General features: G+C 73.2%; 178 protein-coding genes and 5 pseudogenes. 96 read left to right on the top strand and 87 right to left on the bottom strand.

All coding sequences use genetic code 11. The features are described from left to right. Positions 1–107: pseudogene (locus GPA10_RS25670) on the top strand (IS5/IS1182 family transposase); the annotation flags it as partial. A gap of 124 nt (positions 108–231) precedes the next feature. On the opposite strand, the pseudogene GPA10_RS25675 reads toward GPA10_RS25670, so the two are convergent. After that, positions 232–800: pseudogene (locus tag GPA10_RS25675) on the bottom strand (DUF2243 domain-containing protein). A 321-nt stretch (positions 801–1121) separates the two neighbouring features. After that, complete coding sequence (locus GPA10_RS25680; RefSeq protein ID WP_246259751.1) at positions 1122–1529, bottom strand: hypothetical protein; 408 nt, start codon at positions 1527–1529, stop codon at positions 1122–1124. 11 nt (positions 1530–1540) lie between these two features. Between GPA10_RS25680 and GPA10_RS42755 the strand changes: the two are divergent. The 3 genes and pseudogenes from GPA10_RS42755 to GPA10_RS25690 form a co-directional block, all read left to right on the top strand. Then, positions 1541–1711: pseudogene (locus GPA10_RS42755) on the top strand (pirin family protein); the annotation flags it as partial. A gap of 25 nt (positions 1712–1736) precedes the next feature. After that, on the top strand, positions 1737–2078 hold the full coding sequence (locus GPA10_RS25685) for a GNAT family N-acetyltransferase (protein ID WP_157167577.1): 342 nt from the start codon (positions 1737–1739) through the stop codon (positions 2076–2078). Between the two features lie 23 nt (positions 2079–2101). Beyond that, the gene (locus tag GPA10_RS25690; RefSeq protein WP_157167578.1) at positions 2102–5032 is read left to right on the top strand and encodes an AAA family ATPase; all 2931 of its coding nucleotides are present in this window, start codon (positions 2102–2104) and stop codon (positions 5030–5032) included. On the opposite strand, the gene GPA10_RS25695 is transcribed toward GPA10_RS25690, so the two are convergent. Then, positions 4989–7724, bottom strand: coding sequence for an AAA family ATPase (locus tag GPA10_RS25695; protein WP_157167579.1), 2736 nt, complete (start codon positions 7722–7724; stop codon positions 4989–4991). The two genes, GPA10_RS25690 and GPA10_RS25695, sit on opposite strands and share 44 nt — an antisense overlap. Before the next feature lie 130 nt (positions 7725–7854). Between GPA10_RS25695 and GPA10_RS25700 the strand changes: the two genes are divergently transcribed. Then, positions 7855–8745 carry a helix-turn-helix domain-containing protein gene (locus tag GPA10_RS25700; RefSeq protein ID WP_343041318.1) on the top strand — a complete coding sequence of 297 codons (891 nt, stop codon included), beginning with the start codon at positions 7855–7857 and terminating at the stop codon, positions 8743–8745. 66 nt (positions 8746–8811) lie between these two features. Here the strand turns inward: GPA10_RS25700 and GPA10_RS25705 are convergent, their stop codons facing one another. Further along, the gene (locus GPA10_RS25705; protein WP_157167581.1) at positions 8812–9807 is read right to left on the bottom strand and encodes a helix-turn-helix domain-containing protein; all 996 of its coding nucleotides are present in this window, start codon (positions 9805–9807) and stop codon (positions 8812–8814) included. A 330-nt stretch (positions 9808–10137) separates the two neighbouring features. Between GPA10_RS25705 and GPA10_RS25710 the strand changes: the two genes are divergently transcribed. Next, positions 10138–11160, top strand: a complete 1023-nt coding sequence (locus GPA10_RS25710) for an alpha/beta hydrolase (protein ID WP_343041319.1) — start codon at positions 10138–10140, stop codon at positions 11158–11160. Between the two features lie 23 nt (positions 11161–11183). Here GPA10_RS25710 and GPA10_RS25715 read toward each other — a convergent pair whose 3' ends face one another. Next, the gene (locus GPA10_RS25715; RefSeq protein ID WP_343041320.1) at positions 11184–12161 is read right to left on the bottom strand and encodes an AraC-like ligand-binding domain-containing protein; all 978 of its coding nucleotides are present in this window, start codon (positions 12159–12161) and stop codon (positions 11184–11186) included. Between the two features lie 124 nt (positions 12162–12285). On the opposite strand from GPA10_RS25715, the pseudogene GPA10_RS25720 reads away from it, so the two are divergent. Then, a pseudogene (locus GPA10_RS25720) lies at positions 12286–12480 on the top strand (DUF1330 domain-containing protein); the annotation flags it as partial. 97 nt (positions 12481–12577) lie between these two features. Then, entirely contained in the window at positions 12578–13114 is a 537-nt protein-coding gene (locus GPA10_RS25725; RefSeq protein WP_157167583.1) for a dihydrofolate reductase family protein, read from the top strand. A gap of 60 nt (positions 13115–13174) precedes the next feature. Here the strand turns inward: GPA10_RS25725 and GPA10_RS25730 are convergent, their stop codons facing one another. Continuing rightward, on the bottom strand, positions 13175–13780 hold the full coding sequence (locus GPA10_RS25730) for a dihydrofolate reductase family protein (protein ID WP_058847562.1): 606 nt from the start codon (positions 13778–13780) through the stop codon (positions 13175–13177). A gap of 598 nt (positions 13781–14378) precedes the next feature. On the opposite strand from GPA10_RS25730, the gene GPA10_RS25735 reads away from it, so the two are divergent. Together GPA10_RS25735 and GPA10_RS25740 are read left to right on the top strand one after the other, a co-directional pair. Continuing rightward, the gene (locus tag GPA10_RS25735) at positions 14379–14873 is read left to right on the top strand and encodes a hypothetical protein (RefSeq protein ID WP_157167584.1); all 495 of its coding nucleotides are present in this window, start codon (positions 14379–14381) and stop codon (positions 14871–14873) included. Between the two features lie 247 nt (positions 14874–15120). Beyond that, a complete protein-coding gene (locus GPA10_RS25740) occupies positions 15121–15861 on the top strand; it encodes a class I SAM-dependent methyltransferase (RefSeq protein ID WP_058847564.1) in 741 nt (246 codons plus the stop codon). 126 nt (positions 15862–15987) lie between these two features. Here GPA10_RS25740 and GPA10_RS25745 read toward each other — a convergent pair whose 3' ends face one another. From GPA10_RS25745 to GPA10_RS41800, 7 genes are read right to left on the bottom strand one after another with little or no spacing between them, the layout of a single operon-like run. Next, positions 15988–16449, bottom strand: a complete 462-nt coding sequence (locus GPA10_RS25745) for a hypothetical protein (RefSeq protein WP_157167585.1) — start codon at positions 16447–16449, stop codon at positions 15988–15990. Further along, entirely contained in the window at positions 16439–17704 is a 1266-nt protein-coding gene (locus GPA10_RS25750; RefSeq protein ID WP_157167586.1) for an Hsp70 family protein, read from the bottom strand. Before GPA10_RS25750 ends, GPA10_RS25745 begins: the two co-directional genes overlap by 11 nt. Then, complete coding sequence (locus GPA10_RS25755; RefSeq protein ID WP_157167587.1) at positions 17701–19986, bottom strand: dynamin family protein; 2286 nt, start codon at positions 19984–19986, stop codon at positions 17701–17703. The genes GPA10_RS25750 and GPA10_RS25755 overlap by 4 nt, the downstream gene beginning before the upstream one ends. A gap of 6 nt (positions 19987–19992) precedes the next feature. Then, complete coding sequence (locus GPA10_RS25760) at positions 19993–20580, bottom strand: hypothetical protein (RefSeq protein WP_157167588.1); 588 nt, start codon at positions 20578–20580, stop codon at positions 19993–19995. Then, positions 20573–21109, bottom strand: coding sequence for a hypothetical protein (locus GPA10_RS25765; RefSeq protein ID WP_157167589.1), 537 nt, complete (start codon positions 21107–21109; stop codon positions 20573–20575). The genes GPA10_RS25760 and GPA10_RS25765 overlap by 8 nt, the downstream gene beginning before the upstream one ends. Then, entirely contained in the window at positions 21109–21876 is a 768-nt protein-coding gene (locus tag GPA10_RS25770) for a C39 family peptidase (protein ID WP_157167590.1), read from the bottom strand. Before GPA10_RS25770 ends, GPA10_RS25765 begins: the two co-directional genes overlap by 1 nt. Next, on the bottom strand, positions 21873–23582 hold the full coding sequence (locus GPA10_RS41800) for a dynamin family protein (protein ID WP_198351704.1): 1710 nt from the start codon (positions 23580–23582) through the stop codon (positions 21873–21875). The genes GPA10_RS25770 and GPA10_RS41800 overlap by 4 nt, the downstream gene beginning before the upstream one ends. A 246-nt stretch (positions 23583–23828) precedes the next feature. Between GPA10_RS41800 and GPA10_RS43775 the strand changes: the two genes are divergently transcribed. The 5 genes from GPA10_RS43775 to GPA10_RS25800 all read left to right on the top strand — a co-directional run bounded on the left by GPA10_RS43775 (position 23829) and on the right by GPA10_RS25800 (position 29137). Further along, positions 23829–26522 carry a CHAT domain-containing protein gene (locus GPA10_RS43775; protein ID WP_198351705.1) on the top strand — a complete coding sequence of 898 codons (2694 nt, stop codon included), beginning with the start codon at positions 23829–23831 and terminating at the stop codon, positions 26520–26522. Positions 26523–26560: 38 nt separating this feature from the next. Then, entirely contained in the window at positions 26561–26839 is a 279-nt protein-coding gene (locus GPA10_RS25785) for a hypothetical protein (RefSeq protein WP_157167593.1), read from the top strand. 7 nt (positions 26840–26846) lie between these two features. After that, complete coding sequence (locus GPA10_RS25790) at positions 26847–27488, top strand: DUF6338 family protein (protein WP_157167594.1); 642 nt, start codon at positions 26847–26849, stop codon at positions 27486–27488. Between the two features lie 213 nt (positions 27489–27701). Continuing rightward, on the top strand, positions 27702–28409 hold the full coding sequence (locus tag GPA10_RS25795) for a hypothetical protein (protein ID WP_157167595.1): 708 nt from the start codon (positions 27702–27704) through the stop codon (positions 28407–28409). Positions 28410–28561: 152 nt separating this feature from the next. Continuing rightward, positions 28562–29137 (top strand): L,D-transpeptidase, encoded by a 576-nt coding sequence (locus GPA10_RS25800; protein WP_157167596.1) that lies wholly within the window; start codon positions 28562–28564, stop codon positions 29135–29137. 122 nt (positions 29138–29259) lie between these two features. Here the strand turns inward: GPA10_RS25800 and GPA10_RS25805 are convergent, their stop codons facing one another. The 4 genes from GPA10_RS25805 to GPA10_RS25820 form a co-directional block, all read right to left on the bottom strand. Next, positions 29260–32160, bottom strand: a complete 2901-nt coding sequence (locus GPA10_RS25805; RefSeq protein ID WP_343041321.1) for an NHLP bacteriocin export ABC transporter permease/ATPase subunit — start codon at positions 32158–32160, stop codon at positions 29260–29262. Position 32161: 1 nt separating this feature from the next. Next, on the bottom strand, positions 32162–34492 hold the full coding sequence (locus tag GPA10_RS25810; RefSeq protein WP_343041322.1) for an NHLP family bacteriocin export ABC transporter peptidase/permease/ATPase subunit: 2331 nt from the start codon (positions 34490–34492) through the stop codon (positions 32162–32164). Continuing rightward, complete coding sequence (locus GPA10_RS25815; protein ID WP_343041323.1) at positions 34489–35295, bottom strand: HlyD family efflux transporter periplasmic adaptor subunit; 807 nt, start codon at positions 35293–35295, stop codon at positions 34489–34491. Before GPA10_RS25815 ends, GPA10_RS25810 begins: the two co-directional genes overlap by 4 nt. Positions 35296–35401: 106 nt before the next feature. Continuing rightward, positions 35402–35629: a hypothetical protein gene (locus GPA10_RS25820; protein WP_058847580.1), complete on the bottom strand. Its 228-nt coding sequence runs from the start codon at positions 35627–35629 to the stop codon at positions 35402–35404. A gap of 559 nt (positions 35630–36188) precedes the next feature. Between GPA10_RS25820 and GPA10_RS25825 the strand changes: the two genes are divergently transcribed. The 3 genes from GPA10_RS25825 to GPA10_RS25835 all read left to right on the top strand — a co-directional run bounded on the left by GPA10_RS25825 (position 36189) and on the right by GPA10_RS25835 (position 43366). Beyond that, on the top strand, positions 36189–37157 hold the full coding sequence (locus GPA10_RS25825) for a DUF3500 domain-containing protein (RefSeq protein WP_343041324.1): 969 nt from the start codon (positions 36189–36191) through the stop codon (positions 37155–37157). Between the two features lie 189 nt (positions 37158–37346). Continuing rightward, the gene (locus GPA10_RS25830) at positions 37347–38921 is read left to right on the top strand and encodes a class I adenylate-forming enzyme family protein (protein WP_343041325.1); all 1575 of its coding nucleotides are present in this window, start codon (positions 37347–37349) and stop codon (positions 38919–38921) included. Between the two features lie 1220 nt (positions 38922–40141). After that, complete coding sequence (locus GPA10_RS25835) at positions 40142–43366, top strand: AfsR/SARP family transcriptional regulator (RefSeq protein ID WP_246259756.1); 3225 nt, start codon at positions 40142–40144, stop codon at positions 43364–43366. Between the two features lie 60 nt (positions 43367–43426). On the opposite strand, the gene GPA10_RS25840 is transcribed toward GPA10_RS25835, so the two are convergent. Beyond that, positions 43427–43741, bottom strand: a complete 315-nt coding sequence (locus GPA10_RS25840) for a hypothetical protein (RefSeq protein WP_157167599.1) — start codon at positions 43739–43741, stop codon at positions 43427–43429. 297 nt (positions 43742–44038) lie between these two features. On the opposite strand from GPA10_RS25840, the gene GPA10_RS25845 reads away from it, so the two are divergent. Further along, positions 44039–47800: an nSTAND1 domain-containing NTPase gene (locus tag GPA10_RS25845; protein ID WP_343041326.1), complete on the top strand. Its 3762-nt coding sequence runs from the start codon at positions 44039–44041 to the stop codon at positions 47798–47800. Between the two features lie 30 nt (positions 47801–47830). Here the strand turns inward: GPA10_RS25845 and GPA10_RS25850 are convergent, their stop codons facing one another. Both GPA10_RS25850 and GPA10_RS25855 read right to left on the bottom strand, forming a co-directional pair. Further along, on the bottom strand, positions 47831–49201 hold the full coding sequence (locus GPA10_RS25850) for a CynX/NimT family MFS transporter (RefSeq protein WP_343041327.1): 1371 nt from the start codon (positions 49199–49201) through the stop codon (positions 47831–47833). Then, the gene (locus GPA10_RS25855; RefSeq protein WP_157167600.1) at positions 49198–49908 is read right to left on the bottom strand and encodes a FadR/GntR family transcriptional regulator; all 711 of its coding nucleotides are present in this window, start codon (positions 49906–49908) and stop codon (positions 49198–49200) included. Before GPA10_RS25855 ends, GPA10_RS25850 begins: the two co-directional genes overlap by 4 nt. Before the next feature lie 443 nt (positions 49909–50351). Between GPA10_RS25855 and GPA10_RS25860 the strand changes: the two genes are divergently transcribed. The 10 genes from GPA10_RS25860 to GPA10_RS25905 all read left to right on the top strand — a co-directional run bounded on the left by GPA10_RS25860 (position 50352) and on the right by GPA10_RS25905 (position 64892). Then, the gene (locus GPA10_RS25860) at positions 50352–51209 is read left to right on the top strand and encodes a universal stress protein (protein ID WP_343041328.1); all 858 of its coding nucleotides are present in this window, start codon (positions 50352–50354) and stop codon (positions 51207–51209) included. 377 nt (positions 51210–51586) lie between these two features. After that, a complete protein-coding gene (locus GPA10_RS25865) occupies positions 51587–53947 on the top strand; it encodes a phosphoketolase family protein (protein WP_157167601.1) in 2361 nt (786 codons plus the stop codon). Positions 53948–54027: 80 nt separating this feature from the next. Then, positions 54028–54984: a universal stress protein gene (locus GPA10_RS25870; protein ID WP_058847586.1), complete on the top strand. Its 957-nt coding sequence runs from the start codon at positions 54028–54030 to the stop codon at positions 54982–54984. An 83-nt stretch (positions 54985–55067) separates the two neighbouring features. Next, a complete protein-coding gene (locus GPA10_RS25875; protein ID WP_157167602.1) occupies positions 55068–57035 on the top strand; it encodes a hypothetical protein in 1968 nt (655 codons plus the stop codon). After that, positions 57025–59829, top strand: coding sequence for an acetate and sugar kinases/Hsc70/actin family protein (locus GPA10_RS25880; protein ID WP_157167603.1), 2805 nt, complete (start codon positions 57025–57027; stop codon positions 59827–59829). Before GPA10_RS25875 ends, GPA10_RS25880 begins: the two co-directional genes overlap by 11 nt. Further along, positions 59816–60697: a hypothetical protein gene (locus GPA10_RS25885; RefSeq protein ID WP_157167604.1), complete on the top strand. Its 882-nt coding sequence runs from the start codon at positions 59816–59818 to the stop codon at positions 60695–60697. The genes GPA10_RS25880 and GPA10_RS25885 overlap by 14 nt, the downstream gene beginning before the upstream one ends. After that, positions 60694–61362 carry a vWA domain-containing protein gene (locus GPA10_RS25890; protein WP_157167605.1) on the top strand — a complete coding sequence of 223 codons (669 nt, stop codon included), beginning with the start codon at positions 60694–60696 and terminating at the stop codon, positions 61360–61362. The genes GPA10_RS25885 and GPA10_RS25890 overlap by 4 nt, the downstream gene beginning before the upstream one ends. 106 nt (positions 61363–61468) lie before the next feature. Next, on the top strand, positions 61469–62383 hold the full coding sequence (locus tag GPA10_RS25895; RefSeq protein WP_157167606.1) for a protein phosphatase 2C domain-containing protein: 915 nt from the start codon (positions 61469–61471) through the stop codon (positions 62381–62383). Between the two features lie 10 nt (positions 62384–62393). Beyond that, entirely contained in the window at positions 62394–64250 is a 1857-nt protein-coding gene (locus GPA10_RS25900) for a hypothetical protein (protein WP_157167607.1), read from the top strand. A gap of 159 nt (positions 64251–64409) precedes the next feature. Further along, positions 64410–64892 (top strand): VOC family protein, encoded by a 483-nt coding sequence (locus GPA10_RS25905; protein WP_157167686.1) that lies wholly within the window; start codon positions 64410–64412, stop codon positions 64890–64892. On the opposite strand, the gene GPA10_RS25910 is transcribed toward GPA10_RS25905, so the two are convergent. Further along, entirely contained in the window at positions 64889–65548 is a 660-nt protein-coding gene (locus GPA10_RS25910) for a TetR/AcrR family transcriptional regulator (RefSeq protein ID WP_343041329.1), read from the bottom strand. The genes GPA10_RS25905 and GPA10_RS25910 overlap by 4 nt on opposite strands. Before the next feature lie 95 nt (positions 65549–65643). Between GPA10_RS25910 and GPA10_RS25915 the strand changes: the two genes are divergently transcribed. Further along, positions 65644–67101, top strand: a complete 1458-nt coding sequence (locus GPA10_RS25915; RefSeq protein ID WP_157167608.1) for an FAD-dependent monooxygenase — start codon at positions 65644–65646, stop codon at positions 67099–67101. A 250-nt stretch (positions 67102–67351) separates the two neighbouring features. Here GPA10_RS25915 and GPA10_RS41810 read toward each other — a convergent pair whose 3' ends face one another. The 3 genes from GPA10_RS41810 to GPA10_RS25925 form a co-directional block, all read right to left on the bottom strand. Next, on the bottom strand, positions 67352–67627 hold the full coding sequence (locus GPA10_RS41810) for a hypothetical protein (RefSeq protein ID WP_198351714.1): 276 nt from the start codon (positions 67625–67627) through the stop codon (positions 67352–67354). A gap of 77 nt (positions 67628–67704) precedes the next feature. Continuing rightward, the gene (locus GPA10_RS42765; RefSeq protein ID WP_246259758.1) at positions 67705–67959 is read right to left on the bottom strand and encodes a hypothetical protein; all 255 of its coding nucleotides are present in this window, start codon (positions 67957–67959) and stop codon (positions 67705–67707) included. Positions 67960–67987: 28 nt separating this feature from the next. Then, positions 67988–68803, bottom strand: coding sequence for a YoaK family protein (locus GPA10_RS25925; protein WP_157167609.1), 816 nt, complete (start codon positions 68801–68803; stop codon positions 67988–67990). Between the two features lie 203 nt (positions 68804–69006). Here GPA10_RS25925 and GPA10_RS25930 point away from each other — a divergent pair, with 203 nt between their 5' ends. Next, positions 69007–70197 (top strand): acyl-CoA dehydrogenase family protein, encoded by a 1191-nt coding sequence (locus GPA10_RS25930; RefSeq protein ID WP_343041330.1) that lies wholly within the window; start codon positions 69007–69009, stop codon positions 70195–70197. A gap of 14 nt (positions 70198–70211) precedes the next feature. On the opposite strand, the gene GPA10_RS25935 is transcribed toward GPA10_RS25930, so the two are convergent. Then, complete coding sequence (locus tag GPA10_RS25935; RefSeq protein WP_157167610.1) at positions 70212–70910, bottom strand: class I SAM-dependent methyltransferase; 699 nt, start codon at positions 70908–70910, stop codon at positions 70212–70214. Between the two features lie 130 nt (positions 70911–71040). On the opposite strand from GPA10_RS25935, the gene GPA10_RS25940 reads away from it, so the two are divergent. The 6 genes from GPA10_RS25940 (at position 71041) to GPA10_RS25965 (ending at position 80053) form a co-directional block, all read left to right on the top strand. Beyond that, complete coding sequence (locus GPA10_RS25940) at positions 71041–72006, top strand: oxygenase MpaB family protein (RefSeq protein ID WP_246259760.1); 966 nt, start codon at positions 71041–71043, stop codon at positions 72004–72006. Beyond that, positions 71988–74261 carry a serine/threonine-protein kinase gene (locus tag GPA10_RS25945; protein ID WP_157167611.1) on the top strand — a complete coding sequence of 758 codons (2274 nt, stop codon included), beginning with the start codon at positions 71988–71990 and terminating at the stop codon, positions 74259–74261. The genes GPA10_RS25940 and GPA10_RS25945 overlap by 19 nt, the downstream gene beginning before the upstream one ends. Before the next feature lie 53 nt (positions 74262–74314). Further along, positions 74315–75874, top strand: a complete 1560-nt coding sequence (locus GPA10_RS25950) for a phytoene desaturase family protein (protein WP_157167612.1) — start codon at positions 74315–74317, stop codon at positions 75872–75874. A 92-nt stretch (positions 75875–75966) separates the two neighbouring features. Continuing rightward, positions 75967–77220, top strand: a complete 1254-nt coding sequence (locus GPA10_RS25955; protein WP_157167613.1) for an amidohydrolase — start codon at positions 75967–75969, stop codon at positions 77218–77220. A gap of 54 nt (positions 77221–77274) precedes the next feature. Next, positions 77275–78396: an NAD(P)H-dependent flavin oxidoreductase gene (locus GPA10_RS25960; RefSeq protein ID WP_157167614.1), complete on the top strand. Its 1122-nt coding sequence runs from the start codon at positions 77275–77277 to the stop codon at positions 78394–78396. Positions 78397–78463: 67 nt separating this feature from the next. Next, a complete protein-coding gene (locus tag GPA10_RS25965) occupies positions 78464–80053 on the top strand; it encodes an acyl-CoA synthetase (RefSeq protein WP_157167615.1) in 1590 nt (529 codons plus the stop codon). On the opposite strand, the gene GPA10_RS44095 is transcribed toward GPA10_RS25965, so the two are convergent. Beyond that, positions 79962–80348 (bottom strand): penicillin acylase family protein, encoded by a 387-nt coding sequence (locus GPA10_RS44095; RefSeq protein WP_157167690.1) that lies wholly within the window; start codon positions 80346–80348, stop codon positions 79962–79964. The genes GPA10_RS25965 and GPA10_RS44095 overlap by 92 nt on opposite strands. Between GPA10_RS44095 and GPA10_RS25975 the strand changes: the two genes are divergently transcribed. Next, a complete protein-coding gene (locus tag GPA10_RS25975; protein WP_425505816.1) occupies positions 80289–81872 on the top strand; it encodes an acyl-CoA synthetase in 1584 nt (527 codons plus the stop codon). The two genes, GPA10_RS44095 and GPA10_RS25975, sit on opposite strands and share 60 nt — an antisense overlap. 139 nt (positions 81873–82011) lie before the next feature. Beyond that, positions 82012–82965, top strand: a complete 954-nt coding sequence (locus tag GPA10_RS25980) for an SDR family NAD(P)-dependent oxidoreductase (RefSeq protein ID WP_157167616.1) — start codon at positions 82012–82014, stop codon at positions 82963–82965. 19 nt (positions 82966–82984) lie between these two features. Here GPA10_RS25980 and paaK read toward each other — a convergent pair whose 3' ends face one another. After that, positions 82985–84280 carry a phenylacetate--CoA ligase PaaK gene (gene paaK / locus GPA10_RS25985; protein ID WP_058847604.1) on the bottom strand — a complete coding sequence of 432 codons (1296 nt, stop codon included), beginning with the start codon at positions 84278–84280 and terminating at the stop codon, positions 82985–82987. A 304-nt stretch (positions 84281–84584) separates the two neighbouring features. Then, on the bottom strand, positions 84585–86222 hold the full coding sequence (locus tag GPA10_RS25990) for an acyl-CoA synthetase (RefSeq protein WP_343041331.1): 1638 nt from the start codon (positions 86220–86222) through the stop codon (positions 84585–84587). Positions 86223–86464: 242 nt separating this feature from the next. Here GPA10_RS25990 and GPA10_RS25995 point away from each other — a divergent pair, with 242 nt between their 5' ends. The 5 genes from GPA10_RS25995 (at position 86465) to GPA10_RS26015 (ending at position 91043) form a co-directional block, all read left to right on the top strand. Next, the gene (locus GPA10_RS25995; RefSeq protein ID WP_157167617.1) at positions 86465–87265 is read left to right on the top strand and encodes a crotonase/enoyl-CoA hydratase family protein; all 801 of its coding nucleotides are present in this window, start codon (positions 86465–86467) and stop codon (positions 87263–87265) included. A gap of 222 nt (positions 87266–87487) precedes the next feature. Beyond that, entirely contained in the window at positions 87488–88450 is a 963-nt protein-coding gene (locus tag GPA10_RS26000; protein ID WP_343041332.1) for a Zn-ribbon domain-containing OB-fold protein, read from the top strand. Beyond that, positions 88447–89496, top strand: a complete 1050-nt coding sequence (locus GPA10_RS26005) for a thiolase domain-containing protein (protein ID WP_343041333.1) — start codon at positions 88447–88449, stop codon at positions 89494–89496. The genes GPA10_RS26000 and GPA10_RS26005 overlap by 4 nt, the downstream gene beginning before the upstream one ends. Next, on the top strand, positions 89493–90671 hold the full coding sequence (locus GPA10_RS26010; RefSeq protein WP_157167618.1) for a thiolase domain-containing protein: 1179 nt from the start codon (positions 89493–89495) through the stop codon (positions 90669–90671). Before GPA10_RS26005 ends, GPA10_RS26010 begins: the two co-directional genes overlap by 4 nt. Positions 90672–90797: 126 nt before the next feature. Continuing rightward, positions 90798–91043, top strand: a complete 246-nt coding sequence (locus tag GPA10_RS26015; protein WP_058847610.1) for a DUF397 domain-containing protein — start codon at positions 90798–90800, stop codon at positions 91041–91043. A 108-nt stretch (positions 91044–91151) separates the two neighbouring features. On the opposite strand, the gene GPA10_RS26020 is transcribed toward GPA10_RS26015, so the two are convergent. Continuing rightward, entirely contained in the window at positions 91152–92741 is a 1590-nt protein-coding gene (locus GPA10_RS26020; RefSeq protein ID WP_343041334.1) for an amidohydrolase, read from the bottom strand. 191 nt (positions 92742–92932) lie between these two features. Between GPA10_RS26020 and GPA10_RS26025 the strand changes: the two genes are divergently transcribed. Together GPA10_RS26025 and GPA10_RS26030 are read left to right on the top strand one after the other, a co-directional pair. Then, positions 92933–93562 (top strand): hypothetical protein, encoded by a 630-nt coding sequence (locus GPA10_RS26025; protein WP_157167619.1) that lies wholly within the window; start codon positions 92933–92935, stop codon positions 93560–93562. Between the two features lie 155 nt (positions 93563–93717). Further along, the gene (locus GPA10_RS26030) at positions 93718–95139 is read left to right on the top strand and encodes a lysine N(6)-hydroxylase/L-ornithine N(5)-oxygenase family protein (protein WP_246259763.1); all 1422 of its coding nucleotides are present in this window, start codon (positions 93718–93720) and stop codon (positions 95137–95139) included. Here the strand turns inward: GPA10_RS26030 and GPA10_RS26035 are convergent. Further along, positions 95136–95861: a leucine-rich repeat domain-containing protein gene (locus GPA10_RS26035; RefSeq protein ID WP_343041335.1), complete on the bottom strand. Its 726-nt coding sequence runs from the start codon at positions 95859–95861 to the stop codon at positions 95136–95138. The two genes, GPA10_RS26030 and GPA10_RS26035, sit on opposite strands and share 4 nt — an antisense overlap. A 71-nt stretch (positions 95862–95932) precedes the next feature. On the opposite strand from GPA10_RS26035, the pseudogene GPA10_RS26040 reads away from it, so the two are divergent. From GPA10_RS26040 to GPA10_RS26050, 3 genes and pseudogenes are all read left to right on the top strand, one after another. Then, positions 95933–96355 (top strand): annotated as a pseudogene (locus GPA10_RS26040) (ABATE domain-containing protein); the annotation flags it as partial. Between the two features lie 174 nt (positions 96356–96529). Beyond that, complete coding sequence (locus tag GPA10_RS44100) at positions 96530–96970, top strand: CGNR zinc finger domain-containing protein (protein WP_425505819.1); 441 nt, start codon at positions 96530–96532, stop codon at positions 96968–96970. A gap of 99 nt (positions 96971–97069) precedes the next feature. Next, positions 97070–97570, top strand: coding sequence for a hypothetical protein (locus GPA10_RS26050; RefSeq protein WP_030559016.1), 501 nt, complete (start codon positions 97070–97072; stop codon positions 97568–97570). Between the two features lie 120 nt (positions 97571–97690). Here the strand turns inward: GPA10_RS26050 and GPA10_RS26055 are convergent, their stop codons facing one another. Both GPA10_RS26055 and GPA10_RS26060 read right to left on the bottom strand, forming a co-directional pair. Then, on the bottom strand, positions 97691–99697 hold the full coding sequence (locus GPA10_RS26055) for an N-acetylmuramoyl-L-alanine amidase (RefSeq protein WP_157167620.1): 2007 nt from the start codon (positions 99695–99697) through the stop codon (positions 97691–97693). Between the two features lie 202 nt (positions 99698–99899). Continuing rightward, on the bottom strand, positions 99900–100307 hold the full coding sequence (locus GPA10_RS26060; RefSeq protein WP_343041336.1) for a VOC family protein: 408 nt from the start codon (positions 100305–100307) through the stop codon (positions 99900–99902). A gap of 117 nt (positions 100308–100424) precedes the next feature. Between GPA10_RS26060 and GPA10_RS26065 the strand changes: the two genes are divergently transcribed. Both GPA10_RS26065 and GPA10_RS26070 read left to right on the top strand, forming a co-directional pair. Continuing rightward, on the top strand, positions 100425–100811 hold the full coding sequence (locus tag GPA10_RS26065) for a VOC family protein (protein ID WP_157167621.1): 387 nt from the start codon (positions 100425–100427) through the stop codon (positions 100809–100811). A gap of 331 nt (positions 100812–101142) precedes the next feature. Next, the gene (locus tag GPA10_RS26070) at positions 101143–102759 is read left to right on the top strand and encodes a GMC oxidoreductase (protein WP_198351706.1); all 1617 of its coding nucleotides are present in this window, start codon (positions 101143–101145) and stop codon (positions 102757–102759) included. On the opposite strand, the gene GPA10_RS26075 is transcribed toward GPA10_RS26070, so the two are convergent. The 7 genes from GPA10_RS26075 to GPA10_RS26100 all read right to left on the bottom strand — a co-directional run bounded on the left by GPA10_RS26075 (position 102740) and on the right by GPA10_RS26100 (position 108105). Next, complete coding sequence (locus GPA10_RS26075; RefSeq protein WP_157167622.1) at positions 102740–104143, bottom strand: MFS transporter; 1404 nt, start codon at positions 104141–104143, stop codon at positions 102740–102742. The genes GPA10_RS26070 and GPA10_RS26075 overlap by 20 nt on opposite strands. Further along, positions 104140–104670, bottom strand: coding sequence for a glycine-rich domain-containing protein (locus GPA10_RS26080; protein WP_157167623.1), 531 nt, complete (start codon positions 104668–104670; stop codon positions 104140–104142). Before GPA10_RS26080 ends, GPA10_RS26075 begins: the two co-directional genes overlap by 4 nt. 82 nt (positions 104671–104752) lie before the next feature. Next, positions 104753–106003: a phenylacetate--CoA ligase family protein gene (locus GPA10_RS26085; RefSeq protein ID WP_157167624.1), complete on the bottom strand. Its 1251-nt coding sequence runs from the start codon at positions 106001–106003 to the stop codon at positions 104753–104755. Between the two features lie 115 nt (positions 106004–106118). Beyond that, positions 106119–106271 carry a hypothetical protein gene (locus GPA10_RS41820; protein ID WP_169749746.1) on the bottom strand — a complete coding sequence of 51 codons (153 nt, stop codon included), beginning with the start codon at positions 106269–106271 and terminating at the stop codon, positions 106119–106121. A 193-nt stretch (positions 106272–106464) separates the two neighbouring features. Further along, on the bottom strand, positions 106465–106776 hold the full coding sequence (locus tag GPA10_RS26090; RefSeq protein WP_157167625.1) for a hypothetical protein: 312 nt from the start codon (positions 106774–106776) through the stop codon (positions 106465–106467). Further along, positions 106692–107201 (bottom strand): SMI1/KNR4 family protein, encoded by a 510-nt coding sequence (locus tag GPA10_RS26095; protein ID WP_198351707.1) that lies wholly within the window; start codon positions 107199–107201, stop codon positions 106692–106694. Before GPA10_RS26095 ends, GPA10_RS26090 begins: the two co-directional genes overlap by 85 nt. 34 nt (positions 107202–107235) lie before the next feature. Beyond that, positions 107236–108105 carry an alpha/beta fold hydrolase gene (locus tag GPA10_RS26100; protein WP_157167626.1) on the bottom strand — a complete coding sequence of 290 codons (870 nt, stop codon included), beginning with the start codon at positions 108103–108105 and terminating at the stop codon, positions 107236–107238. A gap of 284 nt (positions 108106–108389) precedes the next feature. Here GPA10_RS26100 and GPA10_RS43780 point away from each other — a divergent pair, with 284 nt between their 5' ends. The 6 genes from GPA10_RS43780 to GPA10_RS26130 all read left to right on the top strand — a co-directional run bounded on the left by GPA10_RS43780 (position 108390) and on the right by GPA10_RS26130 (position 113889). Next, on the top strand, positions 108390–109418 hold the full coding sequence (locus tag GPA10_RS43780) for a toxin glutamine deamidase domain-containing protein (RefSeq protein ID WP_157167627.1): 1029 nt from the start codon (positions 108390–108392) through the stop codon (positions 109416–109418). Positions 109419–109489: 71 nt separating this feature from the next. Next, positions 109490–110047 carry a YciI family protein gene (locus GPA10_RS26110; protein WP_157167628.1) on the top strand — a complete coding sequence of 186 codons (558 nt, stop codon included), beginning with the start codon at positions 109490–109492 and terminating at the stop codon, positions 110045–110047. Beyond that, complete coding sequence (locus tag GPA10_RS26115; protein ID WP_157167629.1) at positions 110044–110946, top strand: GNAT family N-acetyltransferase; 903 nt, start codon at positions 110044–110046, stop codon at positions 110944–110946. Before GPA10_RS26110 ends, GPA10_RS26115 begins: the two co-directional genes overlap by 4 nt. A gap of 252 nt (positions 110947–111198) precedes the next feature. After that, positions 111199–112446, top strand: coding sequence for a threonine--tRNA ligase (thrS, locus tag GPA10_RS26120; protein ID WP_157167630.1), 1248 nt, complete (start codon positions 111199–111201; stop codon positions 112444–112446). Between the two features lie 127 nt (positions 112447–112573). After that, entirely contained in the window at positions 112574–112801 is a 228-nt protein-coding gene (locus GPA10_RS26125) for a hypothetical protein (RefSeq protein WP_157167631.1), read from the top strand. A gap of 101 nt (positions 112802–112902) precedes the next feature. Then, the gene (locus GPA10_RS26130; protein ID WP_343041337.1) at positions 112903–113889 is read left to right on the top strand and encodes a phosphotransferase; all 987 of its coding nucleotides are present in this window, start codon (positions 112903–112905) and stop codon (positions 113887–113889) included. Positions 113890–113926: 37 nt separating this feature from the next. Here the strand turns inward: GPA10_RS26130 and GPA10_RS26135 are convergent, their stop codons facing one another. Then, on the bottom strand, positions 113927–114709 hold the full coding sequence (locus GPA10_RS26135; RefSeq protein ID WP_157167632.1) for a hypothetical protein: 783 nt from the start codon (positions 114707–114709) through the stop codon (positions 113927–113929). A 715-nt stretch (positions 114710–115424) separates the two neighbouring features. Here GPA10_RS26135 and GPA10_RS26140 point away from each other — a divergent pair. Then, positions 115425–117134, top strand: coding sequence for a SulP family inorganic anion transporter (locus GPA10_RS26140; protein WP_157167633.1), 1710 nt, complete (start codon positions 115425–115427; stop codon positions 117132–117134). Here GPA10_RS26140 and GPA10_RS26145 read toward each other — a convergent pair. Next, positions 117128–117517: an SHOCT domain-containing protein gene (locus GPA10_RS26145; RefSeq protein ID WP_063803535.1), complete on the bottom strand. Its 390-nt coding sequence runs from the start codon at positions 117515–117517 to the stop codon at positions 117128–117130. The genes GPA10_RS26140 and GPA10_RS26145 overlap by 7 nt on opposite strands. Before the next feature lie 104 nt (positions 117518–117621). On the opposite strand from GPA10_RS26145, the gene GPA10_RS26150 reads away from it, so the two are divergent. Then, entirely contained in the window at positions 117622–118116 is a 495-nt protein-coding gene (locus tag GPA10_RS26150; protein WP_157167634.1) for a hypothetical protein, read from the top strand. A gap of 118 nt (positions 118117–118234) precedes the next feature. Next, positions 118235–119041, top strand: coding sequence for a YhjD/YihY/BrkB family envelope integrity protein (locus tag GPA10_RS26155; RefSeq protein WP_058847627.1), 807 nt, complete (start codon positions 118235–118237; stop codon positions 119039–119041). Here the strand turns inward: GPA10_RS26155 and GPA10_RS26160 are convergent. Then, entirely contained in the window at positions 119033–120454 is a 1422-nt protein-coding gene (locus tag GPA10_RS26160) for a DUF2252 domain-containing protein (RefSeq protein WP_157167635.1), read from the bottom strand. The two genes, GPA10_RS26155 and GPA10_RS26160, sit on opposite strands and share 9 nt — an antisense overlap. A 159-nt stretch (positions 120455–120613) precedes the next feature. Here GPA10_RS26160 and GPA10_RS26165 point away from each other — a divergent pair, with 159 nt between their 5' ends. Next, positions 120614–121942 (top strand): diacylglycerol/lipid kinase family protein, encoded by a 1329-nt coding sequence (locus GPA10_RS26165; RefSeq protein ID WP_157167636.1) that lies wholly within the window; start codon positions 120614–120616, stop codon positions 121940–121942. Positions 121943–121978: 36 nt separating this feature from the next. Here the strand turns inward: GPA10_RS26165 and GPA10_RS26170 are convergent, their stop codons facing one another. Next, positions 121979–122443, bottom strand: a complete 465-nt coding sequence (locus GPA10_RS26170) for a DUF7144 family membrane protein (RefSeq protein ID WP_058847630.1) — start codon at positions 122441–122443, stop codon at positions 121979–121981. Between the two features lie 196 nt (positions 122444–122639). Here GPA10_RS26170 and GPA10_RS26175 point away from each other — a divergent pair, with 196 nt between their 5' ends. Both GPA10_RS26175 and GPA10_RS41825 read left to right on the top strand, forming a co-directional pair. Next, positions 122640–122891 (top strand): hypothetical protein, encoded by a 252-nt coding sequence (locus GPA10_RS26175; protein ID WP_058847631.1) that lies wholly within the window; start codon positions 122640–122642, stop codon positions 122889–122891. A gap of 137 nt (positions 122892–123028) precedes the next feature. After that, entirely contained in the window at positions 123029–123535 is a 507-nt protein-coding gene (locus GPA10_RS41825; protein WP_079086280.1) for a helix-turn-helix transcriptional regulator, read from the top strand. Here GPA10_RS41825 and GPA10_RS26185 read toward each other — a convergent pair. The 3 genes from GPA10_RS26185 to GPA10_RS26195 form a co-directional block, all read right to left on the bottom strand. After that, positions 123528–125792: a winged helix-turn-helix domain-containing protein gene (locus tag GPA10_RS26185; RefSeq protein ID WP_246259767.1), complete on the bottom strand. Its 2265-nt coding sequence runs from the start codon at positions 125790–125792 to the stop codon at positions 123528–123530. The genes GPA10_RS41825 and GPA10_RS26185 overlap by 8 nt on opposite strands. A 266-nt stretch (positions 125793–126058) precedes the next feature. Continuing rightward, a complete protein-coding gene (locus tag GPA10_RS26190; protein WP_241844963.1) occupies positions 126059–126541 on the bottom strand; it encodes a DUF1269 domain-containing protein in 483 nt (160 codons plus the stop codon). Continuing rightward, positions 126538–127089, bottom strand: a complete 552-nt coding sequence (locus tag GPA10_RS26195; RefSeq protein WP_058847634.1) for a hypothetical protein — start codon at positions 127087–127089, stop codon at positions 126538–126540. Before GPA10_RS26195 ends, GPA10_RS26190 begins: the two co-directional genes overlap by 4 nt. Positions 127090–127211: 122 nt before the next feature. Here GPA10_RS26195 and GPA10_RS26200 point away from each other — a divergent pair, with 122 nt between their 5' ends. From GPA10_RS26200 to GPA10_RS26215, 4 genes are all read left to right on the top strand, one after another. Continuing rightward, entirely contained in the window at positions 127212–128663 is a 1452-nt protein-coding gene (locus tag GPA10_RS26200; protein ID WP_198351708.1) for a hypothetical protein, read from the top strand. 98 nt (positions 128664–128761) lie between these two features. Continuing rightward, complete coding sequence (locus tag GPA10_RS26205) at positions 128762–131455, top strand: MGH1-like glycoside hydrolase domain-containing protein (RefSeq protein WP_157167638.1); 2694 nt, start codon at positions 128762–128764, stop codon at positions 131453–131455. 84 nt (positions 131456–131539) lie between these two features. Beyond that, positions 131540–133024 carry an alpha-amylase family protein gene (locus GPA10_RS26210; RefSeq protein WP_157167639.1) on the top strand — a complete coding sequence of 495 codons (1485 nt, stop codon included), beginning with the start codon at positions 131540–131542 and terminating at the stop codon, positions 133022–133024. A 115-nt stretch (positions 133025–133139) separates the two neighbouring features. Then, positions 133140–134516, top strand: a complete 1377-nt coding sequence (locus GPA10_RS26215) for an MFS transporter (RefSeq protein WP_281364841.1) — start codon at positions 133140–133142, stop codon at positions 134514–134516. On the opposite strand, the gene GPA10_RS26220 is transcribed toward GPA10_RS26215, so the two are convergent. Genes GPA10_RS26220 through GPA10_RS26230 form a run of 3 tightly spaced genes read right to left on the bottom strand, consistent with a single transcriptional unit; the run spans position 134517 to position 136871 of the window. Next, positions 134517–134987, bottom strand: coding sequence for an RDD family protein (locus GPA10_RS26220; protein WP_343041338.1), 471 nt, complete (start codon positions 134985–134987; stop codon positions 134517–134519). Further along, complete coding sequence (locus GPA10_RS26225; protein ID WP_157167640.1) at positions 134984–135667, bottom strand: hypothetical protein; 684 nt, start codon at positions 135665–135667, stop codon at positions 134984–134986. The genes GPA10_RS26220 and GPA10_RS26225 overlap by 4 nt, the downstream gene beginning before the upstream one ends. Positions 135668–135692: 25 nt before the next feature. Continuing rightward, on the bottom strand, positions 135693–136871 hold the full coding sequence (locus GPA10_RS26230) for an aminoglycoside phosphotransferase family protein (protein ID WP_157167641.1): 1179 nt from the start codon (positions 136869–136871) through the stop codon (positions 135693–135695). A 234-nt stretch (positions 136872–137105) separates the two neighbouring features. Between GPA10_RS26230 and GPA10_RS26235 the strand changes: the two genes are divergently transcribed. Continuing rightward, positions 137106–138602, top strand: coding sequence for a DNA-binding protein NsdB (locus tag GPA10_RS26235; protein ID WP_058847641.1), 1497 nt, complete (start codon positions 137106–137108; stop codon positions 138600–138602). Positions 138603–138618: 16 nt separating this feature from the next. Here GPA10_RS26235 and GPA10_RS26240 read toward each other — a convergent pair whose 3' ends face one another. The 7 genes from GPA10_RS26240 to GPA10_RS26275 form a co-directional block, all read right to left on the bottom strand. Next, positions 138619–140031, bottom strand: a complete 1413-nt coding sequence (locus GPA10_RS26240) for a PP2C family protein-serine/threonine phosphatase (protein WP_157167642.1) — start codon at positions 140029–140031, stop codon at positions 138619–138621. 323 nt (positions 140032–140354) lie between these two features. Then, the gene (locus GPA10_RS26245) at positions 140355–140999 is read right to left on the bottom strand and encodes a response regulator transcription factor (RefSeq protein ID WP_058847697.1); all 645 of its coding nucleotides are present in this window, start codon (positions 140997–140999) and stop codon (positions 140355–140357) included. 13 nt (positions 141000–141012) lie between these two features. Next, entirely contained in the window at positions 141013–142557 is a 1545-nt protein-coding gene (locus tag GPA10_RS26250) for a sensor histidine kinase (protein WP_157167643.1), read from the bottom strand. Between the two features lie 93 nt (positions 142558–142650). Then, the gene (locus tag GPA10_RS26255) at positions 142651–144024 is read right to left on the bottom strand and encodes an MFS transporter (RefSeq protein WP_198351709.1); all 1374 of its coding nucleotides are present in this window, start codon (positions 144022–144024) and stop codon (positions 142651–142653) included. 59 nt (positions 144025–144083) lie between these two features. Then, positions 144084–144557: a LuxR C-terminal-related transcriptional regulator gene (locus GPA10_RS43785; RefSeq protein ID WP_343041339.1), complete on the bottom strand. Its 474-nt coding sequence runs from the start codon at positions 144555–144557 to the stop codon at positions 144084–144086. A gap of 452 nt (positions 144558–145009) precedes the next feature. Next, positions 145010–146359 (bottom strand): 3-phosphoshikimate 1-carboxyvinyltransferase, encoded by a 1350-nt coding sequence (gene aroA / locus GPA10_RS26270; protein ID WP_157167644.1) that lies wholly within the window; start codon positions 146357–146359, stop codon positions 145010–145012. A 49-nt stretch (positions 146360–146408) separates the two neighbouring features. Next, positions 146409–146912: a flavin reductase family protein gene (locus tag GPA10_RS26275; RefSeq protein WP_343041340.1), complete on the bottom strand. Its 504-nt coding sequence runs from the start codon at positions 146910–146912 to the stop codon at positions 146409–146411. 474 nt (positions 146913–147386) lie between these two features. On the opposite strand from GPA10_RS26275, the gene GPA10_RS26280 reads away from it, so the two are divergent. From GPA10_RS26280 to GPA10_RS26305, 6 genes are all read left to right on the top strand, one after another. Next, the gene (locus GPA10_RS26280; protein WP_157167646.1) at positions 147387–148628 is read left to right on the top strand and encodes an ATP-grasp domain-containing protein; all 1242 of its coding nucleotides are present in this window, start codon (positions 147387–147389) and stop codon (positions 148626–148628) included. Positions 148629–148728: 100 nt separating this feature from the next. Continuing rightward, a complete protein-coding gene (locus GPA10_RS26285; protein WP_157167647.1) occupies positions 148729–149832 on the top strand; it encodes a DUF1611 domain-containing protein in 1104 nt (367 codons plus the stop codon). Positions 149833–149939: 107 nt separating this feature from the next. Next, positions 149940–151256 (top strand): ATP-grasp domain-containing protein, encoded by a 1317-nt coding sequence (locus tag GPA10_RS26290; RefSeq protein WP_157167648.1) that lies wholly within the window; start codon positions 149940–149942, stop codon positions 151254–151256. Positions 151257–151291: 35 nt separating this feature from the next. Further along, positions 151292–152068, top strand: a complete 777-nt coding sequence (locus GPA10_RS26295) for an iron-containing redox enzyme family protein (protein ID WP_058847649.1) — start codon at positions 151292–151294, stop codon at positions 152066–152068. 159 nt (positions 152069–152227) lie between these two features. Continuing rightward, positions 152228–153109 carry a phytanoyl-CoA dioxygenase family protein gene (locus GPA10_RS26300; RefSeq protein ID WP_157167649.1) on the top strand — a complete coding sequence of 294 codons (882 nt, stop codon included), beginning with the start codon at positions 152228–152230 and terminating at the stop codon, positions 153107–153109. Beyond that, the gene (locus tag GPA10_RS26305; RefSeq protein WP_343041341.1) at positions 153106–154227 is read left to right on the top strand and encodes an LLM class flavin-dependent oxidoreductase; all 1122 of its coding nucleotides are present in this window, start codon (positions 153106–153108) and stop codon (positions 154225–154227) included. The genes GPA10_RS26300 and GPA10_RS26305 overlap by 4 nt, the downstream gene beginning before the upstream one ends. An 18-nt stretch (positions 154228–154245) precedes the next feature. On the opposite strand, the gene hemC is transcribed toward GPA10_RS26305, so the two are convergent. From hemC to GPA10_RS26330, 5 genes are all read right to left on the bottom strand, one after another. After that, positions 154246–155181 carry a hydroxymethylbilane synthase gene (hemC, locus tag GPA10_RS26310; protein WP_157167650.1) on the bottom strand — a complete coding sequence of 312 codons (936 nt, stop codon included), beginning with the start codon at positions 155179–155181 and terminating at the stop codon, positions 154246–154248. 119 nt (positions 155182–155300) lie between these two features. Then, complete coding sequence (locus tag GPA10_RS26315) at positions 155301–156806, bottom strand: MFS transporter (protein ID WP_343041342.1); 1506 nt, start codon at positions 156804–156806, stop codon at positions 155301–155303. Between the two features lie 90 nt (positions 156807–156896). After that, on the bottom strand, positions 156897–158588 hold the full coding sequence (locus GPA10_RS26320; RefSeq protein ID WP_246259770.1) for an MFS transporter: 1692 nt from the start codon (positions 158586–158588) through the stop codon (positions 156897–156899). Between the two features lie 117 nt (positions 158589–158705). After that, a complete protein-coding gene (locus GPA10_RS26325) occupies positions 158706–160022 on the bottom strand; it encodes a cation:proton antiporter (RefSeq protein ID WP_157167651.1) in 1317 nt (438 codons plus the stop codon). Positions 160023–160026: 4 nt separating this feature from the next. Beyond that, positions 160027–160497 carry a cation:proton antiporter regulatory subunit gene (locus GPA10_RS26330; RefSeq protein ID WP_058847653.1) on the bottom strand — a complete coding sequence of 157 codons (471 nt, stop codon included), beginning with the start codon at positions 160495–160497 and terminating at the stop codon, positions 160027–160029. 67 nt (positions 160498–160564) lie between these two features. Here GPA10_RS26330 and GPA10_RS26335 point away from each other — a divergent pair, with 67 nt between their 5' ends. After that, positions 160565–160780, top strand: a complete 216-nt coding sequence (locus tag GPA10_RS26335) for a hypothetical protein (RefSeq protein WP_157167652.1) — start codon at positions 160565–160567, stop codon at positions 160778–160780. On the opposite strand, the gene GPA10_RS26340 is transcribed toward GPA10_RS26335, so the two are convergent. Then, the gene (locus tag GPA10_RS26340; protein ID WP_058847654.1) at positions 160777–161067 is read right to left on the bottom strand and encodes a hypothetical protein; all 291 of its coding nucleotides are present in this window, start codon (positions 161065–161067) and stop codon (positions 160777–160779) included. The two genes, GPA10_RS26335 and GPA10_RS26340, sit on opposite strands and share 4 nt — an antisense overlap. A 236-nt stretch (positions 161068–161303) precedes the next feature. Here GPA10_RS26340 and GPA10_RS26345 point away from each other — a divergent pair, with 236 nt between their 5' ends. After that, positions 161304–161780 carry a DUF3592 domain-containing protein gene (locus GPA10_RS26345; protein ID WP_157167653.1) on the top strand — a complete coding sequence of 159 codons (477 nt, stop codon included), beginning with the start codon at positions 161304–161306 and terminating at the stop codon, positions 161778–161780. Between the two features lie 80 nt (positions 161781–161860). On the opposite strand, the gene GPA10_RS26350 is transcribed toward GPA10_RS26345, so the two are convergent. Both GPA10_RS26350 and GPA10_RS26355 read right to left on the bottom strand, forming a co-directional pair. Then, a complete protein-coding gene (locus GPA10_RS26350; RefSeq protein WP_157167654.1) occupies positions 161861–163402 on the bottom strand; it encodes an ATP-dependent DNA ligase in 1542 nt (513 codons plus the stop codon). A gap of 106 nt (positions 163403–163508) precedes the next feature. Further along, positions 163509–164834, bottom strand: a complete 1326-nt coding sequence (locus GPA10_RS26355) for a carboxyl transferase domain-containing protein (RefSeq protein ID WP_343041352.1) — start codon at positions 164832–164834, stop codon at positions 163509–163511. Positions 164835–165071: 237 nt separating this feature from the next. On the opposite strand from GPA10_RS26355, the gene GPA10_RS26360 reads away from it, so the two are divergent. After that, positions 165072–165491: an SsgA family sporulation/cell division regulator gene (locus GPA10_RS26360; RefSeq protein WP_058847658.1), complete on the top strand. Its 420-nt coding sequence runs from the start codon at positions 165072–165074 to the stop codon at positions 165489–165491. 64 nt (positions 165492–165555) lie between these two features. Here GPA10_RS26360 and GPA10_RS26365 read toward each other — a convergent pair whose 3' ends face one another. The 3 genes from GPA10_RS26365 to GPA10_RS43790 all read right to left on the bottom strand — a co-directional run bounded on the left by GPA10_RS26365 (position 165556) and on the right by GPA10_RS43790 (position 168027). After that, positions 165556–166461, bottom strand: a complete 906-nt coding sequence (locus tag GPA10_RS26365; protein WP_157167655.1) for a dihydrodipicolinate synthase family protein — start codon at positions 166459–166461, stop codon at positions 165556–165558. After that, positions 166461–167258 (bottom strand): aldolase, encoded by a 798-nt coding sequence (locus GPA10_RS26370; protein WP_058847660.1) that lies wholly within the window; start codon positions 167256–167258, stop codon positions 166461–166463. The genes GPA10_RS26365 and GPA10_RS26370 overlap by 1 nt, the downstream gene beginning before the upstream one ends. Before the next feature lie 181 nt (positions 167259–167439). Continuing rightward, positions 167440–168027 (bottom strand): helix-turn-helix domain-containing protein, encoded by a 588-nt coding sequence (locus GPA10_RS43790; RefSeq protein ID WP_079086286.1) that lies wholly within the window; start codon positions 168025–168027, stop codon positions 167440–167442. 192 nt (positions 168028–168219) lie between these two features. Here GPA10_RS43790 and GPA10_RS26380 point away from each other — a divergent pair, with 192 nt between their 5' ends. Together GPA10_RS26380 and GPA10_RS26385 are read left to right on the top strand one after the other, a co-directional pair. Beyond that, positions 168220–169284 carry an aminoglycoside phosphotransferase family protein gene (locus GPA10_RS26380; protein WP_246259772.1) on the top strand — a complete coding sequence of 355 codons (1065 nt, stop codon included), beginning with the start codon at positions 168220–168222 and terminating at the stop codon, positions 169282–169284. 98 nt (positions 169285–169382) lie between these two features. Further along, positions 169383–170105: a siderophore-interacting protein gene (locus GPA10_RS26385; protein ID WP_343041343.1), complete on the top strand. Its 723-nt coding sequence runs from the start codon at positions 169383–169385 to the stop codon at positions 170103–170105. A 31-nt stretch (positions 170106–170136) separates the two neighbouring features. Here the strand turns inward: GPA10_RS26385 and GPA10_RS26390 are convergent, their stop codons facing one another. The 4 genes from GPA10_RS26390 to GPA10_RS26405 all read right to left on the bottom strand — a co-directional run bounded on the left by GPA10_RS26390 (position 170137) and on the right by GPA10_RS26405 (position 174591). After that, positions 170137–171150, bottom strand: a complete 1014-nt coding sequence (locus tag GPA10_RS26390; protein ID WP_343041344.1) for a Gfo/Idh/MocA family protein — start codon at positions 171148–171150, stop codon at positions 170137–170139. Further along, the gene (locus GPA10_RS26395) at positions 171147–172472 is read right to left on the bottom strand and encodes a D-alanyl-D-alanine carboxypeptidase family protein (protein ID WP_157167656.1); all 1326 of its coding nucleotides are present in this window, start codon (positions 172470–172472) and stop codon (positions 171147–171149) included. Before GPA10_RS26395 ends, GPA10_RS26390 begins: the two co-directional genes overlap by 4 nt. Before the next feature lie 141 nt (positions 172473–172613). Further along, complete coding sequence (locus GPA10_RS26400; protein WP_058847704.1) at positions 172614–173132, bottom strand: GNAT family N-acetyltransferase; 519 nt, start codon at positions 173130–173132, stop codon at positions 172614–172616. 223 nt (positions 173133–173355) lie between these two features. Continuing rightward, positions 173356–174591 carry an MFS transporter gene (locus GPA10_RS26405; protein WP_343041345.1) on the bottom strand — a complete coding sequence of 412 codons (1236 nt, stop codon included), beginning with the start codon at positions 174589–174591 and terminating at the stop codon, positions 173356–173358. 157 nt (positions 174592–174748) lie between these two features. Here GPA10_RS26405 and GPA10_RS26410 point away from each other — a divergent pair, with 157 nt between their 5' ends. Beyond that, a complete protein-coding gene (locus GPA10_RS26410; protein ID WP_425505817.1) occupies positions 174749–175525 on the top strand; it encodes an AraC family transcriptional regulator in 777 nt (258 codons plus the stop codon). Positions 175526–175577: 52 nt separating this feature from the next. On the opposite strand, the gene GPA10_RS26415 is transcribed toward GPA10_RS26410, so the two are convergent. Beyond that, complete coding sequence (locus GPA10_RS26415; protein WP_058847664.1) at positions 175578–176069, bottom strand: glutathione peroxidase; 492 nt, start codon at positions 176067–176069, stop codon at positions 175578–175580. A gap of 10 nt (positions 176070–176079) precedes the next feature. Then, complete coding sequence (locus tag GPA10_RS26420; protein ID WP_343041346.1) at positions 176080–176862, bottom strand: ABC transporter permease; 783 nt, start codon at positions 176860–176862, stop codon at positions 176080–176082. A gap of 110 nt (positions 176863–176972) precedes the next feature. Here GPA10_RS26420 and GPA10_RS26425 point away from each other — a divergent pair, with 110 nt between their 5' ends. From GPA10_RS26425 to GPA10_RS26435, 3 genes are all read left to right on the top strand, one after another. After that, positions 176973–178058, top strand: a complete 1086-nt coding sequence (locus GPA10_RS26425) for an S-(hydroxymethyl)mycothiol dehydrogenase (RefSeq protein WP_058847665.1) — start codon at positions 176973–176975, stop codon at positions 178056–178058. Further along, the gene (locus tag GPA10_RS26430) at positions 178058–178717 is read left to right on the top strand and encodes an MBL fold metallo-hydrolase (RefSeq protein WP_157167659.1); all 660 of its coding nucleotides are present in this window, start codon (positions 178058–178060) and stop codon (positions 178715–178717) included. Before GPA10_RS26425 ends, GPA10_RS26430 begins: the two co-directional genes overlap by 1 nt. A 254-nt stretch (positions 178718–178971) precedes the next feature. Further along, complete coding sequence (locus GPA10_RS26435) at positions 178972–179691, top strand: DUF2470 domain-containing protein (RefSeq protein WP_157167660.1); 720 nt, start codon at positions 178972–178974, stop codon at positions 179689–179691. Here GPA10_RS26435 and GPA10_RS26440 read toward each other — a convergent pair. Beyond that, complete coding sequence (locus GPA10_RS26440; RefSeq protein WP_425505818.1) at positions 179630–179980, bottom strand: YkvA family protein; 351 nt, start codon at positions 179978–179980, stop codon at positions 179630–179632. The two genes, GPA10_RS26435 and GPA10_RS26440, sit on opposite strands and share 62 nt — an antisense overlap. Before the next feature lie 213 nt (positions 179981–180193). On the opposite strand from GPA10_RS26440, the gene GPA10_RS26445 reads away from it, so the two are divergent. Further along, positions 180194–180844, top strand: coding sequence for a cysteine hydrolase family protein (locus tag GPA10_RS26445; protein ID WP_157167661.1), 651 nt, complete (start codon positions 180194–180196; stop codon positions 180842–180844). Positions 180845–180931: 87 nt separating this feature from the next. Here the strand turns inward: GPA10_RS26445 and GPA10_RS26450 are convergent, their stop codons facing one another. Then, positions 180932–182119 carry a lactonase family protein gene (locus tag GPA10_RS26450; protein WP_157167662.1) on the bottom strand — a complete coding sequence of 396 codons (1188 nt, stop codon included), beginning with the start codon at positions 182117–182119 and terminating at the stop codon, positions 180932–180934. 301 nt (positions 182120–182420) lie between these two features. Here GPA10_RS26450 and GPA10_RS26455 point away from each other — a divergent pair, with 301 nt between their 5' ends. Beyond that, complete coding sequence (locus GPA10_RS26455; protein WP_058847708.1) at positions 182421–183104, top strand: TNT domain-containing protein; 684 nt, start codon at positions 182421–182423, stop codon at positions 183102–183104. Between the two features lie 36 nt (positions 183105–183140). Here GPA10_RS26455 and GPA10_RS26460 read toward each other — a convergent pair whose 3' ends face one another. The 3 genes from GPA10_RS26460 to GPA10_RS26470 form a co-directional block, all read right to left on the bottom strand. Further along, complete coding sequence (locus GPA10_RS26460; RefSeq protein ID WP_157167663.1) at positions 183141–184205, bottom strand: glutathione S-transferase family protein; 1065 nt, start codon at positions 184203–184205, stop codon at positions 183141–183143. Further along, the gene (locus GPA10_RS44105) at positions 184202–184555 is read right to left on the bottom strand and encodes a hypothetical protein (RefSeq protein WP_058847671.1); all 354 of its coding nucleotides are present in this window, start codon (positions 184553–184555) and stop codon (positions 184202–184204) included. The genes GPA10_RS26460 and GPA10_RS44105 overlap by 4 nt, the downstream gene beginning before the upstream one ends. Positions 184556–184722: 167 nt before the next feature. Beyond that, positions 184723–186198, bottom strand: a complete 1476-nt coding sequence (locus GPA10_RS26470) for a cytochrome P450 (RefSeq protein ID WP_157167664.1) — start codon at positions 186196–186198, stop codon at positions 184723–184725. A gap of 119 nt (positions 186199–186317) precedes the next feature. Between GPA10_RS26470 and GPA10_RS26475 the strand changes: the two genes are divergently transcribed. Beyond that, on the top strand, positions 186318–187013 hold the full coding sequence (locus tag GPA10_RS26475; protein ID WP_157167665.1) for a TetR/AcrR family transcriptional regulator: 696 nt from the start codon (positions 186318–186320) through the stop codon (positions 187011–187013). Here the strand turns inward: GPA10_RS26475 and GPA10_RS26480 are convergent. Both GPA10_RS26480 and GPA10_RS26485 read right to left on the bottom strand, forming a co-directional pair. Continuing rightward, entirely contained in the window at positions 186976–187479 is a 504-nt protein-coding gene (locus GPA10_RS26480) for a hypothetical protein (RefSeq protein ID WP_157167666.1), read from the bottom strand. The two genes, GPA10_RS26475 and GPA10_RS26480, sit on opposite strands and share 38 nt — an antisense overlap. Positions 187480–187574: 95 nt before the next feature. After that, the gene (locus GPA10_RS26485) at positions 187575–188924 is read right to left on the bottom strand and encodes an MFS transporter (RefSeq protein ID WP_157167667.1); all 1350 of its coding nucleotides are present in this window, start codon (positions 188922–188924) and stop codon (positions 187575–187577) included. Between the two features lie 56 nt (positions 188925–188980). Here GPA10_RS26485 and GPA10_RS26490 point away from each other — a divergent pair, with 56 nt between their 5' ends. Beyond that, on the top strand, positions 188981–189712 hold the full coding sequence (locus GPA10_RS26490) for a CGNR zinc finger domain-containing protein (protein WP_343041347.1): 732 nt from the start codon (positions 188981–188983) through the stop codon (positions 189710–189712). Positions 189713–189805: 93 nt separating this feature from the next. After that, entirely contained in the window at positions 189806–190336 is a 531-nt protein-coding gene (locus GPA10_RS26495; RefSeq protein ID WP_157167669.1) for a winged helix-turn-helix transcriptional regulator, read from the top strand. A 53-nt stretch (positions 190337–190389) separates the two neighbouring features. Here the strand turns inward: GPA10_RS26495 and GPA10_RS26500 are convergent, their stop codons facing one another. Next, positions 190390–191736 (bottom strand): serine hydrolase, encoded by a 1347-nt coding sequence (locus tag GPA10_RS26500; protein WP_157167670.1) that lies wholly within the window; start codon positions 191734–191736, stop codon positions 190390–190392. A 135-nt stretch (positions 191737–191871) separates the two neighbouring features. Further along, on the bottom strand, positions 191872–193512 hold the full coding sequence (locus GPA10_RS26505; RefSeq protein WP_157167671.1) for a methionine--tRNA ligase: 1641 nt from the start codon (positions 193510–193512) through the stop codon (positions 191872–191874). Positions 193513–193911: 399 nt separating this feature from the next. Here GPA10_RS26505 and GPA10_RS26510 point away from each other — a divergent pair, with 399 nt between their 5' ends. Beyond that, positions 193912–195117, top strand: a complete 1206-nt coding sequence (locus GPA10_RS26510; protein WP_157167717.1) for an MFS transporter — start codon at positions 193912–193914, stop codon at positions 195115–195117. Between the two features lie 73 nt (positions 195118–195190). Here the strand turns inward: GPA10_RS26510 and GPA10_RS26515 are convergent, their stop codons facing one another. Next, positions 195191–196063, bottom strand: coding sequence for an aldo/keto reductase (locus tag GPA10_RS26515; protein ID WP_157167672.1), 873 nt, complete (start codon positions 196061–196063; stop codon positions 195191–195193). Positions 196064–196480: 417 nt separating this feature from the next. Here GPA10_RS26515 and GPA10_RS26520 point away from each other — a divergent pair, with 417 nt between their 5' ends. Beyond that, entirely contained in the window at positions 196481–197140 is a 660-nt protein-coding gene (locus GPA10_RS26520) for an NADPH-dependent F420 reductase (protein WP_157167673.1), read from the top strand. Between the two features lie 71 nt (positions 197141–197211). Here the strand turns inward: GPA10_RS26520 and GPA10_RS26525 are convergent, their stop codons facing one another. Next, the gene (locus GPA10_RS26525) at positions 197212–197655 is read right to left on the bottom strand and encodes a hypothetical protein (protein WP_157167674.1); all 444 of its coding nucleotides are present in this window, start codon (positions 197653–197655) and stop codon (positions 197212–197214) included. 510 nt (positions 197656–198165) lie between these two features. On the opposite strand from GPA10_RS26525, the gene GPA10_RS26530 reads away from it, so the two are divergent. Both GPA10_RS26530 and GPA10_RS26535 read left to right on the top strand, forming a co-directional pair. Beyond that, positions 198166–199893, top strand: a complete 1728-nt coding sequence (locus GPA10_RS26530) for an ABC transporter ATP-binding protein (RefSeq protein ID WP_246259810.1) — start codon at positions 198166–198168, stop codon at positions 199891–199893. Between the two features lie 127 nt (positions 199894–200020). Further along, positions 200021–200848, top strand: a complete 828-nt coding sequence (locus GPA10_RS26535) for a maleylpyruvate isomerase family mycothiol-dependent enzyme (RefSeq protein ID WP_157167675.1) — start codon at positions 200021–200023, stop codon at positions 200846–200848. Positions 200849–201112: 264 nt separating this feature from the next. On the opposite strand, the gene GPA10_RS26540 is transcribed toward GPA10_RS26535, so the two are convergent. The 3 genes from GPA10_RS26540 to GPA10_RS26550 are packed head-to-tail and all read right to left on the bottom strand — an operon-like array spanning position 201113 to position 204352. After that, positions 201113–202681 carry a helix-turn-helix domain-containing protein gene (locus tag GPA10_RS26540; protein ID WP_343041348.1) on the bottom strand — a complete coding sequence of 523 codons (1569 nt, stop codon included), beginning with the start codon at positions 202679–202681 and terminating at the stop codon, positions 201113–201115. Positions 202682–202715: 34 nt separating this feature from the next. Further along, positions 202716–203510, bottom strand: a complete 795-nt coding sequence (locus tag GPA10_RS26545; protein ID WP_058847680.1) for an SAM-dependent methyltransferase — start codon at positions 203508–203510, stop codon at positions 202716–202718. After that, on the bottom strand, positions 203507–204352 hold the full coding sequence (locus GPA10_RS26550; RefSeq protein WP_343041349.1) for a helix-turn-helix domain-containing protein: 846 nt from the start codon (positions 204350–204352) through the stop codon (positions 203507–203509). Before GPA10_RS26550 ends, GPA10_RS26545 begins: the two co-directional genes overlap by 4 nt. Positions 204353–204496: 144 nt before the next feature. Between GPA10_RS26550 and GPA10_RS26555 the strand changes: the two genes are divergently transcribed. The 4 genes from GPA10_RS26555 to GPA10_RS44110 form a co-directional block, all read left to right on the top strand. Then, positions 204497–206830 (top strand): helix-turn-helix domain-containing protein, encoded by a 2334-nt coding sequence (locus tag GPA10_RS26555; protein WP_343041350.1) that lies wholly within the window; start codon positions 204497–204499, stop codon positions 206828–206830. A gap of 167 nt (positions 206831–206997) precedes the next feature. After that, positions 206998–209262, top strand: a complete 2265-nt coding sequence (locus GPA10_RS26560; RefSeq protein ID WP_343041351.1) for an ATP-binding cassette domain-containing protein — start codon at positions 206998–207000, stop codon at positions 209260–209262. Between the two features lie 117 nt (positions 209263–209379). Next, positions 209380–210024: a maleylpyruvate isomerase family mycothiol-dependent enzyme gene (locus GPA10_RS26565; RefSeq protein WP_157167676.1), complete on the top strand. Its 645-nt coding sequence runs from the start codon at positions 209380–209382 to the stop codon at positions 210022–210024. Positions 210025–210139: 115 nt separating this feature from the next. Continuing rightward, positions 210140–210290: PHP domain-containing protein (locus GPA10_RS44110; RefSeq protein WP_198351711.1), on the top strand; the 151-nt coding region annotated here is incomplete at its 3' end.

Here is a 210290-nt window from a genome sequence, read left to right on the forward strand (position 1 = left end):
GTTTCAACCGCCTCAAGCAGTGGCGCGGCATCGCGACCCGCTACGACAAGACCGCCGAGTCCTACCAGGCAGCCGTCACTCTCGCCTCGCTCCTGATGTGGGCGTGACATTTGAAGACAACTCCTAGCAGCAGGTAGGTGCCGGCGGCAGCCAGCAGCATGAGTGCGGGCAGCAGCCACTCCAGGGTGCTGCCGAGGCCGCCGCCCGCATCGTGCTGGTGCATGTGGTCCATCAGGCGGATCGGCCCTCACGGCTGGTGGGGGCGTTGGGGGCGTTGGGGTCGAAGGGCCGGCCGCTGCGCTGGAGCAGATAGCCGCCGACGACCAGCAGGGCGCCCAGGACGAGGAAGCCGATGTCCCACCAGACCTGGCCGTCGCCGGCGTAGACGTGGTGGATGCCGAGAATGTGGTGGTCCAGGACGCCTTCAACGAGGTTGAACAGGCCCCATCCGAGGAGCGTCCAGCCCCACAGCACCCGGGAGGTCCACACTCGCAGCCGGTTGTGGGTGACCCCGAGTACAGGACGGCCAGGCCGAGGAGGACCGCCAGCCAGCAGACGGTGTGGAAGATCCCGTCCCACAGAGTGTTCATCTCCAGGCCGGAGACGGTGTGGGGGTTGTAGTACTTCACCCCGATGTGGTCCTCGTTGGTGCTGGAGAGCATGTGGTGCCACTGAAGGAGCTGGTGGAGCAGGATGCCGTCGACGAAGCCTCCCATCCCCACACCGAGCACGATCCCCGGCAACTGGATACTGGCCGGCTGTCCGACACCGGCTCGGGCCTCACCCGTCGTGGTCGCCATCGCTGGTCTCCGCTCCTGGTTCCACGACTCCGCTGAAGGAGCCTCAGCCGCAAGTTCCCCTCCGTGCCGCACTTACGCACAGATGCGCCGCCAACCGGCTCAACCGCAGCCGCGCCCTGATCACGCCTTGTCCTCAGCGTCCGGGGCACACAGGGGCCGCAGCCCGTCGCGCCAACCATGGCACCCGCACCGCGTCCAGCTGCGGCGAAGGCAATGCAGCCCGCACTCGGCAGGCTCACGAACGCTTTCTTCGCCTGCTACGTCCCGCGCCGGCCCCGCCCACCACGTCGTACGAGGCCACCTCCTGCATCCGCGAACAGCTCAAGTACCTGCCTCTGCTGTTCTGCAATCTTCGGTTCCGTCATCGTCCGCGGAGCGGCTCGCGGTGGTCGGAGGGCCGTAAGCGGTGCGGTCGTCAAGGGTGATGGTCACCGGTTGGCCGCTGGGGGTGAGGTCGGTCAGGCTCTCGTCGATCCGCTCATACAGCGTTGCGGCGAGTTCCTGGTCGTCGTCGCCGCCGTCGCCGTCGCCGCCGTCGCCGTCGCCATCGCCATCGCCATCGCTGGCGGTGTGTTTGATGGAGTGCAGGCTGATCAGCAGGGCGATCAGGGAACGGCCGGACAGAGCAGCGTGGACCCTCCATCGGTCGCCGACCTCCGAGGCCCAACGCTGACGGTTTGCTGACCCTCCGAGGACCGAGGCGCCTCTGACCTGCGGGAAGCCACCCATTACACTCCGGGTGGTGGTATCGCGTCGGCCGCAGCCACGAGGACATCGCCGAGGCCAGGCAGGCCTGGGAAGCGGCCTCCGACCGCTTCGGCGAGGTCGGGGGCCACCCCGACGCCCGCCTCCCCGCGCCCGCCCTCCCCAACGCCACCATCGCACCGCGCAAGAACCCCGCGCGTGCCTGACACCTCCCTGAAAGGCAGTACGACGATGACGCAGTCCGCAACGACCCCGACCGTCCGGCGCGTGGACGCCAGGCACCGCTACGAGATCCTCGTCGACGGCGAGAGCGCGGGCTTCACCGCGTACCGCGACCGCGACGACCGGCGTGTGTTCTTCCACACCGAGATCGACGACGCCCACGCCGGGCAGGGTCTGGCCTCGGTCCTCGTACGGGAGGCACTGGAGGACGTGCGGAGCGCGGGCCTGCGCGCCGTGCCCGTCTGCCCTTACGTGGCGAAGTTCCTCAAGAAGCACGAGGAGTTCGCCGACATCACCGAGCCGGTGACGCCCGAGGTCGTGGAGTGGCTGGACGGTGCCCTGAAGCGCTGAGCGCCGACGGCAGGGGCGGAGCGATGAGCGAGGGGCGTACGACCGGGGCCGGTGCCGGACCCGGCGCACCGGAGTTGACCGGGCGCGCGACGCAACGCGCGGTCATCGACGCTGCCCTGGCCGGCATCGCCACCTCCGGGGCGTCCGTCATCCTGCGCGGCGACCCCGGCACGGGGCGGACGGCCCTGCTGGGGGCGGCCGAGGCGACGGCCCGCCGGGCCGGTCTGCGGGTGCTGCGGATGACCGGCGCGGAGGCCGAGTCGGAGCTGCCGTTCGCCGCCCTGCACCAGGTCCTGTGGCCCCTCCTCGACGACTCCGACGGTCTCTCCGCGCCACAGCGGCACGCACTGGAAAGCGCGTTGGGCGTCCGCGAGGGCACCCCGCCCGAAGGGTTCACGGTGGCGGGCGCCGCCCTCACCCTGCTCGCCCACGCCGCCGCACGCCGCCCCCTGGTCGTGCTCCTGGACGATCTGCAGTGGGCCGACCCGTCCAGCGTCGCCGTGTTCGGATACGTACAACGGCACCTGGCCCCGCTGCCCCTGGTCGCGATCGCGGCGACCCGGCGCACCGGGACCGCGACCGGCCGGGACCGTGCGGCCGACGGTGTGGCCGACCGTGCGGAGCACGACACCGCCGCATGCCTGGCGGGGCAGGTGATCGACCTGCTGCCGCTGGACGAGCCGCAGGCCGAGCTGCTGCTGCGCACCCGCCATCCGTCCCTGCCCGCGGGCGCGCGCCGCAGGGTGCTGCGGGCCGCCGCGGGCAACCCGCTCGCCCTGCACGAACTCGCGGAGCAGGTCGGGCGGCTGGCCGCGCACCGTGCCGAGGCCCTCGCGAGCCCCGCGCCGCCGGAGATGCCCGAGCTTTTCGACGCACTGCCGCTGGGGGAACGCCTCGGGCGGCTGTACGAGGACAGGCTGCGCGCCCTGCCCGCCGCCGTCCGCGGCCTCCTGCTCGTCGCGGCCCTCGGCGACGCCGCCACCCGGCACCGCACGGTGCTGCGGAGCCTGGCGGAGCACGCCGCGGGCCCGCCCTGGCACCGGCTCGAAGAGCACATCGAACGCTCAGGGCTCGCACACCTCGACCCGGAGCGGGAAGTCCTGGAGTTCCACCACCCCCTTGTACGGGCCTGTCTGGCACACCTCGCCACCCCGGCCGAACTCCGCGCCGCCCACCACCGGCTCGCCGACGCCCTGCCCGCAGAGGACGCGCGGCGCACCCTGCACCTCGCGGCCGCCGCGCTCGGCCCCGAGGCCGGACTCGCCGCACGGCTGCACGCCGAGGCCGACAGCATGTCCGCCCAGGGAGGAGAAGCCGAGGCGGCGGTAGTGATGGCGCGCGCGGCCGGACTCAGCCCCGACCGGACGAGCAGGACCGCCCGTCTCGTCGCCGCCGCGGCCCTGGCCGTACAGGCCGGACGCCCGCACCTGGCGGCGGAACACCTCGCCGACGCCGAGGCCGCGGCACGCCCCGGCAGGCCCGAACCGACCGCCCCGTACGCCTTCGCCGTCGCCTGCGCCCGGCTCCAGCTCGACGCCGACCCACGCCCCGCCATCGAGCTGCTGCCCGCCGTCCTGGACGCACCGGTCCCGCCGGACGCCGCGGACCAACACGCCGCACTCGTCGGCCCGATCCTCTTCCTCCTCCTCGTCGCGGCGGCCCTCACCGGGGACGAGCGGGCGTGGGCCGCCGTCGACCGGCACGCGGCGCACCCCGACGCTCCCTCCGCGGCGGAGCTCTGCCGACAGGCCTGGTCCGGCCCCCGCCCGGCCGTCCGCGCCGTCCATGAGCTGCCGCGGCGGCTGCGCGAGACGGTCGCTGCCCTGCCCGCGGACCGCGAGACCACCGATGCCTGGCTGCTGCTCTGGACGGCCGCGGCCGTCGACTCCCTCGGTGAGCACTGCGCGCTCTGGAGCGCGTTCGCCCGCCGGCACGCGTACGCCACCCAGACGTTCACGGACAGCCTCCGGGCCCACGACGACTTCCTGCACGGTAACTGGGACAGCGCCCTCGCCGCCGCCCGCGCCGGCGCGCGCACCTCCGCGGAGCACGGATACGCGCTGGCCGAGACGCTGTTCCTGAAGACCGCGGGACAGATCCTCGCCGCCCGCGGGGACCGGGCGGGGCTCGCCGCACTGGCACCGGTGCTCGGCACCCGGGCAGGCGAACGCCGGCTGCGCCTGGTCACCGACCTGCTGAGCGGAATGCTGACGCTGTGCGCGCTCGGCCGCGGTGACGCCGAGGAGGCATGGCTCCACGCCTGTGACCTCACCGCGCCCGGCGGGGTCGCGGACCGCGGCCCGTGGACGCATCTCTCGCTCGTCGACCGGGTGCAGGCCGCTGTCGACAGCGGACGGGCCGAGGAGGCCCGGCGCCATCTGCGGGCGGTCGGCGCGTCCGGCCTCGCCCGTATCTCGGCGCACCACACCTTCCTGGTGACCGTCGCCGAGGCCGTCGCCGCCGCCGACGACGAGGCGGACGAGCGGCACGCGGCCGTGTACGCCCGGCCGGACGCGGAGAACTGGCCCTTCCCGCTCGCCAGGGCCCACTTGGCGCACGCCGTGCGGCTGCGCCGGCAGCACCGGCCCGAGGAGGCGAGCGCGCACTGCCGAGCCGCGCTCACCGTCTTCACCCGCCTCGGCGCCACGCCCTGGGCCGCGCGGGCCTCCCGTGAACTCGCCGCGAACGACGCGGACGTCGCGGCGGCGAGCGGCACAGCCGGGCACCACCCGCTGCTCACGGCGCAGGAGACACGGATAGCCCGGCTCGCGGCCCGTGGCCTCACCAACCGGCAGATCGGCGCGCGGCTCTCGCTCTCCCCGCGAACGATCGGCGCGCACCTCTACCGCATCTTTCCCAAGCTCGGCGTCACCACCAGGGCGGGCATCGCACGCGCCCTGGAGGCCTCGCTCAGGAACGCGGCAGCGCCCCCGCAAGAGCCGCCCGCGACGTGACGCCCAGCTTCGGGAAGATCCGGTAGAGATGAGCCCCGATGGTGCGGGGCGACAGCTGGAGCGCGGCGCCGACCTCCTTGTTCGTGAGCCCGGTGGACACGAGGCGGGCGACGCGCAACTCCTGCGCGGTCAGCTCGCCGGCCGGGACGGCCGTGCCGTGCGCCGGGCGGTCCGCGGCCCGCAGCTCGGCCCGGCACTGCTCCACCCACGGATCCGCGCGCAGCTCCCGGAAGGCACGGACGGCGGCACGCAGCGTCTCGACCGCCTCGGCGCGGCGTCCCCGACGGCGCAGCCCCGCCCCGTGCAGCAGCCGCAGGCGCGCCATGTCGAAGACCCACTGGTCGGCTCCCGGCACCGCGCAGGCCGCCGCGTACGCCGCGTCCGACTCCGGGCCGTCCGCCGTGACCGCCGTCGCGGCGGCCAGCAGGAAGGCGTGGTGCGCGGAGACGGAGTCCATCCGCGCGGCCCGCCCCGCCGCGACGTGGGCCAGCGCCTCCGCCCGGCGGCCGCAGCGCAGGCTCGCCACGACGAAGTCGAAGAACGGGAGGTGGAACCACGCGAGGCCGCGCGGCAGCAGGCCCGGCGGCATGATGCGGCGCAGCAGGAGGTACGCCTCCTCGTGCCGCCCGTGCGCCAGTGCGGCGAGCGCGTCGAGACGGTCCAGGTGGTCCGTGACGAAGCGCATCCGTGCCGACGTCGCCACCGGCCCGATCCGCGCCCGCACCGCGCGCAGCCCCCGCTCGTCGCCCCGGCCCGCCAGGAAGTGCGCGTAGTAGTGCCGGAAGAGCAGGGCGTTGCAGTGGTACCCGAGCTCCTCCGCGGTGTCGGCCTCGCGCAGACACTCCTCGGCGGCGTCCCAGCGGCCCCGCAGGAACGCCTCATGGCACCGTGCCTTCGCGACGGACCCCTGGGTGGCGTACGTGTGCTCGTCGTCGAAGAGCCGTCGCAGCTCCTCGTCGGCCGCGTCCACCGCCGACGCCGCCCAGAGCAGCAGCCAGGCGGCGGCGGTCTCCCGCCGGGCCGCGACACGCGCCACCAGGGACCGCAGTTCCGTCTCCGCGCCGTGCGCCGTGCGTGACGGGTCCGCCCACGCGCGGTGGCACAGGCGTACGGCGGGGGAGAGGTGCCCCCGATGCCGCTCGAGCGCGTCCCAGCCGCGCGGGTCGCCCGTGTAGGCCGACGCGAGCAGCAGCTTGAACGCCATCTGCTCGACGAGATCACCGAAGGCTTCCGCGCCGGGCGCCGTCAGCGCCTCCAGTGCACCGGGCAGCAGCTCGAAGGACGAGGCGAAGTCCACGTGGTGGCTCTGGTCGACGTACACGACCGCGTAGGCGAAGAGCGGGGCGATGTCCTCCGGCACCGGACCGCGCCGGATCTCCCTGAGGAGTTCCGCCGCGTACGCGAGCCGTCCGCCCCGCGCCGACATCACGGCGGCCCACGTCAGACGGCGGGCGCGGTCGCCGGGACCGGTCCCGAGGGCGGCCGCGCGGTCGAGCAGCATGGCCCCCTCCGTGTCACCGCCGCGCAGCGCGATGCGGGTGCCCGCCTCCTGGAGCCGGGCGGCGAGCCGTTCGTCCGGGCCCTCGGCGGCGGACGCCTCGTGCAGGAGCCGACGCGGGTCGTCCTCACGCAGCCGCTCCGCCAACGCCCGGTGCGCGGACCGCCGTTCGGCGTCCGGGGCGGCGGCGATCACCGCGCTCCGCACCAGGGGATGCCGGAAGACCAGCCGTCCCGCGGGGGACCAGCGGGCGAGCCCGCTCGCCTCGATCGCGTCCAGAACCCGTTCCGCGCCGCCCTGTTCTCCCTGTTCTCCCGGGCGTACGGCATCGCCTCCGACGGCCGCCGAGTCGTCCAGCGCGGCGAGCAGCAGGAGGCGCGTAGCGCTTCGGGGCAGCGACCGTACCCGACGCGCGAACACCTCCTCCAGACGGCTGCCCAGCGGCTGCCGGTCCGGGAGCGGTACGACGCCCCCGCGTTGCTCGTCCGCCGTCCGGCGGGGCAACTCGGCCAGGGCGAGGGGATTGCCCGCGGCCTCCGCGAGCACCCGCCGGACGGCACCCGCGGCGAGCCCCGGGTGCCGGCGCCGCAGCAGCGTCCGCGCGTCCTCGCCCGACAGCGCCTCGACGTCCACCGGGTGGGCGGGCCAGCCCTCCAGCGCGGACCCGCCGGACCGGCTCGCGCACACCATGACCACGGGCAGACCGACGATCCGCTGGTGGAGGAAGACGAAGACGGCGGCACTGGAGGGGTCCACCCACTGGAGGTCGTCGACGACGATCAGCACCGGGCCGCGGCGCGCCTGCTCGGCGAGCAGCGCCAGCGCGGCAGCGCCCACCATGAACCCCTTCGGCGGCAGCCCGTCGCGCAGCCCCAGGGCCCGTTCCAGGGCGAGCCGCTGGTGTGCGGGCAGCGCGCGTGTGTTCTCGCGCAGCGGCAGCAGCACACGGTGCAGCGCGCCGAAGGCGATGCCGGACTCCGACTCGCCGCCCACCGCGCGCAGGACGGTGAACCCGGCGCGCCTCGCGCGCGTGGCCGTCCACTCCAGGAGCGCCGTCTTCCCGATGCCCGCTTCGCCGCGCAGCACCGTCGCAGAACCGCACGCCCCGGTGCGCGCCTGGCCGAGGGACCGCTCCAGCAGCGCCTGTTCGCGCCGACGGCCGACGAGTGCCCCGTCACCCTGCCCGCTGCCCATGACTCTCCCCTGGTCGCCTCCGACCACCGTGGCATCGCCGCGATGCCTGTGCGTGCACGGCTCGTGCCCCTGCCCGCAGCGCAGGCCGCACGCTCTCGCAAGCCCGCTCCGACCGCAGCAGGCTGATCGCGTGACGACGACCACGCCCACCCCCACCACGGGGGACACCTCCGCGGACCGCACGCTCGGCTTCCTCCGTATCCGCACGTTCCGGGGAGCGGCGCGCCCGGTCCGGCACGTTCCCGGCGCGGACGCCGCGACCGACCCGTACGTCCTGCTGGGCCTGCACACCGAGGGGCGGGCCACGCTCGGCGGGCCGGACGGCACCGAGGTCTGCCTGCCCGGAGACGTCTTCCTCCGCGACGGGGCGCGTCCCCTCACCCTGGAGGAGACGGAGGAGTTCGAACTGCACCTGGTGCACGTCCCGTACCGGGCTCTGGCCCTCACCGACCGGCAGGCGCGTGACCTGGCCGGACGGGCGCCGTTCGCCGACGGGACCGTGGCACCGCTGCTCGGCCCGCTCCTCAGCGAGATCGCCGGGGCGGAACCCGGGCCCCCGTCACGGGCCGCGCTCCGCTCGGCCGGGGCGGTCGCCGACCTCGTCGCGCTGCTCGCGGTCGAGGACACCGGCCCCGGCTCCCCGCAGGACGGGCAGGACCGCGAGGCCCTCGTCCGCAGACTGCGCGCGTACGTCGACGCGAACCTGCGGGACCGGAACCTGACACCGGCCACCGTCGCCGAGGCGCAGCACATCTCGATCCGCTATCTGCACAAGCTCTTCGAGGGGCGGGGCAGCACGGTAGGCCGGTGGATCCAGCACCGCCGCCTGGAGGAGGCCCGCCGGGAGCTGGCCCGTCCGGCACGCGGCGACATCACGGTGGCTGCGGTCGCCAGACGCTGGGGATTCGCCAGCGCCACCCACTTCAGCCGCAGTTTCCGTACGGCGTACGGCATGTCGCCCAGCGACTGGCGCGACGGCCGGACCAGACCCGCGGAGGGACCGGGAGCCGGCCGCCGCTGACGGCACCTCCCGGACCAGACCCGCGGAAGGACCGGGAGCCGGCCGCCGCTGACGGCACCGGCACCGTCAGACGCGCGCCCCCGGAGCGTCGGCCGTCCCGGACATCACCATCCGCCGCCACTGTTGCGGGGGACGGCCGTAGACGGACTTGAACGCGCGGCTGAAGTGCGCGGGACTGCGAAAGCCCCAGCGGGCGGCGACCACGGCGATGGACGGACTGCTCCGGCCGCGCCGCGCGAGCTCACCGGCGCACCGCTCGACGCGCTGACGCTGGATCAGTCTGCCGACGGTGACGCCCTCGGCCTCGAACAGGCGGTGCAGATAGCGGACCGAGATGAGGTGTGCGGCGGCGACGAGTTCCGCGGACAGCTCCGGGTCGCCGAGGTGACGGTCGATGTACTGGCGGATGGTGACGACCAAGGGGTGCCGGTCGTCCTCGGCCGGCCCTTCCGTGTCCTCGGCGAGGTCCTCGACGAGCCCGGCGACCAGATCCGTGACGAGACCGCCGAGTCGTTCACCCAGCGGGGCGGACACCCGCGGGGCCGAGGTCTCCAAGTGCCCGAGCAGGGCGGGGAGAACGGCCGCGGAGCCCGCGGGCGGCGGGAGCACTCGGGCCGTGAGGGACCGGAGGGGGACCGAGGGAACGTGCAGCGCGTGCAGGGGCAGCCGCAGGAAGAGCGTGCGGGCCGTGCCCTCGTGCGTGCCCTCGTGCTCGACGGTGAAGGCGCGGCGCAGGTCGACGAGCGCCGACTCACCCGGCACCACGGACACGCCGCGCCCGTCCTGGGCCAGCCGCGCCGCCCCCTCGCGCGGGACGAGCAGCGCGACCGCTTCCTCCGTGTCCGGCGCGGCCGGGCGGGGGCCGCCTACCAGCCGCAGCGGCCCTGACGCGCAGGTGAGCATGCGGACATAGCCGAACCGCCGGAGCGACACCGACCCGTCCGCTCGCCTGTCGCTGTCGTCGAGTGCCACGAGGGGGGTGAGCCAGCGCGCGAAGGCGGACTCCACATCGGTCGAGGTCTCGGTGCCCGGCGGCACGGCCGTTCCGGATTCAGCGCTCACGGAGGGCTCCCTTCCACCGTCCCCGGGCAGGTGCCCTGTGCGTGGTGGAGGGGGACGGTCACCCCTGGTCCACGGCTCATGACCGTGAGTCTGGGCCGACAGCAGCAGCGGGCGTTAGGTCATATGACTGCCCTTCGCGTCCGTGCCGGGCGCCGCGTCCGAAGTGTGCACGCAGCGGCATGGATCAGTGGGGCCGCCGGTCCCCTTTCCGGCCGCCGTCGCCCTAGGGTGAGTACCGAGAGCCGGCGGAGCCGCGAACGGTCCCGCGATCCGCCCCCTTGCGCAGGAGTCCCCTTGGAAGCAGACATTCCAGTCGTCGGGGAGAGGCCTGTGCTCGAACGGCGCACGAGGGCCTTCGCGGAGACGTACGCCTGCCCCTCCTGGCCCGAGCACGAGTCCGAGCACGAGTCCGAGCCCGGGTCCGGGTGCGGGTCCGGGGCCGGGGCCGCGCCCAGGGCCGGGGCCGGGTCCGACGACCCCGCCTCGTCCAGGTCCCGCATGGCCGCCCTGTGGGACGGCGGCGGCGCGGACGACCCGGACATAGAGGAGGAGTGGCTGGCGCTGCCGGGGCGCGACGGGAACCGCATCAGGGTACGGATCCTGCGCCCGGCCGGTACCGACGAGCCGCTGCCGGCCGTGCTGTACCTGCATGGCCTCGGCTGGATGCTGACCGACGCGTACGCGCACCGGCGGCTGCTCGCCGACCTCGTGCTCGGCGCCGATGCCGCCGTGATCGTCCCCGAGTACGACACCCCGCGCGACGCCCGCCACCCGCACGCCGTGGAGCGCGCCTACACGGTGGCCCGCTGGGTCGCGGGGCACGGCGCGGTGTGCCGCGTGGACGGGGCCAGGATGGCGGTCGTCGGCGCCAGCGCGGGCGCCCAGCTCGCGGCGGCCCTCACGCTCGTGGCGCGCGAGCGGGGCGGTCCTGACTTCCGGCACCAGGTCCTCGTCTGCCCGGTGACGGACTCGGCGATGGACACCCCGTCCTACCGGCGCTTCGCGGACGGGTACTTCCTCAGCCGCGCCGCCATGCACGGCTACTGGCAGCAGTACGCGCCCGACCGCGAGAGCCGGGCGCACGGGGCCGTCGCGCCGCTGCGCGCGCCGGTGAGCCGGCTGCACGGTCTGCCGGCGGCGCTGGTCCTGACAGCCGAGGCCGATGTGCTCCGCGACGAGGGCGAGGCGTACGCGGCCCGGCTGCGGGCGGCGGACGTGCCCGTCGTGTCGATCCGCTATCAGGGCACGATCCACGGCTTCGTGCTCTTCGACCTGCTCCGCGGTACCGAGGCGTCCCGGGCGGCTCGCATCCAGGTGACGGACACACTGCACGCCGCCCTGCACTCGGCCTGAGCGCCGCTCCGTACCGGCGCCGGTCAACCCCCGTCGGGGCGCGCGGCGTCGGGGCGCCGGCGCCACTCGCTGGGGGACGTGCCGTACGCCGCCTGGAAGCGGCGGCTGAAGTGGCTCGGGCTGGTGAACCCGCAGCGCGCGGCCACCGCCGCGACGGTGAGCCGGTCGTAGCGGGGCGCGGTCAGCATCTCGCGCGCCTTGGCCAGGCGTTCGGTGATGAGCCACTGCTCCAGGCTGATGTCCGCGTCGTTGAGCAGGGCGTAGAGCTTGCGCACCGAGACGGCGTGCTCCCGCGCGATCCGCTCCGGTGTCAGGTCGCGGTCGGCGAGGTGGCGGCGGGCGTACGCCAGGACCCGCGTGAGCAGCGTCTCGTCCATCGCCGAGCGGACGGCGGGGGACTCCTCGGCGTGCGCGGCGGAGACGAGCAGCGCGCGGACGAGCTCGGTGGTGGCCGCGGCGAGGGCTCCGGCGCCGGGGTCGCCCTCAAGACGCCCCGGATCGCGCCAGACACCGCGCAGGTGGTTCAGGACCAGGTCGTGCACGGGGCTGGCGCGCAGCCGCAGCGAGGCCTTCACCACGGCGTCCACCGGTACGTCCAGGCGGTCCACGTCGAACATCATGGCCCGGGACGCGCCGTCGCCCGACCAGCCGTAGACCCGGGGCGACAGCTCGTGGAACACGCAGATGTCGTCCGGTCCGAGTACCTGCTGCCTGCCCGCGATCTCGGCCCGGTGGACGCCTTCGGGCTGGAGCGAGACCGAGATCACGGGGCGGCTGCGGTGATGGCGCACGTGCCGGTCGTTGCGGCGCACCTCGAAGCCCGAATTGCGGGTGGAGAAGAGCCCGAGCCCGCCCACCTGCCGCAGCTCCATCCGCGCGTGGATGCCCGTCTCCGGCTCCTCGTGCACCACTTCGTTGGGCACCAGCGAGTCGGTCAGCGCGTGATGGAACGCGTCCGCCCGCTCGCGTGGCGCCACGGTGGACAGATCGACGAGCAGCACACGACCCCCAAGACGACTACCCCCATGAAGCAGACATTCTGCCTCATGGCGGGGCGGTACTCCGCCGGGCCGCCGAACGGCTCATCCGGATCGGGCGGGCAGCCCCGGACCCTCCGCACGGCCGATGCCCCGCGTCCGCTCGGGATCGGCGAGCAGCGGCAGGCCCAAGGGCTACTGGGTCAGCGTCTACCGCACCATCTCCGACCCCGAGAAGCTGGCTGCCTACAACGAGCTGGCCGGTCCGGCCGTGGCGCCCGCCGGCGGTCGGACCCTCGTCCGCATCGGCTCTGCACCGAAGAGAGCAGCGGATTCCGGGGTGCGCCGGGCCGCTCCCGCCGCCGCCGGAGAAGGCGTCGCTCACCGGCCTATGATGCAGTTCCGGCCCTCCACCTGCTCGGGGAACCTGGAGAAGACGCATGACGGATGCGAGCACCGGCCAAGTGGTCGTGAACAGGGCGATGTCCCTGGACGGATTCATCGCCGGGCCCGGCCACACGATGGACTGGATCTTCGAGCACATGACGTCGGCGACGTTCCCGGAGGTCATGGCGGCCACGGGCGCCATGCTCATCGGCCGGGGCACGTACGAGGTCGGCAAGCGCATGTCCGGCGAGAACCCCGACTACGAGGGCGGGACGCAGTTCGTCCTCACCCATCGCCCGCCCGCCGAGCCGGACCCCGCCGTCACCTTCCTCACCTGCGACATCGAGGAGGCCGTGGCCACGGCGCGCCGTGCCGCGGGCGACAAGAACCTGGAGATCCTCGGCGCCGACGTGGCCGCCCAGTGCCTGCGGCACGGCCTCGTCGACGAGATCCTGGTGTACGTGCTGCCGGTGCTGCTCGGTGACGGCGTGCGCTTCACACCGCCGGGCCTCGACCGGATCGACCTGGAGCCGTTCGCCAACATCCAGTCGGGTGGGGTCACCATGCTGCGCTTCCGCGTGCGTAAGTAGCGATCGCGACCAGCGGTCGCAACCGGGGCCCGGCCGGCGGACCTTGCCGGGCCCGCGTCGTCACGCGGGGGCGCCGAGCGGCGGGTGCTCCAGCACGCGGGGCTTGTACTCGACCAGTTGGATGCGGCCGTCGAAGGTGCGGTGCCCGATCATCTCGAGGGCGACGTCCGGATAGCCGTCGTAGATGCGTTCCTCACCCGTGGCCCCGGTGATCACCGGGAACATCACGACCCGGAAGCGGTCGACGAGCCCCGCCCGCAGCAGGGACCGGCACAGGCTGAGGCTGCCGATCGTGCTGAGGAGCCCCGAGCCGCTCGCCTTCATGGCGCGGACCGCCTCGACGGCGTCGTCGCGGACGAGCGTGGAGTTGGCCCACGTCAGTGGCTCCGTCAGGGAGGAGGAGAACACCACCTTGGACGCTCGCGTGAGCTCGTCGACGGACGCCTCCTCCTCGGGCCTGAACTCGTCCTGGCCGTCCGGGACCTCGCCCGCGGCGAAGCCCGACATCAGGCGGTAGGTGTTCGCTCCCATCAGATGGGTGACCTCGGGCTGCTCGCCGAGCCACGCGAGGTACTCCGGGCCTTCGAGGCCCCAGAACCCGGGCCAGCCCTCTCCCGACGCGTATCCGTCGAGGGAGGTGATGAAGTCGACGAGAAGTTCCGACATGGCGGTGTCCTTTCCTGGGGTGTCACGAGCTTGGACCGGCCGGGAGTCACAAACTCATCGGCCGCGCCGGAGACGCACCGGCTTCCCGAACGGCGGCTCGTCCTGGTGGGGCCGCGCGCCAAAGATGAAGAAGGCGGCGTACTTGACCTGAGAAGGTCTGGTGCCAGGCTCCAGAAGTCCAGTAGGCCCCCGACCGGCGAGGACGACGGCGATCGCGGTGGTAAGCACCGGCAGGGCGCCCGGCATCCGGCGGTGGGGGGCGTCCCACCACCGGTTGCCTGGACGCAGGTGACCACGACACGACCCGACACGGCGTGCGGCCGGGTGGTGGGGTGCACGACGACCAGCGGTGCCGGGGAGACAAGTGGACTGTCCAGTTCGGCCAGTGCGGTGCGCTCGATGTGCCGGGACTGTCGACATCGCGCTCCCTTATTGAGCCACATCCGGACGAAAGCCCTTATGGCCACCTGGTGCAGGCCATACTGGACGGGATATGTCGGCCATCCGCGCTCGTGCCCGCAGCAGGGACGGCACCGCCGCCCGTGCTGTGGGTCATGCCCTCACGGGTACGGCCTTTGCCGCCGGTCTTCATCTGGCGTTGACGGAATCGGCGATCTCCTGGCCGGCGCTCGCCTGCGCGGCAGCGGTTCTCAGCATCACCGCCTATGCCGTACTGCGAGGAGCGAGACCGCGCTGGAGCATCCTCGCCCTCGCGGGAGCGCAGGCACTCCTCCCCGCCTGGCTGGAGTTCACCGACACCGACCTGCCGGCCGCGGCTGCGGAGGGCCACTTCCAGCTGCCGTCCGTCTGGCACCACAACACCGTGGCCATGGGAGCGGTGAACTTCCTTGCCGCCCTCGCCCTGACCGCCCACTTCCACCGTGCCTCGGAGCTGCCCGTGCGGCTGTCCCTGGTACTCGCCGTCACTGCCCGCCGGTGGCGTGGATATCTGCTCGTCGCGCTGAGGTTGGCGCTGCGTGTCCTGGCCGCGTTCGCGCCGCCGGTCACCGGGCCTCCTCCGGCCCGCACGGCACTGCCTCCGACGTGCTCCCTCACCGTCCTGCTGGACCGCGTCCAGCCCTGCGCACCCTGATCCCTGCACACCTTCGCGCCTGTCGCCCGGCACGCACGATGTGCCGTGCCACGCGGGCGCGCCGTCCGGCCCTGCCCGCCCTGGCTCCGGCCCGTGAGGCGCGTCCGCGTCACGCGTGGGACGGAGCAGCACAAGGGCCCGCAGACGCCTGATCCCGTACCGGTCGCCCTCGCGGCCACGCGTTCCGGTCTGCGTGCGAGGGCCCGTGAATCCGATGAATCCGGCGAAATTCGCGATGGAGGCAAGCATGTCCGTACTGAATGCCGCACGCGGCGGAGTCAACCGCGTGCTGCGCCCTTTCGGTGTGCAGATGGTCCGCGGGTACAGCGACGACCCCGCGATCGCGCCGTTCCTGTCCGCCCGCAAGGTGGTGGGCGCGGCTCGGCGGGCGGGGATATCCGTCGAGGACTACATCGACCGCTACAGCGCCGTTCCGGGCGCGACCGCCGACGCCGTCGACGCGCTCCTGGCACTGGCGGACCTCGGCGAACACGTGCAGCGCGTCTGCGAGATCGGCGCGGGGACGGGCCGGTACGCGTCCCGGGTCATCGCCGCGACCCACCCCGCCACGTACGAGGTCTACGAGACCGCGGCGGACTGGCTGCCCCACCTGAGGGCGCTGCCGAACGTGGCCGTGCAACCCGCCGACGGACACACGCTGAGCGCCACCGCCACCGAGTCGGTGGACCTCGTACACTCCCACAAGCTGTTCGTCTACGTCCCGCTCGTCGTGACGATCGGCTATCTCGACGAGATGGCCCGGGTCGCGCGGCCGGGCGGGGTCGTCGCGTTCGACGTGGTGAACGAGAACTGCCTCGACGACGCGATGACGAAGAACTGGGTCGCCGGTCGAGCGACCATCTACGGCATGATCTCGCGCTCCTGGCTCCTCGACCGCCTGGACCGGCGCGGCCTGTCGCTACTGGGGAGCCACTTCGTGCCGCTCAGCGGTGGGCGGGCCGAACTGCTCGTCTTCCGTAAGGCGTGAGAACGGCGCATCCCCGGGGCGGTCGGGACCCACACCGGTGCCGTGACCGACGGCAGCGGTGTGGCGGCCGGTGACGGCCTGCGGGTCGTCCGACGTCACGGTCCCGGACTCCACGGTCCCGCCTTGTCACAGACGGAAGTTCCTGTGGCACCACGTGAACAGATCGCGGGATTCCCGCAGCCACTGGTCAGCCATGGCCCTGAACGAGTTCTGCGGTGCCCAGCAGGCCAGCGGCAGAGTGCGGATACCCATCAGGTAGGGCGACTGCTCGGTGTCGTCCAGGTCGCAGACCGACAGCATGGGCGCGAGCCGCTCGATGTTCCAGGCGTTGGCCGCCGCGGCAGCCAGGGCCAGTTGGTCCTCCTTGAGGTAGCGGTCGTCGGTGGCGAGTACCAGAAGCATGTCGTTGCTCGTGGTCCTGAAGGCGAGCCGGATCTTCCGCTCGGCCTCGGGAAGTTCCAGGTCCAGGGCCACCGAGGACGCGTCGGCCTCGTAGGGGCGGCGCTGCCGGGCCGCCCAGCCGTTGACCAGGCGCCGCCAGTGCGCCCTCAGCTCGAGTGGTTCCTCCGGAGCTGCCTCACCTGGCATCGCGCAACGCCTCCCGCAGCATCCGGCCGCTGAGACCGGCGTCGAGCAGCGCCGTGACCGCAGGTGCCATGCGGTGCGTCCGGGAGGTGCCGGCCGACGGTGGTGCCTCGGCCACGGGGACCGGCGCCCGGTCCCAGGCGTACCAGGCGGCACCGGTGGCCACGGCCAACTCGGGCTCGGACACGGAGAGCACCGTCTGCCCCGAGCGCTCGGCCAGCAGATCGCCGACCATCGGCAGCCGGGAGCTGCCGCCCACGGGCACGATCAGGTCGAGGTCCCCCCACTCCAGGCCGTGCGTCCGCAGCACGCGTTCGCACTCCTCGGCCGTGTCCGACAGCATCGGCCGTACGGCCTCCTTCAAGTCGTGCTGCGTCAAGGTGACCTCGACGGGCGGGTCGAGCATCGTCAAGAGATCGGAGTGCTCGGAGGACACGGACAACTGGTGCTTGTAGGTGGTGCACGCCTCGGCCAGCAGGATCGCGCGGCGCAGCACGCCGGGGTCGTCGGAGCCCGCCGCGGCCCCCCGCAGCGCGGCCACCGCCTCGGGGCAGCGCTTGTGCACCATGGCCAGCACGGCCCGGTCGACGGCGAGCCCGCCCACATCGGCGAGACCGCCGGGCGCGCCGAGTACGGCGAAGCCCTCCGTGCTGCCCCGGGCCACGGCCAGGTCGAAGGTGCCTCCCCCCAGGTCGTAGACGAGGACCGTGCGGTCGCGGTCCATGCCGTGGTCGTGCAGCGCGTACACGGTGGCGGCCACCGGCTCGGTGAGCAACTCGACGGTCTCCGGTGCCAGCCCGGCCGACTCGGCGGCGGCCAGCATCAGCTCGCGCCGGTTGCCCTCCCAGGTAGCCGGTACGGTGATCACCACCCGGGAGGGCGCGGCATCGACGGCGGCCCTGGCCTGCGCCACGAGGAATCCGAGCACTTCCGCCGTCAGTTGCACCGTGGTGAATCGGCGCTCGCCGAGCTGATGCGGGAACGCCTCGCCGAACTCCCTCTTGAACTCCGTCCGGAACCACCCGGGACGCTGCAGACGTGCGTTCACCGCGGCCTGCCCCACCACGGTCGAACCGTCGGGGAGCAGGCACACGGCGCTGCGAACGGACGTAGCACCGTACGGACTCACGGGATCGCGCACCGCCAGCGGCGGATGCCCCCGGCGCAGAACGACCAGGGCGGAGGTCCAGGTGCCGAAATCGATGCCGTAGACAGGACCGTTCCCGGGGTCGCCCACGGCTCCGTCGCTGCTCGTCATGGTGCGTCGAACTGGGTGGGGTCGAACTGCGCGGTGTCGGCCGAAGCGCCCAGCCCGTCGGCCGTCCCGCTCTCGGTCCCGGCCTCGCGGTCCGCGGTCGTGGTCGGCTCGGTGGTGCCGGCGGCCCCCGCAGTGGCGCTCGGATACTGGGCGTCGACGTCCCCGGCCGTGGCACCGCCTGCCGCGGCGTCGCCGGTCGCGGTGCCCTTGGCGATGTCGGCTGCGGGGTGGGTGAGGGCGGCTCCCCGGGCGGCGTCGGCGGCGGCTCCGACAGCCAGATCCGCGGCGACGTCCTTCGCCGCGGCCGCCCCGCGCCTCTCGGGCGGCGGGACCACGGGCCTCCCGGGTGGCGGGGGCTGGGGGCCCGGCCGGGGTGCCGGTACGGCCAGCCGCTCCACGCGGGCACGGAGCCGGTCGAGCTCGCCTTGCAGGCCCCGGTAGCTCTGCTGCCTGGCCCGCAGCTCGCCGCGCCGCCTGGCAAGATCCGCCTTGGTCCGCCCTGTCGCTGTCTGGAGCCTGCGGGCGGATTCCGTCAGCGATTCCTGCTGGGCCGAGATCTGGGCGTTCAGCTCCGCTGTCAGGGACTGGGCGAAGTCCGCGTAGGTCTGGTTGAAGGATTCCGTGGCGTGCCGGCGGCTCGCGGCGATCTCTTGGGCGACCAGCTGAAGCAGCCGCGCCGCGCGTTCCCGTTCCGCGCGCTCACGCAGATCCTGCCGGTGGTTGCGGACCCCGTGCACGAACCCCATCGTCCCCAGGCCAAGAAGCAGCGCGATACCGCTGAAGGGCTCCACGAGCGCGACGACACCGCCCGCGCCGATACCGGCCATCCCGGTGGACCAGCTTGCCCGGAACTGGTCGAAGAACCGGGCCGGACGGACATTGAGCGGAACGGTGGGCACCGCGATGGCAGGGGTGAAGGGCGGCTTCGAGACCTCGGGTGAAGTGAGCTGAAGGCTGGTGCGCTCGGCGAACTCCCGCATGATCTCCACAGCCGTCGCGGCCAGGTGGTCGTGTGCGGCGGCAAGGGCCTTGAGCATGTCGGAAGCCACCTCGCCGACCAGTTCGTCCGCCCCCGGGTCGGCGCCCGCGGTCACCTTCTCCTGATACCGGCGCAGCGCCGCGTCGAACGCACCCTGGAGCGCGGTCCGGGCGGGCCTGGTGTCGAGGTCGAAGCGCCGACGCAGTTCCGTGCGCCACTCGGCGCCGCCCGCGGACAGCTCCCCGAGCCTGGCGGTGGTCTCCGCCACCTCGCGGCGGATACGGTCCAGGGACTCGTCCGACTCCAGCGCCGCCAACTCGTTGACCAGAGGGGAGCCCGCCGTCGCCAAGGCGTCGCACAGACCGTCGAGGGCCCGGCGGAGCTGGACCGCGCCACTGGTGGTGGCAAGGCCTTCCCACAGCGCGTGGTCAAGATCGACGAAGCCGGAGTCGGCGAGGAGCTGGTCGTCGGTGCGGTCCCTGAGCCACTTCAGCTTGCGGAACGCGGAGACGGGGACGATCACCAGACTGTCGGCCGCTCGGCCGGTGCGCCCGGAGATCTTCTCGCGGGCACCGGCGACCACGGGGGCGGCGTCCCTGACCTTGTCGGTCTTGGTGACCGTGGTGATCACCACCTCGCACTTCTCCAGCGCCCGCCCCAGGAAGTCCAGTTCGTAGGTGGCCAGCGGTTCGATGGCGTCGCAGACGAAGACCAGGCCGTCGGCCCGGTCCAGGAAGGAGAGGGTGGCCGCGGTGTGCTCGGGGTTGACGCTGCCGACACCCGGCGTGTCGACCAGCACGAGCCCGGTCTCCAGCTCCGGCACGGGGGCCTGGATCTCCACGAGCTGGACCCGCTTGTGGTTGCGGGGGTTTCCTTGCTCGGTGACGAACTCCGGCAGGCGGTCGAGAGCGATCTCCAGCCGCCGACCGGCGCCCGGTCCGGTGTCTGGTCCGGCGCCCGGTCCTGTGTGCGGTCCGGTGTGCGGTCCTGTGTCCGGGGCACCCAGGTGCACCACGGCTCGCCCATGGGGGCCCCAGGCGAGGGTCGACACCACGCACGTGGCCACGTCCACGTCCACGGGGAACAGCCGGGGCTGTTCCACCAGGGCGTTGAGCAGCGTGGACTTACCACGCTTGTACTCACCGGCCACGACGACATGGCATGTGCCCTGCTCCAGACGGGCCTTGGACTGATCGAGGAGCTCACGCTGCCGGGGCCCCAGCTCGCCGGACAACTCTTCGGTGAGCTTCGGGAACGCTGCCAGAACGTCGGAACGCAGGCGGCTGAAGGCGTTGTCCCGCATGGTCGTTCACCCTTCTTCGGGCAGGTGCCGGTCTTCGGGCAGGTGCCGGCGCAGAAACTTGGGGGCGAGCTGTCGGTAGTAGGGCGTCAGGGACGGCTCCACCAGTTGGCTCAGCAGACCGCTGAACTCTCCGGACCACGTACTGCCGGGCTCCCGGCCGCGTGCGAGGCCGTCGAACAGCTCGTCGTAGAGGTGGAACAGGCGGCTTCGCATGTCCCGGTAGGCCGCGTTCGTCAGTCCCGCGACCGCGGGATGCGGGAAGCGGCCGACAGGGCGCGACCACTCCGTCCGGGACCGGTGCGGCTCCTTGAAGCGCAGGTCGGTGTACTCGACCAGGCGCCGTGTCGACCAATTGAGCGCCGCCGTGGCGAACGGCGGGAAGAGGTCGGCGCCACCGGCCGGGTCGGGACGCAGGGCGAAGAGCGGCAGGCGGACGTAGACCTGGGGCGCGCCGTCCTGGACGACCGGCACCGGGAGCGGCCAGCCGATACCGGCCTCCATGGGGACGAGCTGGCGAAAGGCCCGAGTGCGGCGGAACTCCCGGCACAGCGCCTCGGAGCGCGGGACACCGGGGGTGCCCGGGGCGTCATTCATGGCGTGTGTCACCTTCCTCACTCACCGCACCCGTCGCACAGACCTCGTCCACCTCGTCGACCTCGTCCACCTCGTCGACCTCGTCCACCTCGTCGATGTCGTTCACGTCGTCGATGTCGTTCACGTCATCGACGTCATCCGTCCTGCCCGCCCCGTCCGGCTCCGGCTCGCCGGGCAGGACGTAGGCGACGACCTCCTGCGGGCGCAGCAGCGTCCCACCCCACAGGTAGCCCGGCCGCACCGTCGCCGCGATGGCGTCGCGGAGCTTTCCGCTGGGGGCGGTACGGGTGGCCACCACGCTGTGCCGGGCGGGGTCCACGGTGCCGTGGTCCTCGACCGGAACGACGCCGGACGCCGCGAGGGCGGCGAGCACTTGGCGGCGCACCCAGTCCAGGACCGGGCCGCCGGGAGGGTCGGGTGCCGTGGGCAGTCCGGCGAGCCGGTCCAGGAGCGCGATGAGGGGTGCCGCGGACGCCGGTACGGACGACTGCGCGGCCGGTCGCCGCGTCCCCTCGCCGTCGGCCGCCATCAGCGCACCGCCTGCGACGGGCCCGCGGCGACGAGGAAGTTGCCGGAGTCCTGCCAAGCGCCGAGGAACTCGTCCAGCGGCACCTGCAAACCCTGTCCATCGGGATGGCCGGAGTCGTTGAGGACGACCATCGGACGGGCCGGATCGTTGTTGTCGATGCCGGTGACCCACACGGCGTGGTTGGCGTCCTGCCCGGGGATGCCCGCGGCGTCGCCCACGGGGGTGTCGTCCCCCGGGCCGTGTCCGGCGCTCCAGATCTCGTCCGCGTCCAGGCCGACGATGGCGGCCCCACCCTCGGCGAGCACCCCTTCCAACTGCTCCAGGGACGCGTCCTCCACCTGGCGCACCGGTACGCCGTGCCGCTCCAGCAGATTCCCCAGGTCGTCGGGTGCGGTGCCCGTCCCGTCGAAACCGTCGTTGACAGCGGCCTCCGTGATGAGCTGCTCCTCGCTGATCCGCTGACCCGTCAGGTACTCCAGGACCATGCCCTGGGCGCCGATGGCACAGGCACCCTCGCCTTGGTGCTGCTGCCACACTCCCATCGCCTCGCCGGGGTTGCCGACGACGGCGGCGGGGTCGCCCAGGGCGGGGTCGAAGTTCGGCAGGCCGGGGTCGGCGTCGAGAGAGGGAGTGGCGTCGACGGCTGTCGTGGGGTCGTCGAGGGGGTCCGCCGGATCCGCCGGGCCCGGCGGTTCTTCGCCGGGCGCGGTGTACACCTCCGGTTCGACGCCGGGGTCGGCGCCCGTGTCGTAAGGGTCCCAGCTCATGGATCGCTCCCTCCGCCGTTCTGTCCGGTCCTCGCGCCGTCCCCGTACAGCAGCGCCTGCGCGCGGGCGACCAGGTCCGCCACGCGTTCGTACGAGCGCAGCACCACCCGTGCGACGGTGAGCGTGGGACGGTCGAGCAGTGGATCTCCCGTACGCGCGGCCCAGCGCCCCGCGCGGCGGCGTGCCGTCGCGAGCAGCACGTCCACCGGGGTGCCGGGCGGCAGGCCGAGCCGGTCCGCGCAGCTGGTCCCCCGCTCTCCCGTGATCGCGAGCAACTCGGACACCTCCCGCGCCGTCAGGGTCAGCCCGCCGCGGTAGTACGCGGCCAGCGCGGCGAGTTCGGACGGGCCGGGGTCGGTCACCCGCATGCTCTCCAGCAGATCCGCGACCCGGTCCGCCACGGCGGGCGGCCGCCGGCCCGCCCGCTGAGCCGCGGCCCGCAGCCGGGCCACCTCGTCGGTGATCTCCCGCTGGCCGTGGTCCAGCTTGATCAGTGCCGCCCGGTTGCCGAAGTGCCGCAGGACGAGTTCGCGCAGTTCGGTCACCCCGCTGCGTTCGAGGAGCGACCGGCGCACCGCGTCCTCGCCGAGTCCGTCCCGGAGGAGCCCGCAGGCCAGGAACACCCCCCAGGCCCCCAGGCGGTCCACGAGCGCGGCACGCACCGCCGCGGGCACCGGCAGGTCCGCGTACTCGCGTACACAGAAGAGGTTGACGTCCTCCATCCGGTCCGCGAGCCGCCGCGGAGGCACCTTCGCAAGATCGGCCAGCGGGTCGAAACCGTCCGACGCCATGCACTGCGCTCCGGCCCCGAGCAGGCCCGCGACCGGGACAACGGTGCGGAACACCCGCTGGACGGAAAGCCGTTCCAGATAGGAGTCGGCGATGCGGCGGGCGGCCGCCATCGGGTCGTAGCCGTAGGGGTCGACGGGCATGCCGTCCGGGCCCGTCTCGCCCACCGGGGGCCAGTACTGATCGCTGCGGGAGAGCACCCCGAACGCCTTCAGAGGGCTGACGACCTCCCCGTAGGCGCCGGCGAAGGAGTCCACCGCCTGCTGGTCGGCCCGGCCGAGGCCGCGGCTGAAGACGAAGACGACGGCGTCGGCCCGGTCCATCTCGGAGGCACTGTCGGCGTGCACAGCCCGCACGTCCTGCCCCAGCTCCTTGAGTACCCGTGCCGCCTCGTCACGCTCCACGGGGTCGTCGATGCCGAGAAAGGCAAGGGTGTTGTCGGCATCGGTTCCCTGCACGCTGCCGAGGCCGGGAGTGTCCACGAGCCGGAAGCGGCGCAGCAGGGTACTGGGCGTCCCCACTTCCACCTTCCGCACCGTGCGCAGCAGACGCAGGGCGCCGGGATCGCGCACGGTGAGCTTCGACAGGGCCCCCGGAGCCCATTCCTCCGCCCGGCCGTCCTTGAAGCGGACGAGGAGCCTTCGGCGATCGGCGTGGTGGAACTCGCAGACGTTGAAGGTGAGTTCCAGCTGACCGGTGGCGGAGACCTCCTCACCGAGCAGCGCGTTCACCAGTGTCGACTTGCCGCGCTTGATCTGACCGGCCACCGCCACCCGCATCGGCTGCGCCAGGCGGGCCCGAGCGGCGCGCACCACCGCAGGCAGCTCTCCTGCCTCCGGGTCGGCGGGGCCCACCGCGCGGGCGATCCGGTCGAATGCCTCGCCGTGGGGTGACGCGGGGTCCGGCAGGTCGGACATACCCTCACCACCCCGTGGCCGCGCCATGTGATCCCCCGATGCCGGCTCGGGGTCGAGGCTCGCCCCGGGTCCGGCCAGTCCAGCGTGGCAGTCCCGCGGATCGCGGGGGAGGGGTTGACGGCAACTGTCCTCACCCTGGGGCGCATGGTGGTGGACAAGGGGCGTAGGGCTGGATGGCGCGCGCTCGGGCGGCGCCCTGAGCGTATTCCCCCTCCACCCGGGTCGGTCGTACGGTGGTTGCTCTGGGTGATCGGGGGATACCGGGTGGAGGACCACGACCCGGCAGCGCGCTGCTGGGAACTGTCGATGGAGTACTGGCGGGCAGCGGGCGCCGGGCTGCCGACCGGGCAGCTCTTCGCGCGACTGGTCGAGCACGGACGGCTGGCACTGGTGGCGGCCCGGCGGGGTGCCGGCTCCGCCACTCCCGTCCCCTACACGGAGGCGGACGTCGCCGGTGTGCTGCTCGACGCGTACGGCCGCGAGGTGACCGTGCGGCAAACCGGGGGCTGGACGTATCAGCAGGTCAGGTCCCACTGGGCCGCTGCCGATGAGTTCACCCCCTTCGTGGGGCCGGACAAGTTGCGGCACCATCTGGCGGGCAGGGCGCAGTACGAGCTGGGGGCAGGCAGAGCCGACGAGGCGCTCGCCCTGGTGGACGAGGCCGACCGGCTGCCGTGCGCATCCCCGGCCGGCGCCCTCGCGGACTACGCGCACGGCGATCTGCGCGCGCTGCGGGCCGCGGCCCTGCATCAGCTGTACGACTCGGACACCGCCCTCGACGTCCTGGCCCCGCTGGAAGCCGAGCTCGCTGGCCTGCTCCCCGAGGGGCCGGTGCTCGCCACCGACGACGAGGCGGCACGCCGCCTCCAAGAGGAGTTCGCACGGCGCGGGGGCGGCGCGGCGGCCCTCGCGCACGCTCTGGAAGCCTCTGCCGTCTACCACCAGATCCTGGACACCAAGGCGGGCGCGCTGCGGGACAGCGGCCATCCGGCGGCGGCCGAACAGGCGTACCTGCTGCTGATGCCGCTCCACACGGCGTCCGGGCTGCCGGAGGCCGGCCACGTCCAGCTGGCCCGCGTCGCGCTGGACCAGGGGGAGACGGAGCGCGCGCGACGCTACCTCGACTTTGCCGCGCCGTTGTTCGAGGCCCCCGGCGGGAGCGACCTGACATCGATGCGCGCCCATCTGCGGCTGGCCCGCGGCGCGGTGTACTGCCGTATGAGAGCCGAGGCGGCCCGGCAGTCCAGCCGCCACCGTGAGGCCCTCACCTGGTGCGACCGTGCCGAGACCTTCATGGCGGACCGCCCTGACGCCTCCCACGACGCGATGGTGCAGGCCGAGCGGGGCAGGGCCTATCGCGCTCTGGGGAACCGCAACGGCGCGGCACAGGCGTACCTGCGGGCGGCCCGTGCCCTCGACCGGGTACTGCGGGTGCCCCTGGGCCACCGCTTCGACACGCTCCATCTCCGGTACCGCAGGCCGGTGTTCGAGGAGGCGCTGGCTGTCGCCGAGGAGTCGGGCCGCGCGCGCCTGGCCGCGGTGGTCACCGATCTGCTGAAGGCGCGGGCCTTCTCCGCCCGCCTCTCCCTGGCGCGCTCGGCCGGTCCTGCCGTGCGGGACGAGCGGGGCGGCCCGGACAGGGCACGCTTCGCCGAGCTGACCGGAGCGATCACCCGAGCCGAGGGCCGGGGTTCGATGGCAGAGGCCCACCGGCTGTACGAACAGCGGGCCGCGTTGCTCCTCAAGATCCGCGCGGTGGACTCCCGCTGGCATCTGATCAGGGACGATCCACCCTTCGACCCGGCGACGCTGACGGGCTACCTGGCGGCGTACGGAGGCGGCCCACCGGACGGCAGGGGCCGCTGCGTCGCCCTGAGCCTCTACGAACGTCCCGGCGCCGTCCTCGCGCTCCTGGCCACCCCGGACGGCTGCCTGCGGATGGGGACCCGCCGCCTCGCCAAGGGCACCCGCCGTGCCCTCGACGCGTACCAGCGCATGCTCGACGCACCGGTGCAGCCCCCCGAGGAACTGGATTTCTGGGGCCGCAACGGAATCGGGCTCGCCGATCTCGTCCCGACGGCGCTGGCCGACGAGATCGCGGCCGGCGGCACCTGCCTGCTGTCGCCGCACGGCCGCCTGCACGCTCTTCCCTGGACGGTGGTACGCCACAGGGGCCGCCATCTGGTCCGGGACACCGCGCTCGGCATCGTCCCGAACCTGGCCTGCGTACCGGCACTCGACCACCGGACCGATCTGCCTCTCCAGGTGGCCCTGCTGGGAGTGACCGAGCCTCCCGCGGGCAGCGTGCCGATCCCGCAGGTGGGCCGGCTCGTGCAGGTCCTGGCCCGATTCCTGGGGCCTGAGAGGCTGCTCGGGGATCCGGTCGTCGGCAAGGCCGCCGACACCGCCGCCCTGCGGGCCCTGCTGGACTCCGGTCCGCCGCCTGCCGACCGGACGGCCGTGTTGCAGATCGCCACGCACGGCGTCCGCAACCCGGGGGCGCCCTTGCGCGCGGGCGTGCAGATGACCGACGGCGAGGTCGAGACGGGTGACATCCTCATGGGGCGCATGTGCTTCGAGGAGGTCGTCCTCACCGCGTGCAGCACCAGCTTCCGCGCGGCGGCCGACCTCGGCGGCGGGCACGGGGCGCTCGCCGGGCCGCCCCCGTCGGCGCCACAGCCCCTGGAACTTGCCGGAGACGTCGCCAACGCGCTGGTCCACGCCTTCCACGAGGCGGGCGCCGCGTTCGTGCTCGCAAGCCCGATACCGGTGCGTTCACGACTCGCCAGCCACCACTCCCTGACGTGGTTCGCCCACCGGGCGGCGGGCCGCGCCCCGCTGGAGGCTGCCCGGCGCACCGCCGTGGAACTGCTGGACGCCGACGACGCGCCACGGCAGGTCGGAAACTGGGCCGGGATCACGGCCTATGGAGCTCGATGACCCATGACCCATGACCCATGACCCATGACCCATGACCCATGACTCAAGACCCCTGGGGGACGACGATGACGGAGAGCACACCGACACCGGAAGAAGCGGCGGGGACGCTGCGCGACGAGTTCGACGAGTTCGATGAGGCCGACGGGGGCGGCGGGGTCAGCGAGCAGGCCGAGTCCGCCCCGAGCGCCGCGCGGTCGGAGAAGGACGACCCGGACGCGGCCGACCCACCGCTCGGCGTCTCCAAGGGCAAGTGGACTCCCGCGGACCGCCCGCCTCCGCCGCCGGGCCCGCCCTCCGCCCCGCCGCAGTCCGCCTGACCGGCCCGTGCCCTCGGGGCTGCTCGGGCTCCTGGCGCTGCTGTTCGTGGCAGTGCCCGGCCATCTCTACCTGGTGCGCTACGAGCGCCACAGCCTGCGCGAGCGACCGGGCGCCGCCCGCGAGATCACGGAACTGTTCGCGGTGGGCACCTTCGGGACGCTGGCCGCGGTGGCTGGCGTCCTGGTGCTCGCCGAGGCGGTTCCCGGCCTCGCCACCCTTGAAGGCGCGGCGTCCGGCGGGGCCTACCTCCGCGCGCACCCCTGGCACCTGGCGCGCTCCGGCATCCTGGCCCTCACCGTCAGTACGCTCGCCTGCGCGGCCCTCGGCGAGCTCCGCGGCCGCCGCAACGGCGGCACCTGGTCGAACGCCCCCGGGACCGTGTGGTCGGAACTCCTCAAACCCTCCCGTGGCGAGGCCGACCCCGAGGTGCACATCCTGATGGACGACGGCACCCGGGTCCACGGAAGCGGCCACATGGTCTCCGACGAGCGGGACCCCTTCTTCCGTGACGTGGCCCTCCACCACCCCATCGTGATCCATCCCGCGGACGCGGAACAGCCGCAGCCCTCGGACGCGGATTACGTGATCATCCCTGGCGGGCACATCCGGCTCATTCAGATCACCACGGTACGGACGCACCGGCACTGAACAAGAACGCACGGACACTGAGCGCCGAACCAGTCGGGTCATTACACAGACCCAAAGGATGTTGTCAACCTGGTTCCTTGAAATCCTTTCCGTCGATTTTCCGCTGCTACATTGTCATCTCCGCAGCGGCGCATCGGAAATCGACGACGTAGGTCGCTGTCCTGCCGTACAGATTCTTGCGCAGCTGTCCGAGCTCCATGAAAGGCGACAGTCATGGCACAGCGACTGATTCGTATGGTCGAGCGCACCGCCGGGGTGGTCCGGTTACGCGACAGTATTCCACTGGCGTGCCGGGAGTCGCTGACGGTGGGGCGGTCGGGGGACATCCTGGCAGGAGTGGGACCGGCCGATGCCTGGGTGTCACGACGTGCCTTGGTCATCACTGCCGCGCACCGTGGCTGGCGACTTCGTCCGGAGCATCGCCACGGCGTTGAACTGCACATCTGGGGTATGCCGCCGCGACGCATCCGCCATCTTGAGAGAGTTTTCTTCGAGCCGCGTGTGGCTGTGCGAATAGTCGGTGGTGCGGACACGGAATGCTGGGCTCTCCTGGAAGGGGGCGGAAAGCGCGATGTGGATTTCGTGGGCTGCGTGGATGCGTACACGGAAATCGGCGACCTGCCCCCGCCGCTGACTCCGCGCGAGGAAGCGGCGCTGCGTGAGGTCTTCCGTGAATTTCTGGCCTGGCCGCCGGAACTCCGCCCCGTGCCGGTTCCTCTCAAGCAAGTCGCACGCAGATTCGGCATTTCGACGAGTGCGGTCCGGGTGCGGCTGGACGGAGCCCGCCACAAGGCCGAGATCCTCGGCTTTCCGCAGCCGCCTTCCGTGATCCGCCCCGATGTCCTGCACGGCTTGGTCCAAGCCGGTTATCTCGAATTCTCCGAACAGCACCTCGACCTGTCGCTGCGGCTGAGCGGCTGAGATCCGCCCCGTCGATACCACCGCCGGGCGCCCCGGCCAGCCCTGCGCCGGAGCAGGCTACCGGTGGGCGGGCGCCGCTGGACTACTGGAGTCCGAACGGCGGCCGCAGCGGTCGCCGTCGGCCACACAGGAGGAGCAGCACTGTGCCCATCATGGCCATCGTCCGACGATCCGCAGCCACATCTGTGGCGATCACCACTCTCGCCGGCGGGCTGATGCTCGGCGCGACCACGCCCGCCGCGACGGCGTCAGCGGCACCCGCGGCAGCCGGCAGCCACTACCTGAAGTTCGACAAGAACCAGCGCAATCAGACGAACTCGGCGCTGTACCTGATGAAGCGCGCCTCAGGACCGGACAAGGTGATCAAGAAGTACCGTGCCGGCTCCGGTGTCACCAGGAACTCGTGCACCCGCTTCAAGGGCTGGTTGCCCAACGGCACCTACACGGTCCAGTTCCAAGCGAAACGCTACAACGGCAGCCTCATCAAGGGCTACGTCATCAAGATCTCGGACAAGCGGTGCCCCGGTGGCACCCTGCGCAACGATCTGTTCATCCACAGCGAGATGACCCGCAACGGCGGCCAGGGAGCAACCGAACCCACCCGCTGGGACGGCCCCTCGGACTACAAGTCCAACGGCTGCATCAAGCTCCGTCCTTCCGACATCAAGAACCTCTTCGCCACCGCCGACCGCAGGGGATGGCCGACGAAGCTCACGGTCGTCAACTAGACCGGCCGGATCCGAACACGCAGGAGCGCCGCCGGGCCGTCCCGGCGGCGCGCCCCCGCTCATCGGCAGCCGCCCGCGCGGAGTGTGGCCCCACCGCTCACTTCGGGCAAAGCCCCGGCGCCTCACCGCAGTTGTCGTCGTACCAGTTCGTGCAGGTGTCCACCCGTGTCAGCCAACAGCTGCGCGGGTGGGCCCTGTTGCACGATGCGGCCCTGCGTCATGACGACGACGCGGTCCGCGTCCATGACGGTGGAGAGGCGGTGGGCTATGACGACGCGGGTGGCGTCGAGGGCGCGGGTGTTGTCCATGACCGTGCGCTGTGTCTCGTTGTCCAGGGCGCTGGTCGCCTCGTCGAAGAAGAGGACGCGGGGGCGGCGGATCAGGGCCTGGGCGATCATCAGGCGCTGGCGCTGGCCGCCGGAGACCGCCCCGCCGCCGGAGATCATCGTGTGCAGGCCCATCGGCATGCGCTCGATGTCCTCGGCGAGGCCCGCCATCGCGGCGGCCTCCCACACCTCCTCCTGTGTGAACGACTCCGCGCCGCAGACGCACTCGAGGATCGAGCCGGTGAGCGGCTGCGCGTTCTGCAGGACCACGCCGCACTGGCGGCGCACCGCCGACTGGTCCAGGGCCGACAGGTCCTGGCCGTCGTAGAGCACGCTGCCCGCGACGGGCTCGTCGAAGCCGATGAGGAGGCGGAGCAGCGTCGACTTGCCGCAACCGCTCGGTCCGACGACGGCGACGAACTCGCCGGGGCGGATCGTGAGGGACACGTCGTCGAGGACCAGGGGGCCGTCGTCGCTGTAGCGGAACGACACGGAGCGCGCCTCGACGGCGCCCTGGAGCTCGCCCGGCTGCGCGCTCCCGGTGCGCACCTCCGGTACCGCGTCGAGCACCGGCTTGATCTGCTCGAACATCGGCAGCACCGCGGCCGCCGAGAGCAGCGCGCCGGTGAGTTGCGTGACGGAGGTGAGGAGCATCGTCACGGCGGTGCTGAAGGTGAGGAACTCACCCGCGGTCAGGCTGCCGCGGGCCGGTCCCGCGAGCAGCACGAACATGACGAGCGTACAGAGCGGCAGGTACACCGCGTTCAGGACGGTGGTGACGTTCTTGATGCGCCCCGCGCGCCGCTGGAGCCCCCGGCTGCGCGCGAACTCCCCGGCCCACGCGGCGTACGCGTAGCTCTCCGCCCCGGCGACACGGAGCTTGGGCAGGCCGCGCAGGGTCTGGAAGGCCTGGTTGTTGAGCTTGTTGCCCAGTTCCACCAGGCGGCGCTGCCAGCGCAGTTCACGCAGGCCGAGGGCGAGGAGGACGGCGGCGACGACGGCGAGCATCGCGAGCGCGGCCAGGGCGAGCGGAACGCTGTACACGAGCAGCAGGACCACGTTCATGGCGCCGATCGAACCGGCCTGCAGGGCGACGGGACCGATCCCCGACAGGACCCGGCGGATCGCGCTGACGCCCATCGCGGCGCTCGCCAGTTCCCCCGTCGAGCGGGACGCGAAGAAGCGCGTGGGCAGCCTCAGGAGCCGGTCCCAGACGGCGGGCTGGAGCGTGCTCTCCATGCGTCCCTCCATCCGCAGGACGGTGAGGTTCTGGAGCAGCGTGAACGCCGCGGAGACGATGCCGGAGACCATGACGGCCAGGGACACCTGGACGATGAGGTCCCGCTCCGCGTTCGGCACGAGGACTCCGAGCACCTGCCCGGTCGCGATCGGCACCAGCGCGCCGATCGCGACCGTCAGCAGCGAGGCAAGGGCGAGCCGGCGCACGTCGCCGCCGCTGCCGCGCAGGCCGAAGCGCGCGAGCCGCCAGAGCGTCGACGCCCCGTCCGGCAGGGGGCGGTAGAACATGACGGCCCGCGGTGCAAACCCGCCTGCGTTGTCCGCGCCGACGCGGACGCGCCGCCCGGACGTGGGGTGCACCGACTCGTAGCCACCGCGACGCCACAGCAGGGCCACCGGCGCACCGCTCGCGGCCCGGTGCCCCACCAGCGGACCCGCGTTCTCGCGCCACCAGCGGCCGTCGAGCCGCACCGCGCGGGTACGGACCCGGGCGGCCACCGCGATCCGCTCCACCGGGTCGGTCCGGTCGCCCGCCCCGCCGCCCGCCGCGCTCTCCGGGGAGGCGGCGAGCGTGATGCCCGCCGCCTCCGCGACCAGACGGCAGGCCGCGTACGTGGCGTCGTGCCCTCCACGGCACTCCGCGGCCCGCGCACCGCGCGCCCCCGAGCGGCCCATGGAGGCGATCAGTGTCCTGTCGGCCTGCTCACGGACGTTCTTGCCCGCCTTGATACCGGCCGCCGTACGGTCCTCGTGGGCCCGCTCCAGACGTTCGATCCAGCGGTCGAGGGCGGCGAGGAGCCGGTACTGCTGGTTGACCATGCGCTGCCACAGCGCCGCGTCCACGAGCAGATCGCCCGCGGCCTGCGCGCTGTAGGCGGCGCCGTACCGCACGCTGCCCGGGGCGACCGGCATCCACAGGACGTCGTCGGTGGCGGCGCCGTCAGGGGCGTCGTCGGGGACGCCGGGCACGGCGCCCGTGCCGCGCCCGTCGAGCGGCGCCTCGAACAGGACCTGGTGGCCGCGTCCGATGCCGAGCGCGAAGGCGTGCTCCAGGAGGCTCAACGCCGCGTCCTCGGTGTCGTACCGGCTCGGGTACCGCTCCTCGTACGGCCAACTCCCGCCCTGATCGGGGCGGTACAGCTCGCGCAGCGGGATCCGGCGCAGCACGCAGCCGTGCAGGGGGCGGCCGACGAGGGTGTGCTGGGGGCCCTCGACGGGGCCGAGGAGCAGGGTGCCCGGTTCGGCGCGGCCGAGGTAGTGCCAGTGTCCCTGCTGCGCGGCGTCGACGGCGAACAGGTCGAGCGCGCCCGCCGCCACGAGCCACAGCACCTGCGGACCCTCCAGGTGCACGCTGCGCAGCTCCGCGCAGTCCACCGGCGTGCCGAGGGCGCCGAAGGCGGCGGCGACCGTGTCGTCCGCGGAGGCGGAGTACCCGTGCTGCTGGGGTGCGGTGGCCACCTCAGTGCTCCTTGACGAGGTGGGCGTAGGGGCCGCCCGCGGCGACGAGGTGTTCGTGCCGGCCGCGCTCCACGATCCGGCCGTGGTCCAGGACGACGATCTCGTCGCTGTCGCGCACGGTGCTCAGGCGGTGCGCGATGACGACGCAGGCACAGCCGCGGCGGCGCAGATTGTCGATGACGACCTGTTCGGTCCCGGCGTCGAGGGCGCTGGTCACCTCGTCGAGCACGAGGACGCTCGGGCGGCGCACCAGGGCCCGCGCGATCTCCAGGCGCTGGCGCTGCCCGCCGGAGAAGTTCCGCCCGTCCTGCTCGACCCGGCCGTGGATGCCGCCGGGCCTGCGGGCCACGACCTCGTACAGGCAGGCGTCCTTCAGGGCGGCGACGACGGCGTCGTCGGGAATCGACGGGTCCCAGAGGGCGACGTTGTCGCGGACCGTGCCCTCGAAGAGGAAGACGTCCTGGTCGACGAAGGAGACGGAGGCACGGAGCGCGCCGCGCGGAATGTCCTCCAGCCGCTGCCCGTCGATGCGGATGGTGCCTTCCCACGGGCTGTGGAGCCCGGACAGCAGCCGCGACACGGTCGACTTGCCGCTGCCGGAGCCGCCGACGAGCGCGACCTGCTGCCCGGGGCCGACCGACAGGGAGAAACCCGTCAGGAGCGGCTTGTCGAGGGGGCTGTAGCCGAAGGTGACGTCGTCGAGGGTGACGTGGCCCTTGAGGCGCCGCGTGCTCGTCGCCGTCGCGGTACGGGAGTAGAGCGGGTCGACGGGGAAGTTCTCGACGTCCTTGAGGCGGGCGACGTCGGCGGCGAAGTCCTGGACGCGTCCTGCGACGCCGTTCAGGCGGGTCAGGGGCGCGGTGAAGCGGGTCACCAGCGCCTGGAAGGCGACGAGCAGCCCGACCGACAACTGCCCCTCGACGGCCCGCAGACCGCCGATCCACAGGATCAGCGCGCTGTTCAGCGTCGCGAGGGTCGGCGCGACCACACCGAGCCAGGCGCTCGGCACCCCGAGGCGTCGCTGCTCGTCCAGCGTGGTGGCGTGCTGGCCCGCCCAGCGCCGGAACCAGCCGTCCTCGCCTCCGGTCGCCTTCATGGTCTCGATGAGGTGCAGCCCGGTGTACGAGGTGGTGGTGAGCTTGGCGCTGTCGGCGCGCAGCTTCTGGGTGCCGGTGGCGCGCAGCCGTACGACGACGCGCATCGCCACGACGTTCAGCAGGGCGACGCCGACGCCGACAAGGGTGAGCTGCGGATCATAGGTCCACAGCAGCGCCGCGTAGAGGAGGACGACGACGCCGTCGACCCCGGCGGCGGTGAGGTCGCGGGCGAGGGTCTCGGCGACCGCGTCGTTGGACGCCAGGCGCTGTACGAGGTCGGCGGGGCTGCGCTGGGCGTAGAACGTGACGGGCAGGCGCAGCAGATGGCGCAGGAAGCGGGCGCTGCCGAGGGTGGAGGAGATGATGCGGCCGCGCAGCAGATTCGCCTGTTGCAGCCAGGTGAGGACGACGGTGAGCGCGACCGCCGCGCCCATCGCCGCGAACAGGGCGCCCAGCAGCGAGGTCTGCCGCCCGATAAGGAACAGGTCGATGTACGTCCGGCTGAGCGCGGGCAGGGCCGCGCCGACCGCGACGAGCAGCAGGCTGGCGAGGAGCGCGGCGAGTATCGTGCCCGTGGTGCCGCGCAGCCGCGCGGGCAGTGCCTTGAGGACGCCGGGCCTGCGGCCTCCGGGACGGAAGTCCGCGCCCGGTTCGAGGACCAGGACGACACCGGTGAAGCTGGTGTCGAAGTCGTCGGCGGGCACGAAGCGGCGGCCCTTGTCCGGGTCGTTGATGTACACGCCCCGGCGGCCGAGGCGGCGCCCCGTGCCGTCGTAGACGACGTAGTGGTTGAACTCCCAGAAGAGGATCGCGGGCGCCTCGACCTCGGTGAGCGCGGCGGGTTCCATCTGCATGCCCTTGGCCGTGAGGCCGTAGCCGCGCGCCGCCTTGAGGACGTTGCTCGCCCGGGAGCCGTCGCGGGACACTCCGCACGCGATGCGCAGCTCCTCCAGGGGGACGTGCCGTCCGTGGTGGGCGAGGACCATGGCGAGGGCGGCGGCCCCGCACTCCACGGCCTCCATCTGTAGGACGGTGGGTGTACGGACGGTGCGCGGCCGCCTCCGCCTCGGCGTGGGACGCGGCGCCCGGCGGCGGCCGCGCCGCGGGGGTTCCGGGCGGTGGCGGCGTCGGCCCCCGGGCGGCGGCTGTCGGCGCGAGGGGCCCGCGGGAGAGGGGGACGAGGAGGAAGAGGGGGACGAGGAGGGAGAGGGAGATGAGGGGAGGGGTGCGGTCACGGAAGCAGCCAATCGATCGGGCGCTGCTCGGCGAGGTGGAAGGCGCCGGTGGCCGGGGTCAGTGAGGTGAGCGCGAAGGGCGGCCCGCCGGAGGTCGACCAGGCATAACCGGACCTGGTGCGCGAGGACTTGTCGAGCCGTACGAGAACGGCGACGGGCGCCCCGTCCCTCGTGAACCGTCCTGCCAGTTCCTTGTCACCGAGGAAGCCGGTGATCCGCTGCCTGCTCTGCGCCGTCCGCCCGATGGCCTGTACCCGGCCGCGCAGCGTCCCGTACCGCTCCGCGGGCACGGTCTGGACGGTGAGATCCACCGATGCGCCGACGGGGACGCCTGCCGCGCTGTCGACGGGCACGTAGAACATGGCGTGGAGCGGGTCGTCGGTGTCGGTCACGCGTTCCAGGGTCGCGACGTCGGCGCCGGTGGTGACCACCGTGCCGATCCTCGCCACGAGCGTGGACAGGCGGCCCGCCGCGAGCACGCGGACGACCTTGTCGCCCCGGTCCGTACGGACTTCGAGGACCGGGGCGCCCGCGGTGAGGTGTTCGCCCTCGTCGGCGCGTACGCGGGTGACCTGTCCGGTGACGGGGCTCTGCAGGACGTAGCTGCCCTTGCCGTACGTGAGGACTCCGGGCGCCCGGAGCGTCGAGGAGACCGATCCGGTCACGGCCCAGACGCCCGCGGCGGCCATGACGAGGACGGTGACGACGAGCACGAGCAGGCCCTGCGGGCGGGCGTGGCGCACCGGCACGTCGAGTTCCTCGGGCGACCGCAGCTTGGACAGGGCCTGTTGGCGGAACTGCACGGAACGCTTCCCTCGCTGTGCCTGGCCGGTGGTGCCGGTGCCGGCCGTGCGCCCCGGAACCTGGGGCTCCGGGGCGCACGGATCCGGTGTGCCGGTGAGCGGAGGCTCAGAGACCGGCGGTCAGGCCGGAGGCCAGGCCCGTGACGGCACCGGTGTTCACGCCGGTGACACCCTCGACCGTGCCGACGACGCCGCCGACGACGCCCGAGACCGGGGCGATGGAGTCGACGGTGCCGGTGACGTTGCCCGCGACACCGGAGACGAGGCCGCCGGCGACGTTGTCGAGGTCGGCGTCGGAAATCTCGAGGGTCTCGACCTGGGGGGTGTGGTTCATGGTGTGAGCTGCCCTTCTCATGAATGGTGCAAAGGTCTTTCCGGTCCTTCAAGACCGCGGAACCCGCGCTGCGGATTCCGCGGCGGCCAGGATCAAAGCATGTTCGCAGCTCGTACATCCACCTGGGTGAGCGAAGCCCCGCCGTGGCCTTGCCAGTGCATAACCGCTGCGTGCAGGCGGGTTCACCGCGCGGTGGCAGCTCCTTCACAAGATTCACAGGAGGAAATGGAATCCCCGGAACGACAGCTTCCACCAAAACGGACGCTCTCCCTCCAAAGGGCGTGGCGCGTGGTCGATGCAGGGAATTGCGCGAGGTGTGAGGATGGAATGACGTGACGGGGGTGCACATTCGATGTGCAGGTTCACTGAAGCGCGCGCAATCGGGGTCGAAGGGGACGCCGGACGCCGCAGCGGACAGCGGACGCCGCAGCGGACAGCGGACGCCGGAGCGGACGACGGGGTGGTGTCGGGGCGGACGGCGGGGCGTCGGAGGGGGCGCCCGCGACGCCCACGACGCCGCCGCCGACGACAAGGACGCCAAGGACGACAAGGAGGAACGGTGAGCGGGTACCAAGTGCGAGCGGCGGTCGCGGAGATGCGGGAGGCGGTGCGCGCGCTGCTTTCGCTGCTCGAACCGGAGCAGGTGCGCGAGCTGCGCGCGGGACCGTCCCGGTTGGACGCGCCCGAACTGCGGGAGTGGACGTACCTGCCGGGGGCGCGCCCCGGCCTCTGCACCGAGGGCCTCGGCGGCGACCAGCGCGAGGCTGTCGACGTGCTGCTCGCCACGGCGCACAGCGCGCCCGGAGCGGACCTTGCGCGCGGCGCGATCGAGGTCGAGCGGTACCGCCGCACCGCGGTCGGCGCCGCGGGTCCCGACCGCTACTGGGTGCGGCTGCTCGGCGATCCGGACGGCGAAGGGCCCTGGGCCTGGCGCCTGAACGGCCATCACCTCGCCGTGCACGTACTCGTCACGGCGGCCGGGATACGGGTGACGCCGCACTTCGTCGGCTCGGAACCGGCGCGCGTCCCGGACGGCCCGCAGGCCGGACGGCGACTGCTCGGCCCGGAGGAGGACCTGGCCAGGGAACTCGTCACGGACCTGGGCGCGGGCCGCAGGGCGAAAGCCGTGTTCGCCGCCACGCCCCCGGACGACATCCTGACCCGCGCCGATCCGTTCGCCGACCCCGCCCTGCTGCCCGGCGGTCTGCCGTACGCAGACATGACGACTCCTCAGCAGCAGCTTCTGGAGCGCCTGGTGCGCCGCTATCTCGACCGCGCGCCCGCCGTGTACGCGCGGGAGTGCTGGAACGATGCCGTGCGGCGCGGCCTCGACACGCTCTCCTTCGCCTGGGCGGGCGGCCTCGTGCCCGGTGACCGGCACTACTACTGCGTCCGGGCGCCCGACTTCCTCATCGAGTACGACAACACCCAGGACGACGGCGACCACGCCCACTCCGTCTGGCGCCACCTCCGCCACGACTGGGGCACCGATTTGCTCCGCGCGCACTACGCGGAGCAGCATCACTAGGCGCCGGAATGCCGGGCGGGGCATGGTACTCCGCTGCTCAGTGGCCGAATTCGCCCCCTGCGGGGTGAGCGCCCCCGAGCGGCATGTTTGCATGTGTCCATGATCATTAACACGCAAGGCGCAGAACCGGGGACAGCACCGGGGGAGGGATCGGAAGCAGCCCGGGGGACCTTCCGGCCACGGACGTACGTGGACCACGTCCTGGAGCACTGGAACCGGGACGAGGACACCGAGGCGCTCGTCCAGGGGGCGGAGCGGCTGACCCGCGGGCAGGCCCGGCGGCGGCTGTTCGGCCTGGGGCACGCGCTGCGGCGGCAGGGCCTCGGGCCGGGCGACGGCGTGGGCCTGTTCCTCGCGAACCGCGTGGACTCCGTCCTGGTGCAGCTCGCCGTCCACCTCATCGGCTGCCGCGTCGTGTTCCTGCCGCCCGAGCCGGGCCCCGGCGAGCTCGCCGCGCTGGTCGAGCAGTCCGGGGCACGCGCCGTGGTCACCGACCCGCTCTTCGCCGAGCGGGCCGCTGACGCGGCGGTCCGCAGCGTCCACGCACCCGCGCTGCTCAGCCTCGGCCCCTGCGCACGGCAGTGCCCGGACCTCCTCGCGCTGGCGGCCGAGTGCCCCGACGAGCGCCCCGATGCCGTGCCCGCCCCGGGAGCCGACGAGGCCGTAACCGTCCTCTACACCGGCGGCACCCTGGGCCGCCCCAAGCTCGCCGCGCACAGCCACCGGCTGTACGACACGCTGGTGGACCTGGCACAGGAAGACCAGCAGGACTCCGGCCCCGGGTTCTTCCCGCCCATGACGCCCGGCACGGACCGGGTCCTCGCCGCCACGCTGCTCACGCACGGCAGCGGCCACCTCACGTCGATCCAGGCCCTGGTGACGGGCGCAGCCCTGGTCGTGCTGCCCGAGTTCGAGCCGGGCGCGGCCCTGTCGGTGCTGCGCGAGGAGCGCGTCACGGCCACCATGTTCGTACCGCCCATGCTGTACGGGCTGCTCGACCACCCCGAGTGCGTACCGGGCGCGCTCCCCGCGCTGCGGCGGATCGTCGTCGGCGGCGCGGCCTGCTCGCCCCGCAGGCTCCAGCAGGCGGTCGACGTCTTCGGGCCCGTGCTCAGCCAGGGCTACGGGCAGTCGGAGGCGCTCGGCATCACCGCGTTCGGCGCGGCCGACCTCGCCTCCGGGGCCGCCCGGCGGCCCGAGCTCTGGAGCAGCTGCGGGCGCGCGATATCCGGCGTCGAGATCGAGATCCGTGCCGAGGGCGGCACGGCGGCACTGCCCGCCGGACAGGTCGGCGAGGTGTGCGTCAAGGGCGAGACGGTGATGCTCGGCTACCACCGGGACCCGGAGCGCACCGCGGCCGCCCTACACGACGGCTGGCTGCGCACCGGGGACGTGGGCCGCCTCGACGCCGAGGGCCACCTCTATCTCGTCGACCGCGCCAAGGACATCATCGTCACCGGCAGCACCAGCGACAACGTGTACTCCCGGGTCCTGGAGGACTTCCTGCTCACCCTGCCCGGCGTGCGCGACGCGGCGGCTCTGGGCGTGCCCGACGAGGAGTACGGCGAGGCCGTCCACGTCTTCCTCGCCACCGCGGGGAACACCGACGTCGACCCGGCCGAGGTCGGCGCGGCGGTGACCGCCGAGCTGGGGGACCTGTACACGCCGCGCGGGACGACCCTGCTCGACCGCCTGCCGACGACCAAGGTCGGCAAGGTGGACAAGAAGGCGCTGCGGGCGGCGTGGAGTGCCCCGGCGGGCTGAAGCGGCCCCCCGGGCGCGGCTGCCACGGACAGACGGGTGGGGGACCGGGCGCGCGCCTGGTCCGAAGCGCGCGCCCGGCCGCCCGGTCCCGGGTGCCTGACCGGGCTGCCCGATCCCGGGAGCCTGGTCCCGGAAGCCCGGCTGGGGCCGGCACCCGGAATCCGGGTCAGTCGCCCGCGCACGGCCCCCCGTCACCGTGCCCGGACGTCCCGGGGCGACGGGCCCGCGCGAGCTCGGCTCGCGGCGTGCCCGGCCCGGGAACTCGTGGTGCGGCCCCGCGCTCCGTGGCGCCGCGAGGGGGCGAGGGACACCTGCGGGGGAGAGGAGGGCCCTCCGCGCCGCAGCCGGCGGTCGCTCTCGCCGTGCAGGCCGGCGCCCGGCCCCGAGACGCCGAGGCGCCGTGTCGTCGAGGACGACCCAGCGCCACCCTGAGCCGGCCGGATCGGCGGCTTGCCCTGCCTCGTACCGGGCGGAGGCCTTGGCCGGGGTTTGCGTGGTCGTTTGTGGCGGGGTCTGTGCCGGGGTCTACGTGGACGTCTGCGCCGGGGTCTGTGCCGGGGTTTGCGTGGTCATCTGTGGCGGGGTCTGCGTGGTCGTCTGTGCCGAGGTCTGCCCCGGGGTCTGCGCTGGGGTCTGCGTGGTCGTCTGCGCCGGGGTCTGTGCCGGGGTCTGCCCCGGGGTCTGCGTGGTCGTCTGCGCCGGGGCCTGCACCGAAGTCTGCCCCGGGGTCTACGTGGACGTCTGCGCCGGGGCCTGCACCGAAGTCTGCCCCGGGGTCCGCGTGGACGTCTGCGCCGGGGTCCGCGTGGACGTCCGCGCCGCATTCTGCGCCGACTTCGGAGCCGAGGCCCGCGGCGAGGCCGCTCGCGTTCACTGCCGTCACGGTCCGTCCTCCCCCCTCTTCGCCCTTGAGCCCCGGCTGCCCCAGCAGCCCTTACGCTTCGGGCGCCGATGAGCCGGACGAGTAAGAGTGAACACCGGCCCGCTCACCAGGACGCCTCCGCGCGCTGTCCGTCCGATGAACGCGCCCGCGAGACGGCTCCGCCGTCGAAACGGCGTGGTGGGCCCCGCCCCGGGACCGGGCTCGCAGCCGCCGCATCGGACTTTCGGCCGGACTTTTCGTCCGGTACGACATCTGTGACCCCACAGCGACGCCCGCTAGGTTGAGCCGCCTGTCGGAAAGAGGCCGGAACAGGCCCGAGAACAGCCCGGAGGCGGACATGGCGACACGGGAGTCGGTCTTCGCCCGGCTGTGCGCCCGGCACCGGTGGCAGCAGCCAGCGGTGTTCATGGCCGTGTACGAGGCCACGGCACGGCGCCTCGGCGAACCGCATCTGATCACCGCACGGCAGCTGCACCGCTGGCGGCAGCCCGATCCGCCCTGCCCGCGCCCCGCGAGCCAGCGCGTGCTTGAGGAGATGTTCGGCATGCCGCTGGAACAACTCGGCTTCGCCCTTCCCGCGCACCGCCAGGCACCCCCCGCCCCCGACGGGACCTCCGCACGGGGCACCGCCCCGGCCCGCGACACCCGGCGCCCCGTCCCCCCGCTGCGCTTCCAGGTGCTCGGACCCGTACGGGTATGGTGCGGCGACGAGGCACTGCCCGAGGGCCGCCCCCAGGAACGGGCCCTGCTGACCGCGCTGCTGCTGCGCGCCGGACGCACCGCGACGGCGAGCGAACTGATCGACGCCATCTGGGGCCAGGCGCCCCCCGCCCAGGCCCTCCCCGCCCTGCGCACCTACGCCTCCCGATTACGCAAGGCCCTCGGCCGCCGCACCCTAGTCTCCGAGGCCGGGGGCTACGCCATCGACCTGCCCGACGGGTCCCTCGACCTGGCCGAGTGCGAGCGGCACGAGGCGCAGGCCGCCGAGGCCCGCGCCGCCCACGACCCGCACCGCGCACGGCAGGCACTGCGCGCCGCCCTCGCCCTGTGGAACGGCGAGCCCCTCGGCGGCGTCCCCGGGCCCTTCGCCGACGCCCAGCGCTCCCGCCTCACCGAATGGCGCCTCGCCCTCCTCGAACACCGCCTCGCCCTCGACCTCGAACTCGGCGGACACCTCGACGCCGTCTCCGAACTGACCTCGCTCACCGCCGAACACCCGCTGCGCGAGGGCCTGCGCGCCCTGCTGATGCTGGCGCTCTACCGCGGCGGACGGCAGAGCGAGGCCCTCGGCGTGTACGCCGACACCCGCCGCATGCTCGACGAGGAACTCGGCGTCGGCCCGGGACCCGAACTGACGGCCCTGCACCAGCGCGTCCTGCACGCGGACCCCGGCCTCGCCCCGCCCCCCGGCAGCCGCGGCGAGGACGACCAGCCAGTCCAGCCGACACATCTGGCGCAACTCCCCGCGGACCTCGCCGACTTTACCGGCCGGACTGCCGCGGCCGCCCAACTGCGCCGCGAACTCCTGCGCGACCCGGGCCGGGTGATGGCCATCGCCTCGGTGCGCGGACTCGGCGGCGTCGGCAAGACCACCCTCGCGGTACGGGTCGCCCACGCCGTCCGCGGCCACTTCCCCGGCGGCCAGCTCTACGCCGACCTCCTCGGTCAGAGCGCCCGTCCCGCAAGGCCCCACGACGTCCTCGGCGCCTTCCTGCGCGCCCTCGGCGTCCCCGACTCCGCCCTGCCCGACGACCACGGGGAACGCGCGGCGCTGTACCGGTCGGTGCTGGCCGGACGCCGCGTCCTCGTCCTGCTCGACAACGCGCACGGCGAGGCCCAGGTGCGCACGCTCCTCCCCGGCGCCCCCGGCTGCGCCGTGCTGATCACAAGCCGGGCCCGGCTCGTCGCGGTCCCCGGCGCCCAGGTGCTCGACCTCGACGTCATGACCGAGCGGGAGGCACTCGCCCTGTTCGCGCGCATCGTCGGTGCCCCGCGCGCCGAGGCCGAGCCCGCCGCCTGCCGCGAGACCGTCGCCGCCTGCGGCTACCTGCCCCTCGCGATCCGCATCGCCGCGGCGCGCCTGGTCGCACGCCCCGCCTGGGCGGTGTCCACCCTGGCCGGGCGGCTCGCCGACGAACGCCGCCGCCTCGACCAGCTGCGCCTCGGCGACCTCGCCGTCGACGCCACCTTCGAGCTGGGACACGGCCAGTTGGAGCCCGCGCAGGCCCGCGCCTTCCGGCGCCTCGCGCTGCCGGACGGCCTCGACATCTCGCTGGCCGCTGCCGCCGCCGTACTGGACGAGACCGAGGACACCAGCGAGCGGCTCCTGGAGTCCCTGGTCGACACCGGTCTGCTGGAGTCCGCAGCCCCGGGCCGCTACCACTACCACGACCTGCTGCGCCTCTTCGCCCGCGACCGCGCCCTGCGTGCGGACCCGGCCGGGGACCGCGGGGCCGCGCTGTCCCGCCTGCTCGGCTTCTACCTCGCCACGGCCTGCCACGCGTACGTCCTGGAGAACCCCGGCGACCGCCTGGTCGCACACCTGGCGCCCACCGCTCGCCGCGCCCTGCCCTTCACCGGCCGCCAACAGGCCCTGGACTGGCTGTTCTCCGAGGGGCCCGCGCTGCTCGCCGCCGTACGCCAGTGCGCCGCGGAAGCGGAACTCGCGCCCATGGCCGCCGACGTCCTGCTCGTGGCGCAGGACCTGATGGAGTCCGGCGCCCACCGGCAGACGTACGCGTCGGCGGCGTCAGCTGTGGCCGAGGAGGCCCGGCGCGGCGGCGACGCGCGCACCGAGGGCCGCGCCAGGGTGGTTCTCGGCCAAGTGCACCATCTGGCGGGCCGTGTGGAGCGGGCCCGTGAGGAGGCCGAGCGCGCCCACACCCTCGGTGCCGCCGCCGACGACGCGCTCACGCTCGGCTACGCGCAGAACCTCCTCGGCCTGCTCGCCATCTTCCACGGCCGCCACCAGGCAGCCGCCGCCTGCTTCACCCGGGCCCTGAGCGCCTTCAGGGCCGACGGCAACCGCTACGGCGAGACGGCCATGCTCATGAACCTGGGGCGGGCCCAACTCGGCCTCGGGCAGATCGAGGCGGCGATCGCCGCGTCCGAGCAGTCCGTGGAACTGTGGCGCGGGCTCGGCGCCACCCTGCGGCTCGCCAACGGCTACTACGCCCTCGGTCTCGCCCTGCACGAGGCGGGCCGCTACGACGAAGCCCTGAAACGCTTCCGCCAGGGCCTGGTCATCTTCCAGGAGAGCCGCCAGCCGTACTGGATCGGCATGACCCACTTCCGCATGGCGACCGCCCACCTGGCCGCCTCGCGCGCACACGTGGCCGCCGCGCACGCCGACCGGGCCCTCGTCCTGCTGCGCGACATCGGCGGCGACCGGCGGCTCGCCGCTGTGCTCTCCCTGCTCGCCCGGACGCTGCTGCTGCTCGGCCAGCAGGAGCGTGCGCACACCTGCTGGCAGGAGGCGCTCTCCCTCTTCGAACGCATCGGAAGCCCCGAGGCCGCACACGTACGCGCCCTGCTCGCCCCCGCCGGCAACCCGGCACGCTGATGCCGCCCGCCCACAAGGGGCGGACGGCACCGGCTCGGGCTCACCCGCGCTGACTCGTCATCACCGGCGCGGCGGCGGCCAGTTGTCGTCGTGGGCGGTGGTGAGGGGCGGCGGCCAGTTGCCGTCCTCCGCGGTGGTGAACGGCGGTGGCCAGTTGCCGTCCTCCGCGGTGGCGAACGGCGGCGGCCAGTTGCCGTCCTCGGTGGTGGTCGTGCGGGGCGGCGGCCAGTTGCCCGCGTCGGTCGCTGTGGTCTCGGTCGCTGTGGTCGCCGCGGCTTCCGTGGTGGCCGCGGCCGCTGTGGTGGCCGCCGTGGTGAGGACGACCGCTGCCGCGGTCGCGCCGACCGCGGCGCCGACGGCTTGCTTGATGCGCATGAGTATCTCCCCCGACTGAGCCCCGCAGGGCCCGTTCGATCGCTGTGACGGAACGGCCTCCGGGACGGCCGAGGCACCTGGGCGAGAACCCCCGTGGCGCCGGCCGACCCCTGGCCGACACCTCGATTGCAGCCGCCGCCGCATTGTCAGGCAGCCCCCCACGATCACTCCGAACAATGCGAACTCCGCCGGTCGCGGCGGGTGGCCGAAGAAAGTCCCCGCCGTTCGCGGTGCGTTGCCGTGCGGGACGGCCCCGCGTACCTTGACGCGGTCTGCCACGTGCCGGGGGAGGAAGTCGTGGGGCGACGCGAGAGTCCGCTGGACCCGGACGCGGGACCCGTGCAGCGCTTCGCGGACGAGCTGCGGGCGCTCCGCCGCGCCGCGGGCGGGCCCACGTACCGGACGATGGCCGCCCGCGGCGAGTACTCCGTCACGACCCTGGCGCAGGCGGCCGCGGGCGAGCGGCTGCCGTCGCTGCCGGTCCTGCGGGCCTATGTGGCGGCCTGCGGCGGTGACGAGGGAGAGTGGGAGCGCCGCTGGCGCGAGGCGGGCGCGGAGGCGGCCGCCGTGCCGTCGGCAGCCGACGACGAACCCGCGCCCTACCTCGGCCTCGCCCGGTTCGAGCCCGACGACCGGGAGCGGTTCTTCGGCCGCGAGCAGCTGACCGGCGACCTCCTCGCCGTCGTGGCGGAGAACCGGTTCGCCGCGCTCGTCGGAGCCTCCGGCAGCGGCAAGTCGTCCCTGCTGCGCGCGGGACTGATCCCCGCCCTTCAGCACGCCGAGGAGCCGCACCGGCGCCCCGCAGCCATCCGCATCCTCACCCCCGGCGCGCACCCCCTCGCCGCGCACGCGGCGGCGCTCTCCCCGGCGGACGGCGACCGCGACACGGTCGTCGTGATCGACCAGTTCGAGGAGACCTTCACCCTGTGCCGGAGCCCGGCGGAGCGTGCGGAGTTCATCGACCGGCTGCTCGCCGCCCGCCGGCCGGACAGCAGGCTGCGCGTCGTCATCGCCGTACGCGCCGACTTCTACGGCCGCTGCGCCGAGCACCGGGCGCTCGCCGCCGCCCTGCGGGGAACCAGCCTGCTGGTGGGGCCCATGAGCCAGGAGGAGCTGCGCCAGGCCATCGTCGGCCCCGCGGCCACCCGGGGAGCCCTCGTCGAACGGTCCCTGACCGCACGCCTCGTCACCGAGGTCACCGACGAACCCGGCGGCCTGCCCCTGCTGTCGCACGCGCTGCTGGAAACCTGGCGGCGGCGCAAGGGCCGGGCGCTGACCGAGTCGTCGTACGAGGCGGCGGGCGGTCTGCGGGGCGCCATCGCCCACACGGGCGAAGAGGTGTACGCGCGGCTCACGCCCGGCGAGGCCGCCGTCGCCCGGCACCTCCTGCTGCGTCTGATCACGCCCGGCGAGGGCGCGCCGGACACCAGGCGCCCGGCCGAGCGCGCCGAACTCCTCGCGGTGGGCCCCGGTGCCGCCCCGGTCCTGGAACGTCTGGCCCGCGCCCGCCTGATCACCCTGGAGGAGTCCTCGGCGGACCTGGCCCACGAGGCGCTGATCACGGCCTGGCCCCGGCTGAGCGGCTGGGTGGAGGAGGACAGGGAGCGGTTGCGGCTGCACCGCAGGCTGACGGACGCGGCGAACGCCTGGGAGGAGAGCGGGCGCGACCCCGGGGCCCTGTACCGGGGCAGCCGGCTGGCCGCCGCGGAGGAGGCGTTCGCCGGGCGGGACGGCGCGGACGGCGGGAAGGACGGCGGGAAGGACGGCCGGAAGGACCGTGGGTACGAGGGGAAGGGCGGGGAGGTGGCCCTGACCGGGCACGAGCGCGCCTTCCTGGCAGCCGCCGTCACCGCCCGCACCAGGGAGCGCCGCCGCAACCGGTCCTTGCTGGGCACGCTGTCCGTCCTGCTCGTCCTGGCCCTGGTGGCCGGTGTGATCGCCTGGCAGCAGAACCGCACGAGCGACAAGCGCAGGACCGAGGCCGTCGGCCGCAGGATCAGCTCCCTGGCGAACGGCATGCGCTTCTCCGACCCGGTGGCGGCCATGCGGCTGAGCGTCGCCGCCTGGCGGGTGGCCGACACGCCCGAGACCCGCGCGGGACTCATGGGCGCCCGCACCCAGCCGGAGGAGGACGTGTTCACGGCGCCCGAGAGCCTCGACTCCCAGGAGTTCCTGAGCCGGGACGGGCGCACCCTGGTGGTCGCCGACCGTGGCCGCGTCACGAAGTGGGACGTGCGGACCAAGCGCAGGACGGGCACGTACCCGGGCCTCGGCCGCCGTGTGGGCACGGCCGTGCACCTCAGCCCCGACGCGCGGGGCCTGCTCCTGGAGACGGACGACGGGGTCCTCGTGTGGGACATCGGCGCGGGCCGGACGGCCGGAGGCCGCGTCGGCCCGCCGACCGCCGTGGGCCTGGGCTTCGGCCCCAGCGTGCGCACCGTCGCCCTGGGGGGCGGCGCCGGTGGGCGGGCCAGCGTCTGGGACACGGAGCGGCGGCGTGCGCTCTTCACCGCTCCCGCGGACCAGGTGGAGGCGGCCGTCGTCAGTCCGGACGAGCGCCTGGTGGCGCTCTGCCCGGCGGAGGGCGGGCTCCAGGTGTGGGACATGGCCGCGCGGCGGCGGCTGCCCGTGCCCCGCTCCCTGCCGCGCGGGGGGAGCGACACGTGCGCGGAGGTCCGCTTCGCCCCCGACAGCCGCACGGTCGCGGCCGTCACGCCCGACGCCGTGCGGGTGTGGCGGGCGCGGACCGGCAAGACGCTGCCGGGCATCGACCAAGTGGGCCTGCGGAGCGTGGAGTTCGGCGCCGACGGAAAGTTCGTCGTCACGGCGGACGCCGAGGAGATCAGCCTCTGGCGGCTCTCCGACGCCGAGAACCCCGTGCTGCGGTACCCGGTCACCACCCAGTCCGTCGGACAGCTCAGTCTCGACCTCGACGACGGCCGCATCCGCTATCTGTCGCAGCGCCGGATGCGCGGTGGCGTCGTCCGCTCGCTCGCCCTCGGCGGTGCCGCCGCCAGGTCCTGGCTGGAACCCGGCGTGTCCGGCGCCGCGTTCGGCGCGAACGGGCGCCTGCTCCTCAGGTCGCGTCAGGAGGCCGACGGAACGGCCCGCTTCGAGCTGTACGACGTGTCCAGCGGGCGCCGCACGCGCGAGCTGCCCCGGCTGCGGTGCACCGAGGAGTCCGTGGGCGACTGCATGCAGACCATGGCGTTCAGCGGCGACGGACGCACCGTCGCCTACCGGACGGGGCCCGTGGACTTCTCGGCGGCGGGGGAGCGTATCGCCGTCCGGGACGTCGCCGCGGGTGGCGACAGGACGCCGAGGACGCTCCGGGTCCCCGGCGGGGAGGGGCCGGGCGTCCTCAGGATGGCGCTGAGCCCGGAGGGGCGGTCCCTGTTCCTCTCCCGCGGGGACGAGGGGCCCACCGAGGTCTACGACGTACGCACGGGAAAGCGCGTCAGAGTGCTGCGCGGCATGGGCGGTGACCTGGCCGTCAGGCCCGACGGCAAGCTCCTCGTGTCCGCGTCCGGACGGGTGGCGGACCTGAGGAGCGGCCGGGTGACGCGGGTGGGCCTGGGGCAGGACACGGTGGGCGCGGTCGCGTTCAGCCCCGACGGCCGGCTGTTCGCCGCGGGCGACACGTCGGGGCGTGTCACCCTGTGGGACGACGAACTGCGGCGCAGACTGGGGGAGTTCGACGGTACGTTCACCAGCGACCGGCAGGACCTCGCCGAGCCGGCGGACACCCTCGCCTTCTCCCCGGACGGCCGGACCCTCGCCGTGGGCGGTGGCCCCGCGGGCACGCTCCGGCTGTGGGACACCACCGCCAACCAGGCCCTGGGGACCGCCCTCCCCACCCCGGGGGACTGGCAGATCTCCCTCTCGTTCTCCCCGGACAGCGCCGTCCTGTACGCGGCCGGCGAGCACGTGCCCCTCCAGCGCTACCGGGTGCACCCCCGGCAGGTCGCCGCCGAAGTCTGCGACCGCGCGGGCACCGGCCTCTCCCGGCGCGACTGGAGGACGTACATCTCCGACGTCCCGTACCGGCCCACCTGCTGAGCACGGGGGAGAGGAGCGAGGGGGAGGGGGTCAGCGTACGTGGCGGTCGCGGCCCGCGCCGTACCCGGCGCCCACCATCGCGACGCTGAGGACGAGAAGGACCACGAGCGGAAGCGTCCAACTGCTCGTCGAGCTGTGCAGGATGCCGAGGAGGAGCGGGCCTGCCGCCGCCACGAGATAGCCGACGGACTGCGCCATGCCCGCGAGGGCGGCGGCCTCACCTGCGCTGCCCGCGCGTTCGCTCTGGAAGGTCAGCGCGAGGACCAGGCACACGCCGCCGCCGACGCCGAGCAGGGTGCACGCGAGCACGGACAGCGCGGGCGCCGCCACGAGGACGGCGAAGCCGCAGGCCACGACGGCCGAGGCCCCGGCCGCGGTCCACCGCTGGTCCAGGCGGCCCCGGGTGAACAGGGGCAGGAGTCCGCTCGCCGCGAGGGCGACGAGCTGGTAGTAGAAGAGCGTCCATCCGGCCGCGGTGCTGCTCGTGCCGCGGTCGATCAGGATGCTGGGCAGCCAGGCGACCGCGGTGTAGAAGGCCAGGGACTGAAGGCCCATGAAGACGCTGACCTGCCAGGCGAGGCGTGACCGCCAGGGGACCGCGCTGCGGGTCGCGCCGGTGGCGGCCCGGGGCTTGTCGCCCCGCACGCGGGGCAACCAGGCGAGGAACGCCGCGACGGTGAAGGCGAGCCCCCAGGCGAGCGCCGTGTGCCAGGAGCCCGGCAGGGTGTGGGAGAGCGGCGCGGAGACGCCGGAGGAGACCGCGGCGGTGACGCCCATGACCGTGACGTAGAGGGCGCTGATGCCGTGGACGCGGTGCGCGGGCACGTTCCGTCTGATCAGGGCGGGCAGCAGGACGTTGCCGAACGCGATGGCGGCGGAGAGGATCACGGTCCCGGTGAAGAGGCAGATCACCGAGGGAAGCGACCGGACCACCGTGCCGACGGCCAGCGCGCCGAGGGCCACCACGAGCAGGCGCGCGGTGCCGAAGCGGTGGGAGGCGCGGGCCACCAGGGGTGACGTCGCGGCGAACGTCAGCAGGGGGAGGGTGCTCAGGAGCCCGCCCCAGCTCGACGCCAGGCCGCTGCCCCGCTCGATCTCCGGCAGCAGCGTGCCGACGCCGGTGAGGCTGGTGCGCAGATTCGCCGCCACGAGACAGATCGCGACGACGAGCCCGACGGACACGGCGGGCCCGACGGACACACCGGGCTCGGCGGATGCACCGGGTCCGGCGGATGCACCGGGTCCGGCGGACGCGGCGGACGCGGCGGATGCACCGGGCTCGGCGGATGCACCGGGTCCGGCGGACGCGGCGGACGCGGCGGGCCCGGTGTGGTCGTCGGCCGGTGCCGACGGGACCGTTGTGGCGGCCTCGCGGGCCGTCGGCGACGACTCCGCGCTCACTGCTCCTCCGCGGGGCGGGGCGCCTTGGCCTCGTGGTCGCGGGTGAGCTGCACGATCGCCGCCGCCGTGGCGCGGGCGCCGCTCTCGTCCCGCGCCTCGATCGCGTCGACGAGCCTGTGGTGCAGACCGGAGTGCTCCTCGGCGCCGACGGCGTCCCAGGGCAGACCGCCGAGGGCGGCGCTGAGGGCCGTGCCCAGGTAGTCGTACACCTCGATCAGGAGGTCGTTACCGCTCGCCCGCACGACGGCCCGGTGGAACAGCGCGTCGACACTGCCGGCCGCGGCCATGTCCGCACCGGCGCAGGCCGCGTCGGCGTCGGCCACCAGCTCCCTGAGCTGCTGCAACTGCTCCTCGCTGCGGCGCAGGGCGGCGGCCCCCGAGGCGTACTCCTCCAGGACGGTGCGGAGTTCGAGTACGTTGTCCCGCTGCGCGGCACTGGCCCGCCGGACCATGACCGACTGGAGCTCGCTCGACGAGCGGACGTAGGTGCCGTCCCCGACGCGGGCTTCGAGCAGTCCCAGATGCACGAGCGCGCCGAGCGCCTCCCGCAGCGTGCTGCGTCCGACGCCCAGCTCCTCGATGAGGGACTGCTCCGGCGGGATGCGTGTTCCCACCGGCCAGCCCCCGGACTCGATGTGCGAGCGGAGACTCTCCACGAGCTGCGCGGACAGGCTGGCGGTCCGGCGCGGTGTACTGATCCGTTTCATGGGCGCAGCCTACACAGATGTCAGACATTTGAACATCAGGCAGTGCGGGGGTCGCTCGGCTGGCCGGGGCGGCTCAGTGCGGGACAGGGCTAGGCGCCGGCCCGCGCGCGGGCCGGCGGAGGGGAACGGGTGCCGGACGGACGGCCGAGCCGCCGTGGACGGCGTCGTGTGCGCGGCGGCGCGGCCCGGTTCCCCCTCGTCGGCGCATGACTGCGGATGTCGGCGAGTTCCGACAGGCTTCTCCTCCACCCCACACCTTCGGCGCTCAGGAACGGAAGCGGCAGGGGCCGGTCGGCCCTCTCGGAGGGCCGGTCTGCCTCTGCCCTATGTGGACGGTGCATGTCAGCTTCATGGAGGGGGCCGCCTGACGACCTCCGGAGGCCGGGGGCCACCGGCGTCCGGGAGCAGGCGCGGAACGTACACCACGCCGAGGGGGCCGCACCGTGGACGCGACATTGATCGTCGGAGTGGACGGCTCGGAGCCCGGCATGCGGGCCCTCGACTGGGCCGCCGACGAGGCCGCGCGGGCCGCGCTGCCGCTGCGGATCGTGCACGCGTCGGGCTGGGAGTGGTACGAGGGGCACGAGCCGTCGTTCGGCATCAACCGCGAGGCCGTCCGGGCGCAGGCCGACCGCGTCCTGGCCGCCGCCGTCGACCGGGCGCGCGGCCGGGCCGCCGGGGTCACCGGCCAGGTCGTCGACGAGGACCCCGCCGCCGCCCTCGTCCGGGAGAGCGACGGTGCCGCCGGAGTCGTCGTCGGCAGCAGGGGGCGCGGCCCCCTCGCCGGGCTGCTGCTCGGCACGGTGAGCCGGTCCGTGGCGGCCCGTGCCGCGTCCCCGGTCACCGTCGTGCGCGGCGGCGAACGCAGCCTGCGGTCCGGATTCCGGCGGGTGGTCGTAGGCGTCGACGAGACCGCGGCGGCGGCCGTGGAGTTCGCCGTCCGCGCCGCCCGGCTGCGCGGGGCCGAGCTGCGCGCGGTGCGTGCCTGGCACCGGCCCCCGCCCGGGAGCGGCGCGCCGCCGACCGCACCCGGCGCGGACGACCCGCGGCGGCGCCGCGCCGCGGACGAACTGGAAGCGGCCCTGCGTACGGCGGTACGCGATCACGGCGCCGTCATCGTGTGCGGCGAACCCGTCGAGGGCCAGGCGCGCGCCGCCCTCCTGGAGGCGTCCGCCACCGCCGACCTGCTCGTGGTCGGCGCCCGCCGCAGGCCGGGGCGTGCCGGGCCCCGGCTCGGACCGGTCGGCCACGCCGTCCTGCACCACTCCGCGTGCCCGGTCACGGTGGTGCCGCATGCCTGACGGGAGAACACCGGGTGCCGGGTGCCACCCGGGGCACCCGGCACATCGGAGACACTCGACTCCCCGGGGGCACCCAGCACCCCCCAAGTCTCCAGCACCCCACGCGCGACACCGGGAATAGTGCGATAGAAGGGAAAATAGCGGGGTCGGTCCGGCGCTCCGCGCCCCCAGTCCGCCCTCCCTGTCCCGCCATGCGCCCGTCTGAACCGCGCCGCACGTGGAACCCGGCCCGCACCGCACCGATCGGACAGAAGCACCGGACAGAAGCACCGGAGCACCGGATAGACGTAACAGAGCACCGGACAGAAGCACCGAGCACCGGACACACGCACCGAGCACCGGACACAAGCACCGGACAGAAACGAGGTCCCTCGTCCATGGCCAAGGATCCCCTCCCCCCTCTGGACGCCCACTGGCGCGCCGCGAACTACCTGGCGGCAGGCCAGATCTATCTGCTGTCCAACCCGCTCCTGACGGAGCCGCTGCGGCCCGAGCACATCAAGCCGCGCCTCCTCGGCCACTGGGGCACCTCACCGGGCCTCAACCTCGTCCACACCCACCTCAACCGCATCGTCAAGGAGCGCGACCAGGACACCCTGTGCGTCTGGGGCCCCGGCCACGGCGGCCCGGCCGTTCTCGCCAACTCCTGGCTCGAAGGCAGCTACACGGAGATCTACCCCGACGTGACCCGGGACGCGGAAGGCATGAAGCGCCTGTTCCGGCAGTTCTCCTTCCCGGGCGGCGTACCGAGCCACGTCGCCCCCGAGACCCCCGGATCCATCCACGAGGGCGGTGAGCTCGGCTACTCCCTGGCACATGCCTACGGAGCCGCCTTCGACAACCCGGACCTGCTCGTGGCCTGCGTGGTCGGCGACGGCGAGGCGGAGACCGGGCCCCTCGCCACCAGCTGGCACTCGGGAAAGTTCCTCGACCCCGTGCACGACGGCGCCGTCCTGCCCGTCCTGCACCTCAACGGCTACAAGATCGCCAACCCGACGCTCCTGTCCCGTATCCCCGAGGCCGAACTGGACGCGCTCCTGCGCGGCTACGGGCACGAGCCCCTGCACGTGTCCGGGGACGACCCCGCGACCGTCCACCGCGAGCTCGCCGCCGCCTTCGACCGTGCCGTCGACCGGATCACGGAGATCCAGCACGAGGCACGCGCACGCTCCGCGGGCGCCCGCGGACAGCGGCCGGCCTGGCCGATGGTCGTTTTGCGCACCCCCAAGGGCTGGACCGGGCCGAAGAACGTGGACGGCGACCCCGTCGAGGGCACCTGGCGCTCGCACCAGGTGCCGCTGCCGGGCGTGCGGGAGAACCCCGAGCACCTGCGGCAGCTGGAGGAATGGCTGCGCTCCTACCGCCCGGAGGAACTGTTCGACGCCGACGGCCGCCCCACCGACGAGGTCCTTTCGTGCGTGCCCGCGGGCGACCGCCGCCTCGGCGCCACCCCGCACGCCAACGGCGGCCTGCTCACCCGCGCTCTGCCGCTGCGCCCCCTGGAGGACTTCGCCGTCACCGTCGACAAGCCCGGCACGGCCCAGCACGAGCCCACCAAGGTCCTCGGCACGATGCTCGCCAAGGTCATGGCCGACACCGCGGAGCGCCGCGACTTCCGGGTGATGGGCGCCGACGAGACGGAGTCCAACCGGCTCGGCGCGCTCTACTCCGCGACCGGCAAGGCCTGGCAGGCGCGGACGCTGCCCACCGACGAGCACCTCGCCACCGACGGCCGCGTCATGGAAGTCCTGTCCGAACACCTCTGCCAGGGGTGGCTGGAGGGCTATCTCCTCACCGGCCGCCACGGCCTGTTCTCCTCCTACGAAGCGTTCGTGCACATCGTCGACTCCATGGTCAACCAGCACATCAAATGGCTGAAGACGTCCCGCGCGCTGCCGTGGCGCGCCCCCGTCCCCTCACTGAACTACCTGCTGACCTCGCACGTCTGGCGCCAGGACCACAACGGCTTCTCGCACCAGGACCCCGGATTCGTCGACCACGTCCTGAACAAGAGCCCCGAGGCCGTCCGCGTCTATCTGCCGCCGGACGCCAACACCCTGCTGTCCGTCGCCGAACACGCCCTGCTCAGCAGGGACTACGTGAACGTCATCGTGGCCGGCAAGCAGCCCTGCTTCGACTGGCTGAACCTGGACGCGGCCCGTGCCCACTGCGCGCGCGGCGCCGGCGTGTGGGACTGGGCCGGCACCGACGACGGCCTGCGCGACCCCGACGTCGTCCTCGCCGGGGCGGGCGACGTGCCCACCCAGGAAGTCCTCGCCGCCGGGGCGCTGCTGCGCGAGCACCTGCCCGAACTCGCCGTGCGCGTCGTCAACGTCGTCGACATCGCCCGGCTCATGCCGCGCGAGGAACACCCGCACGGCATGGCCGACTTCGAGTACGACGCCCTGTTCACCACCGACAAGCCGGTGATCTTCGCCTACCACGGCTACCCGTGGCTGATCCACCGCCTCGCCTACCGCCGCACCGGCCACGACCACCTGCATGTGCGCGGCTACAAGGAGGCGGGCACGACCACCACCCCCTTCGACATGGTCGTACGCAACGACCTCGACCGGTACCGCCTGGTCATGGACGTCATCGACCGCGTCCCCGGCCTCTCCGTCCGCGCCACGGCCCTGCGGCAGGAGATGGCCGACCGGCGCACCCGCCACCACGCCTGGATCCGCGAGCACGGCATCGACCTGCCCGAGGTCGCGGACTGGTCCTGGCCCTACTGAGCAGCGCCACGGCAGGGCCCGCATCCCGAGGCACCCGCCGGACCCCGCACCCGACCGACCACCCACCGCTGGGGCACGCCATGAACCACCACCGCACGACCACCGGGCCGCACCACCACGCACGCACCCGGTTACCCGGAACCGCCGGGGCCCGCGTGGTCACCGCCGGCATCGACGGCTCCATGGCGAGCATGGACGCCGCGGACTGGGCGGCCAGGGAGGCCCTGCTGCACGGGGTGCCGCTGCGCCTGCTGCACGCGGGCACCCCCACGTCCGCGCCGCCCGCCCGGGTGCGCGCGCTGCCCGGCGCCGAACGCGGCCGGGGCGTCCTCGACCGGGCCGCCATCACCCTCTCGTACGTGCACCCCGCCCTGGAGATCCACGCCCAGCACCCGAGCGGGCCCACTGTCGCGGCGCTGCTCGCCGCCTCCGCGGCGGCCGGCACCCTCGTCCTCGGCTCCCGCGGGCGCGCCGGGGCCCCCGGCCTCGCCGTCGGTTCGGTCGCCGCCGCCGTCAGCGCCCGCGCGAGCGCTCCGGTGGTCCTCGTGCGCGCCGGTGAACGCCCGGAGGACGCGCGCACCCCCGCCGCCGACGGCACCCCCTCGCAGACGATGCCGCACCGGCCCGTCGTCCTCGGCCTCGACCCGTGGCGCTCCGGTGACGCGCCGATCGCGTACGCCTTCGACGCGGCGGCCGCGCGCGGCGCGCCGCTGCACGTGGTGCACGCCTGGACGATGGCGGCGCTCGACGCGTGCGCGCCCGACCGCGTGCTCCCCTCCGACCTCACCGGCCTCGAACGGCGTAGCCGGGAGGCGCTCGGCGCCGCCCTCGCGCCGTGGCGGCGCACCCATCCCCGTGTCACCGTCGTCGAACGGGTCGGCTTCGGGCGCGCAGGGCACCGGCTCCTGATGGCGGCCACCGGCGCGTCGCTCCTGGTCATCGGACGCCGTGGTGGGCCCGGGGCCCATCTCGGCCGGACCGCGCACTCGGCACTGGACCACGTGACGTGCCCGGTCGCGGTGGTGCCGCACGACTGACGGAAATTCACCTCCGGATGTCTATCAAAATCATGAAAAAGGGCTCACTCTGAGGGCCTGGTTGCCGAAGGGGGAGGCACCCGATGGGGGATGCGTTTCTGGTCCGGAAACTGACGAAGCTGGCGACGAGCCTGGATGGGCTGCGGGTGCCGGGCGAATCGGCCGTACTGGTCGACCGGATCGACCAACTGGGGGACGTACTGGAACGGCTGCGGCGCACGAGCGAGGGCGAGGTCAGGATCGTCGCGCTCGGCGCCAACTCCTCGTTGAAGTCCACGGCCCTGCGTCTGCTGCTCGGCCGCACCGACATCCTCGAAGTGGGCCCGGGAGACATCAGCGCGGTCACCACGGAGCTGCGGCTCGTCCAGGGCGAAGGCCCCTCGGGCCCGCCCGCGTACGAGATCCTGACCCTCACCGAGGAGGGCGCCCGCCGCCGGGCGCGCCGACTGCTCGACATCGAGGACGACGACGATCCGCGGACCCTGGAGGAGCTGAGCCGGACACCGCACCAGAACGCTCCCCTGGTACAGGAGATGGTGGAGGCGGCGAGGCAACTCGGTTACGGGGAACGGCTCTCGAAGCAGAAGCTGTTGGACCGTGGGGGCTCCCTCAACTTCCGCGACGGGCGTGGCAGCGCCATCATCGCCCGTGCGCGGGCCGATGTGAGCATCCCGGCCGGGGTATGGCCACTGCACTGGGCCGCGGGCCGGTCCGTGGTGATCGTCGACACTCCCGGCACGCACCCCGGCGGCGTCCTGGAGGACGTCATCGCCGCCGAGATGCAGAGCCGCGCGCACCTCGCGCTGCTCACCGTGGCCTGCGGCGGCGGCACCGCCTTCGCGACGCCACGGGTGGCGCCCGATCCGCACTGCGTGTTCGTCGCCACCCGCCTCGACGATGTCGACAACCCACGGGATCCGCACTCCCTGGGGGCCCTGGAGACGGCGATCGCCGCGATGGTGCGCGACCTCGGCGCCCAGGGACGCCCGGGGCGCGAGACCCGGGTCGGGGCCGTCAGCGGGCCCTGGGCCTTCGCCGACGAGGCCGCCTGGCTCGCCTTCGACCCCAAGAACCCGCAGGTGTGGAAGGGGGCGCAGCCCGCGAAGGAGGTGTGGGCCGCAGCGGCCTGGGATCCGTCGGGCGCCACCGGCGGGCAGCTGCGCGCCGCGGTCACGGGCGCGCTCGACGACGGCGGCTACCGGCATCTGCGCGACCTGATCGAGGACTTGGCGAACAAGGACACCGCGCATGTCGACACGCAGGAGTTCGAGCGGCTCATCGAGGACGGTATCCGGCTGATCGAGGAGGCCGGGGCGCACTTCCCCACCGAGGCGGCGCTCGAACTCCAGGAGGAGGCGGCACGGCAGGACGCCCGCCCGATCGAGGACCTGCGGCGCATCAGCAGGGAAGAGGCGGACGGCGCCGTGTACGCGGCCGACGCCTGGACCAAGGCGCGACTCGTCCTGGAACGCGTCGCCACCGGGGACCGGACCGTCACCGACGCCCTGGAACCCTTGCAGGGCCTCGATGTCGAGGCGCTCTGCCTGCGGGCGCTCGACAAGACCAGGGACGAGCTGACCGCCGCCCTCGCGCACTGGTGGGCCTCGCACACCAGCGCGGAGTTCGCCGTCCCCGCGCCGGGCTCCGCCCCGCCGGGACCCCTCACCCCGGAAGCCGATGAGCTCCGGCGCGAGCTGCGGGCGCGCGCGGACGGAGAGACAGCCGCACAACTCGCCGGGATGGCGAAACGCCTCCTGCACCAACTGGCGGGCCGTCCCCGTGGCGACTCCGACCCCGTGCGTCGCCCCGCACCACGCGTGTACTTCCGGCAGGTCGCCCGGGCCCGTGAGGAACTGGCCCGGCTCCTGGAACGGATACTCGTCGACACCTTCGAACCCGATGTCGTACGGACCCAGAAGGCGCTGAGCGAACTGCTCGTGGAGCAGCGGATGGAGCTGGTGAACGAGGAGGGCGGGCCCGTCGCGGTGCTTCATCAGATCGGCGCGGAACTGCACCGCCTTTCGACTGCGAGGGCGGGCAGTGCCTCATGACCGGCCGCCGCTGGAGCTCCATGGCACGCCGGACGGTGCCGCCCTGGCACTGCGCCGCGGCACGGTTCCAGGGCGCATAGAGCGCGTCGACGTGCTGGACGGCCCCGCGGTCGTCAGCACCACGACCTTCACCCCACCCGTCGACGGCGCGGCGGCCGACGCCGACCTGCGCCTCACCCCGTGGCGGCGCAGGCCCGCCGCGCCGACGGTGGTCGTTCACTACCGCCGCCATCAACCGGAGTCCCGCGTCCCCGCGCCGTCGGCGCGCAGCAGCTTCCGGCTCGACCCGGACCAGATCGGAGACCGTCCCATGACCCAGGCCACGCCCGACGGCACCGCTGCGGACACTCAGGGCCCCGACCTCATCAGCGCGTTCTTCGACTTCGGTACCAGCCGCGCGGTCTGCGGCGTGTTCGACCTCCGTAGGGTGACCAGCAGCGAAGCGGCGCTGCCCGCCACCGGCGTGGAACGGGCCAAGGGCCTACTCCCGGTCCAGCTCTTCGGCGCCGGCAACTCCACCGATCCCGTAAGGGAGATCGAGAGCCGCACTGTAGGCATCCCCCGGGTCAGGGGCGCGGCCTGGCGCGAGATCTTCGCCACGGCGCCGCTCGACGTGCACCACCTCAGCCACACCGAGCCTCGCTCCAGCGACCTCGTCGTGACCGGCGACAGCGTCGACTTCGCGGGTGATGCCACGGGGGCGCGCGTACGTGGGGTCAAGCGCCATCTGGCCGACCTGGACACGGTCGTGCCGGGTACGGTGTTCCAGGGCCGGGAGCTCTTCCCCCGGATCTACCGGCGGTTCGCTGAGGTCGTGGCCGCCGAGCTGGAACTGCCTCGCGCCATCGGCTCGTTGAGCGTGACCTTCCCCACCAAGCTGCCGCCGGACAAGCGCGAGGACCTGCTCAAGATCCTGCGCCCGCTCGCGGATAAGGTCGAGATGCACATCGACGAGGCGGTCGCCGCCGCCGGTTTCTCCATGATGAAGCGGTTCGGCGCGGACTTCCTGCTCGGCGTGGAGGCGTTCACACTGCACTCCCGGTGCCCCGAGGGCCCCCGCGCCTGGGAGTCCCCGGAGGACTGGGCCGAAGCCCGCGCTTGGCACGAGAACCTGCTGGTCCTCGACCTGGGCGGCGGCACTTTCGACTGCGCCCTGATCAAGGTGGTCGTGGTCGACGCGACCCCGGCAGCGGCGGGCCGGAGCTCCGGCCGGTTCTACAAACTGCAGCCCCAGGTCCTCGCGTCCGGCGGGCGCCTCAACGTCGGCGGTGACCGTCTCACGGCCGAGCTCTTCACCCTGCTGCGCGGCAAGTTCGACATCCTGCCGGGCGACACTCGGTTCCGGGGCGTGGAGCAGGCCGCACCTCGCAGGGAGCTCTTCCACGCGCTGTGGGAGGCGGCCGAGGCGGTGAAGCGGCAAGGCCTCGGGTCGTCAGCGCCCAAGGCGGTCCGCGTCACCGTCCCCACTCCCGACGGCAGCGCTCCCCTCCCCGGTGACGTCACCTTCGTCTGGCCGGCGGACACGGACGGTCTGACGCCCGTGCGTCCGACGACCACGGAGGTGACGGTCACCGCCGACGAACTCGCCGACCGGGTACGCGACCTCGTCGCGGAAGTCGTCTGGCTGGCCGGGGGCATCGCGCGCGGTGGCCTCGAAGTGACGCAGGGCACGGGCGAGAGCGTCGACAGGGTGCTTCTGTCCGGCGGCTCGATGCACTCCGCGGTACTGCGCCGGGGCATCGAGGACGCCCTGCGGCGCCGCTTCGAGAGCGACCTGCTCGCCCCGACCTTCGAGGTCGAGTTCGACGCGGAGTTCGCCAAGACGGGCACCGCCGTCGGGGGCGTGTACCTCGAAGCGGTCGCCGATCTCAGCCCGGACGCCGACGACGCCGAGATCGTGCCCGAGCTGCTTCGCGGCATCTCCTACCTGGACGTGGACGCCAGTCGGCTGCACGTGAACCTGGCGGCCGATTTCCATCTGCGACTGACTCCGCGGGAGGTGGACCCCGTCCCCTTGTTCCGGCGCGGGCAGCCTCTGGAACCGGAGCCCGGCGGTCACGCCCGTGCCGAGGGCCTGGCCACCTACTCCATGCGCGCGGTGTTCGCCGTGTACCGCTTGGACGTCGCCATGGCGGAGCTCAGCCCGTCCGACGACGCGCTGTGGGCGACCACCCTGATGCACCGGGAGGAAGCGGACCAACTCGCCGCGGTCGGCGTGCACGCCCGTTTCGAGATCAATGAAGAGGAACGCCTCACGTTGCTGCTGTGCAAAGGCGACCCGGGCTGGCAGCTCGAAGGCCCTCTGGTCGAGGCCGTGGACGAGCACGACGGGCTCGTCATGCCGCCGGAGCGGGACGGCGAGCCTGCCAGGTTGCGCTACACCCTTCGCCGTGACGTGTATCAGGTCGGTGTCGGCTTCCGGGAACGCGAGCCGCTCGCCTTCGCGGGCGATCCGGTCCCGCCGGGCGGGCTGCTCCTGCACGTGCCTTCGCGCCGCATCACGCTGTACTGGGAAGTGCCCGACGCCGAGGTACCGGATCCTGAGTACGCCGAGCCCGTCGAGCAGGACGCGCGCCGCACCTACGGCACGCTCGCCCACGTGCCGCAGGGACAGGTGTGGGTGTCCCTCGATGAGACGGGCGGTCTGCGCTTCCACAGAAAACGCCCCGAGCGCCGCAAGAAGACCCGGTTCATGGACCTGATCGACGCCGACCCCGGCTGGGTCTTCGAGGAGGAGATGAAGTCGGGCCTGACGTACGACGAGAGCAAGGACCCCTTCAGTGGAACCTTCTGAAGCCACCGAAGCGTCCGGAGGCCTGGGAGCACCCGAAGCACCAGGTCACGCGGCCCTGGCCCGCACCCTCTGCGCGGACCTCGCCACCGTGCTCGCCGCCCCCGTCGCTCCCGAAGACCTGAAACCGCGTCACGACGGCGCCGCAGCCCCGCTGTTCGGTCTGATCGCGACGGCCGCAGCGGGCCCGCGCCAGATCGTCTGCCGTCTGCTCGCCGAGTGGGTGCGGGCGGGCACGGCGGAGCGCGGCGAACAGCGGGACCTGTGGGGGACGACGGCGGTGGACATCACCGCCCTGCGCTGCGCGGACGTCACCCTGCTGCCCGGCCTGACCCTCTCCCCGCTGCCGTCCGACCTGCCCCCGCGCGAAGCGGTGGAACGCCTGCTGCCGACCGTCGCCGAACTCCTCGGCGCCCTGCGCAGGGTGGCCCTGGTCGAACACGCGCAGGTCACCTACGTACCCGGCTGGACGGCACGGCTGCGCCTGCTCGCCGAGTACGACGCGCTCGGCCCCGCCGCCGCGGCCGCCAAGGACCCGGGCGGCTGGGTCGTCACCGCCCACCACCTGGCCGCGTCGGCGTATGTCTCCGAGGCGGCCGAGGGCAGTGTCTGGGGGCAGCTCATGGCCGTGGTCCGCACCCACGCCCTGCGCGCCCTCGCCGAACTGGGGGAGGCCAAGGAGGGCGAGGGCGAGCTGGAGCGGCGCGGCTCCGCCGACTTCACCGCCCTCGTCGACATGGAGCGCAGCGTGACCCTCGACGACCATCCGGCGCGCTCCGGCAACGTCCTGCAAGTGGTGAGGCTGCCGAGGCAGCGGGCAGGCCGGACGGAGAAGGCCCTGGTGCTGCTCGCGCCGAGGAGCGGCGCATGAACGTCCTGCCCCTCTACGTACTCGCCGACAGGTCGGGGTCCATGGTGGAGCCCGCCGGTCCCGTCACCGCGATCGAAGTGGTCAACACCGTGCTGCGCGAACTCCTCGCCCGCCTCGCCAAGGACCCCACGATCCGGCGGGCGGTACGCCTCTCGGTGCTCTCCTTCGCCGAGGACGCCCGCGTGGACCTGCCCCTCACCCGGCTGACGTCGACGACGGCCGTGCCGGAGCTGTACGCCTCGGGGCCGACGTCGTTCGCGGAGATCTTCGAGGCCACCGCGCGCACCGTCGCCCACGACCTGGCCGGACTGGAATCGGCCCGCCCGCCGCTGGTCTTCATGCTCACCGACGGCCGCCCCAACGCCCGCCGGGACCGCGCGGGCGGCTGGCGGGCTGAGCACCAGGCGCTCCTCGCCAGCGGGGGGCCCGGCCGCAGGGTCCTGCTCGTCCCCTACGGGTACGGCCGCGTGGACCCCGCCGTCCTCGCGTCGATCGCCGCCGACCCGAGCGCCGCCTACCTGGCCCGCCGCAGCGACTCGCCCGCCCAGGCCATCGAGCGGTTCGCCGAACTCGTCTTCGGCTCGGTGGCCCGCAGCGTGGCGGCGGACTCCGAGCAGGTCGTCCCGCCCGAAGGCACGGTACGGCCCTACGAAGACGACTACTGACGCCTACTGACGACTGGGTGATGACTACTGGCAACTGTTGACGACTGCCGACGACTAGTGACGACTGATGAGGACCAGGCAGGACTATTGAGGAGAGCGGCTGCGCATGTCCGACTTCCCGGCCGTGGACGCCATGGAGACACCCTGGTACGAGCCACCGCTGTTCGCCGGTGACGCGGAGGCCGCCCTGCCGCTGCTCGCGTACGACGGCGGGCAGACGGGCGCGGTCACGGTGCGCGCGGGCGCGGTGGCCGCGGAGACCTGCCGTCCCCGCGACAACTGCAACGACGCCTTCGCCCTGTGGTCGGACGCCGTGACCGGCATCTGCTTCCTGGCCGTCGCGGACGGTGTGGGCCGGTCCGAGGACGCGGGGCGTGCCGCCCGCGCGGCCGCCCGGGTGGCGGTGACGGCGTTCAGGGCCGAGTGGCGCCCGGCGCCGGACCCGGACCCGTCCGAGGTCCGGCTGGCGGAGCGCGTGCGCGGGGCGGTCGCCGACGTGGCGGCCACGCTCGACGCGCAGTTCCGACGGCGTGCGAAGGACGGCCGGCGCGAACGGCGGGACGGGTACGGCGACTTCCGCACCACGCTCGTGGTGGCCGCACTCGCGACCCGGGTGCCGCCCGGCGGGAGCGTCCCCGCCGTGGTGGCGCGCGTCGGCGACTCCACCGCGTGGCGGCTGCGCGCGGGCACCCTCGCCCCGGTCTTCCCCGGCCACGCCGACGAACTGGCCCCCACCGCCGCCCTCCCCGGCAACTACGCGGCCCTCGAACTCCAGGCGCTGAGTGTCGGCGACGGCGAGGTGCTCGCCCTGACCACCGACGGACTGGCACGGGACGGCCGCGACGAGCACGTACGGGCCTTCCTCGGGCGGTTCTGGGCGGCTCCGCCGACCCCGCTGGAGTTCCTCGGCTCGCTGGCGGTGCGGCGCAACGACCGGAACGACGACCGCGCCGCGGCGGTCGTCTGGTTCGGCCACCACGAGTCGTGGCCCGGCGCGTCGTCCGGCTCCGGCACCGGGTGAGGGCACCGACGTGACGTCCGTGACGCCCGGCTGGTGGCTGGTGGCCGCCGTCGTCGCCGCCCAGCTCCTCGCCGAGGCGCCGCGCCACGCCATGGACACGGCCGCCACCGACGTCCGCCGGTACACGGCCGCGGCGGGGGAACTGCGGCGGCGGCGCACGCGGGCGGGCGGCGAATCCGCCCGCGGGGTGTACCTCGCCGCGCGCGTCCGCGAACTGCGCGGGCTGCGGGCGCGGGCGCGGCGGCGCCACGCCACCTTGTGGCTGCTGCTCGCCGTGGTCTGGGCGGGCAGCCAGGCGGCCTGCTGGGGGTGGGACGTCAACGCCCGCTGGGACGTGCCGCGGCAGGTGGACGAGAGCGTCGTCGGGGGCCTCGTTCTCGGGGTCCCCGTGCTCGTGGTCCTCGCGCTGTGGCTGGGCGGCCGGGCGGCGGGGGCGCCCGCGGCCCTGGACCGGGCGGTGGCGCAGCTCGTGTACCCGGCGGCGGGCGCGCTGCTCGTGGCGAGTGCCGCGGAGGCCGACGGCCCCGAGGGGACGACGGCGAGCGTGGTCGTCATCGCCGTCTCGCCGTTGGTACGACGTGTCCTCGTGACGCCGTGGCGACGGGCGGAGCGGACACCGCTGAGCGAGTCGGCGGCTGCCCTGGTGCGGTCGGTCGACCCGCACGCCGGGGCCACTCCGTACCCTCCTGCCGCACCGGTTCCCCCTCCGGGGCCGGCGCCTCGGGGGCCCGCGCGGGAGCAACCGCAGCCGACCCAGCCGACCCAGTCGATACAGCCCACCCAGTCGATACAGCCCACGCAGCCGGTACAGCCCACACAGCAACCGCCGTGGCAGCCACCGTCGACGCAGACGGTACAGCCGACACAGCAGCCACAACCGCAGCCGACGCCGACGCCGACGGTACAACCGCAGCCGACGCAGCGGCTGTACCGAGCGCAGCGGCCGACGCGGTACGCGCGGCGCCGCCCGGAGCCGAGTTCCCCCACCCACCCCCTGATCGACCTCGTGCCGCGGGCCGACCTCGTGGACGACGACCACCCGCTGCCCGGCACGCCGCGGCACATCCGCCCGGTCCGCCACCACCTCTCCAAAGAGGGGTACCTGGCCAAGCTGTTCGAAACCGGCCCGACCCCCGGCGCCCACGGCGCGAGCGGTGCCTCGTCACCGCAGGAGCGCCCGCGCAACCCCGTGCGCCCCCTCGCCCCGTACCGCGAACTCCTCTCCCGCGTCGCCGCGTTGCCCAGCCCGGCCCGCCGCACGGCCGACCGCGTCCTGCTGTGGCCCCGGGCCGTCGTGGGCGAGGGCGAGGAAGCCGTGGGGGTCCTGTACACGCGGCTCGCCGCACCCTTCCTGTTGCGCGACGGCGGAGCGCAGACCGGCGACCACCTCCTCGCCGAGGAACCGGACTACGCGGGCTGCCAGGTCCCCTCGTCCCGGCAGCGGGCCGAACTGCTCCACGACGTGGTGTCCGGCCACGCCCTGCTGCACGAGATGGGCCTCGCGCACGGCGACACCAACTGGAAGAACTTCGTGTACGGCGTCGCGGCGGGCCGGGGGCACGGACGCCTGATCGACATCGACGGCGTCACGTCGGTCGACGACCCGCGGCCCCTGCTGCTGCACCAGCCGGGCTGGGGCGACGATCCCCGCATGCCGCCCCTGGTCCGTGACGTGTACCGGGTGGCCCTGCTGGTGGCACGGCTCGCCGGACCCGAGCCGGACTGGGACGGCGTCGAGCCGCCCGCGCGCCCGGAGTCGTGGTTCACGCCGTGGCTGCGCACCCTCACACAGAACGCCCTCGCCGCCCCCGATGACACCACGACCGCGGAGTTCGAAGCGGCCCTGACCGAGGCCCTGCGCACCTAGCAGACCCGAGGCCTGCGCGCCCGGCGGCTCTCACCGAGGACTCCCTCAACGCTCCGGCGATGAGTTCTGCCCCGGGTGACGGTCATGACAGAACAGGGGAGCCACCCCGGCAAGCGGCACGGACGCGAGGCGTTCCGTGGCGAGGAACAGGAGAGAGCCATGCCCAGGATCACGCCCAACCTCTGGTTCGACACCCAGGCCGAGGAGGCCGCCGCGTTCTACGTCTCCGTGTTCCCGAACTCGGAGATCACGCGGGTGTCGTACCACGGCGAGGCCGGACCGCGCCCGGCGGGCACGGTCCTGACCGTCGAGTTCTCGCTGGACGGTCAGCCCTGTACGGCGATCAACGGCGGCCCCGAGTTCACCTTCGACGAGGCCGTCTCCTTCGCGATCGACTGCGCGGACCAGCAAGAGGTCGATTACTACTGGGAGCGGCTCACCGCCGACGGCGGCCAGGAGAGCCAGTGCGGCTGGCTCAAGGACAGGTTCGGTCTGTCCTGGCAGGTCGTTCCCGCCGAGCTCGGCCGTCTGATGGCCGACCCCGACCCGGCGCGGGCACAGCGGGCCATGGCGGCGATGCTCAAGATGCAGAAGATCGACGTGGCCGCGCTGCGGGAGGCGGCGGACGACGACAGGCTCTAGGGCCGCGCGTGCCGCTGGTCGGCCTCCGGGCCGAGCAGCAGGTCGAGGCCGTGCGCGAAGCGGCCGTCGAAGGACGTGTCGCGCAGGTGCGGGGCGAGGCGGCGGAGTGACGGATAGTCGCCCGCCGCCACGGCACGGTCGAGACGGGTGTCGTCCGCGGCGGGCACGGACTGCTCCTCCTGGGTCAGACCGAGGACGAAGTACAGCAGGTCCCAGGCCGTCCAGGCCGCCTCGCGCTCGCCCCGGGGCCCCTGAAGGAGCGCGGCCGTGAGCGCCTCGGCGAAGCGCAGCGTGGCGGGCTCGGCCGCGTACGTACCGGCCACGATGCGCGCGCCGTCGCGGTGCGCGAGGAGCACCGCGCGGTAGCGGCTCAGCAGCTCGCGCACGCGTGCCCGCGGGTCCGCGGGCAGGCCGTCGAGGGGGATCTCCGCCACGATCGCGTCGGCCATCAGCTCCAGGAGCCGCGTCTTGGTCTTGGCGTGCCACAGCACCGTGTTCATGCGCACGCCGAGACGCTCCGCCGTGCCCCGCACCGACACGCCGTCGGCGCCCTTGTCGGCGAGCAGGCCGAGCGCCGCGCGCGCCACTGCCCCCGGCGTCAGGCCCGCGCGGTGGCCGCTCTCGGCCCGTGCGGCCGTCCCTTGCTTTTTGGTCACTGACCTAGTCTACTGACGATCAGAGTTCTTGGTCAGTGACCAAGAACGTCAGTGACCAAGAATGCAGAGTCGTTCTCGAAGGAAGGCCCGCGCCCATGGACCAGCCGCACTCGCACCCCTATGTGCACCCGCAGCCGCAGGACCGCCACGTCGTCATCGTGGGAGCGGGCCCCGTCGGCCTGTGGCTCGCCGCCGAACTGCGCCTCGGGGGCGTCCGGGTGACCGTCCTGGAGCAGCGCGCCACCCCCTCGCCCCACTCCAGGGCGCTCACCCTGCACCCCCGCACCCTGGAGGTCCTCGCCTGCCGCGGCGTCGTCGAGCCGTTCCTCGCCGAGGGGTTGCGCCTGCCGGACGGGCACTTCGCGTCGCTCGACAACCGGCTCGACTTCGCCGTCCTCGACACCCCGTACCCGTTCACCCTGGCGATCCCGCAGGCCCGTACCGAAGAACTACTGGCGGAACACGCGCACGCCGCCGGAGCCGACATCCGGCGCGGCCACCGCGTGACGGCCCTCACCGAGCACGCGTCCGGCGTGCGCGTGTCGGTGACGGGGCCGCAGGGCCCGTACGAGACGGAAGCGGCGTACGTCGTCGGCTGCGACGGCACCCGCAGCACCGTGCGCGACGCCGCGGGCATCGGCTTCCCCGGCAGCGACGCCACCGTGTGGGGGTGGCTCGGCGACGTCGTCCTGGCCGCGCCGCCCGCCCGGCCCGTGGTCAGCGTGGCCACGCCCCGCGGCGGCCTGATGTGCGTACCGCTGCCCGGCGGCGTCCACCGCTTCGTCGGCCACACCCCGCAGGACGTGCGGCAGGACTGGCCGGGGGAGCTGACCTTCGAGGAACTGCGGGCGAAGGTCGTCCGCATCGTCGGCGAGGACTTCGGCATGCGCGATCCGCGGTGGCTCTCGCGGTACGGCAACGCGGCGCGGCAGGCGGAGACGTACCGCAGGGGCCGGGTGCTGCTCGCGGGCGACGCCGCGCACATGCACTTCCCCGCGGGCGGGGTCGGCCTCAACGTCGGCGTGCAGGACGCCGCCAACCTCGGCTGGAAGCTGGCCGCCACCGTCCGCGGCGACGCGCCGGAGGGCCTGCTCGACACCTATCACCTCGAACGGCACCCGGTGGGCGCCGAGTTGCTCAGGGCCACCCGTGCCCAGACCGCCCTCATGACGGCCTACTCCGGCGACGGGGTCGCCCTGCGGAGCCTGCTCAGCGACACGATCGCCACCGTGCCGGAGTTCTCCCGGCGGCTCGCCGAAGGGCTCTCCGGCCTGGGAGTGGCGTACCCGGCCGACGGTGACGCGCACCCGCTCACCGGCCGCCGCGCCCCGAACCTGCGGCTCGCGAGCGGCGCGGAGCTGTTCGGATTGCTGCGTGCGGGGCGGCACGTCCTGCTCGACCTCGCGGGCGGCGCGCAGGCCGACGGCCCCTCGGACGTGATCGTCCATGAGGGGCCGCCGACCGAGGTGCCCGCCGGCTGGGCCGGGGTGGACTCGGTGCTGATCCGGCCGGACGGGCATGTGGCTCGGGTCCGGACGCGGGAGGCGGTCTAGGGCCTGTCGGCAAACTCCCTTCGTCGCCCGGAGGGCGGCCACGTGGCGTCAGGTGCGTGCTCTCGGCGTGCCGGGCACAGGCCCTCGTACTGGACGTACTTGGGTCTGGGCCCGTGCGGCGAGAGGGGGCACCTCCCTGCTCGAGCGCAGCCGAGAGCTTGGGGGAGCGTGCATGGCGTCACGTGGCAGGAGGGAGTTTGACGACAGGCCCTAGGGTCCGGCCACCGCCTGTCTCCGCGCCGCTGGCCGGTCAGCCGAACTCGACGGAGGTGGTCTTGTTGTCGAACCCGATGGTGCGCAGGCCGGCCACGTCACCGGCGATCTTCTTCGACTCGCCCTTGCAGTTGGCCTTCGACCAGAGCTTCAGCGAGCCGGAGGCGGACACGGAGGACGCGACCCTCGGGCGCATGACGTTCTGGCAGCCCTTGCCCGCGACACCCTGGGCGACGCCGTCACCCGGGAAGCCCGGGTCGTCGAAGAGGTTGGCGCTGGTGGCCGGGGGCGACGGGGCCTGCCTGGCCCGCACCGTCGGCGGGCTGCCCCGACTTCGCCCCGTCCGGGGTCACGCCGAACCAGGTGCCGCCCACGCCCTGGTCGTTGGTGTCACCGGGCCTGGTGTCCTTCGCCGCTGCAGGTGGACCGGGAGGGCTGCGCCGTATCCTCGTCGAAGCGGTAGAGGGTGAAGCCCGCACCGTTCACCACGACCGGGTCCAGAGCCCCCGCCCGCCCCGCCGACAACTGGACCCACTTGCGCTGCACGGGCTCGGCGGCCGGCTTCCCCGGCTGGGTGGCCCAGTCGCCGGTGCCCGGCCGGGCGTTGTTCTGCCGGGCGGTGCCCGCGGGGAGGGAGAGGTTCATCGCGCCGCTGCCGTCACCGGCCCCGCCGTCACGGGACCCGCTGCCGCCGGACCCGCCGTCGGCCGCCGGGGCCCGGTCCGCCGCCGCCCTGTCCTCGCTGCCACCGCTCCCGGTACACGCACGCCGCAAGGGCCACCGCAACCGTGCTCACCAGCAGCGGCCACCCCATTCCGTGCCGGAGGATCAGCCACGCACCCGCCAGGGCTCCCGCGGCCATCGCGAGCGTCGCAGCGGTCCGCCGGGCCGCGAGCGGATCCCGGCCGCCCGCGAGCCGGGACTCGGCGGCGAGCCCGGTCAGCGTCCGCGTCAGCACCGTCGTGGTCAGCGCCGGTACGTCCAGCTTCAGTACGGTGCCGTTGCGCAGGCCCATGGCCAGGGCGAGCAGCCCGATGAGGACGTAGGCCGTGCCCGTCAGGTCGGTGACGTCCGCTCCGTGCGTGGTGCCCGTCGCCTCCTGCGCGCTCACGAACGCCAGGATCGTCGCCGCGCCCTGGAGCACGGCTTCGGCGCCGAGCGCGGTCCGTACCCAGGCCACCCGGCTCCGCCCCGCGAACGCCCGCGCGAGCCGCCCCGCCGCGCCCGCTCCCACCAGGAACGCGCCGAGCGAGACCAGGGAGCCGACGACCGAGAACCCGGGCGCCCCCGCCGCCGCGAATCCGATCACCACGACATTGCCGGTCATGTTCGCCGCGAACACCCGGCCGAGCCCCAGGAAGGTGACGGCGTCCACGATGCCGCTCACCGCGGTGAGCGCGAACAGGACCAGGGCAAGGGGGTGGCGGTCGCCGACGCGCCGCCCGGGGGTCTCGGCGCCCGCCGCGGCGCCCGGCTGATCTTTCGTCATGCCTCAGCGTCCCAGGGGGCGCACGGGATTCCGTCGTGACGGCGCCGAGGCCCCCGGCGAGGCCCCCCGCAGCCGAGGTCCGAGCAGTCCCGGGCCGGTCCCGGCGTCATCGCCCTTCCGCCTTACTGGAACACGTTCTACGGTGTCCGCCGTCAAGCCGCAGCGCCACGACAAGGGCGGGCGCAGGGACGACAGGAGGGGCCGTGCACCTCGCATACACGCCTGAGCAGCAGCGGTTGCGCGCCGAACTGCGCACGTACTTCGCCGGACTCGTGCCCGACCACGCGTACACCCGCCACGCCGAGCCCGCCGACAGGAAGCGGTTCTACCGCGAGACCGTCCGCCGCCTCGGGGCCGACGGCTGGCTCGGTGTCGGCTGGCCCGAGGAGTACGGCGGCCGCGGGCTCACGCCCATGGAGCAGTTCGTCTTCTTCGACGAGGCGGCCCAGGCCGGTGTGCCGCTGCCCCTGATGGCCCTCAACACCGTCGGCCCGACGCTCATGCGGTACGGGTCCGACGAGCAGAAGGCCTACTTCCTGCCCCGGATCCTCTCCGGCGAGATCGACTTCGCGATCGGCTACAGCGAGCCCGACGCGGGCACCGACCTCGCCTCGCTCAAGACCCGCGCGGTGCGCGAGGGCGACGTGGACACCGGCCACTACACCGTCGACGGCCAGAAGATCTGGACCACCAACGGCGACACCGCGGACTGGGTGTGGCTCGCCGTCCGCACCGACCCCGAGGCCCCGCCGCACCAGGGCATCACCATGCTGCTCGTGCCGACGTCGGACCCCGGCTACTCCTGCACCCTCATCGACACCCTCGCCTCGCACGACACCACGGCCAGCTACTACGAGAACATCCGCGTGCCCGCCGACCGCCGCGTCGGCGAGGAGAACAAGGGCTGGCGCCTGATCACCAATCAGCTCAACCACGAACGCGTCACCCTCGCCGCTCACGGCACCACGGCCGTCCGCGCCCTGCACGACGTCCAGCGGTGGGCCACCGGGACCAAGCTCGCCGTCGGCCGCCGCGTCATCGACCTGCCCTGGGTGCGCCGCGGCCTCGCCCGCACCCACACCAGGCTGGACGCCATGAAGCTCCTCAACTGGCAGTTGGTCGACGCCGTCCAGGACGGCACCCTCACCCCGCAGGACGCGTCCGCCGTCAAGGTGTACGGCTCCGAGGCCCGCCGCGACGCCTACGCCTGGCTGATGGAGATCGTCGGCTCGGCGGGCGCCCTCAAGGAGAACTCGGCGGGCGCCGTCCTGCACGGCGAACTGGAACGCGGGTACCGGTCCGCCGTCATCTTCACCTTCGGCGGCGGCAACAACGAGATCCAGCGGGAGATCATCTCGTGGATCGGGCTCGGGATGCCCCGGGTCCGGCGTTGAACCGCCGGACCCTCTCAGGACGGGGCGTCGTACAACGATGGCGCGTCGCACACCGACGGGCCGTCGTACACCAAGGAGTACCGCCAGAAGAGGCGCCTGCGCACCCGCGCCCCCGGAAGTTCCCGTGCCGCGGCGGTGCGGATCTCCCGGAGCGTCTCCTTCGGCGCGGTGGTGGGCGCCGTCATGTGCCGGGGCGGTGCCGCCGCGCGGGACGGGTGCTTGAGGAGTCCGATGACCGGGTTCGCCAGGGCCGCCGGGAGCGTGGCGATGTGGTCGGCCGGGCCCGCCTCGCGGTAGCAGCCCACGATCACCAGGCGTCCGCCCGGCGTCAGGCTGGTGCGCAGGTCCCTGAGCGTGGGCGCCAGGGGGAGGTGGTGCAGGACCGCCACGAGGGTGATGGCGTCCCAGCGGCGCCGTCGGTCCCGGCCCGCGAAGTCGCCGTGGACGATGGTCACCGCGGCGTCCCCGGCGAACCGCTCCGCCGCGGCGCGGGCGGTCGCCGGGTCCGGTTCGAGTCCGGTCACGGCGCCGACCCCGCCCCCGGCGCGAAGCAGCGCCACGAGGTTCCCGGTTCCGCATCCGACGTCGAGCACCTCGCGCGCCCCCGCCTCCGTCACACGGTCCTCGACCCACGGGCCGTAGTGATCGTTGTGGCTCCAGGGGTGCTGCTCGTTGAAACGGTGCAGCGGAGACAGGGGGGACGGTCGGGACATGGTGCCACCGTAACCGGGTGTCCCTTCCCGACGGGGCGCCGACTAACCTGCCCCGGGAGGAGGCAGCGGTATGGGGGGACAGCAAGAGGGCGAAGCGGCAATGGGGGAAGCGGCAAGGGGGGAAGCGGCAATGGGCGAAGCAGCGATGGGGGAAGCAGCGAAGGACGCGGACGTCGGGCTCTTCGGGCCCTCGTCCGTCACCTGGCAGTTGCACAGTGATCCCATGATGTGGGTGGCAGGCGTGCGGGCGCTCTACTTCCAGGCGCTGCACCCGCGCGCCGTCCGCGGCGTGATGGAGAACTCCGACTTCCGCAAGGACGCCTGGGGGCGGCTGCGGCGCACCGCCGACTTCGTGGGCACGACCACGTACGGCACCACGGCCGCAGCCGAGAAGGCCGGTGCCCGGGTCCGGAAGATCCACACGATGCTGTCCGCCACCGACCCCGACACGGGCGAGAGGTACGGCGTCGACGAGCCCGAGCTCCTGCTGTGGGTGCACTGCGCGGAAATAGACTCCTATGTGCACGTCGTGCGTCGCTCCGGCATCCGCCTCAGTGCCGCCGACGTCGACCGCTACGTCGCCGAACACCGGCAGAGCGCCCGCCTCGTCGGTCTCGACCCGGACTCCGTGCCGGCCTCGGCCGCCGAACTCGCCCGCTACTTCGCGTCCGTACGGGACCGGCTCGCGGTCGGCGCCGACGCCCGCGCCGTCGACGACTTCCTGCGGTGCCCGCCCACCCCCGCCCTCCTCGTTCCCGCGCGCGCCCTGCTGTGGCGGCGCGTCGCCGGGCTCGCGTACGCGTCGCTGCCCTCCTACGCCCACGCCCTCTACGGCAGGCCCGCACCGCCGCCGCCCGCCGTCACCCGCCGCCTGGTCACCACCGGCACCCTGTTGCGCCGCATACCCACCCGTGTGCGCTGGCAACTCCCCCCGAAGCACATCCTGCGCGCCATGGCCAGGCTCGGCCCCGGCAGCCGCCCCGACCCGCGCCGAGTCCCGTACGAAGTCGACACGCGGGACGCCATACTGGACGGGCCGGGGAGGGCGCAGCGAAACAACGGGGGCGACGGCACGCGATGGCGGACACCAGGCTGATCCAGAGCCGGTACCGGCTGCTCGACCTGATCGGGCGGGGCGGCATGGGCGAGGTGTGGCGGGCGCACGACGAGTCGCTCGGCCGCAAGGTCGCCGTCAAGTGCCTCAAGCCCCTCGGGCCCCAGCACGACCAGTCCTTCACCCGCGTCCTGCGCGAGCGGTTCCGCCGCGAGGCCCGGGTCGCCGCCGCCCTCCAGCACCGCGGGGTCACCGTCGTGCACGACTTCGGCGAGCACGACGGGGTGCTGTTCCTGGTGATGGAGTTCCTCGAAGGGCGGAACCTGAGCGAGCTCCTGGAGGACAACAAGCAGCACCCCCTGCCCGTCGCCGACGTCGTCGACATCGCCGACCAGGTCGCCTCCGCCCTCGCCTACACCCATGAACAAGGCATCGTCCACCGCGACCTGAAGCCCGCCAACATCATGCGGCTCAGCGACGGCACCGTGAAGATCTGCGACTTCGGCATCGCGCGGCTCGGCCACGACATCGGCTTCACCTCCCGCCTCACCGGCACCGGTATCGCCATGGGCACCCCGCACTACATGTCGCCCGAGCAGATCAGCGGCGCCGAGGTCGACCGGCGCAGCGACCTGTACTCCTTCGGCTGCGTCCTGTACGAACTCGCCACCGGCGCGCCCCCGTTCGACATGGACGACGCCTGGGCCGTCCTCGTCGGCCACCGCGACACCGTGCCCGAGTCGCCGCGCCGCCGCCGCGGCGAGCTTCCCGGGTACTTCGACCGCATCGTCCTCGACCTGCTCGCCAAGAGCCCCGACGACCGGCCCCGCGACGCCCGCGAGCTCGCCCGGCGCATCACCGCCGGGCGCAGCGGGCCCGGCGCGTACGTGCCCACCGTCGTCTCGCCCCAGGTGCGGCGCGGTGCCGCCGCCTCCCGCGGGCGGGGCGGCACCGCCCCCTCCGGTTCCGCCCTGCCCTCGTGGACCCGCGGCATGACCACCGGGCACAAGGCCACCGGCGCCACCCTGCGCAGCGCGCCCCCGGACGCCTCCGCCGGTCTGACCGGCGCATGGATTCCCCGGCCCGCCGGCCGCCACACCGCCGTGCCCCGGCCCGCGCCCGAGCCAGCACCCCGGCGGCCCGAGCCCGCGCCGTCCGCCGTCGCCGCCCTTGTCTCCCGGCACAATGACGGTCTCAGCCTCGGGCGGGCCGGGCGCTGGGCCGAGGCGGGCGAGGTGCACCGCGCCGTCGCCGCCGAGCGTGAGCACCTCCTCGGGCCCGACCACCCCGACACCCTCGCCAGCCGGTACGAGGTCGGCTTCACGCTCAGCCGCACCGGGCGCCCCGCGGACGCCCTGCGCGAGTACGGGCGCGTCGCCGAGGGCCGCGAACGCGCCCTCGGCGCCGGGCATCCGGACACGCTCGCCGCCCGCCAGGAGATGGCCTACGTCCTCGGCCGGCTCGGGCGGCACTTCGAGGCCCACCAGCTGTACACCCAGGTGCTCGCCGTACGGGAGCGGGCCGCCGGGCCCGACCACCCGGACACCCTGCGCTGCCGGCACAACCTGGCCTTCAACCTCAGCCGCCTCGGGCGCCTGGAGGACTCCTACCGCCTCGCCCGGGAAGTGGCCGCGGCACGCGCCCGCGTCCTCGGGCCCACCCATCCCGACACGCTCGTCACCCGGTACGAGGTCGCTTACGCGCTCGGCCAGTTGGGGCGGTGGCCCGAGGCCCTGCAGACCTACCGGGAGGTCGCCGACGCGCGGACGCGGGCGCTCGGAAGCGACCACCCCGACACCTTCGCGGCGCGCTACGAGGTCGGCATCAGCCTGGGGCGGCTCGGGCGCAGCGCGGAAGCCCTCGAGCTGTACCGCGCCCTCATCGACGACCGCACCCGGGTGCACGGGCCCGCCGACCCCGAGACCCTGCGCGCCCGGCACGGCCTCGGGGTGAACCTCGGGCGTCTCGGGCGGTGGGAGGAGGCGCTGGCGGAGGCGCGCGACGTGTGCGCGATCCGGGAGCGGGTCCTCGGCGCCGACCACCCCGACACGCTGGTCAGCCGGCGTGAGGTCGCCGTCGGCCTCGGCTGGCTCGGCCGGTGGGCGGACGCCCTCACGGAGTACCGGAGGGTGGCCGCCGCCCGCGAGCAGGTCCTCGGCGCCGACCACCCGGACAGCCTCGCCAGCCGCAACGACGAAGCCCACTGCCTGGAGCAACTGGGCCGCGGAACCGAGGCCGTGGAGCTGTACCGAAGAGCGGCCGCACTGCGCCAGCAGCGGGCGTCCGGCGCGCAGTGACCACAGGGCGACGCGGACGGCGCTCGCAGGGCGGAAACGTGTTACCAAGGATCATGCGATCCAGCTACGACGCAGTGGTGGTCGGCGGCGGCCACAACGCCCTGGTGGCCTCCGCCTACCTGGCAAGGGCAGGCCGGTCCGTCCTGCTACTGGAGCGCCTCCCGGCCCCGGGCGGGGCCACGGTCTCGACCCGCCCCTTCCCCGGCGTGGACGCCCGTCTCTCCCGCTACTCCTACCTCGTGAGCCTCCTGCCGAGGAAGATCGTCCGAGATCTGGACCTGGACTTCCGCGTCCGCACCCGTACCGTCTCCTCGTACACCCCGACAGTCCGCGACGGCCACCCCACCGGCCTCCTCGTGGGCGGGGGAGAAGCCCGCACCCGCGCGTCCTTCGCCCGCCTCACCGGCGACGACCGCGAGTACACCGCCTGGCGGGACTTCTACGCGCTCACCGCCCACGTGGCGAGCCGCGTCTTCCCCACCCTCACCGAACCCCTGCCCACGAAGGCCGAGCTGCGCCATCGCGTCGACGACGAGACCGCTTGGCGCACCCTCTTCGAGGAGCCGCTCGGCAGGGCGATCGAGGCGCGGTTCGCGGACGATCTCGTACGCGGTGTGGTCCTGACGGACGCCCTCATCGGCACCTTCGCCGACGCCCACGACCCCTCCCTGCGCCAGAACCGCTGCTTCCTGTACCACGTGATCGGCGGCGGCACCGGTGACTGGAACGTCCCCGTCGGCGGCATGGGCGCCCTCACCCGCGCCCTCGTCGACACCGCCCGCGCGGCCGGCGCCGACCTGCGCACGGGACACGAGGTCACGCGCGTCGAGACCGACGGCCGCCGTGCCGAAGTCACCTACCGCACCGAGGACGGCGAGGGCACCGTCGGCGCCCGGCACGTCCTCGTCGGCGCCTCGCCGCAGGAACTCGCCCAGCTCACCGGCGCCGCACCGCCGCCCCCCGCCGAAGGCGCCCAGCTCAAGGTGAACATGCTGCTCGAACGGCTGCCCCGGCTGCGCGACCCCGACGTCGACCCCCGCGAGGCCTTCGCCGGGACCTTCCACATCGGGGAGGGGTACGAGGCCCTGGCCCTCGCCCACGGGGAGGCCGCGGCGGGCGGGCCGCCCTCAGCGCCGCCCTCGGAGATCTACTGCCACTCGCTCACGGACCCGACCATCCTGGGCCAGGACCTCGTCGACCGCGGCTGCCACACCCTGACCCTCTTCGGCCTGCACACCCCCGCCCGGCTCTTCACCGACGCCACCAACGACGCCCTGCGCGCCGCCCTCCTCGCCGGCTCCCTCGCGCAGCTCGACCAGCACCTCGCCGAGCCGATCGCCGACTGCCTCGCCACCGACGCCGACGGCAATCCGTGCGTCGAGGCCAAGACCCCCCTCGACCTGCAACGCGACCTGCGGCTGCCCGGCGGCAACATCTTCCACGGCGATCTCGCCTTCCCCTACGACAACCAGCGGGAACCTGGCCCGGCCGGGCGCTGGGGCGTCGAGACCCCGCACCCCAACGTCCATCTGTGCGGGGCCGGTGCCCTCCGCGGCGGCGGCGTCAGCGGCATCCCCGGGCACAACGCCGCCATGGCCGTCCTGGGAGGATGAGCCCCGGAACCCGCGTCCACGCCGACACCGTGCCTGTCGGCACCGTGCTTGCCGATACCGTCCTTGCCGATACCGTGCTCAAGGAGCGTCATATGACGGCCAGCCAGGAGCTCGACCGTGCCGTCCGCGGCGAACTCGACAGCCTCGTCGACCTCTATCAGGACCTGCACGCCCACCCCGAGCTGTCCTTCGCCGAGCACCGCACCGCCGCCACGGTCGCCCGGCACGCCGCCTCCTACGGATACGACGTCACCTCCGGCGTCGGCCGCACCGGCGTCGTCGCCGTCCTCGACCACGGCGAAGGCCCCACCGTGCTCCTGCGCGCCGACTTCGACGCCCTCCCCGTCACCGAACGCACCGGCCTGCCCTACGCCTCCCGCACCGAGGGCGTCATGCACGCCTGCGGCCACGACCTGCACGTGACCTGTCTGCTGGGCGCGCTGAAGCTCCTCGCGGACGCGCGCGAGCGCTGGCGCGGGCGGATCGTCGCCGTCTTCCAGCCCGCCGAGGAGGTCGGCGAGGGCGCGCGGGCGATGATCGACGACGGTCTCTTCGACCGGTTCGGCACCCCCGACGTCGTGCTCGGGCAGCACGTCGCCCCGCTGCCCACGGGCATGGTCGCCTGCCACGCGGGACCCGCCTTCGCCGCCACCGACTCGCTCAAGGTCGTCATGTACGGCAAGGGCGCGCACGGATCCCGGCCGGAGACCTCCGTCGATCCCGTGGTGATGGCCGCCGCCACCGTCATGCGGCTCCAGACCGTCGTCTCCCGGGAGGTGCCCGCGGGGGAGACCGCCGTGCTCACGGTGGGGTCGCTGCGGGCGGGGACCGTCGACAACATCATTCCCGACGAGGCCGAACTGCGGCTCAGCATCCGTACGTACGACGAGGACATCCGCGCCCGGATGCGCGCCGCGGTCGAGCGGATCGTCCGCGGCGAGGCGCTGGTCGCGGGCGCCGAACGCGAGCCGGAGTTCACCGCCCTCGACGCGTTTCCCGTGCTCGTCAACGACGAAGCCGCGGTGGCCCGCACCATGGGAGCCGTCGCCGGGGTGCTGGGGGACGGGCAGGTGATCGATCCCGGTCCTGTCACCGGAAGCGAGGACGTCGGGCTCTTCGGCACCGCCGCCAAGGCACCCGTCTGCTACTGGCTGTTCGGCGGCTGTGACGCGGAGGTGTATGCGGCTGCCGCCGCCGGCGGCACCCTCGACCGCGATGTCCCTTCCAACCATTCGCCCCTCTTCGCGCCCCTCGCCGCGCCCGCCGTCACCACGGGGGTCACGGCCATGACCGCCGCCGCCCTGGAGTGGCTGGGGCGTCCCGGCGGTACCGCCGAAAGTATCTGACGCATCGTCAGTAAAGGTCTTCCCTCGTTCGGATGGCTGCGGCATCCTGCGCCCATGCAGACGGAGCTGAGCAAGCAACTCGGGATCGAGCACGCCGTCTTCGGCTTCACGCCGTTCCCCGCCGTGGCCGCCGCGATCAGCAGGGCGGGCGGGTTCGGTGTGCTCGGCGCGGTCCGCTACACCGCCCCCGACGACCTCGCCCGCGACCTCGACTGGGTGCGGGAGCACGTGGGCGGGCGGCCCTTCGGCCTCGATGTCGTCATGCCCGCAGCGAAGGCCGAAGGCCCCGACGGGCGCGCGCTGAGCGAGGCCGACGTCGAGGCGATGATTCCCGAAGGGCACCGGCGGTTCGTCGAGGAGACGCTGGGCGCGTACGGCGTGCCCTCGCTCGCCGACGGCGAGGCGTCCGGCTGGCGCGTCACCGGGTGGCTGGAGCAGGTGGCGCGCGGTCAGCTCGACGTCGCCTTCGACCACCCCGTCAAGCTGCTCGCCAACGCCCTCGGCCCGCCGCCCGCCGACGTCGTCACCCGCGCCCACGAGAACGGCGTGCTCGTCGCCGCCCTCGCGGGCAGCGCCCGGCACGCCCGCAAGCACGCCGACGCGGGCATCGACATCGTCGTCGCACAGGGCTACGAGGCCGGAGGGCACACCGGGGAGATCGCCTCCATGGTGCTCACCCCCGAGGTCGCCGAGGCCGTCGCGCCGTTGCCCGTCCTCGCCGCGGGCGGCATCGGCAGCGGCGAGCAGGCCGCGGCCGCCTTCGCGCTCGGCGCGCAGGGCGTGTGGCTGGGCTCGGTCTGGCTCACCACGACGGAGGCAGACCTGCACTCGCCCGCGCTGACGCGCAAGCTGCTCGCGGCGGAGTCCGGTGACACGGTCCGCTCCCGCGCCCTGACGGGCAAACCGGCCCGGCAGTTGCGCACCGAGTGGACCGACGCGTGGGACGACCCGGCGGGGCCGGGCGCGCTGCCCATGCCGCTGCAGGGGCTGCTCGTCGCCGAGGCCGTGTCCCGTATCCAGAAGTACGAGGTCGAGCCGCTGCTCGGCACCCCCGTCGGCCAGATCGTGGGCCGGATGAACAGCGAACGCAGCGTACGGGCCGTGTTCGACGACCTGACCCGCGGCTTCGAGCGCGCCGTCGACCGGATGAACCGCGTCGCAGGGCGAGACCGGTGAACCGCGTCACAGAGCGAGACCGGTGAACCGCATCGCAGAGCGAGTCTGAGGAGATCGGAGACCACCGATGAGTACCCCGGAGCACGCCGACCCGGCGGGGGCGGGCGCGCGGGCGCCCGTCGGGTTCTGGCGGCAGGCCGCCGCCGACCCCGGCCGCGTCGTCCTCGTCGCCCCCGACGGCGAGGAGTGGACGGCCGGACGGCTGCACGCCGCCGCCAACCGGCTCGTGCACGGGCTGCGCGCGGCGGGCCTCGAGCGCGGCGACGCGTTCGCCGTCGTGCTGCCGAACGGGGCGGAGTTCTTCGCCGCCTACCTCGCCGCCACGCAGGCCGGTCTCTATCTCGTACCCGTCAACCACCATCTGGTCGGGCCGGAGATCGCGTGGATCGTGGCCGACTCGGGCGCGAAGGTCCTCGTCGCGCACGAGCGGTTCGGGGCCGCCGCGGCCGCCGCGGCCGACGAGGCCGGGCTGCCGCACACGGGCCGGTACGCGGTGGGCGGCGACATACCGGGGTTCCGGTCCTACGGCCGGCTCGTGGACGGGCAGCCGGACGCGGCGCCCCCCGAGCGCACCCTCGGCTGGGTCATGAACTACACGTCGGGCACCACCGGGCGGCCCCGCGGCATCCGGCGCCCGCTGCCCGGCAGGCCGCCGGAGGCGTCCCCCCTCGGTGGCTTCCTCGGCGTCTTCGGCATCAAGCCCTTCGACGGCAACGTCCACCTGGTGTGCTCACCGCTCTACCACACCGCCGTCCTCCAGTTCGCGGGCGCGTCCCTGCACATGGGCCACCGGCTCGTCCTCATGGACAGGTGGACGCCCGAGGAGATGCTCCGGCTCATCGACCGGCACTCCTGCACCCACACCCACATGGTCCCCACCCAGTTCCACCGGCTCCTCGCCCTGCCCGCGGACGTCAGGGACGCCCATGACGTGTCGTCCATGCGGCACGCCCTGCACGGGGCCGCGCCCTGCCCCGACCATGTGAAGCGGGCGATGATCGAGTGGTGGGGCGAGTGCGTCGAGGAGTACTACGCGGCCAGCGAGGGCGGCGGGGCGTTCGCCACGGCGCGGGAGTGGCTGAAGAAGCCCGGCACGGTCGGCAGGGCCTGGCCGATCAGCGAGTTGGCCGTCTTCGACGACGACGGCAACCGACTGCCGCCCGGCGAACTCGGCACCGTCTACATGAAGATGCGCACCGGCGGCTTCTCGTACCACAAGGACGCAGCGAAGACGCGGAAGAACCGCATCGGGGACTTCTTCACCGTGGGCGACCTGGGGTGCCTCGACGAGGACGGCTATCTCTTCCTGCGCGACCGCAAGATCGACATGATCATCTCAGGGGGCGTCAACATCTATCCGGCCGAGATCGAAGCGGTGCTGCTCAGCCATCCCGCGGTCGCCGACGCCGCCGTGTTCGGCGTGCCGCACGACGACCGGGGCGAGGAGGTCAAGGCCGTCGTGGAGGCCGCCGACGGGCACACCGCGGACGACGCGCTCGCCGCCGAGGTCCTGCGCCACTGCGCACGGCTGCTCGCCGGGTACAAACGGCCGAGGAGCGTCGACTTCATCGCGTCGATGCCGCGCGACCCCAACGGCAAGCTGTACAAGCGGCGGCTGCGGGAGCCGTACTGGGAGGGGCGGGAGCGGGCCGTGTGAACAACGCGCCGCCCGCCCCCCGCTCGGCTCGCTCAGCGCCGGCGGACCCGCACCCCGGGCCCGCGACCGTGTGGCTCCAGGCGACGTGGCCGTTGAAGCCGGTGTTGACCACCGGGGTGCCGAGCAGGGAGGCGCCGGAGACGTTATGTGAACGCCTGGAGAGCCGGTCGAGGCGGCGGCGTTCCTCCGTACAGAGCCTTGACCGGCACGCGGGGCCGCCCGCAGGATCACGCCCATGAAGGGTGCGCGGGACATGCGGGACGGCCGGACCGAGCGGCCGGACGGGACGGACCAGACAGACGCAGCCGGTGGAGCGGGTGCCTCCGGAGCGCGGGCGAGCACGGTCGACGGAGTCCTCGGGCGCAGCGCCCGCCGGACACCGGGCCGTACTGCCCTGCGCTACGCCGACCGCTCCTGGACGTACGCCGAACTCGACGACGCCGTCTCGCGGGCCGCCCGGGTCCTCGTCGCGGAGGGCCTCGGCCGCGGCGACCGCGTCGCCGCCTACGCCCACAACTCCGACGCCTACCTCATCGGCTTCCTGGCCTGCGCCCGCGCGGGCCTGGTGCACGTGCCGGTGAACCAGAACCTGACCGGCGACGACCTCGCGTACATCGTCCGGCAGTCCGGCAGCTCCCTCGTCCTCGCCGACCCCGGCATCGCCGGGCACCTCCCCGCGGGGCTGCCCGTCCTCGCGCTCAGGGACACCGACGACTCCCTGCTCGCCCGCCTCGCCGCCTGCGCACCCCACGACGGCCCAGGACCGGACGCGGAGGACCTCGTCCAGCTCCTGTACACCTCCGGCACCACGGCCCTGCCCAAGGGCGCGATGATGACCCACCGCGCCCTGGTCCACGAGTACGTGAGCGCCGTGCACGCGCTCGACCTCAAGGAGACCGACCGGCCGCTGCACTCCCTGCCGCTCTACCACTCGGCCCAGATGCACGTGTTCCTGCTGCCGTACCTGGCGGTGGGCGCCGAGAACACGATCCTCGACGCGCCCGCGGCCGGGCCTGTCCTCGACCTGGTGGCGTCCGGTCGCGCCGACAGCCTGTTCGCGCCGCCCACCGTGTGGATCGCCCTGTCGCAGCACCCCGACTTCGCCACCCGCGACCTGAGCGCCCTGCGCAAGGCGTACTACGGCGCGTCGATCATGCCGGTGCCCGTCCTGGAGCGGCTGCGCGCGCGGCTGCCCGGCCTCGCGTTCTACAACTGCTTCGGGCAGAGCGAGATCGGCCCGCTCGCCACCGTGCTCGGCCCCGGGGAGCACGAGGGCCGCATGGACTCGTGCGGGCGGCCCGTCCTGTTCGTGGAGGCGAAGGTCGTCGACGAGGACGGCAAGGAGGTGCCGGACGGCACCCGGGGCGAAGTGGTCTACCGCTCGCCGCAGCTCTGCCAGGGGTACTGGGACAAGCCGGAGGAGACCGCGGAGGCCTTCCGCGACGGCTGGTTCCACTCCGGCGACCTCGCCGTGCGCGACGCGGAGGGCTACTTCACCGTCGTCGACCGCGTGAAGGACGTCATCAACTCCGGGGGCGTGCTCGTCGCGTCCCGCCAGGTCGAGGACGCCCTCTACACCCATCCCGCCGTCGCCGAGACCGCCGTGGTCGGGCTGCCCGACGAGCGCTGGATCGAGGCCGTCACCGCCGTCGTGGTCCGCGGGGCGGACGTCACCGAGGCCGAACTCGTCGCCCACGCACGCGAACGGCTCGCCCACTTCAAGGCACCCAAGCGCGTGGTGTTCGTGGACGCCCTGCCGCGCAACGCCAGCGGGAAGATCCTCAAGCGGGAGCTGCGCAGGCGCCTCGCGGACGGCTGACCCCACCCCGCGCACCGCCCTGTGCTGTCGGCCCGCTGTCGGGTGCCGACACGGCGTGTCGGTCCGCTGTCCGCGAGGGCGGTGATCGTGGTGCGGACAGGGCCGGTGCCCCGGCCCCCCGCCTGCGCAAGGAGCCGCCATGTCTGCCCCCGCCCCCTCTCCCGTACCCGCTTCCGCTTCCGGCCGGGCCTGGGACGTGCACCGGCTGCCGTCCGCCGAGGGCAGGACCTTCCTGGTGACGGGCGGCAACGCGGGCATCGGCTACTTCGTCGCCGAGCAGCTCGCCGCCACCGGGGCGGACGTGGTCGTCGCCGGCAGGACCGCGGCGCGGGCCGAGGCCGCCATGGCGGCGATCCGCATCCGGTACCCCGCCGCGCGCCTGCGCCACTGCCTCCTTGACCTCGCCGACCTGGCCACCCTGGAGCGGTCCGTGCGGGAGCTGGGGCCCGTCCGGCTCGACGCGGTGGTCCTCAACGCCGGTGTGGCGCTCGACGACCCGCCGCGCAGGGAGACCGCCGACGGCCACGAGGCGATGTTCGGCACCAACCACCTCGGCCACTTCGCGCTCACGCACCGGCTCGCGCCCCTCCTGGCGCCCGCCGCCCGCGTCGTCACCGTCGGCAGCTTCGCCGCCCGCTCCGAGCGCCTGGACCTGGACGACCTCCAGTCCCTGCGGGACTACCGCCCCAAGCGCGCCTACGGCCGCTCCAAGCTGGCACAGACCCTCTTCGCCCTCGAACTCGACCGCCGGCTCCGGGCGGCGGGCAGCGGCGTGCGCAGCGTCGTGGCCCATCCCGGCGGCGCCCTCGACTCCCTGACGCCCGCACGTCCCGGTGTCCATGGCGGTGCCGCGGGGCGACGGCTGCTGGGCGCGCCCGCCGGGCTCGTCCTTCAGGGCAAGGAGGCGGGGGCGTGGCCCATGGTGCGGGCCGTGCTCGACCCGGCGGTGCGGGGCGGGCAGGTCTGGGGCCCCCGGGTGTTCGGCCTGCGGGGCGAGCCGAAGCTCGAACGGCCGCAGGCGCACTACACGGACCGTGCGACCGCCGCGCGGCTGTGGGCGGCGAGCGCGCGACTGACCGGAGTGGACGCCTAGCCCCCGTGCGTACGGGGACTCACTTCTCCCGCAGGTCCACGATCCGCCGGATTTTGCCCACCGAACGCTCGATGCTCTCCGGGTCCACGACCTCCACGGCCACCGAGACGCCGATGCCGTCCTTGACCGCCGACTCGATCTCCCGCGCGGCTGTCTCGCGCCGCCCGCGCGGGGTGTCGGGACGGGCCTCCACCCGGACGGTGAGGGCGTCGAGACGGCCCTCCCGCGTCAGCCGCAGCTGGAAGTGCGGGGCGAGCCCGGGGGTGCCGAGGACGATCTCCTCGATCTGGGTGGGGAAGAGGTTCACCCCGCGCAGGATCACCATGTCGTCGCTGCGCCCGGTGATCTTCTCCATGCGCCGGAACGCCCGTGCCGTGCCGGGCAGGAGCCGCGTCAGATCGCGGGTGCGGTAGCGGATGACCGGCAGTGCCTCCTTGGTGAGGGAGGTGAAGACCAGCTCGCCGTGCTCGCCGTCGGGCAGCACCCGGCCCGTGATCGGGTCCACGACCTCGGGGTAGAAGTGGTCCTCCCAGATGTGCAGGCCGTCCTTGGTCTCCACGCACTCCTGGGCGACACCGGGGCCGATGACCTCCGAGAGCCCGTAGATGTCCACGGCGTCGATCGCGAACCGCTCCTCGATCTCGGTCCGCATCGCCTCCGTCCACGGCTCCGCGCCGAAGATGCCCACCTGGAGCGAGGTCGTGCGCGGATCGATGCCCTGCCGCTCGAACTCCTCCAGGAGGGTCAGCATGTACGACGGCGTCACCATGATGATCTCCGGGCGGAAGTCCAGGATGAGCTGCACCTGGCGGGCGGTCATGCCGCCGGACGCGGGGATCACCGTGCAGCCGAGCCGCTCGGCGCCGTAGTGCGCGCCGAGGCCGCCGGTGAAGAGCCCGTATCCGTAGGCCACGTGCACCTTGTGGCCCGGCCGCCCGCCCGCCGCGCGGATGGAGCGCGCCACGACGTCGGCCCACATGTTCAGGTCCTGCTCGGTGTAGCCCACGACGGTGGGGCGCCCGGTGGTGCCGCTCGACGCGTGCAGCCGCCGCAGCTCGGACTGCTCCACGGCGAACATCCCGAAGGGGTAGTTCGCCCGCAGGTCCGCCTTCGTGGTGAACGGGAAACGGCCTAGGTCGGCGAGGGTGTGGCAGTCGTCGGGCCCGAGCCCCGCCGCGTCGAACGCCGCCCGGTAGAAGGGCACGTTCTCGTAGGCGTGCAGCAAGGTGTCCTGAAGCCGTTCGAGTTGCAGTGCCTCCAGCTCCGCGCGGCCGAGCCGCTCCGCCGCGTCGAGGAGTGCCGGTGTGCGCGCCATCTGGAGATACCCCCGTCCCTGCCGGGCGACCGTGGAGTCGGCCGATCTTGTGTCGGGGTCAGTTATTCAAGGTTCACCGCTTCTGGCAAGGGTTTCGTACGAGGTGGCGCGGGTGACGGCACGACGCGGTGGGGGCGGTGGTGGTGCCGGGGACCGCGGTGCCGGACGGTGCCGCGCCCGGCGGCGCCCGGCCGGGCCCGGGAAGCGGTCCCCGGCCCCGCTCGGAAGTCGTCCACCGTACGCGTCCGCTCCCTGATCCGGACACCGGGGGTCCAGACACCGGCTGGCTCCAAGGGTGCGATGTTCAGCGTACTGAACGCCGGCGAGCGGTCTTCGCGGCCACCGCCCGTGCCCAGCGATAGTCCGCCTTGCCGCTCGGTGAGCGCTGGATGCGGTCCGTGAAGACCACCACGCGGGGGATCTTGTACCCGGCGAGGCGGCTGCGGCAGTGGCTCTGGAGCGCGGGCAGGTCCACGGCTCCCGCGTCCGCGCGCAGTTGCACCACGGCCGCGACCCGGTTGCCCCAGCGCTCGTCGGGCACCCCCGCGACCAGCACGTCGTAGACGCCCGGATGGGACTTGAGCGCCTGCTCGACCTCCTCCGGATACACCTTCTCGCCACCGGTGTTGATGCACTGCGAGCCCCGGCCGAGCACCGTGACGACGCCCTCGTCGTCGACCGTCGCCATGTCGCCGAGCAGCACCCAGCGTTCGTCACCGCGCCGGAAGAAGGTCTCGTCCGTCTTCTTCGGGTCGTTGTAGTAGCCGAGCGGCACGTGGCCGCGCTGTGCGATGCGGCCCACCACGCCCGGCGGTACCGGTTCGCGGGTCGCCGGATCCACCACCTGCGTACGGGTGTTGACCCGCAGACGGAAGCCCTTGTCGGGGCCCGAGTCGTCCGTCGCGGTCCCGTTGAACCCGGACTCGGACGAGCCGAAGTTGTTGAGCAGCAGCACATGCGGTGCGAGCGCCGCGAACTCGGCGCGGACCGTCTCCGACATGATCGCGCCCGACGACGACACGCTGAAGAGGGACGACAGGTCGGTGCCGCGCAGCGGACCGTTCAGGGCGTCGATGAGGGGCCGCAGCATCGCGTCGCCCACCAGGGACACACTGGTGACCTTCTCCTTCGCTATGGTGCGCAGCACTTCATCGGGTACGAACCTGCGGTGGACGACGAGCCTTTGGCCGAAGTGGAAGCAGATGAAGGCGGTCAGCGTCGAGGTGCCGTGCATCAGGGGCGGCGTCGGGAAGAACGTCATGCCGGCGCCGCCCGCCGCCACCCGCTCGGCGACCTCCTGCGGGCGCGTCACCGGCTCCCCGGTCGGGGCGCCGCCGCCGAGCCCGGAGAAGAACAGGTCCTCCTGGCGCCACATCACTCCCTTGGGCATCCCTGTCGTGCCCCCGGTGCAGATGATGAAGAGGTCGTCCGCCGAACGCCCGGGGAAGCCGCGGCCCGGCGACCCGGACGCCTCGGCCGCGGCGAAGGGCACCGCGTCGGGGCCCCCGGCCCCGGAGTGCGCCGCCCCGTCCACCCGGATCAGATGGCGCAGCTTCTCCGTGCGCGGCAGGGCCGCGGCGACCCGCTCCTCGAACTCCGCGTCGTACACCAGCGCCGCGAGGTCCGCGTCCCGGTAGAGATGGACCAACTCCTCCTCGACATAGCGGTAGTTGACGTTCACCGGTACGACGCGGGCCTTGAGGCAGGCCAAGACCGTCTGGAGGTACTCGACGCCGTTGTACAGATGCAGGCCGAGGTGTTCGCCCGGCTTGAGCCCGCAATCGATCAGATGGTGTGCCAGACGGTTCGCCGCGGTGTCGAGCTCCGCGTACGTGAGCGCGCGCTCCGCACCCGTGCCGGGGTGGTCGACGTACAGGAGAGCGGCACGGTCGGGCACCACGTCCACGACTGACTCGAACAGGTCGGCAAGGTTGTACTCCACCGCTCCTCCTGACCCCGGCGTCGTCGCGCGTGGCGGTCGCACGCCATCGCGTGTGGCGGTCACTAGAGCAGAGCCGCCCACAAGTGGGAAGGGCCGCCGCGAAGTAAACTGACTAGGTGTCAGAAAACTATTGAAGTGCCGCGTCGCCTCCTGCAACCTGTTCCGGGTCCGACGACGTCGGGACAGCTCCGCACGCGAGGGCGGCCGCGGACGTCGGGACGGCTGCGAACGGGAGGACGGCCATGAGTGGTACGGAACATCTCTCCGTGCGGCGCGAAGGCGCCACGCTGATACTCACGCTCGACCGGCCGGAGGCCAGGAACGCGCTTTCGCTGCCCATGCTCGTCGGCCTGTACGACGGCTGGGTGGCCGCCGACGCCGACGACGCGGTGCGCTCCGTCGTCCTCACCGGGGCGGGCGGCGCCTTCTGCGCGGGCATGGACCTCAAGGCCCTCGCCGGAAAGGGCATGGACGGCGAGCAGTACAGGGACCGGCTCAAGGCCGACCCCGACCTGCACTGGAAGGCCATGCTGCGCCACCACCGGCCGCGCAAGCCGGTCATCGCCGCCGTCGAGGGCGCCTGCGTGGCCGGCGGCACCGAGATGTTGCAGGGAACCGACATCCGGGTGGCGGGGGAGTCCGCGACCTTCGGGCTCTTCGAGGTCAGGCGGGGGCTGTTCCCCATCGGCGGATCGACCGTACGGCTGCCGCGGCAGATCCCCCGCACGCACGCCCTGGAGATGCTGCTCACCGGCCGTGCCTACTCCGCGGCCGAGGCCGCGGCGATCGGCCTCGTCGGGCGGGTCGTGCCCGACGGCACCGCGCTCGGCGCGGCGCTCGCCGTGGCCGAGCGGATCAACGCGTGCGGGCCGCTGGCCGTGGAGGCCGTCAAGGCCGCCGTGTACGAGGCCCTGGAGATGAGCGAGGCGGACGGCCTTGCGGCCGAGCTCACGAGGGGGTGGCCTGTTTTTGACACGGCTGACGCCGAGGAAGGGGCCCGTGCCTTCGCCGAGAAGAGGGTGCCCGTCTTCCGGCGGGCCTAGGTCGGTTCTCCTGCGGGGTGCGTCCGTCGTTCTCGGCTGCGGGAGCGTTGTGGCCGGTCGCGCAGCTCCCCGCGCCCCTTATGGGGTGCCCCCTGTCGCACGGTCCCCGCGCGTCTTACAGGGCGTCACCTGTCGCACGGTCCCCGCGCGCCTTACGGGGCGCCACCTGTCGCACGGCCCCCAGGCCCCTTACGGGGCGCCCCCACGGAAACGGAGTCCGAAGTGCTGCGTGCGCCGCTTGTCGTCGAGTTTCCCTTCACGCGCTCCCTCGGGCCCGTGCAGAGCGCCTTCCTCACCGGACTGCGCGAACGCACCGTGCTCGGGGTGCGCACCACGGACGGCAAGGTGCTCGTGCCGCCCGTCGAGTACGACCCCGCGACCGCCGACGAACTGCGCGACCTCGTCGAAGTCGCCCCCACCGGCACGGTCACCACCTGGGCCTGGAACCCCGGGCCCCGTCGCGGCCAGCCCCTCACCAAGCCCTTCGCCTGGGTCCTCGTACGCCTCGACGGCGCCGACACCGCTCTGCTGCACGCCCTCGACGTGCCCGGCCCCGACGCCGTCCGCACCGGGACGCGGGTGCGGATCCGCTGGGCCGCGACGCGCACCGGCGCCATCACCGACATCGCCTGCTTCGAGCGGGACCAGAGCAGCAGTGGTGTGACGGGACGTCATGCGCGGCCGCACAGCGGGCGGTTCGCGGCACAGGAGGGTCCCGTGACCGGCATCGTCGCGCAGGCCAGGCTCGACTACACCTACAGCCCCGGCCGCGCCCAGTCCCAGTACATCCGGGCCCTGGCCGGGCACAGGACCGTCGGCGAGCGCTGCCCGGACTGCCGCAAGGTGTATGTGCCGCCGCGCGGCGCCTGCCCCACCTGCGGCGTCGCCACCACCGAGCAGGTCGAGGTAGGGCCGCGGGGCACGGTCACGACCTTCTGCATCGTCAACATCAAGGCGAGGAACGCCGGGAACGCCGCCATCGACGTGCCCTACGTCTACGCGCACATCGCCCTCGACAGCGCCGACCTCGCCCTGCACGCGCGGATCGCGGGCATCCCCTACGACCAGGTGCGCATGGGCCTGCGGGTCGAACCCGTGTGGAGCGACGACGCCCGCTTCCCCGACCACTACCGCCCCACCGGTGAGCCCGACGCCGACTACGACACGTACAAGGAGCTGTTGTGAACCGGGATGTCGCGATCGTCGCCTTCGGGCAGACCGACCATCTGCGCCGCTCCGACGAGCTGTCGGAAGTCGAGATGCTCATGCCCGTCCTGCACGAGGTCCTCGCCGCCACCGGCCTCAGGACCGGCGACATCGGCTTCACCTGCTCCGGCTCGTCGGACTACCTCGCCGGGCGTGCCTTCTCCTTCACGATGGCCCTGGACGGCGTCGGCGCCTGGCCGCCGATCTCCGAGTCGCACGTGGAGACGGACGGCGCCTGGGCGCTGTACGAGGCATGGGTGAAGCTGCAGACCGGCGACGCCGACACCGCACTCGTCTACGCCTACGGCAAGTCCTCGCCGGGCTCGGTCCGCGACGTCCTCACCCGGCAGCTCGACCCGTACTACCTGGCGCCGCTGTGGCCGGACTCCGTCGCCCTCGCGGCGCTCCAGGCGCAGGCGCTGATCGACGCGGGCGCGACGGATGAGCAGGACCTCGCCGCCGTCGCCGCCCGCAGCAGGGACGCGGCCGCCGGCAACCCCCACGCGCAACTGCGCGGGCCGGTGCCGCACGGCGACTACCTGGTGCGGCCGCTGCGCACGGGCGACTGCCCGCCCATCGGGGACGGGGCCGCCGCCGTGGTGCTCGCGGCGGGGGAGCGGGCCGGGGAGCTGTGCGGGCGCCCCGCGTGGATCCGCGGTATCGACCACCGCATCGAGGCGCACGGCCTGGGGGTGCGCGACCTGACCGACTCGCCCTCGACGCGGCTCGCGGCCGAACGCGCCGGGGCCTTCGCGCGGCCGGTCGACACCGCCGAACTGCACGCGCCGTTCACCGCGCAGGAAGTCGTCCTGCGCGGGGCGCTGCGGCTCGGCGACGACGTGACGGTGAACCCCTCCGGCGGGGCGCTCGCCGCCAACCCCGTCATGGCGGCCGGTCTGATCCGGCTCGGCGAGGCCGCGGCCCGCATCCACCGGGGCGCGTCGGACCGGGCCCTCGCCCACGCCACCTCGGGCCCCTGCCTTCAGCAGAACCTGGTCGCCGTCCTGGAAGGGGACCCGCGATGAGCGACGCACCCGGCAAGGAACCCGTCGCCGTCGTCGGGATCGGCCAGACCAAGCACGTCGCCGCGCGGCGCGACGTGTCGATCGCGGGCCTGGTCCGCGAGGCGGCGCTGGGGGCCCTCGCCGACGCCGAGCTGACCTGGGCCGGCGTCGACGCCGTCGTCATCGGCAAGGCGCCCGACTTCTTCGAGGGCGTGATGATGCCCGAGCTGTACCTCGCCGACGCGCTCGGCGCCGTCGGCAAGCCCATGCTCCGCGTGCACACCGCGGGCTCGGTCGGCGGCTCCACCGCGCTCGTCGCGGCGAGCCTCGTCGCGGGCCGCGTCCACGGCACCGTCCTGACCCTCGCCTTCGAGAAGCAGTCCGAGTCCAACGCGATGTGGGGGCTCTCGCTGCCCGTGCCGTTCCAGCAGCCGCTGCTCGCGGGGGCGGGCGGGTTCTTCGCGCCGCACGTGCGCGCGTACATGCGGCGCTCCGGCGCCCCCGAGGCGATCGGCTCGCTCGTCGCGTACAAGGACCGGCGCAACGCCCTCAAGAACCCCTGCGCGCATCTGCACGAGCACGACATCACGCTGGAGAAGGTGCAGGCGTCACCGATGCTGTGGGACCCCATCCGCTACTCCGAGACGTGCCCGTCATCCGACGGGGCGTGCGCGATGGTCCTCACCGACCGCGCGGGGGCGGCCCGCGCGCCGCGCCCGCCCGCCTGGCTGCACGGCGGGGCGATGCGCAGCGAACCCACCATGTTCGCGGGCAAGGACTTCGTGTCGCCGCGGGCCGGTAAGGACTGCGCGGCCGACGTGTACCGGCAGGCGGGCATCGCCGACCCGCGCCGGGAGATCGACGCCGTCGAGATGTACGTGCCGTTCTCCTGGTACGAGCCGATGTGGCTGGAGAACCTGGGCTTCGCGGCCGAGGGCGAGGGCTGGCAGCTCACCGAGTCCGGGGTGACCGAACTGGACGGTGACCTTCCGGTGAACATGTCGGGCGGCGTCCTGTCGACCAACCCCATCGGCGCGTCCGGGATGATCCGGTTCGCCGAGGCGGCCCTGCAAGTGCGGGGACAGGCCGGTGCACACCAAGTACCCGGTGCCCGCAAGGCACTTGGGCACGCCTACGGCGGCGGCTCGCAGTTCTTCGCCATGTGGCTGGTCGGCGCGGAGCCGCCCACGGGCTGACACGTGACGGGTGCCGGACGGACCGCCGGCGTGCCGGACGGGGCTGCGTCCTGTCACCGCGGCCTGTGCTGCGCCCGGGGCGAAAGCTAGGCTGGCGGCGGACGACGCATCGGGAGGAGCACGGACGTGGTTGAGAGCACCACCACCCAGCAGCATCCGCTCGCGGGCTGGGACAAGCCGGACCTCGACCTCAGCACCGCCGAGTGGCGGTCGAGCAGTGAGGGGCGCGGAGACGTGGAGATCGCCTTCGTCGAGGGGTTCATCGCGATGCGCAACGGCGGGCGCCCCGAGAGCCCGTCGTTGATCTTCACGCCCGCCGAGTGGGGGGCGTTCGTGCACGGCGCCCGCGCGGGCAGGTTCGACCTCACTTAGCCCGTCAGCACCTTCCCGTCAGGACCTGGCCCGTCAGGACCTGGTCCGTCCGGCGACCGCACCCGGCTCACCCGGCTCATCCGGCTGACCTGGCGGACCGGTCCGGCCTCACCCCGAGGCAGGGCCGGGGGCGGCGTCGAGGCCGTCGTCGCCCTCGACGAAGGTGCCGACCACCTCGATGTCCCCGATCCGCCCGGGGTCGACCCGCGTCGGGTCGTCGCCGAGGACGACGAGGTCGGCGCGCTTGCCGGGGGTGAGGCTGCCCGCGCTGTCCTCCCAGTGGCAGGCGTACGCGGCGTCCACGGTGTAGGCGCGCAGCGCGGCCTGTACGTCGACACCCTCGTCGGGGCCGATCCTCGCGCCCGACGCGGAGGCCCGCTCGACCATGAACTGGATGGCCCGCAGCGGTGCCCCGTCGGCCACCGGCCGGTCCGAACTGCCCACCAGGCGCACCCCGTGGTCGAGGAAGCCGCGCCCCCGGTACAGCCACGGCGCCCGCTCCGCACCCATGATCGCGGCGTAGTCGTCGCCGAAGTGCCGTAGGAAGTTCGGCTGGACGACGGCGGTGACGCCGAGGTCGGCGAACCGGCGGAGCTGGTCGGGGCGCACGAGGCCCGCGTGTTCCACGCGGTGCCGGGCGGCGGGGCGCGGGTGTGCGCGCTGGGCCGCCTCGATGCCGTCGAGGGCGACGTCGACGGCGAGGTCGCCGATGGCGTGCACGGCGAGCTGCCAGCCCGCGCGGTGCCCGGCCACGATGGTGTCCATGAGCGTGCCGGCGTCCGTCTGGAGCCTGCCGTTCGAGTCGCTGCCGACGTAGGGCTCGGTGAGGGCGGCCGTGCGGGCCATCATGCCGCCGTCGGTGAAGATCTTCAAAGCGCCGAGGGAGAGCGGGCCGTCGCCGAAGCCCGAGCGCAGGCCGAGCCCGAAGGCCCGCTCGGTGGTGTCCGCGGTCGCGGCCTCGACCGGGCGCAGGGCGTCCGCGGCCACCATCAGCTGCACGCGCACGGCCAGCCTGCCCTTCTCGTGGGCGAGTTGATAGGCCGCCGCCTCGATCGGGCTGTGCGCGAACAGTTCGCTGCCGACGCCCGCCTCGGCGACCGCCGTCACTCCCTCGGACCGGCAGACGCGCGCCGTGTGCTCGATGGCGTCGACGAGTTCTCCCAGGGCGTGCGGCGGCCGCAGCCGCAGCACCTCGCCCATGTCCTCCTCCGCGAGGAACCCGTCCGAGTGCGCGAGGCGCCCCGGAAGCAGCTTGAGCACCGCGGTGTTCACCAGGCACGCGTGCCCGGAGATGTGCCCCAGGTGGACCTTGCGGCCGTCGCTGACGGTGTCCAACTCCGCGGCGGTCAGGGGCCGGTCGAGTTCGCGCTGGTCGTAGCCCGCCAGGGTCACCCAGCCGTCCCGCGGCCGGGACACCACGGCGTCGGCCACGACCCGCAGGATGTCGTCGACGCGCCTGCTGGGTGCGACGCTCGGCACCTGTGCCTTCAACCCCGCCCAGACCATGTGCACATGGCCGTCGATGAAGCCGGGCAGCACGGTCGCGCCGCCGAGGTCCAGGACCCGGCGTGCCGGGAGCCCGGCGATGTCGGCGTCGAGCCCCACGATCCGGCCCTGCCAGATGCCGAGTTCACGGGCGGTGGGGCGGTCCGGGTCCATCGTGACGATATGGGCGTTGGTGATCCTGGTGCAGAGCACGGACAGATCCCTTCGAAGCGGCGGGAGCGGTGGGAGCGGAGGGCACGGATGGGGCGGCGGGGGCAGCGGGAGAGGCGGGAGAGGCGGGAGCGGCAGGGCGAGCGGCGGGCCGGCGGGCCGATGCTCGTCCTCAACGACCTTGTGTTCTATTGTTAGGTGAGGCTAGCCTAAGTTTCTGGGGTGGTGGGTGGGTGAACGAGGAACGGGTGGAGCTGCGGGCGGCCGCGGTGAACCGCCTGGAGGTCTGGGCCGATGGTGTGGTCGCGGACCTCGACGCGCAAGAAGACGTCGATCGCTCTTTACTGCGTGCGCTGCAAGTGGATCCGAGCCTGCGCGAGGAGACCGCCGTGCGCCGCGCCGACGCGCTGCGCGCTGCGGCCCTCGGTCTGGGTCCCGCGGGCTGTGCCGCGGCGGCCGGGGTGTCGGAGCGCATCCTGCTCAACTGGCAGGCGCAGGAACCGTCGTTCGCTACGGCGATGGCGGCGGCGTACCGGCTCGCGGAGCGCGAGGGCGAGCGGGCCCGCCTGGTGGCCGCGCCGACGGGGCCCGGCGCGGCCGCGCTGCGGGTCGTCCTGCGGGCGGTGCGCGACGGCACCGCGCAGCCGTCGGCCGCCCTGCTGGGCGGCTGGTCGGAGCGGTCCTTCCTGCGGTTGCGGCGGCGCAGCCCGGAGGTGGCGGCCCTGCTCGCCGCCGCTCGCAGGGCCAGGGTGCGGGCCAGGAAGGCGGAGCGGCGCGGGGGTTCGCGGGGCGGGCGCGGGTACCGCCTCGTGCGAGTGGACGACGGTCCGCTGGCGTCCGCGCGGCCGCCGGGCGAGCCCTGAGGGGGTGCGGCGGCGCGCTGCGGAGGGCGTGTACATTTCAGCGTGCCGTGCCGAGAAAGATCGAATGACTCCCGTGCGCGCACGGCCGCCGAACGCGGTGACCCGCACGGCAATCCCCTTCCAGACATTGCAAGGTAAGGCTTACCTTATCTAACATGTGCCTGCTTAGGGAGGCGATGACGCGGGTGAACACCTTGCACAGCGGGCCGGATTCGACGTACGGCGACACCGAGCACACACACGAGGGGCGCCACGAGGGACGCGAAGTGACGTACGACGTCTTGGGAATAGGCTTCGGCCCCTCGAACCTCGCCCTCGCGATCGCGGTCGAGGAGCACAACGCACAGGCCGCCGACGGAGAGCGGATACGCGCGGGATTCCTGGAGAAGCAGCCGCGGTTCGGCTGGCACCGGGGCATGCTCATCGACGACGCGACGATGCAGGTGTCCTTCCTGAAGGACCTCGTCACGATGCGCGACCCCAAGAGCGGCTACAGCTTCCTGTGCTACCTCCAGGAGCGGGACCGTCTGGTGGACTTCCTCAACCAGAAGACGCTCTTCCCGCTGCGCATCGAGTTCCACGACTACCTGGAGTGGGCCGCCGCCCGCGTCGCCGGCCTCGTCGAGTACTCCAGTGAGGTCGTCGCCGTGAAGCCGGTGACCGAGGACGGCGAGGTCGTCGCCTTCGACGTCGTCAGCCGCGACCCGGGCAACCCGGACGCGACCGTCGTGCGCCGGGCCCGCAGCCTCTGCGTCGCCACCGGCATGGAGCCGCACCTGCCGCCCGGCGCCACACGCTCGGAACGCGTCTTCCACAACAGCGAGTTGATCCCGCGCGTCGGCGCGCTCCTCGAACGGGGCACCCCGGTGCGCCGCGCCGTCGTCCTCGGCGCCGGACAGAGCGGGGCCGAGACCGTGGACTACCTCCACCGGCACTTCCCCGAGGCCGAGATCTGCTCGGTGTTCGCGAAGTACGGCTACACGCCCGCGGACGACAGCCCCTTCGCCAACCGGATCTTCGACCCGGAGGCCGTGGACATCTTCTACAACGCGCCGCCGGAGGTGAAGCAGTCCCTGTTCGACTACCACCGCGGCACCAACTACTCGGTGGTCGACATGGACCTCATCGAGTCCCTCTCGCGGACCATGTACCAGGAGAAGGTCCAGGGCCGCCAGCGCATGCGGATGCTGAACGTCTCCCGTATCCGCGAGATCGACGCGCAGGACGACGGCCTGCGGATCGGCATCGAGTTCCTGCCCACCGCCGAACGCGACGTCCTGGACGCCGACCTCCTGGTGTGCGCGACCGGCTACCAGCCGCGCGGCATCGACGAGCGCCTCGGCGAACTCGGCAAGCTGTGCCGCCGTGATGACGAGGACGCCCTCGTCGTGGGCCGCGACCACCGGGTCGCCACGCACCAGAACGTCACCGCCGCCATCTACCTCCAGGGCGGCACGGAGCACACCCACGGCCTCACCTCGACCCTGCTGTCCAACACGGCCGTACGGGCGGGCGAGATCCGCTCCTCGCTGATCGAGCGCCGCCGCGAGAGCGGAGCCCCGGACGCCAGGCCCTAGCGGAGCACCACGCACCCCCGCGCGCGCAGTGCCGCCAGGGTGTCCTCGCCGCCGCGGACGTCGTTCCAGCGCAGATCCAGCTTCTCCAGGGACGGCAGAGCGGTCAGCCAGGGCGGCACCGCGCGCAGCCGGTTGGCCCGCAGGTCGAGCCGGCGCAGCAGCGGCAGCCCGCGCACCGCCTCGGGGACGGTCTCGAACGCGTTCTCGCGCAGCTCGAGTTCACGGAGCTCCCCGAGGTGGCGCAGCGTGTCGGGGAGCGCGGACAGCCGGTTGCCGCGCAGCAGCAGCTCGCGCAGACCGCGCAGGCCGCCGAGCGTCGCGGGCAGGGCGGTGATGCGGTTGTGCCGCGCGCGCAGCTCGACGAGGGACGCCATGCGGCCTAGCCCGGCCGGAAGGGCGCCGAGCTGGTTCTCGCCGACGTTGAGATACGTGAGCCGGTCCAGGCCGCCCAGCTCCTCGGGCAGGGCGGTCAGCCGGTTGTCGTGCAAATACAGGAAGTCCGTCAGCGCGGGCAGGGCTCCGAGCTCCGGAGGGACCCCGGTGAGCCGGTTGTGGCCGAGGTCGAGCGTGCGCAGGTCCGTGAGCGCGGCCACCCGGGCGGGCAGGTGCGTCAGCGCGTTGTCGGCGAGCAGCAGGACCCGGAGTCCCGGGTGGTCCCACACCCGTTCCGGTACGGAGTCGAGCCCCGCCCGCCAGTAGTCCAGCACGGCCCCGTCGGTCACCGCTAGCCTCCCCCGCCCCTGGTCGCCACCTACTGCGCCCGATGGTCGCGGCGGAACCTATCATCAGCGTCATGCCCGCCCCGTCCGTACCGCCCGCACCGACCGGGCCGAGCGGCTTTCCAACCACTGACCTGGCCCTCGCGCTCGTGGCGACCGTCCGCCATGACGGACACGGCGGCGTCGCGGACGACCTGGAAACGCCGGACGGCCTCACGGCCTGGGTGCGTGCTCACGCGGACGCGTTCCCCGGCACCCTCGGGGCCCGGCGGTACCGGGCCGACGGGAGCGCACTGGAGGCAGTACGCGGGGTGCGCGCCGCGGTCCGCGCGCTCTTCGCTCGCGCGGTGCGTCCGGCGGCGCCGAGCCCCGCCGACGCGGGCCGTCTGCTGCCCGTCGGCGAGGCCGTCACCAGGCTCAACGAGGCCGCCGCCCGCGTACCCACGGTGCCCGTCCTGAGCTGGCCGGACGACGCCGGGCCCCGCGTACGGGACGAGCCCGCCCCGGTGGTCACGGGCCCGGGACACGACGGCGGTGCGGGTGCAGCCGAGGCTGCGGGGCTGGGCTCGGGCCGTGGTGGTGCGGTCGAGGCTGCGGGGCGGGGATCCGGTGGTGCCGGTGCAGACGACGCTGCGGGCCAGGGACCAGGCCGTGGTGGTGCAGCCGAGGCCGTGGGGCGGGAGTCCGGCCATGGTGGTGCGGCCGAGGCCGAGGCTGCGGGGCGGGGCTCGGGCCGTGGTGGTGCGGCCGAGACCGTGGGGCGGGAGTCCGGCCGTGCGGGTGCGGCCCAGGCCACGGGCCGGGGATCCGGCCGTGGCACTGCGCCCACGCCCCCGGCTCCGTCGCCGACACCCGCGTCCGCCCCTGCGTCCGCCTCCGCCTCTGCCCCCGCGTCCGCGCCCCCGAGCGAGGACCTCCTGACCGCGGCCCTCGCCCGCGCCGCGCTCGCCTTCCTCACCGGCCCCGACCGGCAGCGCCTGCGCGCCTGCCACGCACCACGCTGCGTGCGGTACTTCCTGAAGGACCACCCGCGCCAGGAGTGGTGCAAGCCCTCCTGCGGCAACCGTGCCCGCGTGGCACGCCACCACGAGCGCGGCAGGGCCACACCCTGAATCCACCGGCCCGCCGCGGCCCGAACCGGCTGTCCCGCGACCCTTTCCCGGCGCCGCCCCCGCGCCGGATCCACCCCGTCGGACACGTACCATGGCGGCATGTCCTTCCTCCGCCGCCGCAGCTCCGCCACACCCGCGGGCCCGGACTTCGACGTCCTGGCCATGGACCCGGGTGACTGGCCCGGCAACCTCGGGGCCGGCCTGCTGCCTGCGCCCGACGGCAGCTGCCAGGGCATCTTCCTGCGCTACGACCTGTTCGGCGGCCGCGGTCCCGCGATGATCATCGGCAATCTGCCGGAGGGCTCCCCGGCCCGGGAGCTCACCGAAGGCGAGGCGCCCTTCGAGGTCGTCCAGCTGCTGCTCGCGCTGGAGAACGACGAGGAGGTCACCGTCGTCTCCAGCGAGGACGTGCCGGTGATGCAGGGCGACAACCTCCTGATCGTGCGCAGGCTGCGGCTCTCCGAAAGCCGCATCTCCTGTGTGCAGTTCGACCGCAGCGACAACGTCCTGGTGACCATCGCCGCCTGGGACCGCCCCATCACCGACGATCTGTACGCACTCCTGAAGCCGCTGCCCGCCGAGCTGTTCCAGCAGGGCTGAGCCACCGACGCCGGGCCCGGCCCCCGCCCCCACGCGGGTCCGGACCCGGCGATCCCCGGCGGCCCCTTGAAGGGGCGGCGGGCGCCGCGGGCCGCCGTCCGGCCCACGGAGCCCGCACACTCACCGCCCGGACGGCACCACCTCGACGTCGGCGGCGCGCACGAACGCCACCCGGTGGCCGAACTGGATCTCGTAGTACACGTCCTTGCCGCGCACGACGCGGTGCGGCGCGAGGTCGAACGTCGGCGAGTAGAAGTACTCGCCGGGGAGCTTGTCGCCGACCGCGTACTTCTGGCCCGCGAGGAGCTTGTACGGCAGCGGCGAGATCGCCTGGACGGGGACGCCCGCCGGGTAGGCCTCCTTCTCCGGGTAGGCGCGGCCGTACACCGGCACGTCGGTGGCGCCGTCCTTGGGGGTCACGACGAGCCCGCGGGCGTCGACGGCCGTGGGCTGCTTCTTCGGGTTCTTGAACCAGGCCTTCTGCCCGAGGTACCAGACCGCCGTCCAGTCGCCCTTGCGCTCGGCGACGGCGTACTGCTGGCCCGTCGAGAGGCGCGAGCCCATGTCGTTCACGTCGATCGTCGAGGGCTCGCCGCCCGGCCGCAGCCCGATGTCCTTGATCAGCGGGGCGTCCTCGCGGGGCTCGGTGTACACACGCACGGCGCTGGAACCGTGCGGCACGCACGTCTCACCCGGCTTGGCGCAGCCCGTGAACACCGGCTTGTTCGCGCTGAACCGCGGGGCGACCGTCACCAGGCCGCCCGCGGGGCCCGCCGTGCGGTGGAAGGGCTTGCCGAGCAGCGTGAAGTAGTGCTGCCAGTCCCAGTAGGGGCCGGGGTCGGTGTGCATCCCGCGGATGGTGGCCGCCGTGGTGCCCGGGACGGTGTCATGGCCGAGGATGTGCTGCCGGTCGAGCGGGATGTCGTACCGCTTCGCGAGATACTTCACCAGGCGGGCCGACGAGCGGTACATCGCCTCCGTGTACCAGGTGTCGGGCGCCGTCAGGAAGCCCTCGTGCTCCAGGCCGATCGACTTGGCGTTGACGTACCAGTTCCCCGCGTGCCAGGCGACGTCCTTGGTCCGTACGTGCTGGGCGACGTGGCCGTCTGAGGAGCGCAGCGTGTAGTGCCAGGACACGTACGTCGGGTCCTGGACGAGTTTGAGCACGCCCTCCCAGGAGCCCTCCGTGTCGTGCACGACGATGTACTCGATGCCCTGGCTCCCCGGCCGGTCGGCCTTGTCGTGGTTGCCGTAGTCCTTGTCGCCGAACTCCTCGTAGGGCGCGGGGATCCACTCGCACGCGAGCGTCCGCGGGCAGTCCGTGTCGGCCGCCGCCGCCCTGCGCAGGCCCATGTGGCGCAACTGCGCCGGATCCGGGGCGAGTCCGGGCCGCGCGGCCAGGGCGACGCGCTGTCCGGCGTCCGTCGTGCGGCGCTGACCGTCGCGGATCACGGCGAACACGTCGTTGGCGTACGAGGCCGCCGTCGCGCGGTCGTCGGCTCCCGAGAAGCGCGCGATCGCGCCGTACCAGTCGGCCGGGTCGTCGCTGAGCGGCTTGCCCGACTGCTTCTGGGCGGCGGCGAGCAGGGCCGCGCCGCCGCGGACGTTGGCCGCGGCGTCCTCGCGAAGCCGGTGCGCGGGCTGCCCGCTGAGCCGCGCGGCACGCTTGAGGGTCTTGAGCCGGTCGGGGAGCCGCGCCTCCGTCGGCGTTTCCTTCTTGGGCAGCAGCGGGGGGCGTGAGCTGTCTCCGCGCGGGTCCTCCTTGCCGTGGCTGTGGTGCGGCGCGGTGGCGAGGGCGGTGCGGGCGTCGGTGAGGTGCATGGGGCCGTAGCCGCCGGTGACGCTCGGGGCGCCGCCGTGCGCGTCCCAGCGCGACTGGAGGTAGGAGACGCCGAGCAGGACGCTCTGCGGCACCTCGTACTCGGCGGCGGCCGCGGCGAAGGCGCGCTGAAGGGCGCCGGACGCGGAGCCCGCGGTGCCGCCGGTCGTGGCCGCCGACGGTGCCGAAGGGGCCGACGGGGCCGCCCCGAGCAGCGGCACGAGGAGCGCCGCTGACGCGAGCGCGCCCGCGGTCCTGACGGAGCGTCTGCGTGTGGACGGGGCGGTGGCGGTGACGGATCCTCGCAAGACAGCCTCCTGGGACTTCTGGGCCGGTGAAGCGTGACGGGGCGTGCGGGGCCGGGCGTGCGTCAGTGGTACCGGCTGGCCGACGATCCGTCAATCATGCCCAGAAGAAGGGATTTCCCATGTCAGCGCGGGTCTGGCGTGTTTTCGCCACGGACGGCGGCATCGCCTGCGGCGCGTCAGTGGCATGGACCAATGGCCGGCGTCAGCTCTCCCGTACGGCTTCGAGGAACTCCAGGCGGTTGCCCAGCTTGTCGTAGGCGTAGAAGCGTGTGAACCCGGGGAAGCAGTCGTCCCACGCGACGACGACCCCCTGCTCCTCGAAGCGCGCGGCGAGCGCCCGCAGGCCGGACACGAGAATGCCCGGATGTGCTGTGGCGCTGGGGCGGAAGTCCTCCTCGACCCCCAGATGGACCTCGAGGTCACCGCCCCGGAACCAGCAGCCGCCGCGCGCGGCGAGCACCGGCGGCTTCTCGATCTCCGTCATGCCGAGGAGGCCGCCCCAGAATTCGCGGCAGAGCTGTTCGGCTCCCGGCGGGATCGCCAACTGCACGTGGTGCAGTCCGCTCAGACCGTAGGAGAGGGGGCCATCATGGAGGGTTTCGTGAGACACGACTGCTTGCTCCTGCCTTTGAGTATCTTGACGTCAAGATACTCAAAGGCAAGCACGGCAGGCGATGTTGATCCCCCGGCCGAGCGCGGCGGGAGGGGCCTGCCTAGACTCGGGCGCATGGTGCGACTCGGGATTCCCGTCATCGGTGTCACGGACATCGACCGGGCGGTGGCCTTCTGGACCGGGGCCCTGGAGCTGGTGGCCGCGGAGGAGTGGCGGAGCGAGACGTGGTGCACGCTGGAGCATGCCGACGGCTCCGGCCGGGCGCTCGGGCTCATGCGCAGCGAGTCGCCACCCGAGCCGCGCCCCCGGCTCCATCTGGACCTCTTCGTGGATACGACGGAGGAGCAGCGGTCGGAGGTCGAGCGCCTCATCAGACTCGGCGCGCGGGCCGTCGACTGGGACCTCTATCCGCCCGACCCCGACTTCGTGGTCCTCGCCGACCCGGACGGCAACATCTTCTGTGTCGTCGACCTGAGCCGCGCCCCGAGCGGCAGCGGCTGAACGGCGCCCGCGCCGCGCCTGCCGACGCCGCGCGCGCCGCGTGAGCGACCCCGCCCCTCGTACCGGACGGGCCCGAGGGGCGGGGAAGCGGGCTCACTGCCGAACCCGTCACGAACCGTAGTGGGCGGTGAACCGGCCCACCAACGTCCGTGTGCAACTGTGACTGTTTGGATACCGGGCGAACGGGTCGAAGCGGCGCGGGGCGCGACGGTCGTCGGCGGCTGCTCGGCGGGCATCGGACCGACCGGAAGTTACCTTTTGGTATGGCGTGACTTCCCATGGTGCCCGCAGTAGAACTCGTTTCGATTCAGCCATGAGTGAGGTAGGCCACATGAACGCAACAGGCATGGACAACAGCGCATCTGAGGGGATATCGCGCCGCAGATTCTTAGCTGGAACGAGTTCCATTCTGGGCGCGGTCGCGCTGAGCGCGCAGGCATTCCCGGCCCGCGCTGTCGACGGCACGCGCGTCCCCGCCCTGGTGATCGGCACCGGGTACGGCGGCTCCGTGGCCGCCCTGCGGCTCGCCGAGGCGGGTGTCGACGTACACATGCTCGAAATGGGCATGGCCTGGGACACCCCGGGCCCCGACGGCAAGATCTTCGCCAACACCACGAGCCCGGACCTCCGGTCGTACTGGCTCCGCACGAAGACCAAGCAGCCGCTGAGCAACTTCCTCGGCTTCCCTCTCGACAAGGCCGTCCCGCGCCACACCGGCATCCTCGACGCCGAGGAGTTCGGCGGCATCACCGTCTACCAGGGCCGCGGAGTGGGCGGCGGCTCGCTGGTCAACGGCGGCATGGCGGTGACGCCGAAGCGCGAGAACTTCGGCGCCGTGCTGCCCTCGGTCGACGCCGACGAGATGTACGGGACGTACTACCCGCGCGCCAACGCGGGCCTCGGCGTGAACACCATCGACCCGGCCTGGTTCGAGACCGCCGAGTGCTACCAGTACGCCCGTGTCGGCCGCAAACACGCTGAGCGCTCCGGCTTCCCGTTCGTCTTCGTGCCCGACGTCTACGACTGGGACTACATGAAGCGCGAGGCCGCGGGCACCGCCACGAAGTCGGCGCTCGCGGGCGAGATCCTCTACGGCAACAACCACGGCAAGAAGTCCCTGCAACAGACCTATCTCGCGCGCGCCAGGGCCACCGGCCGCGTCACCGTCTCGCCCCTGCACAAGGTCACCTCGGTCACCCCGGCCGCCGGCGGCGGCTACACGGTCACGGTCGACCAGATCGACACCGGCGGCGAGACCGTCGCCACCAAGAGCATGACGGCCGACCGGGTGTTCTTCGCCGCCGGCAGCGTCGGGACCAGCAAGCTGCTGGTGAAACTGCGGGCCACCGGCGCCCTGCCGCATCTCAACGGCGAGGTCGGCAAGGGCTGGGGCGACAACGGCAATGTGATGTGCGGGCGCGCCAACCACATGTGGGACGCCACCGGCAGCCTCCAGTCGTCCATCCCCACGGCGGGCATCGACAACTGGGCCGCGGGCGGCGCCTTCGCGGAGGTGGCGCCGCTGCCCACCGGGATCGAGACGTACGCCTCGTTCTATCTGTCGATCACCAAGAACCCCCACCGCGCCGAGTTCACCTGGAACGCGGCGGCGGGACGGGCGGAGCTGAACTGGCAGACCGCCTGGAAGCAGCCGTCCATCGACGCCGCGAAGACGATCTTCGACAAGATCAACGCCAAGGAGGGGACGATCTACCGCACCGACCTCTTCGGCGTGTACAAGATCTGGGGCGACCACCTCACCTACCACCCGCTCGGCGGCGCCGTCCTCGGCAGGGCCACCGACAACTACGGCCGCCTGCACGGCCATCCGGGCCTCTACGTCATCGACGGCGCCCTGATCCCCGGGAACACGAGCGTCAACCCGTTCGTCACCATCACGGCACTCGCCGAGCGCAACATCGAGAAGATCATCGCCGCTGATCTGTGAGGGCGGGGCCCTCGGAAGACCCCTGCGTCGGTTCTTCCGCGGATCCTTCCCCGGCTCGCTCCGCGGGCCCTCCGGGGCGCGTGGAGCGAGCGGTCACGAGGAGCAGCGGCAGCACGGCCAGTGCGAGGACGCCGCCGCCGAACGCCAGGACGGGAAATCCCCCGGACGCGGTGACGACGCCCGACGCCAGGCCGCCGGATGCGCCCGCGACAGCGATCCCCACGTCGACGAGGCCCTGCGTGGCGGCCCGGGTGGACGGCGGCGTCGCCGCGGTCACCATGGCCGTGCCGCTGAGGAGGCCGAGGTTCCAGCCGAGCCCGAGCAGGACGAGCGCCGCGGCGAGGGCCGCCGCCGAGTGCGGCGGCGCCAGGGCGGCCGTGCAGCCCGCGGCGAGCAGCGTGACCCCGGCGGCCGCGGCGACCGGCGGGGGCCCGAGCCGGTCCACGAGCCGCCCCGAAAGGGGTGAGGGCAGGAACATCGCGCCCACGTGCAGGGCGATGACGAACCCGGTCATCTGGGTGCCGTGCCCGTGGGCCCGCATGTGCACCGGCGTCATCGTCATGACGGCGATCATCACCAGCTGGGTGAGCACCATGACGGTGGTGCCGGTGACGAGGGCGCGGACGTCACCGGGTGCGGGGGCTCCGCCGTCCGTTCCCTCGCGTCCCTCGCGTCCCTCGCGGCCGTCCGCGTCCTGCTCGCCGCCCGCTTCCGACGCCCGTGAGCGGGCGAGGAGCAGCGGGTCCGGGCGCAGGAAGCAGCCGATGACCGCGGCGGCCGCGGTGAACGCCGCCACCGCGAGCAGGAAGGGACCGGCGAGCCGGGGCAGGTCCCAGGCGTGCGCGACCGATCCGGACCAGGTCACCAGGTTGGGGCCCGCCACGGCGCCGAGCGTGGTCGCGAGCAGGACCGTGCTGATGGCGCGTCCGCGGCGTTCGGGCCGCGCCAGGTCCGCACCCGCGTACCGGGCGAGCAGATTGGTCGACGTACCGGCGCCGTACACCACGAGGGAGACGAACAGCAGCGGTGCGCTGTCCGCGGCGGCCGCGCCGACCACGCCCAGGCTGCCGAGCGCCCCCACCGCGTACCCGGACGCGAGACCGGGACGGCGGCCCCAGCGCTGGCAGACGCGCCCCACGCCCACCGCGCCGAGCGCGGCACCGCCGGTGAACAGGGCGGCGGGCAGCCCGGCGAGGGAGGTCGAGCCGAGCATCTCCTCGGCGAGCAGCGCGCCCACGGTGATCCCGGCGGCGAGTCCGGCTCCGCTGAGGATCTGCGACAGGACCAGGACGACGAGGACACGGCGCTGCTCGGGCGGGTCGTCGCCCGCCGTCGGCCGGGGGCCCGCGGAAGGGCCGGTGGCGGAGCGGGTGCGGGACCTCAACTGCCGCCCGCCCCTTGGGGCACGGTCATCGGGGCGAGTTCGCTGATCTCACGCAGCGACATGTCGAGCTGCTCGTGCAGGAAGCGCACGATCGTCCAGTGCGGCAGCGCCCCGTCGTCGAAGGGCCCGAACTCCCGCACGTACAGCGGGATCCAGCGCAGTGCCTCCTCCACGGCCTGCTCGCGGCCCGGGTCGCGCTGGTAGTCCTCGTACGCGATGCTGCGGTGCTCGACGAAGAAACCGCCCGGCAGCCGCTGTTCGCACAGCCGGCGGTACTCGCGGGTCTGGAGGATGAGGTAGTGCCAGATCTCGTCGATCTCCTGCTCCACGGGGAGGAAGAGGCCGCTGAGCCGGTCGGGGTGGCGGGAGACGAGGTAGAGGTAGCGCAGACACTCGGTGACCTGACGCTCGACGTACTCCCGCGGCGCTTCGGTGGCCGTGGTGAAGTGGGCCACCACCTCGGCGTGCAGGGCCTCGCCGAGCAGGGCCCTGAGGTCGTCGGCGGACACGGTCGGCTGGGTGGTCATGATGCTCCCGGAAGGCGTGGGGCGGGGCGTGGCGGGGGGGAGGGGAGGAGTGAGGGGGCCGAAAGGGCGGTGAGGGCGGCGCTCAGGCGTCCTGGACGAGCCAGGCGTACTTGCCGGACGCGCCGATGGGGAGGTGCTCGCGGTGCTCCACGTCGGCGTCCCGCGCGGCGAGTTCGGCGACGCCGTGGCGCAGCGCGTCCGCTTCGACGGGGGCGAGCGGGGAGCCGTCGAAGGTCGTGTACTGGAGCAGGGCGCGGCCCGGTGCGCGGGTGTCGAGCCGGTGGACGAAGACGCGGGGCGACGCCGCGGTGACCACGTCGTCGAGGTCGCCCTGGGCGACCGGACCGCGCGCCGTCCTGAGCAGTTCCTTCTCGCGTCCGCAGAACCGGGAGATGCGGGCCGGGTCCGCGGAGCCGTCGTCGGTGCGGACGCAGTCGCCCGAGCGGTAGCGGACCAGAGGCATGTGGGGGTTGCGGACGCTGGTGACGATGAGGCTGTGGATGCGGCTGTTGCCCGGCTCGACGGGGATCAGTTCGACGCTCATCCGATCCAGGTACGGGTGGTAGCGGCCGCTGCGGTCGCTGTAGAAGAGATAGCCCAGCTCGGTGCTGCCGAACAGGTCGACGACCGGGCAGGAGAAGTGGTGCCGGAGGTAGCGGCGCACGTTGAGCGGTGTGTACTCGTACGCGTGCACGATGCTGGCCGGCTGCGGGAACGCGGGCCACAGGCCCCAGGCGACGGCCTTGCGGACCAGGTGCGCGAGGTGGGGGCCCGAGCAGTCCAGGTGGTACCGGCCCTCGGGGTGGGCCGCCTGCGCCGTGCGGATCTCGTCGAACATGCGCTCCACGTCCGCGCGGTCCCACAGGGCCGGGTCGCGGCGCAGGTTCACATAGAACGTGCGCTCGTCGAGGCGTCGTTGCTCCAGGTCCGGCACCGGATCGGGCTCGGCCTGCGGGCCGCCGTGCTTGCGGGCGTTGACGCGGGCGACGTGCTCGGTGGCGAGGACGGTGGTGAGGGAGACGCGACGGCAGCCCTCGTGCCAGGTGTCGGCGATGTCCGGGTGCTCGCTCCAGAGCTGGTAGTAGGAGTTGAGCAGGAAGTACGGGGGCCGGATGATCTGCATCCGGGCGTGGTTGGTGCCCGTGGAGAGCACGAACTCCGCCTCGCCCGCGTCGAGCGCGGCCGCGAGGGCGGGCGTCATCCAGTTGTCGGGGAAGCCGCGGGCGATCTCCGGCTTCTCCAGGACGGGGAAGTGGCCACGCTCGACGGACGGCCGGTAGATCGGGATGTCCTTGATCTGGGCGAGGACGTCGGCGCTGGGCTGACCGTTCATGACCACCCTTCGGGGTGTCGGTGCGCGGGAGCTTGGCGGGGCGGCGGTCCGGCGCGCCCCGGGGCGCGCCGGACCGCTCATGTCAAGGGCGACCGGTGGCTGCCCCGACGGGTGATCAGGAAATGCAGCCGGACTTCGCGGAGGCGCTGATGCATCCCGACTTGTCGGCGCTGATACAGCCGTCCTTGCCGGACGTCTTCGGAGAGTTCAGGGCCGTCCACTGCTTCCAGACGTCGTCCCGGGTCATCTTCGCGACCAGCTTTTCCATGTCGTACCTCCAGGGAAGGGTGCGAGTACGCGACGGCGGATCAGTGCGTTCGCCGCCGTGATCGAAAGTAAAAGACAGTCCAAACGAAAGTCAAAGGAGGGTAATGTCGAGCTGGCTCAAATGCCCGCTCGACCGGGTGACTTTGGCTTGATCCACTGGGGCACGCGGCGTCGCCCGCCGCTCAGCGCCTGGCTCAGGGCCCGTCGGGGGCGCGCTGAGGCTCCGCCCCGTCGTCCGGGGCGCATCGCTGAGCGAGCAGGAGTCGGACGGTGTCCGGGTCCAGCGGCTCCAGGGTCGCCGTCGCGTACACCTCGCCCGGTCCCGGTGGGCGTGTCCAGGAGCGCGTGGTGAAGGTGTGCAGGCGGCCCCGGGTGAGGGCGAGCCGGGGGAGCGTGGTGCCGAAGGCCGTCGCGACCGCCGTCAGGGCCGCTGCCTCGCCGTGCCGTTCCTTGTACCGGCCGCCCTCACCGACCTCGGGGAAGAGGAGTTCCGGCAGCAGCGCCAACGGTATCTCCCCGGAGCGCTCGCACCGCGCGCCGAAGACCGTGAACGCGTACTTCTCCGTGCCGTCGGCGTCGAGTCCTCGTCGAGATACTCCCCGAAGATCTCGGCGAGGCCCGCGTCGTCCTCGTACCAGTCGGCCTGCTCCGTGCCCGCGAGGCGATACACGAAGTGGCCCGCGTGCCGCCAGCCGTCGGTGATCGCGAGGAACGTCCGGTACGACGGCGGGAGCCGCTTCCCGAGGCGCTCCTCCAGGGCGGCGACGCGCTCGGGCGCCGCGGGTGCGAAGCCCAGCCAGCGGGCCTCGCACGCCTCCGCGTCACCCCGTGCGTCCCGGCTCTCCTCCGGGTCGTACGCGTCCGCCCACTCCCCGCTCCAGCGGGTGAGGAATCCCTGCCAGTCGTAGCGCGTTCCGGCTGTCTCGGTCATGAGTGCGATCGTCGCACCCGGCACTGACAGTGGATCAAGAAGCCGCTTCGGCGCCCCGGTCGGCCGTTCCACGGCCGGCGTCCCGGGCGCCGTCCCGAACGCCGTCCCGTACGGCGGCGCGGACGATTCGGGCGATCTCCGGGGCATGCGTGAAGGGCAGGCCGTGGTCGGCGTCGAGCCAGGTCGTGGCGGTACCGGGGCGGGCGCGGACGAGCCGCTCGACGCCGGAGCGCCAGAGCTGGTTGAACCGCTCGGTGTGCGCCTCGCCGTCGGTGCCCGCCATGGAGGTCGACACGACCAGGCTGACGGGGCAGTCGATCCGCGCGTACCGGTCGAGGGTCCGCTCGGTCCGGATCACGTCGAGTTCGAGGTTCAGGTCGAGGATGTCCCGGGCACCGAGCAGGACCCGGTGCGCGCCGCCCCCGCCGTCCCCGGCCCGCCGCTCCGCTTCCTGCCGTGCCGCCTGCTCCTCCCACATGGCGCGGAACTCCGGCAGGTCGCTCTCGGTGAGGAACGGTTCGGGCACCGGATTGGCCCCGTCGACGAGGACGAGCCCGGCGACGGCGCCGGGATGCTCGGACGCGTGGTGCACGGCCAGGTCCGCGCCCAGCGAGTAGCCCACGAGGACGGGTGCCGACGACAGGCCGAGACGTTCCGGTTCCGCCAGGACGGCGGTGAGGTCGCTTCGGAACGCGTCGAACGAGTACCGGCCCGCGGGCGACGCGAGGCCGTGGCCCCGGAGGTCGAAGCTCACCACGTCGTGGTCGCGGCGCAGCAGCCCGATCAGCTCGTGCAGGTCGGCCTGGGTGGAGCAGAGACCCGGGCACAGGACGAGGGGCTGCCCCCGGCCACCCCGGGTGACCGGGATCGTGACGCCGTCGTGGTGGACCGTGAAGTGCCGCATCGTGCTGCTCCGTTCGTGGGTCGCTGAAGGCTCGAGGATCGCTGAAGGCCCGTGGATCGCTGAAGGCCCGTAGATCACTGAGGGTTGGTGGATCACCGGCATCGTCGGGGTCGGTGGCGCGGCCGGAGGGCCGGGCCCTGCTCGAAGGGGCTCCTTCCCCGTCCCCCCGGGCAGCCCCGGGTGTGGCCATGGCTGCCCTTCCGGCCCTCCCGCCGCGATGCGCCCCCCTGTTACACCTGGAAGGACGGGGACGAGGCGGAACCGAGCGGAGAGGAAGCACCGTCGTGTACGCAAGTGAGCGGGATGAACGGGCCAACATACCTGCCCGCCTGCCGACACCCCGGCCGGCCGAGGACGCGAGGGCCACCACGCCGTCCGCGCACGAGGCCGCGGCGGCGGCCCACGGCGGCCTGATCGGCGCCGCCGACATGAGGGCCATCCAGGGTTCCGCGGGAAACGCCGCCGCGAACGGGGCGCTGGTGGCACAGCGTCAGGCCCGCGGCGCACACCGGGCAGGAGGCGCACAGCAGGCCCACCGGACGCCACCCGTGCAGCGGACCGGCCGCGGCGGGTCCTCCAACGTCCTGTCCAACGACGCCCGGCACTTCGGTCCGGGCGGGCTGCGGCCGCCCCACCAGGAGGACCAGGAGAACCTGAACCGGGTCTTCCCCAAGAACAGGGACGGAAGCTTCCAGCAGTTCCCCGACCCCACCGCGACGGGCTACGCCATCGTGGGCCAGCTCACCCAGCGGCTCAACAAGATCGACCCCAAGGGCGCGATGGCCAGTTCGGGACGGGCCGCGGACTGGGTGAAGGGGATCAACCCGCGGCGGGACGAGGCGGGGGGCGCGTACCGCCGCAACTGCGGTGACGCCGCCCGCAGCTTCATCGCCTCCTGGTCCGGCAATCCCACCGTGGCCGCCGGAGTGCACAACTCGGGCCCCAGGGATGTCGAGGAGGGCGGCAACGACCGGACGGCGGCCATGCTGCGGACCACGTGGAGGTCCTCGATCAGAGAGGCGACCGAGGGCGAGAGGGTCGAGAGCGTCTGGCAGGTCGTGGCGAGCCGGCTGACGGGCGCGGGGCACGGAGCGTGCAGCGTCGTCGTCTTCCAGCGCGAGGAGACGGGGCTCGTCCACGCCGTCTGCGGCGTCAACCACGGCGGCAAGGTCGTGTGGGTCGACCCGCAACTGGGGCGGGTCAGCTCGATACCCATGTACAAGGGCGCGCACTACATGTCGATCACCCTCGACCCTCAGTTCGCACCCGTCGACGCGCCCGCGCCCGATCCCACGGCGCTCTCTCTGACCTGATCCCCCTGGGCCGGTCCCCGCCCGGCAATCCGGTTGAGGCGCGGCCCGAGGATGGGGAAGAGTCTGCGGCCATGGAGTACTTCTGTTACCACCGTGACCGGGCCGGGTCCCTGGCGCTGCGCGAGAAGCTGGTGGAGGAGCACTGGTCCTACATGGACCGGTACGCGGAACAGCTGATCGCCCGCGGCCCGACCTTCGCCGCGGACGGGGAGACGCCCAGCGGCAGTGTGCACGCCGTCGACCTGCCGGACGCGGCCGCCGCCCGCGCGTTCGCCTTCGACGAGCCCACCTACCAGGCAGGCGTGTACCGCGACGTGCTGCTGCGCCGGTGGCGCAACCTGCTGGGACGCACCATGTGGGAGTTCCCCGACCGGGGCACCGACGCCGACCAGTACCTGGTCCTGGGCCTGGGCCCGGAGCACCCCGACCGGGTCGCCGACCTCACCCTGCCGTCCGACCGCGACGGACTCATCGCCTTCGGCCCGCTCCTGTCCGACGACGACACCATCTGGGTGGGGACGGCGGCACTGGTGCGCGCCGCCGACGCGGACGGCGCGCGGGCCGTCCTGGCTCCGCACGCGTACGCGGAGACGGAGGTGCACGCCTGGGAGTTCGGCGGGCGGCGATGAGTGCGGTGCCCGACGGCCGGGACGACGCGGAGCTGCTGGAGCTGGAGGTCGATGTGATCCACGGGCTGACAGCCCGGGACGGCCAGGGACCACCCACTCTCCGCGACGGGAAACTCACCGCCGTCTTCGCCTGGACCCCACGGGCCCGCATCCTGGCGCTCGCAAGCGGAGTACCGCACCCGTCCGCGCCCGTGCCCGCGCAGGGCATGGCGCACCCGTCCGCGCCCGCGCGGGGCACGGCGCACCCGACCGGCCCAGCGCAGGGCACGGCGCCCCCGACCGGCCCCGCGCGGAACACGGCGCATGCGACCGGCCCCGCGCAGAACACGGCACCCCCGACCGCCCGCACGCAGGACCCGGCGGAGCAGCCGTACACCCCCGCCACACCCCCGAACGTCCTCCTCCAGCTCTGCGAGCACCTCGGCAAGGGTCCGGAAGCCGTCGAAGGCGGCCCCTGCTTCGTCTTTCCGCCGAGCCCGGCGGACGCGCCCGCGGCAACCGTCCCCGAGGCCGCCGGCGTAGGCGTCATCGTCTCCGACCCGCCGGGCCGCGCAGCCGCCCGCCGCCTGGCGCGCCCGGGGAACTGGGAGCCCGGCGAGTGGGACGAGCTGACGCGGGGCGTGCTCGGGGAGTGGGCCATGGCGGTGCACGGCGGCGGGCCGGTGTCGATCTGCTTCTCCCCGGCCTGCAACGACAGGGCAGCCGAGGCGGGCATCTGGACCCGGCCCGACTTCCGCGGCCGCCGCATCGCCCCGGCCGTCGTCGCCGCCTGGGCGGAGCGCGAACGCCGCACCAAGCAGGTCCTCTTCTACAGCACCACCACGGACAACCTGGCCTCGCGGTCCGTGGCCAGGACCCTCGGGCTCACACCGCTCGGCTGGATCTGGACACTGCGGTGAGGGGAACCGCGCGGGCCGGAGGCGGAAGAGCCGTGAGGGGAGCCGCGCGGGCCGCGGGCGGAAAAGCCCGTGAGGGCACCGCACCGCTCCTGCTACGGTGCCGGGCATGCAGCGCGCCGCAGTGATGACGACGACGCCGGACCACGTCCCGGCGCGCTGACCTGTGATCTGAAGCGAAGCCCCGGGGCAGGTGCCCCGGGGCTTCGCCGTGTCTCCCGGGCACCCGCTCCGCCCCCCCGTGAGGAGACCGCGATGTCCACCGCGTACGACCACCGCAGGCTCGGCCGTGAGCTCGGCCTGTTCGACACCGACCCGCTGATCGGCGCGGGACTGCCGTACTGGCTGCCCGACGGCGCGACCGTACGGCACGCCCTGGAGGAGTACGTCCGCGCCGCCGAGCGAGCAGCGGGGTACCGGCACGTGTACTCGCCGGTGCTCGGCAAGCGGGAGCTGTACGAGATCTCCGGGCACTGGTCGCACTACAGCGACGACATGTTCCCGCCGATGGACATGGGCGGCGAGCAGCTGGTCCTGCGGCCGAGCCTGTGCCCGCACCACGCCCTCATCTACCGCTCCCGCTCGCACAGTCACCGCGAGCTGCCCCTGCGCATGGCCGAGTTGGGCGGCATGTACCGCTCGGAACTGTCGGGAGTCCTGGGCGGGCTGTCCCGGGTGCGGGCCGTCCAGCTCAACGACGCGCACATCTTCTGCACCCTCGACCAGGTCGAGGAGGAGGCGCACGGCGCGCTGGAGATGATCCGCCGCGCGTACCGGGCCCTCGGTATCGCTCCGGCCCGCTACCGCCTCTCCCTCCCGGGCGCGGGCGGGAAGTACATCGCCGCGCCCGAGCTGTGGCGCCGGGCCACCGCCCTCCTGACCGGCGTCCTGGAACGGTCCGGACTGCCCTACGAGGCGGTCGAGGGCGAGGCCGCCTTCTACGGGCCGAAGGTCGACGTCCAGGTCGTCGACGGCGCGGGGCGGGAGTCCACCCTGTCCACCGTCCAGGTCGACTTCCACCAGCCCGAGCGGTTCGCGCTGCACTACGTCGGCGCGGACGGCGCCAAGCACCGCCCCGTCATGGTCCACCGCAGCGTCATCGGCAGTGTGGAACGGGCCGTCGCCCATCTCGTGGAACAGCACGGCGGTGCCTTCCCGGCCTGGCTCGCGCCCACCCAGCTGGTGCTCCTGCCGGTCTCCGCCGGTGAGATGGCGAACGCAGGGGAGCTCGCCGCACGGTGCGCCGAACTCGGTCTGCGCGCCGAGGTCGCCGGGCCGGAGCGGGGCAGCCTGGGCGCCCGGATCCGGGAGGCCCGGCTCGTCCCCTACCAGGCCGTGATCGGCGCCAGGGAGGCCGCCGCCGACCATGTCGCCCTGCGCCTGCGCGACGGACGCCGCCTGGAACCGCGGTCCGCGGTGGACGTCGTCGCCCGTATTCGCGCACGCGTCGACGACCACAGCGTCGACTTGTGGGAGAGCGCCGTCCCGGCGGGGGAGCTGTAGCGCGAAATTACCGCAATTGGGCGGTTTCCTGTCCGTGGTCCCGGTCGTTGACCGATTGCTGATCTTGTTCAGTGATCGAGAACGCGAGAAACCGAGAAACCGAGAAGCACGAGAAGAGGAGAAAGCTGTGCGTCGGATGAGTATGGCCCTGGTCCTGGCAGTCGCCGCCGGCGGGCTCGGCGTGTCGGCGGTGACCGCCCAGGCCGCCACCGCCACCGCCTCCGTCGACGGGCCCCCGTACGCGTACGCGGACTGCCTCAAGGCCACCGCGGCCAAGGGGGAGACCCCGTCGCAGGGGAAGTCGCACTGCGACCAGCTGGTGCGGAAGGGCTGGGTCAGCCCGCCGAAGCGGTGATCTGACCTGGACTTTCCGGGGGCCGACCGGCGACGGCGGCCCCCGGTTCCGTATCGGCCCCCAACGCCCCTCCCGGGACCGGCAGTTGTTAGCGTGGGGCCGTGCAGAACCGCCCCGACGATTTCGACGAAGCCCGCCTCTGGGACGCCGCCAGAGAGTTCGGTGTGTCCCCCGCAGGCGTCTCCTACGCCCCGGTCGGCTTCGGGGACCATCACTGGCAGATCGTCGACGAGGACCACAGACCGTGGTTCGCCACCGTGTCCGACCTCGACCACAAGGAGTACTGCGGACAGGGGGCCGCCGCGGCCCTCGACGGTCTGCGGCGGGCCATGGAGACCGCGCGGACCCTGCGCGAACGCGACGGACTGCGGTTCGTCGTCGCGCCCCTGCCCACGAAGGACGGCGGGGCGCTCGTCGCCCTGGACGCGCGGTACGCCCTCACCCTGTTCCCCCATGTCCCCGGCCGTCCCGGCCGGTTCGGGCAGCGCCTTGCGGCCGCCGAACGCGACCAGGTCCTCGAACTCCTGGCGAAGCTGCACGGCCGCACACCGCCCGGGAGCACCCCGGCGACGACCCTGGAACCCGCCGGTCTGGACGGCATCCACGAGGCGCTCGGCGATCTCGGCGGCCCCTGGTCGGGCGGTCCGTTCGCCGAGCCCGCCAGGGAACTCCTCACCGAGCACGCCACGACGCTGCGCGCCCGCTGCGCGGAGTTCGACGCGCTGACCGAGCAGGTGCGGGGCCGCGGGGCGCCCCTCGTCGTCACGCACGGCGAGCCGCACCCCGGCAACCTCATCCTCGACGAGGACGGATACCGCCTCGTCGACTGGGACACGGTGGGGCTCGCCCTGCCCGAGCGCGACCTCTCCCTGCTCTCCGCCGACCCCGCGGAACTCGCGCGCTACACCGAACTCACCGGGCGGGCACCGGACCCGGCCGCGCTCGCGCTGTACCGGCTGCGGTGGAGCCTCCTCGACATCGCCGAGTTCGTGGCGTGGTTCCGCGGCGAGCACGACCGCTCCGAGGACACCGTGACCGCGTGGGCGGGGTTCACCGAGGCGCTCGACCTGCTCACGCGGCCCGTGTGACCGGGCGGGCCGTCCCCGCGGGGCAGGGTGTGGGACCTCAGCCGTCGGTGTAGAGGTAGCGCTGCCCCAGCGGCCAGCCCGCGCTGCGCCCCGCGTCCGTCACCAGCAGATGCTGGTACTGCGGTGCGCCGACCAGGTTCTGCGTCAGCGACGGGCACAGCGCGGCGCAACCGGCGGCGGTCTGGGTGCCCAGACGTCTGCCGTCCCCGTCGAAGAAGACGTACTCCACATCGGCCGGTGCCCGCGTGGTGTCGACGCTCACCGACGCGGGCATCGGCGCGGGCAGCCGGAACAGCACACCGCCCACCCCGGCCGCACGCAGCTGCCGGGCGCCGATGCCCCGAGTGCTCCACCGCGGCTGCGGCGAGTCCACGTCGAGCAGCGCGATGCGCAGGGAGCCGACCACGGGGCCCTGCAACACCATGCGTTGCGCCCGCTCCAGGGACGCCGCCGCTCCGGAGCCGTCCGGTGCCTCGCTCCCGTCGTCGCCACCTTCCCCTTCGCCGTCCCCGTCGCCCCCGTCGCCCTCGTCGTCCTCCGAGGGCGTCGGGGACGGCGTACGCGCCGGACTCGGGGACGCGTCGTCCGGTGTCGGCGAGGCGGACGCCGACGGGCTGTCCGACGGTGTCGGCGAGGGCTGCGGCGACACGATCAGGGTGCCGTTGACGCAGTTGATGTGGTGCCCCTGGCAGGCGAGATTGTCGCCGTTCTCGTTGCGCTGCCCCTGCGAGGCCTTCTGGTCACCGCCACACCCTGCCAGCGGCAGCAGCAGGAAGAGCACCAGGAACGCGGGGGCGGTACGACGCGCGGCGCCCCTCATCCGCGTGCACTTCCGTGCGGCGTGGTTCGGTATGAGCCTTCGTGCGGCGCGGGTTGGTATGAGCTTCCGTGCGGCGCGGTTCGGTACGAGTTTCCGTGCGGCACGGACCCGTGCGCGCTTCCGTGCCGCGCGGGCCCGTACGAGCCTGCTCGCGGCACGAGCCGGTACGCACCCCCCTGCGGCGACGTCCCCTGGGGCGTCGCCCCCTCCGGCGACGGCGGCTTCGACGTCCCTCGCGGCCCGCACACCATGTCCTCGCCGACACACAGCACGTTGTCGCCGCGCTCGTTGCTCTGCTGGATCGACCCCGGCCTCTCCCGATGGTCGCCGTCGTCCCCCCACACCGTGATCAACGCCGCCACGACCACTCCGACCGCACCGATCACCGCCGCGGCGATCGCACCCGCCGCCGCGCCCCTGACCCCCATTGCTCCCCCTTGCCCGGCGTGCCCCGTACGGGTGCCCGTGCGCCGGGCGGCCAGCGTAGACGCGGCGCCGCCGCGGCCACAGTGCCTGGCGGCCCGGCTACGCCGGACGGTGGGCACGCCACCCCCGCGTACGCGGGAAGCGGTCTACGCGTCCCGCCCGCGCGCCCGCCGCACCACCACCCCCGCAGGGTGAGGACGCCCCCGCGGGGCGGGTGGACCCTGCCGGGGGCCCGGATGCCGGGACCCCGGCGCGCACCGCGCCGCGGGCCCCGGCAGGGAGGAGATCCATGGCGGCGTTCGAGCGCGGCGTGAAATTCGCGTCCCTGGTGCGGGCGGTCCCTGCCGTCCGTGTGGTCACGACGTACCGGCGCGAGTGGCTCGTCAAGGACCTCACCGCCGGGCTCGTCCTCACCACGCTGCTCGTGCCGCAGGGCATGGCGTACGCCGAACTCGCCGGGCTGCCCGCGATCACCGGCCTGTACACGTCCGTCCTCTGTCTGCTCGGCTATGCCGTGTGCGGGCCCTCCCGGATCCTCGTCCTCGGCCCGGACTCCTCGCTCGGCCCGATGATCGCCGCCACCACCGTGCCCCTGCTGGCCGCCGACGGCGACCCGGACCGGGCGGTCGCCCTGGCGTCCATGCTGGCGATCATGGTCGCGGGCATCATGATCCTCGCCTCGGCCGCCCGGCTCGGCTTCGTCGCCGACCTGATCTCCAAGCCCACGATGATCGGCTACATGAACGGCCTCGCGCTGACCATCCTCATCGGCCAGCTCCCCAAGCTGTTCGGCTTCGACGTGGACGCGGACGGCCTGATCGAGGAGTCCGCCGCCGTCGTCGAGGCCCTCGCCGACGGGGAGACCGTCGCCGCGTCGGCTGCGGTGGGCATCGGCGGGATCGTGCTGATCCTGGTGCTCCAGCGGTGGTTGCCGAAGGTGCCCGCGGTGCTCGTCGCCGTGGTCGCGGCGATGGCCGCCGCTGCAGCCCTCGACCTGGCGGAGCACGGGGTGTCCCTGGTGGGCGAGTTGCCGGAGGGGCTGCCCCCGCTGACGGTCCCCGACGTGCGCCTCGACGACCTCGCCCCGCTGTGCGCCGGAGCGCTCGGCATCGCCCTGGTGTCCCTCGCGGACACCGTCTCCAACGCCTCCGCCTTCGCCGCGCGCACCGGCCAGGAGGTGCGCGGCAACCAGGAGATGGCCGGGGTCGGCGCGGCGAACCTGGCCGCCGGGCTCTTCCAGGGCTTCCCGGTCAGCACGAGCGGGTCGCGCACGGCCGTGGCCGAGCGGGCGGGAGCGAGGACACAGCTCACCGGGGTCGTCGGCGCGACCCTGATCGTCCTCATGCTCGTCCTCGTGCCCGGCCTGTTCCGCCACCTGCCCCAGCCGCTGCTCGCGGCGGTCGTCATCACCGCCTCGCTCTCCCTGGCCGACGTCCCCGGGTCCGTGCGGCTGTGGCGGCAGCGCAAGGCGGAGTTCCTGCTGTCGGTCGCGGCGTTCCTCGGCGTCGCCCTCCTCGGCGTGCTGCCCGGGATCGCCCTGGCCGTCGGGCTGTCCGTCCTGAACGTCTTCCGGCGCGCGTGGTGGCCCCACGACGCGGTCCTCGGCCGGGCCGAGGGCGTCGAGGGCTTCCACGACATCCGCTCCTACCCCGGCGCCGAGCAGGTGCCGGGCCTCGTCGTCTACCGCTTCGACGCGCCGCTGTTCTTCGCCAACGCCAAGACGTTCCGCGACGAGGTGCTGCGCCTCGCCCGCTCGGACCCGCGGCCGCGGTGGATCGTCCTCGCCGCCGAACCGATGACCGACGTGGACACCACGGCGGCCGACGTGCTCGAAGAGCTGGACGCCACCCTCAACGCCGGTGGCGTCCACCTCGTCTTCGCCGAACTCAAGGACCCCGTACGGCACAAGATCGAGCGGTACGAGCTCACCCGAACCATCGACCCGCACCACTTCTTCCCCACCATCGAGTCCGCCGTGACCGCGTTCCGGGCTCAGTAGGCGAGGAACCTGTGTTTGGCATGTTCGAACTCGGCCTGGGAGAGCGCCCCCGCCCGGTGCAGTTCCGCGAGCCGTTCGAGGTCCCGCACGTCACCGCCGGACGACGACGTGGCCACCGGGTACGGGCCGAGGTCGGACGCGCCCTGGTAGCCGCGGCGGCCGGTGCGGCGGCTGATCCCCTTGCCCTGCACGATGAGATAGATGGCCACGCCGAGCAGCGGCACCACGAGTACGAACAGCAGCCAGCCCGCCTTGGCCAGGCCGCTGAGGTCCTCGTTGCGGAAGATGTCCACGATGATGTGGAACACGATGAGGAACCACATGATCCACAGGAAGAACATCAGCATGGTCCAGAAGACGTCGAGCAGCGGGTAGTCCTCCACGGCACACCTCCAGTCGGTCCGATGGCGCCACCCTCGGGCACGGCCCGGTACGCCGTATCACCCCTGGAAGGTGATCCTCGGCCGGGTCCGGGCGGTGGTGGACGATGAGCCGGTTCCCGCTGCCGGGGCGCCCCGGCGCCGACTGCGCCGGGGCCGTGTACGGCTCTCTGCTCGCCGCCTCGGTGGTCGTCACCGCGGGCAGCGTCGGCGGCTACCCTCACCTGCGCCTCGTGCTCCTGCTCGCCGTCACCGGCCTGGTGTTCTGGGCCGCGCACGTCTACGCCCGCCTCGTCGGCGAACGGGCCGCCGGACGGGACGCGGGACGGCGCGCCCTGCGCACCGCGGCCGCGCACGAGTGGCCGATCGTCCAGGCCGCCGCGCTGCCCGCGGCCGCCGTCGCCGTCGGCGCACTCCTCGGCCTCGACACCCGTGCCACGGGCTGGCTCGCCCTCGGCACGGCCGTGGCCCAGCAGGTGGGCTGGGCCACCGTCGGCGCGGCCAGGACCGGCGCCACCCGCCCGCGGATGCTCGCCGAGGCCCTCGTCCACCTGGCGCTCGGCCTCGTCCTCGTCTCCGTCAAAGCCGTGGTGACGCACTGAACCCCGGACGCCGTACCCGGCACCGGGCACCGGACACGTCACCCGCGGCAGGCGACGCGCGGACCGGGATCGGGTACGAGGGTGCGCGGGCAAGGCACCCACGTGAGGGGGCACCGTCATGGCGACCGTCCGCCCCGCCCGGTCGCTGGCGAGCCGCGTCGTCAAGGAACTCGTACGCGTCAACATCCTGGACACCGCGACCCGTCTCGCGGCACAGGCGTTCCTGGCCGCGCTCCCGATGCTGATCGCGGTCGCCTCCCTCTGCCCGCGCCCCGTACGGCGGGAACTCCTGCGCTCACTGCGCTCCACGTTCGCCGCCGGCGGCCCCCTGCGCGCGCCGGTCGACGAGATGTACGCGGGCACACAGCGCACCCCCTACAGCTGGGGAGCGGCCAGTGTGCTCGTCGCGCTGCTGTCCGCCACGGCCTTCACGCGCGCCCTGCAACGGCTGTGCGAGCGCTCCTGGCAACTGCCGCGCGCGGACGTGCGGGCCATGGTGTGGCGCTGGGCGTGCTGGCTCGTGGTCTGGGTCGCCGTGCTCGTCCTGCGCGGGGCGCTGCACACGGCGTTCGGAGCGGGCCCCGCCGTCGGCGTCGCCCTGGAAGTGACCGCCGCCGTCCTGCTGTGGTGGTGGAGCCAGCATCTGCTGCTCGCCGGGCGCGTGCCCTGGCTGCCGCTGCTTCCGGGGGCGCTGCTCACGGGCGCGGGTGTGGCCGTGTACTCCGGGGTGTCCGCGGTGTGGCTGCCGCGCGCGCTGGAGCACGGCGTCGAGCGGTACGGGCCGCTGGGTGCCGTCTTCGCCCTGCTGTCCTGGCTGATCGTGTTCTTCGTCGTCGTGGTGCTCGGCACGGTCGTCGGCTCCGTGCTCGCCCACGAGGAGTCCGTGCGGCGGCGGTGGGGACCGCCGGGCCCTCCCTCACGCTGACACCGCGGTGACCCGCCCCTCGCGCACCGCCTCGGCGAGCGCGCGGTGGTCGCGCTCGTTCTGGTCGGCGTAGGACTCGGCGAACCGTACGACCGCCCGGTCGAAGGTGTCGGCCCGCCCGAGGTAGGCGGCGACGGCGATGCGGTCACCGGAGCGGGCGTGGGCGCGCGCCAGGGTCGTCCCGCACAGCTTCCCGAAGTGCCGCATGATGTCCGGCGTCATGGTGTCCGCCTTGGGGATCGCCTTCCAGTCGTGCAACTGCCGCAGATAGAAGTCGCGTTGCCGGCCGTCCAGGCCCCGCACCCGCTCCCAGCCCAGGAACATGTCGCTCGTGGCCTGCATGAGCCGCTGCCCGGCGACGACCCGCTCGCCCTGGTGCGCGTACCCGCTCGGCTCGGTGAAGTCCGCGAGCGCCGAGTCCTGCGCCTCCTTGGCCTGGAGGAAGAGGGGGTCCCGGTCGTCCCGGCCGAGCAGCAGGACGATCCAGCAGCGCGTGCCGACGCTGCCGACGCCCACCACCTTGCGGGCCATGTCGACCACGCGGTACTGGCCGAGCAGCGCCCTGCGGTCCGTCGGGAGGCTGCGCCCGTAGTCCTCGACGAGCTCCCGCAACTGCTCCTCCAGGCGCGCTCGTTCGACGTCGGGCAGCAGTTCGCCGAGCGGCGTCACCAGCGGCGGGTCCGGCGCGATCCGCACCTCGCCGTCCTCCACGCGGGCGAGCTTGTCGAGCGCCTGGAGGTGGTCGCGGGCGCGCGCCTTGGCCAGCGTGCGGGTCAGCCTGCGCGCCGTCCGCGGCTGCAGCGTCTCCACGAGCCTCTCGTACAGTTCGTCCGCGTCGACGCGGCTGTACCACACCTCCACGTTGCGCATCCCGGCGAAGTCACCCATCGCCTCGCGGTAGGCGCGCACGGCCCCGCGGACCACACCCGCCCGCTCCCGCCCGCTGAAACCGTTGCCGCGCCCGGCGATCACCAGACTCGTGCACAGCCGCTTGACGTCCCACTCCCACGGCCCCGGGTGGGTCTCGTCGAAGTCGTTGACGTCGAACATCAGATGCCGCTCCGGTGAGGCGAGCAACCGGAAGTTCAGCATGTGCGCGTCCCCGCACAGCTGGGCCCTGATGCCACTCGTCGGCGTGCCCGCCAGATCCTGCGCCATGATCGCGGCCGCCCCGCGGAAGAACCGGAAGGGCGACTCGATCATGCGCCCGTACCGGATCGGCACCAGCTCCGGGACCCGGCTCGCCGACTGCCGCTCAAGGACGTCGACGGGGTCGGGCCGGTCCGCCCGCGGTGCGAACTCCGCGTGGCCGGACCTCGGCACGAGGGCGCGTGCGGCCCTTCCGCGCACCGCCCGCTCTTCCGGGGTGGCGTGCGCGTCCTTGCATTTGGGTGCTTCAGATGATTCGGGCATGAGGGCCTCCCTCCCGCAGGGCCACAATGAGGCCGCGAACGACCGGTGGAGTCACCCCCGCGGTGTGAGAGCGGGCCCACGGGAACACCACCCGGCCCCGGCACGGGATCACCTGCCGGGGGTGATGCGGGGCCGCACCCGCAACTGCACGGTGACGTCATGAAACCGACGATGCGGGGGCGGCGGTGGCTGGCGCGCGTGGCGCTGGCCGCGGCCGCCGGAGTGGTGCTCGTTCCCGCCGTGTTCGCGGGGACGCGGACCTTCGCGCTGCTGGCCGTCGGAATCGCGGGCCTGGCGCTCACGGCCGTCGCGATCTGGTGGGGGCTCAGCAGGCGGGGCCTGTCGCGGCTCCTGGCCGCGCTGCTCGTCCTGGTCGTCCCGCTGTGGATCCTGGTGGAGTACGCCGCGGCCGACCTGCTGTGGGTCGTCGCCCTCGCGTGCGGGCTCTGGCTGCTCGCGCTCGGCGCCGGACGGGCCGCCGTCACCCGGTACGACGAGCCGGACCCCATGCCCGAACACCCGGCCCCCGCCTTCCGGCACCCCGTGCTGATCATGAATCCGCGCTCCGGCGGCGGCAAGGTGCGCCGGTTCGCCCTGCGCGAGAAGGCCGAGTCGCTGGGGGCCGAGGTACTGCTCCTGGTGTGGCGGGGCGAGACCGACGTGGCGGAGATGGCGCGCAAGGCCGCCGCCGAGGGCGCCGATCTGCTCGGCGTCGCGGGTGGCGACGGCACCCAGGCGCTGGTCGCCGAAGTCGCCGCCGACCTGCGGCTCCCGTTCCTGGTGATCCCCGCGGGTACGCGCAACCACTTCGCGCTCGACCTGGGCCTGGACCGCGACGACCCGGCGACGGCCCTCGACGCCCTGCGCGACGGCGTGGAACTCCACGTCGACCTGGGCAGGGCCAACGGTCGCCCCTTCGTCAACAACGTGTCGTTCGGCGCCTACGCGGAGGTCGTACAGAGCCCCTCGTACCGCGACGGCAAGACCCGCACCACCCTCGAACTCCTCCCCGACCTGCTCCTCGGCCACAAGGGCGCGCGCCTGACCGCCCGCGCCGGCGGGACCACCTTCTCCGGGCCGCAGGCCCTGCTGGTGAGCAACAACGCCTACGGCACCGGTGACATCGCGGGCCTCGGGCGCCGCGCCCGCATGGACGGCGGTGAACTCGGGTGCGTCGGGGTCCGTGTCACCGGCGCGGCACACGCGGCCGGGCTGCTGCGGGGGCGGCGGGCCGTCGGCCTGACACGGGCGACGGCGGCGACGGTGGTGGTCGAGGCCGACGAGGAGTGGATCCCCGCCGGGATCGACGGTGAGGCGCTGCGGCTGCGCACCCCCGTCCACTGCGAGCTGCGGCCGCGGGCACTGCGGGTGCTCGTACCGCGGCAGCGGCCGGGCCTGCGCAAGGCCCGGCCGCCGGTGGACTGGCGGCTCGTCACCGCTCTGGCCCTCGCGACGGCGCACACCCCGCGCCGGGATCCGCCGCACTGAGCCGGACCGGGGCGCCGCACCGCCGCGCGCGGTGACTCACATCGGCGCGCCGTACACCTTGTGCGCCACCGGCCGCCCGTACATGGCCAGGGACCAGATCACGAGGATGTCGAGCGCGATGATGATCGCCGACCACACCGGGGCGTACGGAGTGAAGAAGAAGTTCTCCAGCGCGCTGAGACCCGCGACCGTCATACCGACGGCACGCGCCCACACACGGCCGCTGAACAGCGTGAACGCGGCCGCGAGTATCACGATGCCGGAGAGCAGGTGGAACCAGCCCCAGGCCGTGATGTCGAACTCGTAGATGTAGTTGTTCAGGGTCACGTAGTAGTCGTCGTCGATGATCGCCGCGAGTCCCACGATCGCGTGGTAGGAGCCGATGATCGCCAGTACGCAGACGGCGAACACGACGCCGCCGAGAGCGAGTGGCCGCACACGGGGGGACTCCGCCTCCGGTGCGCTGTGCCGGGTCTGACCCGGCGAAGTCTGCTCGGCCATGTCTGGGCCTCCTCTTCGGTCAGCCGGAGCATGTCCCCTCGCCGCCGGTTCCGGTTCACCCGTAGCGGATGAGTCTCAGCGGCGGGACCGGGCGCCGCCGGCCGACGGCTGCCGCTGTCACCCTGACGGGGTGATGCGATCCGCGCGCACCCCGGAAGAATGGCCGTGTCAGCGACGCCGCTGCGGAGGTGACGCCATGGACGGGGCGCGATCGGGCCCGGCAGGCGACCGTCCCGTGGTGCCGTCCGGCAGCGGCGACTTCGAGATCCGCGTCCGGGGCCGGGTCGGGGAACGCTTCCGGTCCGCTTTCGGCGAGCTGACGGTGCGGCTGCGGCCCGCCGAGACCGTCCTGTACGGGGTCGGCCTCGACCAGCCCGCCCTGTACGGCATCCTCGACCGCATCCAGGCGCTGGGGCTCGAACTGCTCGAAGTGCGCAGGCTGCCCTGAGGGGTCTTGAGGGAACGGTGGCACGAGCGGGTCGGAAAGGGGCCCATCGGTGAGGTAAATGGACCGTAAACCCCCTTCCTGGACCGGCCCGGAGTGCGCACTTTGGGTGTGTACCGCCTGCCGAGGAGGTGGGAAGCATGCCTGTCACGGTCCGTTCTCCGGGGGGCTGCCGACGCCCCGTTTCCCGCCCGGCCGACCCGGTCCGGGTGTCCACGCTGCGCGGGCAGCTGCGCGACCTCGGGCGTGACCCGGGGGGAGAGGAGACGGCGGTCGCCGCGTGCCTGCTGTGGCTCGCCGGTGCCCTGGTGCGCATCGCGGGGGACCTGGACGACCCGGGCAGCGCGGGCGTCCTGATCGACGAGGCGTCGCACGTGCTGGCCTCGGTGCCCGGCGAGGGCAGGGCGGGGCCGGGCCCGGGGTCCGCGCCGCCCGCCGTGCCCGTCGCGCCCGTCGAGGCGCTGACGGAGCGGGAACTGATCGTGCTCCGGCGTCTTCAGGACGACATCTCGCTGCGGCGGATCGCCGACGGCTTGTTCATCTCCCACAACACCGTCAAGAGCCACGCCCGCACCCTGTACCGCAAGCTCGGGGCGCACTCACGGCCCGAGGCGCTGCGTCACGGACGGGCGGCGGGGCTCATCTAGGGGTGCCCGCGCCCACCTTGGGCGGTCCGAACGGGCTCGGGCTCAGCAACCCCAGCTCGACCGCGCGCCGGATCGCAGCCGACCGGCGGGTCACGGCCAGCTTGCGGTAGACGCTCTTCAGATGCGTCTTCACGGTGTTGACGGAGAGGTAGATGTCCTCCGCGATCTCCTCGGTGGTCATCATCCGCGCGAGCCGCTCCAGGACGTCGCGCTCCCGGGGGCTGAGCGGCTCGACCGGCGGCGCGGGGGCGGCCTCCTGCCCCGGGGCGGGACGCCGCGCCCGCCCGCAGGGCGCCCCGAGGCAGACCGTGCAGGCACGCTCCACCGACTGCCGGAGCCCGGGGGGCAGCCAGGACGCGGTGGCGGCGACGACGGACTCGGGGACCCGGGCCGCCCCGCGCTCGGCGGCGGTGAGGAGCCCGCCGACCAGGTCGGCCACGCCCGAGGTGAAGGTGTCGGAACCGCCCCGGAGCGCCGCCCGCGCCTGGGCCAACTGGCGGCGTGCGGCACCGGGTTCGCCGCGCGCCAGGTCCACCCAGGCGCGCACGACGAGCAGCGTGCTCCTGGACGGGGCCGACGGCGTCCAGGCGGGCAGCGGTGGCCGGCCCGCCTGCGCGGCGAACTCCCCGGCGGCGCGGAACCGCCCGCGCAACGCCTCCAGCAGCGCGAGCTCGACCAGGCTGTCGCGGCGCAGGACGCCGTTCCCGGCCGCTCCCGCCGCTTTCAGGCACCCGGTGAGGGAGGTCTCCGCGGCCTTCGGCGAGCCGCTGCGCAGGGAGGCACGGCCCCGGACGATCAGGGTGAGGGCCTTGATCTCCGGGCGGTCGGCCAGCGCCTCCTGCGGCAGCTGGGCGATGAGGTCGTCCGCCTCGCCCGCCGCGGCCCGTGCCACCCGGACGTCGCGCCCGTGCTCCAGGGCCATGCGCACCACGGCGTGGCACAGACGGCACCGCGCGGCGCGGTCGCCGGTGTCCTCCGGCAGCCGGGACATCGCGTCCGCGGCCTGCTCCAGTGCCGTCGCGCAGGCGGCGGCGTCGGGCCGGGCCGCGGCCGCGGCGGCGGCGACCAGAGCCGGCTCGGGTGCCGCGGGCGGCGGTCCCGCGGGCACGCGCGCGCACAGGGCGTCCGGCAGCCGTGCGCTGGTGAGCCCGAGTACCTGGCCGATCGCGAGCCGGTGCACGATCAGGCGGGCGGCGTAGTCCCAGTCGTCCGCGGCGAGCGCGTGGTCCACCGCCTGGGCGAGCAGGCCGTGTTCGGCCAGCCAGGCCGCGGCCCTGCGGTGCAGGTCGTCCACGAGCCCGGGGCTCTCGTGGCGCAGGCTCACCCGCAGCACGGCGGCGAACATCTGGTGGCAGCGGAACCAGCCCTGCCCGACGGACTGGAGGAAGGAGTTCTGGCGCACGAGCGCGGTGAAGTGCCGCCCCGCCTCGGGGCCCGCGAGCACGGCGGCGAGGTCCGCGTTCAGGGGGTCCACGATGCTCGTCGTCAGCAGGAGGTGGCGCATGTCCGGGGGCTGGACGTCGAGCACCTCCTCGACGAGGTAGGTCACGACGGACTCGTCGTCACCGGCGAAGCGGGCCACGAACTGCGCGGGTTGGGGGTGGTGCTCCATCGACATGGCGGCGAGCCGCAGCCCGGCGGCCCAGCCGTCCGTGCGCTGTCTGAGGGTGCTCAGCACGGACTTGGGCACCTCGACGCCGTGCTGGGCGAGTAGCGCGCCCGTCTCGCCGTCGTCGAACGCGAGGTCGGCGGTGCGCAGTTCCGTGAGGTCGCCGACGAGCCGGTGGCGGTGCAGGTGCAGTGGCGGATCCCGGCGGGCGAGGACCAGGAGCCGCAGCGCCTCCGGTGTGTGCCGCAACAGCCCGGCCACGCCCTCGGCGATGGGGGAGTCGGGCTCCGCCTTGAAGTCGTCGAGGACCAGCACGACCGGTTCCCGGCGCGCGGTCAGCAGGGCCGCGAGATCGGCCACCAGGAGCGGCCCCGCGGCCACGGTGTCCGGCCACGGCAGGTCCACGCCCGACTCGCGCAGCGCGCCGAGCACCCGCGGCCAGAAGACCGCGGGCTCCTCCTCGCGTCCGTCGCACGTCACCCAGGCCACCGGGCCCGGGGCACGGCCGGTGTGCGCCCACTCCACCGCGAGTGCCGACTTCCCCGCGCCCACCGGTCCCACGACGACGGTCAGGGGTTTGAGGACGCCCCGCGAGAGCCGTTCGGTGAGCCGGGGCCGCGGGACGAGCCACTTCGGCAGCGGGGGCATGGTCACCCGCGATGCCGGGACGGAGCCGGCGTGCCGACCGCACGCACACCCGGCCATGACGCCACCTCGCTCTCGAAGGAGGACTCGTGGAAGAGGACTCGTGACGGAGTGCTCTCGAAGGAGGGCGGTTGAGGCACAGCCAAGTGTGGTGCAGACGGGCAGGACGGCATCCACCGTGGATGCCGTCTCACCCGGGTGAAGTTCCGGACCCGGGGAAACGTGCACGCGCCAACGTCCGCCGGGCCCGGGTCCGGCACCGGCGGCTCCTACCGGAGGGCCGCCACGAGCTCCTCCTCCCGGTCCCTGGTCAGCGAGGTGCGCAGGACGGCGGGGCCGAAGGGGCGCAGGGCCTCGCGTACACGGTCGGGCGTAGAGCGGCGTACGAGGGCGAACACCGCCGCGCGGCCGGGTTCGAGGGTGCCCGCCACCTCTTTGATGAAGGCGTCGTTCATGCCGATGTCGGTGAGCTTGCCCGCGACCGCGCCGGTGGCGGCACCGACCGCCGCACCGAAGACGGGCATCAGGAACAGCAGACCGAACAGCGTGCCCCACAGCGCGCCGCCTGCCGCTCCCGCTCCGGTGGTGCTGTAGCTCTGCCGCACATGGATCTTGCCGTCCAGGGTGCGCCAGGCGAGCGCCGCGTCCTCCAGGTCGAGCAGTTCCTGGCGCGACAGTTCCTTGCCGAGCCGCAGCACGGCCTCGGCCTTCTCCTTGTCCGTGAATCCGAGCACGACGAGTTCGGCCATCATGACCTCCTGGAGTCGCGGGCCTTCCGGTTCGGTGCGGTGGGCGGCGCGGGGGGTTCGCCGAGCCGCAGGGCCGCGGCGGCGAGTTCCACGGCGACCGGTTCGAGAGCCTCCTCGGTGAGGAACCCCTCGGCGACGGGCACCCCGCCCGCCTCGCGAATGGCGGCCCTCAAATAGGTCGCCCATACGTGTTCGAGCAGGATGTACGCCGCCGACGTGCCCGGCTCCTGCCGCTCGGCGATCTCCCTGATCTCACCGAGGGTGAGGCCGAAGGCGTTCTCCCCGGCGAGCGAGGGGGAGATGCTCTCCGCTCCCGAAAGCAGCTCGCGGGGGATGCCGAGCAGCGCCGCCACGGTGTCGCCCATGTCCTCGGCCTGGTAGTCGAGGGTGAACAGGTTCCCGTCGGACTCCTTCGTCACGAAGAGCATGTCGAGGACACGGATCTGCCCGTTCCCCTCCAGGATCTCCAGTTCCTCGACGATGCGCCCCTCGAACTTCGAGTCGGGGCCGAACTCGACGGCCAGCAGCTGGACAGGTCCGATGCTGCCCATGGTGTCTCCCTTCGTCGGAACAGCTCCATTTCCCCGCGGCACGGGCCGCCCGGCGTCACCCGCCGCAGGTGAGGGACGCCGGGCGGAACCTCCCGCACGGTGGCCGCGGAGGTGTGACGCCCATGGCCCACGAGGAAACGCCGGGCGACGGCCCGCACGGACCGGACACCGCGGACCGGGCGGAGTTGGCGCGACTGCGGGCGGAGGTCGCACGGCTGCGGGAGCGCGCCGGCACCGCACGGCAGCGCAAGGCCCGGACCCACGCGCTGCGCCGCGCCCTCGCCGCCCTGCTGATCGCCCTGGTGGCCCTGTGCGCGGTCACCTCGGTCGTCGGCGTGTGGGGGGCGCGGACCACGCTCGACACGGACCGGTGGGTCGCCACGGTGGGGCCCCTGCCCGCGGACCAGGACGTGAACGCGGCCCTCGCCGCCTATGTGACCCGGGAGGTCTTCGACCGGGTCGACGTCGAGCAGCGCGTCCGCGAGGCGCTGCCCGAACGGGCTTCGTTCCTCGCGGCCCCGGTGTCCAAGGCCGCCCGCGACCACCTGCGGGACATGATCTCCGCGCTGCTCGGCTCCGACCGGTTCGAGGACCTGTGGCGGGCCACGAACCGGCTCGCCCACGAACGTGCCGTCGCGCTCCTGGAGAACCGCAGGCAGGACGTGCGGGTCAAGGGCGACACCGTCACCCTCGACCTCCTGCCCTTGATCAACAACACCCTCACCGCCCTGGAGCAGCGCCTCCCCACGCTGTTCGACAAGAAGCTCGACCTGCCCACGCTGTCCTCCGGCGAGATACCGCCCGGCCTGCACGACCGGATCGAGCAGGCACTCGGCGTGTCCCTGCCGGACGACTTCGGGCAGATCAGGCTCTACAACCGGCACGAGCTCGGGCAGTTGCAGGAGATGGTGCTCCTGTTCAAGCGAGCGGTGGTGGGCCTGGTCATCGGCGTGCCGCTGCTCCTCGGGGTCGCGCTGTGGATCTCGCCGAACCGCCGCCGCACCCTGCTCCAGCTCGGCCTCTGGCTGGTCGTCACCGTCACGGTCCTCACCAGTGTGCTGCGGGGGGTGCGCGAGCAGATCCTCGGCCAGGTGATGCCGGGGGTCTACCGCGAGGGCGTGCGGGCCGCGCTGTGGACGGTCTTCACGACCCTGCGCGAGCGGGGCGACCAACTCCTCTGGCTCGGCGCCGCAGTCGCGGCCGTGGCCTACCTCGTCGGCCCCGGCCGGCTCCCCGTGGCCGTGCGGGCCCACACGGTCCGAGGGGCCCGTGCCGCCGGCGGTCTCGCGAGCCGCGCGGGCCGGCGCCTCTCCACCGGCGCCGGGCCCCTGCCCTGGGTCCGCGCCCACGCCGACACGCTCCGCACGGCGGGCGTCGTCGTCGCGGCCCTGGTCGCGCTGCTGCTCTCCTCGTGGGCCGGGTTCCTCGCTGTGGCCGTGGTCCTCACCGCGTACGAGGTCGCCGTCACGCTCCTCGCCCGCGGCGGCTCACCCCCGGCAGGTGAGGCACGGCCCGGGGACGGCTCCGAGACTGGCGCTCCTCCGGTGGGCCCGCAGCACGGAGGCACGGCATGAGCAGGCCATGAGGTCGTGAGCAGGGCATGAGCAGGCCATGAGGCCATGAGCAGGCCGTGAGGTCATGAGCAAGTCATGAGCAGGCAGGGAGACACCGCATGAGCAGCACTCGGGCGAGCACCCGCCGGATCGGCCCCCAGGGCGACGACGAGGGCCGGTGGCGGCTGTGGGGCCCCTACCTGAGCGAACGCCAGTGGGGCACCGTACGCGAGGACTACAGCGTGAACGGCGACGCGTGGGCGTACTTCCCGCACGACCACGCCCGCTCGCGCGCCTACCGCTGGGGCGAGGACGGGCTCGGCGGCATCTGCGACGAGAAGCAGCGTCTGTGCTTCGCCCTCGCGCTGTGGAACGGCCGCGACCCGATCCTCAAGGAGCGCGCGTTCGGACTCACCAACGGCGAGGGCAACCACGGCGAGGACGTCAAGGAGTACTACTTCTACCTCGACGGAACGCCCAGCCACTCCTATCTGAAGTACCTGTACAAGTACCCCCTGGCCCCGTTCCCGTACCACGACCTCGTCGCCGTCAACCAGTCCCGCGGGCGCCACGAGTTCGAGTACGAGCTGCTCGACACCGGCGTCTTCGACGAGGACCGGTACGTCGACGTGACCGTGGAGTACGCCAAGGCCGCGCACGACGACGTCCTGATCCGTGTCACCGTCGACAACCGGGGCCCCGACGAGGCCACCGTGCACGTGCTGCCGACCCTGTGGTTCCGCAACACCTGGTCGTGGGCGGAAGGGTCGGCCAAGCCGCGCCTGAGCGCGGCCGACGGGCCGCACGGCACCGTGACCGTCCGCGCCCAGCACCCCGAACTCGGTGACTACGACCTGCGCGTGCACGCCCCGGTGCCGCTGCTGTTCACGGAGAACGAGACGAACAACGAGCGGCTCTTCGGCTCGCCCAACGCCTCGCCGTACGTCAAGGACGGCATCGGCCGCGCCGTCGTCGACGGGGACGAGACCGCCGTCAACCCGGCGCGGGAGGGCACCAAGGCCGCCGCGCACCACACGCTGACCCTGCCCGCGGGCGGCACCGGAACCCTCCGGCTCAGGCTCGCGCCCGCGGGGGCGCCGACGGCCGCGTCCGCCGAAGAGTTCGACACCGTCTTCCGGGACCGGATCGCCGAGGCCGACGCCTTCTACCGGGACCTCACCCCCCGGGGCGCGGGCGAGGACGAGGCCCGCGTGCTGCGGCAGGCGCTCGCCGGGATGCTGTGGACCAAGCAGTACTACCACTTCGACCTGGAGGCCTGGCTGGCCGAACACGGCCTCGGGCCCTGGAGCCCGCCGTCGTCGTCCGACCTGCGCAACCGCGAGTGGTTCCACATGGTCAGCGACGACATCATCTCGATGCCCGACAAGTGGGAGTACCCCTGGTTCGCCGCCTGGGACCTGGCCTTCCACTCCGTGGCCCTGTCGGTGGTGGACGTCCGGTTCGCCAAGGAGCAGCTCGAACTGCTGCTGCGCGGCACCCATCTGCACCCCAACGGCCAGATCCCCGCCTACGAATGGAACTTCGGGGACGTCAACCCGCCCGTGCACGCCTGGGCCGCCTACTTCGTCCACACGATGGACAAGCTCCGCACCGGCCACTCCGACCTCGACTTCCTGGAACGCGTCTTCCAGAAGCTCCTGACGAACTTCACCTGGTGGGTCAACCGCAAGGACCCCGGCGGCCGCAACGTCTTCCAGGGCGGCTTCCTCGGCCTCGACAACATCGGCGTCTTCGACCGCAGCGCCCCGCTGCCGACCGGCGGCCAGCTCGAACAGGCCGACGGCACCGCCTGGATGGCCCTTTACTGCCAGTCGATGCTCCAGATCGCGCTGGAACTCGTCGAGCGCAACTCCGCGTACGAGGAGCTGATCCTGAAGTTCGTCGAGCACTACCTGTGGATCGCCGCCGCCATGGACCGCGTCGGCGACCTGGACGACGGGCTGTGGGACGAGGAGGACGGGTTCTACTACGACGTGCTGCGCCTGCCCGACGGCCAGGCGGTGCGGCTGAAGGTGCGGTCGATGGTGGGCCTGCTGCCGCTGTGCGCGTCCACCGTCTTCGAGCCGCGGCAGCTCGCGCGGGTCTCGGGCCTCGGTGAGCGGCTGCGCCGCTTCGCCGACCGCCACCCCTCGCTGTCGGTGACGCTGGCCTCGGCGGGCGCGGGCGTGGAGGGCGGCCCGCGGCTGCTGTCCGTGGTGGACGAGAAGAAGCTGGTGCGGGTCCTGTCGCGGCTCCTGTCCGAGGACGAGTTCCTCGGCCCCTACGGAATCCGGGCGCTCTCCCGCCACCACGCCGAGAACCCGTACCGCTTCTGGGTGCACGGCGAGGAGTACCAGGTCGGCTATCTTCCCGCCGAGTCGGACTCGGGGATGTTCGGCGGCAACTCCAACTGGCGCGGGCCCGTGTGGTTCCCGGTGAACGCCCTCCTGATCCGGGGCCTGCTCAACCTGTACGGCTTCTACGGCGACGACCTCACCGTCGAGTGCCCGGAGGGGTCGGGGGTCCGCCTGAACCTCTTCGAGGTCGCCAAGGAGATCGCGGACCGGCTCACCCGCACCTTCCTGCGGGACGGGGACGGACGGCGGCCCGTGTACGGCGGCCAGGAGAAGTTCCAGAGCGACCCGCACTGGCGCGACCTGATCACGTTCTCCGAGTACTTCCACGGCGACGACGGCGCGGGCCTCGGCGCCTCCCACCAGACGGGCTGGACCGGCCTCGTCGCCGCGCTGATGACGCTCTTCGCGACCGCGGAGCCCGGCGACTTCCTCAGCCGTTTCACCAAGGATTCCTGAACCGCCCGACGAGCCGTCCCACGAGCCGCCCGACGAACCGCCACACGAGCCGCCCGACGAGCCGTCCACGAGCAAGGAGAGGCCATGACCGCACTGCCCGCACAGCCGGTCGTCCTCGAGGTGAACACCCGCGTGTGGCTCCGCGAGGTGCGGCGCCGCACCGGCCGCCCCGTGGTCCTCGGCGACGTGCCCAAGGACGCCTGGGACGAGATCACCCCGCACGGCGTCGACGCCGTCTGGCTCATGGGCGTCTGGGAGCGCAGCCCGGAGGGACGGGACATCGCCCTGCGCGACCCGTCGCTGCGCGCCGCCTTCACCCGGGCCGTGCCGGACATCACCGACGAGGACATCGCGGGCTCGCCGTACTGCGTCCGCCGCTACGAGGCCGACGCGAGCCTCGGCGGGCAGGAGGGACTGGCCGCGGCCCGCGCCGAACTCGACCGCCGGGGCATCGGGCTGCTCCTCGACTACGTCCCGAACCACGTGGCGCCCGACAGCCCCTGGGTGTCCGAGCACCCCGAGTACTTCGTACGGGGCACCGCCGACGACGTCCGCCGCGAGCCGGCGGCGTTCCTCGACACGGGGGCCGCCGTCCTCGCCCGGGGCCGTGACCCGTTCTTCCCGCCGTGGCCCGACGTGGTGCAGCTCAACGCCTTCGAGCCGGAGCTGCGGGCGGCGACCGCGGACCTGCTCACCCGCATCGGCCGGGTCTGCGACGGCGTGCGCTGCGACATGGCGATGCTGCTCATGAACGACGTCTTCGCCCGGACCTGGGGACGGTACGCGGGCCCGGCACCGGCGGACGACTTCTGGCCCGGCGTCGTCTCCGCCGTCCGGGACCGCCACCCCGGCATGCTCTTCGTCGCCGAGGCGTACTGGGACCTCGAATGGGCCCTTCAGCAGCAGGGGTTCGACTTCTGCTACGACAAGCGTCTGTACGACCGGCTCCTGCACGAGAGCCCCGAGTCCGTCCGCCTGCACCTGGCGGCGGACGAGGCGTACCAGCGCGGCCTCGTACGCTTCCTGGAGAACCACGACGAACCCCGGGCGGCGCGCACGCTCCACCCGGCCAAGGAGCGCGCGGCGGCGATCGTGATCGCCACCCTGCCGGGCGCGACGCTGTGGCACGAGGGCCAGTTCACGGCGCTCCGCACGCATCTGCCCGTCTTCCTGGACCGGCGCCCCGACGAGGAGCCGGACACCGGCCTGCGCGCCTTCCACGAAAAGCTCCTGTCACAGGTCCACAAGAGCGGCATGCGCGGCGGACGGTGGCGCCTGCTGCACCCCGAGGGCTGGCCGGACAACCCCAGCCACCGCGACCTCCTGGCCTGGTCCTGGTCCGGCCCCGGCGGGCGGTTCCTGGTCGTCGTCAACCTCTCCGGGCACCCCGCGCAGGCCAGGATCCCGCTGCCGGAGGACGAACCGGCCACCGTCGAGGTCCGGTTGACGGACATCCTGGACGGCACCGAGTTCCGGCGCCCCGGGAGCGAGCTCACCGGTCCCGGACTCTTCGTGGACCTGGCCGCCTGGGCGGCGCACGTCCTGGCCCTGGAGCCCGCCCGTGACTGAGCACGCGGAGGGGGGTCCGGAACGGGCGCGCGGCCCAGGAAGGGCGCGGGGCCCGGGAAAGGCGGGGGCTCCGGGCGGGACGGAGGAGGCCCCGGGAAGGGGCGGTACGCGGCTCCTGGCACCGCTCGCCCTCGCGCAGTTCATCTGCAGCTTCGCCGGGTCCAACATGAACGTGATGATCAATGACATCAGCCACGACCTGGACACCACCGTGCAGGGCGTGCAGATCACGATCACCGTATTCCTGCTGGTCATGGCCGCACTCATGATTCCCGGCGGCAAGCTCACCGACCGCTACGGCCGTAAACGCTGCTTCCTCGTGGGCCTCGCGGTGTACGGCACCGGCGCGCTCCTGAGCGCGGCGGCGCCCGGACTCGGCGTGCTGATCCTCGGCAACTCCGTCCTCGAAGGCATCGGAACAGCCCTGCTGATACCCCCGGTCTACATCCTCACCACGCTCCTCTTCACCGACCTGACCTCCCGCGCCCGCGCGTTCGGCGTCATCATGGCCGCCGGCGGCATCGGCGCGGCGGCGGGGCCGCTGATCGGCGGACTGATCACCACGGCGATCAGCTGGCGTGCCGCGTTCGTCTTCCAGGCACTGGTGATCGCGCTGATCATCGTGCTGAGCCGCACCATCGCCGACCCGGTGCCGCCCGAGCCCACCCGCCCCTTCGACATCCGCGGCGCCGTCCTGTCCGCGGGCGGCCTCGTCCTGATCGTCATGGGCATCCTCGCCGCCGACGACAACATATGGCTGACGCTCGCCCTGCTGGGCGCGGGCTGCCTCGTCCTTGTCTGGTTCACGCATGTGATCCGCAGTGAGGAGCGCGCCGGCGGGGAGCCCCTGCTGTCCACGAGCCTCTTCCACAACCGCGCCTCCAACCTCGGCCTCATCACCCAGAACATCCAATGGCTGCTGCTCATGGGCACCTCGTTCACGGTCGCCACCTACCTTCAGGTCGTACGCGACCGCGACGCCATCGAGACGGGCGTCATCTTCACCGCCGCGACGCTCGGGCTGCTCGCCGCCTCGCTCACCGCGGAACGGCTCGCCGCGCGCCGCGCGCAACGGACCCTGATCATCGCCGGGTTCGCGCTCACCGGCGCCGGCATCGGCGTCCTGATCGCCATGGTCGGCGGCTCGTCCAGCAACTGGGCGTTCGCCCCCGGCCTGCTGCTCATCGGCCTCGGCCTCGGCGTGATGCTCACCCCGTCGGTCAACGTGGTCCAGTCCGCCTTCCCCGAGAGCCGGCAGGGTGAGATCTCCGGCCTGTCCCGGAGCGTCTCCAACCTCGGCTCCTCCTTCGGCACCGCCATCGCCGGCACGATCCTCGTCGCCGGCCTCAGCGACCACGCCTATCTCGTCGCCATGGGCACCCTCGCGTTCGCCGCCCTCGCCGGCCTCGGCACGGCCCTGCGCATGCCCCGCACCGCCGCCACCCCGGCCGCGAGCGGTCCTTCCGCCACCGGACTCCGGCCGGGGACCTGATCAGGGCCTGCCCCGGCGGGCCGCGTCGTGGACCACCACGCTGGCGACCACGAGATCCTGAGCCGACGCCCGCCGTCGGCTCCAGGGAACCCACAGCAGCCCCAGCGGAAACATCAGACACAGCACCGCGCGCAGCAGGGCGCGGCCGGGTCCCAGCGGCCGCCCGGACCGGCCAGTGACGCGGAGCCCGAGCACCTGGTCCCCGACCGTCCGCCCCACCAGGCCCCAGCCTGCGGTGAGATACAGGACGGCGATCAGCGACCCGGCCACGGCGGTGAGCCAGCCGGGCGGGTCGGGGATCTCGAAGGGCGGACCGGCCACCAGCAGGCGGGCCGCCCCGCCGCCGAGTTCGGCGGCGAGCCCGATCCCGGCCACGACGAGGGCGTCGACGAGGCGGGCGAACGCCCGCGACACCAGCCCGGCGGGGCCGCCCCGCGCGGGCGGCGGCCCGGGTACGTGCCCCGCCGTCACGGCGGGTTCCCGGGCAGGGGCCCGGCGCCGTCCTCCCCGTCGGCGCGCACCGTGCCGCTCCTGCGGAGCAGCCGGTCGGCGACGTGGTTCACCATCCGGTCGGCCCGCATGCTCCGTTCACGGAAGGCGTCGAGGGTCTCCTTCGTCATGCTGCCGCCGGTGTCCCGGACGATCCGGCCGAGGTCGATCCGGGTCAGGACCTCCAGGGTCAGCGGGACGAGATCGACGCGGGCGACCACGGCGTGCACGTCGACGCGGTCGGCCACCCGGTCGACGTCGACGCGGTCGGCCACCCGGTCCACGTCCACGCGCTCGGCGACGCGGTCGACGTCGACACGGTCCGCGACGCGGTCGACGTCGACACGGTCGGCCACCCGGTCCACGTCCACGCGGTCCGCGATGCCGTCGATGTCGACGCGGTCCACGATGCGGTTGACGTCGACGCGGTCGGCGACGCGGTCGATGTCCACGCGCAGCACCACGGCGTCGAGGTCGATGCGGTCCACCACGGCGGAGATCAGCTCGCGGAGCAGCGCGTCGGCGCCCGTGCGCAGGACCCGCAGCGTGAGACGCGGCAGGAACAGCGCCACGGCGACGGGACGCGGATTCCGGTAGGCGGCCACCCGGACATCGCAGCGCGCCGAAGGGGCCTTGGCCTCACCCACCGGAGGTGAGGCCAAGGCCCCTTCGGCGTGACCCGCCCGGTCAGCGGGTGCCGACCGCCGCCCGTACGGCCCGGCGGGCCATCTGGCAGTCGTCGTGCAGCCGCCGCAGCAGCAGCCGCTGCTCCTCGCCGGACGGGCCGGACGGCGCGGCACCGGCGAGGGCCGCGCCCGGCGCCGACTCGTGCAGCGAGCGCTGCACGGCCATCTCGCACAGCCTGATCTCGTGCGTGAGCACCAGCATCAGGTTGACCAGGAAGGCGTCGCGCGCCGCCGGACCCGGCGCCTGCGCGAGCTGACTGATGTCGCGCCGCGCGATGGGGGCGTCACCGAGCACGGACCACAGCGTCGCGAGGTCGTAGCCCGGCAGATACCAGCCCGCGTGCTCCCAGTCGACGAGAACGGGCCCCGCCGGTGACAGGAGCACGTTCGACAGCAGCGCGTCACCGTGCGAGAACTGCCAGGTCAGCTGCGGACCTGACGGGTGGGCATGCGCTATGCCGTGCAGCAGCTTCTGCAGATCGCCCATGTCCCGGTCCGTGAGCAGCCCCAGCTCGTGGAACCGGGAGATCCGCCGGCCGTAGTCCAGCGGCCTGCCGAACATCTCCTGCGGCGGCCGCCAGGCGTTGAGCCGCCGCACGGCCTCCACCGCGGCCCGGATGTCCGCCCGGGGCGGGGTCTCGACGGGATGCCGTTGCAGCGCGGCCACCCGGCCCGGAACCCGCTCGATCACCAGCGTGCAGTCGTCCGGGTCGGCCGCGATGAGACGCGGCGCGCGCACGGGCGGACGGTGCCGGACGAACGAACGGTATGCAGCTATTTCGTGCCTGATCCGCTCGGCCCACACGGGCGAGTGGTCGAGCAGGCACTTGGCCACGGCGGTGGCCCGGCCCGCCGTCCCCACCATGAGGACGGTGCGCCCGCTGCGCCGCAGCACCTGCACCGGCTGGAACTCCGGACAGATGCGGTGGACGGAGGCGATCGCGGTGCGCAGTTGGGCACCCTGTGGCCCTGACAAGTCGAGTCTCCCGCTGAGCGGCCCGGACGCCGGCACCAGACGCGTCCGGCCGGCACCGAGCGGAGCGGCCGCGGGACGCGCCGGAGCCAGATAGGGGCCGCCTCCGGAGAGCGGAACCTCCGCGGTGCGGGCGGAGCCGCGGGCCGGAGGGTGCGGACGCAGCGGCCGGGGCGGGGCGGACACGGAGGACGATGCTGCGTACATGGGCGATACAGATCCCTTCGTGTGCCAGCGAGTTGCGGCGTCCACCCGCCCCGGCCGCTCTGGGTGCACCCTGGGGAATGCCTTGCGGCGACCGGGTCGGGGTGGCGCATTCCTACCTGACACCCGTCAGCCCCTGGCACACCATGTGGCGCACCCTGGCGAACCCTGGCGAATAGTCGCTCAGCAACTGACAGCGGGCTACTGTCAATTCAGCCGAGAACCTGGGGGCTTGACGTGAACGGACAACCCAACACCCGCCTGTCGGACCTCTTCGGCCTGGCGGGCTGGTCCAAGGGCGAACTCGCCAGACTGGTGAATCGGCAGGCGGCAGCGATGGGTCATCCGCAGCTGGCCACCGACACCTCGCGGGTGCGGCGCTGGATCGACATGGGAGAGATCCCGCGCGACCCGGTGCCCAGAGTCCTTGCTGTTCTGTTCACCGAGCGTCTCGGCCGTGTCGTGACCATCGAGGACCTCGGTCTGGTCCGGCACGGGCGCGTAGGCAAACAGCGCGGCGACGGGGGCGTGGAGCACCCGGACGGCGTGCCGTGGGCGCCCGAGCGAACCGCCGCGGTCCTCACCGAATTCACGGGAATGGACCTCATGCTCAACCGACGCGGCTTGGTGGGCGCGGGTGCCGCGCTCGCCGCCGGTTCCGCACTCAGCAGCGCCATGCACGACTGGCTGCACACCGATCCGACCCTGAACGCCGACGCCCCCCGCGTCCACGATCCCCTGCACGCCGACCCCGCCGGATTCGACCGCTACGAGGCCGCCCCGATCGGGTCCCAGGAGATCGAGGAGCTGGAGCGCTCCGTCGAGGTGTTCCGCGCCTGGGACGCGTCCCGCGGCGGCGGCCTGCAACGCAAGGCGGTCGTGGGCCAGCTGAACGAGGTGGGGGGCATGCTCTCCTACCGCCACCCCGACCATCTGCAGCGGCGCCTGTGGGGCGTCGCCGCCAACCTCGCCGTGCTCGCGGGCTGGATGTCCCACGACGTCGGCCTTGAGCCCACCGCTCAGAAGTACTTCGTCATCGCCGCGCACGCGGCCCGCGAGGGCGGCGACCGGCCCCGCGCCGGTGAGGCACTGTCCCGGGCCGCGCGCCAGATGGTGCACCTCGGCAAGCCGGACGACGCCCTGGACCTGATGAAGCTGGCCAAGTCCGGCGGCGGCGAGGAGGCCCTGCCGCGCACCCAGGCCATGCTCTACACCATCGAGGCCTGGGCCCAGGCGTCCATGGGGCGCGGCCAGGCCATGCGGCGCACGCTCGGCATCGCCGAGGACCTCTTCGTGTCGGACAAGGGCGACGTCCCGCCGCCGAGCTGGATGCAGATGTTCGACGAGGCGGACCTGCACGGCATGCAGGCCCTGGCCTACCGCACCCTCGCCGAGCACGAGGCGCCCGCGGCCCAGCTGGCGCAGCGTCACGCCAAGGAGGCCATCGAGCTGCGCGCCAAGGGGCGCGACCGTTCGACGATCTTCGACTACATCTCGCTGGCGTCGGCCTGCTTCATCGCCGACGAGCCCGAGCAGGCGGACCGCTATGCGCGTCTCGCACTGGTGTCCATGGGCTCCAACTCCTCCCACCGCACCTGGGACCGGCTGCGCGAGATGTACCGGCTCACCACTCAGTACGCGGGCTATCCGAAGATCGAGGACCTGCGCGAGGAGATCAAGCACGCCCTGCCCAAGACGGGCAGGCCGGGGGGAGGCAAGTGGGTCCAGGCGTAGCCCCGAGGGGCGAGTCCTAGGCGTCGACCCTGGCCACCAGGAGGCAGGCGTCGTCCTCGCGCAGGGCCACGCCGAATTCCTCCACGGCGACGCGCACGCACTCCTGTGCCGTCCGCGCCTCGGTGAACCGCGGGGCGAGGGCGAGCAGCCGCTCGGTCGCGGCCTCTCGGGAACGCCGCGGCACCAGACCATCGGTGTGCAGCAACAGCAGGTCACCGGGGTGCAGCTGCTCCTCCGCCTGCCCGTAGTCGGCACCGGACGTCGCACCGAGGAGCACGCCGTCGGGCGGCGTGAGCGCGTGCCCTGTACCGCCGCGGAACAGCAGTGGGGCGGGGTGTCCGGCCTGCGCCCAGGTCAGGGTGCGGTCGGTGGCGTCGTACAGACAGCACACGGCGCTGCCGAGTGCGGGCTGGGCGGAGGCGTCGAGCAACTGGTTCAGACAGCCCATGAGCCGGCCGGGGCTCGTGCCGGTGACGGCCATGCCGCGCAGGGCGCCGAGCAGCATGGCCATGCCGGAGGTGACGGTGACGCCGTGGCCGGTGAGGTCGCCGACGCTCAGCAGCGTACGGCCGTCCGTCAGTTCGAGGGCGTCGTACCAGTCGCCGCCGATCAGCGCGGGGGAGGAGGAGGGGAGGTAGTGGGCGGCCAGGTCCAGGCTCGCGGAGCCGCCGTGCGGGAACCGCAGGGAGCCGCGCCACGGCGGCAGCACGGCTTCCTGCAGTTCGACCGCGAGCCGGTGCTCGGTCTGCGCGATGTGCCGCTGGTGCCGCAGCGAGTCACGGGTCTCGCGCACCACTCGCTGGCTCCGGCGCAGTTCGCTGACGTCCCGGAGCACCGCCCACATCGAGGCGGTGGAGCCGTCGGCGGCGAGCACGGGTTCGCCCATCATGTGCACCTGGCGTACGCCGCCGTCGCCGCGGACGATGCGGAACTCGCCGTCGATCGGCTTGCCGTCGACCAGGCAGTCCGTGACCATCGCCGTCAGCATCGGCTGGTCGTCGGGGTGCACCAGGGAGGGGAGTTCGTCGAGGGAGAGCGGCGGTGCCGCCGGGTCCCTGCCGAGGATCTGGTAGAGCTCGCCGGACCAGTTGGCCTCGTCGTTGAGGAGGTTCCACTCGGCGCTGCCGACCCTGCTGAGCAGGGAGCCGGGGGACGGGTCGGGGCGGGCGGGCGGGTCGGTGGGCGGAGCGGGGCGCGGCGGGCCCTCCCGCAGTTGGGCCAGGTGGCCGTGCAGATCGTTGAGGTGGTGCACGGCGAGGTCGCAGAGCGCCCGCTGCCAGCGGCCCGCGGGGTCGGTGTGGTCGGCCGCGGTCTCACGGCGCACGGCGTCGACCTCGCCGCGCAACCGGCGCGTCTGCGAGATCAGCGCGTCGACCGCGCCGTGCTCGTGCGGCCGGTCGGGGCGGTCCGCGAAGACATGGGACGGCATGGGGTGCTCCGTTGACGATGCGGTGCGACCGGACTGGCTGGGGGGAACGCCGGTCATGGCTCCTCGACCGGTAGCGGTGGGGCGGATGCCGGCCTGCGCGCACCACCTGTGGGACTGCCGTGGGTGACATACGGGCCGGCCGCGGTACTGACTTACGTAACAACTCTTCGACCGGTAACGACTCTGGCACAGCACGCCCATGGCCGTAAGGGATTTGGCAACACCCGATGCGGTGGTGCTTCTGGCATGTGCCACAGTCCTTGCGGGGCGGAGCGTCCGGTCGGTCGCCGTCCGCCCCCACCGGCGGATACGACGGCGTGGCCTCAGGTCCGCAGGTAGCGCAGGACCGCGAGGACCCGTCTGTTCGCGTCCTGCGACGGCGGCAGACCCAGCTTGTCGAATACCGCGGCCACATGCTTTTCGACCGTGCCCGCAGAGACCACGAGCGTCTGTGCGATCGCGGCGTTCGAACGGCCCTCCGCCATCAGGGAGAGCACCTGCCGCTCGCGGGCGGTCAGCGGCGCGAGTTCGGCGGTGCGGCGGCTCGCCCCGGCGAGCTGCGTGACGACCTCGGGGTCGAGGGCGGTGCCGCCGCCGGCGACCCGGGCGAGGGCGTCGGTGAACTCCGCGACGTTCGCGACCCTGTCCTTGAGCAGATAGCCCACGCCCGCCGAGCCGTCGGCGAGCAGCCGCGTGGCGTACTTCGTCTCGACGTACTGGGAGAACAGGAGCACCCCGGTGCCGGGGTGCTCGCGGCGGATGTCGATGGCGGCGCGCAGCCCCTCGTCGGTGTGCGACGGGGGCATGCGGATGTCGACGACCGTGACGTCCGGGCGATGCTCGGCGACCGCGGTGCGCAGGGCGTCCGCGTCGCCCACGCCGGCGCACACCTCGTGGCCCCGCTCCACCAGCATCCGGCCGAGGAGTTCCCGCAGGACGGCGGCGTCCTCGGCGATCACGACACGCATGGCGCCCATACTTTCACGCGTGCAGCGGCAGCTCGACGACGACCGTCGTGGGGCCGCCCTCGGGACTGTCCACGAGCAGCCGCCCGTCGACGGTGCGCACCCGCTGGACCAGGCCGGTGAGGCCGCTGCCCGCGCCCACCCGGGCGCCGCCGCGCCCGTCGTCCCCGACCCGCAGCCGCAGCACGCCGTCGTCCTCCTCCGCCACACTGATCGCCGCCGCGCCCGCACCGCTGTGCTTGATGACGTTCGTGAGCAGTTCGGCCGCGCAGAAGTAGGCGATGGTCTCGATGGCGGGGGTCGGACGGCGCGGGATGTCGGTGCTCAGCCCGACGGGCAGCGCGCTGCGGGCGGCGAGGGTGGCGAGCGCGTCGGGCAGCCCCTCGTCGAGGGCGGGCGGATGGATGCCCCTGGCCAGGTCGCGCAGTTCGGTGAGGGCTCGGGTGGCGTTGTGGTGGGCGGTGTCGACGAGGTCGCGGAGGCGGACGAGGTCGAGGGGCGGGGGTGAGGGTGTGCCGGGCTCCTGTCCCGGGGGTGAGGGTGTGCCGGGCTCCTGTCCCGGGGGTGAGGGAGTGCCGGGCTCCTGTCCTGGGGGTGGCGGGTTCTCGGGCTCCTGTCCCGGGGGCGGCGGGTTCTCGGGCTCCCGCTCCGAGGGCGGCGGATCCTCGGGCCCTCGCGGTCGCGGGGTCGCCGCGTCGAGGCGTTCTCTGATCATGTCCAGGCACATGGCGACCGCGACGAGCCGCACCTGCGCGCCGTCGTGCAGGTCGCGCTCCACGCGCCGCAGCAGAGCGACCGAGTCGTCGACGGCGAGCGCGCGCGTCGCCTCCAGGTCCCGTACCCGCTCCGCGAGGCGTCCGGGTCCGAGCAGGGCGCGCAGGAGCCACCGGTCGGCCTCCACGACCAGCCGGGTCGGCCAGGGCGCGAGCAGCAGCAGCGCGAGACCGAGGGCGAGCGCGCCGAACGTACCGGTGAAGCCGTGCACCGCGAGGCCGCCGGCCGGAAGGGGCGTGAGGACGGGCATGCCGTCCCCGTCGCCCGAGGTGTTCTGGCCGAAGACCCCCCACCGCAGCGGAGCCGTGAGGTTGATCAGCCCGGTGACCCACCACAGCACCGCGTACATGCCCAGCGCGCTCACCGGAAGTTTCACCAGGACGTACGCGACGGCCCGCCACCCCGCGCCGTCCCGCAGCCGGGCGTCGATGCGCCCGACCGCACCGGAGCCCGGCCGCGGCGGCGCAGGCCGCGGCAGGCGTTCGCCGAGCAGCCCCGACGCCAGCGCCCGGTGCACCGCGCCGAGCCCGCGCGCGAGCCCCAGGCATCCCGTCAGGACGAGCACACCGACCACGGCACCCACGAGCGAGACCGTCAGGCCCGCGCCGAGCGCGAGCAGCACGGTCAGCAGGACACCGCCCACCAGTCCGGGCGGGAACGCGAGCAGGCAGTACGCCGTCTCCGTCCAGGCGCGCCGGGACAGCGGTGCGCGCAGGAACGCGGTGGTGCGGGCCCGGGGTGTCGCAGGGGGGCCGTCCTGAGGGACGGCGCGGGGGATGTCGTGCATGACGATCACGCTAGCGCCGGGCCAGGTGCCGTCGTAACGCGGCTGTCCTCCGACTGAGCTGGGGGTTTACCCCCAGCAGTGCCGAGGCCGCGCTCAGCCGGGGTGGCGCGCGTGCGTGCGCTCGGACCAGTTCACGACGAGCGGGACGAACTGGCCGACGACGAGGAGGAGGGCCCCCACGACGAGCCAGCCCGGCTCGCCCCAACCGATGCAGAGCACGCCGAGCAGCGGCGGGCCGATCGCGTTGGACAGGCCCTGGCCGATGGCGAACAGTCCCGAGTACTGGCCCTGTGCGTGCTCCGGGGCGAGGCCGAAGGACAGCTCGAACGCGGAGGCGGCGTGCCACAGTTCGCCCACGGTGTGGACGACCACGCCCAGCACGACGACGGCCACGGCGACCCGTCCGGGAGCGTCGCCGGCTGCCGCGATGAGGCCGGTGGCGAGGAGGAACGCCACCCCCGCGCGGCGTGCCGCCCGCCCGGCCGCCTTGTTGTCGTCGACGCCGCGGCTGACCCGTACCTGGAGGCAGACCACGAGGGCGGTGTTGACCGCCACGCTCGCGCCGACGAACCACCGCGGGGCGTCGGTGTGTCCGATGATCCACAGCGGCAGGGCGAAGATCAGTACCTGGTTCTGGATGGTCATGATGCCGTCCAGAGCGGTGAGCGCCACGTACGGCTTGTCCTTGAGGGCGGGCCAGCGGCTGCCCTCAGCCGGGGCGCTCACCGGGGACACGGACGGAACGCGTGAGGTGAGGGCGGCGGAGACCAGGAACGTGACGGCGGTGCCGAGGACGAGGCCCACGTACGCGGCCCTGGTGTCCAACTGGACGGCGACGCCCGCCGCGAGGGCTCCGCAGCCGACAGCGATGTTGTTGAGGGCGCGCAGGTAGGAGCGGTAGCGGGTGGGGTTCGGGGCGCCCAGGGTGCGGGTCAGCGGGCCGCGGGCGGCGGTGCCCGCCGAGGTGGCGAGCTCGACCACGCACACGACCGCGATCAGCGCGGGCAGGGAGTGCACGAACACCAGTCCCGCCACGGCGAGTGCCTGCACGACGACCGCGATCCTGAAGACCTCGCGTGGGCCGCGGCGGTCGGCCAGGCGGCCCACGGGGACGCCGGCGACGAGTCCGATGAGGGCGGCGGCGCCCAGGGCGAAGCCGACCTGGGAGACCGGGATGCCCACGGAACGGGTGAAGAACAGCGCGGCCCCGGCGATGAAGAGGCCCTTGCCGATCTGGTTGACGAAGGTCGCGGCGGCGAAGACGCGCTTCGAGCGCGTCTCGGGTATGAGGCCGCGCGCCACCAGCCAGAGCGACAACCGTCCCTCGGCACCCTGCCCGGCACCCTCCCCGGCCACCGGCCCGGTCCCTCCGTCGCTGTGGTGGTGCTTGCCGTGCTGATCGGCCTGCTGATCGCTGTGCTGAGCGCCGTACTGATCGCTGTGCTGAGGCTGCCCGCTGGTGTCCAACTGGCTGTCCCTCCAGGGGTGTACACGCCGACACCGCTGGGCCGCCCGCGCCCAGCCGCTCAGGAAGCCAGGTCGACGTACTGGGCGTAGAGGGCGGCTTGGGTGCGGTCGGTGGCGCCGATCTTCAGATAGATGCTGCTGAGGTGGTTCTTCACGGTCTTCTCGGAGATGCCGAGTTCCCGGGCGATGAGCCGGTTGCTCAACCCCAGCGCCAGCAGGCGCAGTACGCCCCGCTCGCGTGCGGTGAGGGCGGGGCCCCCGGGCATCGCATTTCCTGCAGAGACGGAAGGGGGCGCCGGAACGGGCGGAATCGCTTTCCCGGGGCAGATCAGGCCGATGTGCCGGGCGTAGAGGGCGGCTTGGGTGCGGTCGGTGGCGCCGATCTTCAGATAGATGCTGCTGAGGTGGTTCTTCGCGGTTTTCTCGGAGATGCCGAGTTTTCTGGCGATGAGCCGGTTGCTCAACCCCAGGGCCAGCAGGCGGAGCACTTCCGACTCCCGGCAGGTGAGTTTCACGGCCGGTGGTTCTTCCACGTCTTGCCTCTTCCTTGCTTCTTCCCACGGGCAGGGGAAGGAACGTCCGAGGACGTCAACCACGCGGTGTCCCCGGTGTCGGGGGACAGGAGAAAAGGGCTGGTGGGAGGGGCTCTGCGAGAATTTCGGCGCCCGGCTGGCCGATGGAACGCACCATAGGGAACGGCATGATGGAAATCTCCCCCGTGTGAGCATGCCAGAACGTTCATGAGTGAAATGGGGATGCTGCAAGGAATTGGAGGTACGACTGGAAAGCGGCACGCATCCGGCCGACGATGGCGTCCCTCTCGACCTTCTCGACGCTTGAGATCGAGACTGAATCTGCTCAAGCGTGGCTCAAAAGCTACACGCTTGTGCGGGCGAATGGCTAGGGTTTCTCGGTTGAATCTTGCATTGTTGTCCTCCCGGCGTCGTTCGACGGAATTCCGGAATCCGTCGACTTGGCGGCGGAGTCAGCCGACGGCCTCGGTGGACGCGTTCTCCTCCTCGACGACAGTGGCCCGCACCCCTGCCCCGGCGAACTCCTCCAGGAACGTGGGAAAGGACAGCCGCACGTCCTCGGAGCCCGAGAACCGGTTGGCGGACCGCATCCGCAGGCCCGCCACGAACAGCGACATGAAGATGCGGTGGTCGCCCCAGCTGGACAGCGTCACGCCGCCGGGGTACGTCCCCGCGCCGCGGACCTCGAAGCCGTCGGGTACCCCGTCGTCGTACAGGACCTCGATGTCCACGCCCGCGCGCGTCAGTTCGGCGGCCATGGCCTCGATGCGCGGCGCCTTGTGGAAACGGGTGAGGCGGCCGCCGGTCACCCGCAGGCTGCCCCGCACGTACGCCCCGAGGGCGGCGAGCGTCGGCACGATGTTGGGGCAGTCCCTGGCGTCCACCTCGAAGGCGCCGCGCAGGCTGCCCGGCGGGTTGTCGACGGTCAGCGACGAGCTGGCCCGGTCGAAGGCGAGGCTCACCCCGAGCCGTCGCAGGATCGGGACGATCGCGGACTCGCCCTGCATGCTGTCGCCGTACACACGGCGCAGAACGGTCCGCCCCGGGAAGAGCGCGGCGGCGGCCAGCAGATAGGAGGCCGAGGTGTAGTCCTCGCGCGTCGTGACGTCCTGGGCCTGGTAGGAGGAGGGCTCCACCTGGTAGTGACGCAGGTCCTCCGAAGCGGAGACCTTGATGCCCGCGGCGGTCAGGCTCGCCAGCGTCTGCCGGACGTACGAAGGGGAGTAGACCTCGCCCGTCACCTCGATCTCCACCGGCCCCTCGGCCAGCGGCGCCGCGAACAGGATGGCGGTGATGAACTGCGAACTGATGTCGCCCGGCAGCCGGCAAGTGCCGCCCCTCAGGCCGCGCCCCCAGTTGACGACCGGGGCCTTGTTCGCACCGACGATCGACTCGATGTCCGCGCCGAGTGCGCGCAGTGCCTGGAGGAGGGGCTCCATCACACGGTTGCGCAGGGTCGCGTCGCCCGTCACCACGACCGGCGTCCGCTGTACGGAAGCCAGTGCCGTCACCACGCGGAACACCAGGCCCGAGCCGCGGGACTGAATGACGCGCCGGATGTGCGACTGCGACCTTCCGACTCCCTGGATCTCCAGGAATCCGTCGCGCTCGGCTATTTTGGCGCCGAAGGCACGGCAGGCGTTCTTCATGGTCTCCGTCTCGTCGCAACGGAGGTCGTTGTAAATGCGCGACGTGCCCTCGGCCAGTGTGCCGGTCAGAATGGCCCGTTGAGTCTCCGGTTTCGAAGAAGGAACGCGAAACGTTCCGGAAAAGGAATCGATCGGATCGACCTGTAGCAGCATCCTCGTATCTCCCGCTTTCCATTTCGTGTGCGTTCGTAGCCGTGCGTGCTCAGGCCAGGTACCGGAAGGCCCTCTCGTAATAGACCATGGGGCTCCCCGCGCCCTCGCTCAGGCGTGTGCCCGACACCCGGCCGATCAGGATCACGTGGTCCCCGGCCGGGTGCCGGGCGTGCACCTCGCAGTCCAGTTCGGCGAGCGCGCCCGCTACGGCCGGCAGTCCGCCGGGCGTGCGGGACAGGCCGTCCGACGCGAACTTGTCGGCGCCCTTGGTCGCGAACCGCTCGGCCAGCGGCCTGTGTTCGGGGCTCAGCACACTCACGGCGAAGCGCCCGCAGGAGGCGAACGCCGCGAAGGAGTCGGCCGAGTCGGCCAGACAGACCAGGACCAGCGGCGGGTTCAGCGACACCGAACAGAACGAACTCGCGGTGAAGCCGCGCGGCACCCCTTCGTCGCCCACAGTCGTCACCACCACGACCCCGGCCGCGAACCGGGCCATGGCGTCCCGGAAGTCGCCGGAACCCACCCGCCGTACCGTTTCCGTCCGCTGCGTCACAGCATCACCACCATCCGTCCCACGGAATTCAGTCCGTTCTTGCGGCCCAGCCGCTGGGCCCGTGCACCCACCGCGCGCGGCACCGGCGATATCCATGGAGCGAGGAAATGCCGTGCCACGACGGGGCGATAAGGATTTTGTTCTCCCGCGCGCCCCGCAGGCAATAGGCCCATTTGCCCATGGCGCCTCCGGTGCACGGAGGTTCGGACGTTCTTTGCCGCCGACCGTGCCGTGGGGACCGGCAGCGGAAGTCCGTGTGATCGCGCACCCGCAGCCGGTGCGCCGGGACTTAGGTCCTATTCTGGCCGCGCCGGTCCCGTGTCAGGCTGAAGCAGCGCGAACAACGCTTCGGGGGCCGTTCCCGGGATTCAGGCCCGGGTTTCATTCCTCGGTTCCCAAAGGCCCGCCGCCGCCGTCGATCGGCCGCCCCGGCCGGGCACCTTCAGACATTCTGTAAACCGTGAGGACACATTCATGTCCGGCGCAATCCTGTTCTTGAACCGCTGGCCCTTGTACGAGGACGAGCGGCGCTGGGAGAACCGGCTCGCCGCTCCCGAGATCGTCTTCCACCCGGAGACCGACCGTGTCACGTACGTCTGCGACGAGGGCGGCCGCAGCGGAGTGCCCGCCGACGCCGAACGGGTCCACGTGGTACCGGACTTCGGCGACCTGGACGGAGTCCTCGCGGTGGTCGACGCCGTCGTACGTGACGAAGGCCCGTTCGAGCACGTCATCGGCTTCTCCGAGATGCTCCTCGACCTCGCGGCGACCCTGCGCGCGCGGTACCGCGTCCCGGGTTCGAGCCCGGAGGAGACCTCCCGGTTCCGCGACAAGACCGTCATGAAGGAGACGGTGTCGCGGGCCGGGCTCCGCGTGCCGCGCTGGGCGTCCTGCGGTTCCGAGGAGCAGACCCTCGCGGCCGCCGCGGAGTTCGGCTACCCCGTGATCGTCAAACCGGTGCGCGGGGCGTCCAGCCAGGGGGTGCGCGAGATCGCCTCGGCCGCGGAGCTGCGGGCGCTGTGCGCCGGACGGAGCCTGCACGACCTCGAGGTCGAGGAGTTCGTGCACGGTGAGATCCTGCACGTCGACGGCGTCCTGGACGCCGAGGGCGAACCGCTGTTCCTGTGCACCTCGCGTTACCTCTCCACCTGCCTGGACTTCGAGCTGGTGGGCGAACCGCTCGGCTCCGTCCTCCAGACGGACCCCGCGGTGCGGGGCCGCTGCGAGGACTTCGCCGTGCGGTGCCTGACCGCGCTCGGCCTGCGGAGCTCCGCCTTCCACCTCGAACTCTTCGACACCGGCGACGAGCTGGTGTTCCTTGAGGTCGGAGCCCGGGTGCCGGGCGCCGACGTGCCGTACGTCATCCACGACGTCCACGGCGTGAACCTCTTCCGGCTCTGGGTCGACGTGCTGCTCGGCCGTCCGGTCCACCCGCCGGTCCCCGACCCGGAGCTGAGCGGCGGCTGGCTGATCGTCCCGGGCCCCGAGCCGCTGCCGCAGCAGGTCACCGCCGCCACGTCGCTCCTGGGCAGGGTGCCGTACCTGTACCGGGAGCTGGTGCCGAGGCCGGGTGAGGTGCTGGTCTCCCGGCCGGGCTCGTACGCGACGCTCCAAGGCGGCCGCTTCCTCTTCCGGGGCGGCACCCAGGAGCGGATCGAGCAGGCCGTGCGCCAGGCACGCGCTCGCTACCGACTGACGACCGAGCCCGTCCTGTAGCGCGACCGAGCCGGTCCAGCCGGTCCTGTAGCGCGGCCGGGCCGTCACGTACCACCGCAATCGAACCGTCCCGTACCACCGCAATCGAACCGTCGAACCCATGGAGGAAGACGTGGATCAGTTGAACCACGCGGAGCTGGTCGACAAGGACTTCGTGCTGTTCGCCGAGGGGTGCTTCGGACTCTTCACGAGCAAGATCGCCGCCTCGCTGATCCGCTACCGCGGGGACCGCTGCGTCGCCGTGATCGACAGCCGCAAGGCCGGCCGGACCGTTCAGGACGTCCTCGGCTACGGCGGCGCGATCCCGATCGTCGGCCGCGTCGAGCACGCTCTGCCCCTGCGCCCGGAGGTCCTGGTCGTCGGCAAGGGACTGCACTCCGCCGAACTGCCCTCCGGCTGGAAGCCGCACCTCCTCACGGCCGTCCGGAGCGGCCTCCACCTGATCAACTCGATCCACTACCGCCTCACCGACGACCCGGACATCGCCCGTGCCGTCCGCGAGCAGGGCGTCACCGTCTGGGAGACCAAGGACGCCCCGGTCGTGCCGCTCAACAAGGCCCGCGTCCTCGACCTGGACACCTGGGTCGTCCACACGTGCGGCAGCGACTCCAACATCGGGAAGAAGACCGCCGCCCTGCAGATCTGGCACGAGGCCAACCGCAGCGGCATCCCCACCGGCTTCGCCGCCACCGGCCAGAGCGGCATGCTGATCTCCGGACACGGCATCGCGGTCGACGGCGTACCCGGCGACTTCATGGCAGGCGCGGTCGAGCACGTCGTGACGGAGGCCGCCGCCGGCAACGAATGGGTCGTCGTCGAGGGACAGGGGTCCCTCAACCACATCGGGTTCAGCGGCGTCGCCCTCGCCATCCTCCACGGGGCCCTGCCGCACGCCCTGGTCTTCTGCCACCGCCTCGGCGCCGAGCGGACCAAGGTCTGGGAGACGCCCATCATCCCCCTCCCCGAGCTCATCCGCATGAACGAGGAGCTCACCGTCTTCGAGCGGCCCGCGGAGACCGTCGCCGTCAGCGTCAACAGCGTCGGCTTCACCGAGGAGGACTACCGCAAGGAGGCCGAGAAGCTGGAGGCCGACACCGGACTGCCCGTCGTCGACCCGGTCCGTGCGGGCGGCGCCGCCCGGCTCGTGGACATCCTGCGCGCCCACCGGCGCGAGACCGCGGACCGGCAGTGGGCCCGCCGGTGAGGACTGCGGGCGCAGTCAGGACTGAGGGCCCAGTCAGGACTGAGGGCCCAGTCAGGACTGCGGCACCGGCGACGAAAGCGGCCCCCGGACTGCGAGGAGACGCACAGATGAACAAGGCGATCCTGCTCCTGATGCACCAGGGCACGTCGTACACCGAGGAGATCGCCGCGGCCACCGCCCGGCTCGGACTGACCCTGGTCGCCCTCAGCTCCCGGCCGGAAAAGCCGGCGGCCCTGGACACCAGCCGCCGCCACGTGGCGGACTGCCTGGTCACCGAGGAACCCGAACTGCACTCCGGAGACGTCGAGAAGGCCGTACGCGAACTCGCCGACCGGGGCCACCGGGTCGAGGCCGCCCTCGCCACCTTCGAGGGCTACCGGCTCCTGATGGCCGAGCTCAACGAGCGGCTCGGCGCACGCGACAGCGCCGAGCCCGCGCTGCGCCTCTGCCTGGACAAGTACGAGCTGCGCCGCCGTCTGCTCGCCGAGGGACTGAGCGAGGTCCGGGTCCACCGGATCGCCCCGGGCGCGCCCCCCGGTCTCGACCCCATGGCCCGCTGGTTCGTCAAACCGGTGCGCGGTGCCTCGTCCTTCGCGACCTTCGTCCTGGACGACGTCGACGACCTGGCCGACCTGCCCGCGATCCAGGCGCAGATGCGCGCCGACCGGCGCATGCGGGCGATCTTCATGGACCGGTACGACTTCCTGGTCGAGGAGTACGTCGAGGGCCCGGAGTTCAGCTTCGAGACGTTCCTCCTCGACGGCCGGATCCACCACCTGTGCGTCCACGAGAAGGCCCGCGTGGAACGCCTTGAGCGGACCGTCCTGGAGGGCATGTCGGTCAGCCCGCCCATGAGCCTCGACCGCGCGCTCGTCCTGGAGGGAGCCGACCACGTCACCCGCTGCCTCGCCGCGCTCGCGGGGCACGGTCTCACCGACGGCGCCCTCCACGTCGAGGTCAAGTACTGGGAGCCCAGGAAGCGCTGGGAGATCATCGAGATCAACCCCCGGATGGGCGGCAGCCTCATCGACGCGAGCGTCCAGGCCGTCACCGGGCACTCCCTCCTCGACCTGTGGACCGAGTCCCTGCTGCTTCCCGGCGCCGAGCGGGACGCCTTCCACGACCGACTCACCCGCGCCTCCCAGCTGGAGGCCCTGCGCACCGGAGCGCCCACCCGGGCGACCGTGTTCCTCAGCAAGTACGGGGAGAAGGGGCGGACCGTCGACACGATCCGCTTCGAGCCGCCCGTCCGCCCGCCCCGCATCCTGCGTGTCCACGTGGCGGAGGGAACCGAACTGGAGGCGTCCGACCGGGGGATCTGCCTGATGGACGCCCTGTGGGACGTGGCGCCCGACTGTCTGGTCGCCGAGACGGACTTCCTCGACCGGCACGCCACGGAGCACTTCCAGGTCCGCTACCGCTGACCACCGACCACCGACCACTCTTGAAGGAGAACGCGATGAACCGTGTGCAGAGCACCGGGATCACCCACCCGAAGCCGTTCTACACCGAGGAGCAGAGCCGTCTGAAGAAGGCCGAACTCGACCGCTACCTGGACAAGAAGATGGCGGAGTGGAAGGCCACCGTGCCCTTCGCCGCACACCTGACCGAGCCGGAACTCCACCAGGCGTACTACCGCCGCACCCTCATCGAGCACGTGTGGCGGATCCGCCTCTCCCGGGTCAGCCAGTCCAAGGCCATCTACAAGATCGCCCAGGTCGCGCCGCGGGCCGCCCGCGACTACGCGCAGTACCAAGCCGACGAGATGCTCCACGACAAGCTGTACATCAGCGACGCCGCGGCCGCCGGAGTCACCGAGGAGGAGATCCTCGCGACCGAGCCCTACCTCTCCACCCGCCTCTTCGAGGGCTTCTTCTACTACGCCCTGGAGCACGAGTCGGCCCTCGCCCCGGTCGTCTCCAACTACCTGGTGGAGTACACCCAGGTCAAACTCCAGCCGGCCATCGTCGCGAACCTCCAGAAGCGGCTCGGCAAGGAGAACGTCAAGGGCCAGGCCGCCCACCTCCACGTCGACACCACCGAGGACCACTCCCAGGAGATGTGGGACATCCTCCACCAGCTGATCTTCAGCGAGGAGGACTACCAGCAGGTCTTCAAGTACATCGACGACGTCCAGGAGATCCTCGCGATGTTCTTCCGGGAGATCTACGCGGACACCGTGGCCCGGCACGCCGAGACCACCCAGGCCGCCCCGACCGTCGAGACCGCCGTGTGACCCGCTCGTACCGGCCCACGCCGCCCGGCAGAGAGAGCAGGCAGAGAGCCGGCAGACCAGCAGACCAAGAGACCGGCAGACCAAGAGACCGGCAGACCAAGAGACCGGCAGACCAAGAGACCGGCAGCCCAAGAGACCAGCAGAGAGGAAAGCCCGGACATGTCCGCAACCCACACGGCCGCACTGGTCAAGGAGTACCGCGAGAACGGCTTCGCCGTCGTCGAGCGTCTCTTCGATCGCAGTGAGGTGGCCGAGCTCGACACCGCCATCACGGAGATCCTCGACGTCCCCGACATCGGCACCGTCGCCGAGGTGGAACCGGGCGACAACGCCATGGCCCGCCGCATCTGGTCGCCCACCGCGCAGCACGCCGCGTTCGAGCGGGCCGCCGCCCACCCCGCACTGCTCGACCACGTCGAGGCGCTCATCGGCCCCGACATCCTGTTCCACTACAGCAAGCTCCATCTCAAGGCCCCGCACGTGGGCAGTGTCGTGGACTGGCACCAGGACTTCGCCTACTACCCCCACACCAACACCGACCTGGTGACGGCCCTCGTCTACCTCGACGACACCACCACCGAGAACTCCGCCCTCCAGGCCGTACCCGGCTCGCACCGGCGCGGCCTCGCCGACCACTACGCCGGCGGCTACTTCCGCGGCAAGGTGGCGGGCGCCGACGCCCCCGAGCCGGAGCTCGCCGTGCCCATCGAGGCGCCCGCGGGCAGCGTCGTGTTCATCCACTGCCTGCTCCTGCACTACTCGTCGCCGAACCGCTCCGACCGGTACCGCCGCGCCTACCTGCCGGCCTACCGGGCGGCCGACGCCTACCCGATCCACTTCGGTGCGCACGCCGGTCACAACGAGCCCGGAGTGAAACTGCTGCGCGGCAGCGTCTCGGACACGGCACGGGTGGAGGCCGGGGCGTGGCGCCTCCCGCTAGCGGAGCGCCCCTTCGGCTCGCTCTTCCAGCTCCAGGAGGGCGCCGACAAGGCCGCGGCCGCGGCGAACACCGGGTACGCGACGCAGGAAGAGGCGAAGTGACAGCGGACCGGCACGAACGCGAGCTGAGAGTGCACTGGAACTCGCCGCTCAGCGGGCAGCAGAAGGCGTCGGGGAAGTACCGGACCGGCGAGCTCGACTTCGACGGGATCGTCGACTTCGCACGGGAAGCGGACCGCCTGGGCGTCGACTCGCTCCTCATGGGGATCGGCTTCCACATGCCCGATCCGCTCCCGATGCTCGGCGCCCTGGTCCGCGAGACCCGTCGCGTCAAGTTCCTCCTCGCCTACCGTCCCGGGCTGCTCCCGCCGACGCTCTTCGCCCAGGTGGTCAACACGGTCTCGTGGATGTCGGACGGGCGGATATCCCTCAACCTGGTCGCGGGCACCTCCCCGGCTGAGCAGGCGTACTACGGGGACTTCCTCGCCCACGACGAGCGCTACGCACGCTCCGGCGAGTTCCTGGACATCCTCCACCGGCTCTGGCGCGGCGAGACCCCGCTGTCCTACGAGGGCGACCACTACCGCATCGAGGACGCGCGGCTCGGCCTGGGCTACAAGGGCGGGGGCCGGCCCGAGATATACATCAGCGGGGCGTCCGAGGTGGCCCGGCGGACCGCCGTGGACCACGGCGACTGCTGGCTGCGGTACGGCGACACCCCCGAGGGCCTCGCCGCGGCGGCGGAGCCCGTCCTGGCGCGGGGCGGCCGGGTGGGAACGCGCATGCATGTGCTGGCGAGGGAGAGCCGGGCGCGAGCGCTGGCGGATCTCACCGCGATGATGCGCGATCCCGACGAGGAGCACCGCGAGCGGATCGCCGCTGCCGTGGCCTCCTCCGACTCCGTCGCCGTGCACACGTCCTTCCGGCTGGCCGAGTCGGCGGACGCCGACTGGCTCTCTCCCATGCTGTTCTCCGGTGCCGTGGCCTATCGCGGCGGTCCGGCCCTCTGCGTCGTGGGCAGTTACGAGGAAGTCGCGGCGTACCTCTACCGGTACAAGGAGGCAGGGATCAGCGAGTTCATCTTCTCCGGCTGGCCGACGAGGGAGGAGATGCGGATCTTCTACACCCGTGTACTGCCGCTGCTGCGCCGCCTGGAACGCGCCGGGCGCCGCGCCGACCGTACGAGGGTGGACACACCGGTGTCCGCTCGTGCCCGGTGAGCGAGCGAGCCAGTGGGCTCAGTGCGCGATGGAGTCGATCAACTCCCGCGCGCCCTGCCGCAGCAGGGTCACGGCGACGGACGTGCCGAGGGTCGCAGGGTCGAGGGGGCCGGCCCATTCGTGGGCGTTGAGCACCCTCTTGCCGTCGGGCGTGAACACCTTCGCGCGCAAGGACAGGTCACCGCTCGGCTCGCAGCGGGCGTAGCCCGCGATCGGCGAGTTGCAGTGTCCCTGGAGCACGTGCAGGAACATCCGCTCGGCGGTGGCCTCCCGCCAGGCGTTCCGGTCGCCGAGGCCGCTCACGGCGTCGATGGTCGTGGCGTCGTCCTCGCGGCACTGGAGGGCGAGGATCCCGGCACCGATGGGCGGGCACATCGTCTCGACGGAGAGGATCTCGGAGATGTGCTCCGTCGCGCCGATGCGCTCGAGACCGGACACGGCGAGCAGCAGCGCGTCCGCCTCGCCGCCCGCCAGCTTCGCCAGCCTGCGGCCCGCGTTGCCGCGCATCGGTACGCAGGTCAGATGCGGGTGGGACGCGGCGAGCTGGGCGATGCGGCGCACCGACGAGGTGCCGATGCGGCTGCCCGCGGGCAGGTCGTCGAGGGTCCGGCCCGCGGGGTCGATCAGCGCGTCGCGGATGTCGTCGCGCTGGAGGAACGCGGCGAACGTCGTGCCCGCGGGCAGCGGCCGGTCCGCCGGTACGTCCTTGACGCAGTGCACCGCGAGATCGGCCTCCCCGGCGAGCAGCGCCGCGTCCACCTCCTTGGTGAACGCGCCCTTGCCGCCGAGCGCGGACAGGTCGCCCATCCAGCGGTCCCCGGACGTGGTCACGGGCAGCACCTCGGTGCGGATGCCGGGGTGGCGGGCGGCGAGTTCGGCGCGTACGCGCTCCACCTGCGCGAGGGCCATGGGGGAGGAGCGGGAGACGATGCGGATCAGCTCGGGAGCGGACATGCCGTACACCATAGGGCCTGCCGCTCGAGCTTCCGCAGTGGAGGCTGCGCCAACTGGGTTGTCGGCGTCGGTGGTTGGGCCGACGGGGGTGCGTCTGGGACAATGCGCCGTCCGCCGCGTCAGCGCTCGCGGCCGCACTCCCCCGGCTCCAGGGGCGGGGACGTCACCGCCATGTTGGCCGTGCAGTGCGGGGTGTTGCCCTCCTCGCCGTGCCAGTCCTCGGGGCGCGGCCGGACGAAGGCGAGGGCCGCGAAGGACGCCAGGGCGAACAGGCCCGCGCAGCCCCAGGCCGCTTTGCCGAACGCGCTGTCGAGGGCGTCCGGGTCGGCGTACGCGGTGCCGGTGAGGCCCACCGCGAGCGGCAGCGCGGCGACGACGAGGAGCTGCGCGATGCGGGCCGCCGTGTTGTTGACGCCGCTGGCGAGACCGGCGCGGCCCGCGTCCACCGACGCGAGCACGGTCGCCGTGAGCGGGGCCACGAACAGGCTCATGCCGAGTCCGAGGACGACGACGGCGGGCAGCACGTCGACGGCGTACGAGGCTCCGGGGCCGATCCGCAGCATCAGCAGGACACCCGCGGCGGCGATCAACGGGCCCGCGGACAGCGGCAGGCGGGGGCCGACCCGCCGCGCCAGGTCGCCCGCGGGCGCGGAGAGCAGCAGCATCAGGACGGTGATGGGCAGGGTGGCCGTACCGGCCTGGAGCGCGTCGTAGCCGACCGTCGTCTGCAACTGCACGGGCAGCATGAACAGGATCCCGCCGATGGCCGCGTACAGACACAGCGTCATGGCGTTCGCGGCGGAGAACAGGCCGGAGCGGAACAGTTCGAGGGGCAGCATCGGGTCGCGGCGGCGGTGCTCGACGAGCAGGAACACCGCGCCCGCGGCGAGCCCGACGAGCCCCGGCACCACGGTAGTGAGGACCGACGCGTCACCGGAGGCGCCGATCAGCGCGAAGCTCACGCCCGCGAGGAACAGCGCGGCGAGCACCGCGCCCAGCACGTCGAACCGCTGCCCGGCGGCGTGCTCGTCGTGGCTCTCCGGCACGTGCCGCGCCGCCACCAGGACGAGCGCCGCCAGCGGCACGTTGATGAGGAAGATCCAGCGCCAGCCCGGCCCGTCGATCAGCCAGCCGCCGAGGAACGGGCCGACGGCGCCCGCGACGCCGCCGAGACCCGACCACGCGCCGACCGCCCGCGCCTGGTCCCGCGGCCGGAACGACGCGCGCACCAGGGCGAGGGAGCCGGGCGTGAGCAGGGCGCCGCCCACACCCTGGAGGGCCCGCGCCGCGATCAGGGTGCCCACGTCCTGAGCGAGGCCGCACAGCGCGGAGGCGAGCGCGAACCACACGACGCCGATGACGAGCGTGCGGCGGCGCCCGATGCGGTCGCCGAGCGCTCCGCCGAGGAGGAGCAGCGCGGACAGCGTCAGCATGTAGGCGTTGACCACCCACTGCAATGAGGAGATGGACGCGTCCAGGTCGCGGCCGAGGGTGGGCAGGGCGACGTTGACGACCGTGCCGTCGAGCATGGCCATGCCGGACGCAAGGACGGCGCTCGCGAGGACCCAGCGGCCCCGCGCGGAGGCCAGGGCCACGCCATCGGCGCCACCGGGCGACGCCGTCACCGGACCACCACCCTTCTGCCCTGCCGGCCTGCTGACCTGATCGTGTGGGGGCGTCTGCGTCCCGGTCGTGCGGAACGCCTGCGCGCCCGCCTACATGTGGACGGCGCCGTCGTTCATATGGCTGTTGGCGGGACGCCCCCTGCGATAGAGCACGACCGTAACGGCGAAGCCGACGGCGAAGAAGAGCGCCGACCACCAGTACGCCGTCTCATAGCTCCGCATCTGTGCCTCGGCCTGCGCCTGCGGGGTCGGTCTGCGGCCGGAGAGGTAGTTCGAGGCGGCGGTCGTGGCGAGGGTGTTGAGCAGCGCGGTGCCGATCGAGCCGCCCACCTGCTGGCTGGTGTTGACCATCGCGGAGGCCACGCCCGCGTCGTGCGCGGCGACGCCCGCCGTCGCCATGCTCATCGCCGGGGCGAAGATCAGACCGAGGCCGAGACCGGCGACGAGCAGCGGCGGCAGCACGTGCAGTCCGTATCCGCTGGTGGTCTCAAGGGCCGTCAGCCAGGCCATGCCCACCGCCGAGAGCGCCATGCCGAGCGGCACGATCGGCTTCGCGCCGAACCGCGGCACGAGCACGTTCGTGGTCAGCACGGACACCACGACCATCACCGCGACCATCGGCAGGAACGCGAGGCCGGTCTTGATGGGTGTGTAGCCGAGGATCTGCTGCATGTAGTACGTCAGGAACAGGAACACGCCGAACATGCCGGCGCCCGAGATGAACATCGCCAGGAACGACGCGCCCCGGTCCCGGTCGAGCACCACCCGCAGCGGGAGCAGCGGATGCGCGGCACGCGTCTGCCACCAGGCGAAGGCCGTCAGGAGTACGGCCCCGATGACGAGGAAGCCCCAGGTCAGCGGGTCGCCCCAGGCGTGGGTCTCGGCGTTGGAGAAGCCGTAGACGATGCAGAACAGGCCCGCGGACACCAGGACGGTGCCGGGCACGTCGAGCCTCGGCCGGTCGTCCGGGGCGCCGGGGTGCAGCAGCCGCGCACCGCCGATCATCGCGATCGCGGCGAAGGCGAGGTTCACGTACAGGCACCAGCGCCAGTCCAGGTACTCCGTCAGGACGCCGCCGAGCAGCAGCCCGACCGCCGCGCCGGAGCCCGCGACGGCGCCGTAGATGCCGAACGCCTTCGCGCGCTCGCGCGGATCGGTGAACGTCGTCGTGAGCAGCGAGAGCGCGGCGGGCGCGAGGAGCGCGCCGAACACGCCCTGTAGGGCGCGGGCCGCCACCAGCATGCCGAAGCTGGTGGCCGCGCCGCCCACCGCGGAGGCCACCGCGAACCCGGCGAGGCCCGCGAGGAACACGCCCTTGCGGCCGACCAGGTCGGCGATGCGCCCGCCGAGCAGCAGCAGACTGCCGAACGCGAGGGCGTAGGCGGTGACGATCCACTGCCGGTTGCCGTCGGTGAAGCCCAGGTCGCGCTGCGCGGACGGCAGCGCGATGTTCACGATCGTCGCGTCCAGGACCACCATGAGCTGGGCGATGGCGATGACGGCGAGGATCAGCCAGCGGTGCTCGTGCTTGCCGCCGGTGTGCTGCGGCGCCGCGGTGGCCGACGGGGCGGCGGTGGCGGGTGGGGCCGGTTGCGACGCGGGTTGCGGTATGCCCTCCGGTATGGCGTCCGGGCCGGGGGTGGCGGGGCCTTGGGGGCCACCGGGGCGTCCAGGGCCTTCAGGGGTTCCAGGGGTGCCAGGGGTTCCGGGACCTCCTGAGCCGGAGGCCCCGGAACTTGCGCCTGGGCCTGAGTCGGGGCCGGGGCCGGGCGAGCGGTCCATGGTGACCTCCAGACCCCCCTGCCTCGAGTGCCTCCAGCAACGCCCCCGTCACACGCTAAGCGCCCCGCCTCGGCCCCGCGACCCGGCCGATCACCGGGGTGCTCACGGGCCGAGGCCCTACCGAGGCCCGCGCCCGCCCGGCTCGTCGGTCGGCACGGAGTGCGCCGCGGGAGCGGCGGGCTCGTCCGTGGGCACGGGGTTCGCGGCAGGTGCGGCGGGCTCGTCCGTCGGCACGGCGTGCGTGGCGGGAGCGGCGGGCACCCCGGCACCGGTGCGCCCCGTCACCTTCCCGACCAGCGCCGCGACCGGCTCCGCGTAGCGCGCGGTGAGGGGGCCGATGACGACCAGGATGAGGACGTACGCCGTGGCCATCGGGCCGAGGGACGGCTCGACGCCCGCCGTGACCGCGAGGCCCGCGATCACGATGGAGAACTCGCCGCGGGCGACCAGGGCGCCACCGGCACGCCAGCGGCCCTTGACGGAGATCCCGGCCCGCCGCGCGGCCCAGTAACCGGTGGCGATCTTCGTGCACGCGGTGAGGGCGGCGAGGGCGAGCGCCGGGAGCAGCACCGGAGGAATGCTCGCCGGGTCGGTGTGCAGGCCGAAGAAGACGAAGAACACGGCGGCGAACAGATCCCGCAGGGGAGCGAGCAGGCTGTGCGCGCCCTCGGCGACCTCTCCGGACAGCGCGATGCCGACGAGGAACGCGCCCACGGCGGCGGACACCTGGAGCTGCTGCGCGATGCCCGCGACGAGGATCGTGAGGCCGAGGACCACCAGGAGCAGTTTCTCCGGGTCGTCGCTCGACACGAACCGCGAGATGACGCGGCCGTAGCGCACCGCGACGAACAGCACGAGCCCGGCGGCGCCGAGCGCGATCGCCAGGGTGAGACTGCCCGCGGCCAGGCCCACGCCCGCGAGGAGCGCGGTGATGATGGGCAGGTAGACGGCCATGGCGAGGTCCTCGAGGACGAGGATGCTCAGGATGACGGGCGTCTCGCGGTTGCCGAGCCGCCCCAGGTCGCCGAGGACCTTCGCGATGACGCCCGAGGACGAGATCCAGGTGACACCGGCGAGGACGACGGCGGCGACGGGCCCCCAGCCCATCAGCAGGGCGGCGGCCGCGCCGGGCAGCGCGTTGAGCGTGCAGTCGACGATCCCGGCCGGGTACTGGGTCTTGAGGTTGCTGACGAGATCGCTGGCCGTGTATTCGAGGCCGAGCATCAGGAGCAGCAGGATGACGCCGATCTCGGCGCCTATGGCGACGAACTCCTCGCTGGTGCCGAGCGGCAGGATGCCGCCCGTACCGAAGGCCAGCCCGGCGAGGAGGTACAGCGGGATCGGGGAGAACTGGAAACGGCCGGCGAACCGGCCGAGGAGCCCGAGCGCGAGAATGATCGCGCCGAACTCGATGAGCAGAACGGCAGAGTGCATGCGCTCACTCCCGGCCGAGTATCTCGGCGGCGCCCTCGACGCCTTCCCGGGTGCCGATCACGATGAGGGTGTCCCCGCCCGCGAGCCGGAAGTCGGGCGTGGGCGAGGGGATGGCCTCGGCCCGTCGCAGCACCGCGACGACCGACGCGCCGGTCTCGGTGCGCAGCTGCGTGTCGCCGAGGACCCGGCCGTTCCAGTGCGAGGTCGCCGCGACCTCGATCCGCTCGGCGACCAGGCCCAGATCGGTGGTGTGCAGCAGATTGGGGCTGTGGTGCGTCGGCAGCAGCGCGTCCACCAGCGCGGCGGCCTCCCCGGAGCCGAGCCGTACGGAGAGCGCGCAGGCGTCCGGGTCGTCGGAGCGGTAGGCGCTGAGCGTCCGGCTGCCGTCCCGGTGTGCCACGACGGACAGCCGCTGCTGTTCGCGTGTGGTCAGGTCGTAGCGCATGCCGATGCCTGGCAGCGGCGTTCGGCTCATACGTGATGCGGACACAGCTCTCCCTGGTGGGGGTGGGTTATTTCGTGCTCATGCCACCTTATCGGTCATGATTTTGCCGATACTTGATGGTCTGCGGCGGGACAGTGACGCCGGGCAGGGCCGCTCCGCCGCGCCACGGATACTAGATGCTTCAACATTCCACGATCATGTCGGCATTCCCACCGACGTTTCCACCGGCGTTCCCACCGACGCTCCCGCCGGCGGCCTCGACGCCGCCGAGGCCGCGCGGGCGGTGACGCTCATGAGGCCGGAGAGCCGCTAGCTCAGCCCCGCGATGTCCGCGGCCTTGCCGGCCATGGTCGTCGTTCCGGTGACGTTGGTCGTGGTGAAGCGGTCGGTCTCCAGACGGTCGACGGTGTCGGCGAGCGCCCCGACGGTCTCGGCGAGGTGGAAGTCCTTGACCGGGTTCTTCAGAGCCTCGGTGCTGAGGTTCTTGTCGAGGAGCTGAGGGCTCCCGCCGGGCGACTCGTGGCTGGCGACGGCGGGGGACGCGGCCCCCAGCGCCATCGCGATTCCGACGACTCCGGCAGCGGCCTTGGCGATGTTCACGTGCGGTATCCCTTCATCGGGCGCGCGCCCGGGGGAGCGCGACGACTTCGCCGTCGCTGCGCCGCATCGCGGGGCGCTGGGCGCGCTGCCGGAACAGGTAACGCCGTCCGGCCCGCGGAGGTGACGCCGGATCACTCGTCCGCCGCGCCCCCGGCACCGCGCAAGATCGGCCGACTGTGGCGCAGCCCGGACACCGGCGTCACACCCCCGGCACGGCCGCCGGGCACGCTGACGGCATGACCCACATGACCACGCGGGCTCCGCGCCCCAGGGTGAGCCGGGGCGTCAAGCGTTTCTGGCTCGGCGCGCTGCTCGTCGTCGCAGGCTCGGTCGTCGTCACCCTGTTCGGATACGTGGGGCACTCGCGGGTGCTCAGGCTCCAGGAGCACGGTGTCTTCGTCCGGGGCACGGTCGTGGCCGTCACCACCGACGGCGACGGCCGGACGAGGAGCCTCACCGTGCGGTTCCGGCCCTCGGCCGGAGGCGGCCCCGTCACCGCCGAACTGCCGACGTCGCCGCCGCTGCCGAAGGCGGAGGAGGGCCGCCCCATCGACGTCGTGTATCACACCGACGACACCTCCGACGTGCTGACGAAGGCGCAGGTGCGCAACGAGGAGCCGGACCTGAACCCGCTGTCGGTCTCGGGTCTCCTCGTCATCGGCGGCGGCCTGTTCGTGGTGGCGTCGGCGGCGTGGCGGCCCCGCCGCCGCTGACGGGACCGGTACCGGCACCGGTGGCCCCGCCGCCGTACCCGGCGCACGCACACACCCACGCCCACACGCACGCGCTCGGGCTACGGCTCGTCGTACCGGGCGAGCACCGTCTCCACCGTGTCCGCCTCCTCGGGAGGCTTGTCCTCCCGGTACCGCACCACCCGCGCGAACCGCAGCGTCACCCCCGCCGGATAGCGCGTGGAGCGCTGCAGCCCGTCGTAGGCGATCTCCACGACCAGCTCGGGACGGACCCGCACCACGTACCCCTCCTCCTCGACGGCCAGCGCCCGCAGCCGCTCGGTCTGCCAGGTGAGCATCGCGTCGGTCATGCCCTTGAAGGTCTTGCCGAGCATGGCGTACGTCCCGTCGCCGCGCCGCGCCCCCAGATGCAGGTTGGACAGCTTCCCCGTGCGCCTGCCGTGCCCCCACTCGGCCGCAAGGACCACGAGGTCCAGCGTGTGCACGGGCTTGACCTTGAGCCAGGAGGCGCCCCGGCGGCCCGCGCTGTAGGCCGCGTCGAGCCCCTTCAGGACCGCGCCCTCGTGGCCGCGTGCGAGGGTCTCGGCGAAGAACGCGTCGGCGGCCCGGCGGGCCTCGTCGTCGGCGGGGTCGGGCACCAGGGTGCGGCGGACCCGCATGGGCTCCGGCACCAGGCGCGCGAGGCGGGCGTGCCGTTCGTGCAGCGGCAGGTCGAGGAGGTCCTCGCCGTCCGCGGACAGGGCGTCGAAGAAGACGGGGGACAGCGGCAGCTCGGCGGCTGCCGCGGCCACGTCGAGCCGCGACCCCACCCGCCCGGCGATGTCCTGGAAGGACCGCGGCCGCCCGTCGGGCCCGAGCGCGATGACCTCGCCGTCCAGGATGAACCGCGCACCCGCCAGCTCCTGGACCACGGAGGTCACTTCCGGCAGCCGGGCGGTGATGTCGTCGAGCCTACGGGTGTAGACGCGTACGTCGGTGCCGTCCCGGTGCACCTGGACGCGGATGCCGTCCAGCTTCTCCTCGACGACGCACGGCCCCAGCTTGTCGATGCCCTCGCCCACGGACGGCGCGCTGTGCGCCAGCATCGGCTGCACGGGCCGCCCCACCGTCAGCCGGAACTCGTCGAGCGCCTCCGGGCCGCGCGCGAGCACGGCCCGCGCGACCGGGGCGAGCGCCCCCGCCAGCATCACCGCCCGCCGCACCGGCGCCGCCTGCGCCCCGGTCGCACGGGCGAGCCCCTCGGCGGCCACGGCGTCCAGGGCACCCTGACGCACCTCACCAGTCAGCAGACCCAGCAGGAAACGCTGCTCGTCCGCCGTCGCCCGGCCCAGCAACTCCTGCGCGAGCCGCCTCCGCTCGGCCTGCGCGCCCGCCCCCGCGACCCCGGCGAGCGCGGTGAGGGCCGCGTCCACGTCGCCCACGGTGAGCGTGGCCTCCGCCGCCGGTCCGACCGGGTCCTTCAGGGCGTTCCACCCCACGCCGATGCGGCCCTGCGGCAGCCGTCCGGCGAGATAGGGGATGACGAGCGGTACGTCGTCGGGCTCCGCCGCCCGGAACAGCTCGGCCAAAAGTTCGATCTTGCGCGACCGCGCGGACGTCGCGGCCACACCTTTGGACACCTCCGCCACCCGGACAAACAACATGCGGCCATCCTGCAACGCGGCACCCGATCCCGCACGGCACGCGCAGCGGCCCCCGCGCGCGACGGGGTACCGAGCCTGCCCGCCCCGGCACGCCCACGCCCGGGACTCAGCCCGCCGCTCCGCCCACGACCCCGCGTACGACACCGAGCTCGACCAGGTCCTGTGGCCGCAGCCGGAGCCGTCCTGCCAGGTCCGGGACGTCCGCGTGCGGCAGTTTCAGGATGGCGGCCGCGGCTTCGGGACCGATGACGGAGAAGTAGCTGTCCGGCGTGGCCCAGGTGGCGGCGGGCGCCGCGAGGGCGAGGGCGCCGCCAGAGCCGCCCTCGCCGATCACCAGGGACGTGACGGGGACGCGCGCCGCGGCCACCGCCGCGAAGACGTCGGCGATGGCCGCGCCCGCGCCCGCCCGCTCCGCCGCCGCGTCGTTGGCGGCGCCGGGGGTGTCGACGAGGGTGAGGACGGGCACCGAGAGGCGGTCGGCGAGGCGGATCAGGCGGGCCGCCGTGCGGTAGCCCGCGGGCCGGGTGGGTGTGCCCGTCTGGGCCGCGTACGCGATCGACCGGCCTGCGCGCAGTCCGAAGCCGCACAGCACCGTGTCGTCCGCGCCACCGCAGCGGTCGCCGCTCAGCGGCTCGCGGACGTCGAACCAGGAGTCCAGATAGGCCTCGGCACGCGGACGTCCGGCGGCGCGGGCCCGGTGCACCGCGTCCCACCCGGTGGCGGGCAGGGACGCGGCGCCGAGGGCACGCGGCGGCTCGGGCGCGCCGGTCGCGGGCGTGGTGAGCAGCCGCAACCAGCGCCCGAGGCGGGCGGGCAGCAGGTCCGGTGCGACGACGGCGTCGACCGCGCCCGCGGCGAGCTGGCCCTCCGCCGTGTACGCGGCCGGGTCCGCGTCCGGCGGTCTGACGCGCGACCCGGCGAAGCCCACCTGTGCGCCCGGCAGCGCGAGGACCACGTCGGCGCCCGCGCCCAGCGTGGCCCAGCCGCCGCCCGTCGTCGGGTCGGTGACCACCGCGATCTGCGGCAGCCCGGCCGCGCGGTTCAGGACCGACTGGGCGGCCACGCGCTGGAGCTGATGCAGGGCGCGCATGCCTTCCTGCATGCGGCTGCCGCCGGTCGCGATGAGGGAGACGAGCGGGAGGCCCCGTTCGCGAGCGGCCGTGTAGGCCGCCTCAAGCCGGTCTCCGGTGCGTTCGCCGAGCGAGCCGCCCAGGTACCGGAAGTCGAAGGACAGCAGGACGGCCGTCTCGCCCGCGACCGTCGCGGTCCCGGCGATCACGGACTCCGTCTCGCCGGTACGCCCCCGCGCGAGGGCCCGCGCGTCGTCGTACCCCGCCCACGCGAGCGGCCCGTCCTGCCGCTCCGTCCGCGGCGGGTACGGGAGCTCGGCGAAGTCCGACGCCAGCGCGGCGACGGCCGCCCGCGCGGGCACGCGGCCCGGTGCGGGAGGCGCCCCGGAGGGCGACGGCGGGGAGGGGCGGCCGGACGGCGGGGGCGCGGGCGCGGAAAGAGGGGGCACGCCTCGTACTCCTACCCCCTGCGGTCAGGAATGTCCGACTTATCGGAGGGGAGTGGTGCAGGTCACATAGATATCTCTGTGCACTTCCGTAATACGGGCACCCGCAACGGGGTCGAAAGGGCAAGGAAGCAGGAGAAGTGGAGAACGACCATGGCCGTCACGCTCGAACAGTCCGCCCGTGCCCGTCTGATCACCCCCGAGGGGCGTGAACGGCCCATCCCCGTGACGCTGCGCTACACCGAGGCCGACCCGCTCGCCGTGCAGATCTCCTTCCCGCCCGAGGTGTCCCTGGACGGCGCCGAGGTCACCTGGGTCTTCGGCCGCGGCCTCCTGGAGGCCGGCCTCAGCGCTCCCGCGGGCACCGGGGACGTGCACATATGGCCGTGCGGCAGGGCGCGCACGGTCCTGGAGTTCCACGCGGTCCACGGACTCGCCCTCGTCCAGTTCGACCGTGCCGCCCTGCGCCGGTTCCTGATGCGGTCGTACGCGGTGGTGGACGCGGGCGACGAGGAGGCGGAGGCGGACAGCGACCTCGACCGGAGTCTGCACCAGCTCCTCGGCGGAGTGTGAACGGCCGGGACGGGACCGCGGTGCCGTCCCGGCCCTATGGTCCATCGACCGGGCCAGGACCCGATCAGGTCAGGAGCGGATGCGAGGCCAGCCGGTCGAGGATCGTCCTGAGTTCCCTCGTCGGCTCGTCGGGGAGCGGCAGCAGAGGTGGCCGCGGCGCGCCGGCACCGCGTTTCTGCAGTTCGAGTCCCGCCTTGACGGCTCGGGGGAGTCCATGGCCGACGATGAACCGGAGGAAGGGCAGCAGCTCCGCCAGGAGGGCGTCGGCCCGTCCGTCCTCGCCGCCGGTCGCCGCGGCGTGGAGCGCCAGGGTCCACTGCGGGACCAGGCAGGGCGCCGCGGTGCACCACCCGGCGGCGCCGGAGTGGAAGGCTTCGAGCGCGACGGGGTTGCTGCCGTTGTAGACCGACAGCGCTCCGTCGGACAGGTCCTGGAGGGACCGGAACCGGGGCACGATCCCGGAACTCTCCTTGACCATGGTCAGGTTGGGGATCGTGCGGGCGAGCGCGACCACCTTCTCCGGTTGCAGGTCCACGCCGCTGGTGCCCGGGTTGTTGTAGAGCATCATGGGCAGGTCGGTCGCCGCGGCCACCGTGCCGTAGTGCCGGGCGAGTTCGGCGTCGGTCAGCTTCCAGTACACCTGTGGCAGCACCATGATCGCCGTGGCGCCGTTGCGGGCGGCCACGCGGGCCCGGCGCACCGTGCCCTCCGTGCTCCAGTGCGAGACGCCGACCAGGGTGGGGACGCGGCCCGCGACCGTCTGGAGCGTGGTCTCGCAGACGGCGTCCCACTCCGTCTCGCGCAGATAGGCGCTCTCTCCCGTGCTGCCCAGCGGGGCGATGCCGTGGCTGCCCGCGTCCACCAGGTCGTCGGTGAGCCGGCGCAGCGCGTCCAGGTCGACGTCGCCCGTGGCGGAGTCGAAGGGGGTGACGGGGTAGGAGATGATGCCCTTCAGCGGCGGGTTCGCCATCAGAGTTCCACCTGCCCCGAGACGCAGTCGGGATGGTTGCGCAGCGCCTTGCGGGCGTAGTAGGCGAAGTTGGCCTTGCTGCGGCGGTCGGTGCCGGTCCAGTCGTGGGCCTCGCGGGCCAGTACCGGGTCGAGGGGCTCGATGGTCCCGGCGGCCATGGCGAGCAGTTGCAGGCGCGCGGCGCGTTCGATGAGCACCGCCAGGTTGCAGGCCTCCTCGACGGTCGCTCCGGTGACCAGCTGGCCGTGGTGGGCCAGGAGGATGGCGCGCTTGTCACCGAGGGCCGCGGAGATGATCTCCCCCTCCTCGTTGCCGACGGGCACGCCGGGCCACTCCTTGAGGAAGGCGCAGTCCTCGTACAGCGGTGTGGTGTCCATGTGGGAGATCACGAGGGGGACTTCCAGCATGGCCAGTGCGGCGGTGTGCAGGGAGTGTGTGTGGACGATGCAGTTCACGTCCGCGCGGCTGCGGTAGATCCAGGAGTGGAACCGGTTGGCGGGGTTGGGCATGCCGTCCCCCTCCAGTACGTGCAGGTCCTCGTCGACCAGAAGGAGGTTGTCCTCGGTGATCTCGTCGAAGCCGAGGCCGAGGCGCTGGGTGTAGTAGGTGCCGGTCTGCTGTCCGCGGGCGCTTATCTGGCCCGCGAGTCCGGAGTCGTGTCCGCCGTCGAAGGCGATGCGGCAGGTCAGGGCCAGCTTCTGTCGCGTGGTCAGCTTCGAGTCGCCGAAGTGGTCGTCCATCAGCCGCTGCGCGCGGTCGACGAGTGTGCCCTTCGTGTCTCGGAGGGTCTGTGCCATCGTCCTGCTCCAGTCCCCGGGGCCGTCTGCCGACGCACCCCGCGTCCGATTCGTGCCGCCGGAAGGCGACACCGGGAGGAAACAGGATTTACGATAGGACACCTTGTGTCATGCCGCAATGGGGGCGGGCGGGGCGGGGCTGGGGACGGGTGCGGCTGCGGTGGTACGGCGTCGACGATGCTCAGGGAAGCCGCAGACCCGGCGCGGCCGCTGCGTCCGCGTGGACGTGGGCGTGGGCGTCCGAGACGAGGAGGAGGACCGCGGCGCGTTCGGTGCCGAGGGAGCGGAGCTTGTGCGGCTGGGTGGCCTTGAAGTAGGCGCAGTCGCCCGGTCCGAGGGTGATGGTGCGGGAGGGGAGGATGAGTTCGGCACGCCCGTGGTGGACGAAGAGGAACTCCTCGCCCGGGTGGTCGCGGAAGGGTACGGGTCCGGCGTCGAGCGGAGGGTGGAGCATGAAGGGGGTCATGCTCTTGGTGCCGGCCTCCAGGGCCATGCCCTCGTAGCGGGTCCCCGCCTCGTCCTCGGAGGTGAGCGGCCGGCGTTCGCCGGCCCGGGTGACCGTGACGTCCGTGAGCTCCTCGGCGTCGGCGAAGAGGTTGTCGAGGGGTACGTCGAGAGCTTTCGCGAGCGAGGCGCTGATGGCGATCGACGGGACGCTCTGGCCGCGCTCGATCTTGGACAGATAGCTCTTGGTGACACCTGCGCGGTCGGCCAGCGTCTCCAGGGTCATGAGGCGTTCCTTGCGTAGCTGTCGCACCCGGTTGATCACTGCCGTGTTCCCTTCACTGCCATGTTCCCTTCGCCTGGCCCGCGGCGCGCGATGCCCGGGGCGGCACCCAGTATGGCCTGCCGGTTCCTGGCCACCGGCGCGCCGAAGTGCAGGGCCGACCTCGTCGCTCCGGGCGCCTGGCGGCGGGCGGCGGAGACGGGGGTGCGTACGGCCTCAGTAGTGTGACCTCGCATGACCGACACCGACACCGACATCGACATCGACGGCGGCACCGACACCGACACCGGCACCGGGACCGACATCGACACCGGGACCGGGACCGACATCGACACCGGCGCTGCGACGGGCACCGGGGCCGGCGCGGACGCTGATACCCGCGTCGAGATCGAGATCACCGCCGACCTGGTCCGCGACCTGCTGCGGGAGCAGCATCCGGACCTCGCGGGGCTTGCCGTCCGCGAGGTGGCGGGTGGCTGGGGCAACCAGATGTGGCGCCTCGGGGACGAGCTGGCCGTGCGCATGCAGCGCATGGACCCCACTCCGGAACTCCAGCTCAAGGAGCGGCGGTGGCTCCCCGTGCTGGCCCCGCGCCTGCCGCTGCCGGTGCCGACCCCGGTGAGGTCCGGCGAGCCGTCCGCGCGCTTCCCCAAGCACTGGACCGTGATGACGTGGGTTCCCGGTGAGCCGCTGGACCATGCCACGATCACCCGCGGCGCCCACGCGGCCGACGCGCTGGCGGGCTTCCTGCGGGCACTCCACGTGGAGGCGCCTGCCGAGGCTCCCGTCTCCACGGACCGCGGCGCCCACCCGAGGGACTGCGCGAAAGGGTTCGAGTACTTCTTCCAGTCCGTCGCCCTCGACGCCGCCGGTGTCGCCGACGCCGACGCTACCGATGTCGCCACCGGCGTCCGGGCCGTCTGGGAGGACGCCGTCGCGGCCCCCGCGTGGGAGGGCCCGCCGGTGTGGACGCACGGCGACCTCCACCCCGCGAACGTCGTCGTGACGGACGGCACGCTCTCGGGCGTCGTCGACTTCGGCGACATCTGCGCCGGTGATCCGGCGTGGGACCTGGCCGCCGCATGGGTGCTGCTGCCCGCGGGGGCGGCCGCGCGGTTCTTCGACACCTATGCGCGTGCGGACGAGGCGGCGATCCGGCGCGCCCGCGGGCTGGCCGCCATGAAGAGCCTCTTCCTGATGCTCATGGGGCAGAACGGGGACCGAGGTCTTCCCGGAGGCAAGCCGCACTGGGGACCTGTGGGCCGGGCGGCTCTCGACCGTGTCCTGAAAGGCGTGTGACGGGCGTTCGGCGATCGGGCAGGACCCCCTTCGAGAGTAGGTTAGGCTAACCTAACTCGATCAAGTGTGGTCGGGTGTTCCGAGGGAGGGGGGCCACAGTGGGCCACGGCTGGGAAGGCGTCGTCCTCAAGCTGCTGCGCGGCAAGGACTTCACGTTCACGGTGACCGGCGCGGACGACGTGACCGGGCACTACCGCCGCATCCACGTCACCGACGGCGGGATGCTGGCGCAGACCGGGGTGCACCCCACGATGTGGGTGCGGCTGTGGTTCGACGACGCGGGCAAACCCCATCAGCGCGCCTACACCCTCGTGGATCCCGACCCGGCGGCGGGCACGTTCACTCTGGAGTTCGCCCTGCACGACGGCTGCGCGAGCGAGTGGGCGCGCAAGGCCGCGCCGGGCGACACCATCGACGCCACCGTGCAGGGCACCGGCTTCGACGTGCCGGAGCCCGCCCCGTCACGGCTCCTGGTGGTCGGTGACGCCGCCTCGCTCCCGGCCGTGAACTCCCTGCTGGCCTCGCTGCCGGGGACCCCGGCCACGATCTGGTTCGAGACCCAGCACGCCGACGACCGGGACCTGGACCTGCGGACCGACCCCGCCCTGCACGAGGTGCACTGGGTGGAGCGCACCCGGGGAGTGGCCCGGGAGGCCAGGGACGGACTCGCCGAAGCCGTCGACGCCGAGCCCGACCCGTACGTGTGGATCACCTGCGACACCACGACGACCCGCGCCCTGAACGCGTACGTCCGCAAGGACCTCGCTGTGCCGCGGCACCGGATCCACGCGCTGGGCTACTGGCGCCCCGGCAGGCACTGACGCCCCGCGGGAAAGCGCGTGAGCCGATCGCTCAGCGGTACAGGCCGGGCCGCTCCGCGAGGTGGACCTCGACCCGGCCGCCGTTGGCCAGGGCCCGCACCCCCGCCTCGGCGACGGCCGCCGCCGCGTACCCGTCCCACGCGCTCGGTCCCCCGACCCGCCCCTCGCGCGCGTCCGCCACCCACGCGCGCACCTCGCGGTCGTACGCGTCGGCGAACCGCACCACGTAGTCCCGCGGGATCTCCCGCTGGGCGCGGCCCGCCGACCGCACCACCATCGCGGGCTCTTCGCCGATGCGGGCGCTGCCGCTCTCGCCGACCGCCTCGCAGGTGACCTCGTAGCCGAAGCCGCAGTTGACGAAGACCTCCACGTCCACGACGGCACCGGCGTCCGTCTCGAAGAGAACCAGCTGCGGGTCCTGCAGACCGGCGGGCGCGCTCGCCGACGCGCGCGGCCTGACCACGGTCACGGCGGTCACCTCCTGGCCGAGGAGCCAGCGGGCGGCGTCGATCTCGTGCGACACCGAACTGCTGATCAGCGTCGCGGACGTGAAGTGCGGGGGCGAGGCCACATTGCGGTGGCGGCAGTGCAGCAGCAGTGGCCTGCCGATGCCGCCCGCGTCGAGCAGCGCCTTCAGCCGCCGGTACTCGGTGTCGTAGCGGCGCATGAACCCCACCTGGATCAGCCGCCGCCCGCCCCGGGCCTCGGCCCGCACCACGCGCAGCGCGGCTGCCGCGTCGTGCGCGAGCGGCTTCTCGCACAGCACGGGCAGCCCGCGGTCGAGCGCCGCGAGCAGCGCCTCCTCGTGCGCGTGGTCGGGCGAGGCCACGAGCACCGCGCCGACGCCGGGCTCCGCGAGCGCGGCGAGCGGATCGGCGTGCACGCGCACATCGCCGAGTCCGGCCACGGCGGCGCCGCCCCGCGCCCGGTCGGGATCCGCGACGGTCACGACGTGCGCCCCGACGACGGAGCGCGCGAGGCGCCGTACGTGGTCGGCGCCCATGTGGCCCGCACCGAGCACGGCCACCCCCAACGACTCGCTCACCGAAAGAACTCCCCTCCCGAGGCCCTGCGTCGGGCCACCGTAGCCGCCCGCCGCCGACGCACGATCACCAGGCACCCGGCGAGCACGGCGGCCGAGCCCACGCCGACGAGCACCAGGGCGGGCCAGTCCGAGCCGTCGTCGGACGCGGCGGAGGACACGATCGCCGCCGCAGCGGTCCGCTGGTCCCGGTCCGGGGCCTTGCGCGGCTTGGCGGGCAGCAGCGACCCCACCGGCTGGACGCGGCCGACCGCGGCGAAGCCCCAGTCGAGCAGCGACCTGGCCTCCTCGTACACGGCGAAGCCGCCCCTGCTCGGGTTCATCACCGTCACGAGCACGGTGCGGGTGCCGCGGTGGGCCGCGGCGATGAGCGTGTGCCCGGCGCCGCTGGTGTAGCCGTTCTTGACGCCGATCAGGCCGGGGTAGCGCTCCACGCCGTCCGCGCCCGTCAGGAGCCGGTTCGTGTTCTGGATGGGGTACGACCAGTTGCCCTGGGGGAAGCGTGCCCTGGCCGTCGAGCAGTAGCGGGCGAACTGGGGATCGGCGAGTCCGGCCCGGCCGAAGACCGCCAGGTCGAACGCGGACGAGACCTGGCCCGGGGCGTCGTACCCGTCGGGCGAGACCACATGGGTGTCCCGGGCGCCGAGTTCGCGGGCCTTGGCCCGCATCTGCCGCACGGTGTGCCGCCAGCCGCCGTTCATCTCGGCGAGGACGTGCACGGCGTCGTTGCCGGAGCTGAGGAACACCCCGCGCCACAGGTCCGCCACCCGGTAGCTGCGGCCCGCGTCGACGCCCACCAGGCTGCTGCCGCCGCCGACCTTGCGGAGCTCGCCGTGGGTCACCGTGTGCGGGGTCTCCGGGTGCAGCCGGTCCAGTGCCGCCAGGGCGAACAGGGACTTGAGGGTGGACGCGGGCGGCAGCCTGCGGTGCGCGTTGTGGGCGGCGAGCACCTCGCCCGTGCGGGCGTCGGACACCAGCCAGGAGCGGGCGGTCAGGTCACGAGGGGCGGGCGGGGCACCGGCTGCCGGGCGCACTTGGGTACCGGGCCGGTCGAGCAGGGACGAGGAGTACGAGGAGTACGGGGAGGACGAGGGGTACCGGGAGGACGAGGAGTACGAGGAATACGGGGAGGAAGAGGAGTACGAGGAGTACGCAGACAGCGGCTTCGGGGGTGCGGGTTCGGCACCGGCGGCCGGCCCCGACAGACCGGCGGCCGGTGCCGCGAGGCAGACCGAGGCGCCGGTGGCGAGGGCCGCGGCGCGCAGGGCGGTGGCGCGCAGGGCGGTGGCACGCCCGAGCGGACGCGAAAGGTACCTGATGACCATTCAGCCACCGTAGAAGCGGGCTCCCAACTGCGCAGTTCTGCTTGGCCCGGGTGGCTGTACCGGGCTCGGCGGCTGCTCCGGCCGGGCGGTTCGCGCGCTCGGTACGCATACCCGAGGGCGACCGTGTCCGTGGGAGGGCGGCTACCGCTGCCGCTCCTGGTCCCGGACCCGGGCGAGGTCCCCGGCCACGGCACGGAACGTGACCGTGTCCCCGTCCGCGCCGACGCGCCGCAGTCCGGCCTTCTCCAGGACGCGGACGGACGCCGGGTTGGCCGACTCCGCCGTCGCGTGCACGGTGTCCACGCCGGGTGCGGTCAGGGCGTACGCGACCAGCGCACGGGTGGCTTCGGAGGCGTAGCCCCGGCCGCGGCGCGAGGCGACGATGCCGTACCCGATCTCGATCGCGCCGTCCGTCGGCGGCCAGAACAGGCCGATCGAGCCGACCACCAGGCCGCCGTCGCGCTCGGTCACCAGGCGGTGGCCGTAGCCGGTGAGGCCCTCGGGGTGCTCGGTGAGGAAACCGGCGACGACGCGGTCGCCCTCGGCGGGGAAGTCCGGCGCCCACCCGGCCGGGCGGGAGCCGTCGAGGACGGCGGCGAGTTCGGCGGGCGTCCACGGCCGCAGCACGAGCCGTGCCGTGGTCAGGCCGGTGCCCGTCACCCGGTAGCCGGGGGAGGGCGGTGCGGACTGCGGGGAGGGCGGTGCGGACTGCAAGGAGGGCAGTGCGGACTGCGGGGAGGGCAGTGCGGACTGTTCGGACTGTTCAGAGGGAAATGCGGAAGACATGCGGTACTCCTGGTCGTTCGGGACGACCGGGCCGCGGGTCAGCTCCGCGCGGCCCGGACGAGGGCATGCTGATGAGGGGCCCGGCAGGCCATATTCATCAACCTCCCTCACTGGAGCGGCAGTCGTCGGCGGGCGCGGAGCGCACACGCGTCGGCGGATCATAACAAGGGGCCGGTGCGGGGGCTGCTTCCGGCATCGCGGGCTCGTGCAGGGACCGCAGCAGCAGCCAGCCGGCGGCGGGCAGCACGATCAGGGGCGCGAGGGCCGTCTGGAGGGACGTCGCGTCGGCGAGCGCGCCGATGGCGGGGCTCGCCACGCCGCCGACGCTGACGGTCAGACCGAGCGTCACACCGCCCGCGGTGCCGACGCGCCGCGGCAGATAGTCCTGCCCCAGCGTCACATGCAGGGAGAAGGGCACGTACAGCCCCGCGGAGGTGAGCGCGACGAACAGGTACAGGAGGGGTCCGGGCACGAGGACGACCCCGGCGACGGCGAGCACGCTCAGGGCGTACGACCACTTCACCACCGTGACGCGGCTGTGCCGGGTGGCGAGGCGGCCCCCGACGACCGTGCCCACGGCCCCGCCGAGATAGAGCACGAACAGGGCGGCCGTACCGGCGAACTCACCGCCGGAGGTGCGCTCCCGTACGTACAGCGCGATGAAGGCGCTCAGGCCGACGAAGACGATCGACCGGCACACCACGGCACCGGAGAGCCGCAGGAAGGAGGGCCAGTCGTCGTGGCCGCCGGCGTCGCCGCCGCGCGCGGCCGCGGTGGCCGTGCCCGGTGCCCGCAGCGCGCGCAGCGCCACCGCGCACAGGGCGGCGCCCGCGACGGCGGGCACGACGAGCAGCGGGGACGCGCCGAGCCCCCCGGTCGCGATCACGGTGGCGACCAGCAGCGGCGCTGTTGCGAAGCCGATGTTGCCGCCGAGCGAGAACCAGCCCATCGCGGTGTGGCTGCCCCGGCTGGCGACGCGCGCCATGCGGGCGGCCTCGGGGTGGTACGCCGCGACGCCGATCCCGGAGACGGCGACGACCGCGAGGGTGAGGGCGTAGGAGCCGCCGACGCCGCTGAGCGCCACGCCCGCGCCGCCCACCAGCGAGCTCACCGGCAGCAGCCACGGCATCGCCCACTTGTCGGTGAGCGCCCCGAACAGGGGCTGCACCACGGACGAGAGGAGCGAGGCGGCGAGGACGATGCCGGACGCGGCGGCATAGGAGTAGGCGCGCTCGGACACGAAGAACGGTACGAGCGCGGCGACCGAGCCCTGGTACACGTCCACGCAGGCGTGGCTGAGGGACAGCAGGGTGAGGGGTTTGTTTGTGGACACCGGACGATCGTCGCGAGCGCGGCGGCTGTCGGGCTTCCGATAAAGTGCCAGTCTGTAGCGATTACCCGCCAGGCGAGGCGTACGCTGACGAGTGCGAGCACGCGTAGGAGTACGCGTAGAAGTACAGGTACGAGCATGCGTACGCATACGCGTACGCGTGGCCGGGGACGAGGTGACACCGACCGTGCCGGAGGCCGTCCGCCACACCCCCAAGGCGCCGACCCACGTCCGGCACCTGGCCGCCGGGGAGCGCATCGACGCACACCGGCACGACGACCACCAGATCGTGCTGCCGGGTTCGGGGGTCGTCGCCGTCACCACGGAGGCGGGTACGTGGTTCGCGCCGGGGAACCGCGCCATCTGGGTGCCCGCGGGCACCGTTCACGCCCACCGCGCGCACGGCCGTCTGAACGCGCACTTCGTGGGCCTGCCCGCCGACGAGAACCCGTTGCACCTGGACGCCCCCACGGTCCTGACCGTGAGTCCGCTCCTGCGGGAGCTGATCGTCGAGTACACGCGCATGCCCGCCGCCACCGGCCCCGAACGCGGGCGGCTGCGCGCCGTCCTGCTCGACCAGCTGCGGGCATCGCCGCAGCAGCCGATGCAGTTGCCCACGCCCACCGACCCCCGTCTGGTGGCCGTCTGCGCCCTGGTCCACGACCACCCCGCCGACCCGCGCACGCTCGCCGCCCTCGGGGCCGCGACCGGAGCCGGTGAACGCACGCTCAGCCGCCTCTTCCGCGCCGAACTGGGCATGACGTTCCCACAGTGGCGCACCCAGTCCCGCCTCTACCACGCCCTGCGGATGCTCGCGGACGACACTCCCGTCACGACCGTCGCCCACCGCTGCGGCTGGTCGTCGACGAGCGCGTTCATCGATGTCTTCCGCCGGTCGTTCGGGTACACGCCGGGCACGCACAACCGCCGGCCCTGAGCACGGCCCGTCGCGCGGTCGCCGCGCGACGGGCCGCGACGAGGTGGCGCCGTCAGGCGGGAAGGTTCGCCTCGACGGCTGAGACGACCTCGGGGGCGTCGGGCTCGGTCTGCGGGGAGAAGCGGGCGACCACCTCGCCGTCGGTGGAGATCAGGAACTTCTCGAAGTTCCAGCGGACGTCCCCGGTGTGACCCTCCGCGTCGGCCTTCGGTACGAGCCGCTCGTACAGGGCGTGCCGGCCGTCGCCGTTGACCTCGACCTTCTCCGTCATGGGGAAGGTGACCCCGTACGTGGCGGAGCAGAATTCGGCGATCTCCGCGGAGGTGCCGGGCTCCTGGCCCATGAACTGGTTGCAGGGGACTCCGAGGACGGTGAAGCCGCGGTCGGCGTACGTCTCGTGCAGGCGCTCCAGAGCCGCGTACTGCGGGGTGAGTCCGCACTTGGAGGCCACGTTGACGATCAGGACGGCTTTGCCCTGGTACTGGGAGAGGTCGGCGGGGCCGCCCTGGAGGCGGGCGATGTCGATCGCTTCGTAAACAGACATGCTGGGGAGCTTACGGCCCCGGCGTGCGATGGAGCTTGCCGTGCGCGACGAGTTCCACGGTCACCGCGACGGCCACCGCCTGCACCGCCATCAGGGCGAACAGGACGAAGAGCTGGACGGCGCCCGCCTGCACGGGCGACGCCCCGCCGAGCAGCATGCCGACGAACGCGCCGGGCAGGGTGACGAGGCCGACCGTGCGGGTCTGGTCGAGGCCGGGGAGGAGCGCGTCGGAGGCGGCGGGGCGGATCACCTCCAGGCGGGCGTCGCGCTCCGGCAGGCCGATCGCGAGGCCCGCCTCGAACTCGCCCAGACGGGTCGCCAATTCGTCCAGGGAGCGACGGCCGCCCAGGACCGTCGCGGTGAGCGCCCCGCCGATGAGGATGCCCGTCACCGGGATCAGCGCGATGCCGTCGACGGGAACCAGACCGGTGAGGGTCAGGGCCGCGACCACCGGCACCACCGGGACCGCGAGGGGCACGGCGGCCCACCACCAGGTGGCGTTCGGGGTGACGCGGCGCCCGGCGGTGCGTGTGGCGACGGCGAACATCAGGAGCAGGAAGGCGAACAGCGCCGCCCGGTGGTGCACCACCCAGCCGATGAGCAAGGACACCGCGCCCAGCTGGGCGCAGGCCCGTACCCCGGCCACGACGACCTCCCGGGAGCGGCTCCGCGACGCGTCGGGCGAGAGCCGGAACACCGCCGCCGCGGTCGCCGCGACGAGCAGCAGCACCACCAGCGCGACACCGAGCGCGGCGTTCACGGGCAGCAGCGTCTGAGCAGCGAATACGCGCACGTCCACACCCTAGACGCGGGGACCCGTAGGCTCCTCCTACCGGCGCGTTCCACCCCCGCGGGGGAGACCCGCGCCGACGGAACTACGCAGGCGAGAGAAGGGCGAGAGTCATGGCGCAGCAAGTGCGGGGCGTGGTCGCACGCGCGAAGGGCGAGCCGGTACGGATCGAGACGATCACCGTGCCCGACCCGGGGCCGGGCGAAGCCGTGGTGAAGGTCCAGGCGTGCGGTGTCTGTCACACCGACCTGCACTACCGCGAGGGCGGCATCAACGACGACTTCCCGTTCCTGCTCGGGCACGAGGCGGCGGGCGTGGTGGAGTCGGTGGGGGACGGTGTCACCGAGGTCGCGCCCGGCGACTTCGTCATCCTCAACTGGCGCGCGGTGTGCGGGCAGTGCCGTGCCTGTCTGCGCGGGCGCCCGCAGTACTGCTTCGACACCCACAACGCGAAGCAGAAGATGACCCTGGCCGACGGCACCGAGCTGGCCCCCGCGCTCGGCATCGGGGCGTTCGCCGAGAAGACGCTCGTCGCGGCCGGGCAGTGCACGAAGGTGGACCCGGCGGCCTCCGCGGCGGCGGCCGGTCTGCTCGGCTGCGGGGTGATGGCGGGGATCGGCGCCGCCATCAACACCGGCGGCGTGGGCCGCGGCGACTCCGTCGCCGTCATCGGCTGCGGCGGCGTCGGCAACGCCTCCGTCGTCGGCGCCCGGCTCGCCGGCGCGGCGAAGGTCATCGCCGTCGACGTCGACGACCGCAAGCTGGAGACCGCACGCGGCCTCGGCGCCACCCACACCGTCAACTCCCGCTCCGCCGATCCCGTCGAGGCGATCCGCGGGCTGACCGGCGGCTTCGGCGCCGACGTCGTCATCGAGGCGGTGGGCCGCCCGGAGACGTACGAGCAGGCCTTCTACGCCCGCGACCTGGCGGGCACGGTCGTCCTCGTCGGCGTGCCGACCCCGGACATGCGCATCGACCTGCCGCTGCTCGACGTCTTCGGCCGCGGCGGCGCGCTGAAGTCCAGCTGGTACGGGGACTGCCTGCCCTCGCGTGACTTCCCGATGCTCATCGACCTCTACCGCCAGGGGCGGCTCGACCTCGACGCGTTCGTGACCGAGACGATCGCGCTCGACGAGGTCGAGAAGGCCTTCGAGCGGATGCACCAGGGCGACGTGCTGCGTTCGGTGGTGGTGTTCTGATGGCCGCCGCGACCTCTCCCGCCGAGGGCGGCGCCGCGCGCGTCGACCATCTCGTCACCTCCGGTACGTTCTCGCTCGACGGTGGGACCTGGGACGTCGACAACAACGTCTGGATCGTCGGTGACGACCAGGAGGCCGTCGTCATCGACGCGGCGCACGACGCCGACGCCATCGCGGCGGCCCTCGGCGACCGCCGCCTCGTCGCCATCGTGTGCACGCACGCCCACGACGACCACGTCGACGCCGCGCCGGCCCTCGCCGCCCGCACCGGCGCCCCGGTCCTGCTGCACCCCGACGACCTGGAACTGTGGAAGCTCACCCACCCGGACCGCGCGCCCGACGGTGAACTGGCCGACGGGCAGGAGCTGAGGGTGGCCGGGACGGTGCTGCGGGTGCTGCACACCCCCGGCCACTGCCGCGGCGCGGTCAGCCTGTACGCGCCGTCGCTCGGCACCGTCTTCACCGGGGACACGCTCTTCGCGGGGGGACCCGGTGCCACCGGCCGCTCCTTCAGCGACTTCCCGACCATCGTGGAGTCCATCCGCGAGCGGCTCCTGACGCTGCCGCCGGAGACGGTGGTGCGCACCGGTCACGGTGACAGCACGACGATCGGCACGGAGGCGCCGCAGCTGGAGGAGTGGATCGCCCGCGGCCACTAGACCGCCGGACGGCGTCCGCCCGTGCTGACCGCCGGACCGCGTCCGCTAGTGCGGCGGTCAGCTCCCACTGGGGTCCGCCCCTGCGGCGGCCGCCTTTGCTGCGAGCCGCCTCCCCCTTTGCTGCAACGGTGCTTGGGCCGCCCTCGAGTCTCGCTCGGGGGCGGCCTTCGTCGTGCACACCACACCTCACGCGTGCTGGCAGCGCGACACGATCTCCGATAAGTTAGGCAAGGCTTACCTAATGGAGGTTGAGGATGGGTGTCCGACACGTCAGCACGACCATGCCCACCGCGGCGGCGCGCGCCCGCTCCGTGCTCGCCACCGCCTGGTCCTGTGCGGTGACCACGGAGATCGGCAGGGACGATCTCGTCGGTGCCCACACCGTGAGCGAGCGGGGCACGGTGCTCCTGCACCCGCCCGAGGACAGCGCGCTCGCCGCCGCACTGATCTGCGCGCCGCGCGGCGAGCCGTCCACGCTCCTGGAGTTCGCGGACGTGGCGCCGGTACCGATCAGGGACCGGGTCCGCTCCCGGCTCTGGCTCTCCGGCACACTCACGGCGACGCGCGACCACCTCGTGTTCGAGCCGGCCTGCGCGGTGCTGCACGACGCCGGCGGCCGTACGGGCATCGACCTGGAGGAGTTCGCGCTCACCGACCCCGACCCGCTCGCGCAGGCCGAGTCCCGGCTGCTCACGCATCTCGCCGACGCCCACCCGGAGGCCGTGGAGCAGCTCACGCGGCTGATCTCCGCGGACAGCCTCACCGGTGTCGTCGCCGTCAAACCGCTCGCCATCGACCGGCACGGCCTGACGTTGCGTCTGGAACGCATCAGCAGCCAGGCCGACGTACGCCTGCAGTTCCACGAACCCGTCGACGACCTCGGTCAGGTCACCGAACGGATGCACGCCCTGCTCACCAAGGCGCGTCTGCTGCGCCGCCCGGTCCTGCGCCCGTCCGCCCCTCCGGAGTCCTGAGCACGGCCCCGCCTGCCTCACCGGTCGGCGCGGCGGACCGGAGCGAGCGCAGCGCCAGGACGAGCACCCCTATGTCGTCGAGCAGGACGGGATCGGGCAGCAGATCCGCAGGCAGCACGAGATAGCCGATCGCTCCCCAGAACACCCATGCGCGCCCCGTCGGCAGACCGGCCCGCCGCAGTGCGCGGCGGGTGCGGACGAGACGGACCAACAGCACGACGGTCACCACCAGCGTCGCGACCACGAACACCGCGGCCACGGCAAGCAGCACCACGACTCCCGTGTTCACCGCACCAGCACTCCGCTCACCCGTGTTCCGTGCCTCACCGGCATTCCGGGCACGAACGTTCCGTGCCCCACCGGTACTCCGACCATCCGCGTTCCGTCGCCCACCGGTACTCCGACCACCCGCATTCCCTCGCCCACCGGTACTCCGCTCACCACCAGCACTCCGATCGAATTGAGAGGCGCCGCCGACGCGGGCGCGGGCATGATGGCGCCCATGAACACCGACAGCCGTCCCGGGCCCGTCGCGGCCACGCCCGCCGGGTCCCTGGACTCCCCGGCTTCAAACACCGGTTCGCCCGCCCGCACCGTCGACCCGGTGCACGCACTGATCGTGGTGGACATGCAGTCTGCCTTCGTCACCGGTGCCGACACCGTGCCCCACGCCGCCACGGTCCTCGCCCGCACCGAACAGCTCATCGCCAAGGCCCGCGCGGCCGACGCCCTCGTCGTGCAGTTGCAGAACGACGGTCCCGAGGGCGCCTCGGACGAGGTGGGCACGCCCGGCTGGGAAGTGCATGTGCCCGTCGACACCGAGCGCGGCGAGATACTGCTGCGCAAGACCGTGGACGACGGCTTCGAGGAGACCGACCTGGAGGAGCTGCTGCGGAGCAGGGGCGTGACCGCGCTCGCCGTCTGCGGCGTCATGTCGGAGATGTGCGTCAGCGCCACCGCCCGCACGGCCCGCGACCTCGAATTCCGCGTGGTCCTGCCGCACGACGCCCACGGCACGCACGACATCCCGGCGGCCCCCGGCATCAGCGACGCCGTCCCCGCGGCGACGGTGTCGCGCGTCGCCGAATGGGCCCTCGGCGACGAGGTCGAGATCGTGCCGAGCGCCGACGACGTGAGCTTCGTGGCGCCGTAGCGGCAGACGTGCCCGTCATCGGTCACGGCGTGAGCCCCGGCCACCCCGTGAGGAGGGGGGCCGGGGCTCACGCCGTGACCGGGCTGCTCACAGCGGCAGCGCGCACACCGCCACCGGTGCCTTGAACGGCCTGCCCGCCGGGCTGAGCGCGCCGCTGCTCGCGTCCACGCGGAACACGCTCACCGAGCCCGAGCGCTGGTTCGCGGCGAACAGCAGCCGACCCGACGGGGACAGGGCGAGGTGGCGCGGGAAGTCGCCGTCCACCGGCACCGTGTCGAGCAGCCGCAGACGCGCGCCGCCCTGCTCGACCGCGTACCGGGTCAGGGTGTTGTCACCGCGGTTGGCGAGGTAGGCGTAGGCGCCGTCGCCGGTCACGACGAGTTGCGCGGGATAGCTCGTGATCCCGGGGCGGGTGCCCGTGGGCTGCGGCTCGCCCGGTGTGACCCGTCCGCTCGCCGGGTCGTAGGCGCAGACGACCACGGTGTTGTCCACCTCGTCGGCGAGGTACGCGAACCGCCCCGAGGGATGGAAGGTGAGGGCACGCGGCCCGGCCCCCGGCCGCACCGTCGCGTACGAGACGCGGCTCAGCTTTCCGGCGGCCGTGTCGAGCCGGTACGTGTAGACCGTGTCAGTGCCGAGGTCGACGGCTAGGACGTGGCGGCCGTCCGGCGCGGTGATGATCTGGTGGGCGTGCGGCCCCTGCTGGCCGGGTCCGGGCGGTGGCGTGGAGTGCGTGACGAGGTCGGTGCGCTCGCCCAGGGCCCCCGACGCCCCGATGGGGTGCACGGCCACGCTGCCGGAGGTGTAGTGGGCGCTCAGCAGCCAGCGCCCACTGGGGTGCACGGACAGATGGCAGGGCCCGGCCCCGCCGCTGGCGCGGGTGCCGAGGACCCGCGGGGTCCCACCGGGCGGCAGGTCCACCGCCGTCACCCCGCCCTGCTGCCGCTCGTTGACGGCGTACAGCGTCCGCCCCGAGGGGTGCACCGCGAGGAACGAGGGGTCCGCCACGCCACCGATGGTGCCCGCGCCGGTCACCGTGCCCGTCGCCTCGTCGTACGTGGCGAGCCCGATGCCCGTTCCGCCGCCCGCCTGCGAGGTGTACGTGCCCAGGAACAGGCGTCTCTGGCCGCGCGAGCCGACACCGGCCGGGGCCGCGCCGGCCGAGGCCGCGTTTGCCGGAGCAGCGCCTGCCGGAGCAGCGCCGGTCACGGCCGCCGTGGTCACGGCTGCCGCGCTCACGGCGAGGGACGTACCGATGAACCGCCTTCTGTTCATGACTGCACCTCATGAGACGTGAGTGACGGATGTGACTGCAGTACGCAGCCACAGTGACCCCAGAATTCCCAACAGACAAGACCCGCAACATGAGTTGCATCCTCTGCAACGCGAGCTTCCGCCGTACGGAGGAGGTGGGCGCGCGACGCGTTCCGGTCGAATCGACGGCGAAGACGGGCCTCCCGCAGGCGGGGCCGACATCTGGTGGCCAACGTCCCGCTAGCGTTTGCGCGTTGCTTTCGATGATCGCGCACACACGCGCGCGCAGACGTCAAGGAGTCGCCGGGTGGACCGAAGCCGTGTGTTCCGCATACGTACGACGCTGGCAGCCATGGGCGTCGCCGCCGCCGTCGTGACAACCGTCGCAACGGCACCCGCGGCGAGCGCGGCACCCGCGGCGCCGCCCGCGAACAGGGCCGCGAAGCCCGCCCCCTGCACCGGCACCTACGCCGACGACGCCCGGCTCGGCCCCAAGTGGCTGCCCGGGAAGTGGCAGCGTCCTGTCGGCCCGCTCCTGAAGAACTGGAAGCGCACGGGCAAGCTGTCGCCCGCGGCGTTCCTGAAGAAGTACTGGGAGGGCCCGGCGGACACCGGCAGCTGGAAGTACCCGCCGAACGACGGCTTCGGGACGGTCAACGGCCGGGTCGACAAGCACCCGGAGACACTGCGGCGGGGCGAGGTACTCGACCGCTTCGGCTCCGAGTACGGCGCGTACCTCGCACCTGCCGGAGACTCCTACGCCGAGCGTTCGCTCCCGCCGCAGAACCTCAACACCCGTGAGGCGGCGTACGCCTGCGACTACCGCGTCTACAAGGTCACCAAGCCGTTCGTCGTCTGGGAGGGCGGCGTCGCCCCCTGGTTCGAGCAGCCCGGCGGCGGCGAGCAGATCAAGCTCGACCCCGCCTTCCTCGACCCGGGCGAGGGGCAGCGCCTGAACGTGAAGTGGCTCCTCGATCACGACTACCTGGAGCCGGCCGCGCGATGAGGCCGCGCCCGGTGCCCCTCGCCGGGCGCCGCGCGGTCACGGACGGCCCGCCGCCGCGACCTCCTCTGCCTCCGGCACCGGCCCGGGAGCCGTCCCCGCGCCGAACGGGCTGCCGCCGAGTTCCTCCCGGTGGTGCGGTGTCAGCCAGCCGGACAGGTCGGGGCCGAGGGGGACGACGGCGGTGGGGTTGATGCCCGTGTGCACTTGGTAGTAATGCCGCTTGATGTGGTCGAAGTCGACCGTGTCGCCGAAGCCCGGGGTCTGGTAGAGATCGCGGGCGTAGGCCCACAGGACGGGGTCCTCGGTCAGCTTCCTGCGGTTGCACTTGAAGTGGCCGTGGTACACCGCGTCGAAGCGCACGAGCGTCGTGAACAGCCGGATGTCGGCCTCCGTGATGCTGTCGCCCACCAGATAGCGGCGGTCGGCGAGCCGCGCGGAGGTCTCCTCCAGACGCCGGAACACGTCCTTGTACGCCGACTCGTAGTCGCTCTGGGTGGAGGCGAAGCCCGCGCGGTACACGCCGTTGTTGACGTCGTGGTAGATGCCCTCCATCACCTCGTCGATCTCCGCCCGCAAAGGCTCGGGGTACAGGTCGGGGGCGCCGGGGCGGTGCAGGGCCGTCCACTCCGTGGCGAGGTCCAGGGTGAGCTGTTGGTAGTCGTTCGTGACGAGCTTGCCGCTCGGGACGTCCACGAGCGCCGGGACGCTGACGCCGCCCGGGTAGCCCGTCTCGCGTGCGTCGTAGGCCTCGCTCAGATAGCGGATGCCGAGGACGGGGTCGCGGCCGTCCGGGTCGAGGGTGAAGCGCCAGCTCCGGTCGTCCTGGATCGGGTCGGTGACCGCCAGCGAGAGCGCGTCCTCCAGGCCGAGCAGCCTGCGCGAGACCAGGGCGCGGCTCGCCCATGGGCAGGCCCTGCTCACCACCAGGCGGTACCGCCCCGCTTCCACGGGCCAGCCGTCCCCGCCGTCCGCCGTCACGCGGTCGGCGAAGTGGCTCCGCGAGCGCTTGAACGGCTTCTTGCCGTACGAGGCGTTGCCGGACGCCTGCTGCTCCCCGCCGGACGCCGTCCCGCCCGCGGGCTTCCGCTCGCCGCCGCTCATCGCAGGCTCCCCTCGCGGCGCTGGGCCGGAGCGGTCACCGGGGCCGACGCCGCGTCCGGCCCGGTAGGTCGGGAGCCGTCCGGTGACGGTTCGTCGGCGGGGCCGCCGTCCGTCTCCGCGGGGCCGGGTGTCGGGGCGTGCGGCGCGAGGTCGTAGATCCTGTCCAGGAGCCAGGCCTCGTTGCCCGCGAGGCCCGCGCGGCGCAGCGCCTCGTCGGCGTCCGCGATCGGGACGGCGAGCAGTGCGGCGGTCCCCGCCGTCGCCGGTGCGGACAGGGCGGCGCGTGCGGTGTGCAGCAGCCGCAAGCATGCCTGCGCCGCGGCCAGTTCGGGATACGTCGTGCCGGTCATGTCGATTGGCTCCTTAGCGCGCGGTTCCCATGGTCGAAGGTGCAACCCCCACTCTTGCGCACGGGTCTGACAATTGCCCTGCAACCGCCACGCGAGCCGCCGCCCGGCCTCGTGTCACGCGGTCGGCGGTGCCGGGTCACCCGGACCGGTGTACGTATCCGGCCCCCTCACCCGGCCCGGCGGACCAGGCGCAGCCGCAGCCCCTGCGGCATCAGCGTCAGCCGCTCCACGACCCGCAGCCGGTAGCCCGGGTCCGGCACCAGGTCGTAGCGGCGCAGCAGCAGCCCGAGGACCAGCGTCGCCTCGTGCAGCGCGAACTGACGGCCGATGCAGGCCCGCGCGCCGGTGCCGAACGGCTTGAAGACGTGCGCGGGCCGCGACCGCACCGCGGCGGGCGCGAACCGGTCCGGGTCGAACTCCTCCGGCCGCGGACCCCACGCCTCCGGATCCCGGTGGAGCAGCATCGTGAGCACCAGCGCCCACGCGCCCCGCCGCATCGGGTGCGTCCCGCCGAGCACGGTGTCCGCCAGGGCCTCCCGGGCGAACGCCGGCGCGGTCGGCCACAGGCGCAGCGCCTCGTCGAGGGCACGGCGTACGTAGCGGAGCTTGGCCACCTGTTCGTACGCGGGTGTCTCCGTGGCCCCCCACACCCGGTCGACCTCGTCCCGCGCGCGGGCGAGCACGTCGGGGTGGGCGGCGAGATAGTGCAGGGCGAACGACAGGGCGCCCGACGTCGTCTCGTGCCCGGCCACCAGGAAGGTGATGACCTGTCGGCGGATGTTCTCCGGAGAGAGGCGTTCACCGGTGCCGGGGTGGGCGACCTCCAGCATCCGGTCGAGGAGGTCGCCGCGGGCGCCCGAGGCGTCGGCGGCGCGCCGGGCGGCGACCACGCCGTCGACCGTGCTGTTCAGATACGCCATGTCGGCGGCGTTGCGCCGCTCGGCGCGGCGCAGCAGCACCGGCGCGAGCGCGGGCGGCAGGACGTTGCGCCGCTGCGCGTGCGAGAGCGTGCCGACCATGGCGGTCACGAAGGGGTGCGGCCGGGCCCGCTCGAAGGAGCCGAAGTCGTGTCCGAACCCGGTGCGGGAGATCGTCTCCAGGGTCAGTTTCGTCATGTCGCCCGGCACGTCCACGGCCCGGCCCGCGGCCGCCGCGGCGTCCCAGCGCGCGGTGAGCTGCCCGGCCACGTCCAGCATCAGCGGGTGGTAGCCCGCCATCGCCTCCCGGCTGAAACCGGGCGCCAGTATGTCGTGGGCGAGCTGCCAGTTGGGTTCGTGGTTGTACGCCGTGAACAGGCCGTCTCCCGCCACGGGCCGCAGGTTGGCCACCCCGAGCCCGACATGCTTGGCGAACCGCGCCTCGTCGGCCAGCTCGGCCGCGAGCCGCGCGCCCCAGACGAAGACGATCTCCTTGCCGAAGGCCTTGCGGCGGAAGACGGGACCGAGGCGGCGCCCGATGTCCATCGAGTCCTGCACGGGCGTGCGGGCGTTCGCGCCGAGCACGTCGCCGATCAGCGGTATGCGGCGCGGCGGGTGCGGTATCCGGTCGAGCCGTGGCCATCCGGCCTCCGCACTGCGGAACCCCTTCGGCAGGCCCCCGGGCAGCGGCCCGGCGCTTCCCGTCGGCTGCGTGGTCTGCGCCATGACCGCCATCTCCCTTGTGCACGCGGCTCCTTGGAACGACCGGAGCCTGTTGTACGTGGATTCAATAGGGGATCCCAGTCTCGTCCCGTTGTTGAACCGGCGTCAAGTAAGGTCCTTGCATGGCCGCGAACCCGCAGCACAGCCCCCGGCGCAGGCTGAGTACCCAGGAGCGCAAGGAGCAACTGCTCACGGTAGGGGCGCGACTGTTCGCGCAGAACCCGTACGACGACGTCTGGATCGAGCAGGTCGCCGAGATCGCGGGCGTCTCGCGCGGGCTCCTGTACCACTACTTCCCGACGAAACGGGACTTCTTCGCCGCGGTCGTCCAGCGCGAGAGCGACCGGATGCTGCGCCTGACGACCGCCGACCCGGGACTGCCCGTTCGGGAGCAGCTCGGCGCGGGCCTGGACGCCTTCCTCGGCTACGTCGAGGGCCACGCCCAGGGCTTCCGGGCCTTCCACCGCGCCAGGGAGGCGGGCGACCCGACGGTGCGTGCGGTCTACCGCGAAGGGCTCGCCGCGCAGGAGCGGCAGATACTGGCGGCCCTCCTCGCGGACCCCGGGACCGCCCCGCTCACCGCCGAGCTGCCCGCCCTGAGGCTGGCCGTGCGCGGCTGGCTGGCCTTCATGGTGGCGGTCTGCCTGGAGTGGCTGGAGGAGCCCGGACTGCCGCGCGCGCAGGTGCGGGACCTGTGCGCGCGAGCCCTCCTCGGGGCGATCCTGCCCTGGCCGGACGGCGCGGGGCCCCCGAGCGCGGACCTGGCCGTGCCGGACGTGCTCAGGCGGGCAGGAAGCCCGCGCCGAAGTGCTCCGTGAGGGTGTGCCGGGAGGTTCCGCCGTCGTCCCCGAGGCGTTCGGCGGCCCACAGGAAGAAGTCGTCCGCGACGGTGTCGATCCAGCCGTGCGCCGGGTCGGAAGGTCCGGGGTCCGGCGCGGGGTAGCGGAGTTCCAGCTCCGGTCCGCCCGTCGCGAACACGGTGAAGAGCCGGTGCCCGTCCTCCTCGGACGCCTGCCGCACCGCCACCCGGGAGCAGTCCCACCGCCTCGGCCCGTACTGGAGCCAGAGCGTGCCCGATCCTGTCCCGTCGGCGTACAGGGCGGCGGCGACGGCCAGGTCGCCCCGCTGTGAGGCGTCCGTGAGGTGCACGAATCCATGACAGCGCCCGGAGCCCGGGGTGAGCACGCCCGTCGTGACGTCGAGGGACCAGATCTGCCCGTGCCGGTCGTAGTCCTGCAGCACGACCTCGTACGGCGGGGCGGCGGGCTTGTCCGTGTCAGGCATCAAGTTCACTTTCGGCGGTGCGGTGGGCCAAGTGCTCGGAACTAGCCGGACGTTACGGCTGCGCGGGCGCGGGAGGGACCTGTGGCGTCGGCGCGTCAGGGTGACGTACGGGGCAGCTGTGAGCTACAGGTTCCCTCAGAGGTGTGCGGCACACCCCGTCCGCCCTGTGGCCCGCGCCTCCCTCGGGACAGCGCCATGAAGCCCAGGGCCGCGAGGGCTTCGAAGCCGGCGGCCACGAGGAGCGCGCCGGGGAGCGACCAGGTGGCCAGCGGGCCGCCGAGCCCGGCGCCGATCGCGTAACCGGTGATCTTCAGGCTGGCGCCGGTGGTGAAGATCTGCCCGCGCAGCGGCGCCGGTGCCTCCCGGTGCCGCACCGCGAACAGGGCCGTGAGCTGCGGGCCCGCCCCGGCCCCCGCGACCACCATGGCCGCGAACAGCGCGAGGGGCGTGAGGGTCGCGGCCAGGAGCAGCGCCCCGGCGAGGGCGAGCGTGCTGGCGAGGATCGTCGCGTCGGGACGCAGCACGCCGGGGCGCCGGGCCAGCAGGGCGTTGGCGGCCAGGGATGCGGCGGAGAGGGTGGCGAGGAGAAAGGTGCCGGAGTCGGTGGTGCCGAGGGCGTGTTCGCCGAGCAGGGGAGTGCAGGCCACCAGCATGCCGACACCCACGTAGGAGATGACGGACGTCAGCGTGGCGCGGGCGAGCGGACGGACGCGGCCGATGGCGGCGAAGCCGGACCGCAGATCGGCGAGGACGGCCCCGGGCGAGAACGCGGTCGCGGTCGGGGCCGGGGGCGCGGCCGTGGTCGGGGACGCGGGAGTGGAGGTGTGACTGGAGTTGGGGGAGGGTGCGGGTGACGTGGCTGGGGGCGGGGTTGAGGATGTGGGGGCGCGCTGCGGCAGCGTCCACGCCGCGGGCAGCGCCAGGACGATCAGGGCGAGGGACACCACGACGCTCACCGGGGCCCCGGCCGTCATGGCGACCGCGCCGGCGAGCGCCGGTCCGGCGAGGGCCGCGAAGTTGTACGTCAGCGCGTCGAGGGCGGTGGCGCGCGGCAGGTGCTCAGGGCCGCTCACCCCCGGGAGCTGCGAGGTCCAGCCACCCGCCAGCGCGGGCCCGAGGAGGCCGCCGCACAGGGCGGTGGCGAGGACCGCGGGCAGCGGCAGGCGGCCGAGGCCCAGCAGGATGACGAGCAGCGCGAGGGAGTACGCCGCCAGCGCGGCGGCCAGGAGCCGCCCCGGCCGCGCGGCCCGGTCGAGCAGGGCCCCGAAGACGGGCCCGCCCACGGCCGCCGAGAGCGTGATCCCCGACAGGAGCGCCGAAGCCGTCGACGCCGATCCCGTCACCGAGAGTCCCACCAGGAGCAGCGCGGGCCCTGACATCTCGTCGCCGGTGCGCGCGGCGGTGGCGCCTGTGAGATACCGCCCGACGCGGTAACGCTTTGGCATGGATGGGACGTTACAAGGTAACGGGCAGGCTGGCTACGGGCGTTACCCTGACTCTCGTGAAGAAGTCGAGGGGCGAGGGCGCGGAGGCGGCCGACGACGAGTGGTCGACCCGCCATTCCGTCCTGCGCTCGGCGCAGCGTGCCGCAGCGTTGGTCAACGTCCTGAGCGCAGCCGACGCAGATGGCGCAGCCGAGGCAGCCGACGCGGACGGCGCGGACGACGTGGGCACCGCGGACGGCGCGCGGAGTGCGGAGAGCGCGGAGAGTGTGAAGGGCGCGGTGAGTGCGGCGAGTGCGGGCGGGCCCCGCGCGCCCGGCGCCAACGCGGTCACCGCCGTGCTGCGCGAGTACGGGGAGCGGGGCCCGCTGGACGTGACCGCCCAGGACGTGGCGGACATGCGCGCGGTGGCCGCCCGGCTCCGCGAGGTCTTCGCCGCGCCCGACGCCGACACCGCGGCGGCCCGCCTGAACCGGCTGCTCGCCGAGGGCTGCGGACCGGTCCGGCTCACCGCGCACGGCGGCGGCACGCCCTGGCACATCCACCTGGACGGCGACGACTCCGCGCCGTGGGCGGAGTGGTTCCTCGCCTCGTCCTGCATGGCCCTCGCCGTGCTGCTCTGGGACCGGCAGCGGCCCCCGGGCGGGCTGTGCGCGTCACCGCGCTGCGACACGGTGTACGTCACCGGGGGCAGCGGCGCGGCACGCCGCTACTGCTCGCCGCGGTGCGCCACGCGCGAACGGGTGGCGAGCCACCGGCGGGCCAAGGGGGCCCGGGCCACGGCCGGTTGAGGGCCCTTGTGCGGGGAGTTGAGGGTCCATGTGCGGGGATTCGCCGGGGCACGGGAGACGTACACCCGAGCGAACCCTTCCTATGCTGGCTTCATGAGGCGGACTTCCTTTGCGAACTGGCCCTGTTCCATCGCGCGCACCATGGATCTGCTCGGCGACTGGTGGACGCCGCTCGTGCTGCGCGAGTCCTTCTACGGGGTCACGCGGTTCGACGTGTTCCAGCAGCAGCTCGGCATCGCGCGCAACACCCTCGCCGACCGGCTGCGCCGCCTCGTCGACGAAGGCATCCTGGAGAAGCGCCCTTACCAGAGCGAGCCGGTGCGGCACGAATACGTGCTCACGGAGAAGGGCCGTGACTTCTTCGGTGTGCTGGCCGCCATGAACAGCTGGGGCAACCGCTGGCTCAGCGGCGACGACGGCGCCCCGGTCGTCTTCCGGCACGAGCCGTGCGGGCACGACAGCACCGCCGAAGTGGTGTGCGCGCACTGCAAAGCGCCGATGACGTCGGCGGACACCCGGCCACGCATGGGCCCCGGCTTCCCCGCGGGGCTGGCCGACCGGGCCGAGGTGCGCAGGAGGTTCGCCCACGACGCGGTGGACGGGCCCGCCCTGGAGAACTTCTGACGGCGCCCCATCGGCAGCGCCCCGGCCGAGGTCCCCAGGTTCACCGACCGGCCCTAGGTCATCAACGACCTGACCAGGTCCGCCGCGAGGCGCCCTGCCCGGTCCGCATCGCCCTGCACCAGACGGGTCCGGGTGAGGGCGAAGGACAGGCCGCGCGCGCGGTCCGCGAAGGCGATGCTGCCCCCGCTGCCGTGATGTCCGAACGACGTCTCCTCACCGGCCGTCTCCGGCAGGCCGAGGAAGTAGCCGAGCCCCTTGGCGTATCGCCCGAGCAGCATCAGGTCCTTGCCCCGCACGGCGACCGAGGAGACGTGCGCAAGGCGCTCCGGCGAGATCAGGCGTACGCCGTCGACCTCCCCGAGGAGTGCCGCGTACATACGGGCGGCGGCGCGGGCCGTGGTGGTGCCGCCCGCGGGCACGTCCGCGAGCAGGAAGTCCCGGCGGTTGGCCAGCTCGGCGGTGGTCCACACGTCCCGGTTCGGCACGACGAGACGCCGGAACGGCACGGACGGCGGCAGGCCGGCGAGCCAGGCCGCCCAGTTGCCCTCCTGGAGCGGCGCCACCCGCGCGAGATCCGGGGCGGGCACCCCGAAGAACAGCTCGTCCGCCACGCCGAGCGGCTCCGTCACGTACGTACGCAGCGCTCGGGCGGGTGTGAGGCCGGTGACGCGGCGGACCGTCTCGCCGAGGATCCAGCCGAAGGTCCAGCCGTGGTACCCGCTGTCCGTACCCGGTTCCCACAGCGGCTCCAGGTCCGCGACCAGGGCGCACATGCCGTCCCAGTCGCACATCTCGGCCGGGGTGATGGCCGCGGGGAGCTGCGGGATGCCGACGGTGTGGGTCAGGGCGTCCCGTACGGTGGCCCGCTCCTTGCCGTGCGCGCCGAACTCGGGCCAGTAGTGGGAGATCGGCGTGGCGTAGTCGAGCAGACCGCGCTCCGCGAGCACGTGCACCAGCGTCGACATGAACCCCTTGCCGGTGGAGAAGCTGTGGATCGGCGTGTCCGGACGGAGCAAGCGGCCGTCCCCGTCCGGCGCATCGGTATCGAGCGCGTGGCTGTCGGTGTGCGGCGCGTCGGTATCGAGCGCGTGGCTGTCGCTGTGCGGCGTGTCCGTGCGGAGCGCGTGGCTGTCGCTGTGCGGCGTGTCCGTACCGAGCACGCCCTTGTACGGCGTTTCCGTACCGGCCCCGCGGCCGTCCTTGTACGGCGTCTCCGTACCGGACCCGCGGCCGTCCCCGTACGGCCCGTCGCGTACGCCCGTGCCCGCGCACGCGTCGACGACCGGCTTCCCGTCCACGTACACGGCCACTTGCAGACCGCTCTCCGCACCCGAATCCACCAGCTCGCGGAGCAGCGACCCGATCCGCTCGCGCATCTCCGCACCCGCCTCGTCGCTCACAGACGCATGATGGCACCGGGACGGCCCCCGCTCGACGGGACGGCGCGGCCCGTCGAGCGGGAGCCACGACCGGCGGCCCGCGCCTCACCCCCGCCGGGGGGCAGCGCGCCTCACCCCCGCCGGGGCCAGCGCGCCTCACCCCGCCGAGGGCAGCGGCTCGTCGACGCGCGGGAACAGCGGCCGGGCCGCCGGGAGCCGGCCGTCGGCGGCCGGAGTGCACTGCGCGGCCACCCGCGCCGCCGCCACCGGCACGAACGGGCCGAGCTGGTCAGCGAGCGTGCGGCACGCGGTGACGAGGGCGGTGAGCACCTCGTCGAGCCGCTTGCCCGCCGCAGGGTCGCCCGCGCGCTCGGCCTTGGCCAGCTCCCAGGGCCGGGTGCCGTCGACGCACCGGTCGGCCTCCGTCACCACCCGCCACACGGCGTCCACCGCCCGCCGGAAGTCGAAGTCCGCGAGCGCGTCGTCGACCTGCGCCGGGACCTCCCGGCAGGCGGCCACGAGGCGCTCCGTGCCCTCGGCGGGCGTGCGGGACACCGGCGACACCGGCGACACCCGTGACGCCCGTGAGACCGGCACCCGGCCGTCGCGGAAGCGGTGCGCCATCGTCACGACCCGGTTGACGAGATTCCCCAGGCCGCCCGCGAAGTCGGCGTTCGCCCGGGTCACCAGCCGCTCCCGGGTGAAGTCGGCGTCGCCCACGCGCGGTACGTCCCGCAGCAGCCACCAGCGCACCGCGTCCGTCCCGAACCCCGCGACGAGCTCCGCCGGGTCGACGGTGGTACCGGCCGACTTGCTGATCTTGCGGCCGTCCACGGTGAGGTAGTCGTGCACGAGGACGTCCGTGGGCAGCGGCAGCCCGGCCGACAGGAGCATGGCCGGCCAGTACACGGCGTGGAAGCGCACGACGCCCTTGCCGACGAGGTGGGTGCGGCGGGTCGCGCCGCTCCACCACTGGTCGTACGCGGGCCCGCCGGTGCCGTAACCGAGGCTGGTGACGTAGTTGCCGAGGGCGTCCCACCAGACGTAGACGACCTGGTCGGGGTCGCCGGGCACGGGAATGCCCCAGCCCCGGGCCCGGGTGTGCGAGCGCGACACGGAGAAGTCGTGCAGCCCGCTCTCGATCAGGGCGAGCACCTCGTTGCGGCGCACGGCGGGCTCGACGCGCAGGCGCCCGGAGGAGATCAGGTCGTGCAGGCGGTCCGCGTACCTGGAGAGCCGGAAGAACCAGTTCTCCTCGGCGACGGGCCGGGGTTTTGTGCCGTGCTCGGCGCAGCGCCCCTCGACAAGTTCTGCCGGGGTGTAGAACTGCTCGCAGCCGACGCAGTACAGGCCCTCGTAGTGCCTGCGGTACAGGTCGCCGGAGTCCGCGCACCGCCGCCACAGGCGTTCCACGCCCACCCGGTGGCGCGGGTCGCGGCTGGTGCGGATGAAGTCGTCGAAGGACAGGGCCAGGGGGCCGCGCAGCGCGGCGAACGCCTCCGCGTTGCGGTCCACCAGGTCCTGCACGGGAACGCCCGCCGCCTCGGCGGCGAGGACGTTCTTCAGCGAGTTGTCGTCCGTGCCGGTGAGGAAGCGGACCCGGTCGCCGCGGTGCCTGCGGTGCCGGGCGAGGACGTCCGCCTGGACGAGTTCGAGGGCGAAGCCCAGGTGCGGGCGGGCGTTGACGTACGGAATGGTCGTGGTCACGTACGTGGTGCGCGGGGTGGGCGGCGCGGTGCCCGGTGGGCCGGACAGTTGGTGCAGTTGGTGCTGCTGGTCGGACAGGGGGTCGGTCATGGGAGCCTCCAGGATCTCCGGGGGAGAGGCGGGGCTCCGGCACAGGAACGGATCGAGGCCCCGTCTCGGGGCCTCGAAGCACGCGTGCGTCCGAAGTCAGCGGCCCCGTCGGCGGGGCATCATGGCGATGCGGACATCAGGCGTGTTCGTGATCATGCGGGGATGCTAGCAGCGTGGCCGCCGACGGGGCCCGGGGTTTTCTCCCGCGACGACTACGGCGTCGCTTACCTGCCAGACCGCGGGCCACGCCTCTTGGTGGACTGAGCCGTGCCCAGAACCAGACCCGCGTCCCAGCCCAGTACCACCACACCGACCCCCGACTCCCGCCCGCCGGCGAAGTCACCATCACAGTCACCATCACAGTCACAGTCACAGTCACAATCACAGTCACAGTCACAGCTGTCGTCGTCACAGCCGCCGTCACCGTCACCGTCACGGTCACAGCCTCCGTCGCCGTCCCCGTCGCCCTTACGAGGATGGCTCGCCGTCGGCTCGGTGACGGCTGGCCTCTTCGCCATCGTCACCGTGGAGATCCTGCCCATCGGCCTGCTCCCGTCGATCGGGCGGAGCTTCGACGTCACGGACGGCACGGCCGGTCTGACGATGACCATGCCGGGCTTCCTCGCGGCCCTGTCCGCGCCCCTGGTGACCACGGCCACCGGCCGGGTGGACCGGCGCATCATGCTGTGCGCCTTCATGGCCCTGCTGGCGGTGGCGAACGTCCTCGCCGCGACCGCGCCCGCCTACTGGCTCGTCCTCGTGTCCCGGGTCCTGGTGGGCGTCACCATCGGCGGGTTCTGGTCGATCGGGGCCGGGCTCGCGGTGCGCCTGGTGCCGCCGGATTCGGCAGCGCGGGCGACGGCGGTGATCTTCTCGGCGGTGCCCCTCGGGTCGGTGCTCGGGGTGCCCGCGGGCACGTTCCTCGGGGAGGCGGCGGGATGGCGGACGGCCTTCGCGGCCATGGGAGTCCTGTCGCTGTGCGTCTGGGGCGCCATGCTCGCGGTGGTTCCGCCGCTGCCCCCGGAACAGGCGCTGCGCGCGGCCGTGCTGCGACAGGCGCTGCGCGGTCCGGGCATCCGCGGGGCGCTCGGGATGACCTTTCTCGTCGTATGCGCGCACTTCGGGGCGTACACGTACGTGACGCCCTTCCTGGAGCAGGTGACGGAGGTGGGCCCGAACCTGGTCACCGTGTTCCTGCTGGCGTACGGGACGGCCGGGATCGCCGGGAACTTCGTCGGTGGCGCGGCGGTGGCGCGCAGGCCGCGGGCCGCGTTCGCGACGGCCGCGGGACTGATCGCCTGTGCCACGCTGCTGCTCCCCGTCCTCGGTGACCGGCCGGGCGGCGCGGTCGTGCTGCTCATGGTCTGGGGGATCGCCTACGGGGCGGTGCCGGTGTGCTCGCAGGCCTGGTTCGCGGCGGCGGTGCCGCGCGTTCCGGAGGCGGCTTCGGTGCTCTTCACCGCCTCGTTCCAGGCGACGTTCGCGCTCGGGGCGCTGGCGGGCGGCGCCGTGCTCGACCGGACCACCGCCTCGACGGTGATGGTGCTCGGCGGACTCACGGCGGCGCTCGCGGCCGTGGTGGGGGCGCGCCGCGGACCGGGCTGACCGCGCAGGCGCGCCGGTGCCCACCGTCGTGCGGTGGGCACCGGCGCCTTCGCTGTGCGGTCCCGGACCCGGTTCAGACGGCGTCGGCGAGCGCCTCGAACTGGGCGTCGTCCAGGGCGATGCCCGCGGCGGCCACGTTCTGCTCCAGGTGCGCGACCTTGGAGGTGCCGGGGATGGGCAGCATCACCGGTGAGCGGCGCAGCAGCCAGGCGAGGGCGAGCTGGGACGCGCTCGCGCCGTGGTCCTTGGCGGCGGCGTCGAGCGGGCCGCCGGGGCGGGCCAGCTCACCGGTGGCCATCGGGAACCACGGGATGAACGCGATGTTCTCCTGCTCGGCGTACGCGAGCACGTCCTCGGAGCCGCGGTTCACCAGGTTGTACTGGTTCTGCACGGAGACGATCTCGGCGTGCTCGCGGGCCTCCTTGAGCTGCTCCACCGTCACCTCGGAGACACCGATGTGCCGGATCTTGCCCTCCTTCTGGAGCAGCACGAGCTCGCCCAGCTGGTCGGCGAGCGGGACCTGCTCGTCGATGCGGTGCAGCTGGTACAGGTCGATGCGCTCCACGCCCAGGTGACGCAGGCTCAGCTCGGTCTGCTGGCGCAGGTACTCGGGGCGGCCCACCGCGCGCCAGTCGTCGGGGCCGGAGCGGGTCAGGCCGCCCTTGGTGGCGATGACCAGGTCGTCGGCGTAGGGCTTGAGGGCCTCCTGGATGAGGACCTCGTTGACGATCGGGCCGTAGGAGTCGGCGGTGTCGATGAAGTTCACGCCGAGCTCCACGGCACGGCGCAGCACCCGAACGGCCTCGTCCCGGTCCTTGGGTTCGCCCCACACACCCGGACCGGTGAGCTGCATGGCGCCGTAACCGAGACGCTTGACGGGCAGATCGCCGCCGAGGGCGAAGGTGCCCGAGGCGTCGGCGGGGCGCGAGGTGTTCGAGGTGCTCATGGGAGCGGTCCTTTCACGGCGTGCGTACAACAAGATGTGTGACGACTACGAACCTATGCGCAAGAACGCCCGAACGGCGGCTGTGGGCGCCCAGCGGCAGCCGTCGTGGCACGCGGGTCACGCCTGTTCACGCCCGTTCACGCCTATTCACGCCTATTCACGCCTGTTCACGCCTGTTCACGTCGGTTCTTCGCGTCACGTCGGACGGGACAGGAGCTCGGTCGCCGACGGCCGCCGCAGCCATCGGAATCCAATAGCAATCGAGTGACAGCCATGGAATATCCAATGGGTCGAAAGGGAATACCCGACTGCCGGAAATTCCCCGGAGCAGGCGGAAATAGGCCTGCCGGACGCGGGGTTGGAGGCACACATGCGGCAGCGGCACCAGGTCGCGGCGGCACCCCACCGGAGGACTCCATGAAGATCGGCATCATCGGCGCGGGCAACATCGGCGGCAACCTCACCCGGCGCCTGACGACACTCGGACACGACGTGTCCGTGGCCAACTCCAGAGGTCCGCACACGCTCACCGCCCTCGCCGAGGAGACCGGTGCCACGCCCGTGACCGTCGAGGAGGCCGCGCACGGCGCCGAGATCGTCGTGGTGACCATCCCGCTGAAGAACATCCCCGATCTGCCGTCCGGCCTGTTCGACGGGGCCGCCGAGGGCTTCGCGGTGATCGACACCGGCAACTACTACCCCAAGGAGCGCGACGGCAGGATCGACGCCATCGAGGCCGGTCTGCCGGAGAGCCGCTGGACGGAGCAGCACATCGACCACGCCGTCATCAAGGCGTTCAACGGCACGTACGCGCAGGACATCCTCGACAAGCCGCTGCCCAAGGGCGCCCCCGGGCGGATCGCGCTGCCCGTGGCCGGTGACGACGAGGCCGCCAAGAAGGTGGTCCGCGAGCTGATCGACGAGCTGGGCTTCGACACCGTCGACGCGGGAGGCATCGACGAGTCGTGGCGGCAGCAGCCCGACACCCCCGTGTACGGGCTGCGCGGCGGCGTCGCGGAGGTCACCCGGGCCCTCGCCGACGCGAGCCCGGAGCGCCCGGCGACGTTCCGTGCCTGAACGCCGACTCCGGGGGGAGGGGCAGACGGCCCGAAGGCCGATGTCCGTCCACGCGGCCCCGGCGGCGGCGGTCAGGAACCGAGGCCGCCCCGTCCCAGGTGGAGCCGGGTGCCGCAGTCGTCGCTCAGCCAGATGCGGGCGCCGTCGGTGTGCATGCCCTCCAGCCTCGGGTTGGAGAACTGATGCCGCACGGCTCCCCGCGGGTTGACCGCTACGCACACCTGCTCCAGGCACCAGCCCGGGTCACCGCCCTCGTCGCGCAGGCGGATGTAGGCGGGGTAGCGGTCGAGGTCGGCGGTGTCGAGCTGGGGCCTGCGCGGGTCGTTGTGGTCCGCGTTGGCGACGTTGCCGCCCTCGCCGAGGACGAACTGGTTGTCACCGTTGCGGGCGATCCTGTCGGTGTTCGCCAGCAGGAACTCGCGTCCGGCGAGGCCCAGGTAGATCCGCCCCTGCGTGGCTGCCCCGGCCACGTCGGCGGTGACGAGGGCGATGGTGATCTGGGTGATGTCGGTCATGGTGCGCTTTCTCCCTGAGACGAATCGTCGGGACGGTCGGACGCCTTGCGGCGGGGATGCGGAGGACGCGTCGGGCTACGCGCGTAACTTCCGACAGGACCGTCATCCCCGACGCCGTACGGGATAACCGAGCGGAGATCACAAGCTCAGGGGCGCTCTGGGTAACTCGCGGAGCCTAAGCAGGTAATAGGACTGCGCGGGTGCGGCTCGTGCGCGCTCGGGTGGAACGCGCCGTGCAGGGCCCGTGCACGGGCCCTGCACCGGCCCTGCACGGACGCACTCAGGCGGAGCGCGCCCTGACGCGTCCTGTCGTGTGTGACCCACTCAGAACCCGTGTTCGACGAGCATCCGCAGACGGAGAAGGACCCCGAGAAGGACCCGGAGAAGGACCTGGAGGGGTCTCCCGAGAGGGACCCCGAGGAGGACCTGGAGGAGGACCCCGAGAGGGACCCCGAGAAGGACCTCGCGGCGGCCGGGCCGCCGCTCTCCGCCCGGGAGACCTGGGCCGTCCTGTACCGCCACTTCCGGCCGCACCGCGGCGTGGTGGCTCTCGGCGCCCTGTTCACCCTGATCGGCGCGGCCACCGGTCTCGCCCAGCCGGTCGCCGTCGAGGCGCTGGTGAACCGGCTCTCCGACGACGAGTCGGTCACCTCGATCCTCGTCTTCCTGACCTGCCTGCTGGTGATCGGCACGGCGGTCGAGTCCGTCGGCAGCTACATCCTCGAACGCACCGCGCAGTCCGTCGTGCTCGACTCGCGGCGCTCCCTCATCGGGCGCCTGCTGCGGCTGAAGGTCACCGAGATCGAGCGCGTACAGCCGGGCGACCTGATGTCCCGCGTCACCTCCGACACGACCCTGCTCCAGGCCGTCACCACACAGGCCGTGGTGTCCGCGTTCTCCGGCGGCCTCACCGTCGTCGCCACCATCGTGATGATGGCCTTCATGGACCCGGTACTGCTCGGCGTCACCCTGGGGGTGATCGTGCTCATCGGTGCCGCCACCGCACTCGTCATGCCGAAGATCTCCAAGGCCACCCGGCAGGCGCAGGAGGCCGTCGGCTCGATCTCGACGGCCCTTGAGCGGGCCTTCGGCGCGTTCCGCACCCTGAAGGCGTCCGGTGCCGAGGAGCGCGAGGTGGTGAAGGTCGAGGAAGCGGCCAGGGAGGCGTGGCGGCACGGCGTGCGGTCCGCCAAGTGGCAGGCCGTGGCGTGGAGTTCGATGGGCTTCGCCATCCAGGTGTCGTTCCTCGCGGTGCTCGGCGTGGGCGGGGCGCGGGTCGCCTCCGAGGCGATCTCGGTCGCGACGCTCGTGGCGTTCCTGATGCTGCTCTTCTATCTGATCGACCCGGTGACCCGTCTCGTCGACGCCGTCACGCAGTACCAGGTCGGCTCGGCCGCGGTGGCGCGCATCGTGCAGGCGGAGCGCATGGAGACGGAGGAACTCGCCCCGTCGGCGGAACGGGTCCCGTCGTCCCGGCGGCCCGCGCCCGGCGGCACCCGACCCGCCTCCGTCACCTTCGAGGACGTCACCTTCCGCTACCGTGCCGACCTCCCGTACGTCCACCACGGCGTGAGCTTCACCGTCCCCGGCCCCGGCATGACCGCCTTCGTCGGCCCCTCGGGCGCGGGCAAGACCACGGTCTTCGGGCTCGTGGAACGCTTCTACGAAGCCACGGGCGGGCGCGTCCTCGTGGACGGCGAGGACGTCCTTGCCTGGCCGCTCGCCGACCTGCGCGCCGCCATCGGGTACGTCGAGCAGGACGCCCCCGTCCTCGCGGGCACCCTGCGCGAGAACCTGCTGTTCGCCGCGCCCGACGCCACCGGCGCCGATATCCGCGACGTCCTCGCGCGCGCCCGGCTCGACACGCTCGTGGACAAGCTGCCCGACGGCCTGGACACCGTGGTGGGCCACCGCGGCTCCAAGCTCTCCGGCGGTGAGCGCCAGCGCGTGGCGATCGCCCGCGCGCTGCTGCGCAGGCCCCGGCTGCTGCTGCTCGACGAGGCGACGTCCCAGCTGGACGCCGTCAACGAGCTCGCGCTGCGCGACGTCGTCGCCGAGGTGGCCCAGCAGGTGACGGTCCTCGTCGTCGCGCACCGCCTGTCGACGGTCACGCTCGCCGACCGGATCGTCGTCATGGACGCGGGCCGGGTCCGCGCGGTGGGTACGCACGATGAGCTGGTGGTGGCGGATCCGCTGTACGGGGAGCTGGCCGCGACGCAGTTCCTGGCGTCGTCGTGAGCCGTGCGCGGCGCCCGGACGAGGCCCGCCGCGCCGGTTGGGTGCGGCGCACCGGTTGGGTGCGGCGCGCCGGGTGGCGGGAAGAACTCCATCGAGGCGGCAGCGGGGCGTCCCCTAGGGTGACGCCATGACCTTCATGCCCCTGGATCGGTACGCCGCCCAAATCATCGCCCAGACAGGCAAGTTGACGGATCAGATCAGGGGCGCCGACCTCGCCGTGCCGGTGCCGACCTGCCCCGGCTGGAGCCTCGGTGACCTGTTGCGGCACGTGGGCGGGGCGCACCGCTGGGCCGAGGAGGTCGTGCGCACCAGGGCGACGGGACCGGTGTCGGACGACCAGGTGAACGACGTGTCGGGCGACGACCGCGCGGACACCGCCGCCCTCGCGGACTGGCTCGGCGAGGGCGCGGCCCTGCTCGCGGGCTCCCTCCTGGAGGCGGGCCCCGGCGCCCGGGTCTGGACGGTGGCACCCGACGGCACCCCCGTCTTCTGGGCGCGCCGCATGATGCACGAGTCCGCCCTGCACCGCGCCGACGCGGCCGTGGCCGTCGGCGGCACGTACACCCTGGAGCGGGAGGTGGCCGTCGACGGCCTGCACGAGTGGCGGGGCTTCACCGCACTGCCGCAGGCCTACCCGTCGCCGGAGGCGGTGCGGGCGCTCCTGGGCCCCGGCCGCACGATCCGCGTGGAGGTGAGCGACGGGGGCCCCGACGCGGGCGCCTCGTGGCTGGTCGACCTCACCGGCGACGCCCCCGTCGCCCGGGACGCCGACGGCCCGGACCGGGCGGCGGAGCCCGCCGCCGTGACCGTACGCGGCTCGGCCGCCGCGCTGCTGCTGCTCATGTACGAGCGACAGGACGTCCTCGACGGTCACGGGGCCGTGGAGTACACCGGGGACCGCGAGCTGTTCGCCCAGTGGCGGCAGGCGGTGACGCACTGGCTCCGCAAGTCCTGAGGCGCCGGACGACGCTCGCCGGGCGCGGCGGCTTCGGCTTCTCCCGGGCCTGGGGGCCTTGGTCTTCGCTGGGCCTGGCGGCTTCGGTTTTCGCCGGCGCGGCGGCTTTGGCTCTCGCCGGGGCTCGCGGGTTCACCTCTCGCCGGACCCGGCGGGTTTGGCTTCCCCCGGGCCCGGGGGCCCTGGTCTTCGCCGGCCCCGAGGGCTCTGGTCTTCGCCGGGCCTGGCCGCTTCAACCCTCGCCGGGCCCCGCGCCCTGAGCCCTCAGCCCCCGCCGAGCCCGGCCCCCTCGGCCCCGCTCCTCCCCGCCGCCCGGTACGTCCTGCCGCCGCGGCGCGGCAGCGCGGCCGGGACGTCGTCGGGGGTGGCGATCGTCTCGACGGCCAGGTGCAGTTCCGCCCTGGTCGTCGCCGACGACAGCTCCAGGTCGAGGGCCTTGCCGCACTCGGTGAGCCAGGCGGTGAGGGTGCTGCGGTGCAGGCCGAGTTCGGCGGCGGCGGGGGCGGTCCTGCCGCGCCGGCGCAGCCAGCAGCGCAGCGCGATCCGCAGCCGGGTGTCCAGCGGCGCGAGGAGCGTGGCCGCCCAGCGCCGCGCGTCCTCGGCGTGGATCAGCTCGGCGGGCAGCGGGAGTTCGGGGCGGAGCCGGGCCGTCGCCGCCGCGGGCCGGGGAGCGGCGGGCGCGCGCAGGGCGAGCAGGAGCTGCGCCTGGACCGTGGGATGGTCGAGGTCGGCCGCCAGGAGGGCGGCGGTACCGCGCAGCCGGGCCCGGACCGTGCCCTCGGACACGTCGAGGGCGGGCGCCGCGGTCTGCACCGACCCCGACCGCAGCCAGGCCTCCAGGGTCCGGCGTCGGTCCCGGTCCAGGGGCCGCAGCACCGTCGCCGCCCAGGCGCGCAGCCGCTCCGCGGGCACGACACGGAGCAGCCCGTGGGCGCCGAGCCCGCCCGCGGCGGACAGACAGCCGACGGTGGCGCCGGTGCCCGCGGCCCCCGCCTCCGCCCACGCGGTGGCGAACATGTCGAGGGGCGCGGGATCGGCCGCACCCCCGGAGAGCTGATGCCGGTCGGCGATGCGGGCGACGAGGGAGCGCACCGCGGTCTGGTCGCCATGGGCGGCGCCGTGCAGCGCGACGACCACCAGTTCCGTGCCGTCCAGGCAGACCAGCATGCGGGTGCCACCGAGCGTGGTGCCCGGCTGCGCCGCCCGCCAGAGGGTCTGGTGGGCGGCGTGCACGGCCCGCCCGGTGAGCCGGTGGACCGTGGCGTGCGTGGCGGCGGCGCCCAGGACGTCGGCGGCCAGCTCGGGCCTGCCCTCCTTGAGCAGCCGCAGGACGGCGGTGTGCAGCCGTTGCTCGGCGCCGCGCACGTCGTCCGCGCGCCGGGCCCGTACCCGCAGCAGATCCGCGGTGGCCTGGGCGATCAGGGCGGCCGGTGCGACGGGCGCCCGGCCGGGACCGATGACGAGGACGGTGCCGTCGCTGTCGGCCACCTGATGGACGGTGAGGTGCGCGGCGGCCCCGGGGTGCGCCGCGGCACGCTCGGCCTCGCCGCCGGCGCTGCGCGGAGTGCTGTGGACCGCGCCGGCCACCGGGTCCACGAGGGCCGCCCAGCCGTCGGCGAGAGTGGCCGCCTCGGCGACGAGGGAGGCACCGGAGTGGGCCGCGGACCGCGTCAGGCGCCGCACCCACGGGCACGTCACCTCCTGCGCGGCGGCGCCCGGCACGGGCGCGGGCCCCGTCGCCCGGACGGGAACCGGCGTCTCCCAGGGCGCGGCCGTCCCCCAGGGCTCCGCCGGGCGGCCCGTGCCGCCGCCCGCCGCGCCGCCGCCTGTCACACCGCCTCCCGTCACGTCACTGCCCGCCGCGCCGTCACGAGATCCGCGCGACGCCGCCCCATCCCGCCCGCTCCGTGACCCGGCCGGTGGTCGCGTCGGGCCGCCAGTCGGGCCAGCACACATATCCGGGGTCGACGAGTTCCAGGCCGTCGAAGAACGCGACGGTCTGCTCGGGCTCACGGAAGATGTAGGGAATGGCGCCGGAGCTGTTGTACTCCTCCTGGACCTCGCGGTGCTTGTCGTCGGCCGCGGTGGAGTGGCTCAGGGACAGATAGCTGCCGGCGGGCAGCCGGTCCACGATCCGGCGGACCAGGGACAGGGCCTCGTCCCAGTCCACGATGTGGCCGAGGACGTCATTGATCACCAGCGCGACGGGCCGGCTCATGTCCAGGGTCTTGGCGGCGCCCGCCAGGACGGCCTCCGTGTCCCGCATGTCCGCGAGCACGTAGTCCATCGCGCCCTCGGGCGTGCTCTTGCGCATCGCGTGCACGTGCAGCAGGACGAGCGGGTCGTGGTCGACGTACACCACCCTGCACTCGGGGGCGATGCGCTGGGCCACCTCGTGGGTGTTGTTGGCCGTGGGGAGCCCGGCGCCCACGTCGAGGAACTGACGTATCCCGGCCTCCCGCGCCAGCCAGGTGACGCTGCGCACCAGGAAGCCCCGTGACTCCTGGGCCATCGGCTCGATCAGCGGATACTTGTCGCGGTAGGCGTCACCCGCTGCCTGGTCCGCGGGGAACCAGTCCTTGCCGCCCAGCCAGTAGTTCCACACCCGTGCGCTGTGGGCGACGGAGGTGTCTATCTGCTGGGGGTCCGTCGGCTCGGTCATGCCAAGACCTCTCTCGACTTGTCGGGATGGGAAGCGGTGGCGCAGGAGTAGTCAAGGAGGAGTCGGTAGTCGGTCACGGTCGCGCACGCGTCCCACACGTCGGCGGCCCCCGCGGGGCCGCACTCGCGGACCACGCGGTCGGGTATCTCCGGTGCCTCGACCCGGTACACGGTGAGCGCGGGGGTGCCGGTCAGGGCGTGCGGCGGTCCGTCGAGAGGATGGATCTGCAGGGTCACGTCGGGGCCGTCGACGGCCGCGCGCAACGCCGCCACCTGCTCCGCCATGACCTCCGCAGCTCCCACGCGGGTGTGCAGGGCCACGGCCGACATCACCGCCCAGATCCTGGTCTGCTGCGTGCGCAACCGCTCTTGACGAGCCATCAGGAAATCCGTACGGGCGTCCTTGACGGCGGCGGGCAGGTCCGGCCGCAGGACGTCGTCGACGGCGCGCGCGTAGGCCCGGGTGCGCAACAGGGCCGGGACCAGGGCCGGTTCCCAGGAGCGGATCATGCTGGCGGCCGATTCCACACTCATCAGGTCGAGCTGCCAGGGGTCCATGACGGAGCGCCAGGGGTGCCACCAGCCGGGCAGGTTGGCGGTCGCCAGCTTGCCGAGGAACTCCTCCGTCTCGGCGGCCGGCGACCCGTACGCCCGCAGCAGCACCCGGACCTGGCCCTCGTCCAGGGAGGTCTGGGCCTGCTCGATCCGGCGCACGGTGACGGGGTGGGCGCCGAGGCCGTCCGCGGCCTGTTTGCGGGACAGCCCCGCCGCCTCGCGCAGGATTCTGAGCCGGGTGGCCAGAACGAGATGCGCGAGCGTCGGGCCTGACCGTTCGCGGGCCACGCGCCCTCCTTCCGGCACTCACCTCAACTTGCGGATAGTGCATACCTTGTCGCTTGCATTCTCTGTACGCAACCCGTTGAGTATGTCCATGGCGGCGATCGACGGGAAACCGGACCAACGCCGCGGCCTTAAGGGGGAGATGACGTGCTGACGCTGGGCACGCTGGTCGGCCGGGCCGAGTTGGAGCTGGCCTTCGCCGGAGGTGTCGACGCTGCCCGGTACGAGGCGGTGGGGGTGGCCGCCCTGACGACCCTGACCCTGCATCAGCTCCTGGAGGGCGAGCCGCAGCGGCGCCTGGAGTCCGGCTCGCTGGTCCTGGTCACCGGCATGGAGTCACGGCTCCGCGGGCGGGCGGAAGTCGCCCTGGAGACGCTCATGGAGCAGCTCGCCCTGGACCGATGTGCGGGTCTCGTCGTGCACGCGACGCCGGACGCGCCGCGGTCGTTGTCCCCGGCCCGTGCCGCCCACGACCTGTCCCGCGCCGTCGTCGACCTGTCCCACACGCTCGCTGTTCCGCTCCTGACCACCTCCGCGCCGCCGCCGCTGTGGGCCAGGACGCGGCACCTCCTCAAGGACAGCCGGCTCGCCGGTGCCGAGCGCCACGTCACACACCTGACCACGCTGGTCCAGCAGGTGCCGACCGAGCTCGCCGACCCGCAGGCGATGCAGCGCATCGCGGACTGGCTGGCCAGGACCCTGCACGTACAGGTCCTCGTCAGCGATCCGCAGCGCGTCCTCGCGGCCTCGCCGGCCACCGCGGCCGAGACCCTCGCGCCGGCGATCATCCACCGGTCGATGACCGAGTCCGCGTCCCATCCGAGCCCGCAGGGCCCGGATTCCGCCACGGGCACGGCGGCGGACTGGGCGAACCCTGAGCACCGGGGGAGCCACGGGCACCCGGCGAACCCAGCGCACCCGGCAGGCCCCGAGGACCTCGCGAATCCCGCGTACCCGACAGACCCCGAGCACCTCGCGAACCCCGCGCACCCAACAGACCCCGAGTATCCGGCGAACCCTGCGCACCCGGTCCCTGCGCACCCGGTGAATCCCGCGTACCGCACGAACCCCGAGCACCGCACGAACCCCGCGTACCGAACGAGCCCCGAGCCCCGGACGCATCTCGCGACTCCGCACCGCCCGGCCACCGACTCCCTCGCCCCGGCGCACGCCCACCGGTCCGCCTACGCACCGCCGCACTACGGCGCCGCGCCCCCGCGGCCCTCCGGCCCGCACACCCGGCTCATCACCCTCACCCCGGCCCGCGGCGCCGACACGGTCCTGGCCGTCGCGCGCAGCTCCGCCCCCTTCGACGACACCGAGCTGCGCCTCCTCGGCCATGCCGCGAGGCTCCTCGGGCTGCTCGACCAGGCGCGGCGCGAGTACCGCGCGGCGGCCGACGCCTCCCGTGCCGCCCGCAGGGCCGCGATGGAACTCCTCCTGGACGGCGAGGTGGACAAGGCGCGCCGCGTCATGGCGCCGCAGGCCCCCGGCCTTCTGGAGGCTGACACGGCCCGGGTCTTCGTGGTCGACGTGCCGCGCACCCACCGGGACACCGCGGTGCGCCGCTGCGAGGCCGTCACCGCGGGCCGGGCCCTGGTGATCGCGGACCCGCGCACGGACCGCCGGATCGTGGTGGTCCAGCCGGTCCGCCCCGGCAGGGCCGCGGACGGCGTGGGCGCCGAGCTGACCCGCCTGATCGCGGCCCTGGGCATAGGCTCCGTGGGCGGCAGCGGCGTCTACTCGATGTCCTTGCTCGCCGAGGCGCTGCGGGAGGCGACCGCCGCCCAGGGTTTCGCGTTGCAGCAGCCCGGTTCCGTCGCCCTCTCGGCCCACCACACCGACCTCATCAGCCTGCTCCCGGCGCGCGAAGCGCAGCTCTGGGCGCGGCAGTTGCTGGCCCCGCTGATGCGCAACGACGCCCAGTGGGAGCAGATGCGCGACACGCTGCTCACGGCCCTCGCCCACCCCTACACCGTCGCGGCACGGCGGCTGAGCCTGCACCGCAACACCGTCACGCGCCGCGTGGCCCGCGCGGCGGACGCCCTGTGCGTGGACTTCACGTCCGTCTCCGACCGCATCGCCGTCGGCCTGGCCCTCGAACTGGTCACGCACCGGGAGCAGCCCGGCGGCTCCGCGGCCCCCGGTGAAGCACCGCCGAGTCTCCGCTCGCTGCTGTTCTCGCCCCAGGTGACGGCGTGGGCGGACACGCTGCTGCTCTCCGCGCGCGGCGACCGCAGGGACCTGCTCACCACCGCCACGGTCTGGCTCACCCACGACGCGCACATCGAACCGACCGCGCGGACCCTCGGCCTGTCCGAAGCCACCGTGCGGTCCCATCTGCGCGCCCTCGAACAGCATCTCGCCCGGGACCTCGGCTCCCTCGGCGGCCTGCGCGACCTTCAGTTCTCCCTGCACGTGGTGACCGGGCAGGTCGAGGTGGGGGAGCACTGCGGCGCGCTGTGCCCGGCGGCGAACTGAGCCCGCGAGCGGCCCACCGGACGACGGCCCGGCGCACGGGAATCCGCCACACCCCGCACTGAGTACGCTGTACGCTGTGCTCTTACTGGGTACGCCGTACGCGGATCACTCCGCGGGCCGGCGCGCCGTACGCAGGGCCATGCGAGCGAGCCATCCGAGGAGCACCCGTGAACGTCACCCCCGCCGACAGCCACACCGTGATCCAGGTCCGTGGAGCGCGGGCGAACAACCTCAAGAACGTCTCGCTCGACCTCCCCAAGCGGCGGTTGACCGTGTTCACCGGCGTCTCCGGCTCCGGCAAGTCCTCGCTGGTGTTCGCCACCATCGCCGCGGAGTCGCAGCGCCTGATCAACGAGACGTACACCGCCTTCGTCCAGTCGTATCTGCCGAGCGTCGGCCGGCCCGACGTCGACGAGCTGCGCAACCTCAGTGCCGCGATCGTCGTCGACCAGGAGCGGATGGGCGCCAACTCCCGCTCCACAGTGGGCACGGCCACCGACGCGTACACGATGCTGCGCATCATCTTCAGCCGCCTCGGCGAGCCGCACATCGGCACGTCGGGCGCCTTCAGCTTCAACGTGCCGGAGGGCATGTGCCCGCAGTGCGAGGGCACCGGCGAGATCTCCACCGTCGACGTCGACCAGCTCCTGGACCGGGAGCGGTCCCTCAACGAAGGCGCCCTCACCCTGCCCTACCACGCGGTGGACTCCTGGGGCTGGCAGGTCGTCGCCCACTCCGGTTTCCTCGACGCCGACAAGAAGCTGACGGACTACACCGCACAGGAGTGGGCGGACCTGCTGCACAAGGACCCCGTCAAGGTGAAGGTCGGCTCCAACGGCTTCACGTACGAGGGCCTGATCAGCAAGATGCAGCGCACCTGGCTCGCCAAGGACCGCGACGCGCTGCAGCCGCACATCAGGGCCTTCGTCGAGCGGGCCGTGGTCTTCGCCCGGTGTCCGCTGTGCGAGGGCACCCGGCTCAACCGGGCCGCCCTCTCCTCGAAGATCGACGGCGTGACCATAGCCGAGTGCTCCGCCATGCAGATCGACGACCTCGCCGACTTCGTCCGCTCCATCGAGGACACCGGCACGGCCCCGCTGCTCGCCAACCTCCTGGACCTGCTCGACTCGCTGACCGAGATCGGCCTCGGCTACCTCAGCCTCGACCGGCCCTCCGGCATGCTGTCCGGCGGCGAGGCGCAGCGCGTGAAGATGGTGCGCCACCTCGGCTCCAGCATCACCGACGTCACGTACGTCTTCGACGAGCCCACGGTCGGACTGCACCCCCACGACATCCAGCGCATGAACGACCTGCTGCTGCGCCTGCGCGACAAGGGCAACACGGTGCTCGTCGTCGAGCACAAGCCGGAGGTCGTCGCGATCGCCGACCACGTGGTGGACATCGGCCCCGGCGCGGGCGCCGCGGGCGGCGAGGTCTGCTACACCGGCGACGTGCCGGGGCTGCGCGCCTCCGGCACCCTCACCGGCCGCCACCTGGGCCACCGTGCCCGGCTCCGCGAGCGGCCGCGCACCCCGAAGGGGCAGGTGGCCATCAAGGGCGCGGGACTGCACAACCTGAAGGACGTCTCCGTGGACGTGCCGCTCGGCGTCCTCACGGTCGTCACCGGCGTCGCGGGGTCCGGCAAGAGCTCACTGATCCACGGCCATCTGGCCGGGCGGGACGGCGTCGTCGTCGCCGACCAGTCCCCGATCCGCGGTTCACGCCGCTCGAACCCGGCGACGTACACGGGCCTGCTCGGTCCGGTCCGTGACGCCTTCGCCAAGGCCAACGGCGTCAAGGCGGCCCTGTTCAGCGCCAACTCGGAGGGTGCCTGCCAGAAGTGCAACGGCCTCGGCCTGATCTACACGGACCTCGCGATGATGCAGGGCGTCGCCACCGTGTGCGAGCGGTGCGACGGCAGGCGCTTCACGCCGGAGGTCCTCACCTACCGGCTGCGCGGCAAGGACATCAGCGAGGTCCTCGCCATGTCGATCGCCGAGGCGTACGCGTTCTTCCCCACGGGACGGCCGCACGCCGTCCTCGGCCGTCTCCACGACGTCGGCCTCGGCTATCTGCGCCTCGGCCAGCCCCTGAACACCCTCTCCGGCGGTGAGCGCCAGCGCCTCAAGCTCGCCATCCACATGGCCGAGAAGTCCTCCACGTACGTCCTCGACGAGCCGACCACCGGCCTGCACCTCGCCGACGTCGACAAACTCCTCGCGCTCCTCGACCGCCTCGTCGACGACGGCAACTCCGTCGTCGTCATCGAGCACCACCAGGCCGTCATGGCCCACGCCGACTGGATCATCGACCTGGGCCCCGGCGGCGGCCACGACGGCGGCGAGGTCGTCTTCACGGGGACGCCGAAGGAGCTGATCGAGAGCGCCGACACGCTGACGGCACGCCATCTGCGCCAGTACGTCGGCTCCTGACGGAAGTGTGTCCCAGGTCACGCATACGCCTTCCTTGTCCCTCGCTCACTTTTCGGCGGTCGGCTGGTCATACCTGCACAACGGCCGGGCCGGCCGTCGAGGTGAGGAGACGGGGACATGGGCGTGGACGTGGACAAGGAAAAGGTCCTCGGGTGGGTGCGGGAGGAGCGGCTGAGCGTCGCCGCTCTGCTGGAGCGGCTCGACGACGCCGACTGGGAGGCGCCGTCGCTGTGCCGAGGGTGGACGGTGCGGGACGTCGCCGCCCATCTGACGCTGTCGACGCGGACGACGTGGCCGACGATGCTCAAGGGGGTGATCCGGGCCCGCGGCGACTGGGAGCGCATGGAGGCCGAGGCGGCCGTGCGGCGCGCCGCCGCCTTCTCGCCCGCGGAGCTGATCGCACAGATCCGGGAGACGGCGGGGTCGCCCAAGCGGGCACCCATGGCGTCGCCCCTGGACCCGCTGGTGGACTTCCTGGTCCACGGACAGGACATCGCCCGCCCGCTCGGACTGACCCGCGGCATGCCCCCGGAGCAGACCGCGGCGGCCCTCGGGCGCGTGGTGTCCAGCCCCTTCTACGGCGCCCGCAAGCGCCTGCGCGGCGTTCGCCTCGTCGCCACCGACCTGGACTGGTCCACGGGGGACGGCCCGCAGGAGGCCCAGGGCCCGGCGGCCGACCTCCTGCTGCTCGCCACCGGACGCCCGGCGGGCCTGACGGGAGTGACGGGCCCGGGAGCCGAACGCATCGCGGCAGCGCTCTAGCCCCTGCGTACAACCAACCCTTGTGCGGAGACCGCTGAAGTTTGTTTGATCCGGGCGATTGCGCCCGGCTTTGATGGCGACTCTGACAACGGGCCGTTGTGATCAGCCGGGAGTAATGGTGAGCCGTCCTTTCACGCATCTGCACGTCCACACCCAGTACTCGCTCCTGGACGGTGCCGCGCGGCTGAAGGACATGTTCAAGGCGTGCAATGAGATGGGCATGACGCATATCGCGATGTCCGATCACGGCAATCTGCACGGGGCGT

Origin of the sequence: Streptomyces typhae, assembly GCF_009755605.1 — a bacterium.
Taxonomy (GTDB): domain Bacteria; phylum Actinomycetota; class Actinomycetes; order Streptomycetales; family Streptomycetaceae; genus Streptomyces; species Streptomyces typhae.

Coding starts and splice junctions, on each gene's coding strand:
- GPA10_RS26100 (WP_157167626.1), bottom strand. CDS start 108,105: ATGCGGCACTTCACGGTCCACCACGACGGCGTCACGATCCCGGTCACC.
- GPA10_RS26160 (WP_157167635.1), bottom strand. CDS start 120,454: ATGCCCGAATCATCTGAAGCACCCAAATGCAAGGACGCGCACGCCACC.
- GPA10_RS26515 (WP_157167672.1), bottom strand. CDS start 196,063: ATGAGCACCTCGAACACCTCGCGCCCCGCCGACGCCTCGGGCACCTTC.
- GPA10_RS25740 (WP_058847564.1), top strand. CDS start 15,121: ATGTCCGTACTGAATGCCGCACGCGGCGGAGTCAACCGCGTGCTGCGC.
- GPA10_RS26195 (WP_058847634.1), bottom strand. CDS start 127,089: ATGGGCAGCATCGGACCTGTCCAGCTGCTGGCCGTCGAGTTCGGCCCC.
- GPA10_RS25995 (WP_157167617.1), top strand. CDS start 86,465: ATGAGTGGTACGGAACATCTCTCCGTGCGGCGCGAAGGCGCCACGCTG.
- GPA10_RS25960 (WP_157167614.1), top strand. CDS start 77,275: ATGCAGACGGAGCTGAGCAAGCAACTCGGGATCGAGCACGCCGTCTTC.
- GPA10_RS26280 (WP_157167646.1), top strand. CDS start 147,387: ATGTCCGGCGCAATCCTGTTCTTGAACCGCTGGCCCTTGTACGAGGAC.
- GPA10_RS26115 (WP_157167629.1), top strand. CDS start 110,044: ATGAGTGCGGTGCCCGACGGCCGGGACGACGCGGAGCTGCTGGAGCTG.
- GPA10_RS25940 (WP_246259760.1), top strand. CDS start 71,041: ATGGGCGAAGCAGCGATGGGGGAAGCAGCGAAGGACGCGGACGTCGGG.
- GPA10_RS26170 (WP_058847630.1), bottom strand. CDS start 122,443: ATGGCCGAGCAGACTTCGCCGGGTCAGACCCGGCACAGCGCACCGGAG.
- GPA10_RS26360 (WP_058847658.1), top strand. CDS start 165,072: ATGGCCGTCACGCTCGAACAGTCCGCCCGTGCCCGTCTGATCACCCCC.
- GPA10_RS26200 (WP_198351708.1), top strand. CDS start 127,212: ATGGCCCACGAGGAAACGCCGGGCGACGGCCCGCACGGACCGGACACC.
- GPA10_RS25730 (WP_058847562.1), bottom strand. CDS start 13,780: ATGTCGGAACTTCTCGTCGACTTCATCACCTCCCTCGACGGATACGCG.
- GPA10_RS25745 (WP_157167585.1), bottom strand. CDS start 16,449: ATGCCAGGTGAGGCAGCTCCGGAGGAACCACTCGAGCTGAGGGCGCAC.
- GPA10_RS26165 (WP_157167636.1), top strand. CDS start 120,614: ATGAAACCGACGATGCGGGGGCGGCGGTGGCTGGCGCGCGTGGCGCTG.
- GPA10_RS26150 (WP_157167634.1), top strand. CDS start 117,622: ATGAGCCGGTTCCCGCTGCCGGGGCGCCCCGGCGCCGACTGCGCCGGG.
- GPA10_RS41825 (WP_079086280.1), top strand. CDS start 123,029: ATGCCTGTCACGGTCCGTTCTCCGGGGGGCTGCCGACGCCCCGTTTCC.
- GPA10_RS26380 (WP_246259772.1), top strand. CDS start 168,220: ATGACCGACACCGACACCGACATCGACATCGACGGCGGCACCGACACC.
- GPA10_RS26415 (WP_058847664.1), bottom strand. CDS start 176,069: ATGTCTGTTTACGAAGCGATCGACATCGCCCGCCTCCAGGGCGGCCCC.
- GPA10_RS26470 (WP_157167664.1), bottom strand. CDS start 186,198: ATGGCGCAGACCACGCAGCCGACGGGAAGCGCCGGGCCGCTGCCCGGG.
- GPA10_RS26435 (WP_157167660.1), top strand. CDS start 178,972: ATGGGTGTCCGACACGTCAGCACGACCATGCCCACCGCGGCGGCGCGC.
- GPA10_RS25980 (WP_157167616.1), top strand. CDS start 82,012: ATGTCTGCCCCCGCCCCCTCTCCCGTACCCGCTTCCGCTTCCGGCCGG.
- GPA10_RS26030 (WP_246259763.1), top strand. CDS start 93,718: ATGTGCCTGCTTAGGGAGGCGATGACGCGGGTGAACACCTTGCACAGC.
- aroA (WP_157167644.1), bottom strand. CDS start 146,359: ATGCTGCTACAGGTCGATCCGATCGATTCCTTTTCCGGAACGTTTCGC.
- GPA10_RS25840 (WP_157167599.1), bottom strand. CDS start 43,741: ATGCGCATCAAGCAAGCCGTCGGCGCCGCGGTCGGCGCGACCGCGGCA.
- GPA10_RS26370 (WP_058847660.1), bottom strand. CDS start 167,258: ATGGCACAGACCCTCCGAGACACGAAGGGCACACTCGTCGACCGCGCG.
- GPA10_RS26520 (WP_157167673.1), top strand. CDS start 196,481: ATGAAGATCGGCATCATCGGCGCGGGCAACATCGGCGGCAACCTCACC.
- GPA10_RS26290 (WP_157167648.1), top strand. CDS start 149,940: ATGAACAAGGCGATCCTGCTCCTGATGCACCAGGGCACGTCGTACACC.
- GPA10_RS26460 (WP_157167663.1), bottom strand. CDS start 184,205: ATGAGCGGCGGCGAGCGGAAGCCCGCGGGCGGGACGGCGTCCGGCGGG.
- GPA10_RS25760 (WP_157167588.1), bottom strand. CDS start 20,580: ATGAATGACGCCCCGGGCACCCCCGGTGTCCCGCGCTCCGAGGCGCTG.
- GPA10_RS26450 (WP_157167662.1), bottom strand. CDS start 182,119: ATGAACAGAAGGCGGTTCATCGGTACGTCCCTCGCCGTGAGCGCGGCA.
- GPA10_RS25855 (WP_157167600.1), bottom strand. CDS start 49,908: ATGAAACGGATCAGTACACCGCGCCGGACCGCCAGCCTGTCCGCGCAG.
- GPA10_RS26445 (WP_157167661.1), top strand. CDS start 180,194: ATGAACACCGACAGCCGTCCCGGGCCCGTCGCGGCCACGCCCGCCGGG.
- GPA10_RS26300 (WP_157167649.1), top strand. CDS start 152,228: ATGTCCGCAACCCACACGGCCGCACTGGTCAAGGAGTACCGCGAGAAC.
- GPA10_RS26110 (WP_157167628.1), top strand. CDS start 109,490: ATGGAGTACTTCTGTTACCACCGTGACCGGGCCGGGTCCCTGGCGCTG.
- GPA10_RS26095 (WP_198351707.1), bottom strand. CDS start 107,201: ATGACCGAGACAGCCGGAACGCGCTACGACTGGCAGGGATTCCTCACC.
- GPA10_RS25955 (WP_157167613.1), top strand. CDS start 75,967: ATGACGGCCAGCCAGGAGCTCGACCGTGCCGTCCGCGGCGAACTCGAC.
- GPA10_RS25925 (WP_157167609.1), bottom strand. CDS start 68,803: ATGACGAAAGATCAGCCGGGCGCCGCGGCGGGCGCCGAGACCCCCGGG.
- GPA10_RS25685 (WP_157167577.1), top strand. CDS start 1,737: ATGACGCAGTCCGCAACGACCCCGACCGTCCGGCGCGTGGACGCCAGG.
- hemC (WP_157167650.1), bottom strand. CDS start 155,181: ATGTCCGCTCCCGAGCTGATCCGCATCGTCTCCCGCTCCTCCCCCATG.
- GPA10_RS25680 (WP_246259751.1), bottom strand. CDS start 1,529: ATGGGTGGCTTCCCGCAGGTCAGAGGCGCCTCGGTCCTCGGAGGGTCA.
- GPA10_RS26330 (WP_058847653.1), bottom strand. CDS start 160,497: ATGAGCCGAACGCCGCTGCCAGGCATCGGCATGCGCTACGACCTGACC.
- GPA10_RS26085 (WP_157167624.1), bottom strand. CDS start 106,003: ATGAACGGTCAGCCCAGCGCCGACGTCCTCGCCCAGATCAAGGACATC.
- paaK (WP_058847604.1), bottom strand. CDS start 84,280: ATGGCGCGCACACCGGCACTCCTCGACGCGGCGGAGCGGCTCGGCCGC.
- GPA10_RS26155 (WP_058847627.1), top strand. CDS start 118,235: ATGGCGACCGTCCGCCCCGCCCGGTCGCTGGCGAGCCGCGTCGTCAAG.
- GPA10_RS26365 (WP_157167655.1), bottom strand. CDS start 166,461: ATGGCGAACCCGCCGCTGAAGGGCATCATCTCCTACCCCGTCACCCCC.
- GPA10_RS25950 (WP_157167612.1), top strand. CDS start 74,315: ATGCGATCCAGCTACGACGCAGTGGTGGTCGGCGGCGGCCACAACGCC.
- GPA10_RS25725 (WP_157167583.1), top strand. CDS start 12,578: ATGACGGATGCGAGCACCGGCCAAGTGGTCGTGAACAGGGCGATGTCC.
- GPA10_RS26350 (WP_157167654.1), bottom strand. CDS start 163,402: ATGTTGTTTGTCCGGGTGGCGGAGGTGTCCAAAGGTGTGGCCGCGACG.
- GPA10_RS26080 (WP_157167623.1), bottom strand. CDS start 104,670: ATGACCACCCAGCCGACCGTGTCCGCCGACGACCTCAGGGCCCTGCTC.
- GPA10_RS26230 (WP_157167641.1), bottom strand. CDS start 136,871: ATGTACGCAGCATCGTCCTCCGTGTCCGCCCCGCCCCGGCCGCTGCGT.
- GPA10_RS25905 (WP_157167686.1), top strand. CDS start 64,410: ATGCCCAGGATCACGCCCAACCTCTGGTTCGACACCCAGGCCGAGGAG.
- GPA10_RS25935 (WP_157167610.1), bottom strand. CDS start 70,910: ATGTCCCGACCGTCCCCCCTGTCTCCGCTGCACCGTTTCAACGAGCAG.
- GPA10_RS25820 (WP_058847580.1), bottom strand. CDS start 35,629: ATGAACCACACCCCCCAGGTCGAGACCCTCGAGATTTCCGACGCCGAC.
- GPA10_RS26140 (WP_157167633.1), top strand. CDS start 115,425: ATGGCGGCGTTCGAGCGCGGCGTGAAATTCGCGTCCCTGGTGCGGGCG.
- GPA10_RS25890 (WP_157167605.1), top strand. CDS start 60,694: ATGAACGTCCTGCCCCTCTACGTACTCGCCGACAGGTCGGGGTCCATG.
- GPA10_RS26525 (WP_157167674.1), bottom strand. CDS start 197,655: ATGACCGACATCACCCAGATCACCATCGCCCTCGTCACCGCCGACGTG.
- GPA10_RS26250 (WP_157167643.1), bottom strand. CDS start 142,557: ATGCACGACATCCCCCGCGCCGTCCCTCAGGACGGCCCCCCTGCGACA.
- GPA10_RS25770 (WP_157167590.1), bottom strand. CDS start 21,876: ATGAGCTGGGACCCTTACGACACGGGCGCCGACCCCGGCGTCGAACCG.
- GPA10_RS25865 (WP_157167601.1), top strand. CDS start 51,587: ATGGCCAAGGATCCCCTCCCCCCTCTGGACGCCCACTGGCGCGCCGCG.
- GPA10_RS25915 (WP_157167608.1), top strand. CDS start 65,644: ATGGACCAGCCGCACTCGCACCCCTATGTGCACCCGCAGCCGCAGGAC.
- GPA10_RS26395 (WP_157167656.1), bottom strand. CDS start 172,472: ATGGTCATCAGGTACCTTTCGCGTCCGCTCGGGCGTGCCACCGCCCTG.
- GPA10_RS25795 (WP_157167595.1), top strand. CDS start 27,702: ATGGCACAGCGACTGATTCGTATGGTCGAGCGCACCGCCGGGGTGGTC.
- GPA10_RS25765 (WP_157167589.1), bottom strand. CDS start 21,109: ATGGCGGCCGACGGCGAGGGGACGCGGCGACCGGCCGCGCAGTCGTCC.
- GPA10_RS26240 (WP_157167642.1), bottom strand. CDS start 140,031: ATGCCGTCCCATGTCTTCGCGGACCGCCCCGACCGGCCGCACGAGCAC.
- GPA10_RS25800 (WP_157167596.1), top strand. CDS start 28,562: ATGGCCATCGTCCGACGATCCGCAGCCACATCTGTGGCGATCACCACT.
- GPA10_RS26295 (WP_058847649.1), top strand. CDS start 151,292: ATGAACCGTGTGCAGAGCACCGGGATCACCCACCCGAAGCCGTTCTAC.
- GPA10_RS26475 (WP_157167665.1), top strand. CDS start 186,318: ATGGCCGCGAACCCGCAGCACAGCCCCCGGCGCAGGCTGAGTACCCAG.
- GPA10_RS26245 (WP_058847697.1), bottom strand. CDS start 140,999: ATGCGTGTCGTGATCGCCGAGGACGCCGCCGTCCTGCGGGAACTCCTC.
- GPA10_RS26190 (WP_241844963.1), bottom strand. CDS start 126,541: ATGATGGCCGAACTCGTCGTGCTCGGATTCACGGACAAGGAGAAGGCC.
- GPA10_RS25975 (WP_425505816.1), top strand. CDS start 80,289: ATGAAGGGTGCGCGGGACATGCGGGACGGCCGGACCGAGCGGCCGGAC.
- GPA10_RS25835 (WP_246259756.1), top strand. CDS start 40,142: ATGGCGACACGGGAGTCGGTCTTCGCCCGGCTGTGCGCCCGGCACCGG.
- GPA10_RS26050 (WP_030559016.1), top strand. CDS start 97,070: ATGTCCTTCCTCCGCCGCCGCAGCTCCGCCACACCCGCGGGCCCGGAC.
- GPA10_RS26480 (WP_157167666.1), bottom strand. CDS start 187,479: ATGCCTGACACGGACAAGCCCGCCGCCCCGCCGTACGAGGTCGTGCTG.
- thrS (WP_157167630.1), top strand. CDS start 111,199: ATGTCCACCGCGTACGACCACCGCAGGCTCGGCCGTGAGCTCGGCCTG.
- GPA10_RS26185 (WP_246259767.1), bottom strand. CDS start 125,792: ATGCCCCCGCTGCCGAAGTGGCTCGTCCCGCGGCCCCGGCTCACCGAA.
- GPA10_RS25965 (WP_157167615.1), top strand. CDS start 78,464: ATGAGTACCCCGGAGCACGCCGACCCGGCGGGGGCGGGCGCGCGGGCG.
- GPA10_RS26425 (WP_058847665.1), top strand. CDS start 176,973: ATGGCGCAGCAAGTGCGGGGCGTGGTCGCACGCGCGAAGGGCGAGCCG.
- GPA10_RS26345 (WP_157167653.1), top strand. CDS start 161,304: ATGACCCACATGACCACGCGGGCTCCGCGCCCCAGGGTGAGCCGGGGC.
- GPA10_RS25945 (WP_157167611.1), top strand. CDS start 71,988: ATGGCGGACACCAGGCTGATCCAGAGCCGGTACCGGCTGCTCGACCTG.
- GPA10_RS25895 (WP_157167606.1), top strand. CDS start 61,469: ATGTCCGACTTCCCGGCCGTGGACGCCATGGAGACACCCTGGTACGAG.
- GPA10_RS26285 (WP_157167647.1), top strand. CDS start 148,729: ATGGAGGAAGACGTGGATCAGTTGAACCACGCGGAGCTGGTCGACAAG.
- GPA10_RS42765 (WP_246259758.1), bottom strand. CDS start 67,959: ATGAACCTCTCCCTCCCCGCGGGCACCGCCCGGCAGAACAACGCCCGG.
- GPA10_RS26495 (WP_157167669.1), top strand. CDS start 189,806: ATGAGGCGGACTTCCTTTGCGAACTGGCCCTGTTCCATCGCGCGCACC.
- GPA10_RS26535 (WP_157167675.1), top strand. CDS start 200,021: ATGACCTTCATGCCCCTGGATCGGTACGCCGCCCAAATCATCGCCCAG.
- GPA10_RS26010 (WP_157167618.1), top strand. CDS start 89,493: ATGAGCGACGCACCCGGCAAGGAACCCGTCGCCGTCGTCGGGATCGGC.
- GPA10_RS25750 (WP_157167586.1), bottom strand. CDS start 17,704: ATGACGAGCAGCGACGGAGCCGTGGGCGACCCCGGGAACGGTCCTGTC.
- GPA10_RS44105 (WP_058847671.1), bottom strand. CDS start 184,555: ATGACCGGCACGACGTATCCCGAACTGGCCGCGGCGCAGGCATGCTTG.
- GPA10_RS25755 (WP_157167587.1), bottom strand. CDS start 19,986: ATGCGGGACAACGCCTTCAGCCGCCTGCGTTCCGACGTTCTGGCAGCG.
- GPA10_RS25690 (WP_157167578.1), top strand. CDS start 2,102: ATGAGCGAGGGGCGTACGACCGGGGCCGGTGCCGGACCCGGCGCACCG.
- GPA10_RS25785 (WP_157167593.1), top strand. CDS start 26,561: ATGACTCAAGACCCCTGGGGGACGACGATGACGGAGAGCACACCGACA.
- GPA10_RS26430 (WP_157167659.1), top strand. CDS start 178,058: ATGGCCGCCGCGACCTCTCCCGCCGAGGGCGGCGCCGCGCGCGTCGAC.
- GPA10_RS26505 (WP_157167671.1), bottom strand. CDS start 193,512: ATGACCGACCCCCTGTCCGACCAGCAGCACCAACTGCACCAACTGTCC.
- GPA10_RS25695 (WP_157167579.1), bottom strand. CDS start 7,724: ATGGGCAGCGGGCAGGGTGACGGGGCACTCGTCGGCCGTCGGCGCGAA.
- GPA10_RS26135 (WP_157167632.1), bottom strand. CDS start 114,709: ATGAGGGGCGCCGCGCGTCGTACCGCCCCCGCGTTCCTGGTGCTCTTC.
- GPA10_RS26210 (WP_157167639.1), top strand. CDS start 131,540: ATGACCGCACTGCCCGCACAGCCGGTCGTCCTCGAGGTGAACACCCGC.
- GPA10_RS26335 (WP_157167652.1), top strand. CDS start 160,565: ATGATTTTGCCGATACTTGATGGTCTGCGGCGGGACAGTGACGCCGGG.
- GPA10_RS26565 (WP_157167676.1), top strand. CDS start 209,380: ATGGGCGTGGACGTGGACAAGGAAAAGGTCCTCGGGTGGGTGCGGGAG.
- GPA10_RS26175 (WP_058847631.1), top strand. CDS start 122,640: ATGGACGGGGCGCGATCGGGCCCGGCAGGCGACCGTCCCGTGGTGCCG.
- GPA10_RS26205 (WP_157167638.1), top strand. CDS start 128,762: ATGAGCAGCACTCGGGCGAGCACCCGCCGGATCGGCCCCCAGGGCGAC.
- GPA10_RS25875 (WP_157167602.1), top strand. CDS start 55,068: ATGGGGGATGCGTTTCTGGTCCGGAAACTGACGAAGCTGGCGACGAGC.
- GPA10_RS26485 (WP_157167667.1), bottom strand. CDS start 188,924: ATGCCAAAGCGTTACCGCGTCGGGCGGTATCTCACAGGCGCCACCGCC.
- GPA10_RS41820 (WP_169749746.1), bottom strand. CDS start 106,271: ATGGAAAAGCTGGTCGCGAAGATGACCCGGGACGACGTCTGGAAGCAG.
- GPA10_RS41800 (WP_198351704.1), bottom strand. CDS start 23,582: ATGTCCGACCTGCCGGACCCCGCGTCACCCCACGGCGAGGCATTCGAC.
- GPA10_RS26545 (WP_058847680.1), bottom strand. CDS start 203,510: ATGACCGAGCCGACGGACCCCCAGCAGATAGACACCTCCGTCGCCCAC.
- GPA10_RS26320 (WP_246259770.1), bottom strand. CDS start 158,588: ATGGACCGCTCGCCCGGCCCCGGCCCCGACTCAGGCCCAGGCGCAAGT.
- GPA10_RS26325 (WP_157167651.1), bottom strand. CDS start 160,022: ATGCACTCTGCCGTTCTGCTCATCGAGTTCGGCGCGATCATTCTCGCG.
- GPA10_RS26065 (WP_157167621.1), top strand. CDS start 100,425: ATGGTGCGACTCGGGATTCCCGTCATCGGTGTCACGGACATCGACCGG.
- GPA10_RS25870 (WP_058847586.1), top strand. CDS start 54,028: ATGAACCACCACCGCACGACCACCGGGCCGCACCACCACGCACGCACC.
- GPA10_RS26070 (WP_198351706.1), top strand. CDS start 101,143: ATGAACGCAACAGGCATGGACAACAGCGCATCTGAGGGGATATCGCGC.